Origin of the sequence: Microbacterium caowuchunii, from assembly GCF_008727755.1 — a bacterium.
Taxonomy (GTDB): domain Bacteria; phylum Actinomycetota; class Actinomycetes; order Actinomycetales; family Microbacteriaceae; genus Microbacterium; species Microbacterium caowuchunii.
The window spans coordinates 284,693-512,914 of record NZ_CP044231.1 but is presented as its reverse complement, the minus strand read 5'-3'; the positions used below and the strand labels follow the sequence as shown (position 1 = coordinate 512,914).

Below are 228,222 nucleotides of genomic sequence, written 5' to 3'. Positions count from 1 at the left end.
CCCCTGGTAGGTGTTCAGCAGCAGGCCGCGCTCGGAGCGGAGCGTGTCCGTGGGCACGAGCGTGCGGGGGTCCGCGCTGAACTGGAAGGGCGACTGCACCTGACCGGAGGTCTGGGCGGTCTGCGACATGATCTGGATGGAGGAGATGTAGACGCGGCGCTTCTCCGCCAGCACCGCCTTGTCGTCCACGCGCCGGTCATAGACGTTCACCGCGAAACCGAACGTCTTGTCCCGCGCGGGCGTCCACTCCTGGGTCCGCTTGGAGTCCACGGCCCACAGCTCGAGCCGGAGCTCGAGGTCGTCGGCGATCTCCGAACTCATCATGACCGAGCCGTCGTAGGTGAACTGCGAGTTGAACGCCATGGTCTCGGTCGGCGTGGCCGACGGCCGCACGGTGGCGCCCGCGTTGGCCGGCACGGAGGCCGTGTCGCCCTGCATGTTGTTGAACGCGTCCACGAGCTGCGAGCAGCCGGACAGGGACAGAACCCCGACCAGGGCGAGCGTCGCCCCGATCGCAGTCCGGCGGGCACGTCGGACAGGCAGGCGGCGAAGGCTCACGGGGCCACTCCTCAGAGGGTCCGCAGACGTCGCGGACGTATGTGTTCGGGTGATGCCGGCCCTGCGGTTCGGGAGTTCCGGGGACGGCGCCGAAAGTCTACGGGACGAACCGTGGTCCCGGTGAGCACACTCCCCGCGGCCGCGCGCGGGCGCGGCTATTGCGCGTCGGGGGCCGCGGCGATCGCGATGGTGAGGGTGTCGCTGGCCGTCTGCTTCGCGTACTCCGCCGACGTGGGCGTCGTCTGCACGAGGTAGTCGTAGGTGAACTGGATCGTGACGAAGGTCGCTGCATCCGGGACGTCACCGACGTTGAACGTCTGCGAATAGCTGTACGGCGCGAGGACGAGATATCCGGGCGTGACCGAGGACTGGTCGATCTGCGGGGCGAGTGGCTCGAACGACGTGGCCGCATTGCCCGGGACGGCCACCATGGTGGCCTTCTGCAGGAACACCTTCTGACCGTCGTCCGGCGTCACGGTAGTCACCATCGAGAGGCTGACGGGCTTCAGCGCCGACGCCGTCCACTTGTCCATCGAGAGCGTCGACCAGTAGTTGATCGTGGCCGAGACGGCCCCGGCGACCAGTTCGCGCTCCGTGGATCCGCTGGACAGGTCGTTCGAGACGGGCGCGGGAATGGGCGCGGTCCGCGTCGCGGAGGGCACCGGGGTGCCCTGTGCGGCGTCGTTCCACGGGGCGGGGCCGCAGGCAGCGAGCCCCAGCGTGCCGGCGAGGAGCGCCGCGACCACCACGGGCATGCGCGTGCGCCTCATCCGATCCCCCTCCCGCGTGAGCGTCCTCGCCCAGTCTAGAGGCGCGGGGGACGGCGAAATCGCACCCCGTAAGGTGGTCGCGTGACCAATCCCCTGCTTCCACGACCGGCGCGCACCGCCGGTCGGATCCTGGTCTGGATGCTGCTCATTCTCCTCGTGCTGGTCGCTGCCGCCGTCGTCTGGCTGGGCGTGCGTGCCTCCCTCGCCGCCTCGCATCTGCGGGCCGCCGAGTCGACGGCCCGCAGCGTCGCCGCCGACATCGACGATCCGGCGACGGTGAGCGAACGCCTCCCGGCGATCGCGCGCGAGACGGCCGCTGCCCGCAGCCTCACCTCCGATCCCGTGTGGGCTGCCGCCGAGGGCCTGCCCTGGATCGGGGATCAGCTCTCCGCGGTCGGTGTGGTGACCGCGGCCCTCGACGAGGTTGCCGGGACCGCGCTCGTCCCCCTCATCGACGTCGCCTCGGACTTCTCCCTGGACGCCCTGCGACCGGTCGATGGCCGGTTCGACCTGACCGGGTTCACCGACCTCCAGCCCGCCGCGGAGGCCGGCGCAGCAGAGATCGGCCGGGCCGCCGACGCCGTCGACGGCATCGACCTGGGCGGCGTCCTGCCCCCGCTCGCCGAGAGCGTGGCCGACATCAGCGCGCTGCTGCACACGGTCCACGACGGCGCGGATGCGGTCGCCCGCGCGACGGCCCTCATGCCCCGCATGCTCGGCCAGGAGGGCCCCCGGAACTACCTCGTCGTGTTCCAGAACAACGCGGAGTGGCGCTCGCTGGGCGGGATCGTGGGCGCGATGGCCGTCATCCACACGGAGGATGGCGCGATCTCGCTCAGCGCTCAAGCCTCGGCGACGTTCGACTTCCCCCGGTACACGGAACCGGTACTGGACATCGGTCCGGATCTGGCCACGATCACCGCGGGCAAGCCTGGACAATGGTTCCAGAATGCCACGCAGGTACCCGAGTTCTCACAGGCCGCGGAGATCTCCTCGGAGATGTGGGCACGGGAGATGGGGATGCGGGTCGACGGGGTGCTTTCCCTCGACCCGGTGGCGCTGTCGTATCTGCTCGCGGCCACCGGCCCGGTGGCCCTGCCCAGCGGCGACATGCTCACCGCGGAGAACGCGATCCCGCTCCTCCTCAACGAGGTGTACCTGCGCTACGACGGTGGCGCGGAGCAGGATGCCTTCTTCGAGGCCGCCGCCGCCTCCGTATTCAGCGCACTTTCGGACGGGTCCGCCGACCCACGTGTTCTGATGTCGGGGCTCGCGCGTGCCGGGGCGGAGCACCGGCTGCTGATCTGGAACGCGGACGAGGCGGAGCAGGCGATCCTCGACGGGACGACCCTGCAGGGCGGGCTCCCCGTGACCGACGCCGAACAGACCTCCTTCGGCGTCTACCTCAACGACGGCACCGGCTCGAAGATGGACTACTACATGCACGTCGGGACCGACGTGCAGTGGTGCACGGGCACGACCGGCGCGCAGGAGGCCGCGTTGCTCGTGCGGCTGCGCGACGACGCTCCGGCCGATGCCGCCGCCCTCCCCTCGTACATCACCGGCGGCGGCGGCTTCGGCACGCCCGCCGGCGTCACCAACACGGTCGCCTACCTCTACCTGCCGCGCGGCTCCGAGCTCGTCTCGGCCACGGCGACGGGCGGCGGCCCGACACCCGGCTTCAGCACGGCGAGCGATCGGGACCACACCGTGCTGACCTGGGCGACGGACCTTCGTCCGGGTGAGGAGGCGACGGCCCTGATCCGGGTGCGCACACCCGTGACCGATTCGCTGCTCGTGCGGGCCACACCCGTCATCCCGGGGACCTCCGCCACGATCGACGGCGCCTGCGCGGGCCTCGCCTGAGCGTCAGGCCGTCGCGTCCTCGACGGTCTCCGCGATGTCCTCGATCGTCTCCAGCGCGACGCCCTGAGCGGGATCCAGCGAGGCCGTCACAAGGATCGGCAGATGATCACTGAGCCCCTGCGGGAGCGTGCGGATGTGCGCGATGTCGAAGCCGACGGACGTCGCGAAATCGTAGTGCCCGCGGAAGAACCGGTAACGCGTGTAGGTGCGCGCATCGCTCAGGGTGAGTTCGTATCCCTGATCGCGCACGCGCTCTCCGAGCTTCTCCTTGAAGACCGGGTAGTTGTAGTCCCCCACCATCAGCGACGGAACGCCGGGCCCCAGGTCCTGCAGCTCCGCCAGGGCGGTGCGGATCTGGTGCCGGCGCAGCGAGTTGAGCGCGGTCAGCGGGGCCGCGTGGAAGGAGGCGACGATGATCGGGCGTCCCGCATCGATGTCGTGCAACCGGACACCCAGCATCCGCTCCTCGGCGGGCTTCAGCACACGGTCGTGCAGCGATTTCTTCAGGGAGAGCGCGCGGACGTCCTCGAGGCGGAAACTGCTCTCTCGGTAGTAGACGGCCAGGCCCAGCCGGTTCCGGTGGGTGGCATCGGCGAGCCGGAGCCCGCCCGTACGCTCCGGGATGTCCGTGGTGTCGGCCTCCTGCAGGCACAGCACGTCGGCGCCGTGGCGCTCGGCGAGATCGGCGATCTCGCCGGCGGCGCGGTGCTTGCGGAGGTTGTAGGAGATGACCTTCATCAGGTCTCCACAATATGCCCGCAGAGTGAGCCTCCGCTGGTCGAGTCGTATGTCACTCCCGAGTGCGGCGCGCTCTGGTCTGCTCCGCCCGGGCGGCCAGCAGCTCATCCGTGGGGTATCCGACCTCGGAGAGCACGAGTCCGCGCGCGGCCAGGACCTTGAACGCGCTGGTGCGCACACCCTCGTCCCGGAGCGCCACCACGTCGGACGGGTCCAATCGCCCCTCCCCCACGGCGACACAGGCCCCGACCAGCGCGCGGACCATGCTGTGGCAGAAGGCGTCGGCGCGGACGTTCGCGACCACCGCGCCGTCGGCGGCGCGGTGCCAGTCGAACTCCAGAAGCGTCCGGATGGTGGTCGCCTCCTCCCGCGGCTTGCAGTACGCCGCGAAGTCATGGAGACCGATCAGGGAGCGGGCCGCGGCATCCATCGCGTCGACGTCCAGTCGTGCGCGGACGCTCGTCGTGCGTTCCCGCTGGAGCGGGTCGTACCCGCTGACCTCATCCGCGATCCGGTAGGTGTAGCGGCGCCATACCGCCGAGAATCGCGCGTCGAACCCTTCTGGGGCGAGACTCGTGCGCGTCACGGTGACGTCGGGGTAGGCGCCCAGCACGCCCCGGACGCGTCCGGCGAGGGCCGAGACCGGATCCGCGGGCGTGCGCCTGCCCTGCTCCAGGCGGGCGCGCTGCGCCTCATCGAGGTCCAGATGCGCGACCTGGCCGGTGGAATGCACCCCCGCGTCCGTCCGCCCGGCGACCACCAGGCTGGGGTTCCCGGCCAGGATGCGGGCCAGCGCCGTCTCGAGCGTGCCCTGTACCGTGCGCAGCCCGGGCTGGCGCGCCCATCCCCGGAAATGCGTCCCGTCGTAGGCGATGTCGAGGCGGATCCGCATCCCCCCAGCCTAGGCCGACGCCCAGGTCCGCCGAGGCCGGCTGCGTAGACTGGAGGTTCGCCACGGACTCTTCGGTTTATGCCTTCCCCACATTCCCCAGCCTCCCCGCGCGCCCGTTTCGCAGGACTGGACGGCCTCCGCGCGATCGCCGTGACCCTGGTCGTGCTCTACCACCTCTTCCCGTTGTGGTGGCTGGGCAGCGGGTTCATCGGGGTCGATGTCTTCTTCGTCATCAGCGGCTTCCTGATCACCTCGCTGCTCCTGCGCGAGCACGCCTCGAACGGGCGTATCCGGCTCGGCGACTTCTGGCGCCGTCGGGCCCGGCGCCTGCTCCCGGCGCTCGGCCTCGTCCTGCTCACCTGCTCGAGCGTCGCGTGGGCGATCGGCGGTGACGTCCTGGTCGGTCTCGGGCGCCAGCTCGTCGGCGCGGCCACCTTCAGTTACAACTGGCTGTCCGTGGTCGAGGGCGCCGACTACTTCACCGGGAGCGGTTCGGAACTCTTCCGGAACCTCTGGTCGCTGGCCGTCGAGGAGCAGTTCTACCTGCTCTGGCCCGTTCTGCTGCCGCTGCTGCTGCTCGTGCGCCGACCGTGGCTGCGCGTCACCGTCGCGTTCGTGCTCGCGGCCGCCTCAGCGGTCTGGATGGGCGTGATCGTCTCCTCCGCCGCGACCCCCGAGGCCCTCGGCGCGGACATCACGCGTGCGTACTTCGGGACGGACTCCCACGCCTTCGGTCTCCTCCTCGGCGTCGCGGTGGCGGTCCTCTGGCGGGCCGCGGGGCGTCGTGAGCGCCCGTGGATGCATGGCCGCACGGCCCGCGCCCTCGTGCCTATGACCGGCGCGGCCGCCGTCGCGGGGCTGATCCTGCTCGCCGCATCCGCGCAGCATGACTCCGTGGCGACCTTCCCCGGCACGCTGCTGCTCGCCAGCGCCCTGTCCGCTCTGGCCGTCATGGCGGGCTGCTGGCCGGGGTCGTGGCTGGGCCGCCTGCTCGACATCGCCCCGCTGCGCTGGGTGGGCGACCGTTCGTACGTGATCTACCTCTGGCACTGGCCGGTGCTCGTCCTGCTCGTCGCGTCCGTCCAGCGCACGGGGACCGATCAGCCCTTCCCGGTATGGGTCGGGATCCTCGCTCTGGTGCTGACCCTCCTCGCCGCGGAGACCTCGCACCGCTTCGTGGAGAGCCCCGTCCGCCGTCTCGGTTTCCGGGGCTACGCAGCCGCCCTCGGACGAGCGCTCCGGCTCTCCCCCCGCAGACGGGCCGGGGTCCTGGGCGGCCTGACGGCCATCGCCCTCCTGTCCGCCGGGACAGTGTCCGCGGTCGTCTCCGCCCCCAGCGTCTCCAGCGGTCAGGCCGTCGTGGAGGCCGGCATCGCCGCTCTCGAGGAGCACGATCCCGGCCCGGACACCGGAGACGCGACGACGCACGACGCCGCCGAGGACGTCTCGGGCGACCAGATCACCGCCATCGGGGACTCCGTCATGCTGGCGTCCGCCTCGAGCCTGCTGGAGCGCTTCCCCGGCATCCAGATCGATGCGGCCGTCTCGCGGTCCATGTACGCTGCCCCGGGCATCCTGCGCGAACTGGAGGCCGCCGGCGCCCTGCGCCCCTACGTCGTGCTCGCGCTCGGCACGAACGGCTCGGTGTCCGCACGCAGCCTGCAGGAGATCATCGACATCCTCGGGCCGGAGCGGCAGCTGGTGCTCGTCAACGCCTACGCCCCGAGATCGTGGATCCCCGGCGTCAACGCGGACCTGGCCGCCTTCGCGCGCGCGCATGCCGCCGTCCAGGTCGCCGACTGGGCGGACGCCATCTCGGGGAAGCCGGAACTCCTCGCCGGTGACCAGATCCATCCCGGCGACGCCGGCGGACGGGTGTTCGCGGAGGCCGTAGCCGAGGGGGTCGACCGCGCCGCGCACGCCCGCGCCCGGCTCGCCGAGTTCACCGAGCAGCGCACCTACGCCGAGCAGCTGCGCCGGGAGCTGTTCTTCCAGCCGTCACACGCCCCCTTCGCCTCCTGACGCGACGCCCGCCGGCACCCCACGCCGTCCGACAGTGACGGCATACATACGCGAAGACCCGCGGGACTCGGAGAGTCCCGCGGGTCTTCGCGGTGCGCGGGGCTAGCCCGGCGGGAGGGTCACTCGGACTTCGTGGCCTCGTCGCCCTCAGCCTGCTCGGCGGGGGTCTCGAGCGCGTCCTCGGCGGCCGCCTCAGCAGCGGCGCCTTCCTCAGCCGACTCGGCGCCCGCGTCGGCCGCCGGAGCAGCCTCAGCCTCAGCCTCCGCCGCGGGAGCGGTCTTCGGGGCGGCGGCCTTCGCCGGAGCGGACTTCTTCACGACCGGCTCGAGCACGAGCTCGATGACCGCCATGGGCGCGTTGTCGCCCTTGCGGTTGCCGATCTTCGTGATGCGCGTGTAGCCGCCCTCGCGCTCCGCGACCAGCGGTGCGATCTCGGCGAACAGCGTGTGCACGGCGTCCTTGTTGTTGCGCAGGACCGTGATGACGCGACGACGCGCGTGCAGGTCGCCGCGCTTGGCGAATGTGATGAGCCGCTCGGCCAGCGGACGCAGGCGCTTGGCCTTGGTCTCGGTGGTCGTGATCGACTTGTGGGTGTACAGCGACGCGGCCAGGTTGGCCAGCATCAGACGCTCGTGTGCGGGACCGCCACCGAGACGGGGACCCTTCGTGGGCTTAGGCATTTCTCGTTACTCCAGAATTCTCAGGGAAGGGCCGGGTCAGACGGTTTCTTCGTCGTAGCCGCCGTAGAAGTGGGCGCCGTCGAAGCCGGGCACCGAGTCCTTCAGCGACAGACCGAGGGACACGAGCTTGTCGCGCACCTCGTCGACCGACTTCTGACCGAAGTTGCGGATGTTCATCAGCTGCGTCTCGGAAAGGGCGACCAGCTCCGAAACGGTGTTGATGCCCTCGCGCTTGAGGCAGTTGTACGAACGGACCGACAGATCGAGGTCCTCGATCGGCATCGACAGTTCGTTGGACAGCACGGTCTCCACGGGTGCGGGACCGATCTCGATGCCCTCCGCCTCGACGTTGAGCTCGCGCGCCAGACCGAACAGCTCGGTCAGGGTGCGGCCAGCCGACGCCACGGCGTCGCGCGGGGCGATCGACGGCTTCGACTCGACGTCCAGGACGAGCTTGTCGAAGTCGGTGCGCTCCCCGGCACGGGTGGCCTCGACGCGGTAGCTGACCTTCAGCACCGGCGAGTAGATCGAGTCGATCGGGATCTGACCGGCCTCGGCGTACTCGTTGCGGTTCTGCGTCGCCGACACGTAACCGCGACCGCGCTCGATGGTGAGCTCGAGCTCGAAGCGGGCGGTGTCGTTGAGGGTCGCGATGACGAGCTCGGGGTTGTGCACCTCGACGCCTGCCGGAGCCGAGATGTCGGCCGCGGTGACCTCGCCGGCACCCGTCTTGCGCAGGTACGCGGTGATGGGCTCGTCGCGCTCGCTGGAGACGACCAGCTGCTTGATGTTGAGGATGATCTCGGTGACATCCTCCTTCACCCCGGGGATGGTGCTGAACTCGTGCAGCACACCGTCGATGCGGATGCTGGTGACGGCGGCACCCGGGATGGACGAGAGGAGGCTGCGACGAAGCGCGTTGCCGATGGTGTATCCGAAGCCGGGCTCGAGCGGCTCGATGACGAAACGGCTGCGGAACTCCCCGACCTTCTCCTCGGTCAGAGTGGGACGCTGTGCGATGAGCACGATGTGTTCCTTTCGGCTAAGTGCCCGCTATATGACACTTGCGTTGGTGAGGTGTTGAGTTTTCACGGCGGATGCGGTCACACCGCATCCCCGGACGTGCGGACGGCCGGGGCGTCCGTGGACGCCCCGGCTCTCCGCATCAGACGCGGCGGCGCTTCGGCGGACGGCAGCCGTTGTGCGCCTGCGGCGTCACGTCCTGGATCGAACCCACCTCGAGGCCAGCAGCCGTGAGCGATCGGATCGCGGTCTCGCGGCCCGAGCCCGGGCCCTTCACGAAGACATCGACCTTCTTGACGCCGTGCTCGGCAGCCTGACGGGCGGCCGACTCGGCAGCCATGCCGGCCGCGTACGGGGTCGACTTGCGCGATCCCTTGAAGCCGACGCCACCCGACGAGGCCCAGGCGATGACGGCGCCAGAGGGGTCGGTGATCGAGACGATGGTGTTGTTGAACGTCGACTTGATGTGGGCGTGGCCCAGCGCGATGTTCTTCTTTTCCTTGCGGCGGGGCTTGCGCGCCGCGGACTTGGCCTGTGCCATGTGCGTGTTCTCCTAAACCTGGGGGCGCGACCTAGCGCGCCTTCTTCTTGCCGGCGACGGTGCGCTTGGGACCCTTGCGCGTACGCGCGTTGGTCTTCGTACGCTGACCGCGGACGGGCAGACCCCGGCGGTGGCGCAGACCTTCGTAAGAGCCGATCTCGACCTTGCGACGGATGTCGGCGGCGACCTCGCGGCGGAGGTCACCCTCAACCTTGTAGTTGGCTTCGATGTGGTCGCGGAGCAGGACGAGCTGGTCGTCGGTGAGGTCCTTGACGCGGATGCTCTGGTCGATCCCGGTGGAAGCGAGGATTTCGACGGAACGGGTACGGCCGATGCCGTAGATGTACGTGAGTGCGATCACCACGCGCTTGTCGCGCGGAATGTCGACGCCGGCAAGACGTGCCATGCGGCTCTCCTAGGAGTCGGTGGAGGTGTGGAGCAGGATCTGTTCCCGGGCCTCCGACCCGAGGTGTCCCCCGCGCGGACGCGGGGTCATCGATCCTGCCGATGTGTGTTCAGTTGTGGGTGGACGCGGTGACCAGCACCGCATCCGTCAGCCCTGGCGCTGCTTGTGGCGCGGGTTGGACTTGCAGATGACCATGACGCGGCCGTGACGGCGGATCACCTTGCAGTGATCGCAGATCGGCTTGACGCTGGGGTTGACCTTCATGATGTTCCTGTTCGCTGTCTTCGTACCCGGGGACCCGGGCCGTTACTTCTCGACCGGACTAGCGGTAGCGATAGACGATGCGACCACGCGTGAGGTCGTAGGGCGAGAGCTCCACGACGACGCGGTCTTCCGGGATGATGCGGATGTAGTTCTGTCGCATCTTTCCGGAGATCGTTGCGAGCACCTTGTGTCCGTTGCTCAGCTCGACGCGGAACATCGCGTTGGGCAGAGCCTCGGAGATCGTGCCCTCGATCTCGATGACACCGTCTTTCTTAGCCATAGCCTCGTTGTCGCTCATGCAGACCGGTCGATCTGCGGTGGGTGGGGAATCGGCGTTTCGACACGCCAACAATGGCGCAAAGCACCAAAGAACAACTATAGGTGATAAATGAGCGCTCCGCCACCCGATCCGGGCTCGGCGAGGCCTGTCACCGCGTGAATTTCGCGACCAGATCCGCCTGCGGGTCGCCCGTGAGCTGCGAGTTGGAGATGACCTCGCCGTCGATCGCGATCGTCGGCGTGGAGATCCCGCTCTGACCCGGCTGGACCGGGGTCTGCTTCGTCATGTACTCGACGAACTGCGCGTACGTGCCGGCGTTGATGTCCTCCGCGGCGTCGGTGGCGCCGACCTGCTCCGCGATGGCGATGAGCTCCTCGTTGCTGAGACCCGTCGTGCCCTCGGCCGGCTGGTTCGCGAACAGCGCCTGCAGGTATGGCAGCGCGAGGTCCGGGTGGTTCGCCGCGACGGCGTACATGGCGTTCGCCGCGCGCGTGGAGAACTCGCTGCCCGCCGAGGCCCGGTCGAGGATCGAGATCGGGTGGATGTTGAGGGTGATCGTGCCGTCCTCGACCATGCTCTCGATGGCCGGCCCGTAGGTCGCCTCGAAGCTGGCGCAGACCGGGCACATGAAGTCGACGTACGTGTCGATCGTCCCCTCGCCCTCGCCGACCGCGATGGCACCCGTCTCGTCGTCGATGACCGCGGACTGCGGCGCCGTGCCGGGACCGGACGAGGCGTTGTTGGCCCAGACGACGAGCGCGCCGACGACCACCACGGCCACTACGGCGGCGATGCTCACCCACACCGCGAACCAGTTCGTCTTCTTCCCTGCGCGTGCCATGGTCCGTCCTTAGTCGATCGCTGTCGGCCGAATGCCGAAGGGCGCGAGCCCTGCGGCTCCCCCGTCGGGCGCCGTGAGCACCCAGATGCCTCCATCATGGACCGCGACGCTATGTTCCCAGTGTGAGCCGGCCGAGCCGTCCACCGTGGACACCGTCCAGTCGTCGTCCTCCACGAAGGTCTCCTCCGAACCGGCGACGATCATCGGCTCGATGGCGAGGACGAGCCCGGGCTGGATGCGGGGACCGGGATCGGGCGTGCGGTAGTTGAAGACCGAGGGCGCCTCGTGCATCTTGCGGCCGATGCCGTGGCCGACGTAGTCCCGCAGGATGCCGTAACCGTGCCCCGAAGCGACCACGAAGTCCTCGACGGCGGCGCCGATCTCCCCGATGTGGGTACCGCGGGCCATCGCAGCGATGCCGGCCCACATGGAACCTTCCGTCACCCGCGAGAGTTCCTCGCGTTCCGCCACAAGCTCAGGTCGGTCCGCATCGGGCACGACCACGGTGATGGCGGAGTCGCCGTTCCACCCGCGCAACTGTGCGCCGGCGTCGATCGACACGATGTCACCGGGCTGCAGTACACGCTCCCCGGGGATCCCGTGCACGACCTCCTCGTTCACCGAGATGCAGGTCGTGTGCCGGTACCCGCGGACGAGCATGAAGTTGGACTCCGCACCGCGTGCGGTGATCACCCGGGATGCGGCGGCGTCCAGCTCGGCCGTGCTGACCCCCGGAGCGACGAGCTCACGGACGGCGCGAAGCGCCTCTGCGGTGATCAGCCCCGGCTCGATCATGCCCCGCAGCTGAGCGGGCGTCTTGTAGATAGAGCGTCGGAACACGGCTCAGGACACGGGGTTGAGGCCGCGTGCGATGAGCGCCGTCAGGATCCGCTCCGTGATCTCGTCGAGGGTTCCGACACCGTCGATGGAGTCGACGAGTCCCCGCTCCCCGTACACGCCGAGGATCGGCGCCGTCTCGCGCTCGTAGATCGACAGCCGATGGGCGATGACCTCTTCGGTGTCGTCGGTGCGACCCTGTTCCTGAGCACGCAGTGAGAGGCGGGCGATGCTCTCCTCGCGGGGCACGCTGAGCTCGATCACACCGGCCAGGTTCTCGCCCCGTGCGTCCAGGAACGCGTCGAGGTCGGCCACCTGCGCGAGGTTGCGCGGGTAGCCGTCGAGCAGGAAGCCGGCCGCGGCGTCAGGCTGCGCCAGCCGGTCACGCACGACGGCGCTGGTCAGCTCGTCCGAGACGAGGTTGCCCGCCTCGATGACGGCCTGCACCTGGCGTCCGAGATCGGTCCCCTCGGCGATGTTGGCGCGGAACACGTCACCGGTCGACACGGCGGGGATCTCGAAGGTCTCCGCGATGCGGGCCCCCTGGGTCCCCTTGCCGGATCCCTGCGGGCCGACGATCAGCAGGCGGGGGGTCACGGTCATCGCAGGAGTCCTTCGTAGTGTCGCTGTTGCAGCTGTGCGTCGATCTGCTTCACCGTCTCGAGGCCGACGCCGACCATGATCAGGATCGACGTACCGCCGAACGGGAAGTTCTGGTTCGCGCCGACAGTGGCCAGCGCGATGAGCGGGATGAGGGCGACCAGACCCAGGTAGATGGATCCGGGCAGGGTGATGCGGGTGAGGACGTAGTCCAGGTACTCGGCCGTCGGGCGACCGGCACGGATACCGGGGATGAACCCGCCGTACTTCTTCATGTTGTCCGCGACGTCCACCGGGTTGAACGTGATCGCCACGTAGAAGTAGGTGAAGCCGACGATCAGCAGGAAGTAGATCGCCATGTAGAGCGCGTTGTCGCCGGTCGTGAGGTAGTTGTTGATCCAGACCACCCAGCCCGGGAGCTCACCGTCCGCGTTCGGCGTCTGGTTGAACTGCGCGATCAGAGCCGGGATGTACAGCAACGACGAGGCGAAGATGACGGGCACGACACCTGCCATGTTCACCTTGATCGGGATGTACGTGTTGGTGCCGCCGTAGGTCCGGCGGCCGACCATGCGCTTCGCGTACTGCACCGGGATGCGACGCTGCGACTGTTCGACGAACACCACGAGGGCGACGATCACGACGCCCACCGCCAGGACGAGCAGGAAGATCTCGAACCCGCGGGACTGCCAGATCGACCACATGGCGGCCGGGAAGGTCGCCGCGATCGAGGTGAAGATCAGCAGGGACATGCCGTTGCCGATACCGCGCTCGGTCACGAGCTCCGCGAACCACATGATGAGGCCGGTGCCGGCGGTCATCGTGATGATCATGAGGAGCTGCGCCCACCACGCGTCGTTCGTCAGCAGCTGCTCACAGGCGGGGATGCCGGTGGAGCCGAACAGCTGACCGCTGCGCGCCACCGTGATGAGCGTCGTGGACTGCAGCAGCGCCAGGGCGATCGTCAGGTAGCGCGTGTACTGCGTGAGCCGCGCCTGGCCCGACTGGCCCTCCTTGTAGAGGGTCTCGAAGTGCGGGATGACCACGCGCAGCAGCTGCACGATGATCGTCGCCGTGATGTACGGCATGACGCCGAGGGCGAAGATCGACAGCTGCAGCAGCGCTCCGCCGGAGAACAGGTTGACGAGGGACAGCACACCCTGCGTGTTGGACGTGTCCGCCAGACACGACTGGACGTTCGGGAAGTCCACGAACGGCGAGGGCACGTGCGCGCCGAGGCGATAGAGCACGATGATGCCCAGGGTGAATGCGATCTTCCGCCGCAGGTCAGGCGTGCGGAACACGCGCGCGATAGCGCTGAACACGAGGGTTCCTCCAGAAAGGGTTCCGGCGCGCAAGGCGCACACAGACCATCAGGCTATCCCACGCAGAGGGGGCGCCGCCGCAGGCCGCATTTATCCGGACCAATGCAGCAGGGGCCGGAAGCACGCTTCCGACCCCTGCACACGGATTACTTGATGGTGCCGCCGGCGGCGACGATCTTCTGCTCTGCGGAACCCGAGACCTTGTCGACCTCGACGTTCAGCTTCACGGAGATGTCCCCGGTGCCGAGCACCTTGACCTTCTCGTTCTTGCGCACCGCACCCTTGGCGACCAGGTCGCCCACGGTGACGTCGCCACCGCTCGGGTACAGCTCCGCGAGCTTGTCCAGGTTCACGACCTGGTACTCGACGCGGAACGGGTTCTTGAACCCGCGCAGCTTCGGGGTGCGCATGTGCAGCGGCATCTGCCCACCCTCGAAACCGGCCTTGACCTGGTAACGGGCCTTCTGGCCCTTGGTGCCACGACCCGCGGTCTTACCCTTGGAGCCCTCACCACGGCCGACGCGAGTCTTGGCGGTGTTCGAGCCCGGGACGGGACGCAGGTGGTGGACCTTCAGCACGCCGGGGCGCGACACGGGCGCGTCCTTCTTGGGTGCGTCCTTCTTCGCTGCCGGCTTGCGCGCGGCGGTCTTCTTCGCGGGAGCCTTCGCGGCGCCGTCGACCTCGACCTTGTCGTTCTCAGCCATTAGTCGATCTCCTCAACATTCACGAGGTGAGCGACGGTCTTGACGTAACCGCGCGTCTGCGCGTCGTCGGGACGGACGACGGAGTCGCCGATCCGCTTGAGACCGAGGCTGCGCAGCGTGTCACGCTGGTTCTGCTTCTCGCTCACCTTGGACTTGATCTGCGTCACCTTCAGACGGGCAGCCATCAGGCACCTACCTTCTTCGCCGCTGCGGCCTTGGCCTCGTTGCGGATGATGATCGCCGGAACGACCGCGTCGTAGTCCAGACCGCGACGTGCGGCGACCGCGCGGGGCTCCTCGAGGCTCTTCAGAGCCGCGACCGTCGCGTGCACGATGTTGATCGTGTTCGACGAACCCAGCGACTTCGACAGCACGTCGTGGATACCGGCGCACTCGAGCACGGCACGGACGGGACCACCGGCGATGACACCGGTACCGGCGGCAGCCGGACGCAGCAGCACGACACCGGCCGCGGCCTCACCCTGCACCGGGTGCGGGATGGTGGAGCCGACGCGGGGCACGCGGAAGAAGTTGCGCTTGGCCTCTTCGACACCCTTGGAGATGGCCAGGGGCACTTCGCGGGCCTTGCCGTAGCCGACACCCACGAGGCCGTTGCCGTCGCCGACCACCACGAGGGCGGTGAAGCTGAAGCGGCGACCGCCCTTGACGACCTTGGACACGCGGTTGATCGTGACGACGCGCTCGAGGAACTGGCTCTCGTTGCGGTCGCGCGAGTTGCGGTCGCGGTTCGGGTTGCGCTCGCGACCACCGCGGCGGGGCTCGCGCTCCGCAGCCGCCGTCTCGGGCGCGGCCACGGCCGCAGCCGGAGCGGTTTCGGTCACTTCGTTCTCCTTGTTCTCGCTCACAGGTTCAGGCCTCCCTCGCGGGCGCCATCGGCGATGGCGGCGACACGACCCGCGTAGCGGTTGCCACCACGGTCGAAGACGACATCGACGATTCCGGCGGCCTTGGCACGCTCGGCGACGAGCTCGCCGACCTTGCGGGCCTTCGCGGTCTTGTCACCGTCGAAGGCGCGCAGGTCCGACTCGAGCGTCGAAGCGGACGCGACCGTGTGGCCCTTGCTGTCGTCGACCACCTGGACGAAGACGTGGCGGGCCGAACGGTTGACGACGAGACGCGGACGCGCCTCCGTACCGACGACCTTCTTGCGCAGACGCGAGTGGCGACGCGCGCGTGCGACGGACTTGGAAGTCACAGCCATGGTTACTTACCAGCCTTTCCGGCCTTGCGCCGAACGACCTCGCCGGCGTAGCGCACACCCTTGCCCTTGTACGGCTCGGGCTTGCGGATCTTGCGGATGTTGGCGGCAGCCTCACCGACGGCCTGCTTGTCGATACCGCTCACGGTGAGCTTGTTGTTGCCCTCGACCGTGAACGTGATGCCTGCGGGCGGGTCGACCAGAACGGGGTGCGAGAAGCCGAGGGCGAACTCGACGGACGAGCCCTTCTGGGCGACGCGGTAACCCGTTCCAACGACCTCGAGGCCCTTGGTGTAGCCCTCGGTGACGCCGACGATGTTGTTGCTGATGAGCGTGCGGGTCAGGCCGTGGAGCGACCGGGACTCGCGCTCGTCATCGGGGCGGGTGACGAGAACCTGGTTCTCCTCCACCTTGACCTCGATCGGCGAGGCCACGGTGAGCGACAGCTCACCCTTGGGGCCCTTGACGTTGACGTCCCTACCGGCCACCGAAACGGTGACGCCCGAGGGGATGTCGATGGGAAGACGTCCGATACGTGACATTGTTCGTCACCACACGTAGGCGAGGACTTCCCCACCCACGCCCTTCGACTCGGCCTGACGGTCCGTGAGCAGACCGGAGGAGGTGGACAGGATGGCCACGCCGAGGCCACCGAGGACGGTGGGGATCTCGGTCGACTTCGCGTAGACGCGAAGACCGGGCTTCGACACGCGCTTGATGCCGGCGATCGACCGCTCGCGGTTCGGGCCGTACTTCAGCGTGAGCGTCAGGGTCTGGCCGACACGTGCATCGGAGACCTCCCAGCCCGCGATGTAGCCCTCCTGCTTGAGGATGTCGGCGATGTTGGTCTTGAGCTTCGAGCTCGGCAGCGACACGGAGTCGTGGTGTGCCGAATTCGCGTTGCGCAGACGGGTCAGCAGATCTGCGACCGGGTCTGTCATCGTCATGTGATGTGTCCTTCGTTCACCAGGTTTCGGCCGCCGTTACGCGACGGCCGACCTGTGGTGGTGGTTGTCGGCGGTTGCCGACGTGGGGTGTTACTTCTGTTCTTCGGCCTGCTGGAACGGGAAGCCGATGTGACGCAGGAGGGCGCGGCCCTCTGCATCCGTGGTCGCGTCGGTGACGACCGTGATGTCGAAACCGCGGACGCGATCGATCTTGTCCTGGTCGATCTCGTGGAAGACCGACTGCTCCTGCAGACCGAACGTGTAGTTGCCGTGGCCGTCGAACTGCTTGTCGCTGAGGCCGCGGAAGTCGCGGATGCGGGGCAGGGCGAGGTTGACCAGGCGGTCCAGGAACTCCCAGGCGCGGTCACCACGGAGGGTGACGTGCGCGCCGATGGCCTGACCCTCGCGCAGCTTGAACTGCGCGATGGACTTGCGGGCCTTGGTGACGACCGGCTTCTGACCGGTGATCTTGGTGAGGTCGTCGACCGCACCATCGATCACCTTGCTGTCGCGAGCTGCCTCGCCGACACCGGTGTTCACCACGACCTTCACGAGGCGGGGGATCTGGTTGACGTTCTTGTAGCCGAACTCTTCCTGCAGCTTCTGCTGGATCTCGTTGCGGTACTTCTGCTTCAGGCGCGGCTGGATCTTGCCAGCCGGCGCGGCAGTGTCGGTGCTCATCAGAGGTCCTTACCTGACTTCTTCGCGAACCGCACACGGACGGTGCGCTTCACGCCGTCCTTCGTCTGCTCCTCGACCCGGCGGCCGACGCGGGTCGGCTTCTTGGTCGAGGGGTCGACGACGGCGACGTTGGAGATGTGGATGGGGGCCTCGAACGTCTCGATGCCACCCGTCTTCGTTCCGCGCTGGGTCTGGCCGACGCGGTTGTGCTTGGTGACGTAGTTCACGCCCTCGACGATGACGCGGTTCTGCTCGGCCAGGACCTCGAGGACCTTGCCCTGCTTGCCGCGGTCGCCGCCACGCTCGGGCTTGGCGCCCGTGATGACCTGAACCAGGTCACCCTTCTTGATCTTCGCCATGATCAGATGACCTCCGGGGCCAGGGAGACGATCTTCATGAACTTCTTGTCACGAAGCTCACGGCCGACCGGCCCGAAGATACGGGTGCCGCGGGGCTCCCCGTCGTTCTTCAGGATCACGGCGGCGTTCTCGTCGAACTTGATGTAGGACCCGTCGGGACGACGGGTCGACTTGACGGTACGGACGACGACGGCCTTGACCACATCGCCCTTCTTGACGTTGCCGCCCGGGATCGCGTCCTTGACGGTGGCGACGATGACGTCGCCCACGCCCGCGTAACGCCGGTTGGAGCCGCCGAGCACGCGGATGGTGAGCAGCTCCTTCGCACCGGTGTTGTCCGCGACCTTGATGCGGGATTCGTTCTGAATCACTTGTTACTCCTTGGATTCCAAGAAAGCCCGAGGGCTTACTTGGCCTTCTCGAGGATCTCGACCAGGCGCCAGCGCTTGGTGGCGCTCAGCGGGCGGGTCTCGTTGATGACGACGAGGTCGCCGATTCCGGCCGAGTTCGTCTCGTCGTGCGCCTTCACCTTGGAGGTGCGGCGGATGACCTTGCCGTACAGCGGGTGCTTCACGCGGTCCTCGACCTCGACGACGATGGTCTTGTCCATCTTGTCGCTGACGACGTAGCCGCGGCGCGCCTTGCGGTAGCCACGGGCGTTCGCGTCGCGGACGTCCCGGTCGGAGCTCTCGTGCCCGACGGCCTGCTCTGCAGCGTCCTTCTTCGTGGTGGCCATCACTCAGCCTCTCCTTCGGCGGCGGCCGAGGTGTCCTCGGTCTTCTTCGCCTTCGTCTTCTTCGCCTTCGCGGGAGCCGGCGCAGCGGGCGTGGCACGGATGCCGAGCTCGCGCTCGCGGATCACCGTGTACAGCCGGGCAATGTCGCGCTTGACGGCGCGGATGCGGCCGTGGCTCTCGAGCTGGCCGGTGGCCGACTGGAAGCGCAGGTTGAACAGCTCTTCCTTGGCCTTGCGCAGCTCCTCGACGAGGCGCTGGTCTTCGAACGTGTCGAGCTCGCTCGGTGCGAGCTGCTTGGTGCCGATCGCCATTACGCGTCGCCCTCCTCGCGCTTGATGATGCGTGCCTTCAACGGCAGCTTGTGGATGGCACGGGTCAGAGCCTCGCGAGCGAGGGTCTCATCGACACCGGCGACCTCGAAGAGGACGCGACCCGGCTTGACGTTCGCGACCCACCACTCCGGCGAACCCTTACCGGAACCCATGCGGGTTTCGGCCGGCTTCTTGGTGAGCGGACGGTCGGGGTAGATGTTGATCCACACCTTTCCGCCACGCTTGATGTGACGCGTCATCGCGATACGAGCGGACTCGATCTGACGGTTGGTCACGTATGCGGGAGTGAGGGCCTGGATACCGAACTCGCCGAACGACACCTTGGTGCCGCCCGTGGCCTGCCCGGAACGACCCGGGTGGTGCTGCTTGCGGTACTTGACCTTACGGGGGATGAGCATTACGCCGACGCTCCTTCTGCCACGGGGGCCTCGTTGCGGGGGCCACGCGGCGGACGGCGGTCACCACGGTCGCCGCGGTCGTCACGACCACGGGACTTCGGTGCGTTGGCCTGCTCGCGCGCGAGTTCCTTGTTGGTCAGGTCGCCCTTGTAGATCCAGACCTTCACGCCGATGCGGCCGAAGGTGGTCTTGGCCTCGTAGAAGCCGTAGTCGATGTTCGCGCGGAGCGTGTGCAGCGGCACACGGCCTTCGCGGTAGAACTCCGACCGGCTCATCTCGGCGCCGCCGAGACGACCCGAGACCTGGATCCGGATGCCCTTGGCACCGGCGCGCTGAGCGCCCTGCAGACCCTTGCGCATCGCGCGGCGGAAGGCCACACGTGCGGAGAGCTGCTCGGCGATGCCCTGCGCGACGAGCTGAGCGTCGGCCTCGGGGTTCTTGACCTCGAGGATGTTCAGCTGGATCTGCTTGCCGGTGAGCTTCTCGAGGTCTCCACGGATGCGCTCGGCCTCGGCGCCACGGCGACCGATGACGATACCCGGGCGCGCGGTGTGGATGTCGACGCGGACGCGGTCACGCGTGCGCTCGATCTCGATGTTGCTCACGCCTGCGCGGTCGAGGCTCGACAGCAGGAGCTTGCGGATCCTGATGTCCTCGGCCACGTAGTCGGCGTAGCGCTGTCCCGGCTTCGTCGAGTCGGAGAACCAACGCGACACGTGGTCGGTGGTGATACCGAGGCGGAAGCCGTACGGGTTGACTTTCTGTCCCATTACTTGCTCGCCTTCTTGCTCTCAGCCGGTGCAGCCTCAGCCACCTCGGGGGTCGAAAGGACGACCGTGATGTGGCTGGTGCGCTTCTTGATCTGGAAAGCGCGACCCTGGGCTCGCGGCCGGAACCGCTTGAGCGTCGTGCCCTCGTCGACGAATGCGTTCTTGATGAACAGATCCTGCTCGGCGAGGAACTCGTTCTCCTTGTCCGCCTTGACGCGAGCGTTCGCGATAGCGGAGGCGACGAGCTTGTAGATCGGCTCACTGGCACTCTGGGGTGCGAACTTCAGGATCGCGAGGGCCTCTTCGGCCTGCTTTCCCTTGATGAGCGCGACGACACGACGAGCCTTCTGAGGGGTCACGCGGATGTGTCGCACGCGTGCGATGGACTCCACCATTTCTTCTCCTCTGCGCCCCGCGTCAGCGGCGGCGGCCCTTCTTGTCGTCCTTCACGTGGCCGCGGAAGGTGCGGGTGGGCGAGAACTCGCCCAGCTTGTGACCGACCATGGTCTCGGTCACGAACACGGGGATGTGCTTGCGACCGTCGTGCACGGCGATCGTGTGGCCCAGCATGGCCGGGACGATCATCGAGCGACGCGACCAGGTCTTGATGACGTTCTTCGAACCCGCCTCGTTCTGCACGACGACCTTGCGAAGCAGGTGCTCGTCGACGAAGGGGCCCTTCTTAAGACTGCGTGGCATCTTCTGTTTCCCTACTTGCGCTTCTTGCCGGCGGTGCGACGGCGGACGATGTACTTGTCGCTTTCCTTGTTGGCGTGACGGGTACGACCCTCAGCCTGACCCCACGGCGAGACCGGGTGGCGTCCACCGCTGGTCTTGCCCTCGCCACCACCGTGCGGGTGGTCGACCGGGTTCATCGCGACACCGCGGACGGTCGGGCGGATGCCCTTCCAGCGGTTACGGCCGGCCTTGCCCCAGTTGATGTTCGACTGCTCGGCGTTGCCGACCTCGCCGATCGTGGCGCGGCACCGTGCGTCGACGTTGCGGATCTCACCCGAGGGGAGACGCAGCTGCGCGTAGGGGCCGTCCTTGGCGACGAGACGCACGGAGACGCCCGCCGAACGGGCCATCTTCGCGCCGCCACCGGGCCGGAGCTCGATCGCGTGGATGACGGTACCGGTGGGGATGTTGCGCAGCGGCAGGTTGTTGCCCGGCTTGATGTCGGCCGAAGGGCCCGACTCGACGATGTCGCCCTGCTGGAGCTTGTTCGGCGCGATGATGTAGCGCTTCTCGCCGTCCACGTAGTGCAGCAGTGCGATGCGTGCGGTGCGGTTGGGGTCGTACTCGATGTGAGCGACCTTCGCGTTGACGCCGTCCTTGTCGTTGCGACGGAAATCGATCACGCGGTACTGGCGCTTGTGGCCACCACCGATGTGACGGGTCGTGATGCGACCCTGGTTGTTGCGACCACCGGTCTTGCTCAGCGGGCGGAGGAGCGACTTCTCGGGCGTCGATCGGGTGATCTCGGCGAAGTCGGCCACCGACGAGCCGCGGCGACCCGGGGTCGTGGGCTTGTACTTGCGAATAGCCATGTCTCTAGTCCTCTATCCCGACCGTCAGCCGACTGCCGTGAAGATGTCGATGGTGCCGGACTTCAGCGTGACGATCGCACGCTTGGTGTCCTTGCGCTTGCCCATGCCGAACTTGGTACGGCGGAGCTTGCCGACACGGTTGATCGTGTTGACCGAATCCACCTTGACGCCGAAGATCTTCTCGATGGCGAGCTTGATCTCGGTCTTGTTGGCGCGGGTGTCCACGTAGAACGTGTACTTTCCCTCGTCGATCAGACCGTAGCTCTTCTCCGAGACGACCGGCTTCAGGATGATGTCGCGCGGGTCCTTGTTCACGGCGCTCATGCCGAGACCTCCTCGGTGGCCGACTTCGCTGCGACGAACGCGTCGTAGGCGGCCTTGGTGAAGACGATGTCGTCGGAGACGAGCACGTCGTAGGCGTTCAGCTGGTCGAAGGTCAGCACGTGCACGTACGCGAGGTTGCGGACGCTCTTGGTGCTGATCTCGTCGCCGCGCTCGATGACGACGAGGACGTTCTTCGTCGCCGCGAGGTTGGACAGCACGGATGCTGCAGCCTTCGTCGAGGGGGCGCCCTCGATGCCGAAGCTGTCGACGATGTGCAGGCGCTGGCCGCGGGCACGGTCGCTGAGCGCTCCGAGGAGAGCTGCGGCGACCATCTTCTTGGGCGTGCGCTGCGAGTAGTTGCGCGGCTTCGGGCCGTGCACGATGCCACCACCGGTCATGTGCGGGGCGCGGATGGAACCCTGACGGGCGTTACCGGTGCCCTTCTGCTTGAACGGCTTGCGGCCGGCACCGGAGACCTCACCACGACGCTTGGTCGAGTGCGTACCCTGGCGCGCTGCGGCGAGCTGCGCCACGACGACCTGGTGGATGAGCGGGATGTTCGTCTTGACGTCGAACAGCTCAGCGGGGAGCTGGACCGAACCGGTCTTCTTTCCGCCGGCGGCCTGGACGTCGAGCGCGAGAGTCGAGTCAGCCATGTGCTCAGGCCCCCTTCACTGCGTTGCGGACGTAAACGATGCGACCGCGGGCACCGGGGACGGCGCCCTTGACGAGCAGCAGACCCTTCTCGGCGTCGACGGCGTGCACCGTGAGGTTGAGGACGGTCACGCGCTCGCCACCCATACGGCCGGCCATGCGCATGCCCTTGAAGACGCGGCTCGGGGTCGACGAGGCGCCGATCGAACCGGGCTTGCGGTGGTTGCGGTGCGCACCGTGCGAAGCGGAGACGCCCTTGAAGTTGTGACGCTTCATGACACCCGCGGTGCCCTTGCCCTTGCTGGTGCCGACGACGTCGACCAGCTGGCCGGCCTCGAAGAGACCCTCGACCGTCAGCTCCTGACCGAGTGAATAGTCGGAGGCGTTGGCGGTGCGGATCTCGGTCACGTGACGGCGCGGGGTGACCCCGGCAGCCTCGAAGTGGCCCTCGAGGGGCTTGGTGACCTTGCGGGGGTCGATCTGACCCGCGGCGATCTGGACGGCGTTGTAACCGTCCTTCTCGGGGGTGCGGACCTGGGTGACCACGTTCGGGGAGACCTGGATCACGGTGACCGGGACGAGCTTGCCCTGGTCGTTCCAGACCTGGGTCATGCCGAGCTTGGTACCGAGCAGGCCGTGGGAAATCTTGGAGTTGATGTCAGCCATGGCGAACCTCAGAGCTTGATCTCGATGTTGACATCGGCCGGGAGGTCGAGACGCATCAGCGAGTCGACGGCCTTGGGCGTCGGGTCGATGATGTCGATGAGGCGCTTGTGGGTGCGCATCTCGAAGTGCTCGCGGCTGTCCTTGTACTTGTGGGGCGACCGGATGACCACGGTGACGTTCTTCTCGGTCGGAAGGGGCACGGGGCCCACGACCGTGGCGCCTGCACGGGTCACTGTGTCGACGATCTTCCGCGCCGAGCTGTCCAGCCCTGCGTGGTCGTACGACTTCAGGCGAATGCGGATCTTCTGTCCCGCCATTGTCTGCTCACTCTCTGTCTCGCGTCATACCTCTGGGGCATCGGACGCACGGTGACGCTTGCGCGCCGGGCACTACCCCCGCTTTCACGGTGAGATCGCACCACTGTTCTCATGTCAGCCGAGGCCTCACGGCCCCGGTCCCCCCGCCTCGCACGCGTGAAGCGCCCGTTTCCGGGTCTGCGAGGTGGTGGGATGTTGTTCTGCTACCCGCGGCCTAGGCGCCCGCGCTGACGCGCTGCCTATGCACTGCCCTGGCAGTGATCCGGGGGCGTGAGCCGCCGGAATGTGGAACCTGTACAGTCTACGTGCCGCCCGGGCGTGTCGCAAACCCGGGCGTGTCGGGACACGGCCCGCGGCAGTCCCGCGGACCGTGTCCCGGGCGTCACGTCGTGGGCACGGTCTCCTCACGCCGCCCGCGTCGGATGCTCAGCGCGATCGCACCTCCGGCCAGCGCCATCCCGCCGAGCACGAGCAGCGCCAGGAGGGGCATCCCGCCGGTCACCGCGAGCACCGAGACACGGATGACGGCGTCATCCTGAGAGGTGCCGGGGTCGTCCGGATCGCCGAAGGTCTGATAGGTCACCACGGCGACGTTCCGGACGGGGCGCTCCCCCGTCGCGGGCGAGACCGTCGCCCGGAGGGTGATGGTGGGCGCGCTCGAGGGCCCGAGCCCCGCACCGGCCGGCTGCAGCGGACCGAACAGCTCGCAGCGGAGGGTACCGCCGTACCCGGCTCGGGAAGGCGTCCGGGTCGCCCTTGCCGACCCACGAGCGGGGGCAAGGCCTTTTGGCCCGGTCTCACGACCCGGGCCCAAAGACCTTGACGGGCCTGATCGAAGGGCTTGAACGCACCCTTTCCGGGCATGACGAAACCCCCGGGCCGAGGGCCCGGGGGTTTCGCGAGGTGATGCGGGTCAGGCGTCCTGACGCTGGCGACGCACGGCGAAGACGGTGACGGCGAGACCGCCGAGGAGAAGCACTCCGCCGCCGATCCAGACGCCCATGAGGGAGGCGCTGTCGACACCGGTCGCGGGCAGGCCGCTTCCGCCGCCGGCCGTGGAGGAGACCGTGATGGTCACGCTGTCGGAGGCGTTGGACGTCTGGCCGACAGCGGTCAGCGTGTAGGTGCCGGACGCGTTCGCGGGCAGGGTGACGGTGATCGAGACGTCACCGGAGCCCGACGCCGTCTTGGTGGCGGACGTGCTGCTGACGGCGGCCTTGACGACGGCCAGCGTGGCGGCGGCGCCGTTCTCACCGGTCAGGGTGAAGGTGACCTCCTCGTTCGGCGCGAAGCCGGTGAACGGGACCGTGACGCTGCCACCGGGGGCGACGATCTGAGCACCACCGGGGGCGCTCGGGGCGTATGAGTTGGCGCTGGCCGCCGCAGGAGCGGCGATCATGGCGGCCGCGGCGATGACGACCGCGGCAATCTTCGTGCGAAGGCTCTTCATGTGTGAACTCCGTAGGGGGGTCTGAGGCGATGCCTCTGTGACAGAACTAGGCCGTGGGAGCGCGACGGTTGGTCGATCGTCGATACGGCCCCCGCGGCAAACACTAACGGCTCGCTCAGCGGGTTCACAAGACGCCGACGTATGAGGTGACGATTTCTTTACCTGCCCGTAATGCCGCGAGGTCCTGGATCGGCTCCGCCGCCGGTGGCCCTCAGTGGGCGCTCTTCCCCGGTGCGACCACGGCGCGCACCGTGCGGAAAAGAATGACGACGTCCTGTGTGAACGACCAGTTCTCGACGTAGTAGAGGTCCAGCCGCAGCGCGTCCTCCCACTCCAAGGTCGATCGTCCGCTCACCTGCCAGAGACCACTCATGCCGGGCTTGACGAGGAGACGTCGGTGAGCCGCATCGTCATACAGGGCCACTTCGGCAGCGCGCTGCGGACGCGGACCGACCAGGCTCATGTCCCCCCGCAGGACGTTGAACAATTGCGGAAGCTCGTCTATCGAGTACTTACGCAGATACCGCCCGACAGGCGTGATTCGAGGATCGTTGACCACCTTGAACAGCGGGCGTTCCGTCGTCCCCTGAAGGTCCAGGAGACTGGCCAGCTGGTCGTCGGCGTCCGCGTCCATCGAACGGAATTTGATCATGCCGAACTCGCGACCCCGACGACCGACGCGGATCTGCCGGAAGAGCACAGGACCGCGCGACTCCAGCTTGATGGCGACCGCGCTGGCCAACATGATGGGCGAGACCAGGACGATCATCAGGATCGAGCCGACAAGATCGAACGCACGTTTGCCGAATCGCTTTGCACCATCGAGACGCGGAAACTCCACGTGCACGAGCGGCAGGCCGGCCGCCTGCCGGGTGTGGATGCGAGGACCGGCGATATCGGTCAAGGCCGGCGCGACGACGAGGTTTCCGTCACGGTCGGCGACGTCCCAGCCGAGTCGGCGCATCATCTCGGGGTCGAGGTCGTCCGCGCCGGCGACGATGATCGTGTCGGCGTCCGTCGCATCCATGGCCTGGATGGCGTGGGAGAACCCGCCCACGACGGGAACCTTCTTGATGCTCGTCGGCACGCGTCCGCTGGTGACCACCCCGACGATGTCGAAACCCGATCCGGGTTCGCGGCGGATCGAATCGATCACGTGGCCCGCCTTGGCCGACTCACCGAGGACGAGCGCGCGGTAGACGTACTCGCCGTGACGCTGCTGGCGACGCAACCACTGCCGCCACATCCACCGCGACAGCATCAGCGCGAAGAGACCCACCGGCATCGCTATCAAGAAGAGCGCGCGCGAGACATCCATGCGCAGGAAGAAGGCGAGAGCCACGCAGAGCGCGATGACCGCGACCGTCGCGTTGGCGACGCGGCGGTATTCGTGGACGCCGTTACCCGCCACATGCCGATCGCGTGTGTCGAAGATGCTCAGCGCCAACAGCCACACCAGGGCGACGAACAGGACTGCACCCCAGTACGGCAGGCGGTACCCGTTCGGCCAGTCGACGAACGCTTCCGGCGGCAGGCCCATCGTGAGGAAGACCACCATCGTGGCGGCGATGACGAGGACGTCGCTGTAGACGAGTCGGCCGCCGTAGCGTTGCGGCCAGTCACGGGAGGTGCGGCGAGCGGAGACGACGTTCGACGCTCGCCGGGCACGCTTGTCGCCGTTGCGCCGCGCCGCAACGCCGATCGATCGACTGGATGCGGTCTCCTGCACCAGTGGCCTTTCCCCCCGGGGCGCCGATCCGGCGCACCGCGTACAGGGTAACGCATGGTCACCCCGCACCGGGGAAGCGACACCGGTCCCGGGTCAGCTGGTACAGGCGTCCTCGACGGTGGGCGATCCGGGATGGATCATCGGCGTCGACTGGAGCGTCAGTGGGCCGCCGACCTCGGGGCTGGTGAACACAGCGGACACGGTCGCCTGCTCGGTGGGCGCGAGAGACACCTCGAACGATGCCACCGGCCGGCCGAGGTCCTCCGCGTCGTCACGGACGATGCTGACCTCGCGTCCATCGACGGACACCGACGCGATCTCACCGCCGACGGGCCCGTAGATGAACACGCGGGTGAGGAAGGCCGAGCTGCCGGTGTAGTTGCTCATCACGTATCTGGGCAGCTCGTCCGCCGCATCCTGGTCGATGTCCATGAGGAGCGAGGATGTGACCGTCGTGGAGCGCACCCCGTCCGTGCACGCCGAGGTCGCACTGATCTCGGAGCGGGTGTAGAAATCGATCTTGGACGCCGACCCGTTGTTGTAGAAGACGCCGACGGTGGTCGTCTCCTCGTTGTCCGCGGGCAACGCGCCGCTCACCCGCTGGCCGCGGATCGCATCGGCGATCTTCTCGTCTTCGCTCCAGAGCAGGATGTCGCCCCGAGCCGCGCTCTCCCCGATGGCCCAGAGCATGTCCTTGAGGTCGAACTCGCCTGCGGCGACCTTGTCGAACACGGCGCTCGCAGCGGCGGCGAAGAATCCGTCGACCAGTTCCGGGTATTTGTAGCTGTCCCAGCGGGAGTAGACCTCGCTGAGCAACAGACGTACGGCGTTGTCAGAGTTCAGCTCGTCACCGCTCGGCAACGGGATGGGCCCGGTGGCCACGAGAATCCGAGAGAGGGCGATCGGATCGACGGAGATGACACCGTCGATGTGGTCGGCGTTGATGTCCCGCTGCCACCAGGCCTTGAGCAACTGCGCCCCGGTCGGAAAGTCCGGCCGCAGCATGCTGGTGTTCATGTGCGCCGTGAGGTAGGTGCTGTAGAGATCCAGCGCGCTCTCGTCCACGTCGACGTCCACAGCGGTGCCGTTGCGGTACCGCCCGCTGTCGGCCTGCGCTCCCATCGCGATCGTGCCTGCATCCACATGGACCAGCGTCTGGGATGCGGGGCTTCCGCCGAGCGCGAGTGCCTCGGCGTTGTTCTGGAAGACCATCAGGTACGTCTTCGGGCCCTCGGCGCCGAGCACCGTCGGCAGCAGCTCGAGTGCCGGTCCTGCAGCGCTGGTCACCTCGGTGATCTGATCCACGCCGCTCTGCACGGCGCCGATCAGGAACGGCGAGTCACTCACCTCATCCAGTTCGCGCGACAGCTGCGCCACGTGGCTTCCCTCGGCGACGGACACGCGGAGCGCCTTCTGCATGACTGACTCGCCGGAGCCGTCGTCGTCCAGGATCGGCAACCCGATCCGATTCACGAGTGCATCGAGCGACTGCGCAGCCAGGCGCACGGCCCGGAGGTTGTCCCCCGCGGCAGGGATCAACTCCGCCACGCGCCACACCGGATCGCCGGCTGTCTCCGCCGCGATCGCGGCGTGGTCCGACAGGCTGGTGATGGACTCCGCGAGATCGGCGCCCGCCTGGACCTCGGAGACCACCTGGGCAGCCGATTCGAGTTCCCCCTTCACCACCATCGCCCGCTGCAGGATCCACAGGCCGGCGATGAGGAGGAGCACGACGACGCCGACGACGCTGAACCCGATGATCCGGCGGCGTCTGCGTCGCGGATCACCGGTTTCCACGGACTGCGGCGAGACAGCGGCGAGGCGAGCTTCTCTTCGGGATGAGTGAGGCACCCGTCGATTCTATGGACCGGTTCCTGAGTGCCCGGCCGCGCCGTCCCTGCCGCGTCTACTTCACCGAGGCGCTTCGGATGAATACGGGCGTCGAGGTCAGGTCGATCGTCGCTTTCCCGCGGATCGGCGCGACCTCGCTCTGCCGTCCGAAAATGTCCGTGACGAGCAGCGACTCGTCGGCCTCGAGGGTGATTTCTGCCTCTCCCTGCACGGCCCACGCTACCCGGACGGCATCCTGAGCGGTGCCGAACACCTCGACGTACGCGTCCGGATCACCGGCCGACTCGGCATGATCACGACCGCCCAATTCGGCGATGAGGAGCGCCTGAACGAACGCGGCGGGTTTCGGCGCCAGCGCCGCGGTGCCCGGACGCGGCTGGAACTCGTACAACCCGAAGTTGCCCTCGTGGACGGCTACGTCCGCCGAGTCGTTCACGAGGTCGTACCAGAAGAACTTCTCGGCCCCCGCGGCGAGAGCGGAGATCTCCGCACGGGCGAGCATCTCCCCCTGGCCGGCCAGATCCGTGCCGCCGGACTTCGTCGACCACCCCAGCTCCGTGATCCACACCGGAACCTGGCCGCCGGCGAACTCGTCCATGTCCACCCGCGACTGCTGGACGACCCCGCGCAGGTCATCAGGTGAACTCAGGCTGACCTCGTAAGGGTGATAGCTCATGACGTCGCTGAACTGCATCGCGCCGGCCTGCCACATCTCGAAGAAGAAGTCCCGGTCGTAGAGCGCCGCCGCTCCGGCGACGATCGGTAGATCCGGATGAGTGGGCGAGACGGTGTCGTGCACGGCCTGGAGCATGGGCAGATAGCACGCGCCGCTCGTCCCGCACGGGGTGTCGTTGAATCGGTCGTGGTTGAACTCGTTGAAGACCTCGAGACCGACCAGATCGAACCGGTCTGCGATCGCGAGCGCGTAGCGCGCGTATGCCGCGATCGCCTCCTCGTTCGCGGGGGACTTCTCCTTGCCGTACAGCTTGTTGTTGTAGTTCACGATGCCCAGGAGCTTCACGCCGTTGGCGTGCAGGATGTCGAACTCCCGGGTGTACGGCTCATACCAGGAGTAGACGCCGGGCTGGGTCTCGTTACGTCTCCACAGGATGTCGTTGCGCGCTTCGCCGTACCCGAGAGCGGCGGCGTAGGCACCGGCGTCTCGATACCACTCGTTTTCCACGTGCAGCCCGACGCCGAAACGAGGGTCCTGGGTGATCGCGGACGCATCGACGTCGATGAACGCGAGAGCCGTGGACACCGACCCGCCGGCTGCATCCGCCACATGGATCTCGTAGTGGCCCTGCGAAAGCCCCGTCAGCGGGATGCCCCCCAGTCCGCCCGCGATCTCCGTGGCGCCGTCGATCGGATCTCCACCGGCGGTGGGCTGGGCCGTCCAGGTCGCCGGCCCGTCCGGCATCGCGACGGCGAGCATGGCCGAGCGCGATGTCATCACGAGCGAGTCGTTGATCACGCCGTAGGACGCCTCCACCTGTTCGAACGAACCGTTCGGGATGAGCTCGACGCCCTCGTCGGAGGTGACGGACACATCGTCGAAGCTGAGGCCGCTCACCGGCCCCATGATGGCGATACTGACGTCCAACTCGGTCACCCCCGGGGGAGCGGTGATCGTCTGGGTCGCCGTGGCCCAGAGCGCGTCGGCATCGGCGAGCGGAACCGTCTCGTCTCCCACCCGCAGCACCGCCGGCACCGGTACGGGGAATCCCGCGAGTTGGCGGTATGCGATAGAGACGGTGTACTGACGCTCGCCTTCGACGGCGATGGTCGTGCGCGCGGCGACCGTCTCGGCATCGACCACCGGGGCGTCGATGCGAAGCGCGGCCGTTCCTGAGGCGGGGGCACCCAGCTCCGGCAGAACGGCGGCCAGCGCGGCGGGACCAGCAAGCTCCCACCCAGGTAAAGCCCCCCGCGCGACAGTCGTCACCGGAACGGCGACCGGTTCCGGGGTGGGGGTGGGGGTCGGTGTGGGCGCGTCCGCGACCACCGGCTCGGTTTGCTGCCATGGCGCCCACACCGCCAGCGCGACACCGCCGCCGATGAGCACAGCGGCGGCGGTCAGGCTGGCAGCCAGCGTGACGCGCCTCTTGTCGGTCATGACGGCTGCATCCCGATAGAGCACGGGCACGAACGGAGCGGCAACTCATCACCTCTTGCACTCGGGGACACGCTTCCGACCATCCTCACAGATCTGCCGGCACGGTCAGTCGCGGCCGTAGATATCGCGCGTGTACACCTTGTGCGCGACGTCGGCGAGCGCATCGGCCGATCGGTTCGCGATGATCACGTCGGCACGCGCCTTGAAGTCGTCGAGATCGGGCACGACTTCGGAGTGGAAGAACCCATCTTCCTCGAGGGTGGGTTCGTAGACGATGACGTTCACGCCCTTGCCTTTCAGGCGCTTCATGATCCCCTGAATAGACGAGGCCCGGAAGTTGTCTGATCCCGACTTCATGACGAGACGGTACACACCGACCGTTTCCGGGTTGCGTGCCAGGATGTCGGCGGCCACGAAGTCTTTGCGGGTGCGATTGGCATCCACGATCGCCGCGATGAGGTTCTGCGGCACTTCGGAGTAGTTCGCGAGCAGCTGCTTGGTGTCCTTGGGAAGGCAGTACCCGCCGTAGCCGAACGACGGGTTGTTGTAGTGCGTGCCGATCCGCGGGTCGAGTCCTACGCCCTCGATGATGTGCCTCGCATCGAGGCCGTGCACAGCCGCATACGTGTCCAGCTCGTTGAAGTACGCGACCCTCAAGGCGAGGTAGGTGTTCGCGAAGAGCTTGATCGCCTCGGCCTCGGTGGGGTCCGTCAACAGCACCGGCACGTCGGTGTCGATCGCCCCCTCGAGCAGCAGTTCGGCGAACCGCTGACCGGCAGGTCCTCGATCACCGACGACGATGCGCGAGGGGTGCAGGTTGTCGTACAGCGCCCGGCCTTCGCGCAGGAACTCCGGGGAGAAGATGATCGTCGCGGCCGGATACGCGGCGACCATGCGCACGGTGAAACCCACCGGGACGGTGGACTTGATCACGATGGCGGCCTGCGGATTGACGATGAGCACTGCTTCGATCACCGACTCGACCGACGAGGTGTCGAAGTAGTTGGTCTCTTCGTCGTAGTTGGTCGGCGTCGCCACGACCACGAACTCCGCGCCGCGGTAGGCGGCTGCCGCGTCGGTTGTGGCCGTCAGGTCGAGCTCGCGCGTGGCGAGGTATTCCTCGAGCTCGGCATCGACGATGGGCGAGCGGCGCTGACTCAGCATCTCGACCTTGTGCGCGTCGACGTCGACGGCGCACACCTCATGATGCTGAGCAAGGACGACGGCATTCGACAGGCCCACATAGCCCGTGCCGACGATGGCTATCTTCATAGCGAAAGAGTATCCCGGTGGACGGGAGGTCCAGATCGGGCGGTCACGCGCACCGCGCCACTAGACTCGGTGCCGATGAGCACGGCTCCCTTTCTTTCGATCGTCATGCCGGTGTTCAACGACGAGGCATCCCTCTCCGCTTCGCTGAGAAGCGCGCTCGGACAGTCGCTCGCGGAGATCGAGGTGATCTGCGTCGACGACGCGTCGACGGATGGCTCAGTCGATGTCATCGAGCGGTTCCGCGCCCGCGATGCGCGTGTGCGCCTGGTCCGCCACGAGCACAACCGATCGGCGTTCCAGGCCCGTCGCACCGGAATCCTCGCCGCCGAATCCGAGTACGTCCTGTTTCTCGACGGAGACGACGAACTCGTGCCGGACGCTGCGCAGAACGCGCTTGCGCACGCACAGTCCACCGGTGCCGACATCGTCGGCTTCGGCGTCACGGTGATCGAGAAGGACGGCCGCACGGGAGGCGCGTACGAGCAGCGACTCCAGCCGGCGTATGACGCTCTGCAGGGTGACGATGTGCTGCGCGGGCTGTTCCCCGTCGGCAAGCCGGCGCAGGGCCAGCTGTGGCGGCACCTCTTCCGGACGACCGTGCTGCGCGACGCGTACGGGCTGCTCCCCGAAGCTCTGTCACTTCCGCGAGTGAACGACCTGCCGGTGATGTTCCTCGCCGCCGCCCTCGCCACGAGCTACGCGTCGATCACGCAGCGACTGTACCGCTACCACTTCGGACGCGGTGGCAGCGGTCACGACGTGGACAGCATCGAGCGGGCGGAGTTCTACGTCTCGGCGATCCGGTCGATAGACAGCATCCGCCCCGCCGTGGCCGAACTCGCCCGCACCCATGCCGAACCTCAGCTGCTCACGGAGAGCTACGAGTCGGTCCGGCTCTCCATCGTCGGATACGTCTGCTCCCAGCTGATCGCTCGCAGCGACAGCGCTGTGTTGGGCGCCGCGCTCGCCCACCTGCACACCGTCGCGTCGGCGCATGACATCGTGCACGCAGCGGCTCGGTTCTATCCGTCGACGCTCGCCACCCTCAAGTTCCACTCGCCCTGGCAGGGCTATCCGGAGAGTCCGGCGCGAAGCATCCTGCTGGCGACGTCATCGGTACGGACCGGTGGGGTGTCAGCCGTGCTCGCGGCACAGGCGAGGTACCTCCTGCAAGCCGGCTACCGGGTGACGGTGGTGGCGCGAACCGCAGGGAGCGAACCGGACGCGGTGCCGCAGGGCGTCGAGTTCGTCGAGATGACAGCTCGGGGGCTCGTGAACAGGCTTCAGGAGTGGGCCGGCATCTGTCGCACGCACGAGGTAGACCTCGTCATCGACCATCAGGTGCTCTACACACGGTACTGGCCGGAGTTCGCGCTGATGGCGCGTGCGGAGGGCGCAGCGACGATCGGCTGGATCCATAACTTCGTCGCCCGTCCGGTGTTCGACGGGACGGACCGTCTGTCTCTGATCGAGAACTGCAGCGATACGCTCGCGCAGCTCGTCGTGCTGTCACCCCTGGATGTGGCCTATTTCAAGCTGCGCGGGATCGACCATGTGGCTTACGCGCCCAATCCGCCCTCACCCCTCTTGCTCGATGCATCGACGGATGCCGTCGACAAGGCTCCCCCCGCCGACCGCATCGAGTTGGTCTGGTGGGGGCGGTTGGAACAGCGTACGAAGCAGGTGTACGAGCTGATCGAGGTCGGCGCGCAGCTCCGCAAGGCGGCGGTCGATTTTCGACTGACGGTCATCGGCCCCGATTGGGACGATGTGACCGCGAAGAAGTTCAACGCCGAAGCGCGGCGTCGTGCCCTCGGCGACCGAGTGGTCGCGATCGGTCCGCGGAGGGGCGATCAGCTGATCAGCGCCATCGATTCGGCAGACGCCTTCGTCTCGACGAGCATCATCGAGGGCTATCAGCTCACCATCGCCGAGGCCCAGTCGCGCGGGCTGCCGGTGTTCATGTACGAGCTCCCGTGGCTGTTGCTGGTCCAGGATAACGACGGCATCGTTTCCGTGCGCCAGGGCGACGCCCGCGGGCTCGCCACCGAGATCGAAGCTGTGCTCGGCGACCCCGAGCGCTATCGGCGGCTGTCTCGCGCGTCGACGGAAGCTGCCGAGCGTGCCCGCGGTTACGGCTTCGCGCAGCTGTACCGGGATATCGTCACGGGGAACATCCCCTTGGAGTTCTCGCCGTCACCGACGCTGGCCGACGCCCAGCAGTTGCTCGGCCTGATGGTCTTCTACGCGGAACGCGCGCAGCGGAGCGGCCGCACCACGCGCGCGACCGACTCGCCGATCGGCACCCGGCTCTGGCAGGCCGCCGCTCCCGTCGGTCGCGCGACGCTGAAGAAGATCCCGGGCTTGCGCCCGCTCGCGCACCGAGCGAAGGGATGGCTCGGAGCGCGCTAGCAGTCGGCGGCCGTGCCGCTGCATCGCCATCCGGCTGAGGATCATTCGCCTTCGGACGGCGCCGGCGGCGTCTGGCCCGAATCGCCCGGTGGCTCAGGTTCCGGCTCTACGGACGGCTCGGGAACCGGTTCCGTGGTCGGCGGCGGCTCCGGCTGCGGCTGCGGCTGCGGCTCCGGATTGACAGGTGTCGCGGGCTGCTGCGCCGGCGGCGCCGGCCGTGCCGGGGCGGGCGCCGGAGCCTGGCTCTGTCGCGGCTGCGGCTCCTCCTCCGGAGCGGGGGCCAGTTCACGGACGACCGTCACGACGGAGCTCACCCGCGCGCCGGCGACGTTCTCGGCGCTCAGTGTGTACTCGAAGGACTCGTTGGCGCACGGAAAGCCCACCGGCTGAACGGAGGCGGCGGGCGGTAGCTCCACCGCGATCGGCTCCATCACCCCGGATCCGGGCACACCGCCCGCGAGGACGATGGTCGCTGCGTCCTCGACCTCCCAGGTGAGCTGCACCTCTCCGACGGCTTCGGGGGATTCGCACACCACGGTCCCCGTGTTCGCGCCGAAGGTGCGTACGAGCGGCGGCGACGCCTGATCCGCGGGACGCGGGGTCGGCGTTCTGATCACCAGGGGCCGCTGGGCGGGATCGGGCTGATTCGCGATGATCGCGATCGTCGCACCCGCTGCGACCGCGATGACGATGGCCGCCGCGGTGGAGATGATCGCCGCGATACGCCTCTTCCTGACCTGGCGTACGGCGCGATTGTGTCGTTCGCGCCGAGCGATGTCGCGCGAACTCTCGTGGCGGACCGGACCGGTGGCGGCAGAGGTAGCAGCCCCGGCGGGATAGGCCCCGACAGCGTCTCCCTGTACCAGGCCGCCGAGGAGCGCAGCAACTTCATCGTCGCCTTCCCCGACCGCTGCCCGGGCGTCCTTCGCCGCTGTCTTTGCCTTCTTCGTGGCAGGCCGAGCTGTGGGCGTCTTTGACGGGACAGCGGATGCCGCGCCGACAGCTTTGCTGCCGGGCTGCTTCGTCCACTTCACATAGTCATCAATCACCTCGACGGCGGGCCCGTCCGCCCGCAACTCTCCCTTATGTACCCATAACACCCGATCGCAGGTGTCCTTCAACGAGTTGACCGAGTGGCTCACGATCATCACGAGACCGGCACTCTCGCGCAGCTCACGGATCCGGCTCTCGCTCTTCTGCTTGAACCGCCGGTCGCCCACGGACAGCGCCTCGTCGATCAACAGGATCGAGTGCGCTTTGGCAGAGGCGATCGCAAACCGCAGGCGCGCTCCCATACCGGACGAGTAAGTACGCATCGGATGGTGGATGAATTCGTTCAGCTCGGCGAAGTCAGCGATCTCGTCGACATGCGCGGCGGCCTCGTCGGCGGTGAACCCCATCGCAAGCAATCCGAGCTTGATGTTGTTCTCCCCGGAAAGCTCCGGTACCAGCGCCGCATTGACACCCAGCAGCACCGGGCGGTCACGGGCCCAGATAGTCCCCTCTGAAGTGGGGACGAGACCGCTCATGGCGCGGAAAAGCGTCGACTTTCCCGAGCCGTTGTGACCGACGACACCGATCGTCTCCCCCTCTGTGGCAGTGAAGGTCACGCCCCTCAGAGCCGGGACAGTCTGTAAACCGCGCCCGCCGCGAATCGCACGCAGGCTGAGGATGCTGTCGTTCGCCTCCAGCTTCTTGCCCGACGCGTATACCCGGTACTCGACGTGGGCATTGTCGGCAACGATCATCGAGCGCGGGGCACGGACGTTTTTCCGCGACGGAGCATCAGTCAACGTTTGTTCACTCACTGAGGCCGTACCTCGCTTCAGCCCGCCAGAAGAAGATGACCCCCAGGACGAGTGTCACAATGGCCCACGCGGGAGCCATGATCCACGCGATAACGGGCGCCGTTTGGGAGACGAGCAGCACGTCCCGTGAGATCGCGATGAAATCGTAAGTCGGAATGACGTGTGCGACTGCCAGCAGCGCCGGGTGATCCGCCAGCGCCCCGTCAACGCTGAAGAATATTCCGCTCGCATAGAACAACACCCGATTCAGGATCGGAATCGCCTGCTGCACATCGCGGGCATGCACCGACAGGCGGGCCACGATCAGCACCGCGCCGAGGTTAAAGACTGCCATCATCAGCACAATCGGCACGAAGAGCAACCACGACCAAGTGATGGGCTCCCCGAATACCACCAGCAGGATACCGAGCAGGACGACAATCGGGACCATCCGCATGGCCTGCTCGACGACGACCGAAATGGGCAGCAGGATACGGGGAAATCCAAGGCTCTGCACGAACTTCGCGTTGCTTGTCACAGCTTTCGAGCCGCTCCCGAGTGAGCTAGTGAAAAACTCGAAGACGAAGACACCCACGATGACAAACTGCACGAAACTGGCGGGGCGAGCAGGTCCCGCGATAACGAAATTGAAGATCGTGCCGTAGATGATGGCCATCGACAGCGGCTTCAACACAAGCCACAGCACGCCCAACCGGTTCTGCAGGAGCCCGCCCACCAAGCGATAGGCAGCGAGACGATATGCAAAGCCCCGTCGCCGCCAGCTCTCCGCCAGGTAAGCGCCGAAAGCCGGTCGCTGGCCCACGAGGAAGAGCCCGTCGGCCGACGCCTCCAGGTGTGCATGCACCAAAGACCGCCACCTCTCGACTAGCTGCCTCGCGGGTCCCTCCTGCGAGCACACAGCACGACGATGCTACCGTCAGGCGCCGGCTCGAACGGGAAGCGGCCCCTGCAGCCGCCTTCGCACTGGACGCCACGCTCTGATTGGATGAGCCGGGTACTGTTGGCACCTCGGGGCCGCGGGAGGCTCGGCGTAATACAATCGTTCACGATGCCAGTCGAACCGCTTGTGTCGATCGTCGTGCCGGTCTTGAACGGTGAGGCCACCGTTGCGCTGGCACTCGCCAGCGCACTCGCGCAAACACTCCGCGAAGTTGAAGTCGTCTGCGTTGACGACGCGTCGACCGACTCCAGTGTCACGATCGTCGAGGCCATGCAGGTGGGCGAGCCGCGCCTCCGCCTGGTGCGACACGACAGCACGCAGTCTGCGGTGCAGGCGAGGCGGTCGGGGGTCGATGCAGCGGCTGGCAGTTACATCCTCTTCCTCGACAGCGACGACACGCTCGAGCCCGACGCCGCAGAGAAGACACTCGCTGCCGCAGAAGCCGGTGCGGCCGACCTCGTGGGCTTCGGCGTCACGGTCATCGGCGACAATCTTCCCCGGCATGCCGGGGAACGACGGCCACAGCCGAACCATCCAGATCTTGAGTCGTACACGGTAATCGAAGGGCTCTTGCCTGACGCCCGGCCCGCGCCTGCTGAGCCATGGCGATACCTGTTCCGGACTTGCATCCTCCGCGAGGCATACGCGATGCTCCCGCGCGATCTCCGGCTTTCCCGCTCAACCGGCCTCCCCGTCGTCTTTCTCGTCGCCGCCCTCGCAACGCGATTCGTATCGATCGACGACAAGCTGTACCGACATCATCTCGATCGAGACTGGAGCAGGCGCTATGTCGACGCCCCAGCGCAGATCGATTCCCATCTACAAGCGATCGACGCGATCGACTCCATCGTCGGCGCAGTCGAATCGCTCACGCAGGTAGCGTCCAGTCCGCCCTGCTTACCCGAACTGTATGACTCAGCCCGTTTGTCGATCATCGCGCAGGTGTGCCAGCACCTCATCGAGCACACCGCGGCACCATTTCTCGATCAAGCGCTGGACGCGATTTACATGCGGGTAGCGCCTCGCGACGTGATCCGGGCCGCGGCTCGCTTCAGCTCTTCCCACATCATCGAGGCGTTGAAGGACCACGGGGCATCGGTCAAGCCAAGTGCTGATCGGGTTCGAAAGATCCTTCTCGTGACTGGGACGATGGCCACGGGGGGCATCTCCGCAGTCGTCGCCTCCCAGGCGCGGATTCTGCACGACGCTGGCTTCCTCGTGACCATCGTCGCCAAAGTGGCAGGTGCAGCCTCGGTGGAGCTGCCGGACGGAGTTCTGTTCGTCGAGATGACATCGCACGGCCCCTCCCTTCGCCTGGCGGAGTGGGCGCTCATCATCGACGAGCACAACCCTGATGCGGTGATCGACCACCACGTCTTGTACGGGCGAGACTGGGCCGATTTCGCCCTCCTCTCGCGCGCCGCGGGGGTTCCGACCGTCGGGTGGATCCACAACTTCGCTGCACGCCCCCTATACGACGGTAATAACCAGCTGAGCCGCCTCGAACGGCACCTTTCGGTGCTGCAATCCGTGATCGTGCTGTCCCCGTTGGACGTCGCCTACTGGAAGCTTCGAGGCATCCGTAACGTTGCCTACATTCCCAACCCGCCCTCACCGCTCCTTCTGGACGCCCGTCGCACGCTCATCGATAAGTCGCCGCCTGTTACACACATCGAGCTTGTGTGGTGGGGCCGCTTGGAGCAGCGAACCAAGAACGTGCTCGGTCTCCTCGACGTCGCCGAATCACTCAAACGCGCGAGCGTGCCCTTCCGGCTCACGATTATCGGCCCGGACTGGACCGGCATGAGCGCGCGTCGGCTGAACTCCGAAGCAAGACGCCGGTCATTGCGGGATCACGTACGAGCAGTCGGGCCGCTCCACGGCCACGCTCTCGTTGCCGCGATCGATGCCGCACATGTCCTCATCAACACCAGCGTCATCGAGGGATATCCGCTCACGCTCCTCGAGGCACAATCCCGTGGCCTCCCCGTGATCATGTACGAACTCCCCTGGCTGGCCATCACGCAGAACAACGCAGGGATCGTCGCGGTACCGCAGGGTGATCCAGCGGCGGCCGCGGCGGCGCTCCGGCGCATCTTCAAGGAACCGGAGTACTACCGAGTGCTCTCGCTCGGTTCAGTGGACGCTGCAAACGAGGCACGAGCGCACGACTTCGCCATGTTGTATCGGCAAGTCCTGTCCGATTCTCTTCCTCGGATGTTCTCTCCTGAGCCGACCCTGGATGACGCCCGAAGATTGCTCGGCCACATGGTCTCGTTCGCGGAACGAGCGAGCACCGCGCAGGTTAAAGGCGCACCCGTGCACGCGACTCCTTCGAGGAAGCTTGGACGTGCCGGTCGGGTCGCGTTGATTGCTGTGCGACCAATCGGCCGGGCAGTCCTCAAGCGATTCCCTCAACTACATCTGAGGGTCCACCGGCTCAAGAAACGGCTCGGCAGTGCGTAACTAAGAGGAGGCACGAGGCGATTCCTCGATGCGGCCGCTGATCGATCCTCCGCGACGCATACCCCGCACCATCCGCGGGATGCGGGTCAGTACGCGGCCCACCCGGAAAGACCACCCCGTCTCGATCTGCTTCAGCTCCCGACGGACGCGCGCAAGACGTCGTTCTGCTCGTTCGGAATCACGGCGCGCAATGCGCGCGGTCCGCTCCGCATAGAAGACCGACCATCTCAACAAAAGTGCAGCGTCAACGATCGACGGCTCAGGAGAGAACGTCACAGGTAATTCGCCGTCGATCAACTGCTGGTACAGCGATGCGAAATCGTAGTGGAGAGCCCGGCTCGCGGCTTCGATCGAGCCGCGGGAAAGGACAGAATACCCGGCTGGACTATAAGCGATCGTCTTGAGTGCCTCTGCGACGGCTTGTTTATCACCTTGAGGCACCGCGACAAGTCCGTCGTTGGCATCAGCCATCGCAAGCCAGGGAAGCTCGTACATGACCACCGGGAGTCCGTGGGCCTGCGCCTCGACCAACGTGAGCGGATAACCCTCGATCACACTGGTCGACACGAAGACGTGAGCAGCCCGGATCCTCTGCACCAATGCTTCACCTTGGAGCGACCCCGTCAACGTCAGTCGATGCGCGACACCGAGGCGCTGCGCCTCTCTGCGAAGCTGACGCGCTGTCAAGTCCGCGCTGTCAGGCCCGATGACGGTGAGGTGGAAGTCAACGCCGAGACCATCGAGCCGACGAGCGATCTCGATCAAATCACGCACTTGCTTCGTCGTCTGCTGCAGGCGACCCCACCACGCCAGTTCCAATCTCGAACCCTCCTCAAGAGCCTTCGGCACAGCACCCTGGGTTGAGATCGATTGCAACAGCGGATTGGGTAGGTAGACGACGTTGTTCACTCCCTGGGTCTTCCAGAACGTGACGTCGGGGTAGGAAAGCACCACGGCGGTCTCGAGATAGGGGAGGTGACGTCGAAGGAACGAAATGCGGTCGGTAGCGTCGACCATCGCTCGGAGGGCGAAGTTATGCAGCCACCCGATCGTACGCACTCCCATAGAGCGCGCCACCAGGACCAGTAGCGGCCAGCGCGTGTTGTACAGGACATGGTGATCGATGATGACGTCGATGTCGCGTGCACGGATCAGGTCGCTCCAGGAAGCGATTCTGTCGGAGTCGGTGCGCCCTGAGACCTGCACGATTTCAACGTCCGCCGGCACCTCGTACACGGACCGTGGCGGTCCGAATGTAGCCACCGTCACGTTGAAGCCGGCTTTCACGAGGAGATGCGCCTGAGCGACGAGCACGCCCTGAACTCCGCCCGTGCCCAGCTTGCCTGTCGTGAGCAGGACATTCTTCGCCGGTCGCTCGAGAACAGGAGTCTCGAGCACGTGCGTGGCCAGTAGATCGACGGCGTCCGGACGGAAAACCGCGGCGGCACGGAGAAGCTCGATATCGTTTTGAACACGATCACGAAGCATCTCGATGCAGCGGTCCTGCAGGTCGCCACTCGTGTTGGAGACCACGTACCCGAGTATGTTTCCCACGATTGAGCGCCGCGCTGACTCGTAGCTCACCGCCAGCATCGGCCGTTCCGCTGCCTGCTCGTACACTCGATCAGCAACGAAATTGATGGAGTCGACTGCACTCAGGTAGAAAGCGAATTGCTCAAGGTCGGACACCCCGTGGCCACTAGTGCCGCGACGGAAATAGTAGAGATACAGACGCTCGGAGGTCGAGACATACTTCTTGGCGGCCATGAGAGCCAAGAACGTGATCGGGATGTCATTCGCCCGGTAGAAGCGGGCTTCGGACGAAACGCCCGCATAGGCCTGTGCGAGGAGATCGGTGCGCCAAAGGTATCGCCATAAGTGCCCCTGCGCCGTGAGGTCGGGCGGAAAGAGCGACGGGATGATCCCATCCCCCTCGAGCGTCGCACGAAGAGGCTGCAGAGAGCGCTCGAACCGGGGCGCGGCGATCCCGTCATCGCTCCTCACCTCAACGCCGAATCCCACGACGTCTGCCGCTGTCGTCTCTGCCCGGTCCAGCGCAATCTCGACCGCGCGCGGGTGGAGCTCGTCATCGCCATCCAGGAACATCACGAATTGCGACGACGCTGCTTCAACGCCGAGTTTGCGAGCCTGGAACGCCGACTGATTGACCTGCTGTTTGATGAGTCGAACACGGGAGTCCGATGCGGCGATCGCCTCGACGATCGCGCAGGTCGTGTCCGTGGAGGCGTCGTCAATGCAAATGACCTCGATGTCAGATCGTGACTGGGCGAGGCAGCTCATGATCGCGCGCTCCACCCATGCCTCGTCGTTGAAGGCCGGTATAATCACTGTCGCGGCTGGCACCCCGAGAGTCTATCCACTACTCCGACGTGGGCATCGAAGTCCGTTGAGGCCGGCTCTTACGGAATGGAGCAGCCCTCTTTCATTCCCGTCGAAGATCTACTCGATTCGCGACCGTCCGAAGGGAGCATCTCCCGCTGGGTAAGCTGCAGGCATGGGGACCAAGCACGATCTCGGCGACTCCCGGGGCGACATCATTCTGGATCTCGATGGAGGCGTTCTTCATTGCGCGCTCTCCGACCATGTGACCGAGGGCAAGGACGTCGTGTGGACCTTGCACCGCGGGGACTTCGACCCGCGCCGCGCCTCGAAGCCCGTTGCCGGCGGTAGGAAGTGGCGTGTACGACTTCCCGACGCCACGAGTGGGTTCTCCGTCCGCGCCAGCATCAACGGTGTGACATACGAGAGTCGCTGGATCCAGCACTACAGCGCGGCTTCCATCAAGCAGTACAGGGAGTGGCGCAAGAACTTGACGGCTCGCGCGGTCCCCCATCCTCCTCGCATACCGCTGTACGGCTACGAAGCCCCATTCGAGAGCATCGCGTTCGTCTGTCACAGCGGCGAGGAGTCACTCTCCGGCCTCGCTCAGTTCGTTGAAGACAATGGGCTCCTCCTGGAGGAGCATGCCGGTGTCCACTGGCCACGTCTCAGCGTGATCAGCAGGAATGGTTCCAGGGTTGACGGGACAGGAACGCGCTACCTCTTCAGCGGCATCACTCGCGACGCGGACCGGCTTCTGTTCGGGGCTGATGACGTCCATGCGCACGTTACCGACGTCCGCAATCTTCGCGATCAGATCGGTGAGTTCCATCTGCTCACTTGGAACTCAGAAGAGATCTCGTTCGGCCATGACTATATCGGTCAGGCCCACTTGTTCTATTTCGAAGGCAACGGCATTCTGGTGGCGGCCAACGGCCTACACCTGCTCGCCCTCACTGTGCGGGCACTCGGAATCAAGCTCCGAATCGATTCCGACGCAGCCAAGGTCAAATTCTTCTCCACCTCTTATCCTTTCGAGACGGAGCAGGGAACGAGTACTGATTTCGTGGGTGTCCAGCGCGTCTCGGTTTACGAGGAGCTACGCATCGCGAGCACCGGGAGACAGGAACAGAAGACAGAGCTCTGGCACGATAATTCGGACGGAGATTTTTCGGAGGAGTTCTACGAGCGAGAACTGGAGCAGGCGAAAAAGGACGTCATCGACAATGTGCGGATCGCCCTCGCCCATCCGCGCTTCGAGAACGTGATAGTCGAGCTCTCGGCGGGCCTGGACACCCGGATAATTTACAGCGCGCTCACAAACTTGCCTACGTCCGACAAGGTTCGGATCGCGACCCGCCGAGGGTCAGAGGAGCGAACCGCCGCGGCGATCAACAATCTCTATGCCTTCCCCTGGGATGACCTGCCGAAGACTTCGTCATTCCCCGAGTCACAGACACTTGGCGGCCTTCCGGCGACGTCGCACTCAGTGTTCATGGATGGCTACTACATCGAGGCGATGTTCAAGCTCCGCACGAATTACGATCGTCCGACCCTCATTCTGACGGGCCATGGAGGTGAAGCGTTCTCCCGGGTGATGAGCATAGAGGGCTACTACGCCCGCAATTACTCCGGCGAGATCCAGCGAGCGCCTGAAGATGTCGGCGAAGTGCTCGACAACGTGATCCGATACATAGGTAACCACCAGGTGTGGCTCGCGGCGGGTGAGGAACACTTCCCAGGCACGCTACGTGAGATGCTGGGGGAGTCGCCTTCGGCACACCTCGCAAAGCAATTCTCGGACCTGTACGTGAGCCAGCGGAATCCATTCGTCGGCGGCTCTGTATTCCGGGGCGCGATGTCCGCGCCCCAGTGGCGCCCGTTGCAGAGCAAGGCGCTCTTCCGCCTGAAGTCCCGATGGTTTCAGCACGAGCAGGACTTCCGACTTCAGTTCGATCTGATCCGCGGATTGAATCCCCTGGTCAGCGAGGTTCCATATCTCAAGGATGTCGAAGTTGCGCGCAAGGCTCAGACATTCGCTTATCGGCCGCCCTTCAGTCTTAACTCGGCTATCGACTTCGACGACAGTGTCGACAGCCTCGCAGCTGCAAGACAGACTGCTGCCCGAGAAGCAACTTGGCTGCCCAGCCGAGAGGAAATCGAATCGACGAAGTCGAGTATTCGAGAGTATGAAGAGAGCGAGACCAGCTTCCTGAATCCGCTTGCCTTCATCCTGCTGCATGCGCCCGAATTTGAGGATATGGGCATGCCACTCTTCGTTTACATCGATCGAGTCATGAAAAGAACGAATCCGCGGGCGTTCTCGAAACGTCACAATATCCGAAACAAGCTGCACATCCTGATGCAAGAGGTCCTACTCACCGTTTGAGGCGCGGCGCCACGGGGCGGGAAGCTGAGGGAAGGGCGGAAAACACCATCGCTCGCCGTGGTGATCCGAGCGAGTGATCCTCAGCCATCGACGTATACCGCGGCTGATACATGATCTCTCACGAGGACTCTCGCACCACACGCATGACATGCAAACGCTACCCGCGGCGTTTGAGGCCCATCGAGCTCGAGGCTGGGACCACGAGCGTGCGCGCCCTGGCCAGGCCGCCTCGAGCGCCCCGTCAGCCACCCGCTTCCAACTCGAACAGTGTGGTCACCTACCAGGCTAGATTGAAAATATGCGATTGTGGACCGACCCACCACACCGCTCCCCCCGCCCCACCCGCACCTTCGTCTCCTTGACGGGTCCGCCCAGCAACATCGGGGATGCGCTGATCCGACGTGCGCAGCTCGAGTGGGCGCGGGGCACCTCCGACGAGCTCGTCGTCTATGTGGGTGACGCACCGGACGCCTGGCTGGCACAGGTGGGCGCTCCCGAGGACGCGACTGTACTCCGGTCGAAACAGAGCGTGCGGCGATGGTTGTGGATGCTGGCCACCTCGCCGCGGCGACCGGTGCTCGTGTTCGAGGCGGGGGAGGTACCTCTCGACCGCGGCAACACGTTGCGCGAACTGGTGTTCCTGGCCGAGACCCTGATGGTCCGCCTCAAGCGCGGAGTCGTTGTTCGCCCGCCGCGCGGGATCCGCGCGCCCACCAACCCCGCCGTGTGGCTTCACGCCCGCGCCGCACAGCTATCGCAGTTCGCGCTGTGGCGAGATGCCGCCAGTGCCCGGACGGTCGGCGGCAACCGCATCGTGCCGGACATCGGCTTTGCCGCGGGCGTGCGGCCGGGGAACCCATGGGAAGACCGGGACGAACTGATCGTGAGTCTGCGCGGCACGCGCCCGCATCCAGGGACGGTTTGGATCGATGCCATCCGGACAACGGCCGAGGCCGAAGGACTTCGTATCCGCACCGTCGTGCAGGTTCGTGAAGACGAGGAGCGCGCCCGGAAGCTCGCCGAGCAACTGGGCGGCGTGTTCGAGGCGTGGGGCGACACTGATGCCGTCGTTCAGGAGGAGCAGTTGCGCGAGCGGTACGCCGGTGCGCGACTCGTCATTAGCGACCGGATGCATGTGCTGATCCTGGCCGCATTGAGCGGCGCGGTGCCGGTGGAGCTGGTTCCGCATCCCACCCGGAAGATCGCAGAGGCGTTCGCGACGGTCGGGCTGCGAGACATCTCCGTCGACGCGGCATCGCATGATGCGAACAGCATGGTCGGACTGCTCCGTACCCAGCTCGGGCGGGCGGCGGAAGTCCGTCTCCGCGTGCGGCAAGCGGAGCAGAGGCTGGCCGCTACCGAAGCCGAGGTCCGCGCGACGATAAAGGCAGCACGAGCCTGATGCGCCGCATCCTCTTCCTCGCCCACTCCCATGCGTTCGGGGCGTTCCGCGTCGGCAGCCATCACTACGCACGCACCCTCGCCCGAGCCGGGGCCGACGTCGTGCATCTCTCGACGCCGATCTCGCTCGCGCACCGAGTGGCCGGGCGTGTGAGTGCCGATGCCGCGTCCTCGGTGCCCCGCGGTGCTCACCGCGACGCGGACGGCGTCACGCACCTCGTGCCGCGCACCGCGCTACCCCGCCCGTACGGCCGGTTCCGCGTCGTGCGCGAACTGACCCGCCAGGGCATCGGTCTCGAGTTCGACGCGGTGCTGATCGACCAGCCCCTGCTGTGGGACGAATCGGTACGCACCCTCTCGCGCCGGCTCGTGTACCGCCCGACCGATCTGTACCCGGCCGGGGTGAAGACGCGGTTGCAGCAGCGTATCCTGACAGCCGCCGACGGCGTCGTCGCCACCTCCTCGGAGGTGCTGCGTGGGCTCGGACCGCTCGACGTTCCTGCGCTCGTGCTGGGCAACGGGGTGGATGCGGCGCGGTTCGCGCCCCCGGCGGACGTCAACGCCGACCGGCCCCCGGTCTGCGTCTACGTCGGCGCGCTCGACGCACGCTTCGACTGGCAACAGGTGGATGCCTGGGCACGCGCTCACCCGGACGTCCGTTTCGCCGTCGCGGGCCCGTCTGCGCCGCCGCCGATTTCGCTGCCCAGCAACGTCGATCTGCTGGGACCCGTCCCCTACCCCGCGCTCCCCGCTCTGCTGCAGGGCGCGCGCGTCGGGCTGCTGCCCCTCTCGGACGACCCGCTGAACGCCGGACGCAGTCCCATGAAGCTCTACGAATACCTCGGCGCAGGTCTGGCCACGGTGGCACGCGAGACGCCCGTCATCCGCCCCGACGACGGTGCGGGCCTGTACACCTATCGTGATCGCGAAGGCGCGGACGCGGTCCTGCGCCGCGCGCTCGCCCATGCCTCGCCGAACGTCGCGGGCGTGCAACGCGCCGCATCCGAGTCGTGGCAGGCGAAGACGGACGACCTCACGGCGTTCCTCGGGTCCCTGCCACCCGCCTGATCCCGCACCCCATCCGGGCGCCTGGGGTCAGCCGAGCGCCTCCTCCAGCACATCGGAGACGACCGCTGCAGTGCGGCTCCAGTCGTGCGCACCCGACGGCGGTTCCACTCGGCGGCCGGCATCGACGGCGGCCGTGACCGCGGCAGCCCACTCCGTGGCGTCCCGAGGGGAGCTCACCCCCCACCCGCGATCTCCGACCACCTCCGCGACGGCCTCGCAGCCACGCCAGTGGATCACCGGTACCCCGCACGCGATCGACTCCAGCGCGGGCAGACCGAACCCCTCGTCGAGCGACGGCATGACTGTCGCGGATGCGCCTCGGTACACCTCCGCCAGCCTCGCGTCGCCGATACCGTGAAGCCACTCGACCTGACCGCCGACACCGAGCGCCGCAGCGCGGGCGCTCGCGGCCTCCACTTCTCGTCCGGGAAGCACGGCCCGCAGCCGCACACCGGGCGCCATCGCCAGCGCGCGCAGCACGACGTCGAGGTTCTTATGCCGCCGGATGTTCCCGACGAACACGACATAGGGATCCAGCGCAGAGTCCGCCGGGCCGTCGGTGTGGAACGCCCCGGAACAGCCGTTGCCGGCATTGACCACCCGCACCGCATCGTCGCGCACCCACTCCCGGATGTCACGAGCCGAGGTCTCGGAAACCGTGATCACGACTCCGGCGTTGCGCACCGTGTGCCGCACGGGGCCTTCGTAGTACGCCGCGAACTTCATGCGCGTCGACCACGGTGAGCGCAACTGGATCAGATCGTGGATCGTCAGCACCATGCGTGGAGCCCGCAGGAGCGGGCCATAGCCAGGCGAGTACACGAGCGCGTTCGGGTCGAGGGGCGGCAGCCTGCGGAAGGAGTCGAGCGGCGAATGCGGGCTGCCGTCGAGTCCCAGCGACCGCCAGCGCGGACCCAGACGCGAGAGCACTTCCCTGGCGTAGCGACCGATGCCATGCGCCCCCCGGTAGCGGTCATCGGCGTACAGCGTGGTCACCGACGAGGACCTTCCGATGCTGCCGGAGCGGTCGCGCGCGCGGCCCCTGTCACACCCGCCACCCAGTCCGCCACGCGGTCGATGAAGACCGGAGTGTCGAACTCGAACGCGCGCGTAACGCATGCCTCCGGGTCCGCGCTGATCGCTTTCTCCACGGCGACCTTCAGCTCTGCGCGCGTCCATTCGTGCACGAGGGCACCGGTCACTCCGTCGATGACTGTCTCCGCCGTCCCGCCGGCGGCACTGGCCACGACGGGGGTGCCGGTCGCCATGGCTTCCACGGGCATGATGCCGAAGTCCTCGATAGCGGGGAACACCAGGGCGAGAGACCGTCGGTAGAGCTCCGCGAGCACGCTCGCCGACGGATCGGTGACGAAGACGATCTGCTCGCTGTGGCGCTCGGCGATCGCGCGCAGACGCGGTTCGTCGGGGCCGCTCCCCGCCAGGACGACGGGTAGGCCGGAGGCTCGACCTGCTTCGATGACCCGATCGAGACGCTTGTATGGAACGAACCGTGAAACGCCCAGCAGGAACTCCGGCGGCAACGCCGCCAGCGTCCTACGGTCGCGCGTTGTGGTGAGTTCGGTCGGGGCAGCCGCATACGCAGCCACGTCGACCGGCGGATGGATGACGACCGACTCCCGTTCCCAGGTGCGCGCGATGCGCTGCGCGATGAACGCACTGTTGGCGGCGATGGCGACGGGTTCCTGAGCGCGCTTGCGGTCCACGGACTTCAGGAGCGCTGACACGGCACGCGCGCCCAGACGATCCCCCCGGCCGTCCAGTTCGGGGATCCAGACGTACCGTGCCGGAGTATGCGCATATACGAGCTTCGGCGCGTCCCGAGCGAGACCGCCGAATCGCGCATGATGGGCGAAGAGATGCGAACTGCAGAGCACCCAGTCCGCGTCGGTCCTCGGCAGATGACGCCACGCCAGAGGCATGAAAGGCACGGCCGCGGCCTTGCTCCTACGCAGCGGTGTCTTCGCCAGCAGTGTCTGACGTACGTCCTGGAACCTTCCGTCGCTGTCGTTCCACAGGCAGAACCGCTCTGCGTCGGGGAACACGCGGCTCAGCACCTCGAAGACGTTCTCGGAACCGCCATGCCGAGAGAGCCACTCGTGGACTAGGACACCGGGCACTGTGCACTTCCCTTCGAGGACATCAGCGGGCTGCCGCCCGGTCGAACCAGAGCGCACGATCGATGATCTGCCGATCACGCGCGGAAACCGCGGCACGCACCGCCGCCGCAGCAGCGATGCCGACACACCCGCCGATCGTGTTGGCGACCACGTCGAGCGTCGATGCGTGGCGCTCAGCGAGCACGAGCGCCTGCAGGATCTCGATGACGACGGAGAACCCCGCGATGAGGAGAGCTGCTGACCACATGCCTCGGCGCGGGAGTGCCAGGGCCACCAGGAATCCCAGCGGCAGGAACATGGCCATGTTCGCGGTGAACTCGAGCGCGGAGTAACCGAACCATTCCGGAAAGCCCACGCGGTGCAGTACCTCGACGATCTTGCCGACCGAGGACTCGTAGCCTCGGTTGAGTGGGGTGGGCCACATCGTGGCCGTCAGCACGACTCCGGCATATGCCAGAAGACCCCCGAGCGCTATCCATAGTCGTGCGCGGGGCGGGGGCGGCGGTGACGCCTCCCGCGGCATGTCCGCATCCGCCACGAAGTCCGTATCCACAGTGCGCGCCCCCCAGCGTTCCTCTTCATCGATGCTAACCCCGCCCCTCCTCCGCTTCGGACCGAGAACGTGAAACGCCATGACCCGAGACGGCAGCCGCCCCGCGCAAGCGACAGCGGAAACGACGAAGGGGCCGGACCCTCTCGGGTCCGGCCCCTTCGTTCCAGCAAGTGGATTACTTGAGGATCTTCGTGACCGTGCCGGCGCCGACGGTGCGGCCACCCTCACGGATCGCGTAGCCGAGGCCCTCTTCCATGGCGATCGGCTGGATGAGCTCGACCGTCATGTCCGTGGTGTCGCCGGGCATGAGGAACGGCTTGTCCTTGTCACGCACCGGGTCGGGCACGAAACCCCCCGGATCGCTCCGGGGGGTTTCGGTCACCTCAGTTCTGCTGGCGCCGCCGGCGCCGCATCACCAGCAGCAGGATGCCACCGATCAGGGTCGCCATCCCGAATCCTGCCAGGGCGATCGGCAGGGTGCCGCCGGTACCGGCGAGCCCGGGTCCGGGCGCCGGAGCCGGAGGCACGACGCCCGCGACGGCGCAGCCGGTGTCGACGACCACGCCACCGGGGTGGGTGGCTGCAGCGGTGTTGAAGAACCCGCCGCCGCCATCCTCGGTGCACACCAGAGCGGTGGCCGGCAGCGAGTTCTGCGTCGACGCGGCATCCACCCGGTAGGTGTAGGTGTCCACGCCTCCCGCCTCGATCTCCACGTCGGCGACGTTGGGCGACCCGACCCAGCCCTGCGCGAGGATCGTGAATGCGGGGTCGAACTGCGGCGCGTCGGTCAGGGTGTAGGTCGTCGGCTGCAGCCCCGGGTTCGTGACGGTCACGACGTAGTCGATGCGCCACCGTCCCTCTCCGAGCTCGCTCACCGTGCCGTCGGACTTCTCCAGCTGCACCGGCACCACGACCAGTCCGCTGCAGTCCTCATCCGACGACTCGAACGCGCCGTTGTCCACTCGCGCGGTGTTCCAGACGCCGCCCTCCTCAGACGTCTCTGCGCAGGTGAGCGCATCGGGATCGGCATTCACGACGCTCACCTGACCGGTCACGGTGTAGGTGTGGGTCGCCCCATCGGGAAGCAGGCCCGTCGCCGCCGTCGGCTGCTGCGCGCCGTCCCAATCGGGGGCGAGCGCTGCGGTGCCTGCACCGGCCGGCTCGACGGTCGGTCCGGTCACCGTCCACGGCGTCACGAGGGCGATCCCGCCGCTGAGCGGCTCGGGACGGTCCTCCAGCGTGTAGGCGACCGTCACACCGCTGGTGTTCGACACCGTCACGGCGTAGGAGACGACCCAGACGCCCGCGCCGAGCGGGGTGGGAGCCTGGGCGGTCTTGGTGACCGTGGGGCCGCCCGGCTCGGCGCAGCCGTCATCCTGGGCGGTGCCGCCGGGGAAGACGACCGTGACGCCGTTGAAGAAGGCTCCGCCCTCGCCGGGTTCGCACGTCAACGACGGGTCCTCGGCGTCGGGGTCGATGGATGCCACGACGCGGAAGGTGTACTCGGCGATCGCTCCCGCCGCGAGGGGGCTGTCCGGCGCAGGCGCGGTGCCCACCCACTCCCCGGAGACCAGGACGATGCCCTCGCCCAGGTCGGGGGTGTCGGTGAGGGTGTAGACCGTCGCGACGGTGTCGCTGGTGTTGGTGACGGTCACGACGTAGTCGATCTGCCACTGGCCGTCGGGCAGCTGCTGCGCGGCCCCGTCGCTCTTGGCGACGGTCACCGGGGCGGTCTCCACGGTCACGCAGCCCTCGGCATCCACCACGATCTCACCGGAGGTGACACCTGCGGTGTTGACGATTCCGCCGCCGGTGGTGGCGCACGGACCCGGGTCCGTCGCTTCGACGGTCGGGCGCAGCACGCCGCTGACGGTGTAGACCAGGGATGCCGCAGGCTGCAGCTCTCCGGTGAACACCGCTGCGGTCTCGCCCGGCGCCGCGGTCGCGGTCGTCGGGGTCGGCGCCTCGCCGACCGCGGCGATGGTCCACGTGTCCCCGTCGAGCTCCCAGCCGCCGGGGACGCTCGGGAGCGTGTCGGTCAGCGCTGCCTGCACCGCCACCGCATCCGGGTTGCTCAGGGTCAGCGTGTACGAGACGTTCCACGAGGCGTCGGGGTTCTGCGTGGCGGGGTCGACGCCGGTCTTCACCAGGGTCGGGAACGCCGGCTCCCCGCAGCCGAACACGGTCTGGTCGTCCTCGCCGGTGGCCGACAGCGTCGCGGAGTTGAGGAATCCGCCCGCCGTGGGCACGCCGGGCGCGGTGTCGCAACGCCAGGCGTCGCCGTCCTGGGTGCCGTCGGCGATCGTCGCTGTCACGGTCACCGTGTAGGTGTGGGTCGCGCGCGCGCCCGGGTCACCGCTGGTCGGCAGCGAGACGTCGGTGGCGAGGGTGGCTGTCCCGGCCGGCAGTGTGAACTCGCCGGAGGCGCCGTCGGGGCCGGTCCAGCTGGCCGCTGTCGCCGTGATCCCATCGCCGTACTGCAGCGCGTCGGCGAGGCTGTAGATGAACGTCGAGGTATCGGAGTTGTTCGTGACCACGATGTCGTAGGAGATGGTCCACGTGCCGTCGGCGTTCTGCACCGGCGAACCGTCCGTCACCTGCTTGTCGATCGTCCCCTCCGCCCGGATCGCCGTGTTGACGATCTCGCACGTGACGTCGAGGCCGAGGCTGAGCCGCACGACTCCGGCCGAGACGAGCGGATAGGCAGCACCGCTGTCGGTCTCGGCGCAGGCCCAGTCACCGGCGGTGTATCCGGATGGCCCGAAGGTCTCCGACAATGCGTAGTCGGCGTCGGCGGCGACCTGCCCGGACACCGCGGCGGTGGTCGCCCCGGTGCGGGTACCTTCGCCCGACAGCAGGGGGTCGCTCTCGCCTGCGACGGCGTTGAGCGTCCATTGCTCGGGCGTGGCCGTGCCGACCCCGTCCAGGTTGTCGACGTTCTTCACGAGCGTGAGCGTCGGGGCGATCGCGGCGTTGGTGAACGTGCAGGTGACGGACTGGCCGTTGGCGACCGTCACGACGGGAGCGTCGCGGGTGACGCCGCCGGTGTCGCACGACAGCGCGGTCCACTCGTAGTCCGCGATCTGGTCGACCTCCGCCAGCGTGTAGCTGCCCGCGGGCACCGACTGGGTCTGGGCGTGGTCGAAGACGAGCGCCTCGCCCGTGGCGGGCTGGGCCGTCAGCCGCTGGTTCCAGTCGGCCGGTACCGCGCTGCCGCCCAGGGTGTTGTCGACGTCCTTGACCAGGGTGAGGGAGCCGGGCACGTCGGTGTTGCCGAACGTGCAGGTGACGTCCTCGGCCAGCCCCAGGGTGAGCGATGGGGTCTCGGGCGAGACCGCGGCGCCGTTGTCGCAGACGAGCGATGTCCAGTCATACCCGGCCGGGCCGCCGGATTCGGCGAGGGTGTACTCAGCGCCGGCCGGGACCGCGACGGCGGTGACGGCGGGCGTGCCGGTGACGCCGCTGAGTGCGGGCCCGCCGGGGGTGCTCGCCGCGAGCGTCCACTCGGTGGGCTCCGCGGTGCCGCCGTTGGCGTTGGTGACGGTCTTCACCAGCGTCAGCGTGGGTGCGACGTCGTCGTTGGTGAAGGAGCAGACGACCTCTTCGCCGTTGGCGACGGTGACGGTGGGCGATTCCAGCGTCGTCGACCCGGTGCTGCAGGTCAGCGCCGTCCACTCGTAGCCCTCCGGGCCACCGGACTCGGCGAGGGTGTACTCACCGGCGGTGACCTGCTGTGACACGTCGTGGTCGAAGGCGATGGCCGTCCCCCCGGCGGGCTGCGCCGTGAGTGCCTGGTTCCAGTCCGCCGGCACGGCGGTGCCCCCGTCGTCGTTGACGACCTGCTTGAGCAGGGTGAGGGTTCCCGGCACGTCGTCGTTGACGAACGTGCAGGTGACCTCTTCGGCGAGCGCCAGGGTCAGGGTGGGGTCGGCCACCGAGGCATCGGCGCCGTTGTCGCACGCGAGCGACGACCAGTCGTAGCCATCCGGTCCGGTCTCGGCGAGCGTGTACTCGCTGTTGGCCGGGACGGTGACCGCGGTGACGGCGGTCGCGCCGGTCGCACCCGACAGGTCGGGTCCGCCCGGGGTCGTCGCCGACAGCGTCCAGTCGGTCGCGGCCGCGGTGCCGCCGTCGTCGTTCACGACGGTCTTCACGAGGGTGAGCGTGGGCGCGATGTCGTCGTTGACGAAGGTGCAGGTGACGTTGTCCCCGTTGGGCACCGTGACCGTCGGGGAGGTCAGGGAGGTCTGGCCCGTGGTGCAGGACAGGCCGGTCAACTCGTAGCCCGCGAGCTGGTCGATCTCGGCGAGGGTGTACGTTCCGCCCGGCACGCCGATCGTCTCGCTGTGGTCGAAGACCAGGGTGTCGCCGGTGGCGGGCTGCGCGGTGAGCCGCTGATTCCAGTCTTCCGGCACGGCCGTGCCCCCGTTGTCGTTGACGATCTCCTTGACCAGGGTGAGACTGCCGGCGAGGTCGGTGTTGCTGAAGGTGCACGTGACGTCCTCGGCGAGACCGAGGGTCAGTGTCGGGCTCTCCGGAGAGATCTCGGCGCCGTTGTCGCACGAGAGCGCGACCCAGTCGTACCCGGTGGGCCCACCGCTCTCGGCGAGCGTGTAGGTCGCGCCCGCCGGGACGGTGACGCCGGTGACGGTCGTCGCTCCCGAGACGCCCGTGAGGTCCGGCCCCCCGGGGGTGGTCGCCGACAGCGTCCAGTCCGTCGCCACGGCCGTCCCGCCCTGGGCGTTCGTGACCTCCTTGACCAGCGTGAGGGTGGGGGCGATGTCGTCGTTGACGAACGTGCAGGTGACGGCCTCGCCCACCTCGAGGGTCAGCGTCGGGCTCGACGGCGACACGGCCGCCCCGTTGTCGCACGTGAGCGACTCCCACGTGTAGCCCTCGGGACCCGTCTCGGCGAGGGTGTACGGGACGCCGCCGAAGACGGGCACCGCGGTCACCGCCTCCGTGCCGGTGACGCCGGTCACCTCGGGCTCACCGGGGCTGGTCGCCGACAGCGTCCAGTCGGTGGCGGCGGCGGTTCCGCCGTCGTTGTTGGTCACCGTCTTGACGAGTGTGAGCGTCGGGGCGACGTCGACGTTGACGAAGCGGTAGGTGTTCGTGCCGAGCGCCGGCACGGTCACCGTTGGGTCCACGGTGACCCACGCCCCCGCCACCAGCTGCTCCAGTGCGAACTGGCGGTACCCGGGGCCGCCGCCGGCTTCGGAGAGCGTGTAGCTCTGGCCGGGCCTGACGGCGAAGGTGTTGTCCGCGGTCGCGCTCGGGGCGCCGGTGACGGTCGTCGGCGTCAGGCCGGACACGCCCTCACCGGGGTCGGCGGTGAGGTCCCAGGCGTCGGCGGTGAGAGTTCCCCCCTCGTCGTTGATCACCTGCTTGAGCAGCACGATCGTGGCGGTCTGGTTCGTCGCCGTGCAGGTGACCTCCTGCCCGAGCGACACGGTGACACCGCCGTCCGCGCCGTCGTAGTCACCGCCGCCCTCCACGACGCAGTCCCAGCTGCCGGTGGCCCCCTCGATCAGCGTGGCCCCCTCCTCGACGGTCTGCACGTACGTGGCCGGCCCGGTCTCGGCGAGCAGGTACCGCACGCCCGGGGTCACCGACGCGGTCGTCCCGCTCACGCCGGTGGGTCCAGGCAGACCTGTCCCCCCGATCGGCGATGAAGTGAGGGTGAATTCATCCGCCGTCGCGTCGCCGTTGGCGATCGATTTCACCAGCGTCAACGTGGTGACGCATGTGACGGTATTGGTGACCGTCACGACGTTCGGGTCGTCCTGCGTGATCACATAGTCGCCGGCTCCGCTGGAGGTGTAAGTACACCCCGACGGCAGGTCCGTGACGTCTTCGCCGATCGCGACCGTGTCGCCCGGTGTGAACTGCGTGTAGGTGGTGCCGAACGTGCGCGGCTCACCGTCGAGCGTAAGGTCGGCGGTGCCCACAGGCTGTTCGCCGTCGTCGTAGGAGACCCCGTCGACGACCCACTGCTTGTCGACGCGCAGTGAGACGGTGGGGGCGGGCGCTCGGTTGTAGACCGTGCAGGTGACGATTCCGCCCTGCTGAGCCGTGGTGGTGAAACCCAAGTCCCCGCTGTCGGTGACGGCGACGGGCGCGCCGGTATTGTCCGCACACGCAGCGTTGGCGCCGCCTTGCGGCACCAGTTCGAACCCTTCCTGCTGGGTCTCGGTGATCGTGACGTCGGCCGTGCCGCCGACGGGGATGTCGCTGGCGGCGAAGCTGACCGCGCCGGTGTCGTTCGTCACGCCGGAGGCCGGCTCGACCGTCACGCCGGCGGTCCCGCTGGTCGCACCGAAGGTCCACCCGGCGGACGGCGTCGCGTCGGCGATGTCGCCGTCGGAGGGGATGACGAGCTTGGTGACGTTGACGGTGCCGGCGCACTCGCCCAGCGCCCGCTCCTCGAGGAACGCCCGCAGATCCTCGTAGTCGTCGACCAGGAAGTAGTCCTGCCCGACGGTGGGTCCTGAGATCGCCTGCAGGTTCTGCTCCTCACCAGCCGATGCCGGTCCGATGCCCACGCCGACCACGCTGGTGCCACGCTCGATCTTGAGCGCGTTGGCGGAGAACACGGCGTTCTCCATCTCGACGATGCGGGTGCGGTTGCCAGGGCCGGACGGCGCGCCGGTTCCCGGAGGACCGTAGAAGGTCGGACTGCCGTCGGTGAGCACGAGCACCACGTCGAGCTGGTCGGCCAGACTTGCCTGCGTGACCGACCAGAGGCCCTGATCCCAGTTGGTTCCCTGCTCCCACCCGCCGGTGTCGACGACGGTGAGGCTGTTGACCTTGTCGCGCACCGTAGCGGCTCCTGCCGGCGTGGACACCGGTGTGAGTGGCAGGTTGGTGTTCGTCGCGCCGAAGGCCGGCGCACCGCCCGCGAAGGTCCAGACGCCGATCGAGGACGGCGTGCCCTCGAGCGTGTCGACGAAGCCTGCGGCTGCGTCGCGCAGGTCCTGCTGCGATGACTGCAGTGAGTTGGAGAGATCGACGAGAAGTCCCACCCGCAATCCGCATGTCTGGGCCACCTGCGGGTTCTCCGCGGCGTTCGCCCACTGAGTGCCGCGCGCCAGATTGTTGTTGTTCCCCGTGACCTGCTGCGGGTAGGCCACCCTCTCGCCGGGGGGAATGACCGCGGTGCGCAGCCGGTAGGGCTGCTGCGTGATCGTCGTCGCGCCGACGTCGAAGCTGTCGATGATGCGATAGCCCGGGGGCGCCGCCGTCTCGATGATCCAATACTGGGCGCCCGGGGCCACCGTCACCTCGCAGAGTCCGTCCGCGCCGGTCTCGCAGGTCCCCACGAGGTTGGCCGGGTCGGTGTCCGGCTCGGTCTCCGTCCCGCCGCTGTAGACCGAGAACGTCGCCCCTGCCAGCGGCGCGACGCTCTGAGCGCCGGTGCGCTCGCCGCCCTTGCTCAGCACGAGCGTGCCCGGCGCGGTGGAGGTGTGCGTGAAGGTGCACGAGGCGACGAGCGATTGGTTCCCCGTGCCGATGTACTGCACCAGCGCCTCGGCCTGGGTGAACTGCAGGCGGGTGCCTCCGCTGGTGTCGTTGAGGAAGCAGCTGAGCGTCGTGGTGTAGTCGTCGGTGACGCCGGGGGTGCCGATGGCCTCCAGCGTGTACGAGCCGGGCTTGGCGACACGGCGCGACTGCCCGCTGGTGAAGTCGTACCAGTCGTCGGTGCCGACGATGTTGGCGCGCAACTCCCAGTCGGCCGGGGTCGCGGAGCCCCCCTGCACGACGTTCACGATGTTCAGCGTGCCGCAGACGGAGTTACCCCCCACGCAGTCGCTCACGGCCGCCAGCGGCGACACGACGCCGGGCTCCTCCGCGGGCGGAGCGGCCACATCGGGATCCGCGGGAGGATCCGTGGCCGGGGGCTCGGTGGCTTCAGGCTCATCCGGCGATGGCTCAGTGGGCGTGGGTTCGCTCGGGGGCGCCGAGGGCGACGGGGCATCGTCGCCCTCGGGCGCCTCGACCACGGGGGCCGGGGATGCCGTCGGGTCACCGGGTGCAGCGTCGGGGTCCGCCTGGTCGGCGGCGCGTGCAGCGTCATCGGACGGCGCACCGGGTGCGCTCGTTGCCTCCGGCGCCGGCGGCAGCGTTGCGGCGCCCGCGGTCGTGCCCCCCGTGAACACCAGCGCGGCGATCAGCAACGCCGCCATCGCTGCGCCCCCGCCGCGCCGGGCCACCGTGCGCCGCCGGGTAGGGGTGCTGCCGCGGCGCGTCATCCGGCCGACTCGATTGCGTGCACGCTGCTCATCTCCACACCCTCGTCAGGTTGGGTCCGCATCCGGGTCGCCCGGATCGGGCCACCCGCGCCGTGCGATCAGCCTCAGGTGTGTTCCCTTCAGCGAACCACCTGCAAACACGCCGGTCGGCAAACGCTAACCCCCGTCGCGGAAGGCGTGAAGTGTCTTTAGTCCCTCCTGCGTACGCCGCCCCGGAGCGGCTCCGCGGTCGAGCCGCGACCCTGTGGCTGCTGCACCCGGACGCACGAAACCCCCCGGATTTCGCCGGGGGGTTTCGGGAAGGAACTCGAGAGAGTTACTTGAGGATCTTCGTGACCGTGCCGGCGCCGACGGTGCGGCCACCCTCACGGATCGCGTAGCCGAGGCCCTCTTCCATGGCGATGGGCTGGATGAGCTCCACCGTCATGTCCGTGGTGTCGCCGGGCATGACCATCTCGGTGCCCTCGGGCAGCGAGATGACGCCGGTGACGTCCGTGGTGCGGAAGTAGAACTGCGGGCGGTAGTTCGTGTAGAACGGGTTGTGACGGCCACCCTCCTCCTTGGACAGGATGTACGCCGTGCCCTCGAAGTTGGTGTGGGGCGTAACCGAACCCGGCTTCACGACGACCTGGCCGCGCTCGACGTCGTCACGCTTGAGACCGCGGAGCAGGAGACCGCAGTTCTCGCCGGCCCATGCCTCGTCGAGCTGCTTGTGGAACATCTCGATACCGGTGACCGTGGTCTTCTGCGTCGGGCGGATGCCGACGATCTCGACCTCGGAGTTGATCGCGAGCGTGCCACGCTCGGCGCGGCCGGTGACGACCGTGCCACGACCGGTGATCGTGAAGACGTCCTCGATCGGCATGAGGAACGGCTTGTCCTTGTCGCGCACCGGGTCCGGGATGGACTCGTCAGCGGCGTCCATGAGGTCGAGGATCGACTGGACCCACTTCTCGTCACCCTCGAGAGCCTTCAGACCCGAGACGCGGACGACCGGAGCGTCGTCGCCGGGGAAGCCCTGGCTGGACAGCAGCTCGCGGACCTCGAGCTCGACGAGCTCCAGGATCTCCTCGTCGTCGACCATGTCGGACTTGTTCAGCGCGACCATCAGGTACGGCACGCCGACCTGCTTGGCGAGCAGAACGTGCTCACGCGTCTGAGCCATCGGGCCGTCGGTGGCTGCGACCACGAGGATCGCGCCGTCCATCTGAGCGGCACCGGTGATCATGTTCTTGATGTAGTCAGCGTGACCCGGGGCGTCGACGTGAGCGTAGTGACGCTTCGGGGTCTCGTACTCGACGTGCGAGATGTTGATCGTGATACCGCGCTGACGCTCTTCGGGAGCCGAGTCGATCGACGCGAAGTCACGCTGCACGTTGGTGGCCGACGGGTACTTGTCGGCGAGCACCTTCGAGATTGCGGCGGTGAGCGTGGTCTTGCCGTGGTCGACGTGACCGATCGTTCCGATGTTCACGTGCGGCTTGGTCCGCTCGAATTTGGCCTTAGCCACGGGGTCCTCCTAGGACATTCGTGTAGATCGCTCGGGCGCTGGATTGCGTCCGGTTCTCTACGGGGATTGATTCTCAGCTTAGTGGAGAGAAGTGTGGTGATTCTGTGTGAAGTTGTGGTCCGGCCCCCCGACGGGCGAGGGGCCGGAAATCGGGTTACTCGCCCTTGTTCTTCTGGATGATCTCGTCGGCGACCGCGCGGGGCACCTCGGCGTAGCTGTCGAACTCCATGGAGTAGACGGCACGACCGGAGGTCTTCGACCGCAGGTCACCGATGTAACCGAACATCTCCGACAGCGGGACGTTGGCGCGGACGACCTTGACGCCGGCCGCATCCTCCATCGACTGGATCTGGCCACGACGCGAGTTCAGGTCACCGATCACGTCGCCCATGTACTCCTCGGGCGTACGGACCTCGACCGCCATGAGCGGCTCGAGGATGACCGGGTTGGCCTTGCGCAGCGCTTCCTTGAAGCCCATGGAACCGGCGATCTTGAACGCCATCTCCGAGGAGTCGACGTCGTGGGATGCACCATCGAGCAGCGTCGCCTTGACGCCCACCATGGGGTAGCCGGCGAGCACGCCGACGTTCATGGCGTCCTGGAAGCCCTGGTTGGTCGGCTCGATGTACTCACGCGGGATGCGTCCACCGGTGACCTTGTTCTCGAACTCGTACGTCTTCTCGGCGCTGAGCTCGAGCGGCTCGATCGCGAACTGGATCTTCGCGAACTGGCCGGAACCACCGGTCTGCTTCTTGTGCGTGTAATCGTGACGCTCGACGGCCTTCTTGATCGTCTCGCGGTACGCGACCTGCGGCTTTCCGACGTTGGCCTCGACGCGGAACTCGCGCTTCATGCGGTCCACGAGGATGTCCAGGTGCAGCTCGCCCATGCCCTTGATGACGGTCTGGCCCGTCTCCGGGTTGAGCTCGGTGCGGAAGGTCGGGTCCTCTTCAGCGAGCTTCTGGATCGCGAGACCCAGCTTCTCCTGGTCGGCCTTCGTCTTCGGCTCGATCGCGACCTCGATGACGGGCTCGGGGAACGTCATCGACTCGAGGACGACCGGCGCGCTGATGTCGGCGAGGGTGTCACCGGTGGTGGTGTCCTTCAGGCCGATGACCGCGTAGATGTTGCCGGCGGTCAGCGAGTCGACCGGGTTCTCCTTGTTGGCGTGCATCTGGAAGATCTTCCCGATGCGCTCCTTCTTGCCCTTGGTCGAGTTGATGACCTGGGAGCCGGAGTCGAGGTGACCGGAGTACACGCGCACGTAGGTCAGACGACCGAAGAACGGGTGCACGGCGACCTTGAACGCGAGGGCCGCGAACGGGTCCTTGGCGTCCGGGTGACGCTCGATGACGATCTCTTCGTCCTTCGGGTCGTGCGCCTCGATCGAGCCCACGTCGAGCGGGTTCGGGAGGTAGTCCACGACCGCGTCCAGCATCGGCTGCACGCCGCGGTTCTTGAAAGCCGAGCCACAGAGCACGGGGTACAGCTCGCCGGCGACGGTGAGCTTGCGGATCGCGCCCTTGATCTCGGCGACGGTGAGCTCCTCGCCACCGAAGTACTTCTCCAGCAGCGCCTCGTCGGTCTCCGCGACGGTCTCCATGAGCTTCTCGCGGTACTCGGCGGCCTTGTCGGCCAGATCCGCGGGGATCTCCTGGACCTCGTACTTGGCGCCCATGGTGACGTCACCCTTGGCATCGCCGGGCCACACGAGGGCACGCATCTCGACGAGGTCGACGACACCGACGAACTCGCTCTCGGAGCCGATCGGGATCTGCAGCACGAGGGGCTTGGCCTTCAGGCGGTTCACGATCGTGTCGACCGTGAAGTAGAAGTCCGCGCCGAGCTTGTCCATCTTGTTGACGAAGCAGATGCGGGGGACGTCGTACTTGTCGGCCTGACGCCACACGGTCTCGGACTGGGGCTCGACGCCCTCCTTGCCGTCGAAGACGGCGACGGCGCCGTCGAGGACGCGGAGCGAGCGCTCCACCTCGACGGTGAAGTCGACGTGACCGGGGGTGTCGATGATGTTGATCTGGTGCTTGTCCCAGAAGCAGGTCACGGCGGCGGACGTGATGGTGATGCCGCGCTCCTGCTCCTGCTCCATCCAGTCGGTCGTGGCCGCACCGTCGTGCGTCTCGCCGATCTTGTGGTTGACGCCCGTGTAGAACAGGATGCGCTCGGTCGTCGTCGTCTTGCCGGCATCGATGTGCGCCATGATGCCGATGTTGCGGACCTTGTTGAGGTCGGTGAGCACTTCTTGTGCCACGGGCTGTTCCTTACGTGTGGTTCGGGAAAACGTGGGTGCGTCGGCCCCGGTGCGGATGCACACGGGGCCGACGCGCCGCTGCTACCAGCGGTAGTGCGCGAAGGCGCGGTTCGACTCGGCCATCTTGTGGGTGTCCTCGCGGCGCTTGACCGCGGCCCCCAGACCGTTCGAGGCGTCGAGGATCTCGTTCTGCAGGCGCTCGGTCATCGTCTTCTCACGACGACCCTTCGCGTAGCTCACGAGCCAGCGCAGCGCGAGCGTGTTCGCGCGGTGCGGCTTGACCTCGACCGGAACCTGGTAGGTCGAGCCACCGACGCGGCGGCTCTTGACCTCGAGGGTGGGACGGACGTTGTCGAGCGCCTTCTTCAGCGTCGCGACGGCGTCCTGGCTGTTCTTCGCCTCGACGCCGCGGAGGGCGTCGTAGACGATCGACTCGGCGAGCGACTTCTTGCCGTCGACGAGGATCTTGTTGACCAGCTGGGTGACGATGGGAGCACCGTACACGGGGTCGTTGACAACGGGGCGCTTCGGGGCGGGACCCTTACGAGGCATCTTCCTTAACCCTTCTTCGCGCCGTAGCGGCTACGGGCCTGCTTGCGGTTCTTGACGGCCTGGGTGTCCAGGGCGCCGCGGACGATCTTGTAACGGACACCCGGAAGGTCCTTCACACGACCGCCGCGCACGAGCACCAGCGAGTGCTCCTGCAGGTTGTGACCCTCACCCGGGATGTAGGCCGTGACCTCGGTACCGTTACGGAGCTTCACACGGGCGACCTTGCGCATCGCCGAGTTCGGCTTCTTGGGCGTGGTCGTGTACACGCGGGTGCAGACACCCGCCTGCTGAGGGTTCGACTTAAGGGCGGGCGCCTTGGTCTTGGTGACCTTCGGCGAGCGGCCCTTGCGAACCAACTGCTGAATGGTTGGCACGTTCTCTCCTTGATAGTGCTGCACGGTGACAGCGTCGTGGTCTCCCCCGTCCCTGACGGATCCTTTACGATCCGTGTCGGGTCGAGCTCACGCGGACCCACCGAGAGGACAGCCGGACTGGTGCCTCTTTGGGGTGGTGGGTATGCCGTGGGGGTGCCCTGTTCGCAGGACAGTCCCTGAGATGGCGGCTCTGACACCCGTCGCCGTACCGAGGCACGTCGCAAGGCGCGCGAGAGCGCACACCCGATCCATGATACGCGCCCGGGAGGGAACCGGTCAAACGCGGATCAGAGGTCCGTTCGGACGAGACGCAGGACGGCGTCGCCGAGCAGGAAGGTCTCCTGCACCTCGTGAGCCGCCCCGGGGGCGACCTCCACCTCGGCACCATCTTCGACGACCACGACACCGTTGGTCGATCCGAGGTCGGAGACCATCCAGGATTCGGCTTCGCGGCGCAGCAGGGCGTGGGTCTTCGAGACCGTTCGGGTGTCGTCCACCACCAGCACGAGCTGCGCGCCGGGGGCGGCGTGCACCGGCATCGGGCGACGACCGAGCACCGCCGTGTCCCCGCTCAGGTCGAACGTGGTGCCGTCGGGCAGGGCGAGAGCCCACTTGGGGCGACGCCGGGACGCGATGACGGTGTCCTCGTCGAAGTCGCCGACGCCGGGACGGGACGCCGAGACGGATGCGGCCGCGGAGCGGGGCGGTCCCGCGATGGGCGAGCCGACGACGGCGGAGACCTCGCCGGAAGCCTCCGGGAAGGCATCCGGCTCGGCGAGGAACGATCCGCGCAGGACGGGGGGCGGGGCGAACATCGAGGGCGCGTCGTGCGCGTCCGGCGTCTCGACCGGGGCCGCATCCGGCTCCTCCGCCGCGGCCGGGGCGGACACGTCCGGCGACAGCAGAGGCGGAACGACGGCGGGCGGAACGACCATGGGCGGAACGGTCTCGAGCACCGCGGGAGGAGCGGTCTCCGCGGGCGGATCCACCGGCGCGGAGGAGACGGGCCGGGCCCAGTCCGGGATGTCGGCGAGGACCTGCGCCTGGTCGGGCTCCTCGGCCTCCTCGACGATCGCCGGCTGCCACCATGACATGACCGGCGGTGCCGCCGCGGGCTCCGGCATCCGCTCCTCCGCGAACGTGGCTCGCTCCGGCGCCTCGGTCGCGTGCGGGGCCACGGAGGCCGCTGCGCCCTCGGACACGGCGAACGGATCGGCCGTGGCGGGGGACGGGGCGTACGGTTCCGGCCACGACGGAGCGATCGTCGCCACCGGTGCGGTCGGCGGGGCGTCCACCGGGGCGACGGACGCCGCAGGCGGGATCCACGCGGACGGTGAGGGCACGGACCGCCGCGCGCTGAGGAGGTCCTCTCCCCCGTGGCCCCGCTCGAACCGCGCGGAGAAGTCCGACAGATCCTCCTCGCCGCCGCGCGTGGCCGCGCGCAGGGGCAAGGGCTCGACCGGGCGTGCGGCGCCGAAGCCGAGCACACTCGCCCAGACCGGGAACAGCAGCGCCGCCAGCACCGTCATCCCCGCGCCGCATCCGAACGCGGCGCCGATGCGGTGGGCGGCCGTCACGAGCGCCACGAACACGAAGATCGGGCCGAACACGGGGATCAGCATGAGCAGCAGCAGCCAGCCGGACAGTCCGCCGAGCCCGAGGACGACGACCGCGTTGTACACGGGCACCCAGGCCTTCCACCCGGCGATGCCGAGCTTGCCGAAGACCGCCCCGAGGGCCAGCGCCGTCCACACGTAGACCGCCAGCCCGACGAGCGTGGTGGGGAGCAGGACGACCAGAAGATTCCAGCCGGTGAAGGTGTCGGTCATAGGTGCCTCAGAGGGTCGGGCCGTCGAAGTCGCGAGGATCGAACGGAGCGTCGAGCGATCGGGTCAACTCTTCCAGCATGGCGGCGATCTGCGGCTCCACATACTGCGTGACCGCTGCCTGGATGCGGATGCGGTGGTGCAGGAGGATGGCGCAGACCTCCCGTCCGACCATATTGGCGTAGTCGTCCGCGAGTCCGACCTCCTGCCGCAACGCGGCCTTCGCCTCGTCGCTGAGCGGGGGGAGGGCAGGGACGCTCGAGTCCAGATCCGCGGCGAGTCCGGAGATGGTGAACAGGAAGGGGGCTCCCGGCCGGGGCTCCGGGTCCAACGGCAGTCCGTCGAACTCCGGCTCCAGGCCCTCGGCGGGCCGGTAGGACCGGGCGCGATTGCGCGCCGCCTGCTGATCGAGCTCCGCCTGCAGCAGCGGGAGGTTCCGCGCCGTGTAGTCGGCCACGGCATGGTCGACGACCGTCTTGATCCGGGTGGAAAGCCCGTGCTGCACACCGTGCGGGACATCGGCTCCGAGGCCCGCAGCCGAGAGCACCGGCGAGCCGAGGCACCGGCGGCAGACGGCGATCCGCCCCCGGTGGGTGGCCGGCTCCCAGCGGGGCAGCCAGCGCAGCCAGGCGTCCACCGCCTGGCTGACCTGCGTCTCGAGAGAGCGCTCCACGGTGTCCACGGTAGCCGTCATCAGCGGTTTCCCGCTGTTTTGAGGCCGCGGACCCGCTGGTCGGGCGTCTCATTCGTCCGCGTCGTCCTCCCAGGGCCAACGCGGTCGCCCTGCCCGGGTGCGCACCAGCGCGATCGCGGACCACCCGGCGACTCCGGCCGCGACGGCGACCACCAGTCCGGGCCACCCGACGAGCAGCGAGCCCGACACGGCGAGGGCCGTCGCGATGCCCTCCGCGGCGAAGAGGGCGACGAAGCCGGTCACGAGGCCGTACGCCAGGTACGTGGCCAGGATGGTCGCGAATACGCCGGCGTAGCGGGGGCGCGCCTCACGCACGAGGCGCCAGGTCACCCCGGCGAACGCGGCACCCGCGGCCACGAGCCCGAGGGCGCCGGGCAGGGGGCCGAGACCGGGGATCGGGATGACGTCCGCATCCGTGATCAGGCTGCCGATGCCGAGACCGGCGATCGCGAGGGCGAAGAAGCCGATAGAGGTGAGCGCGAGCGAGACGGTCTGGGGCACCGGCCCCGGCTCCCCCGTGCCCGCGGACATGATGTCAGGCGCGGGCGAGCTGCGGACCGGCCTCGAGCGTGCGCTCGTACTCCCGCTGCGCCTGCTCGTTGAGCTCGGTGACCCGGCGACCGCGCGCCGCGACCCAGGCGCCGAACCAGATCGTCAGTTCCCGGCCCAGCACGAACGCGACGATCGCCAGCGGCGCGAACAGCTCGGTTTCCAGCAGTTCCGCCCCCTGACGCGCGGTGAGTTCCCAGAACGGCGCCTGGAAGAGGGCACCGAGGAGATGGCCGCCGTACGCGACGAGCCCGACGAGCAGACCCCAGATGACCCAGTGCCCCCAGCGTCCCCGGTTGATGGCGGCACCGAGCAGCCAGAAGCCCAGGAAGAAGATGACGACGGGAACCCAGAACGCCCAGGTGGCCTGTGCCTCGAGCGTGGCCGCGCCGAACTCGGAGACCGCCAGGTCCTCGGTCAGGAATCGGAAGCACAGCGTGGCCGCCAGGTACAGCACGGCGAAGGCGAGGGTGGCGAGCAGGCCGATGGCGCCGGCGGCGCCGCGGTTGCCCTGCGGGCGCGGCGCCTCGGGCGCCTGCACGAAGATGGGCTGCGGCGACGAGACGTAGGAAGGCTCGGCCAGCGGAGCGGTCAGGGGCACGGCTGCGGGGGTCGCGGCGGGCGCCGCGACGGTGGTCTCAGCGGCGGGTTCGGCGATCGGGTCCATCGGCACCGACTCCGGCCGGTCGTACCAGGGCACGTCATCGGCGGTGTCCGCGGATGACGCATCGCCGGGGCGGGCGGTCTCCACGGAGTCGACGACCACGGTCTCCTCGAGCGGCACGGCGGCCGCATCGGATGCGGAGGGATCCGCCACGGCCGTCTCCTCGACGACAACGACGTCCTCCTCGACCACGGCGTCCTGCCTCACGGCCTCCGCGTGCGCGAGCCCTTCGTTGGCGCGACCCACGACGTCGTCGACCGAACCGGGCTCGTCGACGGGATCTCCTGCCGACGGCGTCTTCTGGTCACTCATCGCACTGCGCTCCTCCCGCGGGGCGTCCCCCCGCGTTCGAGAGGTTACTGCGCCTCCCCCGCACCTCCGCGGAGGCGCGCAGAAAAGCCGACGGGATCCGGCGTGTCGCGCGACCGGCGGCCGCCCTGCGGATCAGTGCGCCCACAGCTGCGGGGCGACGCGGTCCAGGTAACGGTCGGGACGCCAGCCCGAATAGAGCGTGGACACCCACACGCCGGCGCGGACGGCCTGCTCTTCTATCCCGTCGGCGGTGGTGCGTTCGCAGCGGACGCCGCCGTCGCCGAAACCCGCGCAGGTGAACCCGCCGGTCTCGAGGGTGGCACGCGCGACGGCCGCCGCATCCGCCGGCACATCCGAGACGGTCGTGACGATGCGTCCGGTGCTGACACCGGCGAAGGTGCAGGTGACACGCACCGCGGGCGACAGAGCCGCGCTGAGCGTCGTCAGGGAGCTCACCGGCGCCGCGGCGTCCTCGACGGGGTCCCCGCCCGCACGCTGCGCGAGCTGGGCCCACAGGGATTCCGTGTAGAGCTCCCGGCACGCCGGCGTGCTCGTCGGCACGGCGTCGGTCGTCGGGGCCGGGACCGAAGCGGTCGCCTCCGGCTCGGAGGCGGCCGCCGACGCGTTGCGGAGGGTGTCTCCGACCAGCTGCATGCTCATCGGCAGGGCGGGCGCGGCGAGCACCAGCAGAGCTCCGACGACGGCGGCGCAGCCGAGCCCGACCACCCAGGCCATCGCGCTGTTGCGTCCGCCGATGCGTGCCATGTCCGCGCCCCCTCCCCCGTCCACGTTAAGCGGCACGCGACCGGCAACGGAGCAGCGGCACGCGGAACCGCGCTGCGGGAACGACGGAGGGGCCCCGAGCGTGATGCTCGGGGCCCCTCCGTGTCCGTTCCGGAGGCCGCGCTGGGCGACCTCCGGTCAGGATCAGTTGTACGTTCCGGGCGTGAAGTCGTCCGTCGAGAAGCTGTCGAAGTCGACGTAGCTCAGGTCGGTGTCGCTGTACGCACCGTCGGACGCGAAGATGCGGTTGGGGTACCGCTCGCTCTTGGCCTCCTCCGTCGCCTCGACCGTGACGTTGCGGTACTTCGCAAGTCCGGTTCCGGCCGGGATCAGCTTTCCGATGATGACGTTCTCCTTCAGGCCCACGAGCGGGTCGCTCTTGCCCTCCATCGCGGCCTGCGTGAGCACGCGGGTCGTCTCCTGGAAGGAGGCGGCCGACAGCCACGACTCGGTCGCGAGCGACGCCTTCGTGATACCCATCAGCTCCGGACGGCCCGACGCGGGACGCTTGCCCTCGCCGACCGTCTGGCGGTTGATGTCGATGAAGCGACGCGAGTCGACGAGCTCACCGGGCAGCAGCTTCGTGTCGCCGTGGTCGACCACGGTGACCTTCCGCAGCATCTGGCGCACGATGACCTCGATGTGCTTGTCGTGGATCGGCACACCCTGCGACCGGTACACGCCCTGCACGCCGCCGACGAGGTACCTCTGCACCTCGCGGGCGCCCATGACGCGCATGATCTCCTTCGGGTCGAGCGTGCCGACGAGGATCGGCTGGCCGACCTCGACGTGCTGCCCGTCCTCGACGAGGAGCGTGGCGCGCTTGAGCACCGGGTAGACGTGCGGCTCGTCGCCGTTGTCGGGCGTGAGGATGACCTTCTTGGCCTTGTCGGTCTCATCGATCGTGATGCGACCGTCCGCCTCGGCGATCGGGGACGCACCCTTGGGGGTACGCGCCTCGAACAGCTCCTGGACACGCGGCAGACCCTGCGTGATGTCCTCGGCCGATGCCGAACCACCCGTGTGGAAGGTACGCATCGTCAGCTGGGTACCGGGCTCACCGATCGACTGCGCCGCGATGATGCCGACGGCCTCACCGATGTCGACGACCTTGCCGGTGGCGAGCGAACGGCCGTAGCACTTCGCGCAGACGCCGACGGCCGAGTCGCAGGTCAGGACCGAGCGCACCTTGATGGAGGTGACGCCGGACTCGACCAGGCGGTTGATGAGCACGTCGCCGACGTCGGAACCCGCCTCGGCGAGCACCGTGCCGGAAGCGTCCACGACGTCCGCGGCCAGGGTACGGGCGAACACCGAGTTCTCGACGTTCGCGTCCTTGACCAGCACGCCGTCCGCACCCGCGGCGGCGATGGGCAGCTCGAGACCCTTCGAGGTCGCGCAGTCCTCCTCGCGGATGATGACATCCTGCGAGACGTCCACGAGACGACGCGTGAGGTAACCCGAGTCGGCCGTACGGAGGGCCGTGTCGGCCAGACCCTTACGGGCACCGTGCGTCGCGATGAAGTACTCCGCCACCGACAGCCCCTCGCGGTACGAGGAGATGATCGGACGGGCGATGATCTCACCCTTCGGGTTGTTCACCAGGCCTCGCATACCGGCGATGTTCCGGATCTGCAGCCAGTTACCACGGGCGCCCGAGGACACCATGCGGTTGATCGTGTTGTCGGCCGGGAAGTGCGCCTTCATGGCCACCTGGACCTCGTCGGTCGCCGCCGTCCAGATCTTGATGAGCTCCTGACGACGCTCGGCGTCGGTCGTGAGGCCCTTCTCGTACTGGGACTGGACCTTCGCGGCCTGCTTCTCGTAGCCCGCGATGATCTCGGCCTTGTTCGGCGGGGTGAGCACGTCGCTCAGGGCGACGGTCACACCCGAACGCGTGGCCCAGTAGAAGCCGGCGTCCTTGATCCGGTCGAGGGAGGCCGCGACCTCCACCTTCGGGTACTCCTCGGCGAGCTTGTTCACGATCTGCGACAGCTTGCCCTTGTCCGCCTGCTCGCGGACGAACGGGTAGCCCTTGGGCAGGGTGTCGTTGAAGATCGCCTGGCCGAGCGAGGCGTCCACGAGGCCGTGGCGCTCGTAACCCTCGGGGGCCTCGCCCTCGAGGAAGGACAGACCCCGGATGCGGATCCGGACCTTCGCCTGCAGGTCGAGCGTGCCCTCGTCCTTGGCGAGGATGGCCTCGCCGACGGAACCGAAGACGCGTCCCTCACCGGTGGCGCCCTCCTTGACCGTGGTCAGGTGGTGCAGGCCGATGATCATGTCCTGCGAAGGCAGGGTGACCGGGCGACCGTCCGACGGCTTCAGGATGTTGTTCGAGGCGAGCATCAGGATGCGCGCCTCGGCCTGGGCCTCGACCGACAGCGGGAGGTGGACGGCCATCTGGTCACCGTCGAAGTCCGCGTTGAAGGCGGCGCAGACGAGCGGGTGCAGCTGGATGGCCTTGCCCTCCACGAGCTGCGGCTCGAACGCCTGGATACCGAGACGGTGCAGCGTGGGCGCACGGTTGAGCAGCACGGGACGCTCGCGGATGATCTCCTCGAGCACGTCCCAGACCTCGGGACGCGTGCGCTCGACGGCACGCTTCGCGGCCTTGATGTTCTGCGAGTGACCGAGGTCGATCAGGCGCTTGATCACGAACGGCTTGAACAGCTCCAGGGCCATCTGCTTGGGCAGACCGCACTGGTGCAGCTTCAGCTGCGGACCGACGATGATGACCGAACGGCCCGAGTAGTCCACGCGCTTGCCGAGCAGGTTCTGACGGAACCGGCCCTGCTTGCCCTTGAGCATGTCGCTCAGGGACTTCAGCGCACGGTTACCCGTGCCCGTGACGGGACGACCGCGGCGGCCGTTGTCGAACAGCGCGTCGACGGCCTCCTGCAGCATCCGCTTCTCGTTGTTCACGATGATCTCGGGGGCACCGAGGTCGAGCAGACGACGGAGGCGGTTGTTGCGGTTGATCACGCGACGGTACAGGTCGTTCAGGTCGGAGGTCGCGAAGCGGCCACCGTCCAGCTGCACCATCGGGCGCAGCTCCGGCGGGATCACCGGGACGACGTCGAGCACCATGGACGCCGGGCTCATGCCCGTCGTCAGGAAGGAGTTGACGACCTTCAGGCGCTTGATCGCACGGATCTTGCGCTGGCCCTTGCCCTCCGAGATCTGCAGGTGCAGGCTCTCGGCTTCGGCCGCGAGATCGAAGGCCTCGAGGCGACGCTTGATCGACTCCGCACCCATGTGGGCCTCGAAGTACTGACCGAACCGGTCGACGAGCTCGTTGAAGACCTCGTCCTCGGGCTTGAGGGCGCCGACCTCGAGGTTGCGGAACTCCTCCCACACGCGCTCGAGCTTGTTGAGCTGCTCGTCCGCGTTCTTGCGGATGGAGGACATCTCCTTCTCGGCGAGGTCCTTGACCTTCTTCTTCTGGTCGGCCTTGGCGCCTTCCGCCTCCAGGGCGGCCAGCTCCTCCTCCAGTTTCGCCATGCGCGTCGCGACGCGGGCGTCACGGCGGTCGGCGATGTTCTTGATCTCGAGGCGCAGGTTGTTCTCGTGCGTGGGGAGGTCGCGGTGACGCGCCTCCTCGTCGACCGAGATCACCATGTAGGCGGCGAAGTAGATGACCTTCTCGAGGTCCTTCGGCGCCATGTCGAGCAGGTACCCGAGGCGCGAGGGCACGCCCTTGAAGTACCAGATGTGGGTGACGGGTGCGGCGAGCTCGATGTGGCCCATGCGCTCACGACGCACGGAGGACTTGGTGACCTCCACGCCGCAGCGCTCGCAGACGATTCCCTTGAAGCGGACCCGCTTGTACTTGCCGCAGGCGCACTCCCAGTCACGCGAAGGTCCGAAGATCTGCTCTCCGAAGAGACCGTCCTTCTCCGGCTTCAGCGTGCGGTAGTTGATGGTCTCGGGCTTCTTGACCTCGCCGAAGGACCAACGACGGATGTCGTCGGCAGTGGCCAGGCCGATGCGAAGCTGATCGAAAGTGGTTGATTCGAGCACTGGTTCTCCTGTGTCGCTTTCTGCGTTTGCCTGGCCGGATCAGATCTCGTCGATGGACGAGGATTCGAAGCGGCTGGAGATGTTGATGCCGAGCTCCTCGGCAGCGCGGAACGCGTCGTCATCCGTGTCGCGGAGATTCACGGGGGTGCCGTCGGCCGAGAGGACCTCGACGTTCAGGCAGAGCGACTGCATCTCCTTCATGAGCACCTTGAACGACTCGGGGATGCCGGGCTCCTGGATGTTCTCGCCCTTGACGATGGCCTCGTACACCTTGACGCGGCCGAGGATGTCGTCGGACTTGATCGTGAGGAGCTCCTGGAGGGCGTAGGCGGCGCCGTATGCCTCGAGCGCCCACACCTCCATCTCACCGAAACGCTGACCACCGAACTGCGCCTTACCACCCAGCGGCTGCTGCGTGATCATCGAGTACGGACCGGTCGAACGCGCGTGGATCTTGTCGTCCACGAGGTGGTGCAGCTTCAGGATGTACATGTAGCCCACCGAGATCGGCGCCGGGAACGGCTCTCCGGAGCGACCGTCGAACAGGAGCGTCTTACCCGTCGAGTCGATCAGGCGGTCACCGTCGCGGGTCGGGTTCGTCGAGTCGAGCAGACCCGCGATCTCCGACTCGAACGCACCGTCGAACACCGGGGTGGCGACCTTCGTACCGGGAGCGGCCTCGCGGGCGATCTCGGGGAGCTGAGCCGCCCACTCCGGGTTGCCCTCGACCTTCCAGCCCTGCTGGGCGATCCAGCCGAGGTGGAGCTCCAGGACCTGACCGAAGTTCATGCGTCCGGGGATGCCGAGCGGGTTCAGGATGACGTCGACCGGAGTTCCGTCGGCGAGGAACGGCATGTCCTCGACCGGCAGGATCTTGGCGATGACGCCCTTGTTGCCGTGACGGCCGGCGAGCTTGTCGCCTTCGGTGATCTTGCGCTTCTGGGCGATGTAGACCACGACGCGGCGGTTGACGCCGGAGCCGAGCTCGTCGTCGCCGTCCTCGGCGTTGAACTCCTTGACCGCGATGATCGTGCCCTGCTCACCGTGGGGAACCTTCAGCGACGTGTCGCGGACCTCGCGGCTCTTCTCGTTGAAGATCGCGCGGAGCAGGCGCTCCTCGGCGGACAGCTCGGTCTCGCCCTTGGGCGTGACCTTGCCGACCAGGATGTCACCGGGGCGGACCTCGGCGCCGATACGGATGATGCCGCGCTCGTCCAGGTCCTTCAGCAGGTCCGGGCTGACGTTGGGGAGGTCACGGGTGATCTCCTCCTTGCCCAGCTTCGTGTCGCGCGCGTCGACCTCGTACTCCTCGATGTGGATGGAGGAGAGGGTGTCGTCCTTCACGAGCTCCTGGCTCAGGATGATCGCGTCCTCGAAGTTGTGACCTTCCCAGGTCATGAACGCCACGAGGAGGTTCTTGCCGAGCGCGAGCTCGCCGTTCTCCGTCGCGGGGCCGTCGGCGATGACCTCGCCGGCCTCGATGCGCTCGCCTGCGGAGACGATGACGCGCTGGTTGTACGACGTGCCCTGGTTGGAGCGGTCGAACTTGCGCAGGAAGTAGTCCTGCGTGCCGCCCTCGTCGAGCTGGATGGTCACGACGTCGGCCGAGACCTCGGCGACGACACCGGACTTCTCCGCGGTGACGACGTCACCGGCATCGATCGCGGCGTAGCCCTCCATACCGGTACCGACCACGGGCGACTCGCTGCGCACGAGCGGCACGGCCTGACGCTGCATGTTCGCACCCATCAGGGCGCGGTTCGCGTCGTCGTGCTCGAGGAACGGGATGAGGGAGGTCGCGACCGACACCATCTGGCGCGGGGAGACGTCCATGTAGCCGATCTCGTCGACCGGGAAGAGGTCGACCTCGCCACCCTGGCCGCGACGGGCCAGGACGCGGTCCTGCGTGAAGCGACCCTGCGCGTCGAGCTCGGCACCGGCCTGCGCGACGATGTAGTCGTTCTCCTCGCTCGCGGTGAGGTAGTCGATGTCGGTGGTGACCAGACCGTCCACGACACGGCGGTACGGCGTCTCGATGAAGCCGAACGAGTTGATGCGCGCGAAGGACGCGAGCGATCCGATCAGGCCGATGTTCGGGCCTTCCGGGGTCTCGATCGGGCACATGCGGCCGTAGTGCGAGGGGTGGACGTCACGGACCTCGACGCCGGCACGCTCACGGGACAGACCACCGGGGCCCAGCGCCGACAGGCGACGCTTGTGGGTCAGACCCGCGAGCGGGTTGTTCTGGTCCATGAACTGCGACAGCTGCGACGTGCCGAAGAACTCCTTGATCGCCGCCACGACGGGACGGACGTTGATCAGGGTCTGCGGGGTGATCGCCTCGATGTCCTGCGTGGTCATGCGCTCGCGGACGACGCGCTCCATGCGGGACAGACCGGTGCGGACCTGGTTCTGGATCAGCTCGCCGACCGCGCGGATGCGACGGTTGCCGAAGTTGTCGATGTCGTCGATGTCGATGCGGATCTCGGCCGGCTTGCCGTTGCGGATGCCCTCGAACGTGGCGTCGCCGCGGTGCAGCGCGACGAGGTACTTGATCGTCGCGACGATGTCGTCGACGGTCAGCACCGAGTCGGAGAGCGGCTTGTCCAGGCCCAGCTTCTGGTTGATCTTGTAGCGGCCGACCTTCGCGAGGTCGTAGCGCTTCGAAGAGAAGTAGAAGTTGTCCAGGAGCGCGCGGGCGGCCTCGGCGGCCACCTGCTCGCCCGGGCGGAGCTTGCGGTAGATGTCGCGAAGGGCGTCCTCCTTGGTGAGGATGGTGTCCTTCTCGAGCGTCTCCTCGATGGAGGTGAAGCCGGCGAACTCGTTCCGGATGTCTTCGCTGGTCAGGCCGAGGGCCTTGAGGAAGACGGTGACCGACTGCTTGCGCTTGCGGTCGATGCGCACGCCGACCTGATCGCGCTTGTCGATCTCGAACTCGAGCCATGCGCCGCGGCTGGGGATGACGCGGGCCGACACGATGTCCTTGTCGCTCGTCTTGTCGGCGACGCGATCGAAGTAGACGCCGGGCGAGCGCACCAGCTGGGAGACGACGACACGCTCGGTGCCGTTGATGATGAACGTGCCCTTGCCGGTCTGCAGCGGGAAGTCGCCCATGAAGACCGTCTGGGTCTTGATCTCACCGGTCTGGTGGTTCATGAACTCGGCCTCGACGTAGAGCGGCGCGGCGTAGGTCTTGCCACGCTCCTTGCACTCCTCGATGGAGTACTTCTCGGGCTCGAGGTACGGGTTGGTGAAGCTCAGCTGCATCGTCTCGCTGAGGTCTTCGATCGGGGAGATCTCCTCGAAGATCTCCTCGAGGCCGCTGGTGCGGGGAACGTCGGTACGACCCGCTGCCTCGGCCTCCGCGACGCGCTGCTTCCACGCGTCGTTGCCGACCAGCCAGTCGAACGACTCGGTCTGCAGCGCGAGAAGGTCGGGGACCGTCAGCGTGTCGGAGATCTTGGCGAACGAAACGCGGGATGCTCCGCGGCCGTTCTTGGGGGTCTTGGTGGTGGGGGTGCTTGCGTGGGGCGCGGCAGCCAAGGGATAACCTCCATGGCCCATAAAAGGGCCTCGTGATCCTCGTGTCAGATGGAGTGCTCGATCGTCCCCGAAGCGTTCGCACCGGACGCCGCTATCTGCGGGGGCACGAACGCACAGCCGACCACCATATGAAGACAGGGGGATCTGAGCGCAACTACCAACTATATGCGCCGGGGCACGCCGTGTCCAGTCGGATTCTTGAAATCCACGCGATCGTGCGGTATACGCGCGAATCCACGGCGAATTCACGGCCACGGCACGTCGGTCCGCGGCGCGCCGGACTCATCCGGGCGCCTTCCGGAAGCGCAGCAGGGTGCCCGGCCGCGCCTGCGCCAGCCGGTCCAGGGCGGCATCCGTGGCGACGGCGATGACGGGGTAGCCGCCGGTCACCGGCCCGTCGGCGAGGAGGACCGTGGGTCGGCCGCCGGGCGGGACCTGCAGGGCCCCCGGCACCATCCCCTCGCTGGGCAGCTCCCCTTCCCGGGCGCGGGCGAGCGCGGGACCCTCGAGACGCAGCCCCACCCGGTCCGCGGCCGTGCCCACCGTCCACACCGCATCGAACAGCGCACGGTGCGCCGCCGTCGTGAACCAGTCGGCCCGGGGGCCTGGGGCGAGCTCGATCTCGAGCGGGTCGGCGGGCCAGCCCCACGGGGCGATCTCCCCGATGGGGACGGGACCGGCGACATCGTCGCCCACCGCGAGGACGTCGCCGGCGCGGAGCGGCGGGGGACCGAGCCCTGCGAGCGTGTCGGTCGAGCGCGCGCCCACCGCCTCCGCCACGTCGATGCCGCCCCGCACGGACAGCACCGCGCGGGCGCCGTGCGTGAACCAGTCGAGCTCCAGCAGGTCGCCCGCCCGCACGGGGAACGCGACCCCGGTGTCGATGAGACGTCCGTCCACCCGCATGGGACCCCACGCCCCGGCGACCGCGACCCAGAGGTCCCGGCCGGCGCGGGCGGCGAACCCGCCGAGGGCGATCTCCACCGCCGCGGCGTCCTCGGGATTCCCCACGAGGCGGTTCGCGAGGCGCAGCGAGGCCCGGTCAACCGCGCCCGAGCGCGCCACCCCGAGCCGGGCGACGGCCCCGCGTCCGAGATCCTGCACCGTGGCCGCGCCGGCGCGTTCGATCCGCAGACCGCCCACCCCGGCCGCGGACGCAGCGGCACCCGCGTTCCGGATGCCGCCGGGCGCGGGCGGGGCGGCCCCCTTGCCGGCCGGGACCTCGATCCTGGCCGGCACCGGCCGCATCCGGACGCGCGTGCCGGGCGTGAGCAGCACCGGGCCGCGCCGCCCCGATCCCTCCGGCGCCACGGCGGGGTCGAACAGGACCGCCGTCGTCGTGCCGATCAGCCGCCACCCGCCCGGGGTCGCGCGCGGGTACGCGCCGGTGAACCCGCCCGCGAGACCCACCGACCCCTCCGGGACCCGCTCCCGCGGCACGTCCAGCCGGGGGACCTCGTGGCGCCAGTCCTCGCTCACGAGATAGCCGAACCCCGGGGCGAAGCCGGTGAACGCCACCTGCCACGTCACCGCGGAATGCCGGGCGACCAGGGCGTCCGGCGTCACGCGGAGCAGATCGGCGGTCGAGCGGAGGTCGGGTCCCGCGTAGACCACGTCGAGGGCGACCTCGGCGCCGTCCGGGATCGCGGTCCGATCGGCGACGTCCGCGTCGGCCACCCACGCGCGCACCCGGACGGCGGAGGTCCGATCCGGATCGAAGCGGAGCAGCAGGGTGCGCGCCGCGGGGACGATCTCCTCGATCCCCGGCAGCGGCTCACGGGCGAGGACCGCGTCGAGGGCGAGTGCCTCCTCGAGGCCATCGACCTCGATCAGCAGCGCACGCTCCCCCATCGGGAGGATGCGGCGGCGCGCACGCGTCACGGCCGCCTCCTCACCACGGCGCCCGCACCCGCGCGCCCGCCGCCGTCAGGGCCGCGCGCACCGCCACGGCCAGCGACACCGCGTCCGGGGAATCCCCGTGGAGGCACAGCGAACGGGCGTCGGTGCGGACGATCGAGCCGTCCACCGCGACCACCTCGCCGTGCAGGGCCAGCCGCACGGCACGGTCGGCGACCGCATCCGGATCGGTCAGCAGCGCTCCCGGTTCGCCGCGCGGGACGAGCCCGCCCGCGGGCGTGTACCCGCGGTCGAGGAACGCCTCGCGGACGAAGGGGAGCCCGGCGTCGCGTGCGGCGTGTGCGAGCGCCTCGCCGAGCGCGAGCACCGGCACCGGCGCACTCAAGGCGTCGCGCACGGCGTCCACCACGGCGCGGGCGAGCTCCGGCCGCGATCCCGCCGCGTGGTAGAGCGCGCCGTGCGGTTTCACGTACCGCACCTGCGCACCCGCGGCGACGAGAGAGGCGAGCTGGGCGGCCACGCTGCGGCGCACCTCGTCCGGCGGGATGTCCAGGACGACGCGACCGAAGCCGGCGCGGTCCGGGTACGAGGGATGCGCGCCGAGCGCGACGCCGAACCGCGACGCCCTGCGCACGGCCTCACGCATGGCGGTCTCGTCGCCCGCATGCCCGCCGCAGGCGACGTTGGCGCTGGAGACGATCGCGAACATCGCCTCGTCGTCGGCCGCGGGAACCCCGTCGACCGTCTCGCCGAGGTCCGCGTTGAGGTCGATCTCGCGCATGGTCCCACGGTATCGCCGGGTCCGGCGGGCCGGGCGTGCATGACACCGTGCGCTCCGGGCCGGGTTACGGTGGGGACATGGCACGGGCGCGACGCGAAGAGGTCCCCCGACCGGAGGCGCGACTCTCGGACGGATCCGTCGCCCGCGTCGTCCCCTCCGGGTTCACAAGCGGCTACGAGCTCGAGGTCGCCGGAACCCCGCAGTCGCACGTCGACCTGGACGACCCGACGCATCTCCACTTCGAGTACGTGACGCGCATGGGTGCGGTGATCGACCGGCTCCGGATGCCGGGCCAGCCCCTGACCGCCGTCCACCTCGGCGCAGGGGCGCTGACCATCCCCCGCTACGTCGAGCACACCCGACCCGGTTCGCGTCAGCAGGTCATCGAGCTGGAGCCCGCGCTCGTCGAGCTCGTCCGAGCCGAGCTGCCCCTTCCCCGGGGCGCCGCCATCCGGGTCCGCATCGGCGACGCCAGGGAAGGACTCGGACGACTCCCCGCCGCGCTCCACGGCAAGGTCGATCTGCTCGTCTCCGACGTGTACGCGGGGGCGCAGACCCCCGCTCATCTGACCACCGTGGAGTTCTACCGCGCGGCGGCGGAGCTCCTGGCCCCCGACGGAGTCCTCCTGGTGAACGTCGCCGACGGGTCGGGCCTGGCCTTCGCCCGCCGCCAGGTCGCCACGGTCCGGGCCGTCCTCGGTGAGGTCATCCTGCTCGCCGAGGTCCAGACCCTCAAGGGGCGGCGGTTCGGGAACCTCGTGATCGCCGCATCCCAGGCGCCGCTGCCGATGGAGTGGCTGCCGCGCCTGATGGCGGCAGGCCCGCATCCCGCGAAGGTCGCGCACGGCGAGGAGCTCGACGACTTCGTGCGCGGGGCGACCCCCGCCACGGATGCGGACGCCACCCCCTCCCCCAAGCCCGCCGCCTCCGTCTTCGAGCGCTGAGACGGCCCCTGCGACGTCCCGATCGGACAGGACGGGCGGTCGCATCGGCGTGGGATGCCCCGGGCGGACGAGGTGGGCTGCACACTGGAAGGGCTGAGTGCGGAGGGAGAATCGTGAGCTTCATCAGGGGGTACCACCCGGACACGTTGCGCGAGATCGTCGATGTGCGCGAGTGCCGAGAGCGCCTCGAGGAGATCGGCAACCAGCGCAGCCTGCCGGCGCTGCTCGAGCGGGTGTGGCTGCTCAAGGTGACCGGCGAACTCGACGACGCGCTCGTCGTCTCCGACCAGTCGGTGCGCACCGCCCGGATGGCCGGGACCCGCAAGGATCTGCTGCGCGCCCGCATCCTGCACGCCACGATCAACCAGGAGCGCGGGCAGCTCGCCGCCGCCGAGCAGGAGCTCACCGCCTGCGCCGAGGAGGCCGAGGGGCAGGGCTGGGCCGGTATCGCCGCCTTCGCCTACCAGCACCGCGGCAAGGTGCGCCTCGACGACCAGGACCTCGACGGCGGCCGGGCGGACTTCAAGCGCGCCCTCTTCCTGCGGCAGCAGGCGGGCGCCACCGAGGAGGAGCTCGAATCCACCCTGCTGGCGATCGACGCCGTGGACCGCCGGCGGGTCGCCTCGGTCGTCGCCGGCTGAGTGTCGGGGACCGGGGCTACCCTCGCGTCATGTCGGATCTGCACCGCATCCGCGTCTGGGCCGACGCGCTGATCACGCTCCACCTCGACCCGTCGTGGACGTTCGGTTTCGACAACGCGAAGCGTCGGGCGGGTCTGTGCGACTACGGCCGCAAGCGGATCAGCCTCTCGCGCTACCTGGCCGCCCGCTACGACGACGAGACCAACCACCAGACGCTGCTGCACGAGGTGGCCCACGCGATGGCGGGATCCGCGGCGGGACACGGCCCGGCATGGAAACGGGTCGCCCGCGAGCTCGGCTACGTCGGCGGCACCACGCACCACGGCGAGACGGCCAACGAGCTCGCCCCGTGGGTGGGGGTCTGCCCCGCCGGGCACGTCGCCTACCGGCACCGCCGGGCGACCCGCACGACCTCGTGCGCACGCTGCGCGCCCCGCTTCGACCCGCAGCACGTCTTCACGTGGACGCGGCGGGAGATCACGAGGGCCGAGCGTCTCGCAGCGATGACCCCGCGCTGAGGCGCGCCGCCGGTCAGGCAGGGCCGAACACGCCGTGCGCGAGGACCGGGACCGCGGTCTCCGCGTCGAGCTGCGCGGCGGCGAGCGCCTCGTCCCGCCCTCCGGCGTCGAGGAGCGCCTGGCCCGAGCCGCTCGCGGTCAGGAGATGGCGGACGGCGAGCCGAAGCCCCCGGAAGGCCTCGCCGGACGCCGCCGCCTCCGGCGAGGTGTGGTCGAGGCCGAGCACGCCGAGGGCGTCGATGACCGCCCCGGCGCCGAGCTGGTCCTCCACGGCGAAACGCAGACCCGCATCCGCCTGCTCGCCCGCGGCGATGACCGCGACCGAGGTCCGCGCACCACGCCGCTGCTGCTCGGCGAGCACCTCACGGGCGACCGCGGTGGCGTTGCGGAGCGAACCCAGCAGCACCCGCGCGCCGCCCGCGGCCGCGGCCCGGGCGACGAGCGCGCCCTCCGCCCCGGTCGCGACACCGGCGGAGAGGTCCACCCGGTCGCCCTTCGCCACCGCATCCGTCGTCGCCGAGGAGTACGAGAGCACGTCGACGACCACCACGACGTCCGACGGGGCGAGACGGGCGAGGCCGTCCGTCCCCCACTCGAAACGGATCTGGTAACGGGACTGGTCGTACGCGGTGGCCATCCCTCCAGCGTATGGCGGCTCGCTCGCCCGGCCCCGCAGCATGACGCTCTGCGTCACGGCCCGCGGAGGCACCTCCGGAGCTCCCGCGCGCAACCCGTTCCGCCGCAGGCTCCCGCTTGTCAGACTTGCCGGGTGCGCATCCTGCTGAAGTTCACCGTCGACTGCGATCCCGACGCCGCTTGGCGCGCCCTGCACTCCCCCCGGGCGGTGGCGGAGATCTACGGTCCGCTGATGGACATGCGACCGCTCTCGGCGCTGCCTGCGGCGTGGGAACCGGGCGACGACGTCGCGATGGAGCTGACCCTCGGCGGCATCCACCTCGGTTCACAACTGATCACGGTCAGCGAACGCACCGTGCAGGAACCGGAGGGCACGGTGCGCATCTTCCGGGACAGCGGAGTGCCGCTGACCGGTCCGCTGGCGAGCCTGGACGTGTGGGACCACCAGATGGCCGTCTCACCGGCCCCGGGCGATCCCGGCCGCACGCTGTGGCGCGACCGGCTCGTGATCGCCGGCCGCTCCGCGCCCGCGCTCTGGCCGGTGCTGTGGGGCGCCTGGCAATGGCGGGCGGCGCGCATCCGCGCGCTCGCCCCGACGTGGGCGCACGATCCCGGGCCGGCGCCCACGTCGGACTGATCACACCTCGGCGAGCGCCTCGACAGGAGCGACCCTGGTCGCGATCCGGGTCGGCACCACGGCGGCGACGAGCGTCAGCACGGCGGTCGCCACGAGGATCACGAGCACGGGCACCAGGGGCACGGCCGGCAGCACGAACGTGGGCTCCCGCGGCAGCGTCGGGTCGGCCGGCACGGTGCCGAGCAGGGACTGCGCTCCGGCCCAGCCGTAGACGACCCCGAGCACGAGCCCGGTGAGCGTCGCCGTGATCGTGACGTGCGCGGCCTCCAGCAGCACCATCCGGCGCACCTGGCCGTTCGAGAACCCGAGCGCGCGCAGCAGGCCCAGCTCGCGCCGGCGCTGCACCACCCCGATCGTGAGCAGGTTCACCAGACCGACGCCGGCGATGACGGCCGCCACGGCCATGAGGCCCATCATGACGGTCGCGAACGTGTCCAGGATGGCGGCGAAGTCGGCCGGGACCTCGCCGCCGGCGGAAGCCGCGAACAGGACCTTCGCCGACTCCACCGCCACGGCGAACATCGTCACGAGGGTCACCCCCATCACGACGCCGATCGACATCCGGCTCGACCGCTCCGGGTACCTCAGCGCGTTCTCCGCGGCCAGCCGGGCCGTCGCCGACCGGCCGAACAGACGGCCGACCAGCCGGAGCAGCGGCGGCATGAGCCGCGTCGAACCCAGCACGATACCCGTGAAGGAGAACAGCCCGCCGAAGAACGCCACGATGACGCCCCGCGGGTCCCAGAGCCCGAGCGCGATACCGGCGGCGAGGAGGCCCGTCCCCGACACCAGGAGCAGCAGAGCCGCCACGGTGCGCCCGGTGCGCCGTGCGACCACCTCGTGCGAGGTCTCCACCGAACCCCCTAGGGCTTGGAGCGGGGTCACCGAGAGCACCCGGCGGGAGCCCACCCACGCCGCCGCCCACGTCGTCAGGACGACGATCACCGGGGGAACGAGCAGTTCCGGACGCACCAGCTGGTACACGACTCCGTCGAGGCCGAGCTGCTGGACCGTCAGTTCGGCCCCCGCGGCCGCGACCACGGTGCCGCCCACGAGTCCCAGCACGGCGCCGATCGCCCCGACCGCGAGACCGTGCCGGGCCACCTCGGCGCGCTGCGAGCGGGCGGAGGCGCCGATCAGCCGGAGCAGCGCGATCCGGCGGGTGCGCCCGGCGACGACCGTCGCGAACGTGTTGGCGGTGACGATGGCCGCGACGTAGACGGCGACGCCCAGCAGGAGGTACGTGAGGAAGCTCAGGACGAGGGCGAGGGTCCCGCTGTCGCCCACATAGGGGTCGGCGCGCAGGATCGCCGCGATGAGCTCCGTCGCGGCGATGAGGATCACCCCGAAGGCGCTGGAGATCGTGGCGACGAGCACGCTCGCCCCCATGCCCCGCTCCCGGATCCACGGCGCGGATCCCGCGGGGCGGGCCGGACGGACGGCCCGGGGCGCGTCGGCGACGGACACGGAGGGGGCGCTCATGCCGCCGTCTCCGTGCCGAGCTCGGCGGCGAGCATGAACGCCGAGATCTCCTCCGCGCTCTGACCGCGCTGATCCGCCACGATCCGCCCGTCGCCGAGGTAGAGCACCCGGTCGGCGTGACTCGCGGCGACCGGGTCGTGGGTGACCATGGCGATGGACTGCCCGTGGTCGCGACTGGCCGCCCGCAGGAGTCCCAGCACCTCCCGGCCCGAACGGGAGTCGAGGTTCCCGGTCGGTTCGTCGGCGAAGACGAGGTCGGGCGCGGTCGCCAGCGCACGGGCGATGGCGACCCGCTGCTGCTGACCGCCGCTGAGCTGGTGCGGGCGGTGTCCGAGCCGTCCGGTCAGCCCGAGCGTCTCGACCAGGCCGTCGATGCGGGCGCGCTCGAGAGCGGTGGGGCGGCGACCGTCGAGGTCGAACGGGAGCATGATGTTCCCGAGCGCGTCGAGGGTGGGGACGAGGTTGAACGCCTGGAAGACGAACCCCACCCGGCGCCGACGCAGGATCGTCAGCTCCTGGTCGCTCAAGCCGGTGATGTCGGTGTCCCCGATCCACACCGAACCGCTGGTGGGGGCGTCGAGACCGGCCATGATGTGCATCAGCGTGGACTTGCCGGAACCGGACGGCCCCATGATGGCGGTGAAGTCACCGCGACGGATGCCGACGCCGACGTCGTCGAGAGCGCGCACCGCGCCGTCGCCGGAGCCGTAGGTCTTCGTGAGCCGCTGGACGCGGGCTGCGAGCCCGAGCTCGCTGGAGGTGATCTGCATACTCCGACGCTACGAACCGCCGGGCCCCGCTCACATCGCCCGCAAGCCGCATCCGGCTACATCGCAAGGATGATCCGGGATCCGCTCAGACCAGCCCGTGGCGGAAGGCGAACACGACCAGCTGCACGCGATCGCGCAGGGAGAGCTTGCCGAGGATCCGGCTGATGTGCGTCTTGACGGTGGCCTCGGAGAGGAACTCGCGTTCGGCGATCTCCGCGTTCGAGAGGCCGCGCGCGGCGAGCGCGAAGATCTCCCGCTCCCGGTCCGTCAGCGTGCCGTACGCGTCCGGGACGGGTGCCGGAGCCGCATCCGAGAAGCGGGTGAACAGGTCGTGCGTGGCGGCGGCCGCGATCACGGCGGAACCGGCGTGCACCGTGCGGATCGCGGAGAGCAGGAACTCCGGTTCGGCGTCTTTCAGGAGGAACCCGCTCGCTCCCTGCCGGATGGCGCGGGCGGCGGCCTCGTCCAGATCGAACGTGGTGAGCATGACGATGCGCGGCGGATTCGGATCCCCCAGCAGCTCCGCCGTCGCAGCGATGCCGTCGAGCACGGGCATCCGGATGTCCATCAGTACGACGTCGGGCCGGGTCTCGCGGACGACGCCGATGGCCTCCCGCCCGTCGGACGCCTCGCCGACCACCTCCAGGTCGGGCTGCGAGCCGATCAGCATCCGGATCCCGGCGCGGAACAGCGCCTGGTCGTCGACCAGGACCACGCGGATGGGCGTGCTCATGCGGGCACCCCCATCGGCAGCGCGGCGGACACGACGAACCGGTCCCCCTGGGGTCCGGCCTCGAACGTCCCGCCGACGAGTTGCGCACGTTCGCGCATCCCGATGATGCCATGACCGAGCGGGCGGGCCGGTGCCTCCGCCTGAACGGACCCCGGCCGCAGGGGGCTGCGCACCTCCAGGTCCACGCGGTCCGCGTACCAGGCGAGACGCACGGAGACCGTCCCCTCGCCCCCGTGGCGCAGGGCGTTGGTCAGCGCCTCCTGCACGATGCGGAACACCGCGAGCTGCACGGAGGCGGGCACGTCGTTCCCCGGTACGGGGTGCACGTCCACGCGCAGATCCACCCCGGCCGCCCGCACCTGGTCGTAGAGGGCGTCGAGGTCGGCGAGGTCCGGCTGCGGCCCATCGCCCTGACTGTGCCGCAGCTGGGTGAGCAGCATGCGGACGTCGGTGAGGGCGGCGCGGGCGGTCGTGGAGATCGTCCCGAGCGCCGTCGTCGCCACGGCGGGATCCGCCGCGGCGGCGTAGCGGGCGCCGTCCGCCTGGGCGATCACGACCGCGAGCGAGTGGGCGACGACGTCGTGCATGTCGCGGGCGATGCGCACCCGCTCCTGCTCCGCGACCGTCTCCGACTCGGCGCGCTGCTGGGCCGCACGGTTCGCGCGGGCACGGGCGGCGGTGCGCACCAGGGCGCCCGCCGTCCAGGCCAGCAGGAGGGCGAAGACCGCGGCGATCAGGATGAGGATCGCGCTCGGCAGTTCGCGGATGTCTCCGATGCTCACCGCGTACCCCTGCAGCAGGGGCATGAGGTAGACGATGTACACCGCGATCGCGACCGCGCCGACGAAGGACGAGACGAACCCCGCCCAGAACACCGCCCGGGAGCCGTAGGCCGCCGTGACGTAGAGCACCCCGAACACGGCCACGTCGCTCGGCATCGGCGCCAGCCCGAACAGCATCTGCAGGATCGCGGATGCCCAGGCGAGGCCGAGGGCGAGGGCGGGCGAGAGGCGGCGGACGGCGAGCGCGGCGGACATGCCGAGGGTGAGCAGCACCCCGACGAAGATGCCGTCCGTGCCGTACGGGACCATGATGGCGAAGAACGCGAAGAACAGCGCGGCACCGACGATGTCGGTCACCAGTTGGTAGGTCTTCAGCGGGCGCAGCACGCCCTCCACGCTACGCGGACGCCGGGGCGCCCTGCATCCACCGCGGGATGTATCCCGGCACGGCTCAACCGGAGGGACGGGCGCCCGTCGCCCGGGCGGCGGTGGCGAGTTCGGCGGCGACGCCGGAGGCCCCCTGCGCCACCAGCCCCGCCGTCACCCGCACGAACCCTGCCGGTCCCGGCCGGGTTGCCGGGTCCGGCTCCGCGTCGTCCCCGGGGGAACCGCCGGCCAGGAACGGGGCGCCGCCGGCGACCGCGATGCCTGCTGCGGCGAGACGCACGTGCGCCGCCCGCTCGTCGGCGACCGGCAGCCACAGGTTGATGCCGTCGGAGGCCGGGATGGCGACACCACGACGCCGCAGCCCCGCGGCGACGGCCTCCTGGCGGTCGCGGTAGGCGAGCCGGGCGGCGCGCACCTCGGCGATCGAGTCCGCATCCGTGAGCATGTCGAGCAGCACCGCCTGCAGCAGACGCGACGTCCACCCCGGGCCCAGCATGCGCCGGGCGATGACGCGCTCCACGACCCGGGCGGGGCCGCCCAGAGCGGCGATCCGCAGGTCCGGTCCGTGCGACTTCGAGAAGCTCCGCACGTGCACGACCTGATCGGGGAGCCAGTGCGCGAGGGTGACCGCGGGGGCCATCGCGATCATCCCGGAGTGGTCGTCCTCGATGACGACCACCCGATCCCCGTCGCGAGCCGCACGGACGGCCCCGGCGAGCTGCTGTGCGCGGTGGGCGCTCATCGACGCGCCGGTCGGGTTCTGGGCGCGGGGCTGCAGGATGACGGCCGACGGATGCCGCGCGAGCGCCCGGCTGAGCGAGGCCGGGAGCACGCCCTCCTCGTCGAGCTCCAGAGGCACCGCCTCCGCGCCGAGCGCGTCGAGCAGGTCGAAGAAGTAGGGGAAGCCGGGCGACTCGACCGCGACCCGGTCGCCGAAGCGGACCACCTGCTCCAGGACGCGTGAGATGCCGTCGAGCGCACCGTCGACCACCGTGATCATCTCGGCCGGTGAGGGCCAGGAGTCCTCCAGCACCTCGGCCAGGTCGGGGAGCACCGGCAGGTCGCCGTAGCGTCCGGCATCCGCGCGCAGGGACACGCGCGCGAACGCACGGCCCAGGGCGGGGAGGAGCCCCGGATCGGGGGTCCCCGTGGACAGATCCAGCGTGCCGCGCTCCACCTGACCCGACATCCCGCGGACCCGTCGGGTCAGCCAGTCCCGCTGCGGCGCCTGGACGAAACTCCCCGCCCGGCCCCGGGAGACGAGCACCCCGGCGCGGGAGAGCGCCTGCCAGGCGGCGCTCACGGTGGCCGGGCTCACGCCCAGATCCGCGGCGATCTCGCGCACGGTGGGCAGCCGGTCCCCCGGCGCGAGGACGCCCTCGTTCACGAGCCGGGCGATCACCCCGGCGATGCCCTGCGGGGAACGGTCCGGGAAGGCGGCGGGCAGATGCATCCGGAACTCCGCTCTATCGGTGGACGAGGCCCAGCATTTACGATCGCGTCACAGGCCGAAATCGAAGAGAAATGTTCAACCCGAAAGATAACAGAACGGGGCGGACCCGCCGGTGACGCCACCGGTCCCCGTCAGATCGCAGGGTCCTCGAGACGCGGTTCACGCACTGGAGGCGACGATGACGACAGTACGAGCAGCAATCACGCAGACGACATGGACGGGCGACAAGGCCTCCATGCTCGACAAGCACGAGGGGTTCGCCCGGGATGCGGCCGCGCAGGGCGCCGAGGTGCTCTGTTTCCAGGAGCTCTTCTACGGCCCCTACTTCGGCATCACGCAGGACAAGAAGTACTACCGGTACGCCGAGCCCGCCGACGGACCGATCGTCCAGCGCTTCGCGGCCCTGGCGAAGGAGCTCGGCACCGTCATGGTGCTGCCCATCTACGAGGAGGCCCAGACCGGGGTCTACTACAACACCTCGGTGCTCGTCGACGCCGACGGCAGCATCCTCGGGATCTACCGCAAGAACCACATCCCGCACGTGGAGAAGTTCTGGGAGAAGTTCTACTTCCGCCCTGGGAACCTCGGCTACCCGGTGTTCGACACCGCGGTCGGCAAGGTCGGGATGTACATCTGCTACGACCGGCACTTCCCGGAGGGATGGCGGGAGCTCGGGCTAGGCGGCGCGCACATGGTGTTCAACCCCAACGCCACCAAGCCCGGTCTGTCGAACCGGCTGTGGGAGGTCGAGGGGCCGTGCGCCGCGGTGGCCAACGGCTACTTCGTCCTCCAGCCCAACCGGGTCGGACGCGAGGACAACGAGTACGGCGACGAGGCCGTCACGTTCTACGGCAGCAGCCAGGTCATCGACCCGCGCGGCAACCACGTCGGAGCGCTCGGCAGCGGCGAGCACGAGGAGGTGCTCGTCCGGGACCTCGACCTCGACATGGTGCAGGAGATGCGCGACGACTGGCAGTTCTACCGCGACCGGCGTCCGGACACCTACGAAGAGATCACGGCCCCGTGACCATGGCCACCACTCTCATCACCGGGGGCACCGTCGTCTCGGCGACCGGACGGATGCAGGCCGACGTCCTGATCGAGGGGGAGCGGATCGCCGCCGTCCTCCAGCCCGGTTCCGAACTGCTGGGCACGGACCTCGCCGCATCCGTCGACACCGTGATCGAGGCCACCGGCCGCTACGTGATCCCCGGCGGCATCGACGCGCACACCCACATGCAGCTGCCCTTCGGCGGCACGTCCGCATCCGACACGTTCGAGACCGGCACCCGGGCCGCGGCCTGGGGCGGGACGACGACGATCGTCGATTTCGCGGTGCAGCGTCACGGCGAGCGGATCCAGGACGGCCTCGCCCACTGGCACGAACTCGCGGCGGGGCAGTGCGCCGTCGACTACGGGTTCCACCAGATCGTCGGCGGCGTGGACGCGGAGGCCCTCGCCGCCCTGCCGGGGCTCATCGACGAGGGCATCACGAGTTTCAAGATGTTCATGGCGTACCCGGGGGTGTTCTACGCCGACGACGCGCAGATCCTGCGGGCGATGCAGATCTCCGCCCGCACCGGGATGCTGACGATGATGCACGCCGAGAACGGACCGGTGATCGACGTCCTGGCCGAGCAGCTCGTGGCCGAGGGCAAGACCGACCCGTACTTCCACGGCATCGCCCGCGCCTGGCAGGCGGAGGAGGAGGCGACGCACCGGGCCATCATGCTGGCGGACCTCACCGGCGCGCCGCTGTACGTCGTCCACGTCAGCGCGAAGCAGGCGGTGCGCCAGCTCGCCTGGGCACGCGACAAGGGTCAGAACGTGTTCGGCGAGACCTGCCCGCAATACCTGTACCTCTCCCTGGAGGAGCAGCTCGGCGCCTCGAGCGAACGCTGGGGGGCGTTCGAGGGTGCCAAGTGGGTGTGCTCGACCCCGCTGCGCTCGCGCGCGGAGGGCCACCAGGACCACATGTGGCAGGCGCTGCGCACGAACGACCTGCAGATGGTCTCGACCGACCACTGCCCCTTCTGCATGACGGATCAGAAGGAGCTCGGACGGGGGGACTTCCGCGCCATCCCGAACGGCATCGGCTCCGTCGAGCACCGCATGGACCTGATGTACCAGGGCGTCGTGACGGGCGAGATCTCCCTGGAGCGCTGGGTGGAGCTCACCTCCACGACGCCGGCCCGGATGTTCGGCATGTACGGACGCAAGGGCGTGATCCAGCCCGGCGCCGACGCGGACGTGGTCGTCTACGACCCGGCCGGGCACACCTCGATCGGATACGACAAGACGCACCACATGAACATGGACCACTCGGCCTGGGAGGGGTTCGAGATCGACGGCCACGTGGACACGGTGATCGCGAGGGGCAAGGTCATCGTCGACGCCGGGCAGTACCTGGGGCGAAAGGGCGACGGCCGGTTCGTCAGGCGCGGCCTCAGCCAGTACCTGATCTGACCCGATCCCACCGCAGGAACGAGAGGGGGCACGACATGGACTTCGGTGTCGTCCTGCAGACCAACCCACCCGCGTCGCGCACGGTCCAGCTCGCACAGCTGGCCGAGGCGCACGGGTTCAGCCACGTGTGGACCTTCGACTCGCACCTCCTGTGGGAGGAGCCGTACGTCGTCCACTCCGCCATCCTGAACGCCACCAGGCGCATCACCGTCGGACCGTTCGTGACCAACCCGGCGACCCGTGACTGGACCGTCACGGCGTCCGTGTTCGCCACGCTCAACGAGATGTACGGCAACCGCACGATCTGCGGCATCGGCCGCGGGGACTCGGCGGTGCGGGTGACGAACGGCCGGCCGACGAGCCTGAAGGAGCTGCGGGAGTCCATCCACGTCATCCGGGAGCTGGCCAACTCGCGCGCCGTCGAGTACAACGGCGCGACGCTGCAGTTCCCGTGGAGCCGGGGATCCTCCCTGGACGTGTGGGTGGCCGCCTACGGACCGCTCGCACTGCGTCTGGCCGGGGAGGTGGGCGACGGCTTCATCCTGCAACTCGCCGATCCGGACATCGCCGAGTGGATGATCCGCGTGGTCAAGGATGCGGCGGCGGCGGCCGGCCGCGACCCGGAGTCGATCGCGTTCTGCGTCGCCGCGCCGATGTACATCGGCACCGACCCCGGGCACATGCGCGATCAGTGCCGCTGGTTCGGCGGGATGGTGGGCAACCACGTCGCCGACATCGTCGCCAAGTACGGCGCGCAGGGCGGGGTGCCGGCGGCGCTGACCGACTACATCGCCGGTCGCGAAGGGTACGACTACAACTCCCACGGCAAGTCCGGCAACGACCACGTGGACTTCGTCCCGGACGAGATCGTCGACCGCTTCTGCGTGCTGGGCACCGCCGAGGAGCACATCGCCAAGCTCGAGAGGCTGCGCGAGCTCGGCGTCACCCAGTTCGCCGGATACCTCCAGCACGACAACAAGGAGGAGACGATGCGGGTCTACGGCGAGACCGTGATCCCCGCGCTCTCCGCCCACATCACGGCCAAGCGATGACCGTGACCGAGCCGCCCACGATCACCGCCGCGGGCGACCCCGCGCACCCGTTGCCGGCTCGCGTCGCACGCCGGCGCGCCGGGGAAGGGCGGGGGATGGTGCGGCCCGTGCTCTTCGGCGTCGGCGGCGTGCTCGCCGTCGCGCTCCTCTGGGAGCTGTACAAGCTGCTCGGGCCCGCCGACGGAGTCGTGATCGGCGGACTACGGGTGCTGCCGCGCACGACCGACCTGGCCATGCCCCACGTCTGGGAAATGCTCACCCGGCTCGCCGAGCCCGTCACCTCCTCGCCGTCCGCCCGCCCGCTCTGGCTGGAGGTGCTGCTCGCGGCGCTCGTCACCCTCGGGATCGCCGCGGTCGGCTGGCTGGTCGGGGTGGTCGTCGGCTTCGCGTTCGCGTTGATCATGCAGCGCTGGCGCATCGCGGAGTGGGCGCTGCTGCCCTGGATCGTGCTCAGCCAGACCGTGCCGCTCATCGCCTTCGCCCCCCTCGTCAAGAGCTGGGGATCCCGGATCGAGATCGGTGCGTTCGAATGGGCGGACTGGATGAGCGTCGCCCTCATCGCCAGCTACCTCGCCTTCTTCCCGGTCGCGGTCGGCGCCCTCCGCGGGCTGCAATCGCCGGACCGCATCCACACCGAGCTGTTGTACACCTACGCCGCGACGCCGTGGCAGACGCTCGTGCGACTGCGGCTCCCGGCGGCCGTCCCCTTCCTCATCCCGGCGCTGCGCCTGGGAGCGGCCGGCGCCATCGTCGGCGCGGTCGTCGCGGAGGTGTCCACCGGCCTGCAGGGCGGCATCGGCCGCATCCTCATCCAGTACGCCGGCCAGGCCTCCGGGGACCCCGCGAAGCCCTGGGGACCGATCTTCGGCGCCGTCCTGCTCGGACTCGTCGCCGCCGGCTCCGTGGCCCTGCTCGGTGCCACCCTCAAGAACTACCGACGCGGGGAGGACAACGCGTGACCACCCAGAACCCGAACGGGATCCCGGCCGTCGCCATCACCGGGGTGGACAAGACCTTCGAGACCCGCAGCGGGCAGGTGCACGCCCTGCAGCAGATCGACCTCGATGTCGCCGCGGGCGAGTTCGTCTCCCTCATCGGCCCGTCCGGATGCGGCAAGTCGACCCTCATGCGCCTGATCGCGGACCTCGACCAGGCGACCGACGGGACCATCAGCGTCTTCGGCAAGACCCCCGCGCGCGCCCGGCTCGACCAGGACTACGGCATCGCGTTCCAGCAGGCGGGGCTCCTGCCGTGGCGCACGGTCACGGGCAACGTATCCCTCCCCCTCGAGATGCACGGCGCCCCCGGCCGGGCGGGCCGCGTGGCGGAGTTGCTGGAGATGGTCGGTCTCAGCGAATTCGCCGACCGGTACCCGGACCAGCTGTCCGGCGGCATGCAGCAGCGCGTGGCGATCGCACGCGCCCTCGCCGAACGCCCGAAGCTCCTCCTGATGGACGAGCCCTTCGGCGCCCTCGACGAGATGACGCGCGAGCGGATGCAGACCGAGCTGGTACGGATCTGCGCGGAGACGGAAGCGGCCGTGGTCTTCGTCACGCACTCGATCCCGGAGGCGGTCTTCCTCTCCGACCGCGTCGTGGTGATGTCCCCGCGACCCGGACGCATCCAGCAGATCGTCCCCATGCGCCTGGAGAGCACCCACGAGCGGACGGAGGCCCTCCGAGAAGACGAGTCCTTCTTCGAGATGGTCACCGCGGTCCGAGAGGCGCTGCACCAGGGGAGTCCGGCGCCGCGCGGGGTGGAGAACCGCTGATGTCCACGCTCACGGCGCGGAGACGGGCGGGCGCGGACCGGGCGTGGGTGCGGGTCGCCGCTCCCGTCCTGGTCGGGGTCCTCGTCCTGGTGGTCTGGCAGGTTCTCGTGAGCGTGGTCGGGATCAGCGACTACCTGCTCCCCGGACCCGCCGCCATCGTCGAGCAGTTCGTGCAGTTCGCTCCGGCCATCGGCACGGCGACGGTCGTCACCGGCGTCAACGCCCTCGCCGGACTCGTCGTCGGCTCGCTCCTCGGCATCCTCCTGGCGGCGCTCGCCGCGCGGTGGAGCGCCCTGGACATGATGAGCGCCCCCGTCGTCGCCGGGCTCGCGGTCGTCCCCATCGTCGCCCTCGCACCCGTGCTCAACTCGATGTTCGGGGCGGACAGCCAGATGGGGCGTCAGACGATCGCGGCGCTGGCCTCCTTCGTCCCGGTCTTCGTCAACACCCTGCGCGGGTTCCGCCAGGTGCGCCCGGTGCACCGCGATCTGATGCGCGCCTATGCGGCGAGCCCCGGCCAGGTCCTGCGGACCGTCACCCTGCCGACCGCGGTGCCGTTCATCTTCACCGGCATCCGTCTCGCCTCCTCGCTGGCCGTCATCTCCGCGCTCGTCGCGGAGTACTTCGGCGGACCCCGCGGCGGGCTCGGCGCGATGATCTCCACCTCGGCCGCGACGAGCGCGTACGCCCGCGCCTGGGCGTACGTCTTCGCCGCGATCCTGCTCGGACTCCTCTTCTATGTGGTCGCCCTGCTCCTCGAGCGCCTGGCGGTGCGGCGCCCGCACTGACCCCTTCGTCCTGCCGCCATCCGGGCGCCCGGGAATGCACCACCGCACACATGAAAGGAACGACATGAGACACAGCACACGCCGCATGCTCGCGGCCGCGTCCCTCGCCGCCGTCGGCACTCTCGTTCTCGCCGCCTGCTCCGGCGGCTCGAGCGGTTCGGATCCCGCGGACGCCGAAGACGGCGGCGACCTCACGCCGGTCACCCTGCAGCTGCAGTGGCTGCCTCAGGGGCAGTTCGCGGGCTACTTCGCCGCGATGGAGCAGGGGTACTTCGAGGAGGAGGGGCTGGATGTGGAGATCATCCCCTCCGGCGGGGACATCGTCCCCCAGGACGCCCTCGCCGCCGGCGACGTCGACTACGCCATCGCGTGGGTCCCGAAGGTCCTCGGTTCCATCGAGGCGGGCGCCGAGCTCACCAACATCGCGCAGATCTTCCAACGCTCCGGCACCCTGCAGGTGGCCTGGGCGGACTCCGACATCACCTCCGTCGCGGACTTCGAGGGCAAGAAGATCGGCTCGTGGGGCTTCGGCAACGAGTGGGAGATCTTCGCGGCGATGGCCGCGGAGGGACTCGACGCGACGACGGTCGAGATCATCACGCAGGACTTCAACATGAACGCGTTCCTGCAGGGCGACATCGACGCGGCGCAGGCGATGACCTACAACGAGTACGCCCAGCTCCTGGAGACCGTGGACCCGGACACCGGGGAGCTCTACACGCCGGACGACTTCACGGTGATCAGCTACGAGGACACCGAGGGGGCGATGCTGCAGGACGCCATCTGGGCCGACACGCAGCGGCTCGAGGACGACACCGAGTACCAGGAGACGACGGTCGCCTTCCTGAAGGCCGTCGTCAAGGGGTGGGCGTACGCCGCACAGAACCCCGAGGAGGCCGCGGAGATCACGATCGCGGAGGGCTCCGGCTGGGGGCCGAGCCACGAGCTGTGGATGGTGAACGAGACGAACAAGCTGATCTGGCCGTCGGAGTCCGGGATCGGCATCATCGACGACGCCGCGTGGCAGCGGACGGTCGCGGGTGCCCTCGCCGCCGTGAACGAGACCGGCGCCCATCTGATCACCGCCGAACCGCCCGCGAGCGCATACTCGAACGAGTGGATCCAGAAGGCGCTGGACGAACTGGCGGACTCGGGAGTCGACCTCACCGGTGAGGACTTCTCCCCGGTCGAGGTGACCCTGCAAGAGGGCGGGCAGTAGCCGCTCTCCGGCCGGGCGGACCCGATCCGCCCGGCCGGATCCCCGCAACGACGCGAAGGACGACAGACATGACCGCAGACCCCGAACTCGACCGGCTCGCCTACGACCTCGACCGGGCGCACGTGTTCCACTCCTGGTCCGCTCAGGCGGCGCTCGACCCCCTGGTGATCGCCGGGGGACGCGGCACCCGCGTGTGGGACCATGCCGGGCGCAGCTACCTCGATTTCTCCAGCCAGCTGGTGAACGTCAACATCGGGCATCAGCATCCGGCTGTCGTGGACGCCATCCGGGAGCAGGCCGCGCAGTTGACCACGATCGCGCCGTCCACGGCGAACCTCGCCCGCGGGCAGGCCGCCGAGCGCATCGTGGCACGCGCCCCCGAGGGCTTCTCGAAGGTGTTCTTCACCAACGGCGGCGCCGACGCCGTCGAGAACGCGATCCGGATGGCACGCCTGCACACCGGCCGGGACAAGGTCCTCTCCCGCTACCGCTCGTACCACGGCAACACCGGGGCGGCGATCGTCGCGACCGGCGACTGGCGCCGCATCCCGAACGAATTCGCGCGCGGGCACGTGCACTTCTTCGGCCCCTACCTCTACCGGTCGGAGTTCTGGGCGACGACGCCGGAAGAGGAGTGCGCGCGGGCGCTGCACCATCTGGAGCGGGTCGTGCAGGCGGAGGGACCCACCGGCATCGCCGCGATCATCCTGGAATCGATCCCGGGCACCGCCGGTGTCCTGCTCCCCCCGCCCGGATACCTGGCGGGGGTCCGGGCGATCTGCGACCGGTACGGCATCCTGCTGATCCTCGACGAGGTCATGGCCGGCTTCGGCCGCACCGGGCGCTGGTTCGCCTTCGACGGGCACGACGTCGTGCCGGACCTCATCACCTTCGCGAAAGGCGTCAACTCGGGCTACGTCCCGATCGGCGGGGTCATCATCTCCGACCCCATCGCCGCGACCTTCGACGACCGGGTGTTCCCCGGCGGACTCACCTACTCCGGGCATCCGCTCGCCGCCGCCTCCGTCATCGCGACGCTCGACGCGATGGAGTCGGAGGGGATCGTGGAGAACGCCCGCCGGATGGGGGCCGAAGTCATCGGTCCGGCGCTCGCGGGTCTCGCCGAGCGGCACCGCGCCGTCGGCGAGGTGCGCGGCGAGGGCGTGTTCTGGGCCCTCGAGCTGGTCGCCGACCGGGAGACCCGGGAACCGCTGCCCGCGGCGGCGATGGGAGCGCTCAAGAAGGACCTCGTCGCGCGGGGACTGCTCCCCTTCGTCCAGGACAACCGCATCCACGTCGTCCCGCCCTGCGTCGTGACCGATGACGACGTCGCCGAGGCCGTGTCGATCTACGACGCCGCGCTGGGGGCGCTGTGACCGGAGCGGACGCACCTGTCCACGACGCGAAAAGACCCGGACCGCCCGGCCGCGACCTCGTGGACACTCGATCCGTGGGACCCCGGGGATGCGCCGCCGCACCCCGACAGCCGTGAAGGAAGAAGGAGAGACCGTGACCGAGATCCTCGACCATTGGGTCGGCGGGGCCGCCTGGCAGGGCGCGTCCACCCGCACCGCACCGGTGTACAACCCGGCGCTCGGAGCCGTGCAGAAGGAGGTGCGACTGGCCGGTACCGCGGATGTGGACGCCGCCGTGGCCGCGACCGCCGCCGCGTGGCCGGCGTGGCGGGACACCTCCATCGCCAAGCGGACCTCCGTGCTGTTCGCCTTCCGCGAGCTGCTGAACGCACGCAAGGACGAGCTCGCCGCCATCCTGACCGCGGAACACGGCAAGGTGCTCTCCGACGCCCTCGGCGAGATCGCACGCGGGCTCGAGGTCGTCGACTTCGCCTGCGGCGTCGGCCACCTCACCAAGGGCACCTACTCCGAGAACGTCTCCAGCGGCGTCGACGTCTACACCGTGCGTCAGCCGATCGGCGTCGTCGGCGTGATCAGCCCGTTCAACTTCCCCGCGATGGTACCGATGTGGTTCTTCCCCATCGCGCTCGCCGCGGGGAACGCCGTCGTGCTCAAGCCCAGCGAGAAAGACCCGACGGCATCCATCTGGATGGCGCAGCTGCTGCGCGAGGCGGGCCTCCCCGACGGGGTGTTCACCGTGGTCAACGGCGACAAGGAGGCGGTCGACGCGCTGCTCGTACATCCCGACATCCGGTCGATCTCGTTCGTCGGCTCCACTCCCATCGCGCAGTACATCTACCAGACCGCCGCGACGCACGGGAAGCGGGTGCAGGCGCTCGGCGGGGCGAAGAACCACATGCTCGTCCTCCCGGACGCAGACCTCGACCTCGCCGCCGACGCGGCCGTCAACGCCGGGTTCGGATCCGCCGGCGAGCGCTGCATGGCCGTGTCCGTCGTGCTCGCGACGGAGCAGATCGCGGACGCACTCGTGGAGAAGATCACCGAGCGCATGGCGACCCTGCGCACCGGCGACGGAACGCGCGGCTGCGACATGGGACCGCTGATCACCCGCGAGCACCGCGACAAGGTCGCCGGGTACCTGGACGTCGCCGCATCCGACGGGGCAACCGTGGTCGTGGACGGCCGGGGGGTGGAGGTCGACGGCGACGCCGACGGGTTCTGGCTCGGTCCCACGCTCATCGACCGGGTACCGCTGGATTCCGCCGTGTACACGGACGAGATCTTCGGTCCGGTCCTCTCGATCGTGCGGGTGGAGGGCTATCAGGACGGCCTCGACATCATCAACCGGGGCCGGTACGGCAACGGCACCGCCATCTTCACCAACGACGGCGGCGCAGCCCGGCGGTTCCAGCGCGAGGTCCAGGTGGGGATGGTGGGCGTCAACGTCCCCATCCCGGTGCCCGTCGCCTACCACTCGTTCGGCGGCTGGAAGGCGTCGCTCTTCGGCGACGCGAAGGCCTACGGGCCCCAGGGGTTCGAGTTCTTCTCCCAGGAGAAGGCGATCACCTCGCGGTGGCTGGATCCCTCGCACGGCGGCCTGAACCTGGGGTTCCCGCAGAACGCCTGACCGGCGCGCGCGGGGCGCCGGCTGGAGCGCTGGCGTGCGCAGCGCTGGCGTGCGCAGCGCTCGCGTGCGCGTGCTGGGCGCGCCGCGCTGCGTGCGCGTGCTGCGTGCGCGCGCCGGGAGCCGAGGACGTCGGGGTGGGCGCGCAGGATGTGGACGGATAGCCTGAGGGAGTATGCAATCCGTATCGGATGACCCGTCCTCACCTTGCAGATCGGAGGTTCCCATGTCCATCAACGCCGCGCACCCCACCCGTGCACACAAGGCGATCGTCGGCGAGCCCGAGGTCGTCGAGGACATCCGTGACCTCGCCCGCGACGTCGAGGACGACCCGTCGTGGATGCTGCTCAAGGACGCCGCGATCGCGCTGCAGGCGCTGCAGGCCCGGGACGGCTCGGTACCCGATCAGGGCGACGTGCTCGCCGCGCGGATGCACGTCGAGCAGATCGTGGCGGCCGTCCGCGAGCTCGCCCCGCGTTTCCCGCACGACGCCGCCTACCTGGACGCGCTCGCCGGGGACCTGCTGCGCTGGTCCGCCGAAGGGTTCGGCGTGCCGGACTTCTTCGACTCGCTCGTCGCCTTCCAGCCGCAGGAGCACCGCATCGACGGACTCCGCCACCTCGTCGTCTTCCCGATGTACACGCAGAACGGCTCTCCGGACCGGCATCTGGAGGCCGTGCTCGTGGAGGTGATCTGGCCGGAGTTCATCGCGTCCCTCGAGAGCGAGTACACCAACCGCCTGTTCGTCTCCCTCCGGCTCGTGGACTTCACGCCCGGCTACGACACGAACTCGGCCGTGCTCTTCCCCGAGACGGTGGCCATGCGGGAGGTGCCCACCTTCACCTGGGGAGCCATCTTCCAGGACCGCGAGGCCGCGCGATACCGACGCGTGGTGGCCGCCGCATCCGAGATCACCCACCTCGATCTGCCCGAGGACGCGGCCCGGATGCTGAATGATCAGGCGCTGACGGAGCAGACCTTCGTGATGTGGGACATCATCCACGACCGCACGCACATGCGCGGGGACCTGCCGTTCGACCCGTTCATGATCAAGCAGCGGATGCCGTACTTCCTCTACGCGCTCGAGGAGCTGCGCTGCGATCTCACCGCGTTCCGCGAGTGCGTCCGCATCCGGGAGCGGCTGGAGGGACGGATCCGGGCGGGCGAGGAGCTGAGTGACCCCGAGCAGGAGATGCTCCGGCACGCGGCGCTCGCACTGTACGCGGTGGTGCTCGACCGGATCTTCCGGTTCGCCATCACCGGCTCGCGGGTGCGCAACTACGACGGCCTCGGCGGGCAGCTGCTGTTCGCCTGGCTCCACCGCCACGGGGTGCTGCACTGGACGGACACGCGCCTCACGATCGACTGGGAGGCCATCCCGGATGTCGTCGTCGCCCTGGCGGACGCCATCGACCGGCTGTACTGGGAATCGATCGACCGGCCCAAAACCGCGCACTGGCTCGCGGCGTACGAACTGGTGCGGGGAGTGCTCACCCCGCATCCCGCCTCGCGCTGGGCGCGTGGGCTCCCGGAGGAGATCCTGGCCGGGCCGCCGTCCGGGTACACGGACGCGGTCCGTGAGGACGAGTTCCCGCTGTCGATGTTCTACGAGGCGCTGGAGAAGAAGATGCGTCCGGTGATCGCCTCCACGGAGGGCATCCGCGGCACCGACTGACGCCGCCTCCCGCCCGAACCGCGCCGCCGGTGCGGTTCGGGCGGGAGGTCAGCCGGTCTTCTCCGACAGAACTCCTGCACCCTGCCCCTCCTTCCGGTGGCCGCAACCCCAGGATCGAGTTCTGCAGGAGTTGTGCACCGCCCGGCCGACCCAAACTCGTGCCGGGCAACGCCCCGCACCCTCGTTCCCGGCGCCGTCCCGTGCGTCGTAGATTGGATACCCGTGACCACTCTGCATGACCCCGCCGTGCGCGGCTTCGCCTCCGACAACTACTCCGGCGTGCACCCCGACGTGCTCGCCGCGATCGCCTCCGCCAACACGGGCCACCAGGTCTCCTACGGTGAAGACGTCTACACCGCGCGCCTGCAGCAGGTGCTCGCCGCGCACTTCGGCGCCGGCGCGGAGGGGTTCCCCGTCTTCAACGGCACCGGGGCCAACGTCACCGCCCTCCAGTCGATGCTGCCCCGCTGGGGCGCCGTGATCTGCGCGACCACCGCGCACATCAACGTCGACGAGGGCGGCGCGCCGGAGCGCGTGGGCGGGATGAAGCTGCTCACGGTCCCCTCCGCGGACGGCAAGCTCACCCCGGAACTCGTCGACCGCGAAGCATGGGGATGGGGCGACGAGCACCGCGCTCAGCCGTCGGTCGTCTCGATCACCCAGTCCACCGAGGTCGGAACGCTGTACACCGCCGAGGAGGTGCGGGCCCTCGCCGACCACGCGCACGGACACGGGATGCTGCTGCACATGGACGGGGCACGCATCGCCAACGCGGCTGCCGCCCTGGACCTGCCGCTCGCCGCGTTCACCCGCGATGCCGGCGTCGACGTGCTGAGTCTCGGCGGGACCAAGAACGGCGCCCTCGGCGCCGAGGCCATCGTCGTCCTGAACCCGGAGGCATCCGCCGGTCTCACCTACCTGCGCAAGCTCAACATGCAGCTCGCCTCCAAGATGCGCTTCCTGTCGGCGCAGCTCGTCGCCCTGTTCGAGGGTGACCTGTGGCTGCACAACGCGCGGCACGCGAACGCCATGGCGACGCGTCTGCGTGCAGGACTCGAGGCGGGACTGGCGGATGGATCGGTGCGCGGCGTGACGTTCACCCAGCCCACGCAGTCGAACGGCGTCTTCGCCACGCTCCCCGCCGGGGTGGCCGACCGGCTCCGGGAGTCCTTCCGCTTCTACGACTGGGACGAGTCGATCGGCGAGGTGCGCTGGATGTGCACGTTCGACACCACCGAGCACGACGTCGACGCCTTCATCGCCGGGATCTCCCGCGAGACCGCCGGCTGAGCGGACGACCTCGACCACGGCCGGCCGGGATCCACCGCACGCCCGGTCGGGACGCGCTCGGCCGGCCCGCGCCTGCTCCGCTCAGCGGGGCAGGCGCCGGCCGAGGAGAGCGGTCGCGATGGTCGGCTTGAAGCGTCGCGCGACGTAGGCCACGGCCTCGTCGACGCGCAGGGCGCGGGTCGAGTTCCCCACCCGCACCCACAGATCGGTGCTGCCTCCCCCGGAGGTCTGCGTGAGGAAGACGGGCGCGGACGACGGCGGCACCTGCACGACACACACGCTGTCGTCCCCCGCGACGGCTGCGAACCGGATGCGGGGCAGCGTCGCCGCGTTGCGACCGAGCACCGACACGAACAGGTCGCGCAACCACAGCTCGAACCGGTCGTGGTCGGGATGGCGCAGAGTGGCCAGGTCCCGTTGGAGCCCGACCGGACGCCCGTCGTCGTCCGCGCCGATGACGAGGACGCCGCCGTCGCTGTTGAGGAACGCCGCCACCGTCTTCACGATGGCGAGCTCCATCCGCGCGTCTTTCTTGTCCTCGCGGACGTTCCAGCGCGCGGTCTCCTTGAACTCGACCCGGTCCGACTCCCCGGCCGCGAGCACCGCGGCGACATCCACGTCGTCACGGCCGCGACGCAGGGCCGCGGCGATACCGGCGACGACGAAGGAGAGGGCGACGCTCGACCCGATCACGATCAGCAGCGTGGCTGCCATCCACAGCCGCTGGCCGTACAGGAACAGCCCGGCGACCAGCATCCCGGCGCTCATCCCGAGGACGGCCACGATGATCATGACGGCGAGGCTCAGCGGCAGGCGCCGACCGAAGAGGGCGCGGATGCCGCGGGCCACGAGGTAGGCCACGAGCAGCACGATCGGCAGTGCCACCCCGAACTCGATGAGCAGGGGGCTGGCGGGCGACGCGATCACCTCAGAGCGCCGACGGAGGCCAGTCCGAGGCGCACGAGCGTGCCTCGACCGCCCTCCATCTCTGCGGAGAGCGTGTCGGATGCGGCCTCGGCCGGATCCATCCAGGTGACCTCGAGGGCGTCCTGGCGCGGTTCGCAGGTGCCGGTGACCGGCACCACGAAGGCCAGCGACACGGCGTGCTGCCGGTCGTCGTGGAAGGCGCTGACACCCGGGATGGGGAAGTACTCCGCCACCGTGAACGGGGTCGGCGACAGCGGCAGGAGCGGGAAGGCCATCGGTCCGAGGTCGTTTTCGAGATGACGGAACAGGGCGTCGCGGATCGTCTCGCCGTAGCGCACGCGTCCGGAGACGATCGTGCGCGTGATCTCCCCGAGGGGCGTCGCACGCAGCAGGATGCCGACCTGCGTGACCGCACCGAGCCCGTCGGTGCGCACCGGCAGGGCCTCCACGTAGATCATCGGGAGCCGCCGGCGCATCTCGGCCAGCTCGACGTCGCTCAGCCAGGCCGGATTCGTGGCGCTTCCGGGGAGCGACCCGCGTCCTTCGCCGAAGTCGAGGGACTCGCGCCCGTCGTCGTCGTCGCGCTCGTTCGGATCGGGATCGGGGGTTCGAACCGGCATGTCTCCTGTATACCCCACCGCGCGCCGGCGACCCTCCACGCCTCGCGACTGTCGGTGCACGATGTCAGGATGGAGCGGTGGACCTCTCCGACGCGCTGAACGACGATGTCGTGCTCTGGTCGACCGATGCTCGTGCAGGCCTGCCGCTGCTGGTGCTGCTGCACGGCTACGGCGCGGACGAACGCGATCTGTTCGGCCTCGTCCCGCACCTCCCGCCCGGCTTCGCGTATGCGGCCGTGCGCGCGCCGCTCGCGCCGCCGTTTCCCACCCCGGGGCACTCCTGGTACCCGATCGAGGGGCTCGAGAGCCGCGATCCGCGGCACGTCACCGATGCGGCCGCCCGGCTCGTCGAGTGGCTGGAGGCACGGACGGATGCCCCGGCGACCGGCCTGCTCGGGTTCTCCCAGGGCGGCGCCGTGGCACTGCAGGCGCTGCGTCTGCAGCCGGAGCGGTTCTCGTTCGCGGTGAACCTCAGCGGGTACGCGATGCCCGGCCCCCTTCCCGGCGACGACATCCTCGCCGAACGGCGCCCGCCGGTGTTCTGGGGTCGCGGCACGCACGACGACGTCATCCCGGGCCAGCTCATCACGCACACGGTGGAGTGGCTGCCGGCGCATTCGACGCTGAGCGGTCGGGTGTACCCCGGCATGGGGCACAGCGTGTCACAGGACGAACTGGTCGATGTGCGGCGCTTCCTCGACCTGCAGTTCGACGCGATCACTGCTGCGGGCGCCTGACCCGGACGGGTCTGGTGCAGGTCGCGGGTCCGCGGGTATCGTGATGGTTCCTGTTCCCGAGCGAAAAGGCTTCCTCCGGTGATTTCCTTCGACGGCCCCGCGTCCACGCGCTGACCCCGTCGATCACCGTGCCCGCATGACGGGCACCCGGGTGTCAGTGCTTCCCCGACACCCCCCGGAGGCACCATGCCCACCCGCTCACCCGCCGTCGTCCTCGACCGCGTGTCCTTCTCATGGCCGGACGGCTCCCGCGCGCTGCGGGACGTGTCCGGCGCGTTCGGCACCGGCCGCACCGGACTCGTCGGCCGCAACGGCTCCGGCAAGACGACACTGCTGCGGATCATCGCCGGTGACCTGCGTCCGTCCTCCGGCCGCGTCACGGTGCCGGACGGGGTAGCGACCCTGCCGCAGCGGCTGACCCTGGACGCGGATCGTTCCGTTCCCGACCTCCTCGGCGTCACCGGGGTGCTCGCCGCCGTCCGCGCCGTCGAGTCCGGCGATGTACGCGCGGAGCTGTTCGACCTGATCGGCACGGACTGGGACGTGGAGGCGCGCGCGATCGCCGCACTGGCCGATGCCGGCCTCTCTGCGGACGCCCTCGACCGCTCGGCCTCCGGACTCTCCGGGGGCGAGGCGATGCTCGTGGCGGTCGCCGGCGTGCGGGCGCGCCGGGCTCCGCTCACGCTGCTGGACGAGCCGACGAACAACCTCGACCGCGACGCCCGCGAGCGGCTGGGCGCGATGCTGCAGGGATGGCCGGGCGCTCTCGTCGTGGTCAGCCACGACGTCGCACTGCTCGACCTCATGGACGAGACCGCCGAGCTCTACGACGATGCCCTGAGCACCTTCGGCGGCGGATATTCCGCGTGGCGGGCCTGGTTGGAGACCGAACAGGATGCGGCTCGCCGGGCCGAGCGGACCGCTGCTCAGTCGGTCCGGCGGGAGAAGCGCGAGCGCATCGAGGCCGAGACCAAGCTCGCCCATCGCGCACAGATGGGACACAAGGCGCAGATCGAGAAGCGCGTGCCCGGCATGATCTCCGGCGCGCGCAAGCGGGCCGCGCAGGTGTCTGCCGGGAAGATGCGCGGGCTCGTCGCGGACCGGGAGTCCGTCGCGCGGGCGTCCCAGGAGGCCGCGGAACGACGCATCCGGAACGACGACTCCGTGCGGGTCGATCTTCCGGATCCGGGCGTGGCCGCCGGACGGCGCATCGCGACCCTGGGCGACGGCGGGCGGACCTGGATCCTGCAGGGCCCCGAACGGATCGCCGTCATCGGGCCGAACGGCGCCGGCAAGACCACCCTCCTGGAGCGTCTCACCGGCTCCTCTGATGCGGCTCCCCCGCACCTCGGCGCGCTGCACGCCGAGGCGCACACCGACCGGGTCGCCTACCTGCCGCAGCGCCTGGACGGCCTCGACGATGCCGCATCGGTCCTGCAGAACGTGGCGACCACCGCGCCGCACCTGCCCACTGCGGAGTTGCGGAATCGGCTCGCTCGATTCCTCCTGCGCGGCGCCACGGTCGACCGCCCCGTCTCCGCGCTGTCGGGCGGGGAGCGTTTCCGGGTCTCGCTGGCCCGCCTGCTGTTCGCGGACCCCCCTCCGCAGCTCCTCGTGCTCGACGAGCCGACCAACAACCTCGACCTGGACACGGTCGACCAGCTCGTGGACGCCCTGTCCGGCTATCGCGGCGCCCTGCTCGTGGTGAGTCACGACGATGCGTTCCTCGCCCGGCTCGGCCTGGATCTGACCCTGGAGTTGCGCGGAGGCGCGCTGCGGGAGGTGTGAGCGGCGGGGCGGTGACCTGTCCTCCACAGGTGGCGTATTTGCGAGTTATCCACGGGTTTGAAACATCCCCTGATCTGGGGCTTCATCGGGGCGGGGAATGTCGGTGGCCCTCACCAGAATGGGGGTATGACGACATCGAGACTCCCCTTCGGCACGAGCGACGCGGACGCCGCCGTGCTGGCCGGGTTGGTGTCGACATCGCGGCAGGTGCTGGCGCAGAAGAACGCCGGTGATGCGGGCGAGGTCCGGTTCCTCGCCGACGCGGGAGCGTTCGCGCTGCGGCAAGCCGGGAAGAACTCCGTGCAGGCCAAGGAAATGGCGTTAAGGTCCGTCGCAGCGGAGATCGCGGCGGCGTGGCACGACTCCGACCGGTCCGTGCTCGCCCGGATGAACCGGGCGATGACCCTCGTCGACCACTACCCGGAGACCGTCACCGCGTACGAGCAGGGCCGGATCCTCCGCCGGCACGTGGATCTGGTCGTGGAATGCGGCACACCCCTGGATACGGAAGCGCGGGGGTTGTTGGATGCGGCCGCGGTCGTGCAGTGCGAACAGAACTCCCCCAACCGGGCGAGACCCCTGCTGCAGATGCTCGCCGAGTCGCTGCAGCCCCGCACCCTCACCGACCGGCACCAGGACGCGAGGGAACACCGCCGCGTCCGCGTCCTGCCGTTGGAGGACGGGATGGCGGAACTGATCGTCACGCTCCCGGTCACGCTCGCGCACGCCATCCTCGACCGGCTCACCCGGCAAGCGTCCGCAGTCAAGGACGTCCGGGAACGCGCACGGGTGGCGGCTAGGGCGGGTGCCGGTGCGGCGGGTGCGGTCGCGGAGCCGGAAAGTCTGGGTGCGGGTGCGGAGCAGGAAAGTCTGGGTGCGGGTGCGGAGCAGGAGAGTCTGATCGGGGTGGATGACGAGCCGGCACCCGCGGAAGTCCTCGCGTCGGACGAGCGGACCACCGATCAGATCCGCGCGGACCTGCTCGCCGACATGCTCCTGACCACCACCCCCGGTACCGACCCGCACCTCGATGGTGACGGAGCGGGCGGACTCGGCGCGATCCGCGCGGTCGTGCAGGTCACCGTCCCTGTGCTCACCCTCCTCGGGCGAAGCGACCTCCCCGCCGACCTCACCGGAACCTCCCCCATCGACCCGGCCACCGCTCGCACCCTCGCCGGGAATTCTCCGGGGCTCGACCGGATCCTGACCCACCCCATCACCGGAGCCGTGCTCACCACCGACCGATACCAACCGACCGCCGACCTGAAACGATTCCTCCGCGGCAGAGACCACCGCTGCCGATTCCCCGGCTGCCGCATGCCCGCCATCCGCTCCGACATCGACCACACCCGCGACCACGCCCACGGCGGACCCACCGACGCCGGAAACCTCGCCCACCTCTGCCGCGGACACCACACCCTCAAACACGCCACACCCTGGAAAGTCAGACAACTCCCCCACGGGATCCTGGAATGGACCTCCCCCGCCGGACACACCTACACCGACCACCCACCCGGACCCGCCCTCCCCGGCACCACCGCAACAGCCCTCACCAACACAGGCATCAGGACCGGCACACCACCCGGCACCGGCAGACCGTCGGTCACCTTCACCCCCGACGGCGAGCCGCCACCCTTCTGACCGTGACGTGACCGCCGCGCTGACGGTGACGTGACCGCCGCTGTTCCGGCACCACGCGACCGACAGCCGAGCGCACACGGTGCTGCCCGGCTCCCCGCCGAGAAGCGCATCCGCCGCCAGGATCGCCGCCGCTACTGTGCGCCGTGAGCGCAATCCCCGCCCACATGTCGGCGGTTGCGGTGAAGATGGTCGGGTGGGCGACGTGCTGCACCGGTTCTCCCCTGCCACGCAGGACTGGTTCCGCGGCGCCTTCCCCGAGCCGACAGCCGCGCAGGCCGGCGCCTGGGAGGCCATCTCACAGGGCAGGCACGCCCTCGTGGTCGCCCCGACCGGATCGGGCAAGACCCTCTCGGCCTTCCTCTGGGCGATCGACAGCGTGTTCCGAGAGCGGCAGGACGCCCCCGCCCAACCCGAGCAGGACCCGGGACGCGGGCGCCGCAAGCGACCCGAACGCGATCCCGCCCGCACCCGTGTCCTCTACATCTCCCCACTGAAGGCCCTGGGCGTCGACGTGGAGCGGAACCTCCGATCGCCGCTCGTCGGCATCGGCCACTCCGCGCGCCGCCTCGGCGTCCCCGCCCCGCAGGTCACGGTCGGCGTCCGCTCCGGGGACACCCCCTCGGCCGACCGCCGCAAGCTCGTCACCGATCCGCCCGACATCCTCATCACCACCCCCGAGTCCCTCTACCTGATGCTGACCAGCCAGGCGAAGGAGACGCTCCGCAACGTGCACACCGTCATCGTCGACGAGGTGCACGCGGTCGCCGCGACCAAGCGCGGCGCCCACCTCGCCGTCAGCCTCGAGCGCCTGGACGCCCTGCTCGATGAACCCGCGCAACGCATCGGACTGTCCGCGACGGTCCGCCCGATCGACGAGGTCGCCCGGTTCCTCGGCGGCGCCGCCCCGGTCGACATCGTCGCCCCGCGCGCGAGCAAGACCTTCGATCTGTCGGTCGTCGTCCCCGTCGACGACATGCTGAACCCGCCGCCCCCACCGGGCGAGGCTCCCCCGCCCGCAACCCCGGCCGCAGCGGAAGACCCGGACACGGATACGGAAGGCGACTGGTTCGCCCCGCCCGGCCCGCGGAGCGAGAACACCGAATCCACCGGCTCGCTCTGGCCCCACGTCGAGGAGGCGATCGTCGACCGCATCCTCCAGCACCGCTCCACGATCGTGTTCTCGAACTCGCGCCGCCTGGCCGAACGCCTCACCGCGCGCCTCAACGAGATCTACAGCGAGCGACTGGGGATCGACCTGCCGGAGGCCACGGTGCCGGCGGCGATGATGGCGCAGGCCGGAGCGACCGCCGGAGCCGACCCCGTGCTCGCGAAGGCCCACCACGGCTCCGTCTCCAAGGAGCAGCGGGCCATCGTCGAGGACGAGCTGAAATCCGGCGTGCTGCGCTGCGTCGTCGCCACCAGCAGCCTGGAACTCGGCATCGACATGGGTGCCGTCGACCTCGTGATCCAGGTCGAGGCGCCGCCCTCCGCGGCCTCAGGGCTGCAGCGCGTCGGTCGCGCCGGGCACCAGGTGGGCGAGATCAGCAAGGCAGCGCTCTTCCCCAAGCACCGCGGCGACGTGCTGCACACCGCGATCGTCACCGAGCGGATGCTCGCCGGCCAGATCGAAGCCATCCGGATCCCGCAGAACCCGCTGGACATCCTCGCCCAGCAGACCGTGGCCGCGACAGCGCTGGAGACGCTCGACGTCGAGGAGTGGTTCGAGACGGTGCGCCGCAGCGCCCCGTTCCGCACCCTGCCCCGCTCCGCCTACGAGGCGACGCTCGACCTGCTGGCCGGCCGGTTCCCCTCGGACGAGTTCGCGGAGCTCCGCCCCCGCGTGGTCTGGGACCGCGACCAGGGCACGATCACGGGCCGCCCCGGCGCGCAACGGATCGCGGTCACGAGCGGCGGCACCATCCCGGACCGCGGCCTGTTCGGGGTCTTCGTGGCCGGGGAGTCCCAGAACGCCCGGGTCGGGGAGCTCGACGAGGAGATGGTCTATGAATCGCGGGTGAACGACGTGTTCACCCTCGGCACGACCAGCTGGCGGATCGTGGAGATCACCCACGACCGCGTCAACGTGGTCCCCGCATTCGGTCAGCCCGGGAAGGTGCCGTTCTGGCACGGCGACGGCATCGGACGTCCCGCCGAGCTCGGTGAGGCGCTCGGGAGGTTCTCCCGGGAGGTCTCCGCCGCCGCCCCGGAGAAGGCGCGCGCCCGGCTCACCGAGGCCGGACTCGACGACCGCGCTCAGGACAACCTGCTCGCCTACCTCGCGGAACAGCGCGAGGCCACCGGATCGGTGCCCAGCGATCGCCAGCTCACGGTGGAACGCAGCCGCGACGAGGTGGGCGACTGGCGCGTGATCCTGCACTCGCCCTACGGGATGCAGGTGCACGCCCCCTGGGCGCTGGCGGTGAACGCCCGCATCCGGGAACGCCTGGGCGTCGAGGGTTCGGCGGTGGCCAGCGACGACGGCATCATCGCCCGGATCCCGGATGCGACCGCCGACCCGCCGGGCGCGGAACTGTTCGTCTTCGACGCCGACGAGCTCGACCGGATCGTCACCGACGAGGTGGGCGGCTCGGCACTGTTCGCGTCCCGCTTCCGGGAGTGCGCAGCACGGGCGCTGCTCATGCCCCGGACGAACCCGAACCGGCGCAGCCCGCTCTGGCAGCAGCGGCAGCGCTCCGCGCAGCTGCTGGAGGTCGCGCGCCGGCACCCCACGTTCCCGATCATCCTGGAAACGCTGCGGGAGGTGCTGCAGGACGTCTACGACCTGCCCGCGCTGATGCGCATCGCGCGGCAGATCGCGGACCGCCGCATCCGCCTCGTCGAGACCACCACGACGCAACCCTCGCCGTTCGCGCGCGATCTGCTCTTCGGGTACGTGGGCGCGTTCATGTACGAGGGCGACTCGCCCCTCGCCGAACGGCGCGCGGCCGCACTGTCCGTCGACCCGGGGCTGCTCTCGGAGCTGCTCGGCAAGATCGAGATGCGCGAGCTGCTGGACCCCGCCGTCATCGAGCAGTTCGAGCGCGAGGCGCAACGCCTCGCCCCGGACCGCCGAGCGAAGGGCCTCGAGGGCGTCGCCGACCTGCTGCGCATCCTCGGGCCGCTCGACGAGGCCGAGATCGCGGAACGCCTGCGCGGCACGGAGACCGAGGGAGAGGACGAGCCGGTTCCCGTCGCGGCCGACGCCGCGCTCGCGGCGGCGCACGCCGAATCACTCGTGCAGGCACGCCGCGCGATCCGGGTGAGCATCGCCGGAACCCCGCGGATCGCGGCCATCGAGGATGCCGGGCGCTTGCGGGACGCCCTCGGCGTCGCGCTCCCGGTGGGTGTGCCGCAGGCCTTCCTCGAACCGTTCCCCGACCCCTTCGGCGACCTCGTCGCCCGCCACGCGCGCACCCACGGTCCTTTCACCGCGGACGCGGTCGCCGCCCGTTTCGGCGTCGGCGTGGCTGTCGCCCGGCACGCACTGCAGCGCCTGGAGTCTTCGGGACGCGTCACGAGCGGATTCTTCCTCCCCGAGACCCGGGCACCGCAGCCGGACGAGACGGAGTGGTGCGACACCGAGGTGCTCCGCCGCCTGCGGATGCGGTCGCTCGCTGCCATCCGCGGGAGCGTCGAGCCCGTCCCGCCGGACTCGTTCGCCCGCTTCCTGCCGTCCTGGCAGCACCTCACCCGTCCGCTGGACGGCGTCGACGGGACCCTCATGGTCATCGAGCAGCTCGCCGGCGTCCCCCTCCCCGCGAGCGCCTGGGAGTCCCTCGTGCTGCCCTCGCGCGTGCGCGACTACGCACCCGGGATGCTGGACGAGCTCACGACGACCGGCGAGGTCCTCTGGGCCGGGCACGGCTCCCTCCCCGGCCGGGACGGCTGGATCTCCCTGCACCCCGCCGACACGGCGGCGCTCACCCTTCCGGAACCCGAGATCGACGTGCCCGCCGACTCCCTCGACGCGCGCGTGCTCGACGTGCTGTCGGCCGGCGGCGCTTATTTCCCCGCGCAGGTGCGCGCGCTGACGGAGGCGGAGAACGACCAGTCCGTTGTCGAGGCGCTCTGGCGGCTCGCCTGGTCCGGCCGGGTGACCAACGACACGTTCGCCCCGGTACGCGGGCTCCTCGCGGGCGGATCGCAGGCGCACCGCGTCGCCCGACGGGCGCCACGCGCCCGGATGTTCCGCGGGACCTCCCTGCCCCGGCCCACGGCGCCCGCCCGGTCCGCCACGGCGGGAGGACGCTGGTCCGTGCTGCCCGCGGCCGAGTCCGACCCCACCCTGCGGGCGACCGCCGCGGCCGGCCTCCTGCTCGACCGATACGGCGTCGTCACCCGGGGCGCTGTGCAGAACGAGGGGATCCCGGGTGGGTTCGCCCAGATGTACCGCGTGCTGTCCGGCTTCGAGGAGGCAGGGCACTGCCGCCGCGGCTATCTCATCGAGAAGCTGGGTGCGGCGCAGTTCGCCGCCTCGGCCACGATCGACCGGCTGCGCGAGTACGCGGCGCTCCCGGACCCACCGCCCCGCACGGCGGTCACCCTGGCCGCGACGGACCCCGCCAATCCCTACGGGGCGGCGCTCGGCTGGCCCGCGCGAGAGAGCGGCAAGCACCGCCCTGGCCGCAAGGCCGGCGCCCTCGTGGTGCTGGTCGACGGGGAGCTCGTGCTCTACCTCGAACGCGGCGGGAAGACCGCGCTGGCGTTCAGCGAGGACGAGGAGGAGCTGGCCGCCGCCACCCGTTCGCTCGCCACGACGGCCCGCGCGCGCGCACTCGAGACGCTGACGATCGAGCAGGTCAACGGGACGTTCGTGATCGGAGCGGCGATCGGGCGGATGCTGCGCGACGCCGGGTTCGTCGAATCCCCGCGCGGGATGACGCTGCGTCGGCAGACGGCGGGCGATGCGGTCCGAGCGACGCGGGAGCCCCTGGGGGGCACTCGTGCCTGAGGGCGACACCGTCTACCGCACGGCCCACCGGCTGGACGCAGCCCTCACCGGGCGCGAGCTCATCCGTTGCGACCTGCGGGTCCCGCGGGTGGCGACGGTGGACCTGCGCGGGGAGACGGTGCGGTCGGTGATCCCGCGCGGCAAGCACCTGCTCATCCGTGTGGGAGGGGTGAGCGTGCACTCGCATCTGAAGATGGAGGGCGAGTGGCACGTCTACGTGCCCGGCGCCCGGTGGCAGAAACCCGCGCACACCGCGCGCGCCGTCCTCGGCGTCCCCGGCGCGGATGCGGTGGGTTTCGACCTGGCGATGCTGGATGTCGTCCCGACGACGGACGAGCACGACCTGGTCGGGCACCTCGGACCGGATCCGCTCGCCGAGGACTGGGACCCTGCCGAGGCCGCGCGTCGGCTGGCGGCGGACGATCGCGCGGTCCACGTCGCGGTGCTCGACCAGCGGAACGTCGCGGGGTTCGGGAACGTGTACGCCAACGAACTGCTCTTCGTGCGCGGCATCGACCCCACCACGCCCGCCCGGGAGGTCGACACCACCGCCCTCATCGAGACCGGCGCACGGATGATGCGGGCGAACCGGGACCGCCCCGCCCGCACCTTCACCGGCGAGGATCGCCCCGGCCGCAGGATGTGGGTGTACGGCCGCGCGGGCAGGCCGTGCCGCCGGTGTGGCACTCTCGTGCGGGAGACCTCGCTCGGCGCGCAGCCGACGTCGGAACGTAACGTCTTCTGGTGTCCGCGCTGTCAGCGCCCGCGCTTCCCGTCGAACAGCATGCGGTAGCAGACGCCCGCGATCAGCGCCCCCACGATCGGGAAAACGATGAACGCCCACAGCTGCCCGAGCGCGTCCCCGCCCCCGTAAATGGCCGTCGCGATCGATCGGGCCGGGTTGACCGAGGTGTTGTCGACCGGGATGGTCGCGAGGTGGATGAGGGTCAGCGTCAGGCCGATCACCAGGCCGGCGAGGGCGGGGTTGCCCCGGGTGGGATGGGTCACGCCCAGGATCACCATGACGAAGAGCCCGGTGAAGAGGATCTCCACCACGACGGCCGAGCCGAAGCCGAACCCGCCCGGGGAGAGCTGATCCCAGCCGTTACTGGCGAAGCCGCCCTCCCGCGCGGCGTCGAACCACCCGTCCGGTCCGAACGCGCCGATCAGGGCGATCGCGCTGGTGCCGACGGCACCGCCCACGACCTGCGCGACGATGTACCCGATCGTGCTCTTCCAGGGGAAACGTCCCGCCGCGGCCAGCCCCAGCGTGACCGCGGGATTGAAGTGACCTCCGGAGATCGGGCCGAACGCATAGGCGCCCGCGACGATCGTGAGCCCGAACGCGAGGGCGACGCCGAGGAAGCCCACCCCCAGAGACGTGCCGTCCTCGCTCGCACCGAAGTCGGCCGCGAACAGTGCGGTGCTGATCGCGCCGAAGACGAGCACGAACGTCCCGAAGAACTCGGCCAGCAGGACCGCCGCGGCAGAGGGTCCGGCCGGGGCGGTGGAGGGAGTGTGGTCGAGCTCGGTCGCTTCGCGCGCCGGCTCCGGCCGGGGATCGCTCATCGCCCGCTCCCCCGCTCCGCAGTCACGTCGGCGCCGAGGCTTCGCGCCCGGACCGTTTCCGCCAGATCATGCATACCCATGGGTGGATCCCCTCGTTCGCGAGACGTGATCGGTTCCAGATGAGGTCATCATGGCCCCTTCTCGGCGGGGCCGCCAGAGCCGGCCCGCCCACATCCGTTCGGCGCGGCGCTCCGAATCACTTGCGCGGGAATGGAATCGGGGGGCAGGAGGTTATCTCAATGCTCGGCATCGGAAGGTGCCGGAGGAGGGAATCGTGGGCAAGAACTACATCGACATCGAGAACGACCGCGGCGAGACTCTGCGGTACCGCAAGCATGTCAACGGACGGGGCCTCGTGGCCAACGGCGCGAAGGTGCACCCGACGGCGTGCGTCGAAGCCGGCGCCTACGTCGAACCCGGCGTACAGATCGCCGCAGGCGCGTTCATCGGACGCGGCGCCTGGATCGAGAGCGATGTCGTCGTCGGCCCCAAGGCGCGCATCGCGCCGCACGCGCACATCATGTCGAAGGCCCAGCTCGGTCCGGGTGCGCAGATCGGCGTGCGTACGCAGGTGGGCGAGGGCGCGAAGGTGGCCGGGGGGTCACTCATCGGCGACGACCAGACCATCGGCGACGGCGAACGCGTCGCGACCGACCGACGCGGACTCCGCCTCGCGGCCTGATCCCGATCGGGCGGTGACGTCGCGGCGGGCGGGTTAGCCTGGCGTGATGGCAGGACACCGCAAGGGCAGACCCGCGACCGGACGCAAGAACCCCGGCCGCGGCAGCACCCCGGCACGCCCCGCGCCACCCCGAGCGGGTGCGCGTACGGCCCGCCCCGCGGATGCGCCCGCCGATCCGCCGCGCCCCGGCCCGTTCCGACTCGGCGCCGTCGCGGGTGCGACCCCCGGAAAATGGATCGACACCTGGTCCGAGCGGATGCCCCGGAACCCCCTCGAGCTCATCCCCCTCAGCGCCGAGGAACAGATACCGGCCGTCCACGCCGCCCTCGTGGACGCGGCGATCATCCGCCTCCCCGCCGACACCGGCGGGCTGCACGTCATCCGGCTCTACACGGAGGAATCCGTCGTGGTCTGCGCACGGGAGTCCCACCTCACCGTCGCCGACGAGCTCTCGGCCGCGGATCTCGCCGGGGAGACCCTGATCGTGCCCGCCGACGACGTGCTGGACGTGTCCGTCCCGGGCACGGTGGCGCCGCGGTTCCCCCGCCTGGAGACGACCGAGGACGCGATCGCGACGGTCGCGACGGGAGTGGGCATCACGATCGTGCCGATGTCGCTCGCCCGTCTGCACCGGCGCAAGGATGTGGAGCACCGACCGCTCCGGGACGGACCCACCTCGCCCGTCGCCCTGGTCTGGTCGGCGGAGCGCGAGGATCCGCTCGTCGACACGTTCATCGGCATCGTCCGCGGACGCACCGCGCGTTCGTCGCGCGGCTGACCCGCCTAGACTTTCCCGCATGGGAACGCGGCCTCTGCTCTACGTGTGCGTGCGGCCGCAGCAGGATGCGGCCGCGGGCGAGTACGCCTCGTTCCGCGCCGCTACCGGGCTCTCGCGCGAATCGCTCGAGTCCTGGGACCTCGTGCGGGCACCACTGCCCGACGACGCCCTGGACCGGTACGCCGGATTCCTCATCGGCGGCAGCCCGTTCAACGTCACCGAGCCCGACAAGTCCGCCGTGCAGGCGCGCGTCGAGGCGGACCTCGCGCGCATCGCGGCTGCGGCGCGGGAGGCGCGCACCGCGGCGATCTTCACCTGCTACGGCATCGGCGTCGTGACGCGGATGATGGGCGGCACCGTCACCCTCGACCGGCCCGAGTCCACGCAGGCCGCCGCCGTCCACCTCACCGACGCCGGGCGCGAGGATCCGATCCTCGGCGCGCTCCCCGACAGGTTCCACGCTTTCACCGCGCACAAGGAGGCCACCGAACGGCTTCCGGACGACGCGGTCCTGCTCGCCACCAACAACGATTGCCCGGTTCAGGCGTACCGCATCGGTGACCGCCTGTACGCCACGCAGTTCCACCCCGAGCCGTCACCGCACGACTTCGCCGCCCGGATGACGTTCTATCGGGATGCCGGTTACTTCGATCCCGCCGAGTTCGACGCGGTCGCCGAGCGGGTGCGCGCATCTTCCGTCGACGCCGCCGCCCTGCTGCACGCGTTCACGCGCGTGTTCGCAGACGCCTGACGACCGTCACACCGAGGATCAGCACGGCGACCACGATCGCGGCCACACCGATGACCGTGCTGCCGGGCTCGCCGCTGAGCCGTCCGACCGCCAGCCAGGACAGTCCCCACGCGAGTGCGAGCGACGGGGTGATCCGCCCACCGCTGGCCCACCCCATGATGCATCCGACGAGGGCGACGACAGCGAGGACGACCAGCCCCCACACGTCCGCCCCGGCCTCCCACTCCGACGGGGCGATCTGCGTCAGCCAGGCGGACGTGTTCGCCACGGTGGCCAGCGTCACCCACCCGAGGTGCAGGCCGGTGACCCCGTCGACGAGCACCGCCTCGAGCCAGCCGCTCGGGGGCGTCGCCACCGCGCGGCGGAACACGACCGCGAGGACGACCAGCAGCAGCACGATCGTCAGGACGGTCAGCGGAAGGGTCCAGAACTGCGCGGCGACGAGCCAGAGTCCGTTCAGCACCTCGCTGAGGGCGATACCCCAGCCGAGCGCACGCTGGCGCGGATCGTGCCGGCGCGCCGGGAACGCCTGCCAGATCGTGTACGCGACCAGCCCGATGTAGATGACCGACCAGATGGAGAACGCCGGGCTCGCCGGTGCCAGGTAGGACGCCTCGGCGGATAGGGCGCCGCCCTGCAGGTCCTCGACGGGCTGACCGCCGAGGAACCCGGAGCCGATGAGGGCCGCGATCAGCATGAAGCTGGTCGCGGAGATCACGGCGATCTGGCGGAGAAGGTCCCGGGGGGATCGGTCGGCGCTCATGGCCCCCACGTTACGGACCCGCGCGGCGCGGCTTCGGAGGGTTGACAGTACGGTCAGACCGGACCGACCACCACCGCAGAGTCGGGGGCGACGGTCACCACGCCGTCCGCGGTGCGCGCAGGCAGGGTCGCGAGGAGAACCTCGTCCGCCTCCTGGTCCAGCGGCACGTCCCACGGCTGCGCGGACAGGTTCACGAGCACGGCCACCCCGCCCCGTCGCAGCACGAAGCGACGGGCGTCGGGAGCGGCATCCGGATCCTCCGTCTGCGCGGCGAGACGGAAAGAGGCGGGATCGGTGAGCTCGGGGCGGCTGCGGCGCAGCCGCGCGAGCCGGCGGTACAGGTCCAGCAACCGCCCGTGATCGCCGGTATTCGCCTCCTCCCAGCGGAGGCGGGAGCGCTCGAACGTGGCGGGGTCCTGGGGGTCCGGGACGACCGACTCGTCCCACCCCATCCGCCCGAACTCCTCGGTGCGGCCCACCCGGACGGCTTCGCCGAGCCATTCCTCGGGGTGCGAGGTGAAGAACTGCCACGGCGTGGACGCACCCCATTCCTCGCCCATGAACAGCATCGGGGTCCCCGGGGCGGTGAGGGTCAGGACCGCGGCGACGGCCAGCCGGTCGGGCGAGAGGGTCGCGGTCAGGCGGTCGCCGGCAGCACGGTTCCCGATCTGATCGTGGTCCTGCGCGAAGGTCACCAAGCGCCAGGTGGGCACTTCGGCCGGCACCGGATGCCCATGCTCCCGGCCGCGGAACGAGGAATGGGTCCCGTCGTGGAAGAACCCGGCCGTCCACACTTTGGGCAGGGCGTCCGGGGAGGCGAAGTCGGCGTAGTACCCGGCGGTCTCCCCCGTGAGGGCGACGTGCACGGCGTGATGCCAGTCGTCGCTCCACTGCGCACCGAGACCGTAGCCTCCCGCCTCGCGGGGCAGGATGAGCGTCGGGTCGTTCATGTCCGACTCCGCGATCAGCGTGAGCGGCCGCCCGAGGTGGGCGGAGAGGGCGTCGGATGCCTCCGCCAGCTCACGGAGGATGTGCACCGGCTGTTCGTCGTGCAGGGCGTGCACCGCATCCAGGCGCAGCCCGTCCACGTGGTAGTCGCGCAGCCACATGAGGGCGTTCTCGATGATGAAGGACCGGACGGTGGGCTCGTCGAGGTCGATCGAGTCGCCCCAGGTGTTGCGGGAGCCCTCACGCAGGTAGGGGCCGAACTCGGGCAGGTAGTTGCCGGACGGGCCGAGGTGGTTGTATACGACGTCCTGCACGACCGCGAGCCCCGCGGCGTGCGCGGCGTCCACGAAGCGGGCGTACGCCGCGGGTCCGCCGTACGCCTCGTGCACCGTGTACCAGAGGACCCCGTCATATCCCCAGTTGTGCGTCCCGTTGACGCCGTTCACCGGCAGGAGCTCGACGTGGGTCACGCCGATGTCGACGAGGTGCCCGAGACGGGCCGCGGCGGCATCCAGCGTGCCCTCCGGGGTGAAGGTGCCGATGTGCAGCTCGTACACGATGCCGCCGGCGAGCTGGCGCCCCGTCCAGGAGTCGTCCGTCCAGGTGAAGGAGGCCGGGTCGACGTGTGCGGAGGCCGCGTGGACGCCGTCCGGCTGTCGCCGCGAGCGCGGATCGGGCCTGAGCTCCCCGTCGTCCAGGACGAAACCGTACCGCTCGCCGTCGGCGAGCGCGACATCCGCCCGCCACCATCCGTCGCCGGCCTCGGCCAGCTCGACGTCCCCGCCCGCCGACGGATCGGTCCGCCGCATCCGTACGCGCCCCGCCCGGGGTGCCCACACGTCGATCATGCGCTCCGTCCCGCCGTTCCTTCGTCCGATCCCACCGGCACCAGCAGGGCGACCGGGTATACCTCGAGGAGCGTCGCGAGCGGGACCTCGGACTCCTCGAACAGTCGGCCGGTGAGCGCGTCGAAGGCAGCGCCGGCCGGCCTGAGCAGGGTCGTGTCGTCCCAGCCCCCGCGCGCGGCGAGCCGGACCGGGAGCCGGGTCGCGACGGCCAGCGCCCCGCCCCGGTCGAACGCCACCGCGTGCTCGGCCGCGGTGCCGGTGACGGTCATCGGGGTATACCGCGTGAACAGCTCGGGCCGGTCGCGACGCAGGCGGAGCACCCGGGACGTGAGCAGCAGCTTGGCCGCTCCGGACTCGTCCACCTGTGGCGTCCGCCCCTGTGCGAGGGCGTCGTCGATCTCGGCGAGCATGCGCGCGCGCAGCCCGAAGTCGACCGGACGCCGGTTGTCCGGATCGACCAGCGACTGCTCCCACAGCTCCGACCCCTGGTACACGTCGGGAACCCCCGGACCCGCCAGCTGCAGGAGCTTCGCGGAGAGCCCGTTGCTCCACCCCGCCCGGACGATCTCGGCGACGAAGGCATCCAGCACCGGCGCAGCGGGCCCGTGCGCGGCATCCACGACGGCGTGCATGCGCGCCTCGAACTCCGCCACCGGAGCCCACCACCCGGTCGCCTCGGCGGCCTCCCTCGCCGCTTTCTCCGCGTAGGCGTGCAGACGCTCGGATGCGGCCGGCCAGGCGCCCACGATCGCCTGCCACAGCAGGGAGTCGAACGGGCCGTGGCCGGTCGAGGCGATCCCGCGCAGGGCACCGAGCACCTCGTCCCACCGCTCCGGTATCTCGGAGAGCACGTCCAGCCGGGCACGGACGTCCTCGCCCCGCTTGGTGTCGTGCGTGGTCAGCGCGGTCATCGATGCCGGCCAGGACGCCTGTCGCGTGATCTGCGCCGCGTGGAACCCGGCCGGGCTCACGGCGAACTCGGCCGGATCGCCGCCGACCTCGGTCAGCGAACCGAGCCGGGTGTAGCGATAGAACGCGGTGTCCTCCACGCCTTTGGCCATCACCGGGCCGGTCGTCTGCTGGAAGCGCTGGGCGAGCTCGGAGCGCGCGTCGGCCAGGAGCGGAGCGAGCTCGGCGATCGTCGAGGAGAGGTCGGGGCGCCGGGTGCGCGCATCGGCGACCGCCGCGTCCAGGTGCTCCCGGCCCGCCGGAAGATACGAGCGGTAGACCGGGAAGCAGGCCAGGATCTCGGCGAGCGCGTCCTCGGCGCGCGCGACCGGATGGGGCAGGCACCGCACGAGCCGGCGGATCTCCGCGACCTGGATGGTGTCGGCGATCATCCGCTTGGTGTCGTGGATGATCTCGGTCCAGCCCGGCGAGGGGACGAGGCCGGAGTCCGCGCGGAGCGCCGCATCCATCGCGTCCAGCGCAACCGCTCCCTCGGGGTCGATGAGGACGCGGTCGACGACGCCGAGGGCGTCGTACCCGGTCGTCCCCTCGGTCCGCCACCAGCCGGGGAGCGCCTCACCGTGCTCGAGGATCTTCTCCACCAGCACGTACGCGCCGCCCGAGGTGGTGGCGAGACGCTCGAGATAGCGTCCCGGATCCCGCAGTCCGTCGGGGTGGTCGATCCGCAGCCCGTCGACGAGGCCCTCCCGGACCCAGCGCAGGATCTCCGCGTGCGCGGCGTCGAACACGAGCGGGTCCTCGACGCGGACCCCGGCGAGCGTCGTCACGGCGAAGAAGCGGCGGTAGTTGAGCTCGCTCGCTTCGTCGCGCCAGTACATGAGCCGGTAGTGCTGGCGCTCGAGCACCGCGCCGACGGCGTCCGGCGCATCGGGGTCGATGCCCTCCAGCGAACCGGGCGCGAGGGGGAAGACGTGCTCGAAGTAGCGCAGCAGGCCGTCGGGCGCGTCGAGGGCGGGTGATGCGTCGATGGTGATGTCCCCGGCGACCTCCTCGAGCGGGGCGCCGAGCACCGGCACGGTCAGCCGGCCGGCATCCCAGTCGATGTCGAAGGCCGGAGCGTACGGCGAATCGCGCCCCTCCCGGAGGACGCCCCACCACCACGGGTTCTCCCGCGGGACCGAGATGCCCATATGGTTCGGCACGATGTCGGCGAGCACGCCGAGACCGGCGCCGTGCGCGGCGGCGGCGAACGCGTCGAGTCCGGCGGGCCCGCCTCGTGCCGGGTCCACCTGCGAGGGGTCCACGACGTCGTACCCGTGGTCGGAGCCCGTCGTCGCCCGCAGCAACGGCGACAGGTACGCCCAGGAGACGCCGAGGTCGCGCAGGTACGGAACGACCCGCGCGGCCTCGCCGAGCGGGAAGGCGGGACGGATCTGCAGTCGGTAGGTGGATGCCGGGCGCACGCGCTACCCCTCCAGTTCGGGCTTGGGGGCGGCTCCCGGCATGTCGTCCAGCGAGCTGGGCAGGTTCTGGGCGAGCGAGGCGGCCACGGAGTGGTCGACCTCCGGATCGGGGAGGTGGTGCTCGGCCAGCACCATCATGGACTTCGGCGCCAGCACCACGGTCTCCCCCGGATCGACCGGTTCCGTGTTGGCCCGCTGCCCGGCGGTGTCCACGAGGACGTCCCAGCGCGGGGAGAAGGCGTCGTCCGGCAGGGTGAAGTCCACGTCCTCGTCGCCGGCGTTGAAGAGCACCACGAAGTGCACGTCCGTGATCTGCTCGCCGCGCCGGTCGCGTTCCCGGATGCCGCTCCCGTTGAAGAACACCCCGATCGCCCGGCCGAAACCGGAGTCCCAGTCCGCCGGGCTCATCACCGTGCCGTCCGGGCGCAGCCAGACGATGTCCGGGACCCGGCCCTCCTCCAACGGGACCGGCCGGCCGTCGAAGAACCGGCTCCGCCGCAACGAGGGATGCTCGCGGCGCAGGCGCGCCAGGGCCGCCGTGAACTCGAACAACGGCTGGTCCACGTGCTCCCAGTCGATCCAGGTGAGTTCGTTGTCCTGCGCGTACCCGTTGTTGTTCCCCTGCTGGGTGCGGCCGAGTTCATCGCCGTACAGCATCATGGGCACACCCTGGCTGATCAGCAGCGTCGCGATGAAGTTGCGCTGCTGGCGTGCGCGCATCGTGAGCACCTCGGGATCGTCGGTGGGCCCTTCCACCCCGAAGTTGAACGAGCGGTTGTGGGACTCCCCGTCGTTGCCGTCCTCGCCGTTGGCCTCGTTGTGCTTCTCGTTGTAGGACACCAGGTCGCGCAGGGTGAAGCCGTCGTGGGCGGTGACGAAGTTCACCGACGCCACCGGTCGGCGCCCGGAGTGCTCGTACAGATCCGCCGACCCGGTCAGCCGCGAGGCGAACTCCCCCAGGGTGGCCGGCTCGCCCCGCCAGAAGTCGCGCACGGTGTCCCGGTACTTGCCGTTCCACTCGGTCCACTGCGGGGGGAAGTTGCCCACCTGGTATCCGCCCGGGCCGACGTCCCAGGGCTCAGCGATGAGCTTGACCTGCGAGACCACCGGATCCTGCTGCACGAGTTCGAAGAACGCGGCCAGCCGGTCCACGTCGTAGAACTCGCGAGCGAGCGTGGCCGCGAGGTCGAACCGGAACCCGTCCACGTGCATCTCCAGCACCCAGTAGCGCAGCGAGTCCATGATCAGCTGCAGCGCGTGCGGGTTGCCGACGTTGAGGCTGTTGCCGGTGCCGGTGTAGTCCGTGTAGTAGCGCTTGTCGTCGTCCTCGAGCCGGTAGTACGCGGCGTTGTCTATCCCGCGCATCGACAGCGTGGGTCCGAGGTGGTTCCCCTCGGCGGTGTGGTTGTAGACGACGTCGAGGATGACCTCGATGCCCGCCGCGTGCAGGGCGCGGACCATCCCCTTGAACTCCTGCACCTGCCCGCCGAGCTCACCCGTCGAGGAGTACGTGTTTTGCGGGGCGAAGAAGGCGATCGTGTTGTAGCCCCAGTAGTTGGACAGGCCCTTCTGCTGCAGGGTGTCGTCGTCGACGAACTGGTGCACCGGCATCAACTCGATCGCTGTGACGCCCAGCTTGCGCAGGTGATCGATGATCACCGGGTGGGCGATCGCACTGTAAGTGCCGCGGATCTCCTCCGGGATGCCGGGATGCCGCTGGGTGAGCCCCTTCACGTGCGCCTCGTAGATGAAGGTCTCGGAGTAGGGCGTCTTCGGCTGCCGGTCGCCCCGCCAGTCGAAGAACGGGTTCACGACGACGCCCTTCATCATGTGCGCGGCGGAGTCCTCGTCGTTGCGGGAGTCCGGGTCGCCGAACGTGTACCCGAACACCGACTGGTCCCAGTCGACCTGGCCGTCGACGGCCTTCGCGTACGGGTCGAGCAGGAGCTTGCTCGGGTTGAAGCGCTTGCCGGCCGCCGGGTCGTACTCGCCGTGCACCCGGTAGCCGTACCGCTGACCGGGGGTGACGTTGGGGAGGTAGGCGTGCCACACGAAGGCGTCGACGTCGACGAGGTCGACGCGGGTCTCGTTCCCCTCGTCGTCGAACAGGCAGAGCTCGACCCGCTCCGCCCCCTCGCTGAAGATCGCGAAGTTGGTCCCGTTCCCGTCGAAGGTGGCACCCAGCGGATATGTCGACCCCGGCCACGCCTGCACGCCGTCCCCTGTCTCTGGAAGGGCTCCCACACTAGTCGGACCGGATGCGCGGGACGTGTCTGCCATCCGTCGAGCTTCCCGCATCCGTCCATCCGGCCCTGGGGGCTTGACTCGGGGTGGCGCGTGCCCCGTGTGCTCAGGCGCCGGCAGGGGGTGTGCGCAGAAGCGCGATCCGCTCGTCCAGGTATGCGCCGAGCGGCTGGTAGCCGCCCCCGGCGCTCCAGCGCACGGCGGGGACGCCGTCGCGCAGGGCGAGCAGTCCGGAGGACGCCTCGCCGGTCACCTGCGCGGGGTCGAGCACCGTCCATCCGACGTGCACCGTCGTACCCTCCGCGAAACCTCCCCGGAACGCCGCCGCGGCGGTGGCGGCTCGCCGCCGCTGCGACTCCGCGGTGAATCCCCGCCGCATCTCCTGACGGGCGCGCACGATCTCCCCCGTGGCCAGTACCGCGTCGTCGGTGAGCAGGAGCACCCCGAGGTGCCAGGCGGAACCGGCCGGAACGATGCGCGGTGCGCGGGCGAGGCCGAGGACGCGGCGGGGCGTCCGCCAGTCCCCGAGTGCCTCCCGGGGCAGACCGGCCAGCCGGCCGCGAGCGTCCGCCAGGAGCGTCTCGATCTCGGTCATGCCCGCTCCGCCTGGACGAGGGCGTCGGGCTGGATGCGATCGCGACGCATCGCCATGGCGACGAGCGGGAAGACGAGGACCGACAGCATCCCGACCGCCACGAGCGCCGCGGCGACGGCGGGCGAGATGAGCTCCGTCGATACGCCGATCCCGGTGACGGCGACGATGATGGGCAGGCCGGTCGCCCCGAGCAGGGTGATCGATGCACGATCCCGGAAGGTCGCCCCCTCCGGGGCGGCGAGGCCGGAGGGGAGGCCCCGGACGAGGAGCAGCACGAGCAGGCCCACGGGCAGCAGCGCCAGCAGGAGCGGATCCGCGAGCAACGATGCCAGGTCGAAGGTCACCCCCGTGTAGATGAAGAAGATCGGGACGAAGAACCCGAAGGCGACGGCCTCGATCTTGCTCTCGACCGCATCCTGGTCGGCCGGGGCGGCGTCACGCATCAGCAGCCGCCAGATGATGCCGGCGGCGAAGGCGCCGAGCAGCATGTCGATCCCCAGCACGATGCTGAGGGCGACCAGCGCGGCGAGGATCACGAAGACCACGCGGATGGCGAACTGACCGGAGGTGTGCAGGGTGGCACGGACGAGGCTGTGGAGCGCCCCGCCGGGAGACCGGGACGCCCACCAGATCGCGACGGCGACCAGCACGAGGAACAGCCCGAGGACGACGGTGGCGAGCCCCAGCGATCGACCGCCGAGGAACAGCGAGATCGCCACGAGCGGGCCGAACTCGCCCACCGCGCCGACGGCACCGACGCTCCGCCCGAAGGGGGTGTGCAGCTCACCGGCATCCCGGAGGATGGGAAGGATCGTGCCGAGTGCGGTCGAGCACAGGGCGACCCCGACGATGACGGCGCCCTCGCCCGGGGCCACGAGCCAGCCGACCGCGATGCCGACGGCGATGCTGACGAACCAGCCGCCGATCGCGCGGTGTCCCGTGCGACCGCGGAAGGCGGCGAACTCGATCTCCGTCCCGGCGACGAAGAACAGGATCGCCAGGCCCAGGTCCGCGAACAGCTCGAACGTCTCCATCGGCTGGATCCAGCCCAGGACGCTCGGACCGGCGAGGATGCCCAGCACGAGCTCGAACACCACGAGCGGGATGGGCAGGAACCGGCTCGTCCCGCGGGAGAGCAGCGGGGCGAGCAAGGCCAAAAGGGGGATCAGAACGATGCCTGTCGCGAACTCCACGCGCTCAGGCTAGCGGGACGGACGGGTCGCCGCGGGACGCCTCAGGTGCGCATGCACCGCCCCGGTGGAGAGGAAGACGGGCACCTCGACGATCGCATGGAGGCTCTTGTACCCGTTGGGCTTGGGCTGCGCGATGTCGAAGTCCGCATCGATGCCCTTCCGGCTCACCTTGTCCACCAGGCTGTCCGGCGACTTCACCCGGCTCGAGACGTGTTCGATCGGGTTGTCGTCGTGGAGCAACTGGAACTCGTCGCGCAGGATCGAGAGCGTGGTCTCGATCTCCTGCATCCCGAAGCGGTACTCCAGCAGGAACCTCTGCACGTCGTCCCGAGCGGCGCGTAGTTCCGCCGCCGACACCGTGATCCGCTGATCCGGGTCGGGGATCGTCATGCCTCCGACGTGAGGGGCGGGGCCTCGGCGCTGCCTGTGGGGACGCCCTCGGCGAGGATGCGGGCGGCCTGGCGAGCGGCGCCCAGGGCGACGTACTCGCCGGGCTCGGGCACCTCCACCGGCATCCCGAACACCTCCGGCGCGATCCTGCGCACCGCCTCGGACTGGGCGCCGCCGCCGATCAGCAGCGCACGCCGGAGCGGCACGCCGAGTTCCCGGAGCGCCGCGAGCCCCGCGCCGAGACCGCCCAGCATCCCCTCGACGGCGGCGCGGGCGAGGTTCTCCCTCGTCGTGCCGGCCAGGGTCATGCCGGTGAGGGACGCCGTGGCGTCGGGCAGGTTGGGCGTCCGCTCGCCCTCGAAGTACGGTTCCAGTCGCAGCCCGCCTGCCCCGGGCGGGGCCGACAGCGCCAGTTCGCTGAGGCCGGCGTGATCGGTGCCCAGCAGCCGGGCGATCACATCGAGCACCCGGGCGGCGTTGAGGGTGACGACGATGGGCAGGAAGTGCCCGTCCGCATCCGCGAAGCCGGCGACGGTGCCGGTGGGATCGACCGTGCGCTCCGCGCTGACGGCGAACACCGTGCCGCTCGTGCCGATCGAGACCACGACGTCACCGGGAACGGCGCCGACGCCCAGCGCGGCCCCGGCGTTGTCGCCGGCGCCCGGGCCCACGCGTCGTCCGTCCGCGTCGGTCACGCCCTCGGCGGGGCCGAGCACCCGCGGCAGCACCGCGTCATGTCCCAGGGCCGCTGCGAGCAGCTCCCGGTCGTACTGTCCGGTGGCGGGCGACCAGTAGCCGGTGCCGGATGCATCCGACCGGTCCGTCACGAGCTCCTCCAGGACGGGCCCGCGCGGCGATCCGCCGGCCGGGCCGAAGCCCCGCAGCCGCCAGGTGAGCCAGTCGTGCGGCAGCGCCACCGCCGCGACACGTGCGGCGTTCTCCGGCTCGTGGTCGCGCAGCCAGCGCAGCTTCGTGATGGTGAACGAGGCGACCGGCACGAGGCCGGTGCGCTCGGCGAGCGCGGCGGCGCCGAACTCCGCGACGAGGTCGGCCGCGGCGCCGCCGGAACGCGTGTCGTTCCACAGCAGAGCGGGGCGGATGACCCGACCCTCCTGGTCGAGCGCGACCATGCCGTGCTGCTGCCCCCCGATCGACCACGCCTCGACGTCGGCGAGGCCGCCGGCATCCGCGATCGCCGCCTGGAGCGCGCTCCACCACGCCTCGGGGTCGACCTCGGTACCGTCGGGGTGCCGAGCCCGCCCCTCCCGGACGATCCGTCCGGTGTCGGTGTCGACGATCACGACCTTGCAGGACTGGGTCGAGGAGTCGACTCCCAGAACACGCGCCATCCCGGCGTCCTTTCGCATGCGCTCCCTCCCCCCGGGTGAGGAGGGAGGGAGCGGGTGAGGTGGGTCAGCGTGCGCCGAGGAGGTGCTCGGTGGCCAGCTGCTGCAGACGGACGAAGCCGAAGCCCTCTCCGCCGAAGTACGCGGCTGTGTCGAAATCCTCGTACGCGGAGCGGTCGGCGAGCAGGTCGTCGTAGCTCTCGCCGTCCGCCAGCGTCGGCTGGGCGAGCTCGGGGACGCGGGATGCGGCGAGCGCCTCCTGCACCTCGGGGTCGGCGCGGAACGCGGCGGCACGCTCCTTGAGGAGCAGGTAGGTCCGCATGTTCGCGGCGGCGGAGTCCCACACCCCGGTCTCGTCCTCGGTGCGGCTCGGCTTGTAGTCGAAGTGGCGCGGACCGGTGTAGGCGGGACCGCCGTTCGGCCCGCCGTTCTCGAGCAGGTCCACCAGCGCGAACGCGTTGTGCAGGTCGCCGTGGCCGAACACGAGGTCCTGGTCGTACTTGATACCGCGCTGCCCGTTGAGGTCGATGTGGAAGAGCTTGTCGTGGTACAGCGCCTGGGCGATGCCGGCAGCGAAGTTGAGTCCCGCCATCTGCTCGTGCCCGACCTCGGGGTTCAGCCCCACGAGCTCCGGACGCTCCAGCGAGTCGATGAAGGCGAGGGCGTGCCCGACCGTGGGGAGCAGGATGTCGCCGCGCGGCTCGTTGGGCTTGGGCTCGATGGCGAACCGGATGTCGTAGCCCTTGTCGGTGACGTAGTCGCCCAGCAGGTTGACCGCCTCGCGGTACCGCTCGAGAGCGGACCGGATGTCCTTCGCCGCGTCGTACTCGGCGCCCTCACGGCCGCCCCACATCACGAAGGTCTGGGCGCCGAGCTCGGCCGCCAGGTCGATGTTGCGCAGGACCTTGCGCAGCGCGAAGCGCCGCACACGACGGTCGTTGGAGGTGAACCCGCCGTCCTTGAAGACGGGGGCGGAGAAGAGGTTGGTGGTCACCATGGGCACGATGAGGCCGGTGTCGGCGAGCGCGCCCTTGAGACGGTCGATCTGGGTCTGCCGCTCGGCATCGGTCGATCCGAAGGCGAACAGGTCGTCGTCGTGGAAGGTGAGGCCGTACGCGCCGAGCTCCGCCAGCTTCTCGACCGCGTGCACGACGTCCAGCGCCGGTCGCGTCGGCCCGCCGAAGGGGTCGGCTCCGTTGTAGCCGATGGTCCAGAGTCCGAACGAGAACTTGTCGTCGGGGGTGGGGGTGGGCATGGCGCTCCTTCGCGATCTGAGCCGTATTTGTTGTGATCGGCAACATACTACACTGAGGCCATGAGCGCGACCAGGATGCGGCAGCAGAACCTCGCGACCGTCCTGCAGCTGCTGCACCAGCAGGGCGCGCTGTCCCGGGTGGCGCTGACCGAGGCGACGGGACTCAACCGCTCGACCGTCGGGGATCTCGTGGCGGAGCTCGTCGCGGAACGCCTGGTCGAGGAACGCGCCCCGGATGCGGCGCGGCGCGCCGGCCGCCCCTCCCCCGTCGCCGCCGTCACCTCGCACGCGGTGGCGGTCGCCGCCAACCCCGAAGTCGACGCGATGACGCTGGCCGCCGTGGGGCTCGACCGCTCGATCCTGCTGCGGGAGCGGATCGTGTGGGATGCACCGCCCACCCCCGAGGACGCCGTCGCCGACATCGCGCGGCGCGTCGCGGCCTGGACCGACGGCCCCCTCGCCGACCATCGCCTCATCGGCGCCGGGATCGCCGTACCGGGGCTCGTCCGCACCGAGGACGGCGTCGTCCGGGACGCCCCGCACCTCGGATGGCGCGACGTCCCCCTCGCGGCGCTCCTCCACGGGACGACGGGTCTGCCCACTGCCGTAGGCAACGACGCCAGTCTCGGCGCGCGCGCCGAGCACCTGTTCGGCGCAGCCCGCGGCGTCGACGACGTCGTGTACCTCAACGGCGGCGCGAGCGGAATCGGCGGCGGTGTCATCGCACACGGCGTCATGCTCGGCGGGGCCGGCGGCTATGCCGGCGAGTTCGGCCAGAACCGGCCCGGGATCGAGGATGCTGCCGACCGGCGCGTGCCCGGAGGCGTCCTGGAGGACGAGGTGAGCCGCGCCCGCCTCACCTCCGCCCTGGGACTGCCCGGGGCGGACGACGCCGCCCTCGCGCGCGCCCTGCGCGAACCGTCCACCCCTGCCGCGGCAGAGGAGATCGCCCGGCAGCGCCGCATCCTGGCCACCGCCCTGGCGAATGCCGTCAACGTGCTCAACCCCTCGGTGGTCGTGCTGGGCGGCTTCCTCGCCGCGCTCGCCGAGCAGGACCCCGACGGACTCGCCTCCGCGGTCCGCGCCCAGGCGATGCCGGCCTGCGCCGAGGGTCTGGAAGTGTGCTCGGCCTCCCTCGCGGACGACCGGCTGCTCATCGGGGCCGCGGAGGCGGCGTTCGCGCCGCTGCTCGCAGACCCCGCCGGCACGCTGGCGTGAGACCGCCCGCTAGCGCGGCGGCGCGGTCGTCGCGCGGGGCACGAGCCTCGTCGGCAGCAGCACGTGGGTGGCGGACAGCGTCTCGCCGGCCATCAGCGCCGTCAGCATGCCCGCCGCCGTCTGACCGATCCGCTGCATGGGCTGGCGCACGGTGGTCAGCGGCAGCGCCTGGCGGGACGCCTCCGGCACGTCGTCGAACCCGACGACCGAGAGGTCGGCGGGCACGTCGAGCCCGAGCGCCTGCGCGACCTCGATGATGGCGATCGCGGACAGGTCGTTGGCGGCGAAGACGGCGGTCGGAGGATCGGGCTGGGTCAGGAGGGTGCGCGCGGCCTCCCGCGCGGTGTCGGCCGCGTAGAAGCCGACCCGGGTGAGACTCGGATCGAAGGGGATCCCCGCCACGGCGAGCGACTCCCGGTATCCGGCATCGCGCAACCGGGAGGATTTCAGGTCGGGGCGACCCGCCACGAAAGCGATCCGGCGATGACCCAGCGCGACGAGGTAGTCGACGGCCTCACGCGCACCGCCCCTGCTGTCCGCCTCGACCGTGGGCAGCTCCGCGCGGCCGGTGTGCGGGTCGACCGCGACGATCGGCACGTCGGCGGCGGCATTCACGACGGTCGGGGTGACCAGGATCGCGCCGTCGATCAGCGTCCCGCTCAGCCGACTGAGCGAGCGCCGCTCCCAGCCCTCGCCGTCGCCCTGGCGTGACCCGCTGTAGGCCAGCAGGTCGTACCGGGACTCCTGGAGTCCCGCGCTCACCCCCTTCAGGATCTCCGCGCTGAAGGGCTCGAAGTCCGCGAGGAGCACGCCGATCACGCCGGTGCGCCGGGAGCGCATGCTGCTCGCGACGAGGCTGGATTCGTAACCGAGCGCCTCCACCGCCTCGAGCACGCGCGCGGCGGTCTCCGGTGCCACGCCGTACCGCCCGTTCACGGCTTTCGAGACGGTCGCGACGGACACCCCGGACGCGGCCGCTACATCGTGGATCGTCACTCGGGTGGACATGGCACGTCAGCCTAGCCCCATGGAAAATGATTTCGAAAACGTTTGACGGTTCCCCACGGCTCTTGTCACACTGGGCACGCCTCGGACGAGTCCGGGGCCGGGCACACGACCTCCGGGTCGGCGAGACGGGGCGGAGCCGCCTTCGGACCGTGCCCCCACCACGAGCATCTCGACGAAGGATGCGCCTCGATGAAGAGAGCAGGTTGGAATCACATGAGAAACAGCAAATACCTGGCCGGATTGGCCCTCCTGGCTGTCGGTGGGCTCGCGCTCTCCGGCTGTAGCGGAGGATCCGGCGGAGACTCGGGTGAGGGATCGGTCACCCTCACCTTCTGGCACAACTCGACCACCGGTGCCGGCAAGGCCTACTGGGAGGACACCGCCGCCGCATTCGCGGAGGAGAACCCGGGCGTCACGGTCGAGATCCAGTCGGTGCCGAACGAGGAGATGGACGGCAAGCTGCAGACCGCCCTGAACGCCGGAGACGCCCCGGACGTCTTCATGGCACGCGGTGGCGGCAAGCTCGCGGACATCGTCAAGGCCGGACAGGTCATGGACCTGACCGACGGCATCAGCGACGGCGCCAAGAGCGCGCTCGAGCTCTCCCTGCCCGCCTTCGAGGTCGACGGCAAGAACTACGGCATGCCGGTGGCCGTGCTGCCCTCGGGCATCTTCTACTCGTCGGATCTGTTCGCCGAGGCCGGCGTCGCCGCGACTCCCGCCACGATCGACGAGCTCGTGGCCACCGACACCCAGCTGCGCACGGCCGGCATCGATCCGATCGCCGTGGGCGCCAAGGATGCCTGGCCCGCCGCGCACTGGTACTACAACTTCGCCCTGCGCGCCTGCTCGCAGGAGGTCCTCGACGACGCGGCCGAGACCCGCTCGTTCGACGACCCGTGCTGGCTGGACGCCGGCGAGAACCTGCAGGCGTTCGTGGACACGGATCCCTTCAACAAGGGCTTCCTGACGACCGTCGCCCAGCAGGGCGCAGGCTCGTCTGCGGGTCTCCTGGCCAACCACAAGGCAGCGATGGAACTCATGGGCGCGTGGAACCCCGGCGTGATCGCCGACCTCACCCCCGACAAGAAGCCGCTGGCCGACCTGCAGTGGTTCCCCTTCCCCGCGGTGCCCGGTGGTGCCGGCGCACCGGACGCCATGATGGGCGGCATCGACGGATACTCGTGCTGGGTCAACGCCCCCGAGGAATGCGTCGACTTCCTGAACTTCATGGTCGAGAAGGGCAACCAGGAGGCGTACGCGGAGGCGTACCAGACCATCCCCGCCTCGTCCGAAGCGCAGGGCGCCGTCACGAACCCGGCACTGTTGGACATCCTCGAGGCCTACAACGCCGCACCCTACGTGTCGGTCTGGCTGGACACCCTCTACGGCCAGAACATCGGCAACGCGCTCAACGTCGCCGTCGTGGACATGTTCGCCGGCAAGGGCGACGCCCAGGGCATCGTGGATGCCGTCAACGCGGCAGCGTCCCGCTCCTGAGAAAGGCGACACCCATGGTCTCCGTGCGCGAGCACTCCTCCACCGTCGCGGACGGACCTGAGACCTCGGTGGGCGGGAGCGTCCCGACGCTCCCGCCCACCGGGCGGTCCGCCACCCGCCGCCGGCGCGACTGGGCCACGCGGGCGGAGCTTCTCCTGCTCATCGGGCCCGCGCTGATCGTCTTCGTCGCCTTCGTGATCCTGCCGGTCGCGCTGGCCGCCTTCTACGGGTTCTTCAGCTGGTCCGGATACGGTCCCCCCACCGACTTCGTCGGGATCCGCAACTACGTGACGATCCTCACCGATCCCGCCTTCCACGAGGCGCTCGGCCACAACGTCTTCATCATCGTCATGTCGCTGGTCCTGCAGGGCCCGCTGGCCGTCGGCCTCGCCCTGCTGCTGAACCGGAAGCTGCGGTTCCAGTCCATCATCCGCGTCCTGATCTTCGTCCCCTATGTGATCAGTGAGGTCGTCGTGGGTCTCGGGTGGAGCCTCATGCTCCAGTCCAACGGCGCACTCAACGGCCTGCTCGAATCCCTCGGCCTCGGCGCCCTCGCGACCGATTGGCTCTCGGATCCGGCCATCGCCATCTGGACGCTGATGGTCATCATCACGTGGAAGTACATCGGCTTCGCCGTGATCCTCTTCCTCGCCGGGCTCCAGGGCGTGCCCGAGGAGCTCTCCGAGGCGGCCGCGATCGACGGCGCCTCCTACTGGCAGATCCAGCGGCACATCGTCCTGCCGCTCATGGGGCCGACCATCCGCATCTGGGCGTTCCTGTCGATCATCGGATCGCTGCAGCTGTTCGACCTGGTCTGGATCATCTGGGGGCAGTACGTGGCATCCACCGCGGGCACCTCCACCATGGCGACGTACATGGTCGCCAACGGCCGCAACGCCGGCAGCTTCGGTTACGGCAGCGCCGTCGCCGTCGTCCTGTTCCTCATCTCACTCGTCGTGGGGCTGCTCTACCAGCGCTACGTGCTCCGTCGTGACACCGCCGGAGCCATCACAGGAGGTACCCGATGACCGCGACCGCCGCCCTCATCGCCCCCGGTTCGCGCGTGCGCAGCCGCGGTCCGCGCTCGAGCACCCGCTCCACCGTCCTGATCTACTTCGTCGCCCTCCTGCTGATCGGGCTCATGCTCGCCCCGGTGGCGTACATCATCCTGGGCGGGTTCCGCTCGAACTCCGAGATCACCGTCAACCCCTCGGGCTTCCCCACCGTGTGGAACTGGGGCAACTACGGCGAGGTGCTCGCCAGCGGCGTCTTCTGGCGTCAGGTGGGCAACTCGACCATCGCCGCCGTCGCGACCACGCTGAGCGTCGTGATCCTCGGCCTCATGGCGGCGTTCGGCCTCTCCCGGTACCGCTTCCGCGGCCGCGGCGCGGTCTACGCCCTCTTCACCGCGGGGCTGATGTTCCCCATGACCGTCGCGATCACGCCGCTGTACATCCTCGTGCGGGACCTCGGCCTGATGAACTCGCTGGCCGGCGTCATCATCCCGCAGATCGCGTTCGCGCTGCCGATCACGATCATCATCCTGGTGCCGTTCATCGGGGCCATCCCGAACGAGCTCGAGGAGGCGGCATCCATCGACGGATGCAGCCGGCTCGGCTTCTTCTGGCGGATGGTGCTGCCGCTCGCGGTGCCCGGTGTGATCACCGTGGGCATCCTGGCGTTCGTGAACAGCTGGAACTCCTACATGCTCCCGCTGTTCATCCTCAACAACGACGCCTCGTTCACCCTGCCGCTGGGAACCCAGGCGTTCGCGTCGCAGTACTCGGTCGACACCGCCCGGGTGCTCGCGTTCACCTCGCTGTCCATGATCCCCGCGCTGATCTTCTTCAGCCTCTTCGAGCGCCGCATCGTCGGCGGTCTCACCGGCGCCGTCAAGGGCTGAGCCCTCCCGCGCCTCCGCACCCCCCTGAAAGCGAAGTCCACGTGACCACGAACATCAGCGCGTCCCCGCGCGTCCAGCACCTGCTGGCACAGATGACCCTCGAGGAGAAGCTCGCCCAGATCGTGGGCTTCTGGGTCGACCAGGGCGATGAGGTCGTCGCCCCGATGGCCGGCGAGATGGCTACGTCCGCCCGCTACGAGGACGCCACCCGGCACGGGCTCGGCCACCTCACCCGGGTGTACGGCACCCGGCCGGTCGACCCGGTCGAACGTGCGGAGTGGCTGTGGGCGGAGCAGCGGCGCCTGAGGTCCCAGACGCGGCTCGGCATCCCGGCGATCGTGCACGAGGAATGCCTCACCGGGCTCGCCGCATGGCAGGCGGCGACGTTCCCCACGCCCCTCGCCTGGGGCGCGGCCTTCGACCCGGAGCTCGTCGAGGAGATGGGCGAGGCGATCGGGCGGTCGATGCGCGAGCTGGGCGTGCATCAGGGACTGGCCCCGGTGCTGGACGTGGTCCGGGACCCGCGGTGGGGTCGGGTCGACGAGTGCATCGCCGAGGATCCCTACGTGGTCGGGACGATCGGCACCTCCTATGTCCGCGGACTCCAGTCCGCCGGCATCCATGCGACGCTGAAGCACTTCGTGGGCTACTCGGCATCGCAGGCGGGGCGCAACCACGCGCCGACGCAGATCGGCCCGCGAGAGCTCGCGGATGTCTTCCTGCCGCCGTTCGAGATGGCGATCCGCGACGGCGGCGCCCGCTCCGTCATGAACGCCTACACCGAGATCGACGGGATCCCGGTCGCGTCCACGCCGGAGTACCTGACCGAGATCCTCCGGGAACAGTGGGGGTTCGACGGCGTCGTCGTCTCGGACTACTTCGCGGTCGCGTTCCTGAAGACGATGCACGGCATCGCGGAGGACCTCGCAGAGGCTGCGCGCCTGTCGCTGGCCGCGGGGATCGACGTGGAACTGCCCACCGGCGACGCCTACGCCGCCCCGCTGGCGGAGGCGGTGCGCGCCCGGCGCGTGCCCGAGGAGCTCATCGATCAGGCCGTGCTGCGCGTGCTGCAGCAGAAGGAGGACCTGGGCCTGCTCGACGAGGCATTCGAGACGCCGCCCACCGCCGTCGATCTGGACGACCCGCAGCACCGCGACATCGCCCGCCGGCTGGCACAGGAATCGGTGATCCTCCTCTCCAACGACGGCGTCCTCCCGCTGGCGGAGCCCCGGCGGGTGGCCCTCATCGGTCCGAACGCCGACAGCGCCGAGGCGCTGATGGGGTGCTACTCCTTCGCGAACCACGTGCTGGCCCACCACCCGGGGACACCCCTCGGCTTCGAGATCCCCACGCTGCGCGAGGCCCTCGGCGCCGCCCTGCCGGCCGCCGAGATCCGTACCGTGGCCGGCTGCGCGGTGACCGGTGACGACCGCTCCGGCTTCACCGAGGCGGCCGAGGCCGCCGCCGCCGCGGATGTCGCGATCGTCGTCGTCGGCGACCGCGCCGGGCTCTTCGGCCGCGGTACGGTCGGCGAGGGCAACGACGTCGAGAGCCTGGAGCTGCCCGGCGTGCAGCGCGCGCTCGTCGAGACCGTCGCCGCCACCGGCACCCCGACCGTCATGGTGGTGCTGACCGGGCGCCCGTACGCGATCGGGTGGGCACTCGACGACGCCTCGGCCCCGGCTGCGGTGCTGCAGACGTTCTTCCCGGGAGAGGAAGGGGCCACCGCACTGGCGGCCATCCTCACCGGTCACGCCGAGCCCTCCGGTCGCCTGCCCGTGTCCCTGCCGCGCTCGGCCGGCGCGCAGCCCTTCACCTACCTGCATCCGATCCTGGGCGGCGCGTCCGAGATCACGAGCGCGGACAGCACCCCGGTGCGTCCGTTCGGGTTCGGCCTGGGCTACACGTCGTTCGCCTATGAGACGTTCGATGCCGACGAGGCCGCCCCGACGGACGGCGCGTTCACCGTGCGCGTGCGCGTGCGCAACACCGGCGAGCGCCCGGGGACCGAGGTGGTGCAGCTGTACGGCCGCGATGTGGTGGCCAGCGTCACCCGCCCCGTCGCGCAACTGCTCGGGTACCGCCGGGTCGAGCTGGCGCCGGGGGCGGAGGCCACCCTCGTCTTCCGCGTGCCCACCGCCCGTCTGGCCCTCACCGACCGCCGGCTCCACCGGGTGGTGGAACCGGGCGAGATCGAGGTGTGGGTCGGCACGTCCGCCCAGCGCGCGGCGGAGGCGAACGTGCAACTGACCGGGCCCGTCCACTCGGTGACGGCGGCGGATCCGCGGATCACCGAGGTGGAGGTGGACCCGGCGACGGCGCGGGTGCCGGCCGCGACCAGTTGAGCGAAACCGTCCGCACGGTACAGTTCTGCTCCGTCGTGGAGTATCGTCACCGGAAAACGGGAGGCGCGAGATGTCCAGCGACACGCAGATCAACCACGACCAGGCAGATCTCCAGGCCAAGGCGCGCGACCACCTGTGGATGCACTTCGCCCGGCAGTCCGTGATGACCGAGGGTCCCGGCGTACCGATCATCGTCCGCGGGGACGGACATCACATCTGGGATGCCGCGGGAAAGCGCTACATCGACGGGCTGGCCGGACTGTTCGTGGTGAACGCAGGACACGGCCGCCGTCGCCTCGCGCAGGCGGCCGCCGCGCAGGCGGAGCAGCTGGCATTCTTCCCGATCTGGTCCTACGCCCATCCGGCCGCGATCGAGCTGGCCGACCGGCTCGCCGATCTCGCGCCCGGCGACCTCAATCACGTGTTCTTCTCCACCGGGGGCGGCGAGGCGGTGGAGACCGCGTTCAAGCTCGCCAAGCACTACTGGAAGCTCGTCGGCCGGCCGCTCAAGCACAAGGTGATCTCCCGCGCCATCGCCTATCACGGCACACCGCAGGGCGCTCTCGCGATCACGGGCCTCCCCGGCATGAAGTCCATGTTCGAGCCGGTCACCCCGGGCGGCTTCCGCGTCCCCAACACCAACTACTACCGCGCGGCGGAGATGGGCTTCCCCGGGGGCACGGAGGAGGAGTTCGGGCTGTGGGCGGCCAACCGTATCGAGGAGATGATCCTCTTCGAGGGCCCGGAGACGGTCGCAGCGGTGTTCCTCGAACCGGTGCAGAACTCCGGCGGATGCTTCCCCCCGCCGCCGGGTTACTTCGCCCGCGTGCGCGAGATCTGCGACACGTACGACGTGCTCCTGGTCAGCGACGAGGTGATCTGCGCCTTCGGTCGCATCGGTGAGTACTTCGCCAGCGACGCCTTCGGCTACCAGCCCGACATGATCACCTTCGCCAAGGGTGTCACGAGCGGCTACTCCCCCGCGGGCGGCACGATCGTCAGCGACCGCGTCTACGAGCCGTTCGCCACGGGCACCACGAGCTTCCCGCACGGCTATACCTTCGGCGGCCACCCGGTGTCCGCCGCCGTTGCCCTGGAGAACCTCGCGATCTTCGAGGAGGAGGGCCTGAACGCCCACGTGCGGGAGAACTCGCCCCGCTTCCGCGCGACCCTGGAGAAGCTCAGCGACCTGCCCATCGTCGGCGACGTGCGCGGGGCGGGTTACTTCTTCGGCATCGAGCTGGTGAAGGACAAGGCGACCAGGGAGACCTTCGACGAGGACGAATCGGAACGGCTGCTGCGCGGGTTCCTGTCCAAGGCGTTGTTCGACGCCGGTCTGTACTGCCGGGCCGACGACCGGGGCGACCCGGTGATCCAGCTCGCGCCTCCCCTGACGATCGGTCAGACGCAGTTCGACGAGATCGAGCAGATCCTGCGCGGGGTCCTCAGCGAGGCGTGGACACGGCTCTGATCCACGGCGGGTCAGTCCTGAGGATCCTCACGCGGCACGAGCTCCCCGTCCACGACATCGATCCCGGGGACCTCCTCGAAGGCGGCCGGGTCCGGCTGCATGTCTTCCGAGATCGGTTCGTCGGCTCTGGACAAGGGAGAAACCTCCTACGTGGGATCACCACCCTGCGCCATCCCGCCGTATCGCCCGCCCCCTTGACACCCGCGAACGAGCGGCGTAGTCGCGCGATCAGCCGACGGCGTCGAGCGGCTCGTCCGGCGGCTCGGGAACGATCGTCAGACCGGAGGGTCCGGATGCGGCCAGCATGAGATCTTCGATCCATGCCCGGTTGATCTTGGGCTGGCGGCTCCCGTAGAAGTGGAACTGCATGGGCACAGACGGGTGCACCCAGAAGCTCCGGCGACCGCTGCCGTCCCCGATCTCGACATCGAACATGAACGGCTCACCGCGGCGCAGCTTGTTCATGACCACGATGCGCAGGTGGGCGAGGGTGCGGTCCTCGATGTCGACCGCGTTCGCGTTGGTGTCGTAGATGAATCGTCCCACGTGTCGAGCATAGGCCAGCAGGGACGCCTGGCCGAGATAATCGGACGCGCACTAGGGTGGGCGCATGGGAACCATCTACTACGGCGGGAGCAGTACGCCCATCCAGATCGAGGACCGCGCGCTGGCGCACCTCAAGGTCGTCATCGCGACCAAGCTGCGCCGCGGCGAGAGCTTCACCCTCTCCTGGCGGCACCCCGAGGATCAGCCCCGGGGACGCAGCACGATCTGGCTGCATCCCTCCATCCCGCTCCGGTTCGTCTTCGACGATCCGGAGCCCACTCTTCTGAGCCGCGAGTGGATCGAGGAGCTCGCGAACTCCGCCAACTCCTCCGGCGGCATCATGCTCGTCGCCGAGCACTTCGACACGCCGGCCATCCCCACCGTCGAGCACTGACGTCGGTGCGGCGGCGCGCCTCCCGGGTCACATCCCGCCGTTGAGCACCGCGATCGCGAGCAGGACGACCGAGACGAACGGGAACGCCAGCTGGGTGAGCGCGGCGCGCGCCTTCGAGGGGCTCGACAGCAGGAGCACGAGCCCCGCTGCGACCATCGACCCGGCACCCACGAAGACGAGTGTGGCGCCGACCGTGGGCGCACCGGCCACGACGCACACGATGCCGATGATCGTCGCCACGGCCAGGAAGAGGTTGTAGAACCCCTGGTTGAAGGCCAGCGCGCGGGTGGTCTCGCCGCGTCACCGATCTGCCGGTGCGTCTCCGAACGTCAGCGGGCCCCACTCGCCCGGCGCCGGGAGGACGGCGTCGCGGACCTCGACGCCGTCGGGGTCGATACTCGCGACGGCCACCAGCAGGGAGAGCGTCGGGATGCCGATGTGGCGATGGTCGCGGATGAGCGCTCGATCGTCCGTCGCCGCGAGTTCGGCGCTCTGCTCGATCACGCGCAGCCACTGCGTCCACCACGGATCCGAATCGGTGTCCGCCGCGGTGAAGACGGGCAGCCATGCGGTGATGCGCGCCGTCTGCGGATCGTCGAGGTCGTCGTGCGCGATCATGTGCGTCCCGGGCGTCAGCTCCGCCGCGCGCAGCGACGCGCCGTCCCAGGACAGCACGCGCGCGCCGGCCGGACTCGCCTCGAGCAGGTTGAAGCCGCGCGAGCGGGGCGATCCCGACGGGCTGTGCCCGGAGACCGAGGCCAGCGGGAGCGTGCCGCGCGAGACGACCGCGTCATCGGGCAGAGTCCCGTCGTCCGCCCTGTTGAGCAGGACGGCGAACCGCGAGGTGGCCGGATCCGCGGCGAGCCAGGCACCGCCCGCACGCACGTCGTGCACGCCGATGACGCCGGGGTGGGTGTCCGGCCACCATCGCCCGAGCGGATTCCAGGGGCGCCCGGGGTCCTCGTCACGGATGGCGATGACGCGCGTCGGCCGGCGCGGATCCTCGGGTACGCGGATGATGACGGTGCACATGCGGGCGGACTCCTTCGGGTGGGTCGACGGCGCGTGCGAGAATCGAGCCGTGTTCGTCGTCGTGGGAGTCACAGGCGGGATCGCCGCGTACAAAACCGTACAGCTCGTTCGCGAGCTCGTGCGCGCGGGGCATGAGGTGCACGTGGTGCCGACCGCCGACGCCCTGCGGTTCGTCGGCCTGCCCACGTGGGAGGCGCTGAGCCGCAACCCGGTCACCACCTCCGTGCACGACGACGTCGCGCAGGTACGGCATGTCTCCCTCGGTCGCCGCGCCGACCTGGTGATCGTCGCGCCCGCCACCGCCAACACGCTGGCGAAGATGACCGCGGGCATCGCCGATGATCTTCTGGGCACGACCCTCCTGGCCACGACGGCCCCGGTCGTGGTGGCACCGGCGATGCACACCGAGATGTGGCGGCATCCGGCGACGACCGCGAACATGGCGACGCTGCGCGCACGCGGCGTGCACGTGGTGGGACCGGCGGACGGTCTGCTCACGGGCGGCGACAGCGGCCCCGGCCGGATGAGCGAACCCGAGGAGATCGTCGCGGCCGCCCTGTCGATCGTCCGGCCTGCGCCCGGGGATCTCGACGGCCTCGACGTCGTCGTGACGGCAGGGGGGACTCGGGAACCGATCGACCCGGTCCGGTTCATCGGCAACCGCTCCAGCGGCCGTCAGGGCATCGCCGTCGCGGTCGCCGCGGCGGCGCGCGGTGCCCGGGTGCGGCTCATCGCGGCGCACGTGGAGCAGGCGCTGCTGGCGGAGGCGGAGCAGCACCCCGCGATCGCGGTCGCCCGGGCGGGGACGGCGGCCGAGTTGCAGGACGCGACACAGCAGGCCGCATCCGACGCCGACGTCGTCGTGATGGCGGCGGCGGTCGCCGACTACCGGGTGGCGGATGTGGCGGAGGGGAAGCTGACCAAGGAGTCCTCTGACGGCACCCTCACCCTCCAGCTCGTGGAGAACCCGGACATCGTGGCGGGGCTGGCCGCTCGGCGCCGGCCCGGTCAGACGATCGTCGGCTTCGCCGCCGAGACCGCCCAGGGCGAGGAGTTGCGCGCGCGCGGACGGCGCAAGCTCACCCGGAAGGGCGTGGACCTGCTCGCGGTCAACGAGGTGGGCTGGGAGCGCGGGTTCGAGACCCCGGACAACAGCATGCTGTTCGTCACCGCGACCTCCGGCGACGCCCCGGAAGTCGTCACCGGGGACAAGCGGCAGGTCGCCGACGCCCTCTGGGATGCGGTGCTGGCCCTGCGCTGACGCCACTGCCCCATCCTCCGACGGGAGCGCAAGCCCCCGGCGCTCCCCGGACGATCCGCCTAACGTCGCCCGGGACGGAAGGATGCGACATGACGCGCTTCGGATACACCCTGATGACGGAGCAGAGCGGACCGAAGGAGCTCGTCCGGTACGCGGCCGCTGCCGAGGACAGGGGTTTCGACTTCCTCGTCTCGAGCGATCACTACGCGCCGTGGCTCACGACCCAGGGCCACGCCCCCTATGCCTGGACGGTCCTGGGCGCCGTCGCCCAGGCCACCCGGGACATCGAGCTGATGACCTACGTCACGTGCCCGACGATGCGCTACCACCCGGCCGTCGTCGCCCAGAAGGCCGCCACCCTGCAGGTGCTCTCGGACGGGCGGTTCACCCTGGGTCTCGGCTCGGGCGAGAACCTCAACGAGCACGTGGTCGGCGAGGGCTGGCCGGCCGTCGCCGCCCGGCAGGACATGCTCGTGGAGGCCATCGAGATCATCCGGGCCCTCCACACCGGCGACCTCGTGACCTACGACGGGTCGTACTTCCGCGTGGACTCCGCCCGCATCTGGGATGCCCCGGACGGCGGGGTGCCGATCGGCGTCGCCGTGTCCGGTGACGCATCCATCGACAGATTCGCCCCGCTCGGCGATCACCTGATCTCGGTGGAACCGGACCCCGAGCTCATCGCGGGCTGGGATGCCGCGCACGATGGCTCCTCCCGCAAGATCGGTCAGATCCCGATCAGCTGGGATCCCGACCGGGACACCGCGATCGCGCGGGCGCACGAGGAGTTCCGCTGGTTCGGCGGTGGATGGGCGGTCAACGCCGACCTGCCGACACCTGCGGGGTTCGCCGCGGCGACGCAGTTCGTACGCCCCGAGGACGTCGCCGAGGCGATCGCCTGCGGCCCCGACCTCGACGCACTCGCGGAGAGCGTGCGCCCCTATGTCGATGCCGGCTTCACGGACGTGGCGATCGTGCAGATCGGCGATGCCCAGCAGGAGCGGTTCCTCGCCGAGGTCGCCGAACCCCTCCTGGAACGCCTCCGCGCCCTCTGACGACGGCGCCCCACGACGGCCTCCCCGGTGATGAAGGGGCCGGCACGTGACTCCGGCACGCGTTGCTCCTAGATTCGACTCACCGGACAGAAGGAGACCCCATGCGTGTCGGTGTTCCCGCAGAAGTGAAGAACCACGAGGACAGGGTGGCGGTGACCCCCGCGGGCGTGCGGGAACTCGTCCACCACGGGCACCAGGTGACCGTGCAGGCCGGCGCCGGACGCGGGAGCGCCATCCCCGACGAGGAGTTCACCGCGGCGGGTGCCGTGCTCGGTGACGTCGAGGCGGCCTGGGACAACGACCTGGTCCTGAAGGTCAAGGAGCCCGTACCGAGCGAGTACGACTACCTGCGCGCGGATCTGACACTGTTCGCCTACCTGCACCTCGCCGCCGACGAGCCCCTGACCGAGGCGCTGCTCACCAGCGGCACGACCTCGCTCGCCTACGAGACCGTGCAACTGCCCGACGGTTCACTGCCGCTGCTCGCGCCGATGAGCGAGGTGGCCGGGCGGCTGTCGGTCCTCGCCGGCGGCCACCACCTGCTCGGTTCGCAGGGTGGCCGCGGGGTGCTGCTGGGCGGCGTGCCGGGCGTGCCACCGGCCAAGGTCACCGTCATCGGGGGCGGTATGGCGGGAAGCAACGCCGTCGCGCAGGCGGTGGGTCTCGGCGCCGACGTGACGGTGCTCGATCTCTCCATCCCGCGCCTCCGGGAGCTGGACGACCTGTACCGGGGCGCCATCCGCACCGTCACCTCGAGCGCCTACGCCATCGAGCGCTCGGTCCTCGAGGCCGATCTCGTGATCGGGGCCGTGCTCGTCCCGGGAGCGAAGGCGCCCAAGCTCGTCTCGCACGACCTCGTCCTCAGGATGAAGCCGGGGAGCGTCCTCGTCGACATCGCGATCGACCAGGGCGGATGCTTCGAGGATTCGCACCCGACGACGCATGACGCACCGACGTTCCCGGTGGGCGAGGCGATCCTCTACTGCGTCGCCAACATGCCGGGCGCCGCGGCCGCGACGTCCACCCCGGCGCTCACCAACGCGACGCTGCCGTACGCGCTGGCCCTCGCCGACCGGGGGTGGGAGCAGGCCACCGGCGCCGACCCCGCGCTCGCCAGGGGGTTGACCACTGTCGGCGGACGGATCCTGAACGCCGGGGTCGCCGCCGCGTTCCCCGACAAGCCCGCTGAGCGGGGCTGAGCGGCCTCCCCGCTCAGAGCGGGGGCGGACCGCGACGTGCGGGAACGGGTTCTCCGGGTAGCGAAGCTCCCGCGGGACGGCAAGCCGCGCACAGGGACGCCGGCCGTCGGTATCGTCGGGACGGCTGAGAAGAAAGGACCCTCCATGCCGGATGCCACCGAACTCGCCCACGAGGCGTTGAACCAGGGCCTGCGGATCGCGGTGGCGGAGTCGCTCACCAGCGGACTCCTCTGCAACGCCGTCGGCGCCGCGGAACAGGCGTCCCAGTGGTTCGCGGGTGGCGTCGTCGCCTACACCGTCGACACCAAGGAGCGCCTCCTCGGAGTGGAGCCGGGTACGGATCCGTGCTCACCGCAGTGCGCCGTGCAACTGGCCGTCGGGGTGCGCGAGCTTCTGGACGCCGATATCGCGGTCTCCACCACGGGTGTGGGCGGTCCCGACGCGGAGGACGGGCATGCCCCCGGCACCGTCTACATCGGCTGGGCGACGGCGGACCACCACGGGGAGCACCTCCTCCGCCTGGAGGGCGACCCGGAGGAGGTCATCACCGAGGCCACCCGGCGCGCGGTACGCCTGTTGACCGACGTCGTCCGGCGGCAGCGGACCGTGGCCGCCTGAGCCACAGGGGTTCACGCACGGGATCGGGTCGTGGCGTTCTGGTCGACTCGGGTCATCCCGGGACATCGTGGGCCGTCGTCGTGCCTGTCGTCCTGTCCCCCACAGGGGACGTTTTCGCGAGTTGTCCACGGGTTTTCATTCGGCCGCTGATCTGGGCTTCATCGGGGCGGGGAATGTCGGTGGCCCTCACCAGAATGGGGGTATGACGACATCGAGACTCCCCTTCGGCACCAGCGACGCTGACACCGCCGTACTGGCCGGGTTGGTGTCGACATCGCGGCAGGTGCTGGCGCAGAAGAACGCCGGTGATGCGGGCGAGGTCCGGTTCCTCGCCGACGCCGGTACGTTCGCGCTGCGCCAAGCCGGGAAGAACTCGGTGCAGGCGAAGGAGATGGCACTGCGGTCCGTCGCGGCGGAGATCGCTTCGACGTGGAACGACTCGGACCGGTCCGTGCTCGCCCGGATGAACCGGGCGATGACCCTCGTCGACTACTACCCGGAAACGATGGCCGCATTCGAGCAGGGCCGGATCCTCCGCCGACACGTCGACCTGGTCGTGGAATGCGGTGCACCCCTGGATGCGGAGGCGCGGGGGTTGTTGGATGCGGCCGCGGTCGTGCAGTGCGAACAGAACTCCCCCAACCGGGCGAGACCCCTGCTGCAGATGCTCGCGGAATCCCTGCAGCCCCGCACCCTCACCGACCGGCACCAGGACGCGAGGGAACACCGCCGCGTCCGCATCCTCCCGCTCGAAGACGGGATGGCCGAACTGATCGTCACGCTCCCGGTCACGCTGGCGCACGCGATCCTGGACCGGCTCACCCGGCAAGCGTCCGCGGTGAAGGACGTCCGGGAACGCGCGCGGGGCGAGATCGCAGCGCAGGAGGGTCTGCTCGGGGTCGATGACGAGCCGTCACCGGCGGAGGTCCTCGCATCCGATGAGCGGACCACCGATCAGATCCGCGCGGACCTGCTCGCCGACATGCTCCTCACCACGACCCCTGGTGCGGACCCCCACCTTCCCGGCGACGGGAACGGCGGACTCGGCGCGATCCGCGCGGTCGTGCAGGTGACCGTGCCCGTCCTCACCCTCCTCGGGCGAAGCGACCTCCCCGCCGACCTCACCGGAACCTCCCCCATCGACCCGGCCACCGCTCGCACCCTCGCCGGGAACAGTGCGGGGTTGGACCGGATCCTGACCCACCCCATCACCGGGGCCGTGCTCGCCACCGACCGGTACCAACCCACCGCCGACCTGAAACGATTCCTCCGCGGCAGAGACCACCGCTGCCGATTCCCCGGCTGCCGGATGCCCGCCATCCGCTCCGACATCGACCACACCCGAGACCACGCCCACGGCGGACCCACCGACGCCGGCAACCTCGCCCACCTCTGCCGCGGACACCACACCCTCAAACACGCCACACCCTGGAAAGTCAGGCAACTCCCCCACGGGATCCTGGAATGGACCTCCCCGGCCGGACACACCTACACCGACCACCCACCCGGACCGGCCCTCCCCGGCGCCACCGCGGCATCCCTCGTCGGCACCGGCACACCACCAGACGCCCGCGGACCACGCGACACCGGCCGGCCGTCGGTCACCTTCACCCCCGACGGCGACCCGCCACCGTTCTGAGTCGCCTCAGGGCGTCCGAGCTGCCGCGCGCTACTCGACCCGCCGGAATCTCGGTCCCGCGTAACCGTCGCGGACCACAGGCTCCACGAACATGCTCAGCGGACGCACCCAGAGACCACCATCGCCGTACAACTGACGGTAGAAGACATGCCATTCCTCGGTCTCGCTGTGCCGGCCGACGCCGATCACCTCATAGCGCGCGCCCCTGAAGTGCTCGTAGACCCCCGGCTCGACCTCGTCCGGGCTCTCGCCGACCACCGGCCGTCCCTCATCCACCGCCATACCGCGCCTTCCCCTCGGGATCCCCCTCAAGGAGATTAGCCACGAACGCCGAGGGGTCCGGAAGTCCGCCCATCGGACCGTCAGGCGGCACGCCACCGCCATCCGGCGATCTCCGGATCGTCCTCACCGTGCTCCCGCGTGTACTCCCGGGCGCGGATGCGCCGGTCCACGAGCGCCTGACGGAATGGGCCGTGCATCTCGGCGGCTCCCGGGACCCGGTCGATGGCGTCTATCGCGAGCTGGAACCGATCCAGATCGTTGAGCATCACCATGTCGAACGGCGTCGTCGTGGTGCCGCGCTCCTTGTAACCGCGCACATGCAGGTTGTCGTGCCCGGTCCTCCGATACGTGAGCCGATGGATGAGCCAGGGGTAGCCGTGATACGCGAAAACGATGGGCGCGGTCGTCGTGAACACCGCATCGAACTCCGCGTCCTTCATCCCGTGCGGGTGCTCGCTCTCCGACTGCAACCGCATGAGGTCCACGACGTTCACGACCCGGATGGCGAGTTCCGGAGCCTCCTCGCGCAGCAGCTCGGCGGCGGCGATCACCTCCATCGTGGGGACGTCCCCCGCGGCCGCCAGCACGAGGTCCGGGGCCTGTCCCGAACGCTCGTTCCCGGCCCACGGCAGGATGCCCAGCCCCCGTGTGCAGTGCACCACGGCCTCCTCCATCGAGAGCCACTGCGGCGCGGGCTGCTTGCCGGCGACCACGACGTTCACGTAATCCGTCGTGCGCAGGCAGTGGTCGTAGGTGGACAGCAGGGTGTTCGCGTCGAACGGGAGGTACACCCGGACGACGTCGGCGCTCTTGTTCACGACGAGGTCGATGAAGCCGGGGTCCTGGTGGCTGAAGCCGTTGTGATCCTGGCGCCACACGTGGCTGGAGAGCAGGTAGTTCAGGCTCGGCACCGGCCGCCGCCACTCGATCCCCCGGGACGCCTCCAGCCACTTCGCGTGCTGGTTGAACATCGAATCGACGATGTGCACGAAGGCCTCGTACGAGGTGAACACCCCGTGGCGACCGGTGAGCACGTACCCCTCCAGCCAGCCCTGGCACTGGTGCTCGCTCAGCACCTCCATCACCCGCCCGGCGCGTGCGAGGTTCTCGTCCAGATCGATGATCCGCGCGTTCCACTGCTTGTCCGTCACCTCGTACACCGCAGGCGCCAGTCGGTTCGACGCGGTCTCGTCCGGACCGAAGATGCGGAACGTGTGCGGATTCCGCCGGATCACCTCCGCGAAGTAGCGCCCCAGCACAGCCGTGGCCTGCGCGTCACCGCCTCCGGGCACATCGACTTCCACGGCGAAGTCGCGGAAATCCGGGAGATCCAGGTCCTTCCGCAGGAGCCCGCCGTTCGCGTGCGGCGAGGCCGACATCCGCCGATCCCCCACCGGGGCGAGACCGGAGATGGCCGCCACCGGCACGCCGTTCTCGTCGAAGAGCTCCTCCGGACGATAGGAGCGCAACCACTCCTCGAGGGCGTGGAGGTGTTCGTCGGTGTCCCGCGCGTCCGGCAGCGGTACCTGATGCGCGCGCCAGGTCCCCTCGACCGGGAGCCCGTCGATCACCGCCGGCCCGGTCCACCCCTTCGGCGAACGCAGGATGATCATGGGCCAGCGCGGCCGCTCGGTGCTCCCCTCGGCAGCATCCCTGCGGATGCGGGCGATCCGATCCAGCGCGTCGTCCAGCGTCTCCGCGAACCGCCGATGGACCTCGGCATGGTCCTCGTCGGCGGTGAAGGAGACGAGGAGCGGGTCATGCCCGTACCCGCGCATGAGTTCGAGCAGTTCCTCCTCCGGGATGCGGTCGAGCACCGTCGGATTCGCGATCTTCCATCCGTTCAGATGGAGGATGGGCAGCACCGTACCGTCATCCACCGGGTCCAGGAACTTGTTCGCGTGCCAGGCGGTCGCCAGCGGCCCGGTCTCCGCCTCCCCATCGCCGATCACGCAGAAGACCGTCAGATCGGGGTTGTCGAACGCCGCGCCGTAGGCATGGCTGAGCGAGTATCCGAGTTCACCCCCCTCGTGCATGGAGCCCGGGGTCTCCGGAGCGGCGTGGCTCGGGATCCCGCCGGGGAAGGAGAACTGCCGGAAGAGACACTGCATCCCCCGCACGTCCCGCGACACGGCGGGGTAAAGCTCCGAATACGTCCCGTCGAGCCACGCACCCGCGACCATCCCGGGGCCGCCGTGGCCGGGACCGGCGATGTAGACGGCGTCGAGTTCGCGCTCGCGGATGGCGCGATTGGCGTGCGCGTAGATGAGGTTGAGCCCGGGCACGGTGCCGAAGTGACCGAGCAGCCGGGGCTTCACGTGCTCCCGGGTCAAGGGTTCCCGCAGCAGCGGATTGTCCAAGAGGTAGATCTGACCCACGCTCAGATAGTTCGCGGCACGCCACCAGGCGTCGAGGGCATCCTTCGTCGCGTCGTCCACTCCCCTACGATGACGCGATCCCGGCCCCGGCACAGGCCCTTGCCCCGCCGCGACGGCTCGGCTAGGCGCTGCGCTGGCGTGGACAGACCGTCCGTCATATGCACAAGAGTTGTTGTGCATTATGGTGTGAGGGTGACCGAGCCCTCATCGTCCGATCCGTCCCGCGCGGTACTCCGCTCCGCCTCCGACCTGCGCGCCATGGCCCACCCGACCCGATTGCGTCTGCTCGGGGCATTGCGTATGCACGGCCCGCAGACAGGAGCGATGCTGGGCGAGCGGGTCGGCGAAGCCGCGGGCACCGTGAGCTACCACCTCCGCACGCTGGCCAAGGCGGGACTCGTGACGGATGCCGAGCCGCAGAGCGGCGACCGCCGGGAGCACTGGTGGGCGGCGGCCCATGAGACGACCACCTGGGATCCGGTCACGTTGCGTGCGGATCCCGAGCAGGCAGCGGCGTCCGCGGCGCTGCAGCGCGTCGTCGGCGAGGTGTACGCGCAGCGCTGGGCCGAGTACGTGGACGCGGCGGGCGAGATGCCCGACGAGTGGGTCGCCGCTGGGCTCAGCACCGACAGCGTCCTCCGGCTCACCGTCGAGGAGCTGGCGGAGCTCCGCGAGGAGCTGATGGCCGTCTCGTCGCGGTGGCGGGCCCGCTCCGCAGCCCACGTCGAGGGCGACGGTTCGGAGCCCGCCGCTCTGATCGCGCAGACGTACCGCATTCCGACACCATGACACGGGGACGCTCCGACCGGGCGCTCGTGCTCCTGCTCGCCGGGCACGTGCTCTCACGAACCGGCAACGTGGTGGGCCTGTTCACGCTGCCCTTCCTGGTCCTCGGCCGAGGGGGCGGGCCGACCGAGGTGGGTCTCGCCGCGTTCGCGGCGACGGTTCCCGTCCTCCTCAGCGGACCGATCGGCGGCGCCGTCGTCGACCGTGTCGGTGCGCTGCGCTCGAGCGCCGTCGCCGACGCCGTCAGCGGAGCCACGGTCGCCCTCATCCCCCTGCTGGCGGCCCTCTCCGCCCTTCCCCTCCCCGCTCTGCTCGCCCTGGTTTTCGTGGGCGGTCTGCTCGATGCACCCGGCGAGACGGCCCGCCGGGTTGTGCTGCCGCAGATCGCCGACGCCGCCGGCATCCGGCTCGAACGCGGCGTCGGCTTCCTCGACGCGACCACGCGGCTGTCCTCACTGCTGGGCGCACCGCTCGCCGGCGTGCTCGTGGCGACAATCACCCCGGAGCGCACGCTCCTGGTGACCGCAGTCGCCTTCGCTCTGTCGGCGGTCCTGACGGTCGTCCTCACCCGTACCGCGACGGGGCGCCTGCTGAGCACGCCCACGGCCGGGGAGGCGACGGACGGGACCTGGTCGGAGCTCTCCGCGGGGGTGCGCTTCCTCGTGCAGGAGCCCGTGCTGCGCCTCGTGGTGGGCATGGTGCTCGTGACGAACCTCCTCGGCGCGGCGCGCATGGGCAGCCTCCTCCCCCTGTATGCGGAGGAGCGGCTCGGCGGCGCGGCAGCACTCGGGCTCATCTCCGGCGCCTTCGGGGGTGCGGCCTTCCTCAGCTCCGTCGGCTTCGGCTTCGTGGCCCACCGGGTGCCGCGACGGCCCGTGTTCGTCCTCGGGTTCCTCCTGGCCGGCGGTCCATCGCTGCTCGCACCGGCCCTCGGCGCGGGAACCGGCTGGATGGTGGCCGCCGCGCTGATGTCCGGACTCGCCGCCGGTGTGCTGAACCCGATCATCGGAGCGGTGGAGCTGGAGCGGATCCCGCTGGCTCTGCGCGGTCGCGTGCTCGGTGCCGTCACTGCGGGTGCCTGGGCGGGCATCCCGCTGGGCGGCCTCCTCGGCGGCATCGGCGCGTCGGCGTTCGACCTCACGACGATCTTCGGCGTCATGCTCGTCCTCTACACGATCGCCGCCCTGCTCCCGCTGACCGGTGGCGCCTGGCGCGGGATGGAGCGCGGCACCCCGCCGGCGCGCTGAGCGGACCGGCCGGTCGTCACACCCGGGCGGCGGCCGAGCGGCGTAGCTCGTCCACCTCGGACCGCGCCCGCACGAGCGCGCCGATGCGCTCCCGGACGGCTCGCAGATCCTCGCCGGCGTCGCCGTGCGCCTCCGCGAGGCGGAGATCCGCCCAGGCGATCGCCGATGCCCCGGCGAGGCCCGCAGCCACCCCCTCCGCGGCGACCACGATGTCCGGGACCAGGTAGCGCTCCGAGACCTCGAGCAGCCGGGCGACATCCGCGATCAGGGAGACCCCTACCTCTCCCAGTTCGGCGGCGGAATGCGCGGAGGCGACCGCGGTGTCCCGGGCCGCACGGTCCGCGGCATCCGTCCCGTCCTCCCGATACCGGCGCAGCGCATCGCCCAGTTCACCGGAGCGGAGCGCATCGCGTTCGATCGCCTCGAGCGCGCGACGCCGGGAGTCCGCCGCCCGGGAGACGATGCCCTCGCCCTCGTCTCCGGCGTACCCGCCCACCATCCCGACCATGGCCGCCGCCGTGGCCGTCATCAGTGCGCACGCCGCACCGCCGCCGGGGACGCCGGAAGCCCCGGCCAGTCGTGCCAGCCACTCCTCGAGGGCGACGGAGTCGATGGATGCGGCCTCTTCCTCAGGGATGTCGTTCACCCCACCGACGATCCCAGGAGGGACAGCCGATCGGGCCGGGATTGACACGGGAGGTACCTGCCCGCATGGCGGGCGGGCGATCACTCGTCCGAGCGTCCGGACGCCTCCCGGCCCATCAGCGGGCGCAGCATGCTCGAGAGCGCGGCGCGCTCGGAACGGTCGAGCACGGCCAGCGCATCCGCCTCCCGCGAGACCAGCTCCGTCATCGCCGCGTCGACGCTCGCCATCCCCGCATCCGTGAGACTGATGATCACGCTCCGGCCGTCGCGGGGGTTCTTCTGCCGGCGGATGAGCCCCCGGTCGACCAGGTTCGCGATGCGGTTCGTCATCGCCGCGCTGCCGATCATCGTGAGGTCGATCAACTGCATGGGGCTCAGCTCGTGCGGGGGCTCGGCCCGGCGCAGCGCCGCCAGCACGTCGAACTCCCACGTGGCCAGTCCCGCGGTCGCGAAGGCAGCGGAACGCAGCCGGTCCAGGCGCAGGGCGGCCCGGCGCAGGCGCGACATCACGTCGAGCGGGGTCAGATCGACGTGCGGGAGCCGCTGCGACCAGGCGTCGATCAGCAGGTCCACCTCGTCGTCCGAGTGGTCAGCCATCACAGCTCGACCGTACCAATGCCCGGGGCATCCGCCTGCCCCTTGCGCCGGCGCGGCCGGACGCCGTCTATCCTCGACCGCATGGTCACCCGCCTGCTCCTCCTCTCCGACACGCACATCCCCGGTCGGGCGCGGGCGATCCCGGCCGCCGTCCTCGCCGCAGCGGACGCCGCCGACCTCATCGTGCACGCGGGCGACTGGGTCGGCGCCGCCGTCCTCGACGACCTGGAGGGTCACGGCGAGGTCGTCGGCGTATGGGGGAACAACGACGGTCCCGACCTGCGCGCCCGGCTGCCCGAGATCGCCCGCATCCGTGTCGAGGACCTGGATCTCGCGGTCGTCCACGAGACGGGTGACGCACGTTCACGGGAACGACGGATGGACCTCGCGTTCCCGGGCGTCGACGTCCTGGTGTTCGGACACAGCCACATCCCCTGGGACACGACGACGCCCGGCGGCCTCCGCCTGCTGAACCCCGGTTCGCCGACCGACCGTCGGCGCCAGCCGCAGCACACCTATATGACGGCCGTCGTGGACGGTGCGACGCTGCGCGATGTCCGGCTCATCGCTCTCTGACCACCCGTCAAGGCCCCGGATCGCCCGGTCCGGGCGGGGTAGATTCGGTCACCCGACGAAGGAGGCGAACATGACCAACAACAGCTTCATCCCGCAGGTGCCGCTCGGCGACGGCGACGCGACCGAGGATGCGGTCCGGGAGGTCGACGGCGACGAGGTCCTGGACCAGGACATCGACGACAACCAGGTCGACAGCGCGGAGGCGGACCGGCTCGCCGCCGAGGCGCCCACCGACCAGGACTGACGCGGCGCCACTGACCGCGGGGGGGGTGCGATGACGCTGGACGCCGTCGGCGCGGAGGCGGCCGCGGATCTCGGTCTGACCACGGCCGCCGCCGCCATCCGGGAGGGAACCGGCCGCCTGCCGTGGACATCGGCGCTCGCGGTCGGGCGGCTCGCCGTCGACAGCGTGGCGTTGTCCTCACTGGCGATCGACGGCGCGCGGGCAGCGCGGGACGGTGGCCGGGTCGACTCCGTCCGGGTCGACCTCGGGCGGATCGCGGCGTCGTTCGCGAGTGAGCGGGTGCTGCGCATCGACGGCGCGAAGCCCGAGGCGTGGGCGCCGCTCTCCGGCTTCTGGCCCTCCCGCGACGGGTGGGTGCGGACGCATGCGAACTATCCGCACCACGAAGGCGCACTGCGGACCGTGCTGGGCGTCCCGATAGACGCCTCCCGCGAAGCGGTGGCCGGCGCCATCCGGGAGCGCACCTCGGTGGACCTCGAGGAGCAGGCGCACCAGGCGGGGGCGATCGTGGCGGCCGTGCGCACCGGCGACGCGTGGCGTCGGCATCCGCAGGCACAGGCGGTGGCGTCCCGTCCCCTGATCGAGATCACGCGGCGCGAGGGTGCGCCGCCGCGCCCGTGGTGGCGGTCAGGAGCAGCGCTTTCCGGGGTACGGGTGCTCGATCTCACGCGGGTGATCGCCGGCCCCGTCGCGGGGCGGGACCTCGCGATGGCCGGTGCCGACGTACTTCGGGTGGACCCGCCGCACCTCCCCGAGACCGGTTGGATCCACCTGGACACCGGTCAGGGGAAGAGGTCCACGGTCCTGGACCTGGCCGATGGGCCGGATCGGGACCGGTTCTTCGAACTGCTCCGGACAGCCGATGTCGTGCTCAGCGGATACCGCCCCGGGGCGCTCGACCGGTTCGGGCTGGACGCCGCATCGCTCGCCGCATCCCATCCGGGCATCGTGACCGCTCGGGTTTCCGCCTGGGGGGAGACCGGACCGTGGGCGCAGCGGCGCGGCTTCGACAGCATCGTGCAGGCGGCCACCGGGATCGCGATGCGGGAGAGCCCCGACGGGACGACCCCGGGCGCCCTCCCCGTGCAGGCGCTGGATCACTCCACCGGGCACCTGCTCGCGGCCGCCGTCGGCACGGCTCTGGTCCGCCAGCGCACGGAGGGCGGTTCGTTCGACGTGCGGATGCCGCTGGCCCGTGTCGCGCAGGCGCTGCTGGCGGCTCCCGGGGACACCAGGGGCGACGCGTCGGTCGCGCTGCCGTCCCGGGAGCGGCTGCTGCCGGGACGCCGGCCCGGTGCGCTGGTCTACGCCCCGCCCGTGCTGGCCTTCGCGGGAGCTCCGGACGACTACCCGGTGGTGGGCGGCGCCTGGGGCGTGGATGCCCCGGCTTGGGACACCGCGCCCTGACCGTTCCCCGGTGGGGCGATCTTCCCGTGAGACTGCAGCGCACGCACGAGACGGATGTCGTCACGCTCCGTCTCGTGCTGCGCCTGCAGTCTCGCGGGTGAGGGCGGGCCGGTGAGGGCGAGCGCGCTCAGGCGCGCTCGGACGCCGCCTGGCACGCGATGCACGTCTCGGCGTACGGCAGTACCTCCAGCCGCCCGGGCGCGACCGCTTCGCCGCAGCGCAGGCAGTCCCCGTACGTGCCGGCGTCCAGGCGCTCGAGCGCCGCACGGATCTGGTCCATGACGCGGCGGGTGCCCGCCGTGGTCGTCCAGGCGACCGGGTCGACGTTCGGCGCGGCCTGCGGAGCGAGTTCGCGGATGATGTCCTCGCGCTCCTTCAGGTGCTCCTCGAGACTGCGGCGGATGGCGTCCGTGTCCGGGTGCGGAGAGGATGCGATGAGTTCAGGGTTCTGGGTGGTCATGACCGTTCCTTGGGTACAAAAAAAGCGCCGCAGGTGCGACGCGCTGGGTAGCCGGATGATCCGTGGGTGTGACAGAGGATCACGGCGGCGAGGCGCGCGAGGAGGAGCGGAAGAGAAGAACGCCTCCGGACACCTGCATCCGGGGCGGAAGGACTTCGTGCCGCGCTCCTGCGATGTCCAGCACCCGGACGACCACCGAGGCGTCGACGAGACGCTCGGAGGCAGACGTGCGGGGGGCCATGGACATGCCCCTCACCATAGCCAAGCCCCAGGGAAAGGCAAGTCGCCGCCGGCGGACACCCGGTCTCAGGCGCTGAGGACCGCCAGGAGATCCTCGCACGCGCGCCGGCAGCGACGGCACGCTTCCGCGCAGATGCGGCAGTGCTCGTGGTGACCGGCGTGCTGCTCGCATTCCTCGGCGCAGCGCGCGCACGAGGTCGCGCAGGCCTCGAGGAGCGCACGCAGGGCGGCGTCCGCATCCCTCGTGCGGGTGAGCACTGCGGCCGTCGCGGCGCAGACGTCGGCGCAATCGAGGTCGGTGCGGATGCAGTCGCGCAGCGCCGTGACCCCCTCCTCGTTCAGGCAGGAGTTCGCGCAGGCCGTGCAGACAGCGGCACACTCCAGGCACGCCTCGATGCAGCGGGCGAGCTCGTCACCCACGGCGAAGCGGGGCGGGAGGGGGTTCGCCCGGAGCATGTCGCGGACGGCGTCCATCTCTTCCTCCTCAGCGTCCGGGCAGGTTCAGGTCGGCCGGGTCGACGTCGACGTCCCCGGCGTCGTCGGGACCACCGGTTCCGGGGACGACCCGCACGTCGGCGTCGTCGATGTCGTCGTCCTCCAGCGACGCCGGACGGTCGTCGTCCTGCTTGCGCTGGGTCTCCGTCTCGCTCGCCGGGCTGTATGTCATGTCCTTGCGGACGGACTCCCCCTCGGTGAGGCCCGATCCGCGCGGGGCGGGCGGGAGCTTGTCGGTCTCGCCCGCGGCATAACGCTGTTCGTCGTCACGCTGTTCGTCGTCGGTGTTCATGCGGCGAGCGTATGCGGACCCCGCCCGGTCACCATCGCCCTTGACATCGACCGCGACGGCGATCCGCGGGATCCCGGAACGGACGGGTCCGCCGCGCGCAACCCCATCGCCGCCCGGATCGCCGGCGCCTAGGGTCCTCGGCATGAGTGAGATCCGCACAGACACCTCGGACACCCCGCGCCCGCGCCGGGCGATCGTCACCGGCGCCGACTCCGGGATCGGCCGGGCCACCGCCGTCGCCCTCGCCGCCGCCGGCATGGACGTCGGGATCACCTGGCACACCGACGAGCAGGGAGCGCAGGACACCGCAGCCGAGGTCCGCGCGCACGGGGCACGCGCGGTCGTCGCCCGCCTCGACGCGTCCGAGATCCCGGCCTGCGGCGACGTCGTCGATCAGCTCGCCGATGAGCTCGGCGGTCTCGACGTGTTCGTGAACAACGCGGGCACCGGCGCCTCCACGCCTCTCCTCGAGATGTCCCTGGAGGAGTGGCGCCACGTCGTCGACACCGATCTGACCGGGCCCTTCGTCTGCATCCAGCGCGCGGCGCGGCGCATGGTGGCCGCCGGGCGGGGCGGACGCATCATCGGCGTCACGAGCGTGCACGAGCACCAGCCGCGCGTCGGCTCCAGCGCCTACGACGCCGCCAAGCACGGGCTGGGCGGTCTGATCAAGACGGCGGCACTGGAACTCGGCCGCGACGGGATCACCGCCGTGAGCGTCGCCCCGGGCGAGATCGCGACGCCCATGACGGATCAGACCGATGAGGACCCGACGACGAAGGACCGTCCCGGGATCCCGCTCGGCCGTCCCGGCGATGCCCGCGAGATCGCGGCGGTCATCGCGTTCCTCGCCTCGCCCGACGCGAGCTACATCACGGGCACCTCGATCGTCGTCGACGGAGGGATGCTGCAGATGGGCCCGCAGGGCGGGTCGCACATCACCTCGCACGAGTGGCGAACCGTCTGATGGATCCCGAGGACGAGACGGCCGCCGGGGATCCGGCGTGCTGGCTCGCGATCGTCTGCGAGGAGTGCGGCGCCATCCACGAGGGCGCGGGCGACACCGCGCACGCGCACGGATGGGGACCCGATGGCGGCTGACCTGTGCGGGGTGCTCGGCATCGACCTGCCCATCGTGCTGGGCCCCTTCGGCGGGTTGTCCTCGGTCGAGCTCGTCGCGGCAGTCAGCGATGCCGGGGGTCTCGGCTCCTACGGCCTGTACGGCTACGACCACGGCCGCATCCTCGAGGTGGGCGGGGCGCTCCGTGCCGCGACCGCCCGGCCGTTCGCCTTGAATATCTGGCTGCCGCTCCCCGATGAGCAGGATCCCGATCCCTCCGTCGTGCGGCGCGCGGCGGAGGCGCTGCGCCCGCTCTACGCGGACGTGGGGCTGGACGTACCGGCGGATCTTCCGGCGACCTACCTCCCCGCCGTCGGGGAGCAGTGGGAGGCGGTGCTGACCGTGGCTCCGGCCGCCGTCAGCACCGTCTACGGCGTCCCCTCCGCGACCATGCTGAGACAGGCGCACGACCGCGGGATCGCCGTCCTCGGCACCGCCACGACCGTCGCCGAGGCGATCGTCCTGGCCGAAGCGGGTGTCGACGCCGTCGTGGCGACCGGTTTCGAGGCGGCGGGACACCGGGTGTCGTTCCTCCGGCGCCCGGAGGAGTCGCTCGTGGGCACCTTCGCCCTGGTCCCCCAGGTGGTCGATGCCGTGGACGTCCCGGTGATCGCCGCTGGAGGCGTGGCGGACCGGCGCGGTGTGGCGGCGGCGTTCGCCCTGGGCGCGGACGGCGTCCAGGTCGGTACGGCGTTCCTGCGCACCCGTCAGTCCGCGGCGACGGATGCCCACCGCGACGCCATCGCCCGGGTCTCCGCGGACGGCACCGTGCTCACCCGCGCCATGAGCGGCCGACTCGCACGCGGCGTGCCCAACCGGGCGGTCGCAACAATCGAGGAGGGCGGTGTGATCGCGCCGTTCCCCGCGCAGAACTGGCTCACCGGCCGCTTCCGCGCCGAAGCCGGCCGCCGCGGCATCGGCGAGCTCGCCTCACTGTGGGCCGGCCAATCCTCCCCCCTGGCGACGCGCCGGGAGGCCGGCGAGGTCTTCGCCGAGCTGGCCACGGGGATCCCGTCTGCCGGCACGGACAGACCATGACGCGGGGCCCCGGCGCATTCCAGTCCCCCTGGCACAGAGCGGGGACACGGGTCGGCGTCGTCCTCGCGGTCTTCGTCCTGGTGACGGTGACCGCCGGGGCACCGGGGACGTGGCCCTCGTCTCCGGCGATCGGCTGGATCGCCGCGGCCGGGACCTACTGCCTGTGGGAGTGGACCACCGTGTTCCGCCTGGATGCGCGGGACACCGCCGGTCACGCGACGCGGGAGGACCCCACGCGCCCTGTCGCGGAAGCGCTGCTGATCGTGGCCACTTTCGCGAGCCTGGGCGCCATCCTGCTCCTGCTGCTGCAATCCGGCTCAGTGCAGGGAACCAGTGCATTCGTCCTGGCCGGCACCGCGGTCATCACCGTCACCGCGTCCTGGTTCCTCGTGCACGTGCTCTTCGCGCTGCGCTATGCCGCGCTGTACTACGGCGCTGGGGGCACGGGTGTCGACTTCAACCAGCCGGAGCCGCCCCAGTACCGGGACTTCGCCTACCTGGCGTTCACCCTCGGGATGACCTATCAGGTGTCCGACACGAGTCTCACCACGCCTGCGTTCCGCCGGCAGGTGCTCCGGCACGCCCTGCTGTCGTATCTGCTCGGCGGTGTCGTGATCGCATCCGCCGTGAACCTCATAGCCAGCCTCGCCCGTTGACGGGCCGGGCCGGCGGCCGTGCGGGGGCCCGCCGGCCCGGGCCGCTCAGGCGTACAGGCGCTGGAGGCTGCGAGCGACGACGGCGGGTTTGGTGCCGCCCTCGGTCTCGATCGTCACGTCCACCGTCAGCTGGTAGCCGCCGGCGACCTCGGTCACCTCGGCGATGGTCCCCGTCATGCGGATCCGGTCGCCGACCTTCACGGGCGACACGAATCGCACCTTGTCCAGGCCGTAGTTGACCTTCGTCCCCACGCCCTCCACCTCGAACAGCTGGGTCCACAGGGGGATCAGCAGGGAGAGGGTCAGGAAGCCGTGGGCGATGGGGGCGCCGAAGGGGCCGTCCTTGGCCCGTTCCGGATCCGTGTGGATCCACTGGTGGTCATCGGTGGCGTCTGCGAACGTGTTCACGCGGTCCTGCGTGACATCCATCCAGTCCGAGTAGCCGAGGTCGGCGCCGACCAGGGTGGGGACATCGGCGTAGGCGACAGTCGTTGTCATGGGAGAGCTCCTTCGTGGTGGGACGGTCAGGGTCGGACGGATGCGGATCAGCCGGCGTCCCCGAGCCGAAGCAGCCGGACCGCGTTGTCCTTCATGATCCCGGGCAGGACCTCCGGCTTGAACGCCACCTGCTCGGCGTCGCGGATCCAGCGATCCGGGGTGATCATCGGGAAGTCGGAGCCGAACAGCACGCGCTTCTTGATGATCGAGTTGGCGTAGCGGACCAGCTCGGCGGGGAAGTACTTGGGACTCCAGCCGGACAGGTCGATCCAGGTGTTGTGCTTGTGCGTCGCCACCGAGAGCGCCTCGTCCTGCCACGGCACGGAGGGGTGCGCCATGATGATCTGCAGCTCCGGGTGCTCGGCGGCGACGATATCGAGCAGCATGGGGTTGGAGAGGGCCAGCTGCAGCCCGCGCCCTCCGCGCATCCCGGCACCGATCCCGGTCTGACCGGTGTGGAACAGCGCGACGACGCCGGCGTCCTGCAGCGTCTCGTAGAGCGGGAAGTAGACCGGATCGCTCGGGTCGAACCCCTGGACGGTCGGGTGGAACTTGAAGCCGCGGACACCGTGGTCTTCGATCAGGCGGCGCGCCTCGGCCACGGCGGTCGGCTTGAGCGGATCCACCGAGCCGAACGGGATGAGCACGTCGTTGTTGCGGGCGGCCCCCTCGGCGATCTCGCTGCTCGAGATGGCTGCGTGGCCGAAGTTCGTCTCCGCGTCCACAGTGAACACCACCGCGGCCATCTTCCGTTCGCGGTAGTACGCGGCGACGCCGTCGATGTCCGGGCGCGGCCCCTCGGTGCTGAAGTAGGACGCGGCCGCGTCGGCCAGGTCGTCCGGGAGGGACGAGTGTCCGTGCGCGTCGATCTCGATGTGCACGTGCACGTCGATGGCGGTGATCGCGTCGATGTCGATCGCGGGTTCGTAGCGGGTCATGCTCACTCCGTCGTGGCGAGGTTCGATGAGGAAGTGGCGTCCCGCGACTGCGGCGGGACGCCCGGCGTCAGGCCTGCGGACGCTGCAGTTCCTCCGGCAGCGGCGGGAACCGCTCGCCGACGCTCTGCAGGTTCTCGGCGAGGATGGCCGGGCCCTGTTCGGCGAGGGCCTCCGCGGTCCAGCCGCCCTCGCGGTACTCGGTGACGACGGGTTCCGGGTGCGACCACACCTGCAGGCGGTCGCCGCCCACGCCGATCGCCTGTCCGCTGATGCCTGCCGCGGCATCCGAAGCCAGGTAGGCGATGAGGCCCGCCACGTCGGCGGAGGTGCCGAAGCCGAGATCGTGGCGGAAGAACGGGGGCATCGCCTCGCCCTTCGCATCCGCTTCCACCGCCGCGGCGAAGTACGGGACCGTCGCGGTCATCGCGGTCGCGGCCACCGGGATGACGGTGTTGGCGGTGATGCCGGCCCTCTTCAGCTCGAGCGCCCAGGTGCGCACCATGCCGGCGATGCCGGCCTTGGCCGCGGCGTAGTTGGTCTGACCGAAGTTGCCGCGCTGGCCGGTCGGCGAGCCGATGCAGATGATCCGCCCGGCCACCTGGTTCTCGCGCATATACCGCGCCGCAGCGCGCACGCAGGTGAACGTCCCCCTCAGGTGCACGTTCACGACGAGGTCGAAGTCGTCGTCACTCATCTTCCACAGCACGGTGTCACGGAGGACTCCCGCGTTGGTGACGAGGATGTCGAGGCGGCCGTAGGTGTCGACAGCCGTCTGCACGAGGAGTTCGGCCGTCTCGGTGGGCCCCACCGGGGCGACGACGGCCACCGCGCGACCGCCGGCCGCTTCGATCGCCGCGACGGCGTCGGCCGCGACCTGCTCGTCCACGTCGTTGACGACGACGGCTGCACCCTGCCGCGCCAGTTCCTGGGCGTAGGCCAGACCCAGGCCACGGCCGGATCCGGTGACGATGGCGACTTTGCCTTCGAGCATCATGGAAAACTCCTCTGTTCACTCACATGAAAACGTAAACGATTGAGGAAGTCAACTATTGACGCCGCCGGATCCGGGCTTCACCCTCCGCCGAGCGCGGCGACGACCCGCGAGGGCGCCGGGCGGCCGAGTCGGGACGCCATCCAGACGCTCGTCTCGACCAGCGCCCCGAGGTCGACGCCGTGCCGGATGCCGAGTCCGTCCAGCATCCAGACGAGGTCCTCGGTCGCGAGGTTCCCCGTCGCAGACAGGGCGTACGGGCACCCGCCCAGCCCCCCGGCCGAGGCGTCGAACGTCGTGACGCCGGCACGCATCCCCGCCTGCACGTTCGACAGCGCCTGTCCGTAGGTGTCGTGGAAGTGCAGCGCGATCCTCCGGAGGTCGGCGCCCGCCTCCGCGAACGCGGCCAGGAGGGCGGTCACGTGCCCCGGCGTGCCCACCCCGATGGTGTCGCCGAGCGAGAGCTCCGAAATGCCGGCATCGAGCAGGCGCATCCCCGCGTCGACCACCTGGGAGAGGGGCACCGCGCCCTCCCAGGGGTCCCCGAAGCACATCGAGACGTACCCTCGGACATCCATCCCCTCCGAGAGCGCGGCGCGGACCGTGGGGATGATCATGTCGAACTGGCCATCCAGGGACCGGTTGAGGTTCCGCTGCGCGAACGTCTCGGTCGCGCTCGCGAACACGCCGATGTGCCGCACGCCGGCGGTGCGTGCCCGGTCCAGCCCGCGCTCGTTCGGGACGAGCACAGGCATCGTCACCCTGTCGTGGTCATCGGCCGCGAGCGCCGCGATGACCTCTTCCGCATCGGCGAGCTGCGGGACCCAGCGCGGATGTACGAAGCTGGTGACCTCGATCGCGGACAGTCCCGCCCGGCGCAGTCGGCGGATGAACGCGACCTTGTCCTGCACGTCCACGACCGTCGACTCGTTCTGCAGGCCGTCCCGCGGCCCCACCTCGAAGATGCGCACGGCGGACGGCATCCCGGGATCGATCACCACCTGCGGCAGCGTGCGCTCAGTCATCCTCGGATCCCACCCGGAAGAGCCGGTCGCCCAGCTTCACCTGCTGTCCCGCGACCACCGCCACCTCCTCCAGCCTGCCGGCCAGGGGCGCGGTCAGGGTCAGTTCCATCTTCATCGCCTCGATGATCCCCAGGGCCGTCCCCGCCTCGACGAGGTCGCCGACCGCGGCGAGCGTGCGCAGCACGACCCCGGGCATCGGCGAGAGGACGGCGCCGTCGCTGACCGCGGCGGCCTCCGCACGGTCGCGGCGCGCAGGAAGGGCGAAGACGTGCGTGTGTCCCAGGTATGCCACCCGCACGGCGTCCGCAGAACTCTGCACCACGGATCGGCGCACGATCCCGTCGAGCTCGAGGTCGAGCAGACCACCGCCCTCCCGCACCTGCCGGACCGTGTGTCGCTGCCCGCCGATCGTGACGAGCCCGTCCGCCGCCGCCACGGAGACCTGGGTCGGCTCGCCGTCGATCACGAGGGCGCTCGTCCACGCCTCGGCCGGCCGGCCCATCCGCCATCCGTCCGCGATCCCGAAGGGATGCGGCGAACGCGGACGGGATGCGGCGAGCGCCCACGCGGCGAACACGGCGGCCGTCCCGGACTCCGGTGCGGCGACGGCATCGGGCGTGGCATCCAGGAACGAGGTGTCGATGTCGGCATCCCGGAACCGCGGGGATTCGGCGAGTGCGCGCAGGAACCCGAGATTCGTGGTCACGCCGATCACGGCGGATCCGGCCAGGGCGTCCGCCAGCGCGCGACGTGCGTGCTCCCGCGTCGGACCGTGCACGATCACCTTGGCCAGCATCGGGTCGTACGCCGTGCCGACGTCCTGGCCCACCTCGAGCGCGGTGTCCACCCGCGCGCCCTCCGCCCAGCGCAATGCGGTGACCCGCCCGGCCTGCGGGAGGTAGCCGTGGAACGGGTCCTCCGCGTAGACCCGCGCCTCCATGGCATGCCCGGACATCCGGATGTCGTCCTGGGTGAACGGGAGGCGCTCCCCCGCCGCGATCGCCAGCTGCAGTGCCACGAGGTCCCGTCCGGTGATCAGCTCGGTCACCGGATGCTCCACCTGGATGCGGGTGTTCATCTCGAGGAAGAAGATCTCGTCGCCGGCGACGAGGAATTCCATCGTCCCGGCGTTCACGTATCCGACTTCGCGGGCGAGGGCGATGGATGCGGTCGTGAGCCGCTCCCGCACCTCCGCGGAGATCGTCGGTGCGGGCGCCTCCTCGATGACCTTCTGGTGCCGCCGCTGGGTGGAGCAGTCCCGCTCGAACAGGTGCACGATCCCGCCGTGGGCGTCGGCGAGGATCTGCACCTCGACGTGCCGCCCGTGCGGGAGATACCTCTCCACGAGCAGCGTCCCGTCCCCGAACGAGGACAGCGCCTCGCGTTCGGCGGCCTGGAGGGCATCCGGCAAGTCGGCGGCGCGGTGCACGATACGCATCCCCTTGCCGCCGCCGCCGGAGGCCGCCTTGATGAGCACCGGGAAGGCGGATTCATCCGTCCCGGCGCCGTCGGCGACCGCCGGGACGGAGGGGATGACGGGGACGCCCGCGCGGACCGCGAGCTCCCGGGCTGCGTCCTTGCGCCCCATCGCCTCGATCACCTCCGGCCCGGGTCCCACCCAGACGAGACCCGCGTCCTGCACCGCCTGGGCGAACCCGGCTCGCTCGGAGAGGAACCCGTAGCCGGGATGGACGGCTTCGGCACCGGTCGCGCGCGCCGCCGCGAGGATCGCCGGGATGTTCAGGTAGGACTCGGTCGCCGGGGCCGGCCCGAGCCGGACCGCCGCGTCGGCCGCCCGGACGTGCGGCGCGCCGCGGTCCGCATCGGAGTAGACGGCGACGGTGCGGAGCCCCCGGGATCGCGCCGCACGGATGATCCGCAGCGCGATCTCGCCCCGGTTGGCGATGAGGAGTGTGGTGAAGGACATGGCGCTCACATCCGGAAGACGCCGTAGGCGGGCGCCGGAACGGGGACGGCTGCGGCGATGGACAGGCCCATCCCCAGCACCCGCCGGGTGTCGAGCGGATCGATGATGCCGTCGTCCCAGAGCCGCGCCGTCGCATAGTAGGGGGAGCCCTGCTCCTCGTACTGCTCGCGGATGGGGGCGCGGAACGCCGCCTCCTCCTCCGGGGTCCAGGTCCCGCCGGACGCCTCGATGGCGTCGCGGCGCACGGTCGACAGCACCGCGGCGGCCTGATCCCCGCCCATGATCGAGATGCGGGCGTTCGGCCACATCCAGAGGAACCGCGGATCGTAAGCCCGTCCGCACATGCCGTAGTTCCCGGCTCCGTAGGAGCCGCCGATCACGACCGTGAACGTGGGGACGACGGAGCCGGCGACGGCGGTCACGAGCTTCGCGCCGTCCTTCGCGATGCCCGCGTTCTCGTACTCCTTGCCCACCATGAACCCGCTGATGTTCTGCAGGAAGACCAGCGGGATGCCGCGCTGGTTGCACAGTTCGACGAAATGGGCGCCCTTCAGCGCGGACTCCGAGAACAGGATGCCGTTGTTGGCCACGATCCCGACCGGGAACCCCCAGATCCTGGCGAAGCCGCACACCAGGGTGGTCGCGTAGAGCTCCTTGAACTCCTGGAACTGCGAGCCGTCCACGATCCGCAGGATCACCTCACGCACGTCGTAGGGGGTTCGCGGGTTCGTCGGCACGATGTCGTAGAGCTCGTCCGGGTCCGCCTCCGGCTCGTCCGGGTCCGCCGCCCGGATCCCCGGCTCGTGCCCGCGCTCGAACGTCCCGACGATGCGACGGACGATGTCGATGGCGTCGTCGTCGTCCTCGGCGAGATGGTCGGCCACCCCGGATGTGCGGGCGTGCACGTCACCGCCGCCGAGCTCCTCCGCCGTGACGACCTCCCCGGTCGCCGCTTTCACGAGGGGCGGTCCGCCCAGGAAGATCGTGCCCTGGTCGCGCACGATGACCGTCTCGTCCGACATGGCGGGGATGTAGGCGCCGCCGGCGGTGCAGGATCCCATGACCGCCGATACCTGCGGGATGCCGCGCGCGCTCATCTGCGCCTGGTTGTAGAAGATGCGCCCGAAGTGATCCCGATCCGGGAACACCTCGTCCTGCATGGGCAGGAATCCGCCGCCGGAATCGACCAGGTAGAGCGAAGGCAATCCGTTCCGCAGGGCGATCTCCTGCGCCCGGAGATGCTTCTTGACGGTCAGCGGGTAGTAGGTGCCCGCCTTCACGGTGGCGTCGTTGGCGACGATCATGCACGGGCGGCCCTGCACGAGCCCCACTCCGGCGATGACCCCGGCACTCGGGACCTCGCCGCCGTACATCCCGTACGCCGCCAGGGGTGCGATCTCCAGGAACGGACTGCCGGGGTCGAGGAGGCGGTCGACGCGGTCGCGCGGCAGCAGCTTCCCGCGGCTCAGGTGCTTCTCCCGCGCGGCATCCGAGCCGCCCCTGCGCACCACCGCCATGCGCTCCTCGAGCTCACGGACCAGGTCCCGCATCGTCTCGGTCATCAGCCGTCCTCCTCGCGAATCCGCTGCTCACCGGAACGACGCCGTCGCGGCCCTCACGACGTCGGTGCCGAACAGGGCGGCGGACAGCCGCACCATCTCGGGGCCCTCCGTCGAAATGCGGGCCACCAGGTCGCGGTTGAGCAGTCTTTTGGTCTCCCGCAGCCCCTGCGGCTCGGCGAGCAGCAGGTCGGCCACGATCCCGTCCACGGCGGCATCGACGTCGTCCGCCGGGGCGAGATGGCCGACGAGCCCGCAGGCGCGGGCTTCCCCGGCCCCGAATCTGCGCCCGGTGAGCATCAGCTCCGAAGCGGCGCGCGCCGCCATCCTGGGCAGGATCGTCAGGCTGATGACCGCCGGGGCGAGACCCAGGCGCGCCTCGGTGAGCGCGAAGTGCGCGTCGTCCGCGGCGACCACGATGTCGCACGCGGCCACGAGGCCGATCCCGCCGGCGCGGACGGCGCCGTGCACCCGCGCGACGACGGGCTTCCCCCCGCCGGCGATCAGCGCCTGCGCCGTCACGATGCCCGCGACGATCCCCTCCATCCGGCCCCCGGTGGAGCGCAGATCCGCACCCGCACAGAAGGCCGGGCCCTCCGCGTCCAGGACCACGACGCGCACATCGTCACGGGACTCGGCAGCGCGCAGGCGCATCGCGAGCCCGGCCAGGAGTTCCTCGGACAGGGCGTTCCGGGTCGCCGGGGAACGGAGGGTGATCGTGGCGCGGCCGCGAGCGTCCACCCGCATCCGCACGGGTCCCGGCTCGTCCGCGACGTCGCGGACGGAAGCATCTTCCATCCCGCTAGGTTACTGATCAGTAACCGAATTCGTCCAGCCCCCTCCGACCCGGGCGGAGACGACTCCTAAGCGATGGGGTGGTCGTGCACCGCGGAACTGGAGCTGGCGCCGTTGAGTTCCAGGTAGAGCTGGCGCTCGGTCACCGACAGCGTCATCGTGTTGCGCCGCTCGAGGGCGGAGACGGCCGTGTCGATGAATCCGGGGTCGAAGCTGTGCAGGACGATCGACTCGGCCCGATGGATCCGCTTGCCGGCCAGCGGCGCGAGGACCTTCACGGGATCCCGGTGCGTGTAGATCGCCACCCGGCCCGCGAGCTTGCTGCCGTAGTGCAGGCGCGCCGCATCCGGCGCCCCCACCTCGATCCAGGCGGTCAGCGCACCGGTCAGGTCGCGCACGAGGACCGCCGGCTCGTCGGTCTGGGAGATCCCCTCGCTGAACGAGACGCCCTCCTCGTACTCCAGCAGGTAGGCCAGCACGCGGGTGACCATGTAGGCGTCGGTCTCGGAGGGATGCCGCGCCACGCGGAGCATGAGCTCCTCGTAGACACCGCGGTCGACATCGGCGAGCTGCACCGCGAACGTGTGGATCATTGCGCCGATGGCCATGGGATTCGAGCCTACGCGCTGGCGCGGGGCATGCCCGCACCGGGCGGCAGGTGAGCACGCGGGTGACGCCCGGGGTGATTTTCCGGCAAGCCGACCTGGCCCTCCGGCCGGGATCGCCATCATGGAGACGCCCACCTCGAAAGGACCTCACCGTGAACGCCGTATCGACCCCCGAAAAGACCGCCGTCAACGGCATCCGCATCGCCCTCGGGATCGGCGGCATCCTGTCCGCGATCGTCGGCGTCCTGATCCTCGTCTGGCCGGGCAAGACCGCCATGGTCGTCACGGCGATCATCGCCGTCTACGCCGTCGTCGCCGGCCTCGTCTACGCCGGTCTCGGCATCTTCAGCAAGAGCAAGGGCGGCTGGGCCCGCGTCGGGCACATCGCCCTCGGGGTGCTGTTCATCATCGCCGGCATCATCGCCTTCATGAACCTCTCCCAGACCGCGGTCGGGCTCGCGGTGTTCCTCGGCCTCCTCGTCGGGTTCATGTGGATCATCGAGGGCGTCGTCGCGCTGTCGACGCTCGGCGAGGGCCCCAAGGGCTGGGCGATCTTCTACGCGATCATCTCGATCATCGCCGGCATCACCCTCCTGTTCTCCCCGGGCTGGGGCGCCGTCGTGCTCTGGTGGCTGCTGGGCATCTCGCTCGTCGTGCTGGGCCTGGTCAACGTCGTCCGCGCGTTCACCTACGGCAAGAAGGCCCGCTGAGCATGCCGGCGGAGCTCGACGGACTCCACAACTTCCGCGACACCGGCGGCCTGCCCCTGACGGACGGCGGCTCATCCAAGCCGGGCGTGCTGTTGCGCTCGGACGCGCTGAGCGGGCTCACCCCCGCGGGGCTGACGGCGCTGGCGGCCACCGACATCGGCGTGATCGTGGACTTCCGTACGCCCGAGGAGCGGCAGTCCGCTCCCGATCGTCTGCCCACCTCCCGCCCCCTCCAGGTCGTGGAACTCTCGATCCTGGAGGGTGCGATGGCCGACATGGCCGCCCGCTTCCTCGGGCCGGACGCCTCAGCCGATCCGGAGGCGATCGCCCAGGCGATGGCGGCCATCCCGACGCTCGGCGACATGTACGTCGGGATGCTGCAGCACGGTGCGTCCGCGTTCGCGCAGGTGGCGCGGCTCATCTCCGTCTCCCGCGACGACGCCCCGACCGCGGTGCTCGTCCACTGCACGGCGGGCAAGGACCGCACGGGTGTCGCGACCGCGCTGATGCTCGACGCCGCGGGGGTGGAGCGCAGTGCCGTCGTGGCGGACTACGCGTTCTCGCAGGAGAACCTGGCGGGACCGTGGGCGGATGGGATGCTGCACATGATCGCGTCCTTCGGGATACCGGTGACGCCGGAACTGCGCACCCTCGCCACGGGGACCCCGCCCGACGCGATCGAGCAGGCTCTCGCCTGGACGGACGCCGGGTTCGGCGGCGCCGCCGGATACCTGCTCTCGGGCGGCCTCACCGAGGATGAGCTCGCCGCGATGCGCGAGCGCCTCGCGGGCTGACCCGCCTCGACCGGCCGTCCGGGCCTAGCCCCCAGCAGGGCCCGGGCGGCCCTTTCTGTGCGCCGCGCGCGGACGGGACCGGTCCTCGGCCGTGGCGACGGCCGTCCGCGCGAGCAGGATCTGGCGCGCCACCGCCTCTCCGGGCCCCCGGCCCGGCAGCGGTGTCGCCGTGGGGGCGTGATCGCCGTCGATCGCCTGACCGAGTTCCGTCAGCGCCGTGGTCAGCTGGACGACCTCCCGCCGGTCCACGGTGTCCCCGGCGACGGCCAGGGTGGCGGCCGTGGAGGTGATCGCGTCGACGATCCGCTCGAGAGCGGTGACCACGGGGGACCAGGCGACCGCCGACCGGCTGATCGCCGGTGGATCGGAACGGGAACGGTCGATCACCACGCGCAGATCCGAGATGCGCCGGTACGTGTCCCGGCGCGCCTGCGCGACGGCCCCCGGATCGGTCGCTCCGCCACCGAGCGCGATGGCGGCGTAGCGCGCCACCGACCGGGCGAGGTCGGCCACGTCCGAGGCGACCCGCCGCGGTGCCCGCCACGTGGACGGCCAGGGCAGATAGCCCACGAGCAGCACGATGGCGCATCCCACCAGGGTGTCGACCATTCGGCTCTCCACGAGCGCGGAATGGGATCCCGCGTGCACCTCGACGAGGATGACGGCGAGGGGGGTGCTGATCGCCGCGTACAGGGCGAAGTTGCGGGGCATCGCGATGGGCAGCGCCGCGGCCAGCAGCAGGATGAGCAGCACCTGCCACCCGCCCAGGGGGACGAGGGCGATCGCGAGCGAGCCGAGCAGCACCCCGGCCACGGTCCCGGTCCCGCGCTGCACCGCGCGGGCGAAGACGGAACCGAAGTCCGGCTTCATCACCTGGGCGACCGTGAGCACGACCAGGTACGGGCGATCGAGATCCAGCAGCAGGCACACCCCCTGCGCGATCGCCATGCACAGGACGAGCCGGAGTACCGCCATCCACGCCTCTCCCCCCGCCACCAGAGCGCGCCGGGATCGACGCAGCCGCTGCCGCAGCGTGGCTCGTTCCGGGAGGGAGGGGTCGGGGCGTGCGCGCCGGCGGCCGCGGGAGGGGATGGCGGCGACCCGCGCCACGGCCGTGTCGAGGCGGGCGAGGGCCGCGGCGAGGAGTTCCGCCTCGGGCGCGTCCGGAACCGGGGACGCGGGCGGCGGGGCCGGGGCGGACGGGGTGGGCTCGCGCAACCACCGGGCGACGGCGCGGAGATACGCGGCCGCCGCAGGATCGGGCGATCGTCCCGACTCGGACACGGCGATGACCGCGTCGACCGTGTCCGCCGAGTCGTCCAGCAGGCCGACGAGCGATTGGAAGCGCGGATCCCGGGCGACGATGGGCGTCCGAGCCGCGGTGAGCGTGTCCTCGGCATCGTTCAGCGCCTGGGTCAGTGCTGTTCCGGCGGCGGCGGATGCCGCGGTCCCCGCGGATCGGAGCTGGTCCGCAAGAGCCGTGTAGACCGCCGCCAGGGCGCGGCGCTCGGGTGAGAAGGTACGCCCACCGACCCCCGCGAACACCACCGTGAGCAGCAGGCGCCAGACGGCACCGACGAAGAAGATGAGCGGTGCGAGCCAGGGCGAGGCCAACCCGAAGTCGGCGTTCGCTGCCGTCACCGCGTACATCAGGAAGTAGAGCGCCGCCCGCGAGGTGGCGGCACCGAGCGTGCCGGCCAGACCGGAGAACAGGGCGGCGGCGATCACGGCGATGAGGGTGAGCAGCGGGTGTCCGTACACCGCGGTACCGAGCGCGAAGCCGAGCGAGGCCAGGACGGCGGCGAGCGCCATCCGGTGCACCCGATCGATCCCGGCTGCGACCGTGTCCATGAGGGAGACGACCATCGCGCCGAGGGAAGCGAGCGAGCCCGCACCCACCAGCGCGGAGTCGTGCGGGGCCAGCAGCAGGGCGAGGCCCACCGGCGTGGCGATGCCGACGGCGGCCAGGACCGCGCGGTCCCAGGGGATCGGCGCCGGCTTCATCCTCAGCAGCGCACGGATCCAGGAACCGCGCGCCGCATCCGCCACGGAGTCCGTCGCCATCGCTGCGGTCAGTCCTCGCCGTCCAGGTGGAGCCGCAGGCTGATCTCGTACGCGTCCAGTTCATCGAGCATGTGCCGGGCCGCGCCCGTGCTGAACTCGCCCGAGCGCGCCAGCACGTGCAGCCTCTCCCGCATCAGCATCACCACCGCCAGCTCGAACTCGAGCGATGCGGGGGTGTCGTCTCCCTCCGTCTCGTCGGGCGCGCTGAAGAAGTGGGATGTCGGCACGCGGTACAGCTCATCGGCGAACGGGGTCCGATCCGCCCTCAGCACGGCCCGGCGGGCGACCGCCTGCTCGGCCGTGACCCGCAGGTCGTCGCCGATCATCCGCACCTCGTCCCGCGAGGTGCCTCCCGCGCGGCCGGCAGGCAGCCGCAGCAGCTTGGTGACGAGCGGGAGGCTCAGCCCCTGGATGAGGAGGCTGCCGGCGGCGACGAGGAAGGCCACGAACACCAGCAGGTCGCGCTCCGGAGTGTCCCGGGGCAGCGTCTGCGCGGCTGCGAGGGTCACGACCCCCCGCATCCCCGCCCAGACGATGACGGTGCTGTCCTTCCAGGTCAGCGGTGACGCGTCGTAGTACTCGATGTCCGCGCGCATGCGGCCGAGGCGCTGGGAGCTCCGCGGCCCGCGGCGGTTGCCGCTGTCCCCGTCGATCCTGCGCTGCACCCACCCGCGCACGCGGGCGTTGTGCAGCCCGAGCATGGGCAGGACGTAGGCCGCACGGACCAGCACGAGGATCACGAAGGCGGCGCCCGCGATGAGCGCTCCCCGCAGCAGACCCTCGTCCGCGGCCAGGTTGTTCTGCACGATCCCGTAGAGCTCGAGTCCCATGATGAGGAAGACCGCGCCCTCGAGGATGAACTCGACGGTGCGCCAGTTGAGTTTGTCGGAGATGCGCTGGTCGGGGCTCAGCCAGCGCAGCGCTCCCTGCCCGCACACCACGCCCGCGGCGACGGCGGCGACCAGCCCGGAGCCGCCCACGGCCTCGGTCGGCAGGTACGCGAGGTACGGCACCGTGAAACCCAGTGCCGTGTTGGCCGTGGGGCTGTGGGTCCACACCCGCAGACGAAGGGCGACGATCCCCACGAGGGCGCCGATGAGGATCGCGGAGAGGACGGCCCACACGAATGCGCCGAGGGTCGCGACGAAGGAGAAGCTCGTCGCCGTCACCGCGATCGCGGTCCGCAGCGTCACCAGGGCGGTGGCGTCGTTGAGCAGGCTCTCGCCCTCCAGGATGGTGAGCACCCGGCGCGGCACTCCGAGCCGGCGCACGATCGAGGTGGCCACCGCGTCCGTGGGGCTCAGGATCGCGCCCAGCGCGATGCCGAGCGGGAGGCCCAACCCGGGCACCGCCCAGGCGAAGAAGAGTCCCAGGACGAGCGAGCTGAGGATGACGAGGAGGACCGACATCCCCCCGATCGCGCTGAGGTCCCTGCGGAACTCGATCGCCGGGGCGGAGACCGCCGCGGAGAACAGCAGCGGCGGCAGCACCCCCACGAGGATCAGCTCGGGCGCCACCGCCAGCGCGGGCACGGCCGGGATCAGACTGATGACCACACCGATGCCGACCAGGATGAGGGGACCTGCGACCCGGACCCGCGAGGCGATCGTGTTCGCGAACACGATGATGACGACGGCCAGGACGATGAGGAAGAGCAGCTGTTCGGACATCACGAACCGCCGCCGAGCGTCGCGAGGTCGGCGACCCCCGCGCCGATGAGCTTGAAGCCGAGCAGGAGGAACAGCAGGGTCATGATCACGGCGTGGTTGGCCATCAGCCAGGTGCGGACACCGCTCAGCCGCGCCTCGACCGAGCCGGGCGAGATGACGCTGATGATCCAGGGGACGAGGATCGCGGCGATGCCGATGAGACTGAAGATGAGGATGACGGCGACGATCTCCCAGAGAGCCAGGCTGGCCTGCGAGATCCGTCCCCCCGCCGCGACGAGGAGGGGGAGGTCCTTCGGGGACAACGGCCCCGAGATCAGCATGCCGACGATGAACGCGTTGACGACGGTGAGGCCGTCGAGCTTCGCCATCCAGGCCGGGGGTTCATGCGAGGACCGTTTGCGCCACTGCAGGACGGCGAGGACGAGCAGGATCAGGCCCAGGACGATCTCGACGACGTCGACCGTGATGTGCGCGCCGGATTCCGGCTCGTCGGTGCGCGCCGCCCGCCCGATGACCACGAGGATCGTGAGGAAGAGGACCGCGAACGCGTAGCAGCCGAGGACGAACGCCGTCCCGGTCGTGCGCCCCTTGCCGGCCGTGGCCAGGAGGATCACGGTGACGATGGCGATCGGGCTGATGGCGACGCCGACGCCGATGGTCAGCAGATCGGCCAGTACTGCCAGCATCAGACCGTCTCCTCGGCCGGGGACCGCTCGGCGCGGGACAGGGCGAACACCCCGGCCATCGCCACACCGCCGGCGACCACGAATCCGACCATGGCCCACGCCGGAGCCGTGCTCGCCTCCCCCAGGATCGTGATCCCGAGGATCACCGCGACCGTCGGGTCCACCACGGTGAGCCCCGCGACGACCACCTCCGGACGGTTCGACGCGTGCGCCCGCTGCACGAAGTAGACCGAGAGGGCGCCGGCCACACCGATCCCGACGATGCAGCCGATGGTGAGCAGGTTGGTGGCGTCGAACGAGAAGTCCCGGCCCGTGAGCGCGGTCTGGATGCGCAGGATCACGGTCTTGCCGAGGGTGGCCACGAAGGCGGAGTAGACGCCGCCCAAGAGCACCCAGAGCACCGCAGGCACAGGACGACCCCGTCCTGCCACGAGCACGATACCGGTCGCGAGGAGTACGCAACCCAGCACGACGAGCACCGCGATCAGCTGGACGTCGGTGATCGCGTGCTGGGTGCTGACGAGGGCGGCGATCGTGACGAACGCCGCGACGCCGATGACGCAGACGACGATCGCCCGGATGACGGCGGCCGACGGCATCCGCTTGGCGATGACGGCCGTGATCACCGTCGTGAGGACGAGCGCGGTCACCCCCAGCGGCTGCACGACCATCAGCGGCGCGAAGGCGAGGCTCCCCATCTGCAGGAGGATGGCCACGCCCAGGAGCACGGCGCCGGCGAGCCACACCCGGCTGCTCACCAGACCCAACGGCTTCGATCCCCGCCCGTTCCGCGCCAGCATGTCCTGCACGCCGCGGCCCTGGAGGAGGTTGCCGATCGCGAGCGCCGCGGCGGACACGATCGCCAGCGCGATCCCGAGCAGCGGCATCGATGCCGGTGTCACGAGGCGGCCTCGGAGCCGGTCGACGACGTCGCCCCGGCCGGGAAGTCCTGGACGTTGCGCAGGAAGATGATGATCCAGCTGAAGATCAGCAGCGACGCGATCAGCTCGACGGCGGTGAGGTTGTACACCCCCATGAAGAACAGGATCGTCAGGACGATGACCACGGCCACGTAGATGTAGCCGAGCGCCTGGAACGCCCTCGGCATCGCCGGGAGCAGCCAGGGCAGGGCGAGGGCGAGGACCCCGAAGGCGACCGCCATCCCGGTGGCCACCGTGTTGTGCAGCAGGAAGAACTGGTCGACGGGGAACACGCCCACGCACGCCAGCAGCACCCCCAGCAGGACGAAGAAGGTGCGCACGATCGTCCGGCGTCGGTGTTCCTGCGGGGTGTCGGCGGGCACCGCCGCCGTGCCCGTGCGGGCGATCGTGGTGACGATCACCCCGGATACGACGAGCGTCAGATTGAAGGTCAGTGCCGAGACGTCGTGCGTCATCCCGAGCGCCGACAGGTTCATCTGCCACCAGAGCGGATCCTGCGAGCTGAGCATGGCCGTGAGCATGCCTGCCACCAGGAACAGCGCCAGCACCAGCGACAGCTGCCGTGCGGACAGATCCGCCCCGCTCAAGTACGCGATGTACGCCGTCACGGCCGTGGCGGCCGCGGCGATCACGACGCCGGGAGAGGTGAACACCACGGCGCCGGTGAAGCTGTGCTCCATCACGGTCGCCATGCCCAGCCAGCACAGCAACGCGATGGCGGCGTAGCTCAGGGCGAGGGCGGCGACGTCGAACCAGAGGAAACGGCTGAGTTCGGCAGGTCCCCGGCCGCGCAGGCGCCGTTTGACGATCCGGGCGAGCACGAAGGCCGCCGCGGCCACCACCCCGCCGGAGATCGCGATGAACTCGCCCAGGGAACCGCGGCCCGAGATCGGAAGGTCCCTGCCCCAGAAGACGAGGGTCGCGACCGGGATGCACAGCACGAACGCCGCGGCGGCGACGACGAGGGCGAAGGACTCGGCGTCGTAGGCCCGCGCGGAACGCCTGTCCCGGCGCCGGGGGGACGGAGCCGTCGACGCCGGCACCGCGGCGGAGATCGTCCGGACCGTCACGAGGCGACGGTCCCGGCTGCGTCGGCGATCCGCGCGGGTGCGCCGCCGCGGTTCGGCCGGTCCCACGCGGGCAGCACGATCAGCGACGCGAGCAGGAAGCAGATCGCGCCGATGAAGGTGCCGCCGTTGGCGATCGAGCCGTTGACGACGTCGCCGCTGGGGAGGATGAAGGCCCCCACCGCGGAGATGCCGAACGCCACGCAGCCGATGAAGTTGATGACGCCCGACCACCAGGACCGCTTGCCGGGATCCCATCCCTTCGCCACGTGGGAGTAGGCGACCAGGACGAGCACGCCGCTCACGAGGAAGGCGACCGATCCACCGGCGTCCGGATTCCAGACCCAGCGTTCCTCCGTGGACACCGAACGCGCGTACAGCGCCGAGGTCGTGCTGACGTTGAAGAGGATCGTGCCGAAGGACTGCGTCGCCGCGGCGAGCCACTCGGCGCGCACCATCCGGCCCGGCGCATAGGACACCGGGACTGAGATCGCCCCGCTCAGGAAGAGCTGGATGAGCCCTGCGGCGGTGAAGAACCACGCGCCGATGAAGCACAGCAGGTTCGCGCCGCTGGAGCCGAGCGCCTCGCTCAGTCCCGGAGCGGAGGCGAGGGCGAAGAACGCCGAGCCGATCATGAAGCCCCAGCACTGCTTCGTCACGGTGGGTATGAGGAGCGGCTTGCGGTGCCGATCGGTACTCGTCACTGCCGTGGTCATGCCGGTGTGCTCCACATCATTCGTGCTCCGTGGTAGGTCGGGACCGGCACGGGGAGGGCGCCGTGCTGACGCCCTCCCCGTGCCGGGTCTCGATCAGTGGTGGAAGTGCGATCCGCTGCTCGCCTCACGGGGAAGCGGTGCCGTCAGGGAGTCGAGGAACGCGACCTCGCCCTTGATGTCCGCGAGCAGGGCGGAGGCCATGTCGCGGCTGAGGCCCACCTTCACGACGATGCGCTGCAGGATGACGTCGGACATGTCGTCTGCCATCGGGTAGGCGGGAACCAGCCAGCCCTTCATGCGCAGGCGGTCGGCGAGGTCGTACAGGCTCCACTTGTCGGTGTGCCCGTCCTTGAGCACCCAGGCGAACACCGGGATGGTGTCGCCCCGGCTGACGAGCTCGAACGGCCCGATCTTCTCGATCTCGCTGGAGAGGTAGGTCGCCACGTCGATCGAGTTCTGCTGCACGGCACGGTAGCCCTCGCGGCCGAGACGGAGGAACTGGTAGTACTGCAGCAGCACCTGGGCACCCGGACGCGAGAAGTTCAGCGCCAGGGTGGGCATGTCGCCACCGAGGTAGCTGACGTGGAAGATCATGCTCTCCGGGAGCACCGCGGTGTTGCGCCAGACGACCCAGCCGACACCCGGGTACACCAGGCCGTACTTGTGGCCGGACGTGCTGATGGAGTTCACCCGGTCGATCTGGAAGTCCCACACCAGGTCGGGCTGGCAGAAGGGGGCCACCATGGCACCCGACGCGCCGTCGACGTGGATCTTGACGTCGAGACCGGTGTTCGCCTGGATCTCATCGAGCTTCTTGGCGATGGCCTCGACCGGCTCGTACGCTCCGGTGAAGGTCTGGCCGAGGATCGCGACGACGCCGATCGTGTTCTCGTCGACGTACTTCTCCAGCTCGTGGCCGTCGAGGACCATGTGGTCGGGGGCGACGGGCACGTAGCGCGGCTCGACGTCCCAGTAGTTGCAGAACTTCTCCCAGACCACCTGGACCGCGGCCGACATGATGAGGTTCGGCTTCTCCGTGGACTTGCCCTCGGCCTTGCGCTTCTCCTGCCACAGGCGCTTGAGCGCGAGACCGCCGAGCATGCAGGCCTCGGAGGATCCGATCGTGGAGGTGCCGATCGTGTCCTTCGTGTCGGGCACGTTCCAGAGGTCGGCGAGCATCCGCCAGCAGCGGTCCTCGATCGCCGCGGTCGCCGGGTACTCGTCCTTGTCGATCATGTTCTTGTCGGCGGCTTCGAGGTACAGCTTCTTCGCCTCGTCGTCCATCCACGTGGACACGAACGTCGCGAGGTTCAGACGCGAGTTCCCGTCCAGGATCGCCTCGTCGTGCACGATCTGGTAGGCGGTCTCGGGCAGGCTCGGCTGCTCGGGCATCCGGAACTTGTCGAACTCGGTCGCCTCGCCCGGACGGACGAAGACCGGGTTCACGCTGAGGGTCGGGTCGATGTTCGAGTTCTGCCGTGCCTTGCTGGTGTTGGTGGTCATTTCTTTCTCCTGACTGACGGGGGATGAACAACGTGCTGACGGCTGCAGGCTCGCCTCAGCGGGCCGGCGGCGCACGGGGATCAGAGCGTGTTCTTGACGACCTGGCCGCCCTTGACGATGAGCTTGAACGCGTTCTCCGGGTCGCCGATCAGCGAGAGGTCGGTGAGCGGGTCGCCGTCGACGAGGATCATGTCCGCCCAGGCGCCCTCCGCGATCACGCCGAGCTTGCCGCCGCGGTAGCTGTTGCGCTCGCCGGCCATCTCGAACAGTTCGGCGTTGCCCGAGGTGAGCATCCTGAGGGCCTCGGCGTTGCTGTAGAAATCGCCAAGGCGGGCGGCCATGGCACTCTGCCGCGGCGCCGACTGCGGCTCGAGGAGCAGGTCGGTGCCCCATGCCGTCTTCACGCCGTACTTCTTGGCCCACTCGTAGACCTGGGCCGTGCCGTGGCAGATCTCGGTGTTCTTCCCGGCACGCACCGGGTCGGGGTAGTGATGGTCGTCCTCCGCGAACGGCTGCATGGAGAGCCACGCCTGCGCGTCGGCGATGCGGCGCACCGTGGCCTCATCGGCGAGGTGTCCGTGCTCGATCGACCTCACCCCGGCATCCAGCGCGCGGGCGATGCCCGCCGGGGTGTACACGTGGGTCGCCACGTAGGTGCCGTAGTCCGTCGCCGCCTGCACGGCCGCCGCGATCTCGTCGGGGGTGTACTGCAGGGTGTTCAGCGGGTCGTACATCGAGGCCGCGCCGCCACCGAGAGTCAGCTTGATCTGGGTCGCGCCCATGCGGAGCTGTTCGCGCACCGCCGCCAGCACACGCGGCACGCCGTCAGCGACCCGGGTGAAGTGGATGTCCTCGGTGCGGCTGGGCTTCCCGCCGAACTCCTCCGGGATGTCGTACACGAAGGCGAAGTCCGCGTGACCCGAGGTCTGGGAGATCATCGCCTGGCTGGGGAAGATGCGCGGCCCTTCGAAGGTCCCGCGGTCGATGAGCGCCTTCACCGGCGCGGTGTCCCCGCCCATGTCGCGCACGGTCGTGAAGCCGCGCAACAGCATCCGCTTCGCTTCGGCGATCGTGTTGCCGTAGAGGGTCCCGGTGGGCCCCTGCACGAAGTCGAGCATGCTGTTCGCGTTACCCATCAGGTGGACGTGGGCGTCGCTGAGGCCGGGCATCAGGAAGCGACCCTTGCCGGCGATCTCCACGACGCCGTCGGACGCATCACCGGCGATCGGCGAGGTCGACACCGCGATCACGTGGCTGCCCTCGATCAGGACGTCGGCGTTGTCCTGGGTACGGTCGCTGACGCCGTCGAACACGCGGACATCGCGGATGATCATCCGCTGAGATGCACGGGGCGCAGTCGTCATATCTCGGACAGTATCGAGAGGTCCGAGGACCGGCCGGAGGACCCCGGGGGATTTCACCCCGTGCGTCATCATCCCTCTGACCCTCCGCCCCACCCATCCCATCACCCTCGGCATCACCCGGCATCTCACCCTCGGCATCACCCGCCCGAACAGCCCCGCACCGGGCCCGGGCTCGTTGCTAAGCTGCGGCGGACACGGGTCGGAAAACCGGTCGAAAACGTGGATGGTCCGATGAAGGAGAGAAACATGGCCGAGAAGGAATCCTCCGTCGCCGCCCGCGGTGACCGGGCGCAGAAGGCCGCGAACGGCAAGATCGTGGTGGCGATCATCATCGCCATCGTCGCGCTGACTTTCGTCTTCTCGAACGTGGCGCCCGCGACCCTCCGGTTCCTCTTCATCCAGTTCACGATGCCGGCGTGGGGTTGGTTCCTCGCGGTGCTGCTCGCGGGCGTCGTGATCGGCTCGCTGTTCCCCTGGTTCCGTCCCCGGAAGAAGTAGTCCGTGTGCACGAGAGTCGTCTGGCCTGACGCGAACGGCGCGGTGCTGGTGGGGCGGAACATGGATTACCACCGGGACCTCGCCACCAACCTCTGGAAGCTGCCGCGAGGCGTGCGGCGGAACGATGGAGTCGACGGGGACCTGGTCTGGACCTCGACGTACGGCAGCGTCGTCGCCACCGCCTTCGACATGATCTCCGTCGACGGGATGAACGAGGCGGGCCTGGCAGGTCACGTGCTGTGGCTCGCGGAATCCGTCTACGGCGAGCGGGATGCGGCGAGGCCGGCGCTCAGCCAGGCCGTCTGGATGCAGTACTTCCTCGACAACTTCGCGACCGTCGCCGAAGCCGTCGACTGGATCCAGAGCACTCGCGTCCAGGTCGTACAGCTGACGGATCCTGCCAGCGGCGAGGTGCCCGCCATCCACCTCGCGCTGGACGACGCGACCGGGGACTCCGCGATCATCGAGTACATCGACGGTCGCCTCGAGGTGCACCACAGCCCGGACTACCGGGTGATGACGAATTCGCCGAAGTACGACGAGCAGCTCGCGCTGCTGGCGACGGTGGAGGGATTCGGCGGGGACACCCCGCTGCCGGGTACCACGCTCGCCACCGACCGGTTCGCCCGCGCGGCGTACTACGTGGATCGACTGGAGCAGCCGGAGACCCCGCTGCAGGCGATCGCCTCCATGTTCAGCGTCATCCGCAACGTGGCACAGCCCTTCCGGTCCCCCGACCCCGGCAAGCCCGATGCCTCGCAGACGATCTGGCAGGTCGTGGCGGACCTCACCAACCGTCGTTACGTCTTCGAATCCACCACCCGGCCCAACATCGTCTGGGTCGATCTGGCGGACATGGACTTCGGTGCCGGCTCACCCGAGACGAAGCTGGATCTGGGCAGCAGCCTGGCCCTGGAGGGCGGTCTCGCCGGTAACGTCAGCGGTGCGTTCGTCGAACACGCGCCACTGCACTTCCTGACCCTGACCGACGTCCGGAACCTCGCCGCCACCGCGGCGCCGGGCAACTGAGAGGCACACCCGCCTCCGGTCGCGGAGGCGGGTGCTTTCGGCGCGGGATGGATCTTGAGGGTGCATATGAACGTCACTGATGAAGTGAAAGCAAAAGAGGATCTCGAGAGGGCGCTCGGTTCCGGCCAACCGGATGCGATCGCACGGGCCGTGATCTGGAACATCTGGCCGCTGTTCAGCGCGCATTACGATCTGCTCATCTCGGCGGTCGTCTCCCTGCCGAGCTCAGTGCTGGAACGGTATCCCGCGATCCGCCTGCTGCACCCGTTGACGCCGGTGCTCGCCCGCACCACGCGGCCGTTCAAGCCGCTCGTCTACCCGGACGACGCCCGGACGATGAGCGCGGACGAGCTCGACATGCTGACTCTGGTGCAGCTGATCGCATTCCGCTTCAGCGGTGACGTCGCAGCGAGCCTGATCTACGCCCGTCGTCTCGAGGACCGCATCCTGCAGGTGCCGAACGAGACACGCGAACGCGCGGACGGCCCCCTCTGGTACTTCCACCACCAGATCGGGTCCACGCTGCTCGCCGCCGGCGACTCCTCGCGCGCCCTGCTGGAGTTCGCCACCGCACGCCAGCTCGGCAAGCACTCGCCCCAGCCGGATGCGGAGCGGCTCGCGCTCGGCCGGACGGCGCTCGCGCACGCCGTGCGGGGGTCCCTGGAGGACGCGGACGTCGCGCTCACCGAGGCGACGCACCAGCCTCCGCCCACAGCCGCCCACGTCAACTCCTGCCTCATGACGGAACGCACCGCCGCGGCGCTCATCGCGGTGGAGCGGATGGACGACGACATCGACGACGTCCTCGCCGGTCTCGATCCCTACGACAGCATCGAGATGGCGTGGCCTTTCGCCCTGCTCGCGCGCGCCCGCGCGCTCCTGGTCCGCCGGCGTGCGGCGGATGCCCTGGAGACCATCCGCCTCGCCAACGACGCCCATCCCGCCCAGCACGGCTCCTTCGCCTCGGACGTCATCAGCTCCACCTCGATCGAGGCCTTCTGTGCCCTCGGCGACATCCCCGGGGCACGCCGCATCGCCGAGGAGAACACCCGCGCGGGTGTCTTCACGAGCGCCGCCACCGTGCGTCTGGACATCCATGAGGGGCGCTTCGACCAGGCGGAGCACGGCGTCCGCCGGATCCTCGCGGACCGGACGATCGGCCCCGGACAGCGCGCGAAGGCGGTGCTGCTCTCGGCCTGGCTCGAGGTCGCACGGACGGGATCGCTCGACCGCGAGACGGCGCTGCGGATCGCCCGCCGCGCCGAGACGCGCAACTACCGGAGACTGCTCGCCACGCTGCCGCTCCAGGTGATCGACAGCGTGCGCGTGCATCTCACGACCGACGAGGCCCGGCGTTTCGATGAGAACACCGCCGGGCTCATGCACGCGGAGGCCCGCTCCCGGCCGACGCTGACCGGCGGCGAGCTCCGGGTGCTGAACGCCCTGCTCGAGCACGGTACGACGGCGGAGATCGCATCCGCTTTCCACGTCTCGCCCAACACGATCAAGTCACAGCTAAAATCGCTCTACCGCAAGCTCGGATGCGCCACACGCGGCGATGCGCTCAAGACCGCCGCGCGGTTCCATCTCCTCACCTCCGAGAAGAACGAGAATCGCGCATAGCGGCTGGCGCACGAAGACGGAGGACATGTGTCCGGACTGATCGATCGGGTGCGTGCGGCGCTCCGCGTGATACGGAGCACGACTCCCGGGCCGCCGGAGGCGGGGCCGGGTGCGGGCGTCCCCGAGATGCTCGGCGAGCTCGGCGCGGGTCTCCTGGCCTCCTCGCTCGCGACGAGCGACGTCCAGGAGACCCTGCAGCAGTTGGCGGAGCGCTACGAGCAGCCCACCCTGCGGGTCTTCGTCCTCCCGACCCTCGTGATGGTCGAGGACCCGACGAGTACGCCGTCGCAGACGGCGATCTTCCCGGCGGAGCAGACCCCGCTGCGACTGGATCAGTCCGCGGCCGTGGAGCGCCTCGTCCGGCGCGCCTTCCAGGAACGTGTCACCACTGCGGACGTGGTCACCACCATGCGCCGCATCACCAGCGATCCGCCCCGGTTCGGGCCGGTCCTCTCCGTGGTGGGTTACACCCTGCTGACCATCGGATTCGGGATGGTGCTGAACCCGACCGTCACCGCACTGCCGGTGTACCTCGTCCTGGGCGTCGTCGTCGGCACGATCGTTCTTCTCGGCTCCCGGTTCGCGACCCTGTCGCTCATCCTCCCGGTCTTCACCGCCTTCGCGGTCACCCTGTTGATCTCCCTCCTCGTCCGCCCGCTCGTGCACGACGACGTCCTCCGGCTCGTCGCGCCCTCACTGGTGTCGTTCCTGCCCGGACTCACCATGACGATCGCCGCGGTCGAGCTCACCTCCGGTCAGATGATCGCCGGGGCGAGCCGACTGGTCTACGGTGTCGCGCGTCTCGCGCTGCTCGCGTTCGGTGTGTACGCGGGCATCACCGTCGCGGGCGAACCGACGGTCACCGGACCGTCACCGGAGCAGCTGGGCGGCTGGGCGCCGTGGGTCGGGATCGTGCTGGTCGGGGTCGGCTACTACCTCTTCTCCTCCGCCCCACCGCGATCCTTCATCTGGATCCTCTACGCCCTTCTCGTCGCATACTCGGCGCAGCTGCTGGGCAATCTCCTCACCGGTCCGCAACTGTCCGGCCTCATCGGCGCGGTGATCGTCGTGCCTGCTGTCTACCTCGTCGGGCATTTCCGCGCCGCGCCGTCCACCGGGATCATGCTCACGTGCGCCTACTGGCTGCTCGTCCCGGGCGCCATCGGCTTCATCGGGCTCAGCGAGGCGGCCTCGGGTTCGAGCGGGGCGTCCTCCACGATCCTGCAGACATTCGGCTCGCTCATCGCGATCGCGATCGGCATGGTGATCGGCGCCGGGCTCAGCCGGGACGTGGCGGCGGTCGGGCGAGCGTGGCGGAACCCGCAGGAGCACACGACGAGCCCGAACGGCGGGCTGTAGAAACCCGTCCCGACCGTTCGCAGCGGCACTAGAGTGCACGTATGAACGGGCCGTCCGGACCCTCCTCCACCCGGCTCGCCATCGACGGGACCTACAACTTCCGCGAGGTGGCGCCGGGGCTGCTGCGCGAGGGCGTGCTCTACCGCTCGGATGCGCTGCACCGCCTCTCCCCGGCGGGACGCGCCGCGCTGGCGCGGCTGGGCATCACCCGCGTGATCGATCTGCGTTCGCGGCTGGATCGCCGGTTGACCGGCGCCGATCGTCTGCGCACCGTCGGCGCCGAGTACATCCGCATCCCGATCGGCGGGGGCGCACGGAGGTCGGATCTCGACACCCTCACCCTGCGCTCCGTGTACCGCACCGTCCTCGACCAGCATGGTCCGCAGGTGGGCGCGGCCATCCGCGCGATCGCCGATGCCGACGGCCCCGTCGTCGTGCATTGCACAGCGGGCAAGGACCGCACCGGCCTGGTCACCGCACTGACGCTCCTGGCGATCGGCATCGATTATCCGCATGTGGCCGCGGACTTCGAATCCAGCGCATCGAACCTCGCCGGGGAGTGGACGGCGGGGATGGTGCGCAAGGCCCGCCGGTTCCGGATCACGATGACCGAGGACCTGCTGGAGGTGCTGGCCGGCTCCCCCGAGGCCGCGCTCGCTGAAGCCCTGACATGGGTGGAGCAGACGCACGGCGGTGTCCGCGGTTATCTCGCTCACGTCGGTGTGGACGACGCCGTCATCGCCCGACTGCACACCCGGCTCGACCGCCCGTGACGGAGGTCGCCCCGGTCCTGTCAAGTCCATGCCGGAGGGGCCGGAGATCTGCTGGACTGCGACCATGACGGATCGCGATGTACCGCCCGCTGCTCCCGGACCGGAGCCAGACCTGGAGAAGCTGAACCCGGAGGAGCGGGACCGGGAGGACGCCCGGGCCCCTTCGTCCGACGGGAAGGCGAACGCGGAGCCGATCGAGGACTGAGCAGGCGTTCCCCGTCACCTCAGGACGAGGCGCCCTCGATCTCCGTCTCCTCCGCGCTTCCCGCGTCCACCTTGCGGGTACCGGGGTCGGCGCCGCCCTCATCCGGGACGTCCTCCGACCCCCGGGGCGCATCCGTTCCCTCTGACCCACCCCCGCTCTGCGTGGGATCCACGTCGGGCGCGGCGTTGATCGCGGATTCCTTCACCTCGTCCGTGACGGCGTCGGTGGGCGGTGCGTCGTCGGAACGGGCGTCGTCCCGGTCATGCGCGTGCGGGGTGGTGTCGGCCATCTGCGGTTCCTCTCGTTGGGTCCTCCCACCCTGCGGCCTGCACGCCCGGATCGGCGCCGGGTTGACATGCGTCCCCGTGTGCATCTGCACGTCCACGCGGGAGGCATAATTACCGATGACGACGCGCGGGGCGTCGATCCGGGTGCGGATGGGGGCGGACTGTGCCGTTTCGAAGCATGGCCACGCTGGAGTCGTGGCTGGATGAGTTCCGCCGGATCGGTTACCCGATCGGGGATACGGCGAAGGTCATCCAGCAGGACGGCGACGAGGGCGCGGACACCGGGCTGGTGGCCGTGAAGCTGACCAACAGTTCCCGGGTCACCTACATGCAGCCGCAGCGTCCCGGGGCGATGGAGTGGGTCGTCACCCTCGAGCCCTATGACGAACCGGAGGTGCTCAGTTCCGCCGACGTACACCGGCTGGCGACGGAGCTGTCGATGGTCTCCGCGCTGTGCGTGTTCCTGGAGACGAAGTCCCGGGCCTTCGTCGGCGACGACCGCCGTTAGGCGCGGGTCAGGATCCCTCGGAACGCACCTCGGTGGTGAGCGAGTCGAGCAGCTCGGAGAACCGGGCGCTGTCGGAGTCGTTCCGCGCCGTGAGCGCGCGCTGGAATTCGTGGTCGAACTGCGTGAGCGCCGACCAGGGCTCCGAGCGGAGATCGATCGTGAGCGTGATGTGGGTGACCCGGCGATCGGCCTCGTCCACGTCCCGGCGGACGATCCCGCGTTCGACCAGGCGGTCGACCAGCGTCGTCACGCCTGCCGAGGTCACACCCAGGTAGTCGCGCAGCTCGCCCGGGCGGATCCCGGGACGATCCGCGATGAACAGGATCGCGCGCGCGTCCAGCTCGTTGACCTTGAGTGTCTGCCGGGCTGCCGTCAGCGACGAGTTCCGGGCGTCCAGATAGCGCCGCAGTGCCCCATGCAGGTCAGCCATGGAGTATCCGTCCCATTCCCCCATCCTCACCCACAGAACGTCGCCTCGGGGGTGCCGATGAGAACTATTAATTACTTCTAACGTTTAATTCATTTATCTAAGTTTACGTACCTTTTTTGCTAGCGTGATGGCACCGGTCACAACCGTGCCGAGAGAGACCGCGGGTCTGCCGCGGTCGTCGACGCTGCACCTCACGCAGCAGAGGGGGCGATCATCATGGGAAACATCTACTACGGGAACGACCCGGAGCCGGCGACCTTTCCGGACCGGATCCTCGCGCACCTCAAAGTCGTGCTGGCGACCAAGCTCCGCCGCAACGAGAGCTTCACGCTGTCCTGGACGCACAGCGGGGACGAAGCACCGGGCCGCTCGACCCTCTGGATCCACCCGTCCATTCCGCTTCGCTTCGTCTTCGACAACCCCGAGCCCGAAGCACTCGACCCGGTGCTCGTGAAGAACCTCGCGAACTCCGCGAACTCCAGCGGGGGCCTGAACGTCGACTTCGCCCTGCTGGAGAAGGCCGGCGCGACCGCGTCGTCGCGATCCGCCGCCTGACCCGGGCCCGCCCGTTCCGCGCTAGAAGAGCGCGCGAGCAGCCTCGGCGATCTCCACATCCTGATCGGGGAGCGCTCCGCTGACCCCGACGGCCGCCAGCGTGCGGCCGTCACGGATGACGACGAGGCCACCGGCGAGCGACGTGGCACGGAAGGGCAGGGCGTCGTTCGCGATGGCGAACACGTCCGGCCACTTCTCCCGCATGGTCCCGAGTGCAGCGCTGTCGCGACCGAAACTCGCCGCCGTCTGCGCTTTCGCCCGCGCGATCTCCACGGTCTGCCAGCTCGCTCCGTCGCCCCGGCACCCGAACACCTCGTGGCCCCGATCGTCGCAGACGACGACGCTGACGGAGAGCCCGAGCTCCGCAGCCCGGGACAGGGCGGCGTCGGCCGCTCGGCGCACGGTCGCCAGGTCGATCATGGTCGGTGTCCCCCTCGGGTCGGCCGCACGCGGGCGCGGATCAGCAACGGAATCAGCGTAGCGCGGCGCGCCCGACCCGTCCGCGATTTAGTTGCTGGATTAAATCATTGAACTACTCATACAATGTGATTCATGACCAGCGTCGCTCTGCCCCGCACGATCTTCGACGAGTCCCACGAGGAGTTCCGCGACGTCGTGCGGCGCTTCGTGGAGCGGGAGGTGACCCCTCACCTCGATGCCTGGGGAGCCGAGGGCCGCGTCGACCGCGCGCTGTTCCGCAAGGCGGCCGAGACCGGGCTGATCGGCATCACCGCGCCGGAGGAGTTCGGCGGCGGCGGAGTGGACGATTTCCGGTTCAACGCGATCGTCATCGAGGAATTCGCCCGAGCCGGGGCGAGCGATGTCTCGATGTCGATCAGCGGCGAGAACGACCTCGTCGCGCCGTACTTCATCGAGTTCGGCACCCCCGAGCAGAACCAGCGCTGGCTGGCACCCATGCTCGCCGGGGACAAGGTGGGCGCCATCGCGATGACCGAGCCCGGGACCGGGTCGGACCTCGCGGCGATCACGACGACGGCGCTGCCCGACGGCGACGACCTCGTCCTCAACGGTGCCAAGACCTTCATCTCCAACGGACTCGTCGCGGACTTCTTCCTCGTCGCGGTCCGCACGGACCCGGATGCCGGCCGCGGCGGGATCAGCATGCTCGTCGTCGATGCGGACGCCCCGGGCTTCACCCGCACCGGACCGCTGAAGAAGATCGGCCTGCCCGCGCAGGACACCGCGGAGCTCTCCTTCCAGGACGTCCGCGTCCCCCGCGGAAACATCCTCGGCGCCGCGGGCGAGGGCTTCCGGAACATGCGCCACAACCTGCCCATCGAACGCCTCAGCATCGCCGTGACCTCGATGGCCCGCATGCGTGCGACGTTCGAACAGGCCCTCGCGTACTCCATCGAGCGCACCGCCTTCGATCAGCGCATCGCGGACTTCCAGGCGAACCGCTTCTACCTCGCCGAACTCGCCACCGAGATCGAGGTCACCCAGACCTTCATCGACCGCTGCATCCTGGATGCGTCCAACCACGCCCTGGACGAGGTCACCGCCGCGATGGCCAAATGGTGGGCGACCGAGCTCCACCAGCGCGTCATCCAGCGCGCGCTGCAGCTGCACGGCGGTTACGGCTTCATGCGCGAATACGCCGTCGCCCGCGACTACATGGACTCCCGCGTCGCCACCATCTTCGGCGGCACGACCGAGATCATGAAGGAGATCATCGGACGCCGCCTCACCCGCTGACCGTCCGCCTCCACTGCGCGGGTGTCGTCAACGGCACGAGCGGAGGGCGGGTGGCGGTCGTGGACAGGTCGATCCGGCGGCCCTGCGCGGCGGAATCCATGAGGGCCGTCATGATCTCGAGCACGTGCAGGGCGATGGCGCCGTCCGCACGGCGGCCTCCCCCGATGAAGTCGAGGAGGCCGATGCCGCGACCGGCATCGATGTACCCGGCCTGCGCGCCCACGGGCGTCCAGGCCTGATCTGCCGGCCGCCGCAGGCGCACCTCCCCCGCGAAGTGGTTCGGATCCGGAACGGAGAGCGAACCGGTCTCTCCGTGCACCTCTATCGGCGCAGCATCCGTCGCCGCGGCGTCGAAGCTGAACGTCACCGTCGACACGGCTCCGTCCACGTGCTCCAGCACCCCCGTCACATGCGTGTCGACCTCCACCGGGATCTCCTCTCCGGCCCGCGGACCGGACGCGATGCGTCGCGTGGCACGCGGCCGGGAAGAGGCCCCGGTCACCCGCGCGACCGGTCCGAGCAGGTGGAACAGCGAGGTGAGGTAGTACGGGCCCATGTCCAGGAGCGGACCGCCGCCCTCCCGGTAGTAGAAGTCCGGGTGCGGGTGCCACGCCTCGTGACCGGGCGAGACCCACGTCGCGACGGCTGCGACGGGGCGGCCGATCTCCCCCGCGTCCACGAGGGCACGTGCGGTCTGGATCCCCGTCCCGAGGACGGTGTCCGGTGCGCAGCCGACCCATCCCGGCCCGGGCAGCGCCATCACCGCGCGGGCCGCGGCGAGGGTCGCCGCCAAGGGTTTCTCCCCGAAGACGTTCTTGCCGCTTCTGATCGCGGCGGACGCGACGTCCGCATGCGCGGCCGGGACGGTGAGGTTCAGGACGGTCCGGACCTCCGGGTCCGCCACCAGCTCCGCCACCGACAGCGCCCGGCATCCGGGGAAGCGTTCCGCGACGGCGGCCGCACGTGCGGTATCGAGGTCCGCGGTCGCGGCGATGCGGACACCGGGATGGGTCCCGAGGGTCTCCAGGTACTGCCCCGAGATCACTCCGAGGCCCACGATGCCTATGCCGTGCGGCTCGCCCACAGCAGCCCCCTCTCGATGATGGTGCGGACGTTCGGATCGGCGAGGACGTCGAGGCTGTGTCCCGGGGTGGCCACGAACACGCGTCCCCGCCCCCACGCGCGTGTCCACACCGCGGGCGAGGTGGTGGGGCGGTGCCACGGATGGTAGGGCTGGAGGGGGTGCGTCGTCGTGGCGAGGACGTCGTTGAGGTCGTCGCTGAGCACCCAGTACTGCTCGGTCGTGAGCGGGAAGTCCGCCAGGCCGGCGGTGATGTCATGGCTGCGGCCCAGCTCGGTGATCTCGATCGTGTGCGGAAGGAAGTTGTCGGATTCCTCCCCCCGGCACGCGTCCGGGTGGGTCGACGGATGCGTCGCGAACTGCCCCCCGATCAGCTGGAGGTAGTCGGAGCTCCCCCGATAGGAGTCCGCGATCCCGCCGTGCCAGCCGGCGAGCCCCGTGCCGCGTTCCACGGCCGAGCGGAGTCCGTTCAGGGCGCCCCGGGAGATCTCCGACATCGTCACGCTCTGCAGGACGAGGTCCGTCGCATCCATGACGGCGCGGTCCGCGTAGATCTCGTTGGAGTCCTCGACGCGCACCGCGAACCCCTCACCCTCGAGGAACGGCAGGAACATGTCGGTCGCCTCGACCGGATGGTGCCCCTCCCATCCGCCACGGACCACGAGCGCACGACGTCCGGTCATGACGGGACTCCTTCCACAGGAATGCGTCGACTCTCTGAGGCGGCGCTGGTCTCGACCGCGGCGAGCACCCGCTGAACGCGCGCCGCTTCGGCGAAGTCGGGCGCGATCGGGCTCCCGCCCGTCACTGCATCCACGAAGTCCACGATCTGATGCGTGAAGAGGTGCTCGTACCCGAGACCGTGTCCAGCTGGCCACCATGCCCCGGCGTAGGGGTGCTCGGGCTCCGTGACGTCGATCCGGCGGAACCCCTGCTCGCCGGCGGGAAGCGTCGCGTCGTAGAACCACAGCTCGTTCATCGCGGAGAAGTCGAACGCGAGGGATCCGCGATCGCCGTTGAGCTCGATCCGGTTCGCATTGCGGTGCCCGGTCGCCATCCGGGTCGCCTCGAAGACACCGAGGGCGCCGTCGGCGAACGTGGCGGTGAAGGCCGCGGCGTCGTCGACGGTGACGTTCTCGCGGGGCGCATCGGCCGCCCCCCGTCCACCGAGACCGACCTGCTCATCCAGACGCGGTCGTGTCGGCACGAAGGTGCGGACCGTGGCGGAGACCTCGGTGATCCATGAGCCGGTCAGCCACTGCGCGGTGTCGACGCTGTGCGCTCCGATGTCCCCGAGGGCACCGGACCCCGCCCGATCCCGGTCCAGGCGCCAGGTGTGCGGGGCATCGGCGTCGCTCAGCCAGTCCTGCAGGTACTGCGCGCGCACGTGCCGGATGCGTCCGATCCGGCCGGACTCGACCAGCCGCCGGGCGAGCGAGAGGGCCGGCGTCCGCCGGTAGCTGAACCCGCACATGCTCACGATGCCGCGGGCCGCCGCGACGTCGGCCGCGGCCGCCATCCGGTCCGCATCCGCCACGCTGTTGGCGAGCGGCTTCTCGCACAGCACGTGCTTCCCGGCGGCGAGCGCGGCGAGCGCGATCTCGGCGTGCGTGTCACCCGGCGTGCAGATGTCGACCACGTCGATGTCGTCCCGCGCGATCGCCTCTCTCCAGTCGTCGGTCGATTCCGGGACGTCGAACCGCGCGGCGGCCGCGGCCGCACGGTCGCCGTCGCGGCCCACGAGCAGCGCGACCCCGGGGCTCCGCGCCAGGTCGAAGAAGCGGGGCGCGGTGCGCCACGCGTGGGCGTGCATCCGGCCCATGAAGCCGCCCCCGATGATGGCCACGCGGAGTGTCGTCGTCATCGGTCTCCCCCTCCTCGTCGATGGGACATGGTCACGGGTGAACACGATGCCACCGCGGGGATGACACGTCCCGTCGTTTGCGCAAAACTCGGGGACGTGTCCGTCCCCCGTCCCGCCACCCTCGCCGACATCGCGGCTGCGGCGGGCGTGAGCATCTCCACGGTGTCCCGGGCGCTGCGCGGGCGCGGCGAGATGGCGGCCGACACCCGCGCGCGGGTGCGTACCGTCGCGGAGGATCTCGGCTACCCGGCCGCGGACCGGACCGGGGGGCGGCCGCGCGGAGGGACCGCGCTGATGATCGACCTGGTGCTGGGCACCTTCCACGACCCGTACGCGGACGAGGTGACCGCCGGCGCACGCACGGCGGCCTCGCAGCTCGGCTATGACCTCGTACTGACCGCCGAACGCGACGATCCACGCGAAGACTGGCCGGTGCGCATCCGCTCCCGCGGCACGGCCGGGGTGATCCTGGGGCTGATCCTGCCGACCAGGGCACAGCGGGCGGCGTTGGCGAGCGCGGGGATCCCGCTGGTGCTCCTCGATCCGCCGTCGGACGCGGCCCTCCCTCTGCCGAGCGTGCGCACCACCGATCGGGCCGGTGGCGCGGAGGCCGCCCGCCATCTCGTGGAACGCGGCGCCGAGCGGTTCCTGGTGATCGGCGGGGCGCCCTCCTACCGCTACGGTCGCGCACGCGTCGAGGGCTTCACCGAGACGCTCCGTGCGCTCGCCCCGCAGGCCCCACTCGTGCGCACCAGCGCGGACTGGAGCGGACGAGACGCCCGCAAGGCGTGCGCCGCGGCGATCGGATGTCTCGACGGCGCGGGTCCGATCGGCGTCTTCGCCTGCTCCGATGAGATGGCCGCAGGCGCCTACCCCGCGATCGCCGATGCCGGCCTCAGCATCCCCCGGGATGTCCTCGTGGTGGGCTTCGACGACGTCCGCGGTGCGCGGTGGCTGCAGCCTCCCCTGACGACCATCCGCCAGCCGATCCGGGAGATGGCTGCGGCAGCGGTGCGCACCCTCACCGCCAGGGGGAACGGCACCGTCGTGGAGCACTCCGCCATCGAGTTGCCGACGGAGCTCATCGCCCGCGGGTCCACAGCGACCCGGCCCCGCTCCCGCGATCGGGCCGCGGTCACCTCCCCCTCGCACTGAGGACGGGGACAGCGGGCCCAGCCTTGGCCAGACGACCCCGCAGGAACAGGATGTAGGGGATCATCACGACCCCGATGATCACCGCGCTGATCGTGTCGCCGAGCACCGAGTCCGCGGTGAGCGCGCCGCTCAGGTTGAACAGGACGTGGAAGGCGACTCCGGGAAGGATGCTGCCGGTGAGCACCGCGCAGTAGGCCAGAGCGATGCCGGCCAGGATAGCCATCACGATCTGCACGATCTGCTCGACGGGTGTCGCTCCGCGGAGGAGATTCACCACGTGCCCGACGCCGAACGTGACGCCGGAGATCAGGATCGCGCGGGTGGCGCTCCCCTCCATCCTGAGCGCCTGAAGGAGAAAACCCCGGAAGACGAGTTCCTCGACGAATCCGACGCCGAGCACGAGCAGCACCGCGAAGAACACGTCCCGCACGTCGAGCCCGTCGGCGAACCCCTCGCCGTACTGCACGAACGCGACGGCGAACAGCGGCAAGAAGAAGAGCGTCGACCGCCCGGTCCCGGGTCGGACGCGCCGGATCCCGTAGAACGCCATCCGGTCGCCGGCACGGAGGTAGAGCAGGAGGACGACCGAGAGTACCAGCAGCACGATGCTCGTCATCCCGGGGAAGCCGACGGCATCACCGACGGCGTCACCGACGCTCACAGCGACGATGTAGATTCCGATCCAGATCAGCGCGTGCCAGACGGGACCGACCTCCTGCAGCCTGCGCACGGAACCCCTCCTCTCCGCCGACGGCCGGCTCCTGCCCCGAAGCTGCGGCGTGACGCCAAGGAGTCAACACCGGCGCAGCCGGGAGCGAACAGAGACCAAGTACCCGCGGCACGGGCGTTACGGAGCAGGTGCATCCACGCAGGCGCGAATGCGCGCATACCGCCCGGGCTCTGTCAAGAGTCGCGGGATCCCGACGATTCCATATCGGGATCGACCATCGGAACGTATCGTGCCGGTCATGGCCCCCCATTCGTACGACGTGGTGATCATCGGGGGCGGCAACGGCGGCATCGCCGCCGCCGCCCAGCTCCGCCGGAGAGGCGCGAAGGACGTCGCGCTCGTCGATCCCGCGGCCACGCACGTCTACAAGCCGCTGCAGAACTACGTGGGCACCGGCCTCGCGGCTGCCTCCTCGCTGTCGCGGCCTCAGGCGCGCCTCATCCCGAAGGGGGTGGCGTGGCACCGCTCGGCAGCCGCGCGCATCGACGGTGCCGAGCGCCGGGTCGAGCTCGAGGACGGCACCGCCCTCTTCGGCGCGGACATCGTGCTCGCCTGCGGTGCCGTCACCGACTGGAACGCGGTGCCGGGCGCGGAGGAGGCGCTGACGAGCGGCACCGCGGTCACCACGTTCGAGGACGATCGTCTCGCGGCGACCCGCGACGCCATCCGCTCCCTCACCTCGGGCCGGGCGGTGTTCACCCTCCACGAGCAACCCGCGTCGGGACGGGAGACGGCCCTGAAACCGCTGTTCCTCGCGTGCGATCACTGGCGCCGCCGGGGTGTCCTCGGCTCCATCGAGGTCGAACTCCTCCATGACGGCGAGCGGCTGCATCCGGTCGACGAGATCGCGGTCGCCATCCGCCGCCACTTGGATGCGTACGGGATCGTGCTGCGGCTCGGTACGCGGGTGCGGGAGGTCGAGGGCCCGTCCATCACGGTCGACGGCCCGGACGGGAGCCGGGTCGTCCGGACGGATCTGCTCCACCTTCTTCCCCCGTACGCCGCACCGGAGCTCGTCCGTGCGTCGCATCTGGACGGGCGCGACACGGGCGGCTTCGCGGCGGTGGACCCGGTCACCCTCCAGCATCCGCGTCACCCGCGCGTGTGGTGCATCGGCGACGCGGCGGATCTCGGCGACGCGCGCACCGGGGGCGCGCTGCGACACCAGGTGCAGACGGTGATCGAGAACATCCAGCGCCAGCGCACGGGCCGTTCGCTGACCGAGTACGACGGATACACGGTCGCCCCCATCGCCACCTCGCGGCGCTCACTGGTGTTCGGCGAGTACCTCAGCCGCTCGCACGAGGTGACGCGCAGCATCCCGCTCCTCGACAACCTGCGGTCCCGGCCGTGGTGGTACGTCCTGGACCGGCACGTGCTGCCTCAGCTCTACTGGCACGGCATCCTGAAGGGCAGGATCTGACGGTCCGCAACCCCGTATCCGCGCCCTTGCCCGCAGTCCAGGATGCGGGGATGCGCACTTCACGCGTGACCACCTTCTCCCGCGGCGGCCTGGTCTTCGACGTGTCCGACACCGGGGCGACGGACGGCCCCGTCATCGTCCTGCTGCACGGGTTCCCCGGCTCGCGTCGCACCTGGGATGCCGTCACGCCCCTGCTCGAGGCGGGCGGCGCCCGGGTCGTCGCGTTCGATCAGCGCGGCTACTCCCCCGGGGCGCGGCCCCGCCGGCGGCGGGACTACCGCGCGGTCGACGTCTGCGGAGACGTCCTGGCCCTCATCGACGCCCTCGGCGCGGAACGGGTGCACCTGTGCGGTCACGACTGGGGCGGGTTCGTCGCCTGGCGGATGGCGCACGTCGCACCGGAGCGGCTGGACGGCATGACCGTGCTGTCGACGCCGCATCCGCGCGCCCTGCGGCGATCGCTCGTGAGTTCCGCGCAGGCGGCGCGCTCCGCCTACATCGCGTTCTTCCAGCTCCCGCGGATCCCGGAAGCGGTGCTCCGCCCGCGACTCGCACGTCTGCTCACCCGGTCCGGCCTGCCGTCCGCACTCGCCCAGGACTATCAGCGCTTCCTCTCCGCGCCACACGCGATCCGCGGCGCCCTGCACTGGTACCGGGGCATGTGGCTGCCGGACCGCCGCGACCGTGACCGGGCGAGGGGCCCGGTCACGGTGGAGACGACCTACGTCTGGGGCAACCGCGACCAGGCGCTCGGGCGCCGCGCGGCCGAGCTCACCCGGCGGTACGTCCGGGCCCGGTACCGGTTCGTGGAGCTCGATGAGAACCACTGGCTGCCCGAGCGGGCGCCCGACCGCGTGGCCGCGGAGGTCCTCCGCGCGGCGGGATTGCGGTGACCGCCCTCAGTCGGCGGCATCCGCCTTGGCGAACCGTTCCCGGTACGCGACCTCGTCGATCTCCGTCGCGCTGACGACCGCGGTGCCGTTGTAGACGTCGCGATCGATCTCGTCGGTGGACTGTGCGACCAGCATCGCGACCATCGTGTCACCGTTCACGTTCAGGAACGTGCGGAAGATGCCGGTGAACCAGTCGACGGCGATGAGCAGGCCGATCGCTTCGATAGGGAGCCCGACGGAGGTGGCCAGGAACATCGCCACCACCGGGAAACCGCCGGGGACCGTGATCGTGCCCATGTTGAGCAGGATCGCGAGCGCCATCCCGAGCACCACCTGTCCGATCGTGAGGTCCACGCGGCCGGCCTGCGCCAGGAACATCACGACGATCATGTAGTTCAGCACCGCGCCGTAGGAACCCATCGTCAATCCCACGGACAGGGTGAAGTTCGCCACCCGCTGACTGATCCCGACCTTCTCGACGGCGTTGCGGAGCACCGTGGGGAACGTGACGGCGGAGCTGGTGGTGGTGACGGCGACCACGGTCTGCTCGGCGAGCTTGGCGGGCAGCCGCCACGGGCTCAACCGCGTGCGGACGGTGACCACGACGACGAACATCAGCGTGATGATGACGACACCGATCAGCGTCGTGCCGAGGTATGCCACGGCCGAGGTGACCACGGCGAAGCCCACGTCGCCGGCGAGCGCGGCCAGCAGGCAGAACACCCCGATGGGGGCGATGTACATGACGAACCGGATCATCGTCAGCACGATCTGCTGCACCTGGTCCAGGAGGTCCAGGACGAGACGGTTGCCGGTCTTGGCGATGTAGCTGTTGAGAGCGAGGCCGAACAGCAGGGAGAAGAGGATGATCGGCACCATCGTCGCGGTCGACATGGCCGAGAAGATGTTCGTCGACACGAAGCCGAGGATGGTGTCCTGCCACCCGGTCGCCTGCGAGGCGGACTCCTGCAGGGCGGGGTCCAGCTCGCCTTCGAACACCATGCCCGCGCCGGGCTGGATGAGGGCGCTCAGGCCCCAGGCGACCACGGCCGCGATGACGGAGAACCCGATCATCCAGGAGAACGTACGTCCGGCGAGCTTTCCCATCCCGGTGCCGGTCAGCGAACCGGTCGCGACGATCACCGAGGCCATCACGAGCGGCACGATGGACATCTGGATGAGGCGGATGAACATGTCACCGACGAACTTCAGGTTCGCCGCCCAGTCGCCCACCGCGAGACCGAAGACGATGCCGGCGATCGCCGCGATCCCGATCAGCGCGGCCGGATGGCGGAGCGCCCTTCCGAAGCGCTGAGCCGGTGTGCCGGGGGATTCCGTGAGTGGCATCGGGGGGACGGTGCGGGACATGGTGCCTCTTTCACTGGGGGGTGGGACCAGTGTGTCGAGGCGCGGTTTCCGTGCCGGTTCCCCGCCATTACGTTGATGTTTCGGCCCGACCGGCCGGGGCACTGCTGCTGCACCGCAGGGTCCCAACGCGCGATTCAAACAGCATGGGGACGGCCGGCACGCGGCTGCTGGAGGAGGCCACCACCGCGTGACGTCCCGCGGCGAGACCGCGCATCGTGCACAACTCCTGCAAAACCGCCGCTTCGGCCGGAAACACCGGGGGTACCCCGGGCTCTTGCCGGAGTTGTGCAGGGCGACCGGCGTCGACCGTCCCGGCAGCTCGGCATCGAGCGGCTTCGGCGGGCCACCACCTCGGTCCCGCGGCGAGACCGCGGATCGTGCACAACTCCTGCAAAACCGCCGCTTCGGCCGGAAACACCGGGGGTACCCCGGGCTCTTGCCGGAGTTGTGCAGGGCGACCGGCGTCGACCGTCCCGGCAGCTCAGCATCGGGCGGCTTCGGCGGGCCGGTCACTCCGGCCGCTGCCGGACGCCGCGGGCCGGCCCCTCCGTCCCTGTGCGGGACGCGCGCAGCCGCGGCTGCGCGGCAGGGATGCAAGCCCCTTCGACACCCGCGGTCCGGGACTACCGTGTGCGGCATGGACGGCTTCGCGGCGGTCGACTACGAGCTGGGCAGACAGGTGCTCCAGCGGGGCATCGCGGCCCTGTACCTGATCGCGTTCCTCTCGTCCGTCAACCAGTTCCGGCCGCTCCTGGGCGAACGGGGCCTGTTGCCCGCCCCCGAGCTGCTGGACTGGGCACGATCGTCCCCGGCTCGTCGGAGGATGCTGCGCCCGACCCTGTTCCTGCGCATCCGGTACACCGACCGCAGGCTCGTGGCCCTGTGCGTGGCCGGGATGGTGGTCGCCGCCGCGCTGGTCGCAGGGCTGCCGCAACTGGCCGGACCGTGGGTGCCGATGGCGTGCTTCCTGGCGCTCTGGTTCGGCTACATGTCGATCTCGAGCATCGGCCAGACCTTCTACGGCTTCGGATGGGAGATGCTGCTGCTGGAAGCGGGATTCCTCGCCGCGTTCCTCGGCTCCGGCACCGAGCCTCCGCCGACCGTCATCATCGTGCTGTTCTGGTGGTTGCTGTTCCGACTCGAGTTCGGCGCCGGCATGATCAAGATCCGCGGCGGTCGGGAATGGCACGACCTCACCGCGCTCATGTACCACCACGAGACGCAGCCCATGCCCGGCCCGCTGAGCCGGCAGGCGCACCTGCTGCCGAGGTGGTTCCACCGCACCGAAGTGGTCGGGAACCACATCAGCCAGCTCGTCATGCCGTTCCTGCTGTTCGCCCCGCTGGCGGGCCTCTGGGTCCCCGGCCCCGTCCCGGTCCTCATCGGGACCATCGCCGCGGCCGTGATCATCGCGACCCAGCTCTGGCTCGTCCTCACCGGCAACTTCGCGTGGCTGAACTGGGCCACGATCGTGCTGGCGTTCTCGGCGGTGGGGATCCCGGATGCGGGCCGGCCGCCCGCATCCGACCCGCCCTGGACGATCGACGGCCAGCCCCTGCCGTGGCTCGTCGCCACCACCGCGGTCGGGGTTCTGTACATCGCCCTCAGCGTCCCCTCGGTGCGGAACCTCTTCTCCCGGCGCCAGCTGATGAACGCGAGCTTCAACCGCTGGCAACTAGCCAACGCGTACGGCGCCTTCGGCACGGTCACGAAGGAGCGGATCGAGATCGTCGTCGAGGGCACGATGGACGAGGACCCGGCCGCCGCGACGTGGCGGGAGTACGGCTTCCGCGGCAAGCCCGGCGACCCGCGCCGCATTCCGCCGCAGATCGCGCCGTACCACCTGCGACTGGACTGGCTGATGTGGTTCCTGCCCCTCGGAGCATCCCTGGACGAGTGGTTCACCCCGTTCCTGGCACGGCTGCTCGAGGCGGACCCGGCGACCCTCGCGCTGCTGCGGACGGACCCGTTCGAGGCCCGACGCCCGCGCTGGGTGCGCGCCGTCTCCTACCGGTACCGGTTCGCGGACCGCGCCACGCACCACCGTGACGGGGTGCGCTGGGTGCGCGATCGGCGCCGCACGGTGATCGGGCCCGCCGAGCTCCCCGGGTGACACGGATCGGGCCCGCCGAACTCCCCGGGTGACGCGAGCCGGCCACCCGCGCACACGCCCGGACGTATGGACCTGGGTACTGGTCGGGCGCCGAAGTCGCGACCGCAGGCGGATGTGGAACGCCGTGCGCCTTCGTAGCGTCGAAGGCGACGAAAGGTGCACAGATGATCCGGGTTCGATCCCTGACGAAGCGCTATGGCAGGAAGGTGGCGGTGGACGGCATCGACTTCACGGTCGAGCCGGGCCGAGTGACCGGCTTCCTCGGCCCGAACGGCGCAGGCAAGTCCACGACGATGCGCATGATCGTGGGACTCGACCGTCCCACGGAGGGCACGGCCGAGGTCAACGGACGGCCGTACCGGGAGCTTCCCGCGCCGTTGCGCGAGGTGGGAGTCCTGCTCGACGCCCGCGCCGCGCACCGGCGCCGTACCGCGTACAAGCATCTGCTGGCGATCGCGGCGACGCACCGCATCGGAGCCGAGCGGGTGCGCGAGGTGATGGATATCGCCGGGCTGGACGCCGTGGCGGACAAGCGCGTCGGCGGGTTCTCCCTCGGTATGGGTCAGCGGCTCGGCATCGCGGCCGCACTCCTCGGCGATCCGCAGGCCATCATCCTCGACGAACCGGTCAACGGGCTGGATCCGGAGGGCATCCTGTGGATCCGGGGTCTGCTCCGCCGGCTCGCGGCGGAGGGACGGACGGTGCTGCTCTCATCGCACCTGATGAGCGAGATGACCCAGACGGCGGATCACCTCATCGTGATCGGGCAGGGACGGATCCTCGCGGACGGCCCGATGCGCGAGGTCGTCGCGGGCGCCACCCGCTCGGCCGTCCGCGTGCGCACCCGCGACGTCGACCGGCTGATCGCGGCGATCGCCGCCCCCGAGGTGACGGTGTCCACCCATCCGGACGGGGCCGTGGAGGTCACGTCGCTCACCGCGGAGCAGGTGGCGGATGCCGCTGCGGCCGCCGGGGTGGTCCTTTACGAGATCACCACCGTCGAAGGGTCGCTCGAGGACGCCTACCTCGCCCTGACCGCAGACTCCGTCGAATACCGATCGGCGCCCGCCGCCGGGGAAGGAGCCGGCCGATGATGTCGCTCATCACCAAGGCCCACCGCACCGATGCACGCACGCGGCGCCCCCCGTTCGCGGCGACCCTCCACTCGGAGTGGCTGAAACTCACGAGCCTGCCGTCCTCGTTCCTCGCGCTGGGCGGGATCCTCGCCATCGGGCTGGGCGGCAGCCTGTTCCTCGCCCTCACCCTGGAATCCTCCGGTGTCCCTTCGGTGCCGTCCCTCGAGCGCACGATCGGCGACGTGACGATCCCGATGGTGATCCTCGGGCAGATCATCGCCGGTATCCTCGGCGTCATGTCCATGGGCGCGGAGTACTCCTCGGGCGCCATCCAGTCCACGCTCCTCGCCTCACCGAAGCGACTGCGGGCACTGTGGGCGAAGGCCATCGTGGCATGCGGCGCGGTGACGGCGGTGGCGCTCGTCACGGTCTTCGCGTCCTGGGCCGTGACGAACCCCGTCTATGCGGAGTTCGGACTGGATGCGCCGCTGACCTCTCCCGGCGTGCTGCCGGCGCTCCTCGGCGCCGCCGCGTACCTCGGGTTGTGCGCGGTCTTCGGGGTCGGGCTCGGTGCGCTCGTACGCTCCACGACCGCGGGCGCCATCCTGGTCTTCGTCGCCACGCTCCTCGGACCCGTGCTGACGTCCGTGCTCCCGTACAGCCTGTTCTCGCGCGTGCTGCGGGTCATGCTGCTCGGCAATGCCGGGGACGCGATGTCCCGCGTGACCGCAGAGGGAGGCCCCTTCCTCGACGTGTGGGGCGGGCACATCAGCGCCGGGGCGGGCTGGCTGTTCGTATCCGCCTGGGCCGCGGCGGCGCTGATCGCGGGCGCGGTGGCGCTGACGAAGCGCGACGCGTGAGACCGCCCTCCGCCGGAGTGCCGGATGCCGCAGTCGCGGTGCCCGGCGCTCCGGCGTCGGCACCGCGACCCGGGGCGCGGAGCGCCCTGGTGGTGGACGGCCCGATTCTGGGCGGCTATCTCCTGCTCGCCGCCGCCTTCGCTTACCTGTCGGTCGAGTCCACCATCGTCACCCCGCTCTGGCCGATCCTCCTGCTCACCGCGGGCGGCGTCGCCGTCGTCCTCTGCCGGCACCGCGCGCCCCGCGCGTCCTTCCTCGCTCTGCTCGTGCTGATGACCGCCTCGGCAGCATGGGGCACCGGCGCCGAGGCCGCACTCGTGGTCCCCGCGCTGTACACGGTCGGCCTCACGAGCCGAGCACGGCGCGCCTGGGGCGCGTTCGGCCTGGCTCTGGCGGCAGGCTGCGCGGCCGCACTGATCCTGGCGCTGCGTGTGCGCCTCGGCCCGCCCGTCCTCGGTCTGGCCCCGCGCTCGCCTCTCGAATCCTGGCCCATGGACTGGCTCAGCATGATGGCCGTGTTCGGCGCCGTCACGCTGGTGGCCACGCTCCTCGGGATCAACCGCGGACATCAGCGGCGGTATGTGGCCGCCCTGCTCGAGCGCGCGGAGCAGATGAAGCGGGAACGTGATCAGCAGGCGAGCATCGCGCGTGCGCTGGAACGCGAGCGGATCGCGCGCGAGATGCACGACGTGATCGCTCATTCGCTCGCCGTGATGATCGCTCTCGCCGACGGCGCGAGCGCCGTGGCCCCGACGCGCCCCGAGGAGTCGCAGCGGGTCATCGCCCGGGTCGCCGACACCGGTCGGCGCACGCTCGGGGAGGTGCGCCGGCTCCTGGCGCGGGTGGACGACGCCGCGGGGGTGTCCGCGTCCCCCGGTCCCGCCGAGCTGCCGGCCCTGGTCGAGGAGTTCGTCGCCGCGGGGCTTCCCGTCCGGCTCGAGCTCACCGGTGTCCTGTCGTCGGATTCCGCCGTCGGACCGACCGTCTACCGGATCGTGCAGGAGTCCCTGACGAACGTGCTCCGGCACGCGCGTGAGGTGCGGGACGTGTGGGTGCGGGTCGCGCTCGCCGACGACGAGGTCACCGTCCTGGTGCAGGATTCGTCCGCCCCCGCCCGGCCCATCGACTCGCCCGGCCGCGGGCTGGTCGGCATCCGGGAGAGAGGGGCGTTCTACGATGGCGAGGTGCAAGCGGGCCCCCGGGACGGCGGCGGGTGGCGCGTGTTCGTCCGGCTGCCGCTGGACGGATGATGACCGAGGAGACGATGGTGGGCGACGACATCCGGGTTCTGCTGGTCGACGACCAGGAGCTCGTCCGGTACGGGCTCCGCCTCGTCCTCGAAGCCCAGCCCGACATCCTCGTGGTGGGCGAAGCCGCGACCGGAATCGAGGCACTGCGATCCGTGCGGCGTCTCGAGCCCGATGTGGTCCTCATGGACGTGCGGATGCCGGATCTGGATGGGATCGAGGCGACGAAGCAGATCTCGCTCGACCACCCGGATACCCGCGTGCTCGTGCTGACCACGTACGACCGTGACGAGTTCGCCTTCGGTGCGTTGAAGGCGGGAGCCGCCGGCTTCCTCCTGAAGAACACCCGGCCGGAGGAGCTCGTCGCCGCCGTGCGCGCGGTGCGGACGGGGGATTCCGTCGTCTCGCCCCGGGTCACCGCCAAGCTCATCGAGGTCGCCGTCCCGCACCTGGAGCGGAACTCCGGAGCGCCGGAAGAGGCGCTGTCCGCCCTCTCCGAGCGGGAGCGGGAGGTGTTCGTCCTCATCGGACGAGGACTGACCAACGTCGAGATCGCGCAGACCCTCCATCTCAGCGAATCGACGGTCAAAGCGCACTTCGGGCGGATCCTCGCGAAGCTGCAGCTGCCCAACCGCGTGCAGGCGGTGATCAAGGCGTACGAGCTGGGCGTCGTCGGCGTCCGCTCACCCGATTGACAGGTGACTCTGGAGTCACCTAAGGTCGTCGCATGGACACCGATTCCGTGATCGCGGCGATCGCGGATCCATCGCGTCGACGGATCCTGGACGCGTTGCGCGACCGCGACGGCCAGAGCGTCGGCGAGCTCACCGATGCACTCGCGCCGCTCGGACGGCATGCCGTCCTCAAACACGTACGCGTGCTCGAGGCGGCCGGCCTCGTCGTGTCGCGCAAAGAGGGACGGGCGCGGGTCTGCCACCTCAACCCGGTGCCGATCGTCCAACTCGCCCAGCGTTGGATCGACGATTTCGGAGCACGCGCCTCCGCGGGACTGCTCGCGCTCAAAGCAGACCTGGAGAAAGGAGAGGAACCATGACCGACGATCGCATCTACGAGGTGCAGGTGTCAGCCGCCCCCTCGGCCGCCTGGCGGGCGCTGACCGATCCCGACACCGTGAAGAGGTACTACTTCGGCACGTCGCCGCGTACCAGCTGGCGCATCGGCTCCCCCATCGAGTTCGTCGACGAGGACGGAGACGCGCAGATCGTCGGTGAGGTGCTCGAGTACGAGCCGCCGCGCCGTCTTGCGCACACCTTCATCGCTACCTGGTACGGCGCACCCGACGACCAGGGCTCGCTGCACTGGGAGATCGAGCCGACGGACTCCGGAAGCCGCATCACCCTGACGCATCGGGGAGCGCAGGCGGGAACGCGCGAGGGCTCTGAGACCGAGGACGGCTCCCGCCGGATCATCGAGGAGCTGAAGCGACTGCTCGACGAGGCCTGACCGGACGCTCGCCTCCCCGCTCCCGGGCACGCGGGTGGGCGCCCTACCTACACCGCGCGGACCCCGTCGCCACCGTCCGCGGAGGGTCACCCGCGCCGCAGCGCGGTGGACTCCCGCTCGACGAGGGTGATGGGGACGAACACCTCGGTGTCGACCGTCGCTCCCTCGATCAGGCGCACCAGGGCCTGCACCATCATGGCGCCCTTCTCCTCCGTGTGCAGATCGACCGTCGTCAGCGGCGGCGTCGTGCTGGTGGAGAAGTAGTTGTTGTCGAGCGTCGCGATGGCGACATCCTCGGGCACGCGCACCCCCCTCGATTGCAGGACCCCCAGCGCCCCGGACGCCATCTGCGCCGAGGCGACGAAGACCGCGTCGAAGGTACCGGCCCGGTCGAGCAGTCGCCTCATCGCCGCGGCGCCCCCCGCCGGGGTGTAGTCGCCTTCCTCCCACCCGCCCGGAGCCAGCCCGGCCGATTCCAGGGTGTCGCGCCAGCCCTGGAGCCGTTCGCGCCCGGCCGAGGTGTCGAGCGGCGCGGTGATCGTGGCCACGCGCACCGCGCCGCGCTCCACGAGATGCCCGGTCGCGAGGGCCGCGGCGGCGACGTTGTCCACGTCCACGACGTGGATGTCGGCATCCTCGCCACCCGGCGGCCGGACGCCGAAGACGACGGGGAGCGAGCGCGAGAGCGTGAAGTACGCCTCGGAGGCGCTGTGGTGAGACAGAATCAAGGCTCCCCCGACATTGCCGCGGCTGAGAACCTGATGCGTCTTCTCCGGATCCGACTCCGACTCGATCAGCAGGGTCAGCGAGTAGTCCGTGGACGACGCATACGCTGCCGCCCCCTGGATCACCTCCGCGAAGTAGGGGTCGGCGAAGAACTCGGCGGTGCGTTCGGGGATCATCATCGCGATGGTCTGCGGCTGCCGGCGGACGAGGCTGCGTGCAGCCCGGTTCGGGACGTATCCGAGCTCCGCGATCGCCGCGGTGACGCGCGCGACGGAATCCTCGGTCACCTGGGGAGAACCGGTGATCACGCGCGACGCGGTGGAAGTGGAGACTCCGGCGAGTTCGGCGACCGCCCGCAGCGTCGGGATCTGCGACCTCGACGACGCCGTCGTCTGGATGTTCAACCCTTGTCTCCCTCCCCCGACGTCTCATCAGGCACGACCGGCGGCATCCCCTGATCCGCCCCTCCGTGTAGCGTATGGCACACCCTCCGACGTGTTACTCCGGGATGGCGCGACGCTCGATGAGGGCCGCCAGCCAGCGACCGCTGTCCTTCACCGTGCGCTTCTGCGTGTCGTAGTCGACGTGGATGATGCCGAAACGCTTACTGAACCCGTAGCCCCACTCGAAGTTGTCGAGGAGCGACCAGACGAGGTATCCGCGGAGGTCCACGCCCCGTCCCATCGCGCGGTGCGCCGCGCTGATGTGCCGGCGGAGGTAGTCGACGCGGAGGCGGTCCGGCACCCGGTCGCCGACGACCTCGTCCTCGAACGCGGCGCCGTTCTCGGTGATCATGAGGGGAAGATCCGGGAACCGGTCGCTCAGGGAGACGAGCAGTTCCTCCAGCCCGTCCGGAGCGATGTTCCATCCCATCGCGGTGAACGGACCCTCCTGGTGCAGGAATTCCACGTGCTCGCTCCCGGGCCAGGGCGAGCCGCCGGCGTCTTTGTGCCCGTCCGCCCGCTCGCGAGGGGACACCCCGTCCCATGTGCGCACCCGGGTCGTCGAGTAGTAGTTGACCCCGAGGAAGTCGAGCGGCTGGTGGATGATCACGTCGTCGCCGGGCAGCACGAACGACCAGTCCGTCACCGTCGAGGTGTCCTCGATCAGGTCGGCGGGATAGGCACCCCGCAGCATCGGGCCGGTGAACGACCGGTTCGCCAGCGCGTCGATCCGTCGCACCGCCTCGCTGTCATCGCCGCGGACGACGTGGAAATTGAGGGTGACCGACACCTCGGCGTGCGGCGCGAGCTCGCGGATCTCCTGCACGGCCAGACCGTGGGCGAGGTTCAGGTGGTGCATGGCGCGCAGTGCGGCGTCGCCGTCGGTGACGCCGGGCGCGTGCGCCCCGGACCCGTAACCGAGGAACGCGCTGCACCACGGCTCGTTCAGCGTGGTCCATACCGGGACGCGGTCGCCGAGCGCCGCCACGACCAGGCGCGTGTACTCGGCGAAACGGTAGGCCGTCTCCCGGTTCCTCCATCCGCCGAGGTCTTCGAGGGCCTGGGGGAGATCCCAGTGATAGAGGGTCGCGATCGGGCGGATGCCACGGGCGGTGAGCCCGTCGACGAGGCGACGGTAGAAGTCGAGACCCGCTGGGTTGACCTCACCCGACCCCGTCGGCTGGATGCGCGACCAGGCGATGGAGAAGCGGTAGGCCTCGAGGCCGAGTTCCGCCATCAGGTCGAGATCGGTATCGAGACGGTTGTAGTGGTCGTCGGCGACGGCACCCGTGTCGCCGCCCACGATCTTGCCCGGAGTGGCGCTGAATGTGTCCCAGATGGACGGGCCGCGCCCGTCCGCCTCCGTGGCGCCCTCGATCTGGTATGCGGCGGTGGCAGAGCCGAAGAGGAATCCGGCGGGGAAGCCCGACCCCACCTCGAAGTGTTCGGGACGTTCCCGGGAGTGCGTCGGAGTGTTGATGGTCATATCAGCCTTTCACCGCGCCTTGCATGATTCCCGCAACGAGCTGCTTGCCCGCCGCGAAGAAGAGGATGAGGAGCGGGATGACCGAGAGGACGGCCCCCGCGAGGACCATGGCGTTGTCCGGGTTCTGCCCGCCGGCGGCGCTCAGCGCGGCGAGCGCGGTCTGCACGTTGGGGTTGCGGGGGCTCAGGACGAGTTGTGGCCAGAGGTAGTCGGTCCACGACGCCATGAACGTGAACAGGGCGAGCACCGCCATCGCCGGCCGCGCCGCCGGGAGGGCGACATGCCAGAAGGTGCCCCACATGCTCGCGCCGTCGACCCGGGCAGCCTCGATGAGTTCGTCGGGGATGACGTCGACCAGGTACTGCCGCATGAAGAAGACGCCGAAGGCCGTGACCATGCCCGGCACGATGACCGCCTGCACGGTGCCGATCCAGCCCCACTCGCCCATGAGCATGAAGAGGGGGATGATGCCGAGCTGGGTCGGGATCGCCATCGTCGCGATCACCGCGAGTAGCAAGCCGGTCCGCCCGCGGAAGCGCAGCTTCGCGAACGAGTACCCGGCGAGCGTCGAGAAGAACACCACGGAGACCGTGATCGCACCGGAGATGACGATGCTGTTCGCGAGCGCCAGCCAGAACGGCACGGTGTCGAACACCTTGTCCACGTTCGTGAGGAAGTTCCCTCCCGGCACGATCGCCGGCGGCACCAGGTTGACGTCGGAGGACTGGCGGCTGCCGATGACGAACGACCACCACAACGGGAATGCGGAGCCGGCGAAGAACGCGATCAGCAGGGCGTAGGTGAGCGCTCCCGGGCGTTCGTAGGCCCGCCGGCGTTTCGCGCGACGTTCGGCCGCGGCGAGGCGGCGTTCCTTGTCCTGCGCCGGCGCGGACGGCCGGGGGGAGGTGACGATGCCGGTCATGATTCTCCCTGCTGCGCGCCGATGGTGGCGATCTTGATCCGACGGGTCTTGGTGTCGGCGGTGCGGATGGCTCGGGTGACCGCGAAGCTGAGGAGCCCGACGAGCACGATGATGAGGAACAGGATCCAGGCGGTGGCGGATGCCCGACCGAAGTCGCGCCGCACGAAGCCCATCTCGTAGAGGAAGAGGACGATCGTCTGGAACTGCCGGTTGCTGCCGCCGTAATAGCGGGCGTCGAACAGCCGCGGTTCGGTGAAGATCTGCAGGCCCCCGATGGTGGCGGTGATGACGACGAAGATGAGCGTCGGGCGGATCATGGGGATGGTGATGGACCAGAACCTGCGAAGCTTGTTCGCGCCATCGATGGCCGCGGATTCATAGACGTCGCGCGGCACGGCCTGCATGGCCGCCAGCAGGAGCAGCGCGTTGTAGCCGGTCCAGCGCCAGTTCACCATCGTGGCGATGGCGACGTGGGAGGGGAAGGCGTCGAACGTCCAGCGGATCGGGTCGAGTCCGAACAGCTCCAGGAGTCCGGCGACGGGGCCGTGGTACTGGTTGAAGACCTGCAGGAAGATCACGGTGACCGCGACCGGAGCCACGATGTACGGCAGCAGGATGCTCATGCGCCAGAAGGTCTTGCCGCGGATCGCCTGGTCGAGGAGCGCGGCGATGCCGGTCGCCACGACGAGCTGCGGGATGGCCGAGAGCAGGAAGATGCTCACGGTGTTGCCGAACGCGTTCCAGAAAAACGGGTCGCTCAGCACGCTGACGTAGTTCGCGAGGCCGACGAACTCGCCCTGCCCCTTCAGGAGGTGCCAGTCGTACAGCGACACGTTGAACGTGTACGCGATGGGGAAGACGCCGATCAACGCGAACAGGATGAAGAACGGCGCGACGTAGAGGTACGGGGAGACGGTGTAGTCGAAGCGACTCACCCTCTGCCGGAACGTGAGTTCCGACCGGAGGGGGCGACTCCGGGTAAGCATGGTCATCATTGAGCCAATCCGCGAGGGTGAGGTACGGCGGGAGGGAAGCGGACGGCCCGGCGCATGCACCGGGCCGCCCGGCATCGATCAGGGGACGATCTGACCCAGCAGCGTCATGGCCTCATCCCAGGCCTTGTCGGGGTCCGTCAGTTCGCCCTGGCTGACGCGGTCGAAGGTCGGGCCGAAGACGTTGTCCTGGATGTTGGAGTCCTCCGGGCCCTTCACCTGCGCGACGACACCCTTTGCGCGGGCGGCGAAGATCTCACCGGTGGGGGCGTCGTTGAAGAACGCGCTCGTCGTGTCGGCGACCAGTTCCTGGCCCTCGACCGTGCTCGGGAAGGGACCTGCGACCTCGAACGATGCCGCCTGCTGCGCGGGGGACGCGAGCCACAGGGCGAGCTTGGCCGCCTCTTCCTTGTGCTCGGACGACTCGGAGACGCCGAGGAACGCGCCGCCCCAGTTGGCCGCACCGCCCGGAAGGACATCGGCGAAGTCCCAGCCGCTGTCGGTGGTCCCCTCGTCGTAGTAGCCCTGCACGATACCGAGCATCCAGCTCGGGCACATGTACACGGCGAAGTCGCCGGCCTTGGCCTCCGGGCCGACGTCCCAGCCCGGCAGACCGGCGCCGAGGCCCGCCTGCTCCGCCTCGACGATCTTGGTGAACTGCTCCTTCAAGACCTTGTTGTCCTCGATGTTGAGCGTCTCGCCGTCCTTCTTGTAGTAGCCCTCCTCCTGCTGGTTCACGAAGGAGTTCCAGAAGAATCGGGGGCTGTGGTAAAACGCCTTGCCGGTGTTGTCCACGTATTCCTGGCCCACTTCGAAGAAGCGGTCCCAGGTCGCGTCATCGCCGCCGAAGTACTCGGCGACCTCCGTGCGCTCGCTGGGAAGACCCGCCGCCTCGAAGAGGTCGCCGCGGTAGCAGAGGCCCTGGGGGCCGATGTCGAGGCCGGCGCCGATGACCCGGCCGTCGGTGGTGGTGCCCTGGTCGTACTTCCAGTCCAGCCACTGGTCCTTGACGTCCTCGATGCCGTAGTCGCGCAGGTCTACGAACGCGTCGGAGACGTCCGCGATCGTGCCGAGCCACCCCTCTTCGATCGCGACGATGTCGCTCAGGCCCGTGCGGGCGGCGATCTTCGCGTAGGCGTCGTCGCGCGCCGCCCCGCCGCCCTCGAGGTTGGTCGCCTCGATGACGATGTTCGGGTTCTCCTCCATGTACTCCTCGTACTTGGCGTCGACGCCCATGGTGCCGAAGGTGGTGATGGTCAGCGTGGTCTTGCCGTCATCCCCCGCCGCACTACCGCCCGCCCCCTGTGAGCATCCCGATGCGATGAGGGCCAGTGACGCTGCACCCACGACGGATGCGGCGATCTTGCTTCGCGTTGCTTTCACGATCACTCCTTTGTGTGCGTAAGTCCGGAACTCATGGGCACGTTCCCATGGGCACGTTCCCATGACTTGCGTTGACGGTACGTCTTCGGGGCGTCGACGTCAAGAATTATCTGGGAGCGCTCTCGCGGAGGGCTTCCTCCGCGGCGGCGCGAACCTGGCGGCGCGCCTCGTCGATGACCCCCAGGATCTCGATCGATGCCTGGAGAGGGTGCTCCGGGGATTCCGTCCGCCCGTCGGCGACGTGCCGCGCGACCGCCGCCGTCTGCCACGCCATCCCCTGTCGCCGGGTCATGCCGGAACGGTCGGCGAACCGGGCTCGCTCCCCCCGCCCCGCCGCGACCAGGTCGAACCCGCTCGGGAAGACCCAGTCCGGATCGAGGTCGAGGTGCGCCTCCGTGCCGGAAACGCCGGCCCGGCCGGGCGAGGACACCAGGAGGCTCGTCGTGAGTACGGCCCGGGCACCGGACGCGTATCCGAGCACGGTCGCACTCTGATCGTCCACCCCGGTCTCGCTGAGCGTTCCACTCGCCGTGATCGAGTCCGGGGCGCCGAGCCACATCCGGCTCAGCCAGACCAGGTAGACACCGAGGTCCAGCAGGGCGCCGCCGCCGAGCACCGGGTCGAAGATGCGGCCCCCCGGTTGCGCCCGGAAGCCGAAGTCCGCCGTGAGGAGTCGCACGTCACCGAGGGCCCCCGCATCCCGAAGCTGCACCATGACGTCGGTCTGCGGGAGGAACCGGGTCCACATCGCTTCCATGACGAAGACACCCGCCGCCCGCGCGGCGTCCCGGATGGTCCGCGCTTCGGCGGCGGACAACCCGATGGGTTTCTCGATCAGGACGTGCTTTCCCGCCGCGATCGCAGCGAGCCCGAGGCTCAGGTGCTCGCTGTGCGGCGCGGCGACGTAGACGACCTGGACAGCCGGGTCGTCGAAGAGCGCGGCATATCCTCCGTGGCTGCGGGGGATGCCGTGCCTGTGCGCGAACTCCGCAGCGCGTTCCGGGGATCGGGATGCGACGGCCACCACCCGCTGATCCGTGTGCGTGTGCAGGGCGTGCACGAAGTCCGCGGCGATGGCGCCGGGCGCGACGATGCCCCAGCGAAGAGCCGGCCCGCCGCGCAGGGGATACGTCCGCGGGGTCGGCATGGTCAGAGGCGAGCGGGTCATGGAGACCGAACCTACTGCGTCACGCCAACAGAGGCTCGACCTTCTCCGTTCGAATGGGGTCGGATTCGCCGGATTCACGCGGTTCCGAGCCTCGTAGACGCTGCTCATGGATGCGCGCGATCGAGGCCCCGATGCTGGTGATGCATGAGTGAGACCGTCAGCGGGTCAGCGCGTTCCCAGCCGTAGCCGGAGCCGGAGCCGGAGAGCAGCGGCCGCTCGCGCGGTGCTGCACGATGCGCTCGCAGCGGTCGGACGAAACCGGGCTGCTATAAACCGATACCTCCGCGACGAGAGGCGACGGCGAGTTGTGCCTCTACCGAAGACTCCGCTGTTGGAGTGCTCAGCGAGAGCGCCCCTTGCCGCGCTCAGCATCTACCGCCCGCTCTCAGAGAGAGAGCCGAACCCCCTCTGCACGGTCACGAGAGCCTTACTCCCACCCTTTGGCGCAGTGCGGGCGTGAGTGAGAGTGCTAGTCAGCTTGCGTGGCTCCAGGCCGCTCGCGCTCCCGCTGCTCATTCTCGCGAATCTCAGCGAGCATCCGCTGCATGTGAGCTTCGACATGTTCGCCGTCGACCGGCCGCTTCGCGAGCATCTCTTCTATGCTCAACGTCATTGCACGCCTCCTTCCCTGCTCCATTGATAGCAGGGCCCCAGTCGGGTCACACGCGCCCCGATCCATGACACACCTGTTCATACGCACTAGCTGTTATGTCGCATCAGCCGGCCGAGTGTTGACGACAACACGCAATCGGAAAGCTCAAGACCATTCGGTCACAGGTGAGAGTCTCCTCGACAGCCACCCTTCGGTGCAGGACCACGGGAATATGCACCAAATCTGCACCACAGACCATCCAGAAAAAGCGAAAACCCCCGTTTTACCGGGGGTTCTCAGTGGCGGTGACGGTGGGATTTGAACCCACGGTAGGGGGTTACCCTACACAACTTTTCGAGAGTTGCACCTTCGGCCGCTCGGACACGTCACCGCCGAAAAGCTTACGTCACGCGTCGCCACGGCGCCAATCGGCAAGCCTCGCGGCGGACGGAGCAGGCACGGCCCCGATCATCCCGGTCTCAGCCGAACCCGCTTCGGCGATCGCCGGGTCACGACCCGGCCGGGCGGGACGGGGCCGCGGCCGGATAGTTGCCTCAGGCAACTATCTCGCATAAGCTGGCGGCATGGACGGCAACCAGGCCCCCCAGAGCGTGCTCTCATCGCTCACGCATCTCATGGCCCGGTGGTCGTCCGCGCAGGTCCAGGCCGAGATCGCTCGCGACGCCGGTGCGGAGATCGACACCCCCGACATCCCGGCGCTGTACATGCTCGGGCTCGAAGGACCGCTGCGCGCAAGCGATCTCGCCGACCGGCTGCACCTCAGCAGGCCGACCGCGAGCAAGCAGCTCGCCCGGCTCGATCGGTCCGGGCTCGTCGTTCGTACGGCGGAGCCCGGCGATGGGCGGGTCACGATCGTGGCCCTGTCCGCGAAGGGGAGGAAGCTGCACGAGCGACTCGTCGCGCAGGGACGCACCATGGCCGCGGCCGCGATGTCCGGCTGGGCCCCCGACGCCGCCGCACAGTTCGCGCAGCAGCTCGCCGCGTTCGCCGACTCCCTCGGCATCGCCCCCTCTGCATCCGTCACGGATCCCACGGACGGCTGACCCCGGGGCCCACAGGCCCCACAACCGAAAGAAGAACACCATGACACGCACATACATCGTGACCGGTTCCGCATCCGGCATCGGCGCCACGACCGCCGAGATGCTCCGCGCCCGCGGCGAGAAGGTGATCGGCATCGATCTGCGCAACGCCGACATCGAGGCCGATCTCTCCACTCCCTCCGGCCGCCAGAACGCGGCGGGACGTGCGATCGAGCTGGCCGAGGGCCGGGTCGACGCGGTGATCGCCTGCGCGGGCATCTCCGCGCCCATTCCCGCCACCATCTCGGTCAACTTCTTCGGGGTGACCGAGCTGCTCACCGCCCTGCTGCCGGCACTGTCGAAGTCGGACGCACCCCGCGCTGCCGTGGTGTCCTCGATGGCGTCGCTGCAGCCCAACTCGCCCGAGATGGTGGAAGCCGCCCTCGCCGGCGACGAGGAGAAGGCCGTGGCCATCGCCGCGGAGCTCGCCGCCCAGGGACCGGAGATCGGCTACCTCGTCTACCCCTCGTCGAAGCGCGCACTGTCGCGCTGGGTGCGCCGCGCATCGATCACTCCGGAGTGGGCCGGTGCCGGCATCCCGCTGAACGCGGTCGCCCCCGGCACCGTGGTCACCCCGATGACGGCGCAGCTGCTCGCCACCCCCGAGGGGACGACCATGGTCGACGCCGCCGTGCCGATGCCCCTGAACTACCACCAGCCCCCCGAGTCGATCGCGGCGCTGCTGCTCTGGCTGACGAGCGTGGAGAACACCCACCTGGCCGGGCAGGTCATCTACGACGACGGCGGCGCGGACGCGACGCTGCGCGGCGACGACATCTGGTCCTGGGCCGACGCCCGCTGATCCGGAACGCCTCCCGGGCCCCGCGGGGCTCGGGAGGCTCCGCGGGCGAACCGCGGTCGTCCGCATCCGCCCCTCCGCGTCCGGGTCGGCACGCCGGCGTGTCATTCCGCCCGGGTGCGAGGCACGGCTGCGTGCCACGCTCCGCCGGTGGTCTACACAGGCTCGACCTGCGCTGCCACACTGAACACATGACCGCGATCGAGAACTCCAAGCTCACCGTCGTCGGCGCGGGCAGCGTCGGCTCCAGCGTCGCCTACGCCGCCCTCATCCGAGGCTCCGCCCGCCATGTGGCCCTCTACGACATCGCCACGACGAAGGTGGAGGCCGAAGTTCTCGACCTCGCGCACGGCACCCAGTTCACCGGTTCCAGCGACATCATCGGCGGCAGCGACGTGTCCGTCGCGGAGGGCTCGCACGTCGTCGTCATCACCGCCGGCGCTAAGCAGAATCCCGGCCAGAGCAGGATCGAACTCGCCGGGGTCAACGCCGGCATCCTGAAGACGATGATGCCGCAGCTCCTCGAGGTCGCGCCGAACGCGATCTACGTCATCGTCACCAACCCCTGCGACGTGCTCACCGTGCTCGCGCAGGAGGCGACCGGGCTCCCGCCCGAGCGCATCTTCGCATCCGGAACCGTGCTGGACACCTCCAGGCTGCGGTGGCAGCTCGCCCGTCGGGCCGGGGTGTCCTCCTCCAGCGTGCACGCCTACATCGTCGGTGAGCACGGCGACACCGAGTTCCCGCTGTGGTCCGCCGCCACCATCGGCACGGTCCCGATCCTCGACTGGGAGACGCCCGGACAGCCGCCGATGACCACGGAGGAACTCGACGACATCGCCGTCAACGTGCGCGACGCGGCCTACAAGGTCATCCAGGGCAAGGGTGCCACCAACTACGCGATCGGCCTGTCCAGCGCCCGTATCGTCGAGGCCGTCCTCCACGACGAGCACGCCGTGCTGCCGGTATCGACCGTGCTGCACGATTACCACGGCATCGACGGCGTCGCCCTCTCCGTGCCCTCGATCGTCAGCGCATCCGGGGCCGTTCCCGTGGCAGGGACGTCGTTCAGCGAGCAGGAGTTCGATCAGCTCCGCCACTCCGCCGACCACCTGCGCCAGGTCGTGGACACCCTGCGTTCGTGATGCTGGAACTGTCCCGAGCATCCTGGACCGACGTCGCCGCACACCTCGAGAGCCATCCGGCGATCGCCGTGCTGCCGGTCGGCGCGCTGGAACAGCACGGCCCACACCTGCCCCTCTCCACCGACACCCTGCAGGCTGACGCGGTCGCCCGCCGGCTCGCGGAGCGACTCGACGCCGTCCTGCTGCCGGCGCTCCCCTTCGGGAACACCTGGAGCAACGACGCCCTGCCGGGCACGGTGTCGATCAGCGCGGACACCGTGACGGCCTTCGCCGCCGACGTCGCCGCATCCCTGGAGCGCGCGGGCTACGCGCTGCTGGTGATCGTCAACGGCGACTTCGGCAATCGGCTGCCCCTGCAACGTGCGGCGGAGCAGTCCGCGGCGCGCGACGGGATGCCCGTCCTGGTTCTGGATTACCCGGGGCTCGTCGAGATCGGCGACGAGGTCAAGGACTCCCCGTGGGCGGCGCCGGGACTGTGCCACGCGGACGAGATCGAGACCTCCATGATCCTGGCGGTCGCGCCCGAGCTGGTGCACAGGGACCGGATGCAGCCGGCGTATCCGGAACTGCCCGCGGACTTCGGACTCCGGCAGATGGCGCTCGCCCCGCTCTCGCCCAGCGGCGTCTTCGGGGATCCCCGCCCCGCCACCGCCGAGAAGGGCGAGCGGATCATCGACCATGTGGTGGTCCAGAGCGAGCTCATCGTCCGCCGCGTGCTGGCGGCGCTGCATCCCGCGTCCTGATCCTCGGGCTGGCACCCCGGGCTGAGGCCCGGCGCGGGACGCGGTGCGCTGAGCGTCCGGCCGCGGTGCGCTGAGCGCGGGACGCGGTGCGCTGAGCGTCGGGCCGCGGCAACCCGGGGTGAGGGGCTCCCGGCCCGCCGCCACGTCCGTCCCCGCTCGCCCGCACAACTCCTGCAAAACCAGGAGCGACCCCGCCTGACGGGCCAAGGCCTCAGCCACCTGCAGGAGTTGTGCGCCCGGCGGGTAGGCCGTGAGTAAACCCAGCCCCGAGGGAGGGCCGCGTCCCACGGGGGCCCCGCCCAGCATCCCCGCCTGTCGCTCGACCCCTGCTGCGGCAGCGCCGCCACACCGGTTTCGAGCACAACTCCGGCGGAACGGGTGGAGTACCGACACCACCGGGCGCCGACCACCACTCTGCAGGAGTTGTGCGCAACCGTGGGCGGAGCCGGCGGCACCGGGGGTCCGGGCCGGATCGGCAACAGAAGTCCGGCAGAACCGGAAGCCCGGGGGCTCAGCAGGACGGGAACCGGTCATTCTGCAGGAGTTGTGCCACGGCGGGCAGGCCAAACCCCACTCCGGGCCCGGACGAAGCCACCGATCCAAGGCGGCCCGTCCGTCGTCCTGGCTGTTCCGACTCCTGCCGGGGCAGCGCCGCCGGACCGGTTTCGAGCACAACTCCTGCAGAACCGGAAGCCCGGGGCTCAGCAGGACGGGAACCGGTCATTCTGCAGGAGTTGTGCGCGCCTGACCGGGACCTGCGCGGCCCGAGCCGCCCGCACACGGGTACCGCGCGACCCGGGCACCGGGACAGGCGCACCCCGGACGCCGCGCCTTACCGGCGAGGGGCCGCCGTGGTTCCACCGACCGGCCCGACCTCACGACGGGCCCGCGGGCACGACGGGGCCCGACCTCACGACGGGCCCGCGGGCACGACGGACCCGCAGGTACGACGGTCCCCGCCGGGCGTCACGCCGGACCCCCGCCGGGTGTCAGGCCAGGCGGCCGGGGATGGCGCCGATCAGTTCGCGCGTATAGGGGTGCTCGGCGTCGGCGAAGATGCGCTCGGCGTCCGCCTGCTCGACGATGCGACCGTCCTTCATCACCGCGATCCGGTCCGAGATCTGCCGGATGACCCCGAGGTCGTGCGAGATGAACAGGTACGTCAGCCCGAACTCGGCCTGGAGCTCGACGAGCAGACGCAGCACCTGCTCTTGCACGGACACGTCCAGCGCGGACACCGGCTCATCCAGCACGACGAGTTCCGGACGCAGCGCCAGCGCCCGGGCGATCGCGACCCGCTGCCGCTGCCCGCCGGACAGCTGAGCGGGACGCCGACCCAGCAGGTCCGCGTTCAACCGCACCTGACCGAGCAGCTCCCGCACGGTCGCGGAACGCTCCTTCGCCGTCCCGACCCCGAACGCTCGCAGGGGCTCGGCGACGAGGCGCTCGACCGTCATCCGCGGATCGAGGGACCCGAACGGGTTCTGGTACACGACCTGGATGCGGCGACGGAGCTGCCGCAGCGGCTCACCGGAGAGCGTCGTGATGTCGGCCCCGTCGAAGACGATGCTGCCCTCGTCCGCCCCGATGATGCGCGCCACCATGCGCGCGGTGGTGCTCTTGCCGGAACCGGACTCGCCCACCAGCGAGAAGGTCGAGCCGCGGGCGATCGAGAACTCCGCCCGGTCCACCGCGGGAGCACCCCCGCCGGAGCGGGACGAACCGTAGGTCTTGGTCAGGCCGGAGACGACGACGAGCGGTTCGGGCGAGCTCGGCTGCATCCGGTCGACCACGTTCAGCCGCGACTGGAGCCGCTCACTGTTGAGCCCCGGCGCCGCCGCGACGAGCCGACGCGTGTAGCCGTTCTGCGGCGCCGACAGCACGTCGCGCGCAGCTCCCGCCTCCACGATCTCGCCCTTCTCCACCACGATGATGCGGTCGGCGCGATCCGCGGCCACCGCGAGATCGTGCGTGACGAGCAGAACGGCGGTGCCGTGCGCCCGGGCGAGCGCCTGCATCCGGTCCAGCACGTGGCGCTGCACCGTGGCGTCGAGCGCGCTGGTGGGTTCGTCCGCGATGACCAGCGCCGGTTCGCACGCCCAGGCGATGCCGATCAGCACCCGCTGCCGGAGTCCGCCGGAGAGTTCGTGCGGGTACTGGCTCGCGCGCCGCTCGGGATCCGGGATGCCGACCTCGCGCAGGATCTCGACGGCCCGGGCCGCCGCGTCCGCGCGGGACAGCCGGCGGTGCCGGCGGAGAGTCTCGGCGACCTGCTCGCCGACCCGCATCAGCGGGTTGAGGCTGTGGGACGGGTCCTGCGGCACGAACCCGATGCGGCCGCCCCGGATGCGGCGCAGAGTCGCGGTCGACGCCTTCATCAGATCGGTGCCGTCGAAGACGATGGATCCGCCCCGGATGTGGGCCTCGCCCGGGAGCAGGCGCACGAGGGCGTGGGCGATCGTGCTCTTGCCGGAGCCGGACTCACCCACGACGGCGACGATCTCGCCCGGCGCGACCTCGAGGGAGACGCCACGGACGGCCGGGTTCGCCCGGCGGCCGGACCCGTAGTCGACCCGCAGGTCGCTGACGCGCAGCAGAGCGGTCATCGGTCACCTCCGAAGAATCGTGAGACGCGGTTCACGGACAGGACGACCGCGAGGATCACCACACCGGGGAGGATGCTGAGCCAGGGCGCGGTCGCGACGAAGTCGCGTCCGGCCGAGACCAGCGAACCCCATTCCGGCGCGGGCGGCTGTGCGCCGAACCCGAGGAAGCTCAGTGCCGAGACCGAGAGGATGGCGACGGCCAGCTCGAGCGCCGCCATCGCGACGATGGGCCGTGCGGCGTTCGGCAGGACGTGCCGGACGAGGATCGCCGGCCCGCGGGCGCCGAGCGTGCGCGCGGCCTCCACGTACTCCTCGCTGCGCACGCGCAGCACCGCCGAGCGCATCATGCGGGCGAAGGAACCCGCCGTGCCGAGGCCGACACCGAGGGCGATCGAGAACGGCCCGAAACCGAGGGAGGCGACGACGATGAGGGCGAGCAGGATGCCGGGGATGGCGATGAGCACATCGACGAAGCGCATCGCGATGAAGTCCACGGTCCCGCCGAGGTAGCCGCACACGAGTCCGACGATCGATCCCACGATGACCCCGCCGACCACGGCGAGACCCGCGGCGGTGACGGAGAGCTGGGCGCCGTAGACGACCCGGGAGAAGACGTCCCGGGCGAGGTGGTCGGTGCCGAAGAGGTGCTCGAGGCTCGGCGGAGCGAGTCGCATCGACCCCACCGAGTCGTAGGGGTCGTACGGGGCGATCAGCTGCGGCACGATCATCGCCACCACCGTCAGCGCGAGCATCAGGATCGACAGCATCAGGCCGGGTTTGCGCAGGATGCTCACGCGGACACCGCCTTCCGGCCGGTCAGGCGGGTTCTCGTACGGGGATCGATCACGCCGTACAGCGCGTCGACGATGAGGGTGACGACCGCGTAGACGGTGGCCACGACGATGACGACGCCCATCACGACGTTGACGTCGCGGGCGAGGACGGCGTCGACGGTGAGCCGGCCGATCCCGTCCCGGGAGAAGACGGTCTCGACGACGGCGGTGCCACCGGCCAGATAGCCGATCTGCAGTCCGATGATCGTGATGGAGGGGAGCAGGGCGTTGCGCAGCACGTGGCGGACGACGACCGTGCGCTGGGCGAGGCCCTTGGCGTTCGCGGTGAACACGAACGGGCTCGCGCCGGCGTCGAAGACGGCGGCGGAGAAGACCTGGAAGAAGATGGCGCCGGTGGGCAGGGCCAGGGTGATGCCGGGGAGCACGACGCTGACGAAGCCGTTCGTGCCGGATGCCGGGAACCAGCCGAGCCCGAAGGCGAAGACGCTGATCAGCACGATCCCGCTGAGGAAGGCGGGGATGGCGATGCCGAGCGGCGGGATCTGGGTGACGACGTTGCGCACCCACGCCGGCCGGGCGACGTAGGCCCAGACGGTGAACGCCAGAGCGGAGACGAATCCGACGACGAGGGCGAAGACCGCGACGGCCGCGGTGAGGGGGAACGCCCGGCCGACCATGTCGGTGACCGGCTGCCCGGTGGCGATGGAGGTGCCGAGGTCGCCGCGGAACAGCGCGAGGAAGTTCGAGATGTACTGCTCCCAGAGCGGCCCGGACATGCCGTACCGGGCACGCAGCGCCTCGAGCTGGGCGGGGTCGGTGCTGGTCGCGTCACCGCCCTTGAGCGACAGCGCGGCCAGCACCGGGTCACCGGGCAGCGCGTGGATCAGCAGGAACGCGACCGTGTAGGTCGCCCACACCACGAAGATGCACTGGGCGATCTTCGGGAGAAGGAACCGGGCGACCGACATCAGGGTCGATCGCGTCCGTGCGGGATCCACGCGCTGCGTCGACATCAGTCGGAGGTGACCATCGCGTCGTAGAGGTGCACGCGAGCGGCCGAGTCGAAGGTGATGCCTTCGACACCCGCGCGCGATCCGTGCAACTGCACGGTCTCCAGCGTCGGCATCACGTATGCGCGCTCACCCACGATCTCCTGGATCTGGTCGACGAGCTTCTGACGCTCCGCGACATCCGCGGTCTGCGCCTGCTCCTGCAGGAGGGCCTCGAGCTCGGGGTCGTCCACGATGCCCCAGCGGGCTGCGGAGTCCACGGACAGCAGCGTGCGCAACGCGTCCGGGTCGGTGCGGGTGAGACCCGCGCCCAGCAGCTCGTAGTCGCCGCTGGCGACGGCGCCGAAGAAGTCACCGGCCGCGACCATCTTGATCTGCAGGTCGATGCCGGCGTTCTTCAGCTGGATCTGCGCTGCTTCCAGGACGTCCTGGGCGTAGAACGCGGTGACGGTGACGGTCAGCTTCTGCCCGTCCTTCTCGTAGATGCCGTCGGAGCCGAGCGTCCAGCCCGCGCCCTCCAGCAGGTCGGCCGCACCCTCGGGGTCGAAGGCGAGCGTGTCGCCGAGGTCCAGGTATCCCGGGGTGGAGGAGGTGAGCACACCGGCCGGGGCCTTGCCGCTCACGGAACCGGTGATGACGTTGATCTCGTCGCGGTCCAGGCTCTTGCTGATCGCCTGGCGCACGGCCTCGTCTCCGAGCACGCCCTTCGTGGTGTTCACGACGAAGGAGTTGGGGACACCCGGGTTCGCCTTCGCGTACAGGATGTAGTCGTCGCCGGCGAAGCGGGCCTCGTCGATGTACGGCACGTCCTGGATGACGTCGTACTCGCCGGACTGCAGCCCGCCGGTGCGGACGCTCGCCTCGGCGATGATCGGGAACGTGACCGTGTCGAGGTAGGCCTCGCCCTGGTGGCCGCGCAGCTCGGAGGCCCAGTCGTAGCCGTCGCGCTTGACGATGGTCACGGCGTCGTTCGGGACGTAGGACTCGAGCACGAACGGCCCGGTGCCGACGAGCGACTGGCAGCGGTCCTCCGCTGCGCCCGCGACGGTCTCGGCCGAGAGGAGGCCGAGCGACATCGTGGTCGCGCCCTGCAGGAACTGGACGTTGGGCTCGGCGAAGAGCACCGTGAATTCGCTGTCGCTGGTGACCTCGGTGCCCGCGTAGCCGGCCAGGTAGCCGTTGGCGAGGGATGCAGCCGCGCCCATCTCGATGATGGCGTCGAAGTTCGCGGCGACGACCTCCGAGGTGAGCGGGGTGCCGTCGCTGAAGGTCACGCCGTCCTGCAGCGTGAACGAGTACGAGGTGAGGTCGTCGGCGACGTCCCAGCTCTCAGCGAGCCACGGCACGATCTCGCCGGTGTCCGGGTCCTGGTCGAGCAGGGAGTCGGTGAGCTGACGACCGACGTTGAGCGACGTGGTGACGGAGGTCTGCTGCGGGTCGAGGCAGACCACGTCCTCCTTCAGCGCGAAGACGATGTCCTGAGCGACGTCCGCCCCGGGCGTCGCCGCCGACTCGGCGCCGGAGGCGCAGCCGGCGAGGGAGACGACGGCGAGAGCCGCCGTCAGCGGAACGGCTGCGCGCCTAGCGCTGCGGCCAAGTGTGCGGGTCACGTGAACTCCTTGAGGTGAGGGTGGTGCGGGGGTGCTGGGGGGAAACTCAGACGGGCAGCGCGCCGGCGATGACCTGCCCGCGGGCGACGACGGCCACGATGTTCTCGGCGGTGAGCTGGTCGATGTCCTCCCACGGCCGGCCCCGCACGACGACGAGATCCGCGCCGTGCCCGGGCGTGAGCCGGCCGACCTTGCCGGTCAGCCGGATCGCGTCGGCGGCGTCGGACGTCGCGGAGCGGAGGGCGCGCTCGGAGGTCCAGCCGAAGGACCGCTTCATCAGGCGCACCTCCTCGAGCTGGTCGCCGAAGCGCACGAACACGCCGTTCGCGTCGGTGCCGAGCACGAACCGCACACCGGCTGCGGCGGCGCCCACGAAGTTCGCGTCCCGCTCGGTCACGACCGCGCGGCCCTTCTCGGCCGCGTCGTCGCTGACCGGGATGCGGCGGTCGGCGATCGCGTCGTTGATGAGCAGGGTCGGGGCGACCGGGATGTTCCGCTCGAGGAGGATCTCGAGGTGGCGCTCCTGGATCCCGGTGCCGTGCTCGATGGAGTCGACGCCGAACTCCAGGGCGATGTCGATGCCCTCCGCGGAGTGACTGTGCGCGGCCACGAGCATGCCGAGGGCGTGCGCCTCGTCGACCGTGGCGGCGATCTCGGCGTTGGTCTGGTTGCGCCATCCCACCTTGTCGCCGATCGAGAGGACGCCGCCGCTCGTGAAGATCTTGATGCCGTCCGCGCCGGAGCGCGCCCACTCCCGCACGAGCTTGCGGCATTCGTCGGGAGAATCCGCCACCGGGCCGCGGTGCGGGTAGTGCGGCGGAGTGAAGAGGTCGCCGTGCCCGGCGGTCATCCCCACCGCACCGTTCACCAGGACGCGGGGACCCGGGATGAGACCTGCGTCGAACGCGCGAGCGGCTGAGAGCTGCGCCTCGCTCCCGGACAGGTCGCGCAACGTCGTGACGCCCGCGGCGGCCGCCCGCCGGGCATGCGCCACCACGTGCAACGCCCGCTCGGACACGGGCGTGATCAGCGGCCAGGTCATCCAGTCGCCCGAACCCGGGACGGCGGAGGAGTCGAGGTGCACGTGCGTGTCGATGAGGCCCGGGATGACGCTGAACTCGCTGTGCGTCTGCTCGGCGGGACCGAGTTCGGTGATCCGGTCGCCGTCCCAGGCGATCGCCGAGGCCCCACGGTCGGACTCGCCGTCCCAGACGGTGATGCCGGCCAGCCTTTGCGCGCTCGAGGACACGGTGCACTCCAAGTGTGGTGAGGGGAAATGGCAGGACGGGACTGTCATCGACAGCCCCGTCCGATCGCCACCATACCGGCCCGGGCGGGTCACACATCGACAAGTCGCGTCATCAACGGCAATGTTTACGACTCTGAAACATCTCGCCAGCGCCGATGAAATCAGCCTTCGATGCAATATCAGCGCTCAGAGCAGGACTCAGCGTGATCAATACTTGTCGACAAGCCGGACGATCTGGCACAGAGGAGAGGACGCCATGCAGGCAGCCGTCGCAACCCCCGGCCGGACCTTGGTCGTCGTCCTCGAGCCCGGTGACGAGGTCCTCGGCTCCCTCGCCGAAGCATGCCGGCGGCACGGCATCGATCAGGCCGTGATCACGACCTTCAGCGGCGCGTTCCGCTCCGGGCGCATCATCGCCGCGGACCACGCGCCCGCCGATCCGGAGCTGCCGATGCCGGATGCGACGGCGATCTCCTATTGCGAAGGCGTCGGCTCGGGCACCGTCACCCGTGCGGACGACGGCACGCATGTCGTGCACGTCCACGTCGCCTTCGGCGCCAAGGACCGGTCAGGTGCATCCGTGGCGGGCCACCTCCTCGAGGCGGAGACCCACTACGTGGTGGAGGTCGCCCTCACCGAGATCCTCGATCCTCCCCTGGGCCGCATCGTGCACGCCGCATCGAGCGGCATCCCGATCCTTCATCTGGGCGAAGCCGCCCCATCCGGCGCCGCCTAGGCCATGATGGAGCCCTGCACGCGCGCGACGACGAGGGGGACATCGTGACGTACCTGCCGCTTCCGCGACCACAGGCCGACACCGCGCACATGCGGGTCCAGCACGAACTGCTGCGATTCGTCCGCGAGGCGGCGCACTCCAGCGCCCCGCTGCCCGGCGAACTCGAACTGACGTCGCGGCTCGGCTGCACACGTCAGCAACTGCGCAACGCGATGTCGGACCTGGAGGCCCAGGGCATCGTCCGCCGCAGGCAGGGCACCGTCACCACGGTCGACCCGATCGCCCTGCGACTGAGCGTGCGACTGGAGGAGCAGTTCGAGCACGCCGAGCTCCTGGACCGGCTCGGATACCGCTCGGAGGTCGAGACGCTCTCCGCCCACCGTGGCACGCTCGGCGCCGACATCGGGGCCGTCATGGAACTGCCTCCGACGATGCCGGCGATCACCGTGCGCAAGCGCTGGCGGGCGGACGGTGCCGTGGCGATGATCGCCGACGACGTGGTCCCGCTCGACACGGAGGTCGAGCACGACCCGTCCGAATCGATCTTCTCGGTCGCCGCGCGGGTCTGGGGCGAACCGGTCATCTGGGAGGTCTCCACCCCCGGCGTGGCCACGCTCGACACCGACCTGGCCCCCCTGTTCGAACGTCCCGCGGGCACTCCCGTGCTGACGTTCGAGATCGTGGGCATCGGTGCCAGCGGGCGCCGCCTCATGCACAGCGTCGAGTACCACGATCCCGACATCGTGTCCTACTCGCTGGTGCGCACCGTCCGCCCGCCCTGGCGCGGCCACTGACGCGGACGGACGGTCCGGCTCAGTTCCAGAAGCCGATGTGGGCAGCCGCGGCCTCGTCCTCCAGAAGCGGCCCTACCACCTCGATCGGGCGCTGACCCCGCGCGAACACCTCACGGCAAGGCAGCGAGAACGTGGGGTTCTCCGGGTGGTCTCCGGTGAGCTCGAGCAGACGGTGCTCGGAGAGCGCGTAGACGACCCGGTCGATCCCGGTCCAGTACGCCGCGCCCGCGCACATCGCGCACGGCTCCGCGCTCGTGAACAGCGTCGAGCCGGCCATGCCCTCCGCCCCGAGGACCCGGAACGCCGCCGCGACCGCCTGCAGCTCGGCGTGCTGTGTCGGGTCACCCTCGGGCGGGAGCGAGTTGTTGCCGCACGAGGCGACGACCTCACCCGCCGCACTGACGACGATCGAGCCGAACGGATGCGTGCCCTCTGCCCGCGCGTTCTCGGCGACGCGGATGCTCTCGCGCAGGTGCGCGAGGTCGGCATCGGACAGCGTGGTTTCCATCGAATCGACTCCTTGTGAACAAGTACTACGAACCGTTTTCACTGTACTTGCGAAAACCCCCAGAATCTGAGGGCGGATTACACGGGCGTTACAAGTTCCGAACAATGATGCGTTTGCTTGTCAACAAGTGGCGACGACGTCGCTAGCGTTCCTGTGTATCCCGTTCGCGGCGAAAGGCCCTCATGCACCACCCCACCGTTCTCGAGCACATCGACGAGGATGCCATCCGCGCCCTGCCCAAGGCCGAGGTGCACATCCACCTCGAAGGCACGTTCTCGCTGCTCGACATCCTGACTCTCGCCAAGGAGAACCAGGTCGCCCTGCCCGGTCCCGCGGCGACGCTGTTCGACATCACGACGCACGACGCGTTCACCGCTCCGGCGGTGACCACCGGAGGAGGGGCGGGAGCAGGCGCCGCCGGCCTGACCGGCTTCCTCCGGTTCCTGGACTGGCAGTGCGGGCTGGTGCGCACCCCGGCTCAGGCCGCCCGCGTGGCGTACGCCTTCGCCGTCCGTCAGAGCGCATCCGGCATCCGGTACAGCGACGTGATCGTCAACCCCACCCACTGGAACGCGTGGCGCGGGCGCGAATTCGACCTCCTGGAGGCGTTCGCCACCGGGTTCGACGAGGCAGAGCAGGACGGCCTGTGCGAGGTGCGCATCGCCTACTCCCTGTTGCGCAGCCAGAGCGCCGAGGAAGCCGAGCGGATCGTCCGGGACATCCTCGAGCTGCGCCCCCGGCGTGTGATCGCCCTCTCCGTGGACGGTGACGAGAAGGTCAGCGGACGCACCGGCGAGAAGTTCCGGACCGCGTTCGCGCTCGCGGCATCCGGAGGCCTCCGGCGCACCGTGCACGCTGGCGAGTCCAGCGGGCCCGAGGGCGTCTGGGACGCCGTGGAGCTCCTCCAGGCCGAGCGCATCGACCACGGCGTGCGGTCCATCGAAGACCCCGCACTCCTCGAGCGGCTCGTCGCCGACGGCATCAGCCTGGGCGTCTGCCCGCGCTCGAACGTGTCGCTCGGCATCTATCCCTCCTGGCCGGAGCACCCGGTGCGGCGGCTGCTGGAGGCGGGCGTCCAGGTCACGCTGAACACCGACGACCCGGCTCCACTCGGCAGCACCCTGGAGAGCGACTGGTCGGTCGCCGCCCAGCAGTTCGGGTTCACCTACGCCGACCTCGTCGGATTCGCCGCGCGATCCATCGACGCCTCGTTCGCGGAGCCCGAGACGAAGAGCCGGCTGCACGCGGAGCTCGCCGCGGTCGCGGAGGCACGAGGACGATGAGCATCCGCCGGCGTGACGGGATCGTCCTGGCAGCCTCCGCTGCCGCGGCGGTCGTCGTCGCGTCGGCGATCACCGGATCCGCCCTGGCCCCGTCATCGCCCTCGTTCGTCGAACTCGCGCCCGTCGTCGCGGCGTGGCCGGACGCCTACGACGTCCGCGGGACGAAGGCCGAGCCGCTCTACACGGAGCTCATCCACGTCGCGCGGGACGGCGACCGGTTCGAGGTGACGATCGACGTGCGCGGTCAGGGGGATGCCGAGCTCGGCACCCAGCACGGGGCCGTCCGCGTGGACCACGACGGCCGCATCACCTGGACCGACGGATGCGGCAAGAGCGCCGCCCTGTGCGCCGACGACATCGCCCTGCGCGGGTTCCTCGCCACCGCGGCGGTACTGGGGCTGTCCCGCGACGGCCGCCTGCCCGCGGTGGGGGAACTGCGGGAGCTGCACGGAACCCCCGTGATCTGCATCGACGACGAGGCCCTGCATCCGGATGCGGGGGCCGCGGCCGTCGCCCTGGATCCCTGCTTCGAGCGATCCTCCGGCGCTGTGGTCGCGCACTGGTCCCCGGACAGCGCGGCGTTCGTCGGTGCCACCCTCGCAGACGGGTTCACCGTGACCGCCGGCACCCCCTCGTCCTGATCCCCGAGACATCCCACTGCCCAGACAAAGGACCCGTCATGCGCCTCAAAACCCTCTCCACCGCCGCCGCGGTCGCCGCAACGGCCGCCCTCGTGCTGACCGGCTGCGCCGCCGACTCGTCGTCCGCGGAACCCGCCGCCGCGGCGTCCGACGTCATCCGCGTGGGCGCGCTCACCCCCGGCAACGCCAACGACGGAGCCTTCAACCAGGCGCTCGCCGATGCCCTCGCCCGGTTGGCGGACGAAGGACTCATCGAGTACGAACTCCGTGAGCAGATGGCGGACCCGGCCACCAGCGAGCCGGTCATCGCCGACTTCGCCAGCCAGGGCTTCGACCTGATCGTCGGCCACGGCATCGAGCTCGGGGACGCGATCTTCTCCGTCGCCGAGGACTTCCCGGACGTCGATTTCACCGCGTCCGGCGGGGTCGACATCCTCGAGAAGGGGACCGACAACGTCGAGACCTGGACCTACGACGCCACCCAGGTCGGCTACCTGTCGGGCTACATCGCCGGACTCACCGGCGCCGCCGTCGTGGGCCGCGTGGAGAGCATGGAGCTCGATTTCGTCAAGGTCACCGACGAGTTCTTCCAGCTCGGCGTCGCCGCAGCGAACCCCGCCGCCACGCTCCTGCCGGTCGTCTACGCCGGCAGCTTCGACGATGCGGAGGCGGCCGCCTCCGCGACGAAGGGTCTGATCGACCAGGGCGCCGATCTCGTCTACACGACCGGCGACGGTATCGCCGCCGGTGTGGGTGCCGCCGCGGCAGAGGCCGGCGTGCTCTCCGTCGGCGTGTCCCCCGCCGCCGGCGAGGCCGCCCTCGCGACCAACGTCTCCACGGTGGACCTCGACATGTACCCGATCCTGAAGGCGTGGATCGACGAGGTGCGCGACGGCGGCTTCGGCGGTGACGGCGTCGTCTCGACCCTCGCCAACGGCGGCCTCACCTACAAGAAGATCAACGACGTCGAGGGCCGCGTGCCCTCCGACGTGACCGCGAAGGTCGACGAGCTCATCGCCGGCATCAGCGACGGATCCATCACCATCCCCTGATGACCGCTCCGGGGATCACGACCGACCGGGCGCTCGCCGCCCGGTCGGTCTCCAAGGCATTCGGGGCGGTGCGCGCCCTCGACGACGTCGACATCGTCGTGCACCCCGGGACGGTCCACGCCCTGGTCGGGGAGAACGGCGCCGGCAAGTCGACGCTCGCGAAGATCCTCGCCGGCATCGAACCCGCGGACGCCGGCCGCATGACCTTCGGCGGCGCCGCCTACGCCCCGCGCGACCGCGCCGAGGGCAAGGCCCGGGGTGTGAACATGGTCCCCCAGCAGCTCAGCCTCGTGGGCGAGCTCAGCCTGGTCGAGAACTTCCTCCTGGTCGGCGAGCGCCGCCTCGCGCGCCGCGGCACCGCCCGCCGGATCCTCACCGAGACGCTCGAACGGGCGGGGGTCAGCGTGGACATCGACGTCCCCACCGCCTCGCTGAGTCAGGCGCACCGGCAGCTCGGCGAGATCGTCGTCGCCCTGGCCGAGGGCGCGACGACCCTCATCCTGGACGAACCGACCGCGAGCCTCGGCCCGGTCGAGGTCGGCGGCCTCTTCGCACACCTGCGCCAGCTGTGCGACCTCGGCACCGCCATCGTGCTCATCACCCACCGGCTCGACGAGGTCCGCGCGGTCGCGGACGAGGTCACCGTGCTCTCGCACGGCCGCCGCGTACACCACGGCCCGGCCCGTGGGCTCAGCGCGAACGAGGTGGCCCGCCTCATGGTCGGCGATCTCCCCGATCCCGCTCCGCGCACCCCCCGCCTCCGCGGGGAGGCCGTGCTCGCCGCGGAGGCGGTCAGCGCGGCATCCGACACCGACTCGGCCCTCCACGAGGTCACCCTCACCCTCCACGCCGGTGAGATCGTCGGCGTCGCCGGCGTCGCCGGGAGCGGCCAGAACACCCTGCTCGACGTCCTCGCCGGGATCCGCCGCCCCTCCTCCGGCCGACTCGTCTTCGGAGACCGCACGGATCCGCGCGCCGTCGAGCTGCTGCGCGGCGGCGTGGCGTGGATCCCGGAAGAGCGCTCCGAGGGTCTCGTCGCCACGATGAACCTCGCCGACACGCTCGCGCTCTACGACGCGGCGCAGGGCGCAGCGGAACCACGCGCCGAGCGCGGCTCCCGACGCGAGCGGGCGGCGACCGCACTCGCCGGCTTCGACGTGCGTCCGCCCGTGCCGACGCTGGCCGCCGGCGGGCTCTCCGGCGGCAACCAGCAGAAGCTGCTCGCCGCGCGCGAACTGGGCCGCCGATGGCAGGGGACGACGGACGGCGCGCCCCGCGCCGTGCTCGCCTACGGCCCGACGCAGGGTCTCGACCTGCGCGCGGCGCAGGCGATCCGCGACAGGCTCGTGGATGCCGCCGAAGCCGGCGCCGCGGTGCTCGTGGCATCGCATGACCTCGAGGAGATCCGGGCGATCGCCGACCGTGTGGTCGTGCTGTTCTCCGGGCGCCTCGTCGCCGATCTACCCGCCGACGAGGCGACGACGGAACGCGTGGGTGCGGCGATGGCCGGACTCGACGCGGATACGGAGGAGACGACATGACCGAACTCAACGATCTGCTGCCCACGACTGCCGAGCTCGTGCGATTGCGTGCGGTCGCCGCGGGACACGAGGCGCCGGACCTCATCGTGCGCGGTGGGCTGGTGCAGTCCCCCGGCACGCATGAGTGGCTCGAACGGGACGTGCTGATCGCCGGCCGTCACATCGCCACCCTGACCCCGTGGGGGCATGTGGCCCAGGCTGCGAAGGAGATCGACGCCGGTGGATGCCACGTCGTCCCCGGATTCATCGACGCGCATCTCCACATCGAGTACACCAACCTCACGCCCGGTGAGCTCGCGCGCCTCTCCGTGGCACGCGGCACGACGACCGTGCTCACCGATCCCAACGGTGCGGCCAACGTCTGGGGAGCCGCCGGCATGGACTTCCTCCTGCAGACGAGGACGCCGTTGCATGTCTTCCAGCAGGTCTCCCCGACGACACCGGGGTCGTTCGACCTCGAGCTCGGCGGCGCCGTCATCCCCGAGGAGACCGTGCTGGCGCGTCTCCACGACGACGTCACCCTCACCCTCGGCGAGAGCAACCCCTTCGACTACGGCGAGGTCTCCACCGCCCGCTTCCGCGAAGCCCTCGCGGCCGGCAGGCGCATCACCGGCCACACGGCCGCGCAGACCGGGGAGTCGCTCTGGGGCTACCTCGCCGCCGGTGTGAGCGACGACCACAACGCCGCGACCATCGACGAGGCACTGGAGCGGACCCGACTGGGCGCCATGGTCACCGTCATGGGCTCGTCGCTCACGGACAACACGGTGCCGCTGTTCGCGGACCTCGACGCGATCGCGCCGGCGCTGCCCAGCCTCTGCTTCTGCGCCGACGACAAGCACGCCCTGGACCTCACCACGCAGGGCCACATCGACCACCACGTGCGGCAGGCGATCCGCTTCGGCATCGACCCCCAGCAGGCGTACCGGATGGCGACCACCCAGCCCGCCGCCTATTACCGGCTCGACCAGGTGCTGGGGCTGCTCGCCCCCTCCCGCCTGGCCGACCTGCAGATCATCCCCGATCTCGCCGAGGTGCGGCCGTCCACCGTGATCGTCGCGGGCGCGATCGTCGCCCAGGGCGGGACCGCGCTGTTCCGCAACACCGATGAGATCCCCGCCTGGACGACCGACACGATGCGGCTGCCCGAGGTGCTGCCGGAGGACCTCTTCCGTGTCGCCGCGCCGGAGGGTGCCGCATCCGTCCAGGTGCGGGCGATGGCGATGTACAACGGCTACTTCAAGCGGGCCTTCACCGCGACTCTGCCGGTTGCCGGCGGGTCCGTCGCGGCGGACCCCGCACAGGATGTGCTGAAGATCGCGGTCGTCGACCGGCACCACGGCGACGCCCTCACCGGGATCGGCTTCGTGCGCGGCTTCGGGCTCCGCCGAGGAGCGATCGCCATCACGATGAACTGCCCGAACATGAACATCTCGGTGGTCGGGGTGGACGACGATTCGATGCGCCTGGCCGTGGAGGAGCTCGGCCGGATGGGCGGCGGGTACGTCACCGTCGCGGACGGCGAGGTGCTCGCGAGGGTCCCCCTGCCGGTCGGCGGCATGATGAGCGCGGCGCCGTTCGAGGAGACCGCGGCGGCCCTCGCGAACGGGCACGCGGTGACCGCGGGGCTCGGCTGCCCCATCTCCTCGCCCTACATCATCCTGTCGTTCGTCGGCCTGTACGTCGTGCCCGACCTGGGACTCACCGAACGCGGACTCATCGACGCCGTGTCGCAGCAGTTCGTGGACGTGCTCCTGCCGGGCCCGGTGGACAACTGCGGTCACGTCCACGACGAGGAGCCGCGGTGAACACAGCGCGTGCGCGCAGCGGGGCGGTGACGGCGGTCGTCGTCCTCGTCGTCCTCGTCGTCGCCACGGCGCTCATCCTCTTCGCGGGGGCCGACCCGCTGGTCGGGCTGCGCGGACTCGTGGAGGGCGTCTCGAGCTCCCCCTACCGGGTCGGGGAGCTGCTGATCGGCACCGTGCCCATCGCGATCGTCGCTCTCACGCTCATCCCGGCGCTGCGCGCAGGGGTGTTCTCGGTCGGCGCGGAGGGCCAGGTCACGATCGGCGCGATCGCCGCCACCGCGACGATCCTCGGCATCCGCACGGTCACCGGGGATGCGGCACCCGCCGTCCTCTACCTCCCGGCGGGGATCATCGCCGGGGCGATCGGCGGCGCCGCGTTCGCCCTCGTGCCGGCCTGGCTCGCCGTGCGCTGGCGGGTGAACGTGATCCTGTCGACCCTGCTGCTGAACTACGTCGCGACCGGGATCCTGGGGTTCTCGCTGCGCACCTGGCTCGCCAGTGCCGAGAACACGGCGACGCCGCAGAGCGAACGCCTCCCTGATGCCTCCGCGTTGCCGGATGTCATCCCCGGCACCCGCGCGCACGTCGGCGTGCTGCTGGTGATCGTGGCCGTCGTGCTCTTCGAATGGTGGCGGCGCACCGCCGGCGCCACGCGCGTCGCCGTCTTCGCGGAGCGCCCCGCGCTGGCGCTGCGCCTCGGCGCCACGCGGTCCCGCACGCTGTACAGCACCATGCTGATCTCCGGCATCGGCGCCGGCGTGGTCGGCTGGATGCAGGTCGCCGGGGTCAACGACCGCCTCATGGGTTCGGTCTCCGGCGGGGTCGGCTTCTCCGGCCTCGCCGTGGCCCTGCTCGGCGGACTCCTGCCGGTCGGTATCGTCCTGGCAGCGGTCTTCTTCTCCGCGCTCACCGTCGGGGCGATCGGCATGCAGTCGGCGACCGGCAGCATCCCCTCCTCCATCGCCGACGTCATCAAAGGGGTCCTCCTGCTCGGGGTCGCCGTCATCGCCGCACGGCGCCCCGGCGTCGTGCCTCCGGCGCACCCGGTGGCGTCCCCCGCACCCGACGACGGCGCCTTCGCCCCCGATGAGATCGTCGCCGCCGGCCAGGACGCGGAGTCCGCCGGGCTCGCCGCATCCGAGACCGCCGACCGGGAGGTCGCCCGATGAGCCTCGCCCTGTGGGCCTCCATCCTCGCCGGAGCGGTGGCGCTGGCCGCCCCGCTGATCCTCGCCGGTGTCGGTGAGGGCTTCGTGGAGCGCGCGGGCCGGCTGAACCTCGGTATCGAGGGCATGATGATCCTCGGCGCGTTCTCGGGCGTCTTCGCCGCGCACCTCGTCGGTCCCGTCGGGGGTCTCCTCGCCGCGGCGGTCACCGGGATACTGCTGGCCCTCCTCATGAACGTGCTGGTCTACGCCCTGAAGGCGAACGAGATCGTCGTGGGCCTCGCGATCACGATGCTCG

Annotated in this window: 211 protein-coding genes, 1 tRNA gene and 3 pseudogenes (2 of these 215 only partly in view); 85 read left to right on the top strand and 130 right to left on the bottom strand. The window is 69.9% G+C overall.

Features of this window, described 5'->3' with window-relative positions:
• A protein-coding gene (locus F6J84_RS02350; RefSeq protein ID WP_238702566.1) for a fructose 1,6-bisphosphatase crosses the window boundary here: on the bottom strand, positions 1-558 show its 5' portion. Its footprint begins 168 nt before the window's first position; only the first 558 of its 726 coding nucleotides appear in the window; the start codon lies at positions 556-558; its stop codon lies beyond the left edge, outside the window.
• Positions 559-713: 155 nt separating this feature from the next.
• Positions 714-1,328 carry a hypothetical protein gene (locus F6J84_RS02345; protein ID WP_150971040.1) on the bottom strand — a complete coding sequence of 205 codons (615 nt, stop codon included), beginning with the start codon at positions 1,326-1,328 and terminating at the stop codon, positions 714-716.
• Positions 1,329-1,409: 81 nt separating this feature from the next.
• On the opposite strand from F6J84_RS02345, the gene F6J84_RS02340 reads away from it, so the two are divergent.
• Positions 1,410-3,194 carry a DUF4012 domain-containing protein gene (locus F6J84_RS02340; protein ID WP_150971038.1) on the top strand — a complete coding sequence of 595 codons (1,785 nt, stop codon included), beginning with the start codon at positions 1,410-1,412 and terminating at the stop codon, positions 3,192-3,194.
• Between the two features lie 3 nt (positions 3,195-3,197).
• On the opposite strand, the gene F6J84_RS02335 is transcribed toward F6J84_RS02340, so the two are convergent.
• Both F6J84_RS02335 and truA read right to left on the bottom strand, forming a co-directional pair.
• The gene (locus tag F6J84_RS02335) at positions 3,198-3,932 is read right to left on the bottom strand and encodes an endonuclease/exonuclease/phosphatase family protein (RefSeq protein WP_150971036.1); all 735 of its coding nucleotides are present in this window, start codon (positions 3,930-3,932) and stop codon (positions 3,198-3,200) included.
• A 52-nt stretch (positions 3,933-3,984) separates the two neighbouring features.
• A complete protein-coding gene (truA, locus tag F6J84_RS02330) occupies positions 3,985-4,824 on the bottom strand; it encodes a tRNA pseudouridine(38-40) synthase TruA (protein WP_150971034.1) in 840 nt (279 codons plus the stop codon).
• A 78-nt stretch (positions 4,825-4,902) separates the two neighbouring features.
• Between truA and F6J84_RS15740 the strand changes: the two genes are divergently transcribed.
• Positions 4,903-6,846, top strand: coding sequence for an acyltransferase family protein (locus F6J84_RS15740; protein ID WP_150971032.1), 1,944 nt, complete (start codon positions 4,903-4,905; stop codon positions 6,844-6,846).
• Positions 6,847-6,965: 119 nt separating this feature from the next.
• Here F6J84_RS15740 and rplQ read toward each other — a convergent pair whose 3' ends face one another.
• The 36 genes from rplQ to F6J84_RS02145 all read right to left on the bottom strand — a co-directional run bounded on the left by rplQ (position 6,966) and on the right by F6J84_RS02145 (position 31,717).
• The gene (rplQ, locus tag F6J84_RS02320; protein WP_150971030.1) at positions 6,966-7,526 is read right to left on the bottom strand and encodes a 50S ribosomal protein L17; all 561 of its coding nucleotides are present in this window, start codon (positions 7,524-7,526) and stop codon (positions 6,966-6,968) included.
• Between the two features lie 36 nt (positions 7,527-7,562).
• Positions 7,563-8,552 carry a DNA-directed RNA polymerase subunit alpha gene (locus F6J84_RS02315; protein WP_150893201.1) on the bottom strand — a complete coding sequence of 330 codons (990 nt, stop codon included), beginning with the start codon at positions 8,550-8,552 and terminating at the stop codon, positions 7,563-7,565.
• A 139-nt stretch (positions 8,553-8,691) separates the two neighbouring features.
• Positions 8,692-9,090, bottom strand: coding sequence for a 30S ribosomal protein S11 (gene rpsK, locus F6J84_RS02310; RefSeq protein WP_150893203.1), 399 nt, complete (start codon positions 9,088-9,090; stop codon positions 8,692-8,694).
• Between the two features lie 31 nt (positions 9,091-9,121).
• Positions 9,122-9,496 carry a 30S ribosomal protein S13 gene (rpsM, locus tag F6J84_RS02305; protein ID WP_150893205.1) on the bottom strand — a complete coding sequence of 125 codons (375 nt, stop codon included), beginning with the start codon at positions 9,494-9,496 and terminating at the stop codon, positions 9,122-9,124.
• A 147-nt stretch (positions 9,497-9,643) separates the two neighbouring features.
• Positions 9,644-9,760 (bottom strand): 50S ribosomal protein L36, encoded by a 117-nt coding sequence (rpmJ, locus tag F6J84_RS02300; protein WP_005050492.1) that lies wholly within the window; start codon positions 9,758-9,760, stop codon positions 9,644-9,646.
• A 58-nt stretch (positions 9,761-9,818) separates the two neighbouring features.
• Positions 9,819-10,040 carry a translation initiation factor IF-1 gene (infA, locus tag F6J84_RS02295; RefSeq protein WP_047544504.1) on the bottom strand — a complete coding sequence of 74 codons (222 nt, stop codon included), beginning with the start codon at positions 10,038-10,040 and terminating at the stop codon, positions 9,819-9,821.
• A 148-nt stretch (positions 10,041-10,188) separates the two neighbouring features.
• On the bottom strand, positions 10,189-10,881 hold the full coding sequence (locus F6J84_RS02290) for a DsbA family protein (RefSeq protein WP_150971028.1): 693 nt from the start codon (positions 10,879-10,881) through the stop codon (positions 10,189-10,191).
• A 9-nt stretch (positions 10,882-10,890) separates the two neighbouring features.
• Entirely contained in the window at positions 10,891-11,721 is an 831-nt protein-coding gene (map, locus tag F6J84_RS02285) for a type I methionyl aminopeptidase (RefSeq protein ID WP_150971026.1), read from the bottom strand.
• Positions 11,722-11,724: 3 nt separating this feature from the next.
• On the bottom strand, positions 11,725-12,321 hold the full coding sequence (locus tag F6J84_RS02280; RefSeq protein WP_150971024.1) for an adenylate kinase: 597 nt from the start codon (positions 12,319-12,321) through the stop codon (positions 11,725-11,727).
• Positions 12,318-13,643, bottom strand: a complete 1,326-nt coding sequence (gene secY, locus F6J84_RS02275; protein WP_150893213.1) for a preprotein translocase subunit SecY — start codon at positions 13,641-13,643, stop codon at positions 12,318-12,320. The genes F6J84_RS02280 and secY overlap by 4 nt, the downstream gene beginning before the upstream one ends.
• Positions 13,644-13,789: 146 nt before the next feature.
• Entirely contained in the window at positions 13,790-14,347 is a 558-nt protein-coding gene (rplO, locus tag F6J84_RS02270; protein ID WP_150893215.1) for a 50S ribosomal protein L15, read from the bottom strand.
• A complete protein-coding gene (gene rpmD, locus F6J84_RS02265; protein ID WP_150971022.1) occupies positions 14,347-14,532 on the bottom strand; it encodes a 50S ribosomal protein L30 in 186 nt (61 codons plus the stop codon). Before rpmD ends, rplO begins: the two co-directional genes overlap by 1 nt.
• Complete coding sequence (rpsE, locus tag F6J84_RS02260) at positions 14,532-15,212, bottom strand: 30S ribosomal protein S5 (protein WP_150893219.1); 681 nt, start codon at positions 15,210-15,212, stop codon at positions 14,532-14,534. Before rpsE ends, rpmD begins: the two co-directional genes overlap by 1 nt.
• Positions 15,209-15,568 carry a 50S ribosomal protein L18 gene (gene rplR, locus F6J84_RS02255; RefSeq protein WP_150893221.1) on the bottom strand — a complete coding sequence of 120 codons (360 nt, stop codon included), beginning with the start codon at positions 15,566-15,568 and terminating at the stop codon, positions 15,209-15,211. The genes rpsE and rplR overlap by 4 nt, the downstream gene beginning before the upstream one ends.
• Before the next feature lie 2 nt (positions 15,569-15,570).
• Positions 15,571-16,107 (bottom strand): 50S ribosomal protein L6, encoded by a 537-nt coding sequence (rplF, locus tag F6J84_RS02250; RefSeq protein ID WP_150893223.1) that lies wholly within the window; start codon positions 16,105-16,107, stop codon positions 15,571-15,573.
• 6 nt (positions 16,108-16,113) lie between these two features.
• A complete protein-coding gene (gene rpsH, locus F6J84_RS02245) occupies positions 16,114-16,512 on the bottom strand; it encodes a 30S ribosomal protein S8 (RefSeq protein ID WP_150893225.1) in 399 nt (132 codons plus the stop codon).
• A gap of 90 nt (positions 16,513-16,602) precedes the next feature.
• A complete protein-coding gene (rplE, locus tag F6J84_RS02240) occupies positions 16,603-17,193 on the bottom strand; it encodes a 50S ribosomal protein L5 (RefSeq protein ID WP_150893227.1) in 591 nt (196 codons plus the stop codon).
• Positions 17,193-17,552 (bottom strand): 50S ribosomal protein L24, encoded by a 360-nt coding sequence (gene rplX / locus F6J84_RS02235; RefSeq protein ID WP_150893229.1) that lies wholly within the window; start codon positions 17,550-17,552, stop codon positions 17,193-17,195. Before rplX ends, rplE begins: the two co-directional genes overlap by 1 nt.
• 2 nt (positions 17,553-17,554) lie before the next feature.
• On the bottom strand, positions 17,555-17,923 hold the full coding sequence (gene rplN / locus F6J84_RS02230; protein WP_150893231.1) for a 50S ribosomal protein L14: 369 nt from the start codon (positions 17,921-17,923) through the stop codon (positions 17,555-17,557).
• 35 nt (positions 17,924-17,958) lie between these two features.
• Positions 17,959-18,288, bottom strand: a complete 330-nt coding sequence (rpsQ, locus tag F6J84_RS02225) for a 30S ribosomal protein S17 (RefSeq protein ID WP_150893361.1) — start codon at positions 18,286-18,288, stop codon at positions 17,959-17,961.
• Positions 18,288-18,599, bottom strand: a complete 312-nt coding sequence (gene rpmC, locus F6J84_RS15735) for a 50S ribosomal protein L29 (RefSeq protein WP_150893233.1) — start codon at positions 18,597-18,599, stop codon at positions 18,288-18,290. Before rpmC ends, rpsQ begins: the two co-directional genes overlap by 1 nt.
• Complete coding sequence (gene rplP / locus F6J84_RS02215; protein WP_150893235.1) at positions 18,599-19,018, bottom strand: 50S ribosomal protein L16; 420 nt, start codon at positions 19,016-19,018, stop codon at positions 18,599-18,601. The genes rpmC and rplP overlap by 1 nt, the downstream gene beginning before the upstream one ends.
• Complete coding sequence (rpsC, locus tag F6J84_RS02210) at positions 19,018-19,788, bottom strand: 30S ribosomal protein S3 (protein ID WP_150893237.1); 771 nt, start codon at positions 19,786-19,788, stop codon at positions 19,018-19,020. Before rpsC ends, rplP begins: the two co-directional genes overlap by 1 nt.
• The gene (rplV, locus tag F6J84_RS02205) at positions 19,788-20,183 is read right to left on the bottom strand and encodes a 50S ribosomal protein L22 (RefSeq protein WP_150893239.1); all 396 of its coding nucleotides are present in this window, start codon (positions 20,181-20,183) and stop codon (positions 19,788-19,790) included. The genes rpsC and rplV overlap by 1 nt, the downstream gene beginning before the upstream one ends.
• A 22-nt stretch (positions 20,184-20,205) precedes the next feature.
• Positions 20,206-20,487, bottom strand: coding sequence for a 30S ribosomal protein S19 (rpsS, locus tag F6J84_RS02200; protein WP_150893241.1), 282 nt, complete (start codon positions 20,485-20,487; stop codon positions 20,206-20,208).
• A gap of 11 nt (positions 20,488-20,498) precedes the next feature.
• Positions 20,499-21,338, bottom strand: a complete 840-nt coding sequence (gene rplB / locus F6J84_RS02195; protein ID WP_150893243.1) for a 50S ribosomal protein L2 — start codon at positions 21,336-21,338, stop codon at positions 20,499-20,501.
• 24 nt (positions 21,339-21,362) lie between these two features.
• Positions 21,363-21,662 (bottom strand): 50S ribosomal protein L23, encoded by a 300-nt coding sequence (gene rplW, locus F6J84_RS02190; RefSeq protein WP_150893245.1) that lies wholly within the window; start codon positions 21,660-21,662, stop codon positions 21,363-21,365.
• Complete coding sequence (gene rplD / locus F6J84_RS02185; RefSeq protein ID WP_150893247.1) at positions 21,659-22,318, bottom strand: 50S ribosomal protein L4; 660 nt, start codon at positions 22,316-22,318, stop codon at positions 21,659-21,661. The genes rplW and rplD overlap by 4 nt, the downstream gene beginning before the upstream one ends.
• 4 nt (positions 22,319-22,322) lie before the next feature.
• On the bottom strand, positions 22,323-22,982 hold the full coding sequence (gene rplC / locus F6J84_RS02180) for a 50S ribosomal protein L3 (RefSeq protein ID WP_150893249.1): 660 nt from the start codon (positions 22,980-22,982) through the stop codon (positions 22,323-22,325).
• An 8-nt stretch (positions 22,983-22,990) separates the two neighbouring features.
• Positions 22,991-23,299 carry a 30S ribosomal protein S10 gene (gene rpsJ / locus F6J84_RS02175; RefSeq protein ID WP_150893250.1) on the bottom strand — a complete coding sequence of 103 codons (309 nt, stop codon included), beginning with the start codon at positions 23,297-23,299 and terminating at the stop codon, positions 22,991-22,993.
• 382 nt (positions 23,300-23,681) lie between these two features.
• A complete protein-coding gene (locus tag F6J84_RS02170; RefSeq protein WP_150971020.1) occupies positions 23,682-23,882 on the bottom strand; it encodes a hypothetical protein in 201 nt (66 codons plus the stop codon).
• Positions 23,883-24,212: 330 nt separating this feature from the next.
• The gene (locus tag F6J84_RS02165; RefSeq protein WP_150971018.1) at positions 24,213-24,749 is read right to left on the bottom strand and encodes an LPXTG cell wall anchor domain-containing protein; all 537 of its coding nucleotides are present in this window, start codon (positions 24,747-24,749) and stop codon (positions 24,213-24,215) included.
• Between the two features lie 211 nt (positions 24,750-24,960).
• Complete coding sequence (locus F6J84_RS02160; protein ID WP_238702565.1) at positions 24,961-26,478, bottom strand: sugar transferase; 1,518 nt, start codon at positions 26,476-26,478, stop codon at positions 24,961-24,963.
• Positions 26,479-26,571: 93 nt separating this feature from the next.
• The gene (locus tag F6J84_RS02155) at positions 26,572-28,329 is read right to left on the bottom strand and encodes a DUF4012 domain-containing protein (RefSeq protein ID WP_150971014.1); all 1,758 of its coding nucleotides are present in this window, start codon (positions 28,327-28,329) and stop codon (positions 26,572-26,574) included.
• A gap of 55 nt (positions 28,330-28,384) precedes the next feature.
• Positions 28,385-30,445 (bottom strand): hypothetical protein, encoded by a 2,061-nt coding sequence (locus tag F6J84_RS02150; RefSeq protein ID WP_150971012.1) that lies wholly within the window; start codon positions 30,443-30,445, stop codon positions 28,385-28,387.
• 105 nt (positions 30,446-30,550) lie between these two features.
• On the bottom strand, positions 30,551-31,717 hold the full coding sequence (locus tag F6J84_RS02145; protein WP_150971010.1) for a nucleotide sugar dehydrogenase: 1,167 nt from the start codon (positions 31,715-31,717) through the stop codon (positions 30,551-30,553).
• A 75-nt stretch (positions 31,718-31,792) separates the two neighbouring features.
• Between F6J84_RS02145 and F6J84_RS02140 the strand changes: the two genes are divergently transcribed.
• Positions 31,793-34,129 (top strand): glycosyltransferase, encoded by a 2,337-nt coding sequence (locus tag F6J84_RS02140; protein ID WP_150971007.1) that lies wholly within the window; start codon positions 31,793-31,795, stop codon positions 34,127-34,129.
• Between the two features lie 41 nt (positions 34,130-34,170).
• Here F6J84_RS02140 and F6J84_RS15590 read toward each other — a convergent pair whose 3' ends face one another.
• Together F6J84_RS15590 and F6J84_RS02130 are read right to left on the bottom strand one after the other, a co-directional pair.
• Complete coding sequence (locus tag F6J84_RS15590; protein ID WP_238702564.1) at positions 34,171-35,937, bottom strand: ABC transporter ATP-binding protein; 1,767 nt, start codon at positions 35,935-35,937, stop codon at positions 34,171-34,173.
• Positions 35,930-36,781 (bottom strand): ABC transporter permease, encoded by an 852-nt coding sequence (locus tag F6J84_RS02130; RefSeq protein WP_150971005.1) that lies wholly within the window; start codon positions 36,779-36,781, stop codon positions 35,930-35,932. The genes F6J84_RS15590 and F6J84_RS02130 overlap by 8 nt, the downstream gene beginning before the upstream one ends.
• A 204-nt stretch (positions 36,782-36,985) precedes the next feature.
• On the opposite strand from F6J84_RS02130, the gene F6J84_RS02125 reads away from it, so the two are divergent.
• Complete coding sequence (locus F6J84_RS02125) at positions 36,986-39,343, top strand: glycosyltransferase (protein WP_191905731.1); 2,358 nt, start codon at positions 36,986-36,988, stop codon at positions 39,341-39,343.
• Here F6J84_RS02125 and F6J84_RS02120 read toward each other — a convergent pair whose 3' ends face one another.
• The gene (locus F6J84_RS02120) at positions 39,344-41,707 is read right to left on the bottom strand and encodes a glycosyltransferase (RefSeq protein WP_150971001.1); all 2,364 of its coding nucleotides are present in this window, start codon (positions 41,705-41,707) and stop codon (positions 39,344-39,346) included.
• Positions 41,708-41,858: 151 nt separating this feature from the next.
• On the opposite strand from F6J84_RS02120, the gene F6J84_RS02115 reads away from it, so the two are divergent.
• The 3 genes from F6J84_RS02115 (at position 41,859) to F6J84_RS02105 (ending at position 46,541) form a co-directional block, all read left to right on the top strand.
• Positions 41,859-44,072, top strand: coding sequence for a hypothetical protein (locus F6J84_RS02115; protein WP_150970999.1), 2,214 nt, complete (start codon positions 41,859-41,861; stop codon positions 44,070-44,072).
• Between the two features lie 298 nt (positions 44,073-44,370).
• Positions 44,371-45,474, top strand: a complete 1,104-nt coding sequence (locus F6J84_RS02110) for a glycosyltransferase family protein (RefSeq protein WP_150970996.1) — start codon at positions 44,371-44,373, stop codon at positions 45,472-45,474.
• Positions 45,474-46,541, top strand: a complete 1,068-nt coding sequence (locus F6J84_RS02105) for a glycosyltransferase (RefSeq protein ID WP_150970994.1) — start codon at positions 45,474-45,476, stop codon at positions 46,539-46,541. Before F6J84_RS02110 ends, F6J84_RS02105 begins: the two co-directional genes overlap by 1 nt.
• A gap of 27 nt (positions 46,542-46,568) precedes the next feature.
• Here F6J84_RS02105 and F6J84_RS02100 read toward each other — a convergent pair whose 3' ends face one another.
• The 18 genes and pseudogenes from F6J84_RS02100 to F6J84_RS02015 all read right to left on the bottom strand — a co-directional run bounded on the left by F6J84_RS02100 (position 46,569) and on the right by F6J84_RS02015 (position 77,218).
• Entirely contained in the window at positions 46,569-47,537 is a 969-nt protein-coding gene (locus F6J84_RS02100) for a glycosyltransferase family 4 protein (RefSeq protein WP_150970992.1), read from the bottom strand.
• Positions 47,534-48,679 (bottom strand): glycosyltransferase, encoded by a 1,146-nt coding sequence (locus F6J84_RS02095; protein WP_150970990.1) that lies wholly within the window; start codon positions 48,677-48,679, stop codon positions 47,534-47,536. Before F6J84_RS02095 ends, F6J84_RS02100 begins: the two co-directional genes overlap by 4 nt.
• A 22-nt stretch (positions 48,680-48,701) precedes the next feature.
• Entirely contained in the window at positions 48,702-49,202 is a 501-nt protein-coding gene (locus tag F6J84_RS02090; RefSeq protein WP_275094030.1) for a VanZ family protein, read from the bottom strand.
• A 205-nt stretch (positions 49,203-49,407) separates the two neighbouring features.
• Positions 49,408-49,542 (bottom strand): annotated as a pseudogene (locus F6J84_RS02085) (EF-Tu C-terminal domain-related protein); the annotation flags it as partial.
• A 73-nt stretch (positions 49,543-49,615) separates the two neighbouring features.
• The gene (locus F6J84_RS02080; protein ID WP_150970986.1) at positions 49,616-57,484 is read right to left on the bottom strand and encodes a prealbumin-like fold domain-containing protein; all 7,869 of its coding nucleotides are present in this window, start codon (positions 57,482-57,484) and stop codon (positions 49,616-49,618) included.
• Between the two features lie 316 nt (positions 57,485-57,800).
• Positions 57,801-58,994, bottom strand: coding sequence for an elongation factor Tu (gene tuf, locus F6J84_RS02075; protein WP_150970983.1), 1,194 nt, complete (start codon positions 58,992-58,994; stop codon positions 57,801-57,803).
• A gap of 154 nt (positions 58,995-59,148) precedes the next feature.
• A complete protein-coding gene (gene fusA, locus F6J84_RS02070) occupies positions 59,149-61,263 on the bottom strand; it encodes an elongation factor G (RefSeq protein WP_150970981.1) in 2,115 nt (704 codons plus the stop codon).
• A gap of 81 nt (positions 61,264-61,344) precedes the next feature.
• Positions 61,345-61,815 carry a 30S ribosomal protein S7 gene (gene rpsG, locus F6J84_RS02065; RefSeq protein WP_150893261.1) on the bottom strand — a complete coding sequence of 157 codons (471 nt, stop codon included), beginning with the start codon at positions 61,813-61,815 and terminating at the stop codon, positions 61,345-61,347.
• Between the two features lie 5 nt (positions 61,816-61,820).
• A complete protein-coding gene (gene rpsL, locus F6J84_RS02060; RefSeq protein ID WP_017201609.1) occupies positions 61,821-62,189 on the bottom strand; it encodes a 30S ribosomal protein S12 in 369 nt (122 codons plus the stop codon).
• A 287-nt stretch (positions 62,190-62,476) separates the two neighbouring features.
• Positions 62,477-64,018, bottom strand: coding sequence for a DUF5684 domain-containing protein (locus F6J84_RS02055; RefSeq protein WP_150970979.1), 1,542 nt, complete (start codon positions 64,016-64,018; stop codon positions 62,477-62,479).
• Between the two features lie 7 nt (positions 64,019-64,025).
• Complete coding sequence (locus F6J84_RS02050) at positions 64,026-64,688, bottom strand: spermidine/putrescine ABC transporter substrate-binding protein (RefSeq protein WP_150974642.1); 663 nt, start codon at positions 64,686-64,688, stop codon at positions 64,026-64,028.
• A gap of 69 nt (positions 64,689-64,757) precedes the next feature.
• Positions 64,758-65,240, bottom strand: coding sequence for a hypothetical protein (locus F6J84_RS02045; RefSeq protein WP_150970977.1), 483 nt, complete (start codon positions 65,238-65,240; stop codon positions 64,758-64,760).
• A 4-nt stretch (positions 65,241-65,244) separates the two neighbouring features.
• On the bottom strand, positions 65,245-66,234 hold the full coding sequence (locus tag F6J84_RS02040; RefSeq protein ID WP_150970975.1) for an ABC transporter: 990 nt from the start codon (positions 66,232-66,234) through the stop codon (positions 65,245-65,247).
• 132 nt (positions 66,235-66,366) lie between these two features.
• The gene (locus tag F6J84_RS02035; RefSeq protein ID WP_150970973.1) at positions 66,367-66,999 is read right to left on the bottom strand and encodes a hypothetical protein; all 633 of its coding nucleotides are present in this window, start codon (positions 66,997-66,999) and stop codon (positions 66,367-66,369) included.
• Between the two features lie 162 nt (positions 67,000-67,161).
• Positions 67,162-71,037 carry a DNA-directed RNA polymerase subunit beta' gene (gene rpoC, locus F6J84_RS02030; RefSeq protein WP_150970971.1) on the bottom strand — a complete coding sequence of 1,292 codons (3,876 nt, stop codon included), beginning with the start codon at positions 71,035-71,037 and terminating at the stop codon, positions 67,162-67,164.
• A 39-nt stretch (positions 71,038-71,076) separates the two neighbouring features.
• The gene (rpoB, locus tag F6J84_RS02025; RefSeq protein ID WP_420846166.1) at positions 71,077-74,601 is read right to left on the bottom strand and encodes a DNA-directed RNA polymerase subunit beta; all 3,525 of its coding nucleotides are present in this window, start codon (positions 74,599-74,601) and stop codon (positions 71,077-71,079) included.
• 261 nt (positions 74,602-74,862) lie between these two features.
• Positions 74,863-76,461 (bottom strand): 5-oxoprolinase subunit B/C family protein, encoded by a 1,599-nt coding sequence (locus F6J84_RS02020; protein ID WP_238702563.1) that lies wholly within the window; start codon positions 76,459-76,461, stop codon positions 74,863-74,865.
• Positions 76,462-76,471: 10 nt separating this feature from the next.
• Positions 76,472-77,218 (bottom strand): LamB/YcsF family protein, encoded by a 747-nt coding sequence (locus F6J84_RS02015; RefSeq protein ID WP_150970967.1) that lies wholly within the window; start codon positions 77,216-77,218, stop codon positions 76,472-76,474.
• 77 nt (positions 77,219-77,295) lie between these two features.
• Between F6J84_RS02015 and F6J84_RS02010 the strand changes: the two genes are divergently transcribed.
• The 3 genes from F6J84_RS02010 (at position 77,296) to F6J84_RS02000 (ending at position 79,321) form a co-directional block, all read left to right on the top strand.
• Positions 77,296-78,162, top strand: coding sequence for a spermidine synthase (locus F6J84_RS02010; protein ID WP_150893278.1), 867 nt, complete (start codon positions 77,296-77,298; stop codon positions 78,160-78,162).
• A 113-nt stretch (positions 78,163-78,275) separates the two neighbouring features.
• Positions 78,276-78,803 (top strand): hypothetical protein, encoded by a 528-nt coding sequence (locus F6J84_RS02005; RefSeq protein ID WP_150893280.1) that lies wholly within the window; start codon positions 78,276-78,278, stop codon positions 78,801-78,803.
• A gap of 29 nt (positions 78,804-78,832) precedes the next feature.
• Positions 78,833-79,321: a SprT-like domain-containing protein gene (locus F6J84_RS02000; RefSeq protein WP_150893282.1), complete on the top strand. Its 489-nt coding sequence runs from the start codon at positions 78,833-78,835 to the stop codon at positions 79,319-79,321.
• Between the two features lie 13 nt (positions 79,322-79,334).
• On the opposite strand, the gene F6J84_RS01995 is transcribed toward F6J84_RS02000, so the two are convergent.
• On the bottom strand, positions 79,335-79,958 hold the full coding sequence (locus tag F6J84_RS01995; RefSeq protein WP_150970965.1) for a 2-phosphosulfolactate phosphatase: 624 nt from the start codon (positions 79,956-79,958) through the stop codon (positions 79,335-79,337).
• Positions 79,959-80,090: 132 nt separating this feature from the next.
• Between F6J84_RS01995 and F6J84_RS01990 the strand changes: the two genes are divergently transcribed.
• Positions 80,091-80,594: a hypothetical protein gene (locus F6J84_RS01990; RefSeq protein ID WP_150893286.1), complete on the top strand. Its 504-nt coding sequence runs from the start codon at positions 80,091-80,093 to the stop codon at positions 80,592-80,594.
• Here the strand turns inward: F6J84_RS01990 and F6J84_RS01985 are convergent, their stop codons facing one another.
• The 5 genes from F6J84_RS01985 to F6J84_RS01965 form a co-directional block, all read right to left on the bottom strand.
• Positions 80,595-82,076 (bottom strand): ABC transporter permease, encoded by a 1,482-nt coding sequence (locus F6J84_RS01985; RefSeq protein ID WP_191905729.1) that lies wholly within the window; start codon positions 82,074-82,076, stop codon positions 80,595-80,597.
• Positions 82,073-82,846 carry an ABC transporter ATP-binding protein gene (locus F6J84_RS01980; RefSeq protein ID WP_150970963.1) on the bottom strand — a complete coding sequence of 258 codons (774 nt, stop codon included), beginning with the start codon at positions 82,844-82,846 and terminating at the stop codon, positions 82,073-82,075. Before F6J84_RS01980 ends, F6J84_RS01985 begins: the two co-directional genes overlap by 4 nt.
• 85 nt (positions 82,847-82,931) lie before the next feature.
• Entirely contained in the window at positions 82,932-83,579 is a 648-nt protein-coding gene (locus F6J84_RS01975) for a response regulator (RefSeq protein ID WP_150970961.1), read from the bottom strand.
• Entirely contained in the window at positions 83,576-84,748 is a 1,173-nt protein-coding gene (locus tag F6J84_RS01970; protein ID WP_238702562.1) for a sensor histidine kinase, read from the bottom strand. Before F6J84_RS01970 ends, F6J84_RS01975 begins: the two co-directional genes overlap by 4 nt.
• A gap of 64 nt (positions 84,749-84,812) precedes the next feature.
• Complete coding sequence (locus tag F6J84_RS01965; RefSeq protein WP_150970959.1) at positions 84,813-86,201, bottom strand: aminotransferase class I/II-fold pyridoxal phosphate-dependent enzyme; 1,389 nt, start codon at positions 86,199-86,201, stop codon at positions 84,813-84,815.
• Positions 86,202-86,379: 178 nt separating this feature from the next.
• On the opposite strand from F6J84_RS01965, the gene F6J84_RS01960 reads away from it, so the two are divergent.
• From F6J84_RS01960 to F6J84_RS01910, 11 genes are all read left to right on the top strand, one after another.
• Entirely contained in the window at positions 86,380-87,228 is an 849-nt protein-coding gene (locus F6J84_RS01960) for a nitrilase-related carbon-nitrogen hydrolase (protein ID WP_150970958.1), read from the top strand.
• Positions 87,229-87,230: 2 nt separating this feature from the next.
• Positions 87,231-88,667, top strand: coding sequence for a dihydropyrimidinase (gene hydA / locus F6J84_RS01955; RefSeq protein ID WP_150974638.1), 1,437 nt, complete (start codon positions 87,231-87,233; stop codon positions 88,665-88,667).
• A gap of 35 nt (positions 88,668-88,702) precedes the next feature.
• Positions 88,703-89,719 (top strand): TIGR03842 family LLM class F420-dependent oxidoreductase, encoded by a 1,017-nt coding sequence (locus tag F6J84_RS01950; protein ID WP_150970955.1) that lies wholly within the window; start codon positions 88,703-88,705, stop codon positions 89,717-89,719.
• Positions 89,716-90,678 (top strand): ABC transporter permease, encoded by a 963-nt coding sequence (locus F6J84_RS15635; protein ID WP_150970953.1) that lies wholly within the window; start codon positions 89,716-89,718, stop codon positions 90,676-90,678. The genes F6J84_RS01950 and F6J84_RS15635 overlap by 4 nt, the downstream gene beginning before the upstream one ends.
• Positions 90,675-91,490 carry an ABC transporter ATP-binding protein gene (locus F6J84_RS01940; RefSeq protein ID WP_150893302.1) on the top strand — a complete coding sequence of 272 codons (816 nt, stop codon included), beginning with the start codon at positions 90,675-90,677 and terminating at the stop codon, positions 91,488-91,490. Before F6J84_RS15635 ends, F6J84_RS01940 begins: the two co-directional genes overlap by 4 nt.
• Positions 91,490-92,278, top strand: a complete 789-nt coding sequence (locus tag F6J84_RS01935) for an ABC transporter permease (protein ID WP_150970951.1) — start codon at positions 91,490-91,492, stop codon at positions 92,276-92,278. The genes F6J84_RS01940 and F6J84_RS01935 overlap by 1 nt, the downstream gene beginning before the upstream one ends.
• A gap of 64 nt (positions 92,279-92,342) precedes the next feature.
• Positions 92,343-93,497: an ABC transporter substrate-binding protein gene (locus tag F6J84_RS01930; RefSeq protein ID WP_150970949.1), complete on the top strand. Its 1,155-nt coding sequence runs from the start codon at positions 92,343-92,345 to the stop codon at positions 93,495-93,497.
• Positions 93,498-93,565: 68 nt separating this feature from the next.
• The gene (locus F6J84_RS01925) at positions 93,566-94,873 is read left to right on the top strand and encodes an aspartate aminotransferase family protein (RefSeq protein ID WP_150970947.1); all 1,308 of its coding nucleotides are present in this window, start codon (positions 93,566-93,568) and stop codon (positions 94,871-94,873) included.
• 88 nt (positions 94,874-94,961) lie between these two features.
• Positions 94,962-96,500, top strand: a complete 1,539-nt coding sequence (locus tag F6J84_RS01920; RefSeq protein WP_191905728.1) for a CoA-acylating methylmalonate-semialdehyde dehydrogenase — start codon at positions 94,962-94,964, stop codon at positions 96,498-96,500.
• Positions 96,501-96,723: 223 nt separating this feature from the next.
• Positions 96,724-98,172, top strand: a complete 1,449-nt coding sequence (locus F6J84_RS01915) for a DUF6421 family protein (RefSeq protein WP_150970943.1) — start codon at positions 96,724-96,726, stop codon at positions 98,170-98,172.
• Between the two features lie 222 nt (positions 98,173-98,394).
• Positions 98,395-99,462, top strand: a complete 1,068-nt coding sequence (locus tag F6J84_RS01910; RefSeq protein ID WP_150970941.1) for a threonine aldolase family protein — start codon at positions 98,395-98,397, stop codon at positions 99,460-99,462.
• 81 nt (positions 99,463-99,543) lie between these two features.
• On the opposite strand, the gene F6J84_RS01905 is transcribed toward F6J84_RS01910, so the two are convergent.
• Positions 99,544-100,389: an AlbA family DNA-binding domain-containing protein gene (locus F6J84_RS01905; RefSeq protein WP_238702561.1), complete on the bottom strand. Its 846-nt coding sequence runs from the start codon at positions 100,387-100,389 to the stop codon at positions 99,544-99,546.
• Positions 100,386-101,009: an NUDIX hydrolase family protein gene (locus F6J84_RS01900; RefSeq protein ID WP_150893442.1), complete on the bottom strand. Its 624-nt coding sequence runs from the start codon at positions 101,007-101,009 to the stop codon at positions 100,386-100,388. Before F6J84_RS01900 ends, F6J84_RS01905 begins: the two co-directional genes overlap by 4 nt.
• Before the next feature lie 77 nt (positions 101,010-101,086).
• Here F6J84_RS01900 and F6J84_RS01895 point away from each other — a divergent pair, with 77 nt between their 5' ends.
• The 5 genes from F6J84_RS01895 to F6J84_RS01875 all read left to right on the top strand — a co-directional run bounded on the left by F6J84_RS01895 (position 101,087) and on the right by F6J84_RS01875 (position 110,919).
• On the top strand, positions 101,087-101,746 hold the full coding sequence (locus F6J84_RS01895) for an alpha/beta hydrolase (protein WP_150970939.1): 660 nt from the start codon (positions 101,087-101,089) through the stop codon (positions 101,744-101,746).
• Between the two features lie 186 nt (positions 101,747-101,932).
• Positions 101,933-103,534, top strand: coding sequence for an ABC-F family ATP-binding cassette domain-containing protein (locus F6J84_RS01890; protein ID WP_150970937.1), 1,602 nt, complete (start codon positions 101,933-101,935; stop codon positions 103,532-103,534).
• A 126-nt stretch (positions 103,535-103,660) separates the two neighbouring features.
• The gene (locus tag F6J84_RS01885) at positions 103,661-105,175 is read left to right on the top strand and encodes an HNH endonuclease signature motif containing protein (RefSeq protein WP_150970935.1); all 1,515 of its coding nucleotides are present in this window, start codon (positions 103,661-103,663) and stop codon (positions 105,173-105,175) included.
• A gap of 193 nt (positions 105,176-105,368) precedes the next feature.
• On the top strand, positions 105,369-110,126 hold the full coding sequence (locus F6J84_RS01880; RefSeq protein ID WP_150970933.1) for an ATP-dependent helicase: 4,758 nt from the start codon (positions 105,369-105,371) through the stop codon (positions 110,124-110,126).
• On the top strand, positions 110,119-110,919 hold the full coding sequence (locus tag F6J84_RS01875; protein ID WP_150970930.1) for a DNA-formamidopyrimidine glycosylase family protein: 801 nt from the start codon (positions 110,119-110,121) through the stop codon (positions 110,917-110,919). The genes F6J84_RS01880 and F6J84_RS01875 overlap by 8 nt, the downstream gene beginning before the upstream one ends.
• Here the strand turns inward: F6J84_RS01875 and aqpZ are convergent.
• On the bottom strand, positions 110,883-111,695 hold the full coding sequence (gene aqpZ / locus F6J84_RS01870) for an aquaporin Z (protein ID WP_150893457.1): 813 nt from the start codon (positions 111,693-111,695) through the stop codon (positions 110,883-110,885). The genes F6J84_RS01875 and aqpZ overlap by 37 nt on opposite strands.
• Before the next feature lie 274 nt (positions 111,696-111,969).
• Here aqpZ and F6J84_RS01865 point away from each other — a divergent pair, with 274 nt between their 5' ends.
• Genes F6J84_RS01865 through F6J84_RS01855 form a run of 3 tightly spaced genes read left to right on the top strand, consistent with a single transcriptional unit; the run spans position 111,970 to position 113,906 of the window.
• Positions 111,970-112,377, top strand: a complete 408-nt coding sequence (locus tag F6J84_RS01865; RefSeq protein ID WP_150893459.1) for a transferase — start codon at positions 111,970-111,972, stop codon at positions 112,375-112,377.
• Positions 112,378-112,423: 46 nt separating this feature from the next.
• Positions 112,424-113,155 (top strand): LysR family substrate-binding domain-containing protein, encoded by a 732-nt coding sequence (locus F6J84_RS01860; RefSeq protein WP_150970928.1) that lies wholly within the window; start codon positions 112,424-112,426, stop codon positions 113,153-113,155.
• A gap of 19 nt (positions 113,156-113,174) precedes the next feature.
• Positions 113,175-113,906 carry a glutamine amidotransferase-related protein gene (locus F6J84_RS01855; RefSeq protein WP_150970926.1) on the top strand — a complete coding sequence of 244 codons (732 nt, stop codon included), beginning with the start codon at positions 113,175-113,177 and terminating at the stop codon, positions 113,904-113,906.
• Here the strand turns inward: F6J84_RS01855 and F6J84_RS01850 are convergent.
• From F6J84_RS01850 to xylA, 9 genes and pseudogenes are all read right to left on the bottom strand, one after another.
• The gene (locus F6J84_RS01850; protein ID WP_150970924.1) at positions 113,881-114,669 is read right to left on the bottom strand and encodes a tryptophan-rich sensory protein; all 789 of its coding nucleotides are present in this window, start codon (positions 114,667-114,669) and stop codon (positions 113,881-113,883) included. The genes F6J84_RS01855 and F6J84_RS01850 overlap by 26 nt on opposite strands.
• Positions 114,670-114,722: 53 nt before the next feature.
• Positions 114,723-116,465, bottom strand: a complete 1,743-nt coding sequence (treZ, locus tag F6J84_RS01845; RefSeq protein WP_150970922.1) for a malto-oligosyltrehalose trehalohydrolase — start codon at positions 116,463-116,465, stop codon at positions 114,723-114,725.
• Positions 116,462-118,837 (bottom strand): malto-oligosyltrehalose synthase, encoded by a 2,376-nt coding sequence (treY, locus tag F6J84_RS01840; RefSeq protein ID WP_150970920.1) that lies wholly within the window; start codon positions 118,835-118,837, stop codon positions 116,462-116,464. The genes treZ and treY overlap by 4 nt, the downstream gene beginning before the upstream one ends.
• 3 nt (positions 118,838-118,840) lie before the next feature.
• Positions 118,841-121,051 carry a glycogen debranching protein GlgX gene (glgX, locus tag F6J84_RS01835; RefSeq protein ID WP_150974636.1) on the bottom strand — a complete coding sequence of 737 codons (2,211 nt, stop codon included), beginning with the start codon at positions 121,049-121,051 and terminating at the stop codon, positions 118,841-118,843.
• 136 nt (positions 121,052-121,187) lie between these two features.
• On the bottom strand, positions 121,188-121,676 hold the full coding sequence (locus F6J84_RS01830) for a glutaminase (protein WP_150970919.1): 489 nt from the start codon (positions 121,674-121,676) through the stop codon (positions 121,188-121,190).
• Positions 121,673-122,869, bottom strand: a complete 1,197-nt coding sequence (locus F6J84_RS01825; RefSeq protein WP_150970917.1) for a cation:proton antiporter — start codon at positions 122,867-122,869, stop codon at positions 121,673-121,675. Before F6J84_RS01825 ends, F6J84_RS01830 begins: the two co-directional genes overlap by 4 nt.
• A gap of 54 nt (positions 122,870-122,923) precedes the next feature.
• A pseudogene (locus F6J84_RS01820) lies at positions 122,924-123,259 on the bottom strand (GTP pyrophosphokinase family protein); the annotation flags it as partial.
• Positions 123,256-124,608: a xylulokinase gene (gene xylB / locus F6J84_RS01815; RefSeq protein WP_191905727.1), complete on the bottom strand. Its 1,353-nt coding sequence runs from the start codon at positions 124,606-124,608 to the stop codon at positions 123,256-123,258. The gene xylB and the pseudogene F6J84_RS01820, both read right to left, overlap by 4 nt.
• A gap of 64 nt (positions 124,609-124,672) precedes the next feature.
• The gene (xylA, locus tag F6J84_RS01810) at positions 124,673-125,860 is read right to left on the bottom strand and encodes a xylose isomerase (protein ID WP_150970915.1); all 1,188 of its coding nucleotides are present in this window, start codon (positions 125,858-125,860) and stop codon (positions 124,673-124,675) included.
• Between the two features lie 60 nt (positions 125,861-125,920).
• Here xylA and F6J84_RS01805 point away from each other — a divergent pair, with 60 nt between their 5' ends.
• Complete coding sequence (locus F6J84_RS01805) at positions 125,921-127,078, top strand: ROK family transcriptional regulator (protein WP_150970913.1); 1,158 nt, start codon at positions 125,921-125,923, stop codon at positions 127,076-127,078.
• A 9-nt stretch (positions 127,079-127,087) separates the two neighbouring features.
• Here F6J84_RS01805 and F6J84_RS01800 read toward each other — a convergent pair whose 3' ends face one another.
• Positions 127,088-128,086 carry a LacI family DNA-binding transcriptional regulator gene (locus F6J84_RS01800; protein WP_150970911.1) on the bottom strand — a complete coding sequence of 333 codons (999 nt, stop codon included), beginning with the start codon at positions 128,084-128,086 and terminating at the stop codon, positions 127,088-127,090.
• 213 nt (positions 128,087-128,299) lie between these two features.
• Between F6J84_RS01800 and F6J84_RS01795 the strand changes: the two genes are divergently transcribed.
• The 5 genes from F6J84_RS01795 to F6J84_RS01775 all read left to right on the top strand — a co-directional run bounded on the left by F6J84_RS01795 (position 128,300) and on the right by F6J84_RS01775 (position 135,305).
• Positions 128,300-129,586 (top strand): extracellular solute-binding protein, encoded by a 1,287-nt coding sequence (locus F6J84_RS01795; RefSeq protein ID WP_150970909.1) that lies wholly within the window; start codon positions 128,300-128,302, stop codon positions 129,584-129,586.
• A 14-nt stretch (positions 129,587-129,600) separates the two neighbouring features.
• The gene (locus tag F6J84_RS01790) at positions 129,601-130,614 is read left to right on the top strand and encodes a carbohydrate ABC transporter permease (RefSeq protein WP_150970907.1); all 1,014 of its coding nucleotides are present in this window, start codon (positions 129,601-129,603) and stop codon (positions 130,612-130,614) included.
• The gene (locus tag F6J84_RS01785; RefSeq protein WP_150893486.1) at positions 130,611-131,489 is read left to right on the top strand and encodes a carbohydrate ABC transporter permease; all 879 of its coding nucleotides are present in this window, start codon (positions 130,611-130,613) and stop codon (positions 131,487-131,489) included. Before F6J84_RS01790 ends, F6J84_RS01785 begins: the two co-directional genes overlap by 4 nt.
• A gap of 41 nt (positions 131,490-131,530) precedes the next feature.
• Positions 131,531-133,834 (top strand): beta-xylosidase/alpha-l-arabinosidase, encoded by a 2,304-nt coding sequence (locus tag F6J84_RS01780; RefSeq protein WP_476738601.1) that lies wholly within the window; start codon positions 131,531-131,533, stop codon positions 133,832-133,834.
• A 70-nt stretch (positions 133,835-133,904) separates the two neighbouring features.
• Positions 133,905-135,305: an aspartate aminotransferase family protein gene (locus F6J84_RS01775; protein ID WP_150970905.1), complete on the top strand. Its 1,401-nt coding sequence runs from the start codon at positions 133,905-133,907 to the stop codon at positions 135,303-135,305.
• A gap of 11 nt (positions 135,306-135,316) precedes the next feature.
• Here the strand turns inward: F6J84_RS01775 and F6J84_RS15730 are convergent, their stop codons facing one another.
• Positions 135,317-135,439 carry a hypothetical protein gene (locus tag F6J84_RS15730; protein WP_275094019.1) on the bottom strand — a complete coding sequence of 41 codons (123 nt, stop codon included), beginning with the start codon at positions 135,437-135,439 and terminating at the stop codon, positions 135,317-135,319.
• A 94-nt stretch (positions 135,440-135,533) separates the two neighbouring features.
• Positions 135,534-135,851, bottom strand: coding sequence for a DUF7882 family protein (locus F6J84_RS01770; protein ID WP_150970904.1), 318 nt, complete (start codon positions 135,849-135,851; stop codon positions 135,534-135,536).
• Positions 135,852-135,915: 64 nt separating this feature from the next.
• Here F6J84_RS01770 and F6J84_RS01765 point away from each other — a divergent pair, with 64 nt between their 5' ends.
• The gene (locus F6J84_RS01765) at positions 135,916-136,245 is read left to right on the top strand and encodes a DUF7882 family protein (RefSeq protein ID WP_150970902.1); all 330 of its coding nucleotides are present in this window, start codon (positions 135,916-135,918) and stop codon (positions 136,243-136,245) included.
• 27 nt (positions 136,246-136,272) lie between these two features.
• Here the strand turns inward: F6J84_RS01765 and F6J84_RS01760 are convergent.
• Both F6J84_RS01760 and F6J84_RS01755 read right to left on the bottom strand, forming a co-directional pair.
• Positions 136,273-136,527, bottom strand: a pseudogene (locus F6J84_RS01760) (DUF1304 family protein); the annotation flags it as partial.
• An 18-nt stretch (positions 136,528-136,545) separates the two neighbouring features.
• Complete coding sequence (locus tag F6J84_RS01755; protein WP_150970898.1) at positions 136,546-137,277, bottom strand: NRDE family protein; 732 nt, start codon at positions 137,275-137,277, stop codon at positions 136,546-136,548.
• Positions 137,278-137,326: 49 nt separating this feature from the next.
• On the opposite strand from F6J84_RS01755, the gene coaBC reads away from it, so the two are divergent.
• The 5 genes from coaBC (at position 137,327) to F6J84_RS01730 (ending at position 143,049) form a co-directional block, all read left to right on the top strand.
• A complete protein-coding gene (gene coaBC, locus F6J84_RS01750; protein ID WP_150974633.1) occupies positions 137,327-138,538 on the top strand; it encodes a bifunctional phosphopantothenoylcysteine decarboxylase/phosphopantothenate--cysteine ligase CoaBC in 1,212 nt (403 codons plus the stop codon).
• 89 nt (positions 138,539-138,627) lie between these two features.
• The gene (locus tag F6J84_RS01745; protein WP_150893497.1) at positions 138,628-139,593 is read left to right on the top strand and encodes an LLM class F420-dependent oxidoreductase; all 966 of its coding nucleotides are present in this window, start codon (positions 138,628-138,630) and stop codon (positions 139,591-139,593) included.
• A gap of 101 nt (positions 139,594-139,694) precedes the next feature.
• The gene (gene ald, locus F6J84_RS01740; RefSeq protein WP_150970896.1) at positions 139,695-140,792 is read left to right on the top strand and encodes an alanine dehydrogenase; all 1,098 of its coding nucleotides are present in this window, start codon (positions 139,695-139,697) and stop codon (positions 140,790-140,792) included.
• A gap of 144 nt (positions 140,793-140,936) precedes the next feature.
• A complete protein-coding gene (locus tag F6J84_RS01735) occupies positions 140,937-141,410 on the top strand; it encodes a CinA family protein (RefSeq protein ID WP_150970894.1) in 474 nt (157 codons plus the stop codon).
• 202 nt (positions 141,411-141,612) lie between these two features.
• Complete coding sequence (locus tag F6J84_RS01730) at positions 141,613-143,049, top strand: HNH endonuclease signature motif containing protein (RefSeq protein ID WP_150970892.1); 1,437 nt, start codon at positions 141,613-141,615, stop codon at positions 143,047-143,049.
• A gap of 30 nt (positions 143,050-143,079) precedes the next feature.
• On the opposite strand, the gene F6J84_RS01725 is transcribed toward F6J84_RS01730, so the two are convergent.
• The gene (locus tag F6J84_RS01725) at positions 143,080-143,331 is read right to left on the bottom strand and encodes a DUF1653 domain-containing protein (protein WP_150893504.1); all 252 of its coding nucleotides are present in this window, start codon (positions 143,329-143,331) and stop codon (positions 143,080-143,082) included.
• 80 nt (positions 143,332-143,411) lie between these two features.
• Positions 143,412-145,889: a phosphoketolase family protein gene (locus tag F6J84_RS01720; protein WP_150970890.1), complete on the bottom strand. Its 2,478-nt coding sequence runs from the start codon at positions 145,887-145,889 to the stop codon at positions 143,412-143,414.
• 12 nt (positions 145,890-145,901) lie between these two features.
• On the opposite strand from F6J84_RS01720, the gene F6J84_RS01715 reads away from it, so the two are divergent.
• Positions 145,902-146,498, top strand: a complete 597-nt coding sequence (locus F6J84_RS01715) for a winged helix-turn-helix domain-containing protein (RefSeq protein WP_191905726.1) — start codon at positions 145,902-145,904, stop codon at positions 146,496-146,498.
• Positions 146,495-147,742 (top strand): MFS transporter, encoded by a 1,248-nt coding sequence (locus F6J84_RS01710; protein WP_150970888.1) that lies wholly within the window; start codon positions 146,495-146,497, stop codon positions 147,740-147,742. Before F6J84_RS01715 ends, F6J84_RS01710 begins: the two co-directional genes overlap by 4 nt.
• A 16-nt stretch (positions 147,743-147,758) precedes the next feature.
• On the opposite strand, the gene F6J84_RS01705 is transcribed toward F6J84_RS01710, so the two are convergent.
• Complete coding sequence (locus tag F6J84_RS01705) at positions 147,759-148,388, bottom strand: cyclodeaminase/cyclohydrolase family protein (RefSeq protein WP_191905725.1); 630 nt, start codon at positions 148,386-148,388, stop codon at positions 147,759-147,761.
• Positions 148,389-148,468: 80 nt separating this feature from the next.
• Positions 148,469-148,984, bottom strand: a complete 516-nt coding sequence (locus F6J84_RS01700; RefSeq protein WP_150893510.1) for a MarR family winged helix-turn-helix transcriptional regulator — start codon at positions 148,982-148,984, stop codon at positions 148,469-148,471.
• Positions 148,985-149,065: 81 nt separating this feature from the next.
• Between F6J84_RS01700 and F6J84_RS01695 the strand changes: the two genes are divergently transcribed.
• From F6J84_RS01695 to F6J84_RS01690, 3 genes are all read left to right on the top strand, one after another.
• Positions 149,066-149,560 (top strand): metallophosphoesterase family protein, encoded by a 495-nt coding sequence (locus F6J84_RS01695; RefSeq protein WP_150970886.1) that lies wholly within the window; start codon positions 149,066-149,068, stop codon positions 149,558-149,560.
• Positions 149,561-149,630: 70 nt separating this feature from the next.
• Positions 149,631-149,804 (top strand): hypothetical protein, encoded by a 174-nt coding sequence (locus F6J84_RS15405; RefSeq protein ID WP_191621829.1) that lies wholly within the window; start codon positions 149,631-149,633, stop codon positions 149,802-149,804.
• 30 nt (positions 149,805-149,834) lie between these two features.
• Positions 149,835-151,211, top strand: a complete 1,377-nt coding sequence (locus tag F6J84_RS01690) for a CoA transferase (protein ID WP_150970885.1) — start codon at positions 149,835-149,837, stop codon at positions 151,209-151,211.
• A 127-nt stretch (positions 151,212-151,338) separates the two neighbouring features.
• Here the strand turns inward: F6J84_RS01690 and F6J84_RS01685 are convergent, their stop codons facing one another.
• The 4 genes from F6J84_RS01685 to F6J84_RS01670 form a co-directional block, all read right to left on the bottom strand.
• Positions 151,339-151,671: a TraR/DksA family transcriptional regulator gene (locus tag F6J84_RS01685; RefSeq protein WP_150970884.1), complete on the bottom strand. Its 333-nt coding sequence runs from the start codon at positions 151,669-151,671 to the stop codon at positions 151,339-151,341.
• Between the two features lie 79 nt (positions 151,672-151,750).
• Entirely contained in the window at positions 151,751-151,918 is a 168-nt protein-coding gene (locus tag F6J84_RS01680) for a hypothetical protein (RefSeq protein ID WP_224786002.1), read from the bottom strand.
• A 59-nt stretch (positions 151,919-151,977) separates the two neighbouring features.
• The gene (locus tag F6J84_RS01675; protein WP_202980466.1) at positions 151,978-152,385 is read right to left on the bottom strand and encodes a four-helix bundle copper-binding protein; all 408 of its coding nucleotides are present in this window, start codon (positions 152,383-152,385) and stop codon (positions 151,978-151,980) included.
• A gap of 10 nt (positions 152,386-152,395) precedes the next feature.
• A complete protein-coding gene (locus F6J84_RS01670; RefSeq protein ID WP_150970883.1) occupies positions 152,396-152,698 on the bottom strand; it encodes a hypothetical protein in 303 nt (100 codons plus the stop codon).
• 142 nt (positions 152,699-152,840) lie between these two features.
• Here F6J84_RS01670 and F6J84_RS01665 point away from each other — a divergent pair, with 142 nt between their 5' ends.
• Genes F6J84_RS01665 through F6J84_RS01655 form a run of 4 tightly spaced genes read left to right on the top strand, consistent with a single transcriptional unit; the run spans position 152,841 to position 155,512 of the window.
• Positions 152,841-153,665, top strand: coding sequence for an SDR family oxidoreductase (locus F6J84_RS01665; protein ID WP_150970882.1), 825 nt, complete (start codon positions 152,841-152,843; stop codon positions 153,663-153,665).
• A complete protein-coding gene (locus F6J84_RS15400) occupies positions 153,650-153,799 on the top strand; it encodes a hypothetical protein (protein ID WP_191905724.1) in 150 nt (49 codons plus the stop codon). Before F6J84_RS01665 ends, F6J84_RS15400 begins: the two co-directional genes overlap by 16 nt.
• On the top strand, positions 153,789-154,856 hold the full coding sequence (locus F6J84_RS01660) for an NAD(P)H-dependent flavin oxidoreductase (protein WP_150970881.1): 1,068 nt from the start codon (positions 153,789-153,791) through the stop codon (positions 154,854-154,856). Before F6J84_RS15400 ends, F6J84_RS01660 begins: the two co-directional genes overlap by 11 nt.
• On the top strand, positions 154,853-155,512 hold the full coding sequence (locus tag F6J84_RS01655; RefSeq protein ID WP_150970879.1) for a DUF1345 domain-containing protein: 660 nt from the start codon (positions 154,853-154,855) through the stop codon (positions 155,510-155,512). Before F6J84_RS01660 ends, F6J84_RS01655 begins: the two co-directional genes overlap by 4 nt.
• A gap of 45 nt (positions 155,513-155,557) precedes the next feature.
• Here F6J84_RS01655 and F6J84_RS01650 read toward each other — a convergent pair whose 3' ends face one another.
• The 8 genes from F6J84_RS01650 to F6J84_RS01615 form a co-directional block, all read right to left on the bottom strand.
• Complete coding sequence (locus F6J84_RS01650; protein ID WP_150893526.1) at positions 155,558-156,010, bottom strand: MaoC family dehydratase; 453 nt, start codon at positions 156,008-156,010, stop codon at positions 155,558-155,560.
• Positions 156,011-156,057: 47 nt separating this feature from the next.
• Complete coding sequence (locus tag F6J84_RS01645) at positions 156,058-156,948, bottom strand: amidohydrolase family protein (RefSeq protein WP_150970877.1); 891 nt, start codon at positions 156,946-156,948, stop codon at positions 156,058-156,060.
• 67 nt (positions 156,949-157,015) lie between these two features.
• Entirely contained in the window at positions 157,016-157,942 is a 927-nt protein-coding gene (locus F6J84_RS01640) for an SDR family NAD(P)-dependent oxidoreductase (RefSeq protein WP_150970875.1), read from the bottom strand.
• Positions 157,943-158,019: 77 nt separating this feature from the next.
• Positions 158,020-158,964, bottom strand: coding sequence for a hydroxymethylglutaryl-CoA lyase (locus tag F6J84_RS01635; RefSeq protein WP_150970873.1), 945 nt, complete (start codon positions 158,962-158,964; stop codon positions 158,020-158,022).
• Positions 158,957-160,891 carry an acetyl/propionyl/methylcrotonyl-CoA carboxylase subunit alpha gene (locus F6J84_RS01630; protein WP_150970870.1) on the bottom strand — a complete coding sequence of 645 codons (1,935 nt, stop codon included), beginning with the start codon at positions 160,889-160,891 and terminating at the stop codon, positions 158,957-158,959. The genes F6J84_RS01635 and F6J84_RS01630 overlap by 8 nt, the downstream gene beginning before the upstream one ends.
• A 5-nt stretch (positions 160,892-160,896) precedes the next feature.
• Positions 160,897-162,453 carry a carboxyl transferase domain-containing protein gene (locus F6J84_RS01625; RefSeq protein WP_202980465.1) on the bottom strand — a complete coding sequence of 519 codons (1,557 nt, stop codon included), beginning with the start codon at positions 162,451-162,453 and terminating at the stop codon, positions 160,897-160,899.
• 27 nt (positions 162,454-162,480) lie between these two features.
• The gene (locus tag F6J84_RS01620) at positions 162,481-163,248 is read right to left on the bottom strand and encodes an enoyl-CoA hydratase-related protein (protein WP_238702559.1); all 768 of its coding nucleotides are present in this window, start codon (positions 163,246-163,248) and stop codon (positions 162,481-162,483) included.
• Between the two features lie 65 nt (positions 163,249-163,313).
• Positions 163,314-163,853: a YaeQ family protein gene (locus tag F6J84_RS01615; RefSeq protein ID WP_150970868.1), complete on the bottom strand. Its 540-nt coding sequence runs from the start codon at positions 163,851-163,853 to the stop codon at positions 163,314-163,316.
• A gap of 152 nt (positions 163,854-164,005) precedes the next feature.
• Between F6J84_RS01615 and F6J84_RS01610 the strand changes: the two genes are divergently transcribed.
• Positions 164,006-164,563, top strand: a complete 558-nt coding sequence (locus F6J84_RS01610; protein WP_150970866.1) for an HdeD family acid-resistance protein — start codon at positions 164,006-164,008, stop codon at positions 164,561-164,563.
• Between the two features lie 2 nt (positions 164,564-164,565).
• On the top strand, positions 164,566-165,357 hold the full coding sequence (locus tag F6J84_RS01605) for a tyrosine-protein phosphatase (RefSeq protein WP_150970864.1): 792 nt from the start codon (positions 164,566-164,568) through the stop codon (positions 165,355-165,357).
• A gap of 24 nt (positions 165,358-165,381) precedes the next feature.
• On the opposite strand, the gene F6J84_RS01600 is transcribed toward F6J84_RS01605, so the two are convergent.
• The 8 genes from F6J84_RS01600 to F6J84_RS01565 form a co-directional block, all read right to left on the bottom strand.
• Positions 165,382-167,421 carry an FUSC family protein gene (locus F6J84_RS01600; RefSeq protein WP_150970862.1) on the bottom strand — a complete coding sequence of 680 codons (2,040 nt, stop codon included), beginning with the start codon at positions 167,419-167,421 and terminating at the stop codon, positions 165,382-165,384.
• A gap of 8 nt (positions 167,422-167,429) precedes the next feature.
• Positions 167,430-169,091 (bottom strand): cation:proton antiporter, encoded by a 1,662-nt coding sequence (locus F6J84_RS01595; protein ID WP_150970860.1) that lies wholly within the window; start codon positions 169,089-169,091, stop codon positions 167,430-167,432.
• Positions 169,091-169,777, bottom strand: coding sequence for a GAP family protein (locus F6J84_RS01590; RefSeq protein WP_150970858.1), 687 nt, complete (start codon positions 169,775-169,777; stop codon positions 169,091-169,093). The genes F6J84_RS01595 and F6J84_RS01590 overlap by 1 nt, the downstream gene beginning before the upstream one ends.
• Positions 169,777-170,679, bottom strand: a complete 903-nt coding sequence (locus F6J84_RS01585) for a DMT family transporter (protein ID WP_150970856.1) — start codon at positions 170,677-170,679, stop codon at positions 169,777-169,779. Before F6J84_RS01585 ends, F6J84_RS01590 begins: the two co-directional genes overlap by 1 nt.
• Positions 170,676-171,788, bottom strand: a complete 1,113-nt coding sequence (locus F6J84_RS01580) for a hypothetical protein (protein WP_150970854.1) — start codon at positions 171,786-171,788, stop codon at positions 170,676-170,678. Before F6J84_RS01580 ends, F6J84_RS01585 begins: the two co-directional genes overlap by 4 nt.
• Positions 171,785-172,501, bottom strand: coding sequence for a hypothetical protein (locus F6J84_RS01575; protein ID WP_150970852.1), 717 nt, complete (start codon positions 172,499-172,501; stop codon positions 171,785-171,787). Before F6J84_RS01575 ends, F6J84_RS01580 begins: the two co-directional genes overlap by 4 nt.
• 93 nt (positions 172,502-172,594) lie before the next feature.
• Entirely contained in the window at positions 172,595-174,004 is a 1,410-nt protein-coding gene (gad, locus tag F6J84_RS01570) for a glutamate decarboxylase (protein ID WP_150970850.1), read from the bottom strand.
• Positions 174,005-174,084: 80 nt separating this feature from the next.
• The gene (locus tag F6J84_RS01565; protein WP_150970848.1) at positions 174,085-175,368 is read right to left on the bottom strand and encodes a metal-dependent hydrolase family protein; all 1,284 of its coding nucleotides are present in this window, start codon (positions 175,366-175,368) and stop codon (positions 174,085-174,087) included.
• 246 nt (positions 175,369-175,614) lie between these two features.
• Between F6J84_RS01565 and F6J84_RS15395 the strand changes: the two genes are divergently transcribed.
• The 6 genes from F6J84_RS15395 to F6J84_RS15390 all read left to right on the top strand — a co-directional run bounded on the left by F6J84_RS15395 (position 175,615) and on the right by F6J84_RS15390 (position 180,855).
• Positions 175,615-175,866 (top strand): LapA family protein, encoded by a 252-nt coding sequence (locus F6J84_RS15395; RefSeq protein WP_150893555.1) that lies wholly within the window; start codon positions 175,615-175,617, stop codon positions 175,864-175,866.
• A 3-nt stretch (positions 175,867-175,869) separates the two neighbouring features.
• Positions 175,870-176,895, top strand: coding sequence for a linear amide C-N hydrolase (locus F6J84_RS01555; RefSeq protein WP_150970846.1), 1,026 nt, complete (start codon positions 175,870-175,872; stop codon positions 176,893-176,895).
• 66 nt (positions 176,896-176,961) lie between these two features.
• Positions 176,962-178,518, top strand: a complete 1,557-nt coding sequence (locus F6J84_RS01550; RefSeq protein ID WP_150970844.1) for a helix-turn-helix domain-containing protein — start codon at positions 176,962-176,964, stop codon at positions 178,516-178,518.
• A 27-nt stretch (positions 178,519-178,545) separates the two neighbouring features.
• Positions 178,546-179,877 (top strand): threonine/serine exporter family protein, encoded by a 1,332-nt coding sequence (locus tag F6J84_RS01545; protein ID WP_150970842.1) that lies wholly within the window; start codon positions 178,546-178,548, stop codon positions 179,875-179,877.
• A 41-nt stretch (positions 179,878-179,918) separates the two neighbouring features.
• Entirely contained in the window at positions 179,919-180,650 is a 732-nt protein-coding gene (locus tag F6J84_RS01540) for a tyrosine-protein phosphatase (RefSeq protein ID WP_150970840.1), read from the top strand.
• Positions 180,651-180,714: 64 nt separating this feature from the next.
• Positions 180,715-180,855 (top strand): hypothetical protein, encoded by a 141-nt coding sequence (locus F6J84_RS15390; RefSeq protein WP_191905723.1) that lies wholly within the window; start codon positions 180,715-180,717, stop codon positions 180,853-180,855.
• 19 nt (positions 180,856-180,874) lie between these two features.
• On the opposite strand, the gene F6J84_RS01535 is transcribed toward F6J84_RS15390, so the two are convergent.
• A complete protein-coding gene (locus F6J84_RS01535) occupies positions 180,875-181,144 on the bottom strand; it encodes a hypothetical protein (RefSeq protein WP_150970838.1) in 270 nt (89 codons plus the stop codon).
• Between the two features lie 176 nt (positions 181,145-181,320).
• On the opposite strand from F6J84_RS01535, the gene F6J84_RS01530 reads away from it, so the two are divergent.
• On the top strand, positions 181,321-181,650 hold the full coding sequence (locus F6J84_RS01530; protein WP_150970836.1) for a hypothetical protein: 330 nt from the start codon (positions 181,321-181,323) through the stop codon (positions 181,648-181,650).
• A 7-nt stretch (positions 181,651-181,657) separates the two neighbouring features.
• Here F6J84_RS01530 and F6J84_RS01525 read toward each other — a convergent pair whose 3' ends face one another.
• Entirely contained in the window at positions 181,658-182,080 is a 423-nt protein-coding gene (locus F6J84_RS01525; protein WP_238702558.1) for a MarR family winged helix-turn-helix transcriptional regulator, read from the bottom strand.
• 216 nt (positions 182,081-182,296) lie between these two features.
• Between F6J84_RS01525 and F6J84_RS01520 the strand changes: the two genes are divergently transcribed.
• Positions 182,297-182,635 (top strand): DUF7882 family protein, encoded by a 339-nt coding sequence (locus tag F6J84_RS01520; protein WP_150893567.1) that lies wholly within the window; start codon positions 182,297-182,299, stop codon positions 182,633-182,635.
• Between the two features lie 21 nt (positions 182,636-182,656).
• On the opposite strand, the gene F6J84_RS01515 is transcribed toward F6J84_RS01520, so the two are convergent.
• Complete coding sequence (locus F6J84_RS01515; RefSeq protein WP_150970834.1) at positions 182,657-183,055, bottom strand: GlcG/HbpS family heme-binding protein; 399 nt, start codon at positions 183,053-183,055, stop codon at positions 182,657-182,659.
• Between the two features lie 132 nt (positions 183,056-183,187).
• Here F6J84_RS01515 and F6J84_RS01510 point away from each other — a divergent pair, with 132 nt between their 5' ends.
• Positions 183,188-184,351 carry an acyl-CoA dehydrogenase family protein gene (locus tag F6J84_RS01510; protein ID WP_150970832.1) on the top strand — a complete coding sequence of 388 codons (1,164 nt, stop codon included), beginning with the start codon at positions 183,188-183,190 and terminating at the stop codon, positions 184,349-184,351.
• On the opposite strand, the gene F6J84_RS01505 is transcribed toward F6J84_RS01510, so the two are convergent.
• The 3 genes from F6J84_RS01505 to F6J84_RS01495 are packed head-to-tail and all read right to left on the bottom strand — an operon-like array spanning position 184,341 to position 187,296.
• Complete coding sequence (locus F6J84_RS01505) at positions 184,341-185,435, bottom strand: Gfo/Idh/MocA family protein (RefSeq protein ID WP_150970830.1); 1,095 nt, start codon at positions 185,433-185,435, stop codon at positions 184,341-184,343. The two genes, F6J84_RS01510 and F6J84_RS01505, sit on opposite strands and share 11 nt — an antisense overlap.
• Positions 185,414-186,115, bottom strand: coding sequence for a ThuA domain-containing protein (locus tag F6J84_RS01500; protein ID WP_150970828.1), 702 nt, complete (start codon positions 186,113-186,115; stop codon positions 185,414-185,416). The genes F6J84_RS01505 and F6J84_RS01500 overlap by 22 nt, the downstream gene beginning before the upstream one ends.
• Positions 186,112-187,296, bottom strand: a complete 1,185-nt coding sequence (locus tag F6J84_RS01495; RefSeq protein WP_150970826.1) for a Gfo/Idh/MocA family protein — start codon at positions 187,294-187,296, stop codon at positions 186,112-186,114. Before F6J84_RS01495 ends, F6J84_RS01500 begins: the two co-directional genes overlap by 4 nt.
• Before the next feature lie 96 nt (positions 187,297-187,392).
• Here F6J84_RS01495 and F6J84_RS01490 point away from each other — a divergent pair, with 96 nt between their 5' ends.
• Positions 187,393-188,451 carry a LacI family DNA-binding transcriptional regulator gene (locus F6J84_RS01490; RefSeq protein WP_238702557.1) on the top strand — a complete coding sequence of 353 codons (1,059 nt, stop codon included), beginning with the start codon at positions 187,393-187,395 and terminating at the stop codon, positions 188,449-188,451.
• On the opposite strand, the gene F6J84_RS01485 is transcribed toward F6J84_RS01490, so the two are convergent.
• Complete coding sequence (locus F6J84_RS01485) at positions 188,432-189,181, bottom strand: CPBP family intramembrane glutamic endopeptidase (protein WP_150970822.1); 750 nt, start codon at positions 189,179-189,181, stop codon at positions 188,432-188,434. The two genes, F6J84_RS01490 and F6J84_RS01485, sit on opposite strands and share 20 nt — an antisense overlap.
• 238 nt (positions 189,182-189,419) lie before the next feature.
• On the opposite strand from F6J84_RS01485, the gene F6J84_RS01480 reads away from it, so the two are divergent.
• Together F6J84_RS01480 and F6J84_RS01475 are read left to right on the top strand one after the other, a co-directional pair.
• The gene (locus tag F6J84_RS01480; RefSeq protein ID WP_191905722.1) at positions 189,420-190,604 is read left to right on the top strand and encodes an NAD(P)/FAD-dependent oxidoreductase; all 1,185 of its coding nucleotides are present in this window, start codon (positions 189,420-189,422) and stop codon (positions 190,602-190,604) included.
• 50 nt (positions 190,605-190,654) lie between these two features.
• Positions 190,655-191,497 carry an alpha/beta fold hydrolase gene (locus tag F6J84_RS01475; protein ID WP_150970818.1) on the top strand — a complete coding sequence of 281 codons (843 nt, stop codon included), beginning with the start codon at positions 190,655-190,657 and terminating at the stop codon, positions 191,495-191,497.
• Positions 191,498-191,503: 6 nt separating this feature from the next.
• Here F6J84_RS01475 and F6J84_RS01470 read toward each other — a convergent pair whose 3' ends face one another.
• On the bottom strand, positions 191,504-192,865 hold the full coding sequence (locus tag F6J84_RS01470) for a dicarboxylate/amino acid:cation symporter (protein WP_238702556.1): 1,362 nt from the start codon (positions 192,863-192,865) through the stop codon (positions 191,504-191,506).
• 637 nt (positions 192,866-193,502) lie between these two features.
• On the opposite strand from F6J84_RS01470, the gene F6J84_RS01465 reads away from it, so the two are divergent.
• The 7 genes from F6J84_RS01465 to F6J84_RS01435 all read left to right on the top strand — a co-directional run bounded on the left by F6J84_RS01465 (position 193,503) and on the right by F6J84_RS01435 (position 199,625).
• Positions 193,503-194,978: a lipase maturation factor family protein gene (locus tag F6J84_RS01465; protein WP_150970816.1), complete on the top strand. Its 1,476-nt coding sequence runs from the start codon at positions 193,503-193,505 to the stop codon at positions 194,976-194,978.
• A gap of 164 nt (positions 194,979-195,142) precedes the next feature.
• Positions 195,143-196,072: an ABC transporter ATP-binding protein gene (locus tag F6J84_RS01460; RefSeq protein WP_150970814.1), complete on the top strand. Its 930-nt coding sequence runs from the start codon at positions 195,143-195,145 to the stop codon at positions 196,070-196,072.
• On the top strand, positions 196,069-196,914 hold the full coding sequence (locus F6J84_RS01455) for an ABC transporter permease (protein WP_150970812.1): 846 nt from the start codon (positions 196,069-196,071) through the stop codon (positions 196,912-196,914). Before F6J84_RS01460 ends, F6J84_RS01455 begins: the two co-directional genes overlap by 4 nt.
• On the top strand, positions 196,911-198,164 hold the full coding sequence (locus tag F6J84_RS01450; RefSeq protein WP_202980464.1) for a sensor histidine kinase: 1,254 nt from the start codon (positions 196,911-196,913) through the stop codon (positions 198,162-198,164). Before F6J84_RS01455 ends, F6J84_RS01450 begins: the two co-directional genes overlap by 4 nt.
• On the top strand, positions 198,164-198,856 hold the full coding sequence (locus F6J84_RS01445; RefSeq protein WP_202980484.1) for a response regulator transcription factor: 693 nt from the start codon (positions 198,164-198,166) through the stop codon (positions 198,854-198,856). Before F6J84_RS01450 ends, F6J84_RS01445 begins: the two co-directional genes overlap by 1 nt.
• Positions 198,857-198,888: 32 nt before the next feature.
• The gene (locus F6J84_RS01440; RefSeq protein ID WP_150970810.1) at positions 198,889-199,215 is read left to right on the top strand and encodes an ArsR/SmtB family transcription factor; all 327 of its coding nucleotides are present in this window, start codon (positions 198,889-198,891) and stop codon (positions 199,213-199,215) included.
• Positions 199,212-199,625, top strand: a complete 414-nt coding sequence (locus F6J84_RS01435; RefSeq protein WP_150970808.1) for an SRPBCC domain-containing protein — start codon at positions 199,212-199,214, stop codon at positions 199,623-199,625. The genes F6J84_RS01440 and F6J84_RS01435 overlap by 4 nt, the downstream gene beginning before the upstream one ends.
• 86 nt (positions 199,626-199,711) lie before the next feature.
• On the opposite strand, the gene F6J84_RS01430 is transcribed toward F6J84_RS01435, so the two are convergent.
• The 8 genes from F6J84_RS01430 to F6J84_RS01400 form a co-directional block, all read right to left on the bottom strand.
• Complete coding sequence (locus tag F6J84_RS01430; RefSeq protein ID WP_238702555.1) at positions 199,712-200,755, bottom strand: LacI family DNA-binding transcriptional regulator; 1,044 nt, start codon at positions 200,753-200,755, stop codon at positions 199,712-199,714.
• 94 nt (positions 200,756-200,849) lie between these two features.
• On the bottom strand, positions 200,850-202,280 hold the full coding sequence (locus F6J84_RS01425; protein WP_150970806.1) for a GH1 family beta-glucosidase: 1,431 nt from the start codon (positions 202,278-202,280) through the stop codon (positions 200,850-200,852).
• Position 202,281: 1 nt separating this feature from the next.
• Complete coding sequence (locus F6J84_RS01420; protein ID WP_150970804.1) at positions 202,282-203,202, bottom strand: carbohydrate ABC transporter permease; 921 nt, start codon at positions 203,200-203,202, stop codon at positions 202,282-202,284.
• A complete protein-coding gene (locus tag F6J84_RS01415) occupies positions 203,199-204,197 on the bottom strand; it encodes a carbohydrate ABC transporter permease (RefSeq protein WP_150970802.1) in 999 nt (332 codons plus the stop codon). The genes F6J84_RS01420 and F6J84_RS01415 overlap by 4 nt, the downstream gene beginning before the upstream one ends.
• 78 nt (positions 204,198-204,275) lie before the next feature.
• Complete coding sequence (locus F6J84_RS01410) at positions 204,276-205,577, bottom strand: ABC transporter substrate-binding protein (protein ID WP_238702554.1); 1,302 nt, start codon at positions 205,575-205,577, stop codon at positions 204,276-204,278.
• A gap of 106 nt (positions 205,578-205,683) precedes the next feature.
• The gene (locus F6J84_RS01405; RefSeq protein ID WP_150970797.1) at positions 205,684-206,745 is read right to left on the bottom strand and encodes a Gfo/Idh/MocA family protein; all 1,062 of its coding nucleotides are present in this window, start codon (positions 206,743-206,745) and stop codon (positions 205,684-205,686) included.
• A 469-nt stretch (positions 206,746-207,214) separates the two neighbouring features.
• Entirely contained in the window at positions 207,215-207,358 is a 144-nt protein-coding gene (locus F6J84_RS15385; protein WP_191905721.1) for a hypothetical protein, read from the bottom strand.
• A gap of 279 nt (positions 207,359-207,637) precedes the next feature.
• Positions 207,638-207,728 (bottom strand) — tRNA-Ser (locus tag F6J84_RS01400).
• A 193-nt stretch (positions 207,729-207,921) separates the two neighbouring features.
• On the opposite strand from F6J84_RS01400, the gene F6J84_RS01395 reads away from it, so the two are divergent.
• The 4 genes from F6J84_RS01395 (at position 207,922) to F6J84_RS01380 (ending at position 211,127) form a co-directional block, all read left to right on the top strand.
• On the top strand, positions 207,922-208,401 hold the full coding sequence (locus tag F6J84_RS01395; protein WP_150970795.1) for a MarR family winged helix-turn-helix transcriptional regulator: 480 nt from the start codon (positions 207,922-207,924) through the stop codon (positions 208,399-208,401).
• A 40-nt stretch (positions 208,402-208,441) separates the two neighbouring features.
• Positions 208,442-209,242: an SDR family NAD(P)-dependent oxidoreductase gene (locus F6J84_RS01390; protein WP_150970793.1), complete on the top strand. Its 801-nt coding sequence runs from the start codon at positions 208,442-208,444 to the stop codon at positions 209,240-209,242.
• 188 nt (positions 209,243-209,430) lie between these two features.
• Positions 209,431-210,384, top strand: coding sequence for an L-lactate dehydrogenase (locus F6J84_RS01385; RefSeq protein WP_150970791.1), 954 nt, complete (start codon positions 209,431-209,433; stop codon positions 210,382-210,384).
• Positions 210,384-211,127, top strand: coding sequence for a creatininase family protein (locus F6J84_RS01380; protein ID WP_238702643.1), 744 nt, complete (start codon positions 210,384-210,386; stop codon positions 211,125-211,127). Before F6J84_RS01385 ends, F6J84_RS01380 begins: the two co-directional genes overlap by 1 nt.
• Positions 211,128-212,116: 989 nt before the next feature.
• On the opposite strand, the gene F6J84_RS01375 is transcribed toward F6J84_RS01380, so the two are convergent.
• The 5 genes from F6J84_RS01375 to F6J84_RS01355 are packed head-to-tail and all read right to left on the bottom strand — an operon-like array spanning position 212,117 to position 218,396.
• Entirely contained in the window at positions 212,117-213,733 is a 1,617-nt protein-coding gene (locus F6J84_RS01375) for a dipeptide ABC transporter ATP-binding protein (RefSeq protein ID WP_150970786.1), read from the bottom strand.
• Positions 213,730-214,527, bottom strand: a complete 798-nt coding sequence (locus F6J84_RS01370; protein WP_150970784.1) for an ABC transporter permease — start codon at positions 214,525-214,527, stop codon at positions 213,730-213,732. Before F6J84_RS01370 ends, F6J84_RS01375 begins: the two co-directional genes overlap by 4 nt.
• A complete protein-coding gene (locus tag F6J84_RS01365; RefSeq protein WP_150970782.1) occupies positions 214,524-215,540 on the bottom strand; it encodes an ABC transporter permease in 1,017 nt (338 codons plus the stop codon). The genes F6J84_RS01370 and F6J84_RS01365 overlap by 4 nt, the downstream gene beginning before the upstream one ends.
• A complete protein-coding gene (locus F6J84_RS01360) occupies positions 215,540-217,147 on the bottom strand; it encodes an ABC transporter substrate-binding protein (protein ID WP_150970780.1) in 1,608 nt (535 codons plus the stop codon). The genes F6J84_RS01365 and F6J84_RS01360 overlap by 1 nt, the downstream gene beginning before the upstream one ends.
• Positions 217,148-217,193: 46 nt before the next feature.
• Positions 217,194-218,396, bottom strand: a complete 1,203-nt coding sequence (locus F6J84_RS01355) for a metal-dependent hydrolase family protein (protein ID WP_191905720.1) — start codon at positions 218,394-218,396, stop codon at positions 217,194-217,196.
• A 256-nt stretch (positions 218,397-218,652) separates the two neighbouring features.
• Between F6J84_RS01355 and F6J84_RS15380 the strand changes: the two genes are divergently transcribed.
• Positions 218,653-219,132 carry a PPC domain-containing DNA-binding protein gene (locus F6J84_RS15380; protein WP_191905719.1) on the top strand — a complete coding sequence of 160 codons (480 nt, stop codon included), beginning with the start codon at positions 218,653-218,655 and terminating at the stop codon, positions 219,130-219,132.
• A gap of 44 nt (positions 219,133-219,176) precedes the next feature.
• Positions 219,177-219,926 (top strand): GntR family transcriptional regulator, encoded by a 750-nt coding sequence (locus F6J84_RS01345; protein WP_150970774.1) that lies wholly within the window; start codon positions 219,177-219,179, stop codon positions 219,924-219,926.
• A 19-nt stretch (positions 219,927-219,945) separates the two neighbouring features.
• Here F6J84_RS01345 and F6J84_RS01340 read toward each other — a convergent pair whose 3' ends face one another.
• A complete protein-coding gene (locus F6J84_RS01340) occupies positions 219,946-220,434 on the bottom strand; it encodes a nucleoside deaminase (RefSeq protein WP_150970772.1) in 489 nt (162 codons plus the stop codon).
• A gap of 182 nt (positions 220,435-220,616) precedes the next feature.
• Between F6J84_RS01340 and add the strand changes: the two genes are divergently transcribed.
• The 7 genes in view from add to F6J84_RS01305 are tightly spaced (at most 38 nt apart) and all read left to right on the top strand, a layout consistent with a single transcriptional unit that may run on beyond the window.
• Positions 220,617-221,717, top strand: coding sequence for an adenosine deaminase (gene add, locus F6J84_RS01335; RefSeq protein WP_150970770.1), 1,101 nt, complete (start codon positions 220,617-220,619; stop codon positions 221,715-221,717).
• On the top strand, positions 221,714-222,358 hold the full coding sequence (locus F6J84_RS15375; RefSeq protein ID WP_191905718.1) for a hypothetical protein: 645 nt from the start codon (positions 221,714-221,716) through the stop codon (positions 222,356-222,358). The genes add and F6J84_RS15375 overlap by 4 nt, the downstream gene beginning before the upstream one ends.
• Before the next feature lie 38 nt (positions 222,359-222,396).
• Positions 222,397-223,410 (top strand): BMP family lipoprotein, encoded by a 1,014-nt coding sequence (locus F6J84_RS01325; protein ID WP_191905717.1) that lies wholly within the window; start codon positions 222,397-222,399, stop codon positions 223,408-223,410.
• Positions 223,410-224,951 carry an ABC transporter ATP-binding protein gene (locus F6J84_RS01320; protein WP_150970763.1) on the top strand — a complete coding sequence of 514 codons (1,542 nt, stop codon included), beginning with the start codon at positions 223,410-223,412 and terminating at the stop codon, positions 224,949-224,951. Before F6J84_RS01325 ends, F6J84_RS01320 begins: the two co-directional genes overlap by 1 nt.
• Positions 224,948-226,759: an adenine deaminase C-terminal domain-containing protein gene (locus F6J84_RS01315; RefSeq protein ID WP_150970761.1), complete on the top strand. Its 1,812-nt coding sequence runs from the start codon at positions 224,948-224,950 to the stop codon at positions 226,757-226,759. The genes F6J84_RS01320 and F6J84_RS01315 overlap by 4 nt, the downstream gene beginning before the upstream one ends.
• Positions 226,756-227,928, top strand: coding sequence for an ABC transporter permease (locus tag F6J84_RS01310; protein ID WP_191905716.1), 1,173 nt, complete (start codon positions 226,756-226,758; stop codon positions 227,926-227,928). The genes F6J84_RS01315 and F6J84_RS01310 overlap by 4 nt, the downstream gene beginning before the upstream one ends.
• Positions 227,925-228,222, top strand: the 5' end (the start) of a protein-coding gene (locus F6J84_RS01305) for an ABC transporter permease (protein ID WP_150970757.1). It continues 617 nt past the right edge of the window; only the first 298 of its 915 coding nucleotides appear in the window; its start codon is at positions 227,925-227,927; the stop codon falls past the right edge of the window. Before F6J84_RS01310 ends, F6J84_RS01305 begins: the two co-directional genes overlap by 4 nt.

What these genes read in the sequence shown, in the direction of transcription:
- F6J84_RS02345 (WP_150971040.1), bottom strand. Translation starts at nt 1,328, where the DNA reads ATGAGGCGCACGCGCATGCCCGTGGTGGTCGCGGCGCTCCTCGCCGGC.
- F6J84_RS02335 (WP_150971036.1), bottom strand. Translation starts at nt 3,932, where the DNA reads ATGAAGGTCATCTCCTACAACCTCCGCAAGCACCGCGCCGCCGGCGAG.
- truA (WP_150971034.1), bottom strand. Translation starts at nt 4,824, where the DNA reads ATGCGGATCCGCCTCGACATCGCCTACGACGGGACGCATTTCCGGGGA.
- F6J84_RS15740 (WP_150971032.1), top strand. Translation starts at nt 4,903, where the DNA reads ATGCCTTCCCCACATTCCCCAGCCTCCCCGCGCGCCCGTTTCGCAGGA.
- rplQ (WP_150971030.1), bottom strand. Translation starts at nt 7,526, where the DNA reads ATGCCTAAGCCCACGAAGGGTCCCCGTCTCGGTGGCGGTCCCGCACAC.
- rpsK (WP_150893203.1), bottom strand. Translation starts at nt 9,090, where the DNA reads ATGGCACAGGCCAAGTCCGCGGCGCGCAAGCCCCGCCGCAAGGAAAAG.
- rpsM (WP_150893205.1), bottom strand. Translation starts at nt 9,496, where the DNA reads ATGGCACGTCTTGCCGGCGTCGACATTCCGCGCGACAAGCGCGTGGTG.
- rpmJ (WP_005050492.1), bottom strand. Translation starts at nt 9,760, where the DNA reads ATGAAGGTCAACCCCAGCGTCAAGCCGATCTGCGATCACTGCAAGGTG.
- infA (WP_047544504.1), bottom strand. Translation starts at nt 10,040, where the DNA reads ATGGCTAAGAAAGACGGTGTCATCGAGATCGAGGGCACGATCTCCGAG.
- F6J84_RS02290 (WP_150971028.1), bottom strand. Translation starts at nt 10,881, where the DNA reads ATGGCACGCGCAGGGAAGAAGACGAACTGGTTCGCGGTGTGGGTGAGC.
- F6J84_RS02280 (WP_150971024.1), bottom strand. Translation starts at nt 12,321, where the DNA reads ATGACCGTGACCCCCCGCCTGCTGATCGTCGGCCCGCAGGGATCCGGC.
- rplO (WP_150893215.1), bottom strand. Translation starts at nt 14,347, where the DNA reads ATGGCTGAGAACGACAAGGTCGAGGTCGACGGCGCCGCGAAGGCTCCC.
- rpmD (WP_150971022.1), bottom strand. Translation starts at nt 14,532, where the DNA reads ATGGCTGCCCGTCTGAAGGTGACGCAGATCAAGTCCAAGGTGAGCGAG.
- rplR (WP_150893221.1), bottom strand. Translation starts at nt 15,568, where the DNA reads ATGGCTGTGACTTCCAAGTCCGTCGCACGCGCGCGTCGCCACTCGCGT.
- rplF (WP_150893223.1), bottom strand. Translation starts at nt 16,107, where the DNA reads ATGTCACGTATCGGACGTCTTCCCATCGACATCCCCTCGGGCGTCACC.
- rpsH (WP_150893225.1), bottom strand. Translation starts at nt 16,512, where the DNA reads ATGACGATGACAGACCCGGTCGCAGATCTGCTGACCCGTCTGCGCAAC.
- rplE (WP_150893227.1), bottom strand. Translation starts at nt 17,193, where the DNA reads ATGAGCACCGACACTGCCGCGCCGGCTGGCAAGATCCAGCCGCGCCTG.
- rplX (WP_150893229.1), bottom strand. Translation starts at nt 17,552, where the DNA reads ATGGCGAAGATCAAGAAGGGTGACCTGGTTCAGGTCATCACGGGCGCC.
- rpsQ (WP_150893361.1), bottom strand. Translation starts at nt 18,288, where the DNA reads ATGGCCACCACGAAGAAGGACGCTGCAGAGCAGGCCGTCGGGCACGAG.
- rpmC (WP_150893233.1), bottom strand. Translation starts at nt 18,599, where the DNA reads ATGGCGATCGGCACCAAGCAGCTCGCACCGAGCGAGCTCGACACGTTC.
- rplP (WP_150893235.1), bottom strand. Translation starts at nt 19,018, where the DNA reads ATGCTCATCCCCCGTAAGGTCAAGTACCGCAAGCAGCACCACCCGGGT.
- rpsC (WP_150893237.1), bottom strand. Translation starts at nt 19,788, where the DNA reads ATGGGACAGAAAGTCAACCCGTACGGCTTCCGCCTCGGTATCACCACC.
- rplV (WP_150893239.1), bottom strand. Translation starts at nt 20,183, where the DNA reads ATGGTGGAGTCCATCGCACGCGTGCGACACATCCGCGTGACCCCTCAG.
- rpsS (WP_150893241.1), bottom strand. Translation starts at nt 20,487, where the DNA reads ATGCCACGCAGTCTTAAGAAGGGCCCCTTCGTCGACGAGCACCTGCTT.
- rplB (WP_150893243.1), bottom strand. Translation starts at nt 21,338, where the DNA reads ATGGCTATTCGCAAGTACAAGCCCACGACCCCGGGTCGCCGCGGCTCG.
- rplW (WP_150893245.1), bottom strand. Translation starts at nt 21,662, where the DNA reads ATGAGCGCCGTGAACAAGGACCCGCGCGACATCATCCTGAAGCCGGTC.
- rplD (WP_150893247.1), bottom strand. Translation starts at nt 22,318, where the DNA reads ATGGCTGACTCGACTCTCGCGCTCGACGTCCAGGCCGCCGGCGGAAAG.
- rplC (WP_150893249.1), bottom strand. Translation starts at nt 22,982, where the DNA reads ATGGCTGACATCAACTCCAAGATTTCCCACGGCCTGCTCGGTACCAAG.
- rpsJ (WP_150893250.1), bottom strand. Translation starts at nt 23,299, where the DNA reads ATGGCGGGACAGAAGATCCGCATTCGCCTGAAGTCGTACGACCACGCA.
- F6J84_RS02165 (WP_150971018.1), bottom strand. Translation starts at nt 24,749, where the DNA reads ATGAAGAGCCTTCGCACGAAGATTGCCGCGGTCGTCATCGCCGCGGCC.
- F6J84_RS02150 (WP_150971012.1), bottom strand. Translation starts at nt 30,445, where the DNA reads ATGACCGACAAGAGGCGCGTCACGCTGGCTGCCAGCCTGACCGCCGCC.
- F6J84_RS02145 (WP_150971010.1), bottom strand. Translation starts at nt 31,717, where the DNA reads ATGAAGATAGCCATCGTCGGCACGGGCTATGTGGGCCTGTCGAATGCC.
- F6J84_RS02140 (WP_150971007.1), top strand. Translation starts at nt 31,793, where the DNA reads ATGAGCACGGCTCCCTTTCTTTCGATCGTCATGCCGGTGTTCAACGAC.
- F6J84_RS02125 (WP_191905731.1), top strand. Translation starts at nt 36,986, where the DNA reads ATGCCAGTCGAACCGCTTGTGTCGATCGTCGTGCCGGTCTTGAACGGT.
- F6J84_RS02115 (WP_150970999.1), top strand. Translation starts at nt 41,859, where the DNA reads ATGGGGACCAAGCACGATCTCGGCGACTCCCGGGGCGACATCATTCTG.
- F6J84_RS02110 (WP_150970996.1), top strand. Translation starts at nt 44,371, where the DNA reads ATGCGATTGTGGACCGACCCACCACACCGCTCCCCCCGCCCCACCCGC.
- F6J84_RS02105 (WP_150970994.1), top strand. Translation starts at nt 45,474, where the DNA reads ATGCGCCGCATCCTCTTCCTCGCCCACTCCCATGCGTTCGGGGCGTTC.
- F6J84_RS02090 (WP_275094030.1), bottom strand. Translation starts at nt 49,202, where the DNA reads ATGCCGCGGGAGGCGTCACCGCCGCCCCCGCCCCGCGCACGACTATGG.
- F6J84_RS02080 (WP_150970986.1), bottom strand. Translation starts at nt 57,484, where the DNA reads ATGACGCGCCGCGGCAGCACCCCTACCCGGCGGCGCACGGTGGCCCGG.
- rpsG (WP_150893261.1), bottom strand. Translation starts at nt 61,815, where the DNA reads ATGCCTCGTAAGGGTCCCGCCCCGAAGCGCCCCGTTGTCAACGACCCC.
- F6J84_RS02055 (WP_150970979.1), bottom strand. Translation starts at nt 64,018, where the DNA reads ATGACCGACACCTTCACCGGCTGGAATCTTCTGGTCGTCCTGCTCCCC.
- F6J84_RS02045 (WP_150970977.1), bottom strand. Translation starts at nt 65,240, where the DNA reads ATGTCCGCGGGCACGGGGGAGCCGGGGCCGGTGCCCCAGACCGTCTCG.
- F6J84_RS02040 (WP_150970975.1), bottom strand. Translation starts at nt 66,234, where the DNA reads ATGAGTGACCAGAAGACGCCGTCGGCAGGAGATCCCGTCGACGAGCCC.
- F6J84_RS02035 (WP_150970973.1), bottom strand. Translation starts at nt 66,999, where the DNA reads ATGGCACGCATCGGCGGACGCAACAGCGCGATGGCCTGGGTGGTCGGG.
- rpoB (WP_420846166.1), bottom strand. Translation starts at nt 74,601, where the DNA reads ATGGGCCATGGAGGTTATCCCTTGGCTGCCGCGCCCCACGCAAGCACC.
- F6J84_RS02015 (WP_150970967.1), bottom strand. Translation starts at nt 77,218, where the DNA reads ATGCGCGAGATCGACCTCAACGCGGACCTCGGCGAGACGGTCGACGGG.
- F6J84_RS02010 (WP_150893278.1), top strand. Translation starts at nt 77,296, where the DNA reads ATGGCACGGGCGCGACGCGAAGAGGTCCCCCGACCGGAGGCGCGACTC.
- F6J84_RS02000 (WP_150893282.1), top strand. Translation starts at nt 78,833, where the DNA reads ATGTCGGATCTGCACCGCATCCGCGTCTGGGCCGACGCGCTGATCACG.
- F6J84_RS01995 (WP_150970965.1), bottom strand. Translation starts at nt 79,958, where the DNA reads ATGGCCACCGCGTACGACCAGTCCCGTTACCAGATCCGTTTCGAGTGG.
- F6J84_RS01985 (WP_191905729.1), bottom strand. Translation starts at nt 82,076, where the DNA reads ATGAGCGCCCCCTCCGTGTCCGTCGCCGACGCGCCCCGGGCCGTCCGT.
- F6J84_RS01980 (WP_150970963.1), bottom strand. Translation starts at nt 82,846, where the DNA reads ATGCAGATCACCTCCAGCGAGCTCGGGCTCGCAGCCCGCGTCCAGCGG.
- F6J84_RS01975 (WP_150970961.1), bottom strand. Translation starts at nt 83,579, where the DNA reads ATGAGCACGCCCATCCGCGTGGTCCTGGTCGACGACCAGGCGCTGTTC.
- F6J84_RS01965 (WP_150970959.1), bottom strand. Translation starts at nt 86,201, where the DNA reads ATGCATCTGCCCGCCGCCTTCCCGGACCGTTCCCCGCAGGGCATCGCC.
- F6J84_RS01960 (WP_150970958.1), top strand. Translation starts at nt 86,380, where the DNA reads ATGACGACAGTACGAGCAGCAATCACGCAGACGACATGGACGGGCGAC.
- hydA (WP_150974638.1), top strand. Translation starts at nt 87,231, where the DNA reads ATGGCCACCACTCTCATCACCGGGGGCACCGTCGTCTCGGCGACCGGA.
- F6J84_RS01950 (WP_150970955.1), top strand. Translation starts at nt 88,703, where the DNA reads ATGGACTTCGGTGTCGTCCTGCAGACCAACCCACCCGCGTCGCGCACG.
- F6J84_RS15635 (WP_150970953.1), top strand. Translation starts at nt 89,716, where the DNA reads ATGACCGTGACCGAGCCGCCCACGATCACCGCCGCGGGCGACCCCGCG.
- F6J84_RS01935 (WP_150970951.1), top strand. Translation starts at nt 91,490, where the DNA reads ATGTCCACGCTCACGGCGCGGAGACGGGCGGGCGCGGACCGGGCGTGG.
- F6J84_RS01930 (WP_150970949.1), top strand. Translation starts at nt 92,343, where the DNA reads ATGAGACACAGCACACGCCGCATGCTCGCGGCCGCGTCCCTCGCCGCC.
- F6J84_RS01925 (WP_150970947.1), top strand. Translation starts at nt 93,566, where the DNA reads ATGACCGCAGACCCCGAACTCGACCGGCTCGCCTACGACCTCGACCGG.
- F6J84_RS01920 (WP_191905728.1), top strand. Translation starts at nt 94,962, where the DNA reads ATGCGCCGCCGCACCCCGACAGCCGTGAAGGAAGAAGGAGAGACCGTG.
- F6J84_RS01915 (WP_150970943.1), top strand. Translation starts at nt 96,724, where the DNA reads ATGTCCATCAACGCCGCGCACCCCACCCGTGCACACAAGGCGATCGTC.
- F6J84_RS01900 (WP_150893442.1), bottom strand. Translation starts at nt 101,009, where the DNA reads ATGCCGGTTCGAACCCCCGATCCCGATCCGAACGAGCGCGACGACGAC.
- F6J84_RS01890 (WP_150970937.1), top strand. Translation starts at nt 101,933, where the DNA reads ATGCCCACCCGCTCACCCGCCGTCGTCCTCGACCGCGTGTCCTTCTCA.
- F6J84_RS01885 (WP_150970935.1), top strand. Translation starts at nt 103,661, where the DNA reads ATGACGACATCGAGACTCCCCTTCGGCACGAGCGACGCGGACGCCGCC.
- aqpZ (WP_150893457.1), bottom strand. Translation starts at nt 111,695, where the DNA reads ATGAGCGATCCCCGGCCGGAGCCGGCGCGCGAAGCGACCGAGCTCGAC.
- F6J84_RS01860 (WP_150970928.1), top strand. Translation starts at nt 112,424, where the DNA reads ATGGCAGGACACCGCAAGGGCAGACCCGCGACCGGACGCAAGAACCCC.
- F6J84_RS01855 (WP_150970926.1), top strand. Translation starts at nt 113,175, where the DNA reads ATGGGAACGCGGCCTCTGCTCTACGTGTGCGTGCGGCCGCAGCAGGAT.
- F6J84_RS01850 (WP_150970924.1), bottom strand. Translation starts at nt 114,669, where the DNA reads ATGAGCGCCGACCGATCCCCCCGGGACCTTCTCCGCCAGATCGCCGTG.
- treZ (WP_150970922.1), bottom strand. Translation starts at nt 116,465, where the DNA reads ATGATCGACGTGTGGGCACCCCGGGCGGGGCGCGTACGGATGCGGCGG.
- F6J84_RS01830 (WP_150970919.1), bottom strand. Translation starts at nt 121,676, where the DNA reads ATGACCGAGATCGAGACGCTCCTGGCGGACGCTCGCGGCCGGCTGGCC.
- xylB (WP_191905727.1), bottom strand. Translation starts at nt 124,608, where the DNA reads ATGGCGCGTGTTCTGGGAGTCGACTCCTCGACCCAGTCCTGCAAGGTC.
- xylA (WP_150970915.1), bottom strand. Translation starts at nt 125,860, where the DNA reads ATGCCCACCCCCACCCCCGACGACAAGTTCTCGTTCGGACTCTGGACC.
- F6J84_RS01805 (WP_150970913.1), top strand. Translation starts at nt 125,921, where the DNA reads ATGAGCGCGACCAGGATGCGGCAGCAGAACCTCGCGACCGTCCTGCAG.
- F6J84_RS01800 (WP_150970911.1), bottom strand. Translation starts at nt 128,086, where the DNA reads ATGTCCACCCGAGTGACGATCCACGATGTAGCGGCCGCGTCCGGGGTG.
- F6J84_RS01795 (WP_150970909.1), top strand. Translation starts at nt 128,300, where the DNA reads ATGAGAAACAGCAAATACCTGGCCGGATTGGCCCTCCTGGCTGTCGGT.
- F6J84_RS01790 (WP_150970907.1), top strand. Translation starts at nt 129,601, where the DNA reads ATGGTCTCCGTGCGCGAGCACTCCTCCACCGTCGCGGACGGACCTGAG.
- F6J84_RS01785 (WP_150893486.1), top strand. Translation starts at nt 130,611, where the DNA reads ATGACCGCGACCGCCGCCCTCATCGCCCCCGGTTCGCGCGTGCGCAGC.
- F6J84_RS01775 (WP_150970905.1), top strand. Translation starts at nt 133,905, where the DNA reads ATGTCCAGCGACACGCAGATCAACCACGACCAGGCAGATCTCCAGGCC.
- F6J84_RS01765 (WP_150970902.1), top strand. Translation starts at nt 135,916, where the DNA reads ATGGGAACCATCTACTACGGCGGGAGCAGTACGCCCATCCAGATCGAG.
- F6J84_RS01755 (WP_150970898.1), bottom strand. Translation starts at nt 137,277, where the DNA reads ATGTGCACCGTCATCATCCGCGTACCCGAGGATCCGCGCCGGCCGACG.
- F6J84_RS01745 (WP_150893497.1), top strand. Translation starts at nt 138,628, where the DNA reads ATGACGCGCTTCGGATACACCCTGATGACGGAGCAGAGCGGACCGAAG.
- ald (WP_150970896.1), top strand. Translation starts at nt 139,695, where the DNA reads ATGCGTGTCGGTGTTCCCGCAGAAGTGAAGAACCACGAGGACAGGGTG.
- F6J84_RS01735 (WP_150970894.1), top strand. Translation starts at nt 140,937, where the DNA reads ATGCCGGATGCCACCGAACTCGCCCACGAGGCGTTGAACCAGGGCCTG.
- F6J84_RS01730 (WP_150970892.1), top strand. Translation starts at nt 141,613, where the DNA reads ATGACGACATCGAGACTCCCCTTCGGCACCAGCGACGCTGACACCGCC.
- F6J84_RS01725 (WP_150893504.1), bottom strand. Translation starts at nt 143,331, where the DNA reads ATGGCGGTGGATGAGGGACGGCCGGTGGTCGGCGAGAGCCCGGACGAG.
- F6J84_RS01720 (WP_150970890.1), bottom strand. Translation starts at nt 145,889, where the DNA reads ATGCACAACAACTCTTGTGCATATGACGGACGGTCTGTCCACGCCAGC.
- F6J84_RS01710 (WP_150970888.1), top strand. Translation starts at nt 146,495, where the DNA reads ATGACACGGGGACGCTCCGACCGGGCGCTCGTGCTCCTGCTCGCCGGG.
- F6J84_RS01700 (WP_150893510.1), bottom strand. Translation starts at nt 148,984, where the DNA reads ATGGCTGACCACTCGGACGACGAGGTGGACCTGCTGATCGACGCCTGG.
- F6J84_RS01695 (WP_150970886.1), top strand. Translation starts at nt 149,066, where the DNA reads ATGGTCACCCGCCTGCTCCTCCTCTCCGACACGCACATCCCCGGTCGG.
- F6J84_RS15405 (WP_191621829.1), top strand. Translation starts at nt 149,631, where the DNA reads ATGACCAACAACAGCTTCATCCCGCAGGTGCCGCTCGGCGACGGCGAC.
- F6J84_RS01690 (WP_150970885.1), top strand. Translation starts at nt 149,835, where the DNA reads ATGACGCTGGACGCCGTCGGCGCGGAGGCGGCCGCGGATCTCGGTCTG.
- F6J84_RS01685 (WP_150970884.1), bottom strand. Translation starts at nt 151,671, where the DNA reads ATGACCACCCAGAACCCTGAACTCATCGCATCCTCTCCGCACCCGGAC.
- F6J84_RS01680 (WP_224786002.1), bottom strand. Translation starts at nt 151,918, where the DNA reads ATGTCCATGGCCCCCCGCACGTCTGCCTCCGAGCGTCTCGTCGACGCC.
- F6J84_RS01675 (WP_202980466.1), bottom strand. Translation starts at nt 152,385, where the DNA reads ATGGACGCCGTCCGCGACATGCTCCGGGCGAACCCCCTCCCGCCCCGC.
- F6J84_RS01670 (WP_150970883.1), bottom strand. Translation starts at nt 152,698, where the DNA reads ATGAACACCGACGACGAACAGCGTGACGACGAACAGCGTTATGCCGCG.
- F6J84_RS01665 (WP_150970882.1), top strand. Translation starts at nt 152,841, where the DNA reads ATGAGTGAGATCCGCACAGACACCTCGGACACCCCGCGCCCGCGCCGG.
- F6J84_RS01660 (WP_150970881.1), top strand. Translation starts at nt 153,789, where the DNA reads ATGGCGGCTGACCTGTGCGGGGTGCTCGGCATCGACCTGCCCATCGTG.
- F6J84_RS01655 (WP_150970879.1), top strand. Translation starts at nt 154,853, where the DNA reads ATGACGCGGGGCCCCGGCGCATTCCAGTCCCCCTGGCACAGAGCGGGG.
- F6J84_RS01650 (WP_150893526.1), bottom strand. Translation starts at nt 156,010, where the DNA reads ATGACAACGACTGTCGCCTACGCCGATGTCCCCACCCTGGTCGGCGCC.
- F6J84_RS01645 (WP_150970877.1), bottom strand. Translation starts at nt 156,948, where the DNA reads ATGACCCGCTACGAACCCGCGATCGACATCGACGCGATCACCGCCATC.
- F6J84_RS01640 (WP_150970875.1), bottom strand. Translation starts at nt 157,942, where the DNA reads ATGATGCTCGAAGGCAAAGTCGCCATCGTCACCGGATCCGGCCGTGGC.
- F6J84_RS01635 (WP_150970873.1), bottom strand. Translation starts at nt 158,964, where the DNA reads ATGACTGAGCGCACGCTGCCGCAGGTGGTGATCGATCCCGGGATGCCG.
- F6J84_RS01630 (WP_150970870.1), bottom strand. Translation starts at nt 160,891, where the DNA reads ATGTCCTTCACCACACTCCTCATCGCCAACCGGGGCGAGATCGCGCTG.
- F6J84_RS01625 (WP_202980465.1), bottom strand. Translation starts at nt 162,453, where the DNA reads ATGACCGAGACGATGCGGGACCTGGTCCGTGAGCTCGAGGAGCGCATG.
- F6J84_RS01620 (WP_238702559.1), bottom strand. Translation starts at nt 163,248, where the DNA reads ATGGAAGATGCTTCCGTCCGCGACGTCGCGGACGAGCCGGGACCCGTG.
- F6J84_RS01615 (WP_150970868.1), bottom strand. Translation starts at nt 163,853, where the DNA reads ATGGCCATCGGCGCAATGATCCACACGTTCGCGGTGCAGCTCGCCGAT.
- F6J84_RS01605 (WP_150970864.1), top strand. Translation starts at nt 164,566, where the DNA reads ATGCCGGCGGAGCTCGACGGACTCCACAACTTCCGCGACACCGGCGGC.
- F6J84_RS01600 (WP_150970862.1), bottom strand. Translation starts at nt 167,421, where the DNA reads ATGGCGACGGACTCCGTGGCGGATGCGGCGCGCGGTTCCTGGATCCGT.
- F6J84_RS01595 (WP_150970860.1), bottom strand. Translation starts at nt 169,091, where the DNA reads ATGTCCGAACAGCTGCTCTTCCTCATCGTCCTGGCCGTCGTCATCATC.
- F6J84_RS01590 (WP_150970858.1), bottom strand. Translation starts at nt 169,777, where the DNA reads ATGCTGGCAGTACTGGCCGATCTGCTGACCATCGGCGTCGGCGTCGCC.
- F6J84_RS01575 (WP_150970852.1), bottom strand. Translation starts at nt 172,501, where the DNA reads ATGACCACGGCAGTGACGAGTACCGATCGGCACCGCAAGCCGCTCCTC.
- gad (WP_150970850.1), bottom strand. Translation starts at nt 174,004, where the DNA reads ATGACCACCAACACCAGCAAGGCACGGCAGAACTCGAACATCGACCCG.
- F6J84_RS01565 (WP_150970848.1), bottom strand. Translation starts at nt 175,368, where the DNA reads ATGACGACTGCGCCCCGTGCATCTCAGCGGATGATCATCCGCGATGTC.
- F6J84_RS15395 (WP_150893555.1), top strand. Translation starts at nt 175,615, where the DNA reads ATGGCCGAGAAGGAATCCTCCGTCGCCGCCCGCGGTGACCGGGCGCAG.
- F6J84_RS01550 (WP_150970844.1), top strand. Translation starts at nt 176,962, where the DNA reads ATGAACGTCACTGATGAAGTGAAAGCAAAAGAGGATCTCGAGAGGGCG.
- F6J84_RS01540 (WP_150970840.1), top strand. Translation starts at nt 179,919, where the DNA reads ATGAACGGGCCGTCCGGACCCTCCTCCACCCGGCTCGCCATCGACGGG.
- F6J84_RS15390 (WP_191905723.1), top strand. Translation starts at nt 180,715, where the DNA reads ATGACGGATCGCGATGTACCGCCCGCTGCTCCCGGACCGGAGCCAGAC.
- F6J84_RS01535 (WP_150970838.1), bottom strand. Translation starts at nt 181,144, where the DNA reads ATGGCCGACACCACCCCGCACGCGCATGACCGGGACGACGCCCGTTCC.
- F6J84_RS01530 (WP_150970836.1), top strand. Translation starts at nt 181,321, where the DNA reads ATGGCCACGCTGGAGTCGTGGCTGGATGAGTTCCGCCGGATCGGTTAC.
- F6J84_RS01525 (WP_238702558.1), bottom strand. Translation starts at nt 182,080, where the DNA reads ATGGCTGACCTGCATGGGGCACTGCGGCGCTATCTGGACGCCCGGAAC.
- F6J84_RS01520 (WP_150893567.1), top strand. Translation starts at nt 182,297, where the DNA reads ATGGGAAACATCTACTACGGGAACGACCCGGAGCCGGCGACCTTTCCG.
- F6J84_RS01515 (WP_150970834.1), bottom strand. Translation starts at nt 183,055, where the DNA reads ATGATCGACCTGGCGACCGTGCGCCGAGCGGCCGACGCCGCCCTGTCC.
- F6J84_RS01510 (WP_150970832.1), top strand. Translation starts at nt 183,188, where the DNA reads ATGACCAGCGTCGCTCTGCCCCGCACGATCTTCGACGAGTCCCACGAG.
- F6J84_RS01500 (WP_150970828.1), bottom strand. Translation starts at nt 186,115, where the DNA reads ATGACCGGACGTCGTGCGCTCGTGGTCCGTGGCGGATGGGAGGGGCAC.
- F6J84_RS01495 (WP_150970826.1), bottom strand. Translation starts at nt 187,296, where the DNA reads ATGACGACGACACTCCGCGTGGCCATCATCGGGGGCGGCTTCATGGGC.
- F6J84_RS01480 (WP_191905722.1), top strand. Translation starts at nt 189,420, where the DNA reads ATGGCCCCCCATTCGTACGACGTGGTGATCATCGGGGGCGGCAACGGC.
- F6J84_RS01475 (WP_150970818.1), top strand. Translation starts at nt 190,655, where the DNA reads ATGCGCACTTCACGCGTGACCACCTTCTCCCGCGGCGGCCTGGTCTTC.
- F6J84_RS01470 (WP_238702556.1), bottom strand. Translation starts at nt 192,865, where the DNA reads ATGTCCCGCACCGTCCCCCCGATGCCACTCACGGAATCCCCCGGCACA.
- F6J84_RS01465 (WP_150970816.1), top strand. Translation starts at nt 193,503, where the DNA reads ATGGACGGCTTCGCGGCGGTCGACTACGAGCTGGGCAGACAGGTGCTC.
- F6J84_RS01460 (WP_150970814.1), top strand. Translation starts at nt 195,143, where the DNA reads ATGATCCGGGTTCGATCCCTGACGAAGCGCTATGGCAGGAAGGTGGCG.
- F6J84_RS01455 (WP_150970812.1), top strand. Translation starts at nt 196,069, where the DNA reads ATGATGTCGCTCATCACCAAGGCCCACCGCACCGATGCACGCACGCGG.
- F6J84_RS01445 (WP_202980484.1), top strand. Translation starts at nt 198,164, where the DNA reads ATGACCGAGGAGACGATGGTGGGCGACGACATCCGGGTTCTGCTGGTC.
- F6J84_RS01440 (WP_150970810.1), top strand. Translation starts at nt 198,889, where the DNA reads ATGGACACCGATTCCGTGATCGCGGCGATCGCGGATCCATCGCGTCGA.
- F6J84_RS01435 (WP_150970808.1), top strand. Translation starts at nt 199,212, where the DNA reads ATGACCGACGATCGCATCTACGAGGTGCAGGTGTCAGCCGCCCCCTCG.
- F6J84_RS01425 (WP_150970806.1), bottom strand. Translation starts at nt 202,280, where the DNA reads ATGACCATCAACACTCCGACGCACTCCCGGGAACGTCCCGAACACTTC.
- F6J84_RS01420 (WP_150970804.1), bottom strand. Translation starts at nt 203,202, where the DNA reads ATGACCGGCATCGTCACCTCCCCCCGGCCGTCCGCGCCGGCGCAGGAC.
- F6J84_RS01415 (WP_150970802.1), bottom strand. Translation starts at nt 204,197, where the DNA reads ATGATGACCATGCTTACCCGGAGTCGCCCCCTCCGGTCGGAACTCACG.
- F6J84_RS01405 (WP_150970797.1), bottom strand. Translation starts at nt 206,745, where the DNA reads ATGACCCGCTCGCCTCTGACCATGCCGACCCCGCGGACGTATCCCCTG.
- F6J84_RS15385 (WP_191905721.1), bottom strand. Translation starts at nt 207,358, where the DNA reads ATGACGTTGAGCATAGAAGAGATGCTCGCGAAGCGGCCGGTCGACGGC.
- F6J84_RS01395 (WP_150970795.1), top strand. Translation starts at nt 207,922, where the DNA reads ATGGACGGCAACCAGGCCCCCCAGAGCGTGCTCTCATCGCTCACGCAT.
- F6J84_RS01390 (WP_150970793.1), top strand. Translation starts at nt 208,442, where the DNA reads ATGACACGCACATACATCGTGACCGGTTCCGCATCCGGCATCGGCGCC.
- F6J84_RS01385 (WP_150970791.1), top strand. Translation starts at nt 209,431, where the DNA reads ATGACCGCGATCGAGAACTCCAAGCTCACCGTCGTCGGCGCGGGCAGC.
- F6J84_RS01380 (WP_238702643.1), top strand. Translation starts at nt 210,384, where the DNA reads ATGCTGGAACTGTCCCGAGCATCCTGGACCGACGTCGCCGCACACCTC.
- F6J84_RS01375 (WP_150970786.1), bottom strand. Translation starts at nt 213,733, where the DNA reads ATGACCGCTCTGCTGCGCGTCAGCGACCTGCGGGTCGACTACGGGTCC.
- F6J84_RS01365 (WP_150970782.1), bottom strand. Translation starts at nt 215,540, where the DNA reads ATGTCGACGCAGCGCGTGGATCCCGCACGGACGCGATCGACCCTGATG.
- F6J84_RS15380 (WP_191905719.1), top strand. Translation starts at nt 218,653, where the DNA reads ATGCAGGCAGCCGTCGCAACCCCCGGCCGGACCTTGGTCGTCGTCCTC.
- F6J84_RS01340 (WP_150970772.1), bottom strand. Translation starts at nt 220,434, where the DNA reads ATGGAAACCACGCTGTCCGATGCCGACCTCGCGCACCTGCGCGAGAGC.
- add (WP_150970770.1), top strand. Translation starts at nt 220,617, where the DNA reads ATGCACCACCCCACCGTTCTCGAGCACATCGACGAGGATGCCATCCGC.
- F6J84_RS15375 (WP_191905718.1), top strand. Translation starts at nt 221,714, where the DNA reads ATGAGCATCCGCCGGCGTGACGGGATCGTCCTGGCAGCCTCCGCTGCC.
- F6J84_RS01325 (WP_191905717.1), top strand. Translation starts at nt 222,397, where the DNA reads ATGCGCCTCAAAACCCTCTCCACCGCCGCCGCGGTCGCCGCAACGGCC.
- F6J84_RS01320 (WP_150970763.1), top strand. Translation starts at nt 223,410, where the DNA reads ATGACCGCTCCGGGGATCACGACCGACCGGGCGCTCGCCGCCCGGTCG.
- F6J84_RS01315 (WP_150970761.1), top strand. Translation starts at nt 224,948, where the DNA reads ATGACCGAACTCAACGATCTGCTGCCCACGACTGCCGAGCTCGTGCGA.